Consider the following 185,426-nt stretch of genomic DNA (forward strand, 5'->3'; position numbering starts at 1 on the left):
TCCCGGTAGCCCGCTCAGCGCGCCTCGTCGGCGGCCGCGACCAGTCGCTCGACGCGCTCCTCCGAGACGCGGTTCGTGGTCTCGCCGCCGTCCTTGAGTGCGGTGCCGACGACGACGCCGTCGGCGACCCCGAGCAGGTCGGCGACGTTCTCGGTCGTGGTACCGCTTCCGACGAAGATGGGAGCGTCGAGGTCGGCTTCGTCGCGGGCCGCGGCGACCGCTTCGAGGTGGTCGCCCGCGACCTCGTGGCCGGTGCCGGCGCCCGAGACGACGACCCCGTCGGCGAGACCGCGCTCGACCGGTTCGGCGACCGCCTCGGCGTCGAGCGGTCGGTCGGCCAGCGCCGCGGAGTGCTTCACCTCGAGGTCTGCGAAGATGCCGACGTCGGCACCGAGTTCCTCGCGCAGGCGGACCGTCTCGTGGGCCTGTCCCTCGACGACACCTTGGTCGGTCACGCGCGCGCCCACGTGAACGTTCACGCGAACGAACGCGGCCTCGACCGCGGCCGCGACCGAAATTGCGGCCGCGGCGTCGTTCCGGAGGACGTTGATTCCCATCGGGAGGTCGACCTCTCTCCGGATGTCGGTGGCGACGCGGGTCATCGACGCCACCACGTGCTCGGGCACCTCGTCGGGGTAGAACGGCGCGTCGCCGAAGTTCTCGACCAGCAGCGCGTCGACGCCGCCGGCTTCGAGTCGGCGGGCGTCCCGGAGCGCGGCCTCCCGGACCCGCTCGAAGTCGCCGTCGAACTTCGGGGCGCCCGGCAGGGGCGCGAGGTGGACCATCCCGACGACGGGCTTGTCGGCGTCGATGGCGGGAATCGGGGTCATTCGTCGGCGCCGTCCCCGTCGCCTGTTGCCCCGTCCCCGCCGGCGCCCTCGTCTCGTTCGGACTCGTCGCCCTCGTCCGGGTCGGCTTCGGCCGCCGCCGCCGTCTCGGCCTCGACGTCCCGGGCCACGTGCCAGAACGCCTCGACGATGACCTGCTTCGCGACCGCGCCGCGGGTCGTCCAGTGGTGGGCGTAGTCGAGCATGTCGTCGTAAATGCGGGGTTTGCAGCCCGCGGCCTTGGGATGGCCGCCGCCGTTGACCTGGCCGGCGACCTCGTGAGCCCGCTCGAAGCCCTCGCTGCCGCGGATCGATGCGCTGCCGGAGGGCTTGACGATCACGGCGGCGTCGGTCCCCTGCTGGCGGAGCTCCTCGGCGACCTCGTTCTGGGAGCACCGGCCGTAGGTCACGCCGACGGTCCACGGTCCGATCTCCTCGGTCTCGGCCCGGGCGACCGCCTTCTCGATGAGCGCGTCCTTCTCGACCCGCATCTCGGCCAGGAACTCCGTGACGTCCTCGGGCAGGTCGGCGCCGTGCTCGGCGACCGCCTCGATGTACTCCTCGGGCTCGGCCCAGTAGGAGAAGTCCGCGAGGTCGTCGCTCCGGGGGTCGTCGCGGATCCAGAGGTCGTGGTCGCGGGTGACCGCCGCGAGCTCGACGAGGTAGTCCGGGAAGTCGTGGTCGATGGCCCGGACCGCCACGTCGGCGGTGCACTCCTCCTCGCTGTCGCCGACCACGAGGTCCGCGCCCGCCTCGCGGACCGCCGCGGCCACCTCGTCGGTCCACTGGTGGTGGTCGAACCACCGGACTGCGCCGGCCTGCTCGACCAGCGTCTCCAGGGCCTCGCCCACCTCGTCGTAGCTGTCGGGGCAGAGGTCGCAGACGAAGATGCGCGCGCCGGGCTCGCTGTAGTCGGCGACGCGCTCGAGCGCGTCCTCGAGGTCGTGCGGGCCGGCGTCGATGAGCGCGCCCTCCCCGAAGGCCTCCCGCACGAGCGCGGTGCAGGCCAGCCCGTCGGCGTCGGGGTCGGCCACGACCGCGACGTCCGCGCCGGTCAGCTCCTCCTCGGCCTCGGCCTCCTCTTGGGCTTCCTCTATCGAATCGGGGACGAAGAACCCCTCGCCCGGGAGGATGGATTTGCGTTCGAAAGAGAGGTTGTCGTCGTCGATGACCCAGTCCTTCATACCGCCTCGTTTCGGGCGGACACGAAAGAATCACCCGGTTGGCCGCCGGCCGTGCCTGCTATCCGACGGGGAACCCGCCAGTCGACCGTGCCCCCTCGACTGGACGAGCAGACGGCGTCACTCGTCGTTTGCGAGTTGCCGGACGGTCAGCACCGGGACGGGACACGACCGGACGACGCGCTCGGCCACGCTGCCGATGAGGAACCGGTTCTCGCCGTGGCGGCCCCGGGTCCCGGTCGCCACCACGTCGGCGCCGCACTCGCGGGCGTACTCGGGGATCTCGGACTCCGGGCGCCCCTCACGGATCGCGGTCACCACCTCGCGGTCGGCATGCTCGCGCACGGCGTCGAGCGCCTCCTCGCCCTGGGACTCCAGCGCGTCGCGGAGCTGGTCGCGGAGCGCCTCGGGCGAGGACTCGACCTCGCCGGTGTCCACGACGTAGAGGGCGTGGACCGCGGCGTCGAACCGCTCGGCGAGGTCGAGCGCGACCCGGACGGCCCGGGCGACGCTCTCCGAGCCGTCCGTTGCGATGACGACGGTGTCTATCATGGCAGGGTCTACCGCCGGACGCCTCTTAAACTTCGGTGGGTCGGCCAGGTGGCTCTCGCGGAGCCGGTCGGTCGGCGACTCGCGAGCGCAGTTGGCTGTACTGAATCGGGTAATACCTGCGACTCGCCGGTCGTACGACGGGGCCGTCCCGTCGGGTTTCTTTCGCGGGCGCGAACGCCGACGTCACGTCTCACGGGCCTCGATTTCGGTCGAAAAGTCGAAGGGTATTTGACCGCGGGCCGTCCACTTCCAACCAATTGTGAGAGACTTACTTTCAATCTCGGATCTGCAGACGCAGTTCAACACCGAACGCGGTGTCGTCCAGGCGGTCGACGACTTCGACCTGTCGATCCGGGAGGGCGAGACGGTCGGTCTCGTGGGCGAGTCCGGGTCCGGCAAGAGCGTCAGCGCCCTCTCGCTGCTCCAGCTCGTCGACGACCCCGGCGAGGTCGTCGGCGGCGAGGCGGCGTTCCGCCACGAGGAGCTGACCGCCGAGTTCGCCGACCGGTACCCCACGGGGGTCGGCGACTTCGTCTTCCCCGACGAGGGGTACGTCGACCTGCTCGCGGCGCCAGAGGACGCGATGCGCGAGATACGCGGCGGCGAGGTCAGCATGATCTTCCAGGACCCCATGACCTCGTTGAATCCCGCGCTGACCGTGGGCGAGCAGGTCGCCGAGAGCCTGCGGCTCCACCAGTACGGCGGCCGGAAGAAGGACTCGTGGTGGAACGCGGTCCGCGAGATCGCGCCCGGCCTCGGCGGGAAGGACATCGACGAGGCGGTGCTCGAGGACACCATCGACATGCTCGAGGAGGTCGGCATCCCCGAGCCCACCGAGCGGGTCGAGGAGTACCCCCACGAGTTCTCGGGCGGGATGCGCCAGCGCGTGCTCATCGCCATCGCGCTGGCCTGCCAGCCGAAGCTCCTCGTGGCCGACGAGCCGACTACCGCGCTCGACGTCACCATCCAGGCCCAGATCCTCGACCTCATCAACGACCTCCAGGACGAACTGGGCATGTCGGTGCTGTTCATCACCCACGACCTCGGCGTCGTCGCCGAGACCTGCGACCGGGTGGCGGTGATGTACGCCGGCGACATCGTGGAGGTCGGGCCGGTCGACGAGATATTCCACAACCCGAGCCACCCGTACACCTACGCGCTGCTCGAGTCCATCCCGCGGGAGGACAAGCAGCGCCTCACCCCCATCGAGGGCAACGTCCCGGACCTCATCGACATGCCCGAGGGGTGTCACTTCGCGCCGCGCTGCCCGTGGGCCCAGCCCGAGTGCACCGAGGGCGAGATTCCCAACCTCCAGCACGGCCCGGCCGAGGTCGACCACCGCGCCAAGTGCGTCCTCGAGGAGTTCGACGGGGGCCAGTACGGGGAGGACCGCGAGGGCATCACCACCCGCGACCACGAGATCGGCGACCGGCTCCTCCGGGTCGAGGGGATGAAGAAGCACTTCTCGCGGGCCGACGGCATGCTCGACGAGTGGCTGGCCGACGAGGTCGAGAGCGTCAAGGCGGTCGACGGCGTGAGCTTCGACATCTACGAGGGCGAGACGGTCGGGCTGGTCGGCGAGTCGGGCTGCGGCAAGTCCACCGCGGGCCGGACCCTGCTCCACCTCGAGGAGCCGACCGATGGTCGCATCGTGTTCCAGGGCACCGACCTCTCGGAGCTGGACCGCGAGGAACTGCGCGAGAAGCGCAAGGACATGCAGATGATCTTCCAGGATCCGCTGTCGAGTCTCGACCCGCGGATGACGGTGGGCCAGATCATCGCCGAACCCCTCAAGATCCACGACCTGCCCGAGGAGGCGCCGCCGGACGACACCTCGCGCAAGCAGCAGCGCCGCGACCGGGTCGTCGAGCTGATGGAAGCGGTCGGCCTCGAACCCGGCCAGTTCGACCGCTACCCCCACGAGATCTCCGGCGGCCAGCGCCAGCGGGTCGGCATCGCCCGGGCGCTCGCGGTCGACCCCGACTTCATCGTGGCCGACGAGCCGGTGTCAGCGCTCGACGTGAGCGTGCAGGCCCAGATTCTCAATCTGCTGGAGGATCTCCAGGAGGAGTTCGGGCTGACCTACCTGTTCATCGCCCACGACCTCAGCGTGGTCCGGCACATCTCCGACCGGGTCGCCGTGATGTACCTCGGCGAGATCGTCGAGGTCGCCGACACCGACGAGCTGTTCGCCGACCCCAAGCATCCCTACACCCAGGCGCTACTGTCGGCGATCCCCGAGCCCGACCCGCGGGCCGACACCGACGACCGCGTCATCCTCGAGGGCGACGTCCCCTCGCCCATCGACCCGCCGTCGGGGTGTCACTTCCGGACCCGGTGCCCGGAGGTCATCCCGCCGACGGACCTCGACATCGAGCAGGAGTCCTACCGCGCGGTGATGGACTACCGCGAGCGCGTCGAGGACCGCGCCATCGACCTCGACGCCGCGTGGGAGGAGGCCGGCGGCGACGGCGCCGAGGCCGAGACCGCGACCGCGGCGGACGGGGGCCGGCAGGGTGCCGGGACCGCCGCGTCCACCGCGGCGTTCAAGTCCGTGCTCTGGGACCGCCTGTTCGACGTCGAGCCGACCGGTCGCCCGCACGAGCTCGTCGAGGATTCGTTCGACCGCCTCGCCGAGGGCGACTGGGACGCCGCCGCGTCGCTGCTCCGCGAGCACTTCGAGAGCGTCTGCGAGCGGAAGAACCCGGTCCTCCAGGACGAGGCCCACCCGGCGGCCTGCCACCTCTACGACCAGCCCCGGTAGTCGCGTACCGGTAGTCGGCGCAGCGTCTCGGTTCTCGCGGTGCCGTCCCGACGCCGAGGAACTGTCGGTCCGGACCCGACCTGTCAGCCGGCGGGCGGAATGTTGCGTCCGTTCGGAAATTGAACCAATGAGACCGCGGTTCAATGCGCTCCCGTAGCCTTATACTCCGAATGATTGATTGGTATCGGTGTATGTCTTCAAACGACACATCGGTTTCGAGGCGGAGCGTGCTGAAGGCGGCAGGTGGGGCGGCGGCCTCCGCCTCGGTCGCGGGGTACGTCGATACCGGGAGTTCGGACGCGACCCAGCAACAGGGGGGTGGCGGGACGCTCACGTACGCCCGGGGGAACGACTCGGGTACGCTCGACCCGCAGAACACGACCAGCGGGGAGGACGTGAAGGTCACCAACCAGATCTACGACCGGCTCATCGAGTTCGAGCCGGGCGAGTCATCGCTGATCGCCGGACTCGCGACCGAGTGGAACCTCGAGGGACAGCAGGCGACGGTGACGCTCCGAGAGGGGGTCACCTTCCACAACGGCAACGAGTTCACCGCCGACGACTTCATCGCGACGTACCGGCGGTTCACCGACTCGGACTACGAGTACTATCCGGGCGACGAGTACGTCTCCTCGTACGGGCCGTTCACGCTCGGCAACTGGGTCCAGAGCGTCGAGAAGAACGGCGACTACGAGATGACCATCCAGTTGCAGCAGCGGTACGCGCCGTTCCTCCGGAACCTCGCGATGTTCGCCTCCAGCGTGCTGTCCGAGCAGGCGATACAGGAGCGGGGGACCGACCTCAGCCAGAACCCGATGGGTACCGGACCGTTCGTGTTCGAGAACTGGGACCAGGGCAACCAGCGCATCCGACTGTCGGCCTCCGACGACTACTGGGGCGACGGGCCGTTCGTCGACGAGGTGGTGTTCACCGCCGTCAGTGAGAACACGACTCGGGCCCAGACGCTCATCTCCGGCGGGGCGAACATCATCGACGGGCTCGGCGCGCAGGCCGCCCAGATCGTCGAGAACTCCCAGAACGCCCGGCTGATGGAGACGCAGGGCATCAACATCGGGTACATGGCGTTCAACATGGCCCGGGTCGAGGCGTTCCGTGACAGGCGGGTCCGGCGGGCCATCAGCCTCGCCATCAACACCGGCGCGCTCGTCAACACCATCTACCGGGGGATCGCGGTCCAGGCCAACCAGCCGATTCCGTCGAACGTCTTGGGATACAACGAGGACATCGAGCCGTACCCCCACGACCCGGAACGCGCCCAGCAGCTCCTGAACGAGGCGGGGTACGGCGACGGGTTCAGCTTCGAGCTCGCGACGTTCCAGAACCCGCGGACGTACAATCCGTCGCCGATCCAGGCGGCCCAGACGGTCAAGTCGAACCTCAACGAGGTCGGCATCACGGTCAACATCAACCAGCAGCCGTTCAACCCCTTCCTGACCTATACGAGCTCCGGGAGGCACGACGCCTGCTTCCTGGGCTGGATGACCGACAACGCCGACCCGGACAACTTCTACTACGCCCTGCTTCACCCCGGCATCTCGCAGGACCAGGTGCCGGACGGCCAGGACTGGGTCGGCTGGGACACCGAGGGGTTCAACACCCTCGACGTGGCGGCGTGGGCGAACACCGAGTTCATGGACCTCACCGAACGGGCCCAGCGGACGTACGACCAGCAGGAGCGGGGCGACCTGTACCGACAGGCCGCCCAGATCGCCCACGACGAGGCGCCGTGGGTGTTCATCGACCACGCCAAGGAGCTCCGGGGCATCGGGCCGAACGTCCAGAACTTCGTGGTCGCGCCCATCGGCGGCCCGTTCCTCAAGCAGGTCCGACTCCAGGGGTAGCCCGCCCCGTTTCCGGCCGGTTAAGCGCCCTATTGTGGTAATCATTGCCACACGTTCGCCCTGTTTTAACTCCGGTATACTTATGTGCCAAGTGTGGGCATGATGCGCTATGGCGTCAGATGACAGTCTGAAGCGGCGCAGTTTCCTGAAGGCGGCCGGCGGTGCGGCGGCCGCGGCCACGCTGGCAGGATGTACCGGCGGCGACTCGGAAGGCCAGGAGACGACCACGTCCGGCGACACCACCGACGACGGTGGTGACACCACGACCGAATCGAGCGACGACGGACAGAACACCCTGCTCACCTACGGCCGGGGTTCGGGGTCGACGACGCTCGACCCGCAGGCCACGACCACCGGCGAGGACGCGAAGGTCCTCAACCAGGTGTACGACCGGCTCGTCGGGTTCAAGCCCGGCGGCTCCTCGCTGGTCGCGGCGCTGGCGAAGGACTGGAACCAGAGCGGCAAGACCGCGACGCTCACGCTCCGGCAGGGCGCGACGTTCCACAACGGCGAGGAGTTCACTGCCGACGACTTCATCGCGACGTACCGGCGGTTCCTCGACTCGGAGTACGAGTACTTCGTCGGCGACTCGAACCAGTCGATCTACGGCCCGTACCTGCTCGGCAACGTCGAGGACGTGGAGGCGACCGGCGACTACGAACTGAAGTTCACGCTCTCGAAGAAGTACGCGCCGTTCGTGGCCAACCTCGCGGTGTTCGCGCTCGCGGTCATGCCGCGGTCGGCCATCGAGGGCGACCGGGACCTCTCGAAGAACCCGGTCGGCACCGGGCCGTTCTCGTTCGAGAAGTGGAACAACTCGAACCAGACCATCCGCCTGATGGCCAACGGCGAGTACTGGGGCGAGGGCCCCCACGTCGACGAGGTCGTGTTCACCGCCATCGGCCAGAACACCACCCGCGCCCAGTCGCTCGACACCGGCGAGGTCGACATCATCGACGGCATCGGCGCGCAGGCCGCCAGCGTCGTCAAGGGGTCGAGCTCGGCCTCGCTCAAGAAGAAGCCCGGGATGACCATCGGGTACATGGCGTTCAACATGGCCCGGGTCGAGGCGTTCCGTAACAAGAAGGTCCGCAAGGCCATCAGCCACGCCATCAACACGAAGGCCATCGTCGAGAACATCTACCGGGGTCAGGCCGTCAACGCGACCCAGCCGCTCCCGCCGAACGTGATGGGCCACAATAGCGAGGTCAGCGCGTACGAGTACGACCCCGAGAAGGCACAGTCGCTGCTCGAGGAGGCCGGCTACGGCGACGGGTTCTCGTTCGAGCTCGCGACGATGACGAACCCGCGGCCGTACTTCGCCTCTCCGGTCCAGACGGCCCAGACGGTCAAGTCGAACCTCGGCGAGGTCGGCATCGATGTCTCCATCAACAAGCAGTCGTGGAACCCCTACCTCACGTACACCGCAGAGGGCAAGCACGACGCGTGTTTCCTGGGCTGGATCTCGGACAACGCCGACCCGGACAACTTCTTCTCGCCGCTGCTGGGCCACTCCGGGATGAGTCTCGACAAGATCCCCGAGGGCCAGGACTGGGTCAGCTCGGACGTCGAGGGCATCAACACCGGCAACCGCGCCCGGTGGGCCAACCGGGAGTTCCTCGAACTCATCCGGGAGGGTCAGTCGACCTACGAGCAGTCCGCGCGCAAGGAGACCTACGAGCAGGCCAGCAAGCTCACCCACGACGAGGCGCCGTGGGTGTTCATGACCCACACCGAGGTGCTGCGCGGCGTCAACAACCGCGTCAAGAACTACACGGTCGCGCCCATCAGCGGGCCGTTCCTCAACCTGGTCTCGGTCGAGTGACCGGCGCCGCCCGAGGGCGGTAACGAGTCTTTTTTCACGCACGCGGTTTTTTCTCCGGGTGAATGATTTCCAAGCGGTTCGTTGTCAAACGACTCCTGCTGCTGGTCCCGGTGCTGTTCGGGGTGGCGACGTTCGTGTTCGCCATCCTCCACCTGGCGCCGGGCGACCCGGCGCGGGTCATCGCCGGCCAGCGGGCGTCCGAGGAGTTCGTCCGACAGATCCGGACCGAACTCGGGTTGAACGACCCCATCTGGGTGCAGTACGGTCGGTTCCTGTTCGAGGCCGTCCAGCTCGACTTCGGCGAGTCGTACCAGATCCGGCGCGGCACGCCGATCAAGCAGGTGCTGGCCGCCCGGCTCCCGGTCACGCTGGAGATGGCCCTCTACGGCCAGATACTGGGCATCTTCTTCGGCATCCCGATCGGGGTGCTGGGTGCCATCAAGCAGGACTCCATCAGCGACCACGTCACCCGGATCGGTGCGCTGTCGGGCATCAGCATCCCGATCTACTGGAGCGGTCCGCTGCTCATCCTCCTGTTCGCCCAGGTGCTGAACGTGTTCCCGGCGAGCGGCCGCATCGGGACCCGGTACAGCGTGGAAGCGATCACGGGCGTGCTGACCATCGACACGCTGTTGCACGGCAACTTCGCCGCCTTCCAGTCGGCGGTGATGCACCTCTTCCTGCCGTCGCTGGTCATCGGCATCTACTCGATGGCGCTCATCTCCCGGATGATGCGGTCGTCGATGCTCGAGACCATCCGCCAGGACTACATGCGGACCGCCCGCGCGAAGGGCCAGGGCTCGAAGATAACCGTGCTGAAACACGGCCTCCGGAACGCGCTCATCCCGGTGGTGACGGTCATCGGCATCCAGTTCGGCAGCCTGCTCGGCGGCGCGGTGCTGACCGAGACGATATTCGGCATCGGCGGCATCGGCACGCTGCTGGTGCAGGCCATCCGGGTCGGCGACTACCCCGTCGTCCAGGGGACCGTGCTGACGTTCGCGTTCCTGTTCACGCTCGTGAACCTGCTCGTCGACGTGACCTACTCGTACCTCGACCCGAGGATCGAACAATGAGCGCGCTCGCACCACACTCGATCGCGACGACTTCCCGGGAGCAATCTGCATGAGTACCCAGACCGACGTCGAAACCGAGGACGTGGGCCAGCGCGGCGCCGTCGAGCGGCTCCGCGCCTCCCCGTTCCTCTCCGAACTGCTGTCGAACCGCCTCGCCCTCGCGGGCCTCAGCATGATCTTCGCCATGGTGGCCATCGGGCTCTACGCCAGGCTGTTCATCGACCTCGCGACGGTCAGCCAGAGCCAGATCGGCACCAACCCCAACCTGGCGCCGCCGAGCTGGCTCGGCCAGAAGCCGACCCAGATGGTCACCGACTACGGCGCGTGGGCCTACCCGTTCGGGACCGACATCCAGTCGCGGGACATCTTCAGCCGGGTGCTCTACGGCGCGTGGCTCGCGCTGATGTACGGCACCATCACGGTCGGCGCCTCGACGGTGCTGGGCGTGGGGCTGGGCATCCTCGCGGCGTACTACGGCGACCTCACCGACAACGTCATCATGCGCACCATGGACGTGCTGCTAGCGTTCCCGAGCTTGCTGCTCGCGCTGGCGCTGGTCGCCATCTTCGGCGCCGGGCTCTGGAAGGCCGTCATCGCGCTGACGCTGGTCTACACTCCGCGGTTCGCCCGCGTCGTCCGCGGCGCCGCGCTGAAGGTGCTCGAGGACGAGTACATCGAGGCCACCGAGGCGCTCGGCGCCAAGGACCCCCGGGTCATCGTCCGGCACATCCTTCCGAACTGCCTCGCGCCCATCACCGTCCAGTCGACGCTCAACTTCGGGCTGGCCATCATCGACCTGGCGGCGCTGTCGTTCCTCGGCTTCGGCGCCGAGGCCGGCACCCCGTCGTGGGGGCTGATGCTGTCGAACGGCGTGAACCAGGGGCTGCTCACCGGCGACTGGTGGTGGTCGTTCTTCCCCGGCCTGTTCCTGGCCATCACGGTCCTGGGGTTCAACCTGCTCGGCGACGGGATGCGCGACGCGCTCGACCCCCGGATGCGCGAGACCGTCGACTGACCGATGGTCTCCGGCGACTCGGCGAACGGCGACGCCTCGGTCCTCCGCCAGCGCGCCCGCGAGGTCGGTCGCGCGACGCTGCTGGGCGCCGGCCTCGGCGCGTTCGGACTGGTGGTCCTGGTCGCCACGGGGGAACCGGTCGACGTCGCCAGCGAGACGGTGTTCGCGGTCGGGGCCCTGGTCTTCGGCTTCTCGCTGCTGGGCTGGTCGGGGACGGTGTTCGCCGGCCGCGGCATCGAGCACTTCCAGCGCCACGTCGGCGGCCGGTCGGACTGGTCGGCGGCCGACTCCCGGCAGGCCATGGCGGTTCTGGGCGGCGTGGGCGTCGGCGGGATGGTCGGCGCGAGCCTGGCGACGGTGGTCGTCGGCAGCCTGGCCTGACCCGGGCGGACGGTACGGACTCGTCCCGTCGGCCGTGACTTCTCCGCGCGCCACGTCGTCTGTCGGTGCTTCGCCGGCGGCGTCTCGACGTCACCACGCACAGCTACGCGGTCGTCCGTCGCGGTACGTCTCGCGCCGACGCGGTCCCGCAGGTCGGCGGTCGGTCGCTCGAAAAGTGACGACGGGAGAGGCCGAGCAAGCGTCCCCGTCGCAGGTTCCGTTGGCGGACGAGTACCCTTCTGGTTGGTAGTCGTTCGAGTGGCGGTGCGTCAGTCGGCGGGGGTTCGCCGACACACCTTGCTATGTCGGTTGTACACATAATGGAATCCTTACGGGCAACTATTTCCATTCCTGGTCTCGGAACAAGACGTTCGTACTGAAATACGTGCAAATAGGTGTTATTTCGAATAATCGCTTCCGCGATCGGCCGGCGGTTGTCATTCGTCGGCTTCCGCCGCGCGCCGTCGGTCGTCCTCACCCCCGGACGTTCGTCCCGACCGGGTCGCCGAACTCGCCGTCCGCGACTTCGCCGCCGTCCGTGCCCTCGCGCTCCCAGACCACGGTGCCCCGGACCATCGTCAGTTCGGGGAAGACCCCGCGCATCCCCTCGAACGGGGTCCACCCGCACTTCGAGTGGAGGTCCTCTCCGCGGATCTCCCGGGAGTCGTCGGGGTCGACCAGCACGAGGTCGGCCATCAGCCCCTCCTCGACCTTCCCGCGCCGAGTGAGGCCGAAGACGTCCGCCGGGTTGGCCGCGGTCAGGTCCCGGACGCGCTCGTAGCTCAGGTTGTCCTTCCGGGCCTCTTCGAGCAGCAGCGGGAGGGCGGTCTCGACGCCCGGCACGCCGCTCGGGGCGTCCCAGACGCTCGCGTCCTTCTCCTCGCGGGTGTGAGGCGCGTGGTCGGTCGCGACCACGTCGACGGTGCCGTCGGCGACGCGCTCGAAGAGGGCCGCCCGGCGCTCCTCGCTCCGGAGCGGCGGGTTCATCCGGCCGAAGGTGCCCAGCTCGTCGTAGTCCTCCCGCGAGAGGAAGAGGTGGTGGGGCGTGACCTCGCAGGTCGCGCCGCCATCTCCCGCGGCGTCGACGCCCTCGGGCGTGCTGGTGTGGGCGACGTGGACTCGCGCACCGGCCTCCTCGCCGATCTCGACCGCGCGCTCGACGGCGGCGACCTCGGCCTCGGCGGTCCGGTAGGCGCTCCAGGCGTCGTAGTCGTCGCCCGCTCGGTCCAGAGCGTCCTCGGAGAACAGGTCGGCGTCCTCGGCGTGGACCGTCACGACCCGGTAGGCGTCGGTCGCGCGCTCGACCGCCTCGCGGAACAGCTCCTCGTCGATGCCCATGTCGCCGGTCGAGTCCGCGAGGAACACCTCGCCGAGCGCGAGCACCGGCCGGTCGAACAGCTCGTCGGGGTCCCACTCCTCGGTCACGCCGCCGTTGATGCCGTAGTCGACGTACGAGTCGGCGGCCAGCTCGGCCTTCCGGTCGAACGATTCGCCGTCGACGGTCGGCGGCTCGGTGTTGGGCTGGTCGACGACCGTGGTCACGCCGCCGGCCGCGGCCGACCGGCTCCCGGTCTCCCAGGTCTCCTTGTGGTCGAAGCCGGGCTGGCGGAAGTGGACGTGGGCGTCGATCATCCCGGGCAGCAGGAGCTTGCCGGCGGCGTCGATGGTGTCGCCCGAGTGGGTCAGCGTCGACCCGACGCCCGAGATGCGGCCCGCGTCGGTGTCGACGCGCACGTCGACCTCGCGGCCGTCGGCGAGCGTCGCGTTCTGGATGGTGAGCATTCGTGGGCGGGTGGTTCGGGGGTGGGCGTCCTAAGGGTCCCGATTCGCCGACTAGGAGGTGTTGGATTGGTCGTGGTTCCCGAAGTCAACGGCGTCGTCGGCGTGAGAATCGGCAGACCCAGAACAGCCACCGGTGACGCTTCCTCGAAAGCCCCCGGTCGCTCGCCACCGGAAGACGGTCCTCGTCGCTGCGCTCCTCGGCTGCGACTTCCGAGGTCTCGTTCGCTACGCTCACGAGACGGTCGCTCAGCGACATATCCTCGGCTCGCTTCGCTCGCCGGAAGACGTTCCTGCTCACTCCGTTGCGCGGGCTGCGACTTCCGAGGTCACGCTCGCTCCGCTCGCGTGACCGCCTCGGATAGTGGTCGCTGAGGCGACTGAAGTGCACGCGAGCGACCGGCCCCTTTCAGTCCTGCCCGACGGTGGCTGTGAGGCCGAGCGCGTTCCGGTGGTTCGTGTCACCGGGCGCTTCCCTGTGGATTGTGTCGCCTGTCGCTTCCCGTGGTCTACGTCGTCGAGCGCGAGAATCGAGGTCGGCGGCCGGCAGTTGTCTCTGGAAAGTCGTCAGTCGGCGGCCTCGGGGTCAGGAAGGTCCGGAACCGAGACGACCTCGGGGTCGGCGTCGCCGACCAGCAGTTCCTCGACGGTCCGGGCGACCGTCTCGGGGTCGGTCTCGCCGCCCGCCGCGGCGAGGCTGCCGACCGACGCCGGATCGAAGGGGAGCTCGAGCGCGGTGTACACAGGGTCGAGAACGTCCGCGATCTCCTCGCGGTCGCGCACGACGACCACGCCCGAGACCAGCGCCGCGTTCTTCCGGACGCGCTGGGCGACCCCGACCAGCTTGCCCCCGCTCCGGAGCGAGTAGTCGCCCGGGCAGAAGCTCGCCTCGGGCTCGCCGCGCGAGGCCGGCACGCCGAGCCGCCAGAGCGCGCGCTGGACCGCCCGGGTCACCGACTCGTAGCGCTCGTCCATCCCGACGCGCATGTCCTCCAGGGGGACCACCTTCGCGAACGCGACCGTGTCGCCGGTGTAGGCGACCGCCCGGCCGCCGACCGACCGCTCGACCGGGGGAAAGTCGCAGGCTGCGGCGACCTTCTTCGCCACGTCGAAGTCGTCGGCCCGGGAGTCGCGCCGGCCGAACGCGAGCTGGCGGTGGGGCCGCCACGCCCGGACCGCCGCCTCCCCGTCCTCGGCCCCTCGTTCCAGCATTCCGGCGACGACGTCGCGGTCGGCCGCCCGACTCGCCGCCCGGCCCCGGAGTACGCGCATGGCGGGGCTTTCGCATCCGGAGTACCTAAACCCTCGCGTCTCCGAGACGCGGACGATGGTCACGGTCGGTGCCGAGGCGCTTTCGCGCTTCCCGCGGTTCTCGCTGTACAACTCGCCGTACCCCGCCCACGACGAGGGGTGTGCCGTGGACCTGTATCCTCACCGCGGGGACTGGCGAGAAGTCGGGGACGGGCCAGAAGCGAGGGAAACGGCCGCGCCCAGTCCCGTCGCCGGCGAGGTCGTCGCCACCCGGACCGTCTCGGCGCCGCCGAAGGACTACGCCGTCGAGCACGACCACCTCATCGTGGTCGACACGGGCGACCACCTCGCCCGTATCCTCCACGTCGACCCCGCCGTCGAATCCGGCGACGCGGTGGCGGTCGGCGACTCGCTCGGCGAGATGGTCCGGTCGGGCTTCTTCGCGCCGTGGGTCGACAACCATCTCCACCTCGGCTTCCGGCCGCGCGACGCGAACCCCTATCGGGCCTCGGGGTCGCTCCCCCTCGAACTCGACCCGACGCTCGACCTCGCGGGGGTCCCCTGGAACGGCCGGGGGACGGTCGTCTCGACCGGCGACACCTACGCGGTTCTCGACGCGCCCGACCACCCCGCGCCGGGCGAGCGGTTCGCGGGCATCGCTGCCGACACGGGGAGCAGCGGGATACTCGACGGCGGCCTGCCCCACTACGACGGCGGCGGGGTGCTCCGTGGAGACGACGGAGCGAAGACGGTCTCGCTCGCCGGACGACGAGTCGGCCTCGCCGACGGCCGGACCGTGACGTGGGACGACGTGACGGTGCGAGCCCATGGGACGCCGATTACCGGCCTCTCGCTGTTCTTCGCCCGCGAGGCGTTCGGCGCCAAACTCGTCTGTCCGGACGCGACGTTCGAGGTGGGCGAGCGCGTCGACGTGACAGTCACCCGGTGAGGGGTCTCCGCGACCCTACTCGAACGCGATTTCCTCCTTCGTCGTTAGTTCGCCGAACAGGAAGTCGGAGTGCTCGACCGCGTAGTCGCGGTGGTCCTCCTCGATGTAGCCCAGCGCGTCCTCCACGACGACCGGTCGGTAGTCCCGGAGCCCTGCGCTCCCTGCGGTGTGGAGCACGCAGACGTTCGCCAGCGTCCCGCAGAGCAACAGGTCGTCGACGCCGTGGGTGTCGAGGTACCCCTCCAGGTCGGTCCGGTAGAACGCGTCGTAGGTGTGCTTCTCGACCACGTGGTCGGTCTCGCGCACGTCGAGGTCCTCGTGAAGTTCGGCGTCCCACGACCCCTCGAGGACGTGCTCGCCCCACCGGTCGAACTCGTCGTAGTAGTGGCTGTCCTCGAACTGTCCCGGCGGGTGGACGTCGCGGGTGTAGACGACCGACGCGCCCGCCTCGCGCGCCCCGGCGACGACGTCTGTCACGTCGTCGATAGCGTCCTCGCTCGCGGGCGCGTAGAGGCTGCCGTCGGGGTGGCAGAAGCCGTTCTGCATGTCCACGACCACGACCGCCGTCGACTCCGGGTCGAAGCTCATGCGCGCCAGTAGTGGCTCCCGGCCGAAAACGCTTTCCGAGGCCCGGCGCGGGTCCGTGTCGCCGGGTCGGCCGGGACGCTGGATCAGTCCGAGGCTCCGGCGGCGTCGCGCCATCGGGACCGATGGATGTTTTCACCGGTCCATCAGGAGGTTTTTGTCGGCGCGGCCCCACGTTACGGCCACAGTAAATGCGCAGGTCAATCGCGATCGCGGTCGTTCTGATGCTCGTCGTCGCGGGCTGCTCGCAGGCCCCCGGCACGGGGACGGACGGTACGGCTGACGGGTCGGTCGAGCCCGCGGACCCCGCGTCCGACCGCCTCGGCTGGGAGGCGGGCTACTGGTACAACGAGTCCATCGACGTGAACCCCGCCGACGGGCTGAACGAGACCGAACTGAACGAGACGGTCTCGCGGGCGATGGCCCGGGTCGAGCGGGTCCGGAAGCTCGAGTTCGAGTCGCGGGTCCCGGTCGAGATCATGACCCGCGAGGAGTTCCGGGCCGAGCAGGCCAACGGGTCGGTGCCCGAGAAGCGGCGCCTGCTGGACAACGTGAAGTACGAGTCGCTGTTCATGATCAACGAGTCGACCGACTCCATCGCGGTCCAGAACAGCAACTCCGGGTCGTCGGTCGGCGGCTACTACAGCCCCCGCGAGGAGCGGATCGTCGTCATCTCGGAGAACACCTCCACCCCGCAGCTCGACGAGATCACCCTCTCCCAGGAGCTGTTCCACGCCCTCCAGGACCAGAAGTTCAACATCTCCGGCTACGACCAGTCGACGCGCGAGCTCCACAACGCCAAGGACGGCATCATCGAGGGCGACGGCAACTACGTCGACCACCTCTACTCCAAGCGGTGTCGCAACCGGTGGAACGGCGACTGCCTGACCCCCAGCGGCTCCGGCGGGGCGGGCGGCGGGCTGGCGAACATCGGCCCGTACCTCATCAAGTACCAGCCGTACAGCGACGGGCCGGCGTTCGTCCGCGGCGTCCGCAATCGGAGCGGCTGGACCGGGGTCAACGACGTGTACGCGAACCCGCCGGCCAGCACCGAGCAGGTCATCCACCCCGAGAAGTACGGCGAGGATGCCCCGGCCGAGTTCCGCGTCCGCGACCGGACCGGCGAGGGCTGGAGTCGACTCGAGCCGAAGGGACGGCCGAACTACGCGAGCGTCGGCGAGGCCGGCATCTTCGCGATGTTCATCTACCCGTACTACGACAGCCAGGGGCGGACCCAAATCGTTCCGGCCCAGCAGTTCTTCAACCGGAAGCCGGGCTCGGACCAGCTCCGGAGCTTCGACCCGCTGAACTACAACAGCACCTACTCGACCGGGTGGGACGGCGATAAGCTCGCGGTCTACACCAACGAGTCGGCCGGCGCCAACGAGACCGGCTACGTCTGGAAGACCGTCTGGGACTCCCGGCAGGACGCCCGGGAGTTCGTCGACGGCTACCGCCAGGTCCTCCGGTACAACGGCGCTCAGAAGGTCGACGGCCGCACCGGCACCTGGCGCATCGAGGGCAACGGATTCGCCGACGCCTTCTACGTCCAGCAGCGGGGCGACACGGTCGTGGTCGTGAACGCCCCCAGCGTCGCGGAGCTCTCGAACGTCCGGACGGGCGCTGCGCCCACCGAGTAACCGATTCAGCCGCGAGCAACCGCTCGCGGCGGCCGCCAAGCGGGACCTTTTTCGCCCGCGCGACGGTACGTCCGGCCATGAACGTCCAGAGGTGGAGGCGATGAGCGACGGGTTCGACGTGGTGTCCGAAGCGGCCATCCGCGACGGCACCGCGACCGACGCCTACTTCCTGCGGACCGAGGAGACGCTGGAGGCCGCCGACCGCAACCCCCGCGTCGTCGCCGAGGTGACCCGGGACCAGTTCCCGACCGGCGAGTTCGACCTGCTGGCCGGCGTGAAGGACGCCGCCCGTCTGCTGGAGGGGCTCCCCGTGGACGTCGACGCGATGCGCGAGGGCCAACTGTTCGACGGCGGGCCCGTCATGCGCATCGAGGGCGACTACCTCGACTTCGCGCGGTACGAGACCTCGCTGCTCGGCTTTCTCTCCCACCAGAGCGGCGTCGCCACCGCGGCGCTCGAAGCGCGGCGGGCCGCCCCGGAGTCGTCGGTTCTCAGCTTCGGCGCGCGCCACGTCCACCCCGCCATCGCGCCGATCATCGAGCGGGGCGCGCTGGTGGGCGGCCTCGACGGCTTCTCGCACGTCGCGGCCGGCGAGGTGCTGGGTCGGGAGGCCAGCGGGACGATGCCCCACGCGCTGGTCATCGCGTTCGGAGACCAGGAGACCGCGTGGGAGGCGTTCGACGACGCCGTGGACCCCGACGTCCCCCGCATCGCCATCTGTGACACCTACTCCGACGAGAAAGACGAGAGCATCCGGGCCGCCGAGGCGCTGGGCGACGCCCTCGACGGGGTCCGGCTCGACACCACCAGCTCCCGCCGGGGGAACTTCCGCCACATCGTCCGGGAGGTCCGGTGGGAGCTCGACGCCCGGGGGTACGAGGACGTCGACATCTTCGTCTCCGGCGGGCTCGGCCCCGCCGACCTCCGGGAGCTCCGGGACGTCGTCGACGGCTTCGGCGTCGGCGGGCACGTCAGCAACGCCGACCCGCTGGACTTCGCGCTCGACATCGTGGAGCTCGACGGCGACCCGGTCGCCAAGCGAGGCAAGCTCTCGGGCGAGAAGCAGGCGTTCCGGACGCCCGACGGCGGCCACCACGTCGGGCTCGCGGACCGCGCGGACCCCGAGGACGGCGAGCCGCTGCTGGAACCGTTAATCCGGGACGGCGAGATCGTCCGGGAGTTCGACGTCGACGAGGCGGCCGAGCGCGCGCTCGAAGACGCCGAGCTGGTCGGGTTCAGAGAGGAAGCGTAACAGGCGGGGTCGTCGGTCGCTCGAAGTACGGAAAATACGGCCGCTACAGTTCTTCGACGGTCCCTTCGGGTTCGCGCTCGCAGAAGACCTGGCCGTCGAACAGCGTCACCATCACGTCGTCGTCCTCCCAGGCGCCCTTCGGGAGGCCGGCCTTCCGGCAGGTCCGGTCGAGGTACTCGAAGACGCTCCACTCGTTCTCGATGGGGAGGGTCGGGTACATCCACGCGTGCGAGCCCCGGCCCTCGATGGCGACGCCGTGGGTGCCGAGCTCGATGTCCTCGACGGGGTCCTCGGAGAACTGGGTGTCGCGCACGACGCAGACCGAGATCTTCAGGTTCGGGAGCTCCGCCTCCTCCACCTCGGAGCCACACGAGGTGTCGCTGGCGGCGGTGATCGCCGAATCCACGATGAGGTGGCCGAGCTGGTCGGTGCCCTCGTAGGCACCGTCGCATCCCCGGAGGCGGCCGCGGCCGCGCGTCGACGAGAGCCGGACGAACACCCCGGTCCGGTTGTAGAACGCCTCGCGCATGCTGCCGGGCTGTTCGCGCTGCCCGTTGATGACGTAGGATTCGACGGACTCGCGTGCGAGTTCGACGGCCCGCGTGCCGTCCTCGTAGGAGAGAGTTACTGCCTGAGCCTGTGCCATACAGGAACCCCTTGGACCGGTAGCACCTTCAAGTCTTCCCTTCAATACTAAACGTAGAAACGTCCCACTACGTTTCATGTGGGGGAAATTGTCAAGGGGTAACGCCGGCCTGCAACCCGGGTAACGTCGGGGTAACGCCGCGTTTCCGGGGGTTCCCGACCGTTTCACCGAACTCCTTAAACCTGACCGGCCGCTAGTCACGGACGGCAGAGGGAGCCGAGTTCCCGCGAGGGCGCCGGCGCTCGCCGGCGTCCGCGTGAGGAAAGTCCCCCCACCGTCCAGGCGGGCGACCGGACGCAAGTCCGGAGCGGGAGACCGCTGGCTCTGGAACAGAAACGAGACCCCTCTCCCCGACCGATGAGGTGCGCGAACCCCGACCCAAGAAGGCTCACGCCGAGCAAAGGAACGGGGAGCTAACCCACCGAGGGATGCGTTCCGGCCTCGCCGGGACGCGACTCGACGGGAGAGAACGGATGGAACGGCGAAACCTCGCCGGTGCAAGTCCGCGCCGCGGCGCGCGGCGTCACGACGACGCCGCGGGCCGTCAAGGTAGCCCGGACGACGGCGCGGACGCTCAGCCGAATACTCGGACGAACAGAAGGGGGCTTACTCCCCTCAGCCGCTTTCCGTACGGCCAGCCGCCGGTGTCCTCTCAGTTCTCGTGCGCTACCCCAACGCGACGACCAGGAGCGCGAGCGCGGCGAGCACTTCCACGGCCAGAACCGTGACCGCGGCCCCGATCTTGAGGGCGCTCATCCCCAACCCCGATTCGATGGCGCTCATCACCTCCCATTTGGGAGGCTTTCACAATAAGTCGGACACACAGTTCGTCATTGTTCGCGCTTCCGACCGATGCGTAACGCAATGAACGCTCCTGAACTGTTCCGCGCTGGCGGAAATATGCGCTTAAATCGAGCTAAACGCGGAATTACGCGCCGGATTAACAATTCAGTGCCACTAGTTTGTTAATGAATCCTACTCGACCCCGGGTTCTTGACAGTGCAATTAATAACTCCTCGGTGACTATCGACGACTAATGACGAACGACGAGCGCGAGCGGACCGTCCGGCTCTCGGTGCCCGAGATGGACTGTCCGTCCTGCGCGGGGAAGGTGACCGCGAGCGTCGAGCGACTCGACGGCGTGCGCGACGTCGACCCGGCCCCGACGACCGGCACCCTCACCGTCACCTACGACGATGGGGCCGCCGACGCCGCGGCCGTCCGCGAGCGCGTGGAGGCCGCAGGCTACGCGGTCGAGGACGACGCGGGCGGCGCCGCCGAGCGCCGGCTCTCGGTGCCCGAGATGGACTGCCCCTCCTGCGCCGGCAAGGTCGAGAAGGCGCTCGACGGCGTCGAAGGCGTCGAGCGCGTCGAGACCCGCCCGGCGACCGGCGAGGTGCTGGTGTCCGGCGGCGCCGACGGCGAGCGCGTCGCGGCCGCCGTCGAAGGGGCGGGCTACGAGGTCGCGGACGCCGGCGACGACGCGAGCGACGCCGGACCGGGCGTGGCCGAGTCGAGCGAGGTCTGGACGAGTCCGCGCGCGCTCAAGACCTGGGCCGGGGGCGCGCTCATGGTGGTAGGGCTGGTGCTGGAGTTCCTGCTGACGAGCGCCGACGCGCTGCTGTTCTCGGCGCTCGGTCGGGAGTTCCACGCCTCGTCGGTCCTGCTCCTGCTGGCGGCCGGGATCGCCGGCCAGGAGATACTCCGGAACGGCTACTACTCGGCGAAGAACCTGAGCCTCGACATCGACCTGCTGATGGGCGCCGGAGTGGTCGCCGCGGTGGCGGTCGGCCTCTACTTCGAGGCCGCGACCCTCGCGGTGCTGTACAGCGTCGCGGAGCTGCTCGAACAGTTCTCGATGGACCGCGCCCGCGACTCGGTCCGGGAGCTGATGGACCTCTCGCCCGACACCGCGACGGTCAAGCGCGCCGACGGCGAGGGCGGGACGACCGAACAGACCGTCCCGGTCGAGGAGGTCGCGGTCGGCGAGACCGTCGCGGTCCGGCCCGGCGAGAAGATCCCGGTCGACGGCGAGGTGCTGACCGGGACGAGCGCGGTGAACCAGGCGCCCATCACGGGCGAGAGCGTCCCCGTCGACAAGTCGGCCGGCGACGAGGTGTACGCCGGCACCGTCAACGAGGAGGGGTACCTTGAGGTCGAGGCGACCGCCGAGGCCGACGAGACCACCCTCTCGCAGGTCGTCGAACTGGTCGGCGACGCCCAGCGCGACCGGACCGACAGCGAGCAGTTCATCGAGACGTTCGCGGCCTACTACACGCCGGTCATCGTGGTCGGCGCGCTGCTGACCGCCTTCGGACCGCCCCTGGTGCTCGACGCCCCCTTCCGGGAGTGGTTCGTCCGCGGGCTGACCCTGCTGGTGGTGGCCTGCCCCTGCGCGTTCGTCATCTCGACGCCCGTCTCGGTGGTCTCGGGCGTCACGAGCGCGGCCCGCAACGGCGTGCTCGTGAAGGGCGGGCCCCACCTCGAATCGATGGGCGGGGTCGAGGCCGTGGCGTTCGACAAGACCGGGACGCTGACCGCGGGCGAACTGGCCGTGACCGACGCGGTCCCGCTCAACGGCAACGACGAGGCCGACCTGCTGCGGTGCGCCCACGACCTCGAGCGCCGGAGCGAGCACCCCCTCGCCAAGGCCATCGTCGAGCACGCCCACGAGACGGGCGCGGCCCACCCCGACGACGATGACCACGACGACCGGCCCATCGAGAACTTCGAGAGCCTGACCGGCAAGGGCGTTCGCGCGGACCTCGGCGGCGTGACCCACTACGCCGGTAAACCCGCGCTGTTCGAGGAACTGGGCTTCGACCTGGACCACGTCCACCTCTCGACCGACGGAGGTAGATTCGTCGAGGGCACAGAATCCGTCTCGGAGGTCGCCGACAGCCGGTGCGAGGGCCGCGAGGACTGCCTCGACCTGCTCGCGGACGTGGTGCCCCGGTTCCAGCGCGAGGGCAAGACGGTTGTCCTGGTCGGCACCGAGGACGAACTGGAGGGCGTTCTGGCGGTCGCCGACGAGGTCCGCCCCGACGCGAAGAAGACGGTTGCCCGCCTGCGGGAGTTCGGTCTGGAGACGGTGATGCTCACCGGCGACAACGAGGGCACCGCCCGCGCGGTGGCCGAGGAGGTCGGCGTCGACGAGTTCCGGGCGGAACTCCTCCCCGAGGAGAAGGTCGAGGCGGTCGAGGAGCTGGCCGACCGCCACGGCTCGGTCGCGATGGTCGGCGACGGCGTCAACGACGCCCCCGCGCTGGCGGCCGCGACGGTCGGCGTGGCGATGGGCGCGGCCGGCACCGACACCGCCATCGAGACCGCCGACATCGCGCTACTGGGCGACGACCTCTCGAAGGTGCCGTACCTCTACCGGCTCTCCCGGAAGGCCAACGCGGTCATCCGCCAGAACATCTGGTCGAGCCTCGCCGTCAAGGCGGTGCTGGCGGTGGGCGCACCCCTCGGCCTCGTGTCGGTGGCGGTGGCCATCGTCGTCGGCGACATGGGGATGAGCCTCGGCGTGACCAGCAACGCGATGCGACTGGCGCGGGTCGAGCCCGAGGAGTAGGGCGCTCGCGAGGACCGGCTTTCTTCTGCGCGACGAGTCTATCCGTCGAGAATCGGGTGCGACTGGCGGAGCTCATCGATGAGCTCCCGGACGTCCTCGTCGGCCTCCTCGTCGGGCGTCAGCGGCCGCTTGCCGTCGAACGTCTCGTGGACCTCGGCCACGCTCTCGGCCAGCGTGTCGAGGCCGTAGCCGCCTTCGAGGACGAACCCGAGCGCCGCGTCGGTCTCGTCGGCGACGTCGCGGACCCGGTCGGCCAGCATGCCGTACCCCTCGGTCGAGACCCGCATCCGGGAGATGGGGTCGTGGCGGTGGGCGTCGAAGCCCGCGCTCACCAGCACCAGGTCGGGGTCGAACGCGCGGAACGCCGGCGCGACCAGGTCGTCGACGGCGTCGCGGTACTCGGGGTCGCCCGCGCCCGCGGGCAGCGGGAGGTTGAGGGTCGCGCCCTCGCCCTCCCCTTCGCCGGTCTCGTCGCTCTCGCCCGTCCCGGGGTAGAGGCCGTCTTCGTGGAACGAGGCGTAGAAGACGTCGCCGGCGTCGAAGAAGATGTCCTGGGTGCCGTTGCCGTGGTGGACGTCCCAGTCGAAGATGGCGACCCGGTCGGCGTCGACGTCGTCGGCCTCGACGACGCGGCGGGCCGCGACCGCGGCGTTGTTGAAGAAGCAGAAGCCCATCGCGTCGTCCTCGACCGCGTGGTGGCCCGGCGGTCGCCCGATGGCGAACGGCGTGTCGCGGCCGTCGTCGCCGTCGAGCGCGGCGCGGGCCGCCCACCGGGCCAGTCCGGCCGACCGGAGCGCGGCCTCCCACGTGGCTCGGACCGCCACGGTGTCGGGGTCCCAGTTGCCGCCGCCCGACTCGCAGAACTCCCGGAACTCCGCGACGTAGTCGGGGTCGTGGACCGCCTCCACGCTGGCCCGGTCGGCGGGCTCGGCGCCCACGTACTCGACGCCGTGCTTGCGCGCCAGCCCCTCCCTGATGGCCCGGAGCCGGTCGGGGTTCTCGGGGTGGCGCTCGCCCGTGTCGTGTGAGAGACAGTCCTCGCTGTAGCCGAAGTTCATAGTTAGGCGTCGGCCGTCCCCGACCACTCGGTAGTTGGTAGCACGTGTTCCATTCAAACGCAGCGGAATTTAACCGCTTCGCTCCGCCCGACCGTTCCGCCCGCGTCCGGACCGGACGCGTCCCGTCGGCGACGGGGCGGCGCCCTCGCGCGGACGGCCCGACCGACCTCATAGGGTCTGTCGTGATTCGTTACCGCCACGGCGATGCATATCGGCAGTGTCTGGCCGCGAACCGCCCGCAACTCGCAGTCGCTGCCGAAAATAGTCACGACAGTCCCTATCACCCGAACAGCTCGAAGTACGTCTCGATGTCCTCGGCCTTGACCGTCCGGCGGTCGGCGTGGCGCGCGAGGACGGCGGCCGCCTTCGCGACGTTGTCGGCGTAGTCCTCGAGGATGTCCGCCAGCGCGATGCGGGCGTCCATCGCCACCCGGTAGCTGTCGTCGATGTCGAGCCGCGCGATGCGGTCGACCGGCGCGACCGGGAGCTCGAGGCTGTCCTTGTCGACCACCTGCTCGACGCCGAAGTCCTGGCTCATCAGCGTCTTCCGGCCGTCCCGGGTGGCGCGCTCGGCGGCGTCGACCGCGAGTTCGGCCCCGTGGCGCTGGATGCGCCGGGCCAGCTCCTCGGCGGCGTCCGCGCTGACCCGGAGGTCTCCCGCGTTCCGTCTGATGATCGTGTCGACCGGAGCGAACGGCAGCTCGACGCTCATACCCAATTCCGGGAATCTCGCCTCCTTAGTTCTTTCCAAAGCTCGTTTCGGGCGGCCTGCGTCCGTTTCGGCGGGGTCGAGCGCGAGCGAGGTTCCGGCGGCACCGTTCCGTCCTCTGCTCGCCATCAGTCTGAAGAACCTCGCCGTGGTACGATGGTGGCGTGTCCGAAGACAATCCCCACGAGCGCGAGCGAGAGATGGCCGAGGAGAAGCGAGCGCCCGGCGAGGACCCCCAGGAGGCCGACGAGGATGCCGCCGAGGCCGAGCGGGCCCGCGAGGAGGAACTGGAGGACGAGACCCGCGTCGACGCCGACGAGGCCCGCGAGGACGCCGCGGGCGACCAGGAGAACGTCGACAACCACCGCGACGAGGAGCCCTTCGAGAGCTGAACTGCGTTCTCGAGTCGAGCGTCAGAACACGTCCTCGGCGTCGAGGGTGCCGTCGCTGAGTTCGCCCCGGGCGGTCACCTTCTGACCCAGGGTCACGTCGGCGCTCGACTCGACGCTGACCGTCTGCTCGCCGTCGTCGAGGATGATGGGGTCGCCGGCCTGCACGACGGTCCCCGTGAACTCGACGTGCTCGCCCTCACCGCCGCCTCCGTCACCGCCGGCGTCGCCACCGGCGTTCGCGGAGTCGGCGGTAGCGCCGGCCGAACCGGTACTTCCGGCCGTATCGCCGTCGCCGCCGAAGGCGTCGAGGCCCGTCTCGCCGCTGTCGCTCGCGGCGCTTCCGCCGTCGGCGTCGCCGCCGGCCGCGCCGGGCCCGGCCTCGCCGAGCACGGTCACGGTCGACTGCCAGCCCGCCGATCCCTCGATGTCGTCCTCCCAGCCGTCCTGGATCTCGATGTCGGCCAACTGGACCTCGTCGCCCGGAGCGATGTCCTTGTCCGCCTTCTCGCCCCAGAGCGCGACCCGGAGATCGCCGGTCTCGTCCTGCACGCGGATGTTGCGGACCTGGCCCTCCGAGCCGTCGTCGCGGTCGAAGGTGCGCTTGGGGTCAGCCGAGCGCACGACGCCGCCGACGTCGACCTCGTCGCCGATCTCCAGGTCGGCGATGTCGGCGGTCTCGGGCACGTATTCGACGTCCTCCTCGATCTCCTCGACGGCGCCGCGGTTGCCGACGTGGAGCTCCAGGCTGCCGTCGCGCTCCCGGACGTAGCCGTCGACCACCTCGACCGAGACGCCGGGGTCGAGTTCCTCGGCGCGGTCGGTGCGCTCGTCCCAGAGCGTGACGCGGATGCGGCCGGTCGGGTCGCCCAGCTTGAGGTTGGCGACCTTCCCCTCCGAGCCGTCGTCCCGGGAGAACGTCCGGACCGCGTCGGTGTCGAGCACCTTCCCGCGGAGGTTCACGTCCGAGAGGCCCAGCGAGAGGTCCTCGACCCGGTAGGTGTCCTGGACCTGCACGTCGATGTCGGTCTCGTCGTCGGGTTGGGCCTGGTCGACGTTGACCTCCACGCCGTTGTACCCCTCCTTGGGGCGGCCCGCGATGCGGAGGGTGTCGCCGACCTCGAGTTCGTCCTCGCCGGCGTCGGCCTGCTTGTCCCAGAACGTGATGCGTATCGAGCCGGTCTCGTCGGCCACCTCGACGTTGAGCACGCGGCCGTCCTCGCGGTCCTCGTCGTCGCGCTCGAACGTGCGCACGTCGCCGACGCCGACGACCTTCGCCACGAACTTGACCTCCTCCATGCCCGGTTCGATGTCCGCGACGCTCTCGACCTCGCCGCCCTCCTCGTCCAGCTCGTGGGCGATGAGCATCGCGGCCGTCTCCTCGTCGGCCAGCCCGCCCATCTGCTCGACCTTCTCCTCGACCGCCTCGCGGAACTCCTCCAGCGAGACGTCGGCGTCGAGGTCGGCGTAAACGTCCTCTATCGCGCCCATGGTGTTTCTCGACGACTGGTTGTGGTTGCTGGTGTATGTCTGTGTCGGTACGCCACGATGACCGGTTCTCGTCGCTCCATCCGGGATAAATGCTCGCGGCGTCGCGCCGGGCCGGCGGTCGTTCGTCCCGCCGGTTCCCGGCGACGACCCCTTACACGTTGGCGATGGACTCGCACCGACCGCGGACCTCGACCCCCGACGCTCCGCCTGCTCCAAACTGAGAACGCGGTACACGTTGGTCGCGAACGGACTCTCCGCGTCCACGGCGCCACAGGGACCCCGGACCTCGTCGTCGGTTGCGAAGTGATACGACCCGGATATCGCTTCCCGTGCTTGAATAGTAATCACCGCGTGCCTGCGTCGTGCCCCTATCGCTCCGCCAGGAACTGGACGAGGGTCTCCACTCGCTCGTCGGGACGGTACCGAACCGACCCCGACTGGGCGTCGTACCCGACCAGATCGTGGTCCGCCAGCTTCGGGAGGTGGACGTGGTGCAGCTCCGCTCTGGCCGTCTCCGTCGACGGCGCTTCCCCGGTCGCGTCTTCGACCTTCGCGCGGGCGAGCTTGCGGCTCAGTGCCTCGACCGACGCCACCTCCGTGTCGGCGGTGAGAACGCACGAAATTCGGTAATGCAGTTACTAAGCCGTATCGGTACCCCGACGAACACTCGTTGCGTACCAACTCTCCGCTCTCAGTCCGACCCGTGAGAAAAACTCCGTCCGCATCCTGCCCCCGAACGTGCCGCCGTTCGTAGTAGGAACCTGCCGCGGGGGGCAGGTTCGGCGCGCAGCGAGCGGTGGTTGGGACACGTTCTGCTGCGCGCCAGTTCAAGGTTTGGGGGGCCCCGCCTTTGTAGTTTGTGTGATAAAGTGAGTAAATGAACCGACATCGGTGACGGCGTATCGACGGCGACCCAGCCCCGGCCTCCTCGCCGGAGCTTCCGGCCGAGAATCCCGTATCGCGGAACAAGACAACGACTAAACGCCGCGAGGCCCTACCTCCGGTATCTCCGGGTCAGCCCCGGTGGTTGGGACACTATGGCTGAGACCGACAAACAAGCGGAGGCCGCTGGATTGCTCCAGCAACTCGGCCTCAAAGAATACGAAGCGAAGTGTTTCGTCGCACTGACGCAGGTACAGACGGCGACGGCCAAAGAGATCAGCGAGATCGCCGACGTTCCCCGGACGCGGGTGTACGACGCGATTCGCGTGCTGGAGGCGCAGGGGCTGGTCGAGATCCAGCACACCAACCCCCGCCAGTACCGGGGCGTCCCGCTCGAGGAGGCCGCCCAGACGCTCCGGCGCCAGTACGAATCGCGCATCGACGAACTTCAGGAGACGCTCGACGCCATCGAACCGGCCGAGACCGCCGACGAACCGGTGACCCACGAGGTGTGGTCGCTCTCGGGCAGCGACGGGATCACGAGTCGGACGCTCCAGTTGCTCGAGGACGCCGAGAACGAAGTCGTGTTCATCATCAGCGAGGAGTCGCTGATGACCGACGAGTTGGTCGAGGCGCTGTCCGGGTGCGCCGCCCGCGGCGTCGACATCCTCGTCGGCACGGTGACGCCGGGCCTTCAGGACGAACTGCGCGAACGTGTCCCCGACGCGGAGGTGTTCGTATCGGAACTCGAATGGCTCCACGCGAACGGCGAGGACCAGGTGGCCATCGGTCGGATGCTGCTGGTCGACCAGAACACGATCCTCCTGAGCTCGGTCGAGGAGTCGGGCGGCGGGGAGAAGGCCATCTTCGGCCGCGGCTTCCAGAACGGTCTCGTCGTCATCACGCGCCGACTGATGGCGACCGGGCTGCTGCCGCTCCGGGACCCCCGTCAGTGACGACGGACGGACCGTTCGAGCGTCCCCGCGGTGGCGGCCGGGTGGCCTTCACCGACGAGGACCGCCGCGTCACCGTGCTCAGCGGCTCGCAACTTCTGATTCGGACCGCGGAGAACTGACGCTTGCCCGTCGAAGCGCGCCGGCGGTCGACGACCGCGGTCGCCCGTGCGAACCGGGACCCGGCGGCTCCGGCCGCCCTACCGGTCGGCGGTCACCCCCGGATCGTCCTCGCCGTCCAGTTCGAGGTACTGGAGGGCCTGGCGGATGTGGAAGTTCTTCTCGTCGCCGTCCTCTGTCTCCAGCGCGGCCTCCAGTTCGCGTATCGCCGTCTCCTGGTCCCGGCGCTCTGCCATATTCGAGACAATCTGCTCCCGTATTAATAGGTTTAACTCATCTCCGGGTGACGACACGTCGCCGCGAACGGCGCGCGTACGGCCGACTCGCCGGTCTCCGTCAGGACTCCGCGGTCGCGACCGTCGTCGACTCGTCCATCGCGTCGTGGACGACCGTCACGGTCGCGGGCAGTCCGCCGTCGAACGCGAACGTGGCTTCGTAGGCTATCCGGGCGATGCACTCGGCGCACGCGTTGGCTCCGTCCGACTGCACCGCCGCGACTGTCACCTCGAGCGTACCGGTCTCGGGGTCGTAGCTCGCGTCGGCCAGCTCCGCGGTGTGGCACGGGTCCGACGCGCGGAGCGTCCCGGTGACGACGACCGAGTCGCTCCCGGCGGCGAACTCCACGCTGGCGTCGTTGCCCGGCGTCCCGCACCCCGCGTCGGTGACCTCCAGCCCGGTGTCGGTCAGCGTCGACTCCCCGTCTCCGGTCGTCGTTCCGCCGTCGGTCGTTCCGTCTTCGGGTTGCCCGGTTCCCCCGCCGGGCCGGTTCCCGCCGAGGCAGCCGCCGAGCGAAGCGCCGGCGAGGACCGCTCCGAACCGGGCGAGCAGTTCGCGTCGTTCCATGCGACGAGCCACGGACTCCTATTTCAAAGTACCTGCGGATGGAAAAATATCTGTTTGAGTCTGCGCACCACTGCCACCCCGCCGCCAGACCGTAACCCCTATTAGTAGAACCGGCCAACGTAGAGTCGAGTCCTGGTAGGGTAGTGGACTATCCTCTTGGCTTGCGGAGCCAGGGACCGGAGTTCAAATCTCCGTCAGGACGCTCATTCCTCGCGACCGCTTCGCTTCGCTCAGCAGTCGCATCGTCATTCGCGTCCTGGCGTGCTTCACGCTCGCTTCGCTCGCGTGAAACTCCGTCAGGACGCTTCTACCCAGCCCAACGACGACGAGCGAAGCGAGGAGTCCATGTGCACCTTGCTCTCTCGACCGGGAGACGAGCAGACGAATCGCGCGCGGACCGACAGCCCCGTCACCCGGCCGCGCCCCGTATCCGGGCCAGCTCCTGCCGGACCGCCCGGCGGTTCACCAGCAGGAATCCCGCCAGGATGCAGCCGAACCCCAGGAGCGACAGCGCGGCCAGCCGCTCGTCGAGGTACCACCAGCCGACGACCGCGGCCACGGGCGGGACGCCGTAGTTGACGAGGTTGACCGCGAACGGGCCGCTGCGCTCCAGCAGCGTGAAGTAGATGCCGTAGCCGAGCGCGCTCCCGCCGACCCCGAGGTACGCGACGGCGACCAGCGTCGGTACCGCCCTCGGGAGCGCGACGGGCTCGCCGGCGACGAGGCTCGCCGCGTGGAGCAGCACCGCCCCGAGCGCCATCGACCAGCCGGTCAGCGAGAGGCTGTCGACGTTCCCGTCGAAGCGCCGGACCAGGACGCTGCCCGAGGAGAGGGCCAGCACCGCGCAGAAGACGAGCGCCGCGCCGAGGGCGTCGCCGCCGGCGTTCGACGGACTCGGACGGGCGACCAGACCGACGCCGAGCAGGCCCAGCCCCACGCCCGCGACGCTGCGGGCGTCGAGTCCGTCCGTGTCGAGCAGGAGCGCGGCGAACACCGCCGTCATCACCGGGTTCAGGCTGTAGACGACCGCCGCGACCGCCCCGGAGGTGTAGACCTGCCCGACGAACAGGAAGAAGACGTTCGCGAACACCAGCAGCGTGCCGCCAGCGAGAACGCCGAGCGCCGCCGGACGGCCGCGCGGGAGCGAGAGCCGACCCAGCGCGGCCAGCCCGCCCAGCGCGACCGCCGCGCCCAGGTCGAAGCGGTAGGCCGCGAACAGCAGCGGGTCGAGCGTCTCGAGGCCGACCTCGATGGCGGTGAAACCGCCGCCCCACAGCAGGGCCAGCGCGGCGAACAGCGCGGCGTCGCGGTACCTGGTCACAGGTGGAGTTGCGTCGGCGACGGCTTGAGGCTGTCCGTCCGCGGGCGGAGCCCGAAACCCCCTTGCCGGCGAGCCCCGTACCACTCGCCGATGGACAACCACCTCCGGGCCGGCGTCGCCGTCTACAACGACGGCGAGTACCACGCGGCCCACGACGCGTGGGAGGACCACTGGCTCGACCTGGACGCGGGGACCGACGACGAGCGGTTCCTCCACGGGCTCATCCAGTTCACGGCCGCGGTCCACCACGCCAGCGGCGCGAACTGGCCGGGGGTCCGGGGGCTCGCCGAGAGCGCAGCCGAGTACCTCGACGACGTGCCGGCCGACTACCGCGGCGTGAACGTCGGCGAGGTCCGTGCGTACCTCCGGGCCGTCGCTGCCGACCCCGAGCACGTCGAACGGGTCGCGCCGCCCGACCTGACCCACGAGGGCGTCGCGCTCCGCCCCGAGGACCTGCGCTTCGAGGCGGCCGCCGGCGCGGCGGAAGTACTGGCCGAGGAGCACGGCTACGACGAGGAGATCCTCGAGAAGGCGGTCGCGTACGCCCGCGACGATCTCGACGCCGACCGCGCCACCAGCCAGTTCGTCACGTTCGTGATGGACTTCGCGCGCGACGAGGCGAACCGGGCCATCGTCTTCCGGCGACTCCGGGACGCGGTCGGCAAGCGCGACCACGAGGAGGAGGACGTGGCCGGGCTGTTCGACTGACCTTCGCCGGACCGCCGATCAGTCCTCGACGAACCGGCAGACCTGCAGGAGCATCTGGAGCACCTGCGAGCGGTCGACGAGGCGGACGTCCTGGCTCCGCTCGTCGTAGTCGACGATGCCGTAGTCGCGCAACCGGGGCAGGTGCTCGTGGTGGAGCGTCGCGCGCATCCGGTCGCACTCCTCCTCGGAAACCTCCGACGGCTCGCGGTCGGCGGTCTGCGCGGCCACCTGTCGGGCGAGCTCGTCGACGGTGGTCACCGGATCGTCGCTCAGGCGGTACAGCAGGTACCGGCGACGCTCGTCGCCCAGGGTGCGAAGGTAGCGGTCGAGTCGCGAAACGCCTCCGTCCTCCCGCAGTCGGTCACCCCCTTTCATTATCTCTGTCCTCGAGCTCACTAAGCGTCAGACAACTCTGTGTATTATAACACGACGGCCCTACCTAAGTATGGCGATATGTTTCAAAATTTTCAAGATACAACGAGCGGTGTTGAATTATTATATAAAACATATTTGAGCGTTCATTTTTATCGTTCGTCGGATGTTGTTCGGCGCTACGTATTTTATACCCCCCTCGGTAGCTTCACGGAGACGAAGATGATATCGGCACAACGACGGCCGCTCGGGCCATCGCTGACGTCGCTGCTCGTCGAGGAGATCGCGAACCACAAGGGCGTCGATCCGGACGACCCCGGGTTCTGCCTCTACGAGGACACCGACCCCGAGGCGCTCGAACTCCTGCTGGAGGGGACCGAGGGCCCGATGACCACGCGATTCCGGATCGCCGGTGTCGACGTGACCGTCGAGAAGACCGACGCGGGGGACATCAGCGTCGACGTCGAGTCCGCGGTCCAGCAGCGACCGACCTCGGACTGAGGTCGTCGCCGCTCCGACGGGGGTATCGAAGCGGGACTCGGCGGGAAAGAGGCGGAAGCGGGTGGACGGACGGCAGAGGGCTCAACAGGGGAACGGAGCGCGAACCGCCGCCGCCGGCAACTCGTCACGTCGGCGATATATGCTTTCTGTTCCGGTCGATTCGGTCAGTCGCGCGTCCGACGCCGTCAGTTCCCCGCGGGGCACTCGGCGTCCGCGAACTCCGCGGAGTTGTCCTGGGGGTCGTAGCCCAGCACCTCCTTCGCGCGCTCGATGGAGTAGTACTTCCGGTCGTTGTCCGAGATGCCGTAGACGACCTCGAAGCCGTAGTCGGCCCGGATACACCTGTCGAAGAGGTGGGCGCAGTCGCGGTGGGAGAGCCACATCGCCTGGCCGCGCTCGTAGTCGCGCGGCGGGTGGTTCCGGGTGAGGTTGCCGATGCGGACGCAGACGACGCTCAGGCCGTACTCGTCGTGGTAGTACCGCCCCAGGATCTCGCCGGTCGCCTTGCTGACGCCGTAGAGGTTGCCCGGCCGGGGGAACTCGTCGCCGTCGAGCCGGAACTCGTCGTCGGTCCGGTACATGTCGGGCGTGCGCTCGTCGGTCTCGTAGGCGCCGACCGCGTGGTTCGACGAGGCGAACGCGACCTTCTCGACGCCCTCGTCGACCGCCGCCTCCAGCACGTTCCGGGTGCCGTCGATGTTGTTGGTCAGGACGCTGTTCCACGGGGCCTCCGGCCGGGGATCGCCCGCGAGGTGCACGACCGCGCCGACGTCCGCCATCGCGTCCCGGACCGCCTCCTCGTCGGTGATGTCGGCGACGACGAACTCGTGGTCGGTGTCGCGGGTCGGCGGGTCCCGGTCGAGCAGCCGCCACTCGTACTCCCCCGACAGCTCCGAGAGGATGGCCTGCCCGACGCGGCCCTCCGCGCCCGTAAGCAGGACTGGGTCGTCCATTCAACTGAAGGGAGGGAAGCGGGTGATAAGTAAGGTGCGATTCGGACGGGCCTACTCGTCGCTCGCGACCAGCGGGACCAGTTTGTCGCGTCCCAGGTTCGCGGCGAACGCGAGCGCGACGACGCCCATGACCGCGAACCAGCCGGCGAGCAGCGCGTCCCCGCCGGCCAACTGCTGGAGGCTGTTGTACTCCGCGACGAGACCGACCGCCGACAGCGCGAGCGTCCCGAGCGCGTACGCCACGAGCCCGACCGCCTCGGTCCCGAGTTCCGTCAGGAGTTCGTACATGTCCCGTCGGACGAACTCCGTATATAAATCGCTTTTGCGACTCCGCGATTGAGGAACCCTTTTGTTCCCCGGCCGCGGACCTGCGGGCATGGGCCGATACGGTGACATCAACTATCAACGGGTGACGAAACTCGGCTTCCTCGCGAGCATCGCCGTCTTCGCTATCGGCGCGGGCGGCGAACTCTCCGCCGCGGCCATGCACCTCTCGCTTCCGGCGTGGGAGGACGCGCTGTTCACCGATCTGGAGATTCTCGGCACGCTCGGCGCGCTGCTCGTGCCTCTGTTCTTCGGCGTCGTCCTCCCGCTGACCGAGTAGCGACCACCGGAAACGCGGATAAAAGAGGGAGACGCCTCAGGCGAGTCGCGCGAACGCCAGGTTGCCGCTGATGTTCTTGATGTAGATCTGCACCACGTCGCCCTCCTGGGCGCCGGGGACGAAGATGGTGTACTTGCCCTTCTCGGCGACGCCGTCGCCCTTCCGGCCGGTGCCGGTGATCTTGACCTCGTAGGTGGCGCCCTCCTCGACCGCCTCGCGGTTCTGGTTCTGGCTCTGCGTCGAGCGCTTGGTGACCGGTCGGAACGCCCCGCAGGCGTCGCACCGCAGCATCAGGTTGCGGTTCTCGCGGACCAGCCGGGTGTCCGGCAGGCCGCACTCCGAGCAGAGCACGAACTCCTGGACGTAGCTCTCCAGGGCGGCGTCGAAGTCAGACCCGGAGAAGGTGCCGTTGTAGCGCGCCCGGCCGTCCTCGAGCTTCCCGTTGGTGCCGAGCTCGCGCTGGAGCGCGCTGTGGATGTGCTCGGGGTCGCGCCCGAGCGCGTCGGCGATGTCGCTCAGGTTCGTGAACCGCGTGAACGCCCCGTCCTTCTGCGCGTCGGCGTTCGGGTAGCTGAACCGTTCGTCCTGACCCTCGAAGTCGGGGGTCGCGTCCATCGCTCTGTCGAGATTCGATGCGTAGTCCATGGGGACGGAAGGTCTCGGACACGGATAGGTATTCCGTGATGAACCGGGCCACGGACCGGGCGGCTTTTCTCTCCCGCCCGCGACACGTCGGCCATGGACGACCGCGACACCGACGCCGGCGATTCAGTCGATGCCGAGCACACCGACCGCGGGGGGTCCCCGACCGACGGCGAGGCGGCCTGCTTCGAGGCGGGCGTCAAGTTCGGCGCGCTCTACCACCAGTTCGCCGGCACGCCGGTCAGCCCCGCGAGCGCGCCCAGCCTCGAGACCGCCATCGAGGACTCCATCGAGAACCAGCCGTTCTGCGAAGCTGTGACGGTGGACATCCTGACCGAGAAACTCGAGGCTGAAATCGACCGCGTTCCCGCGAGCGACAGCGAGGGGGAACTCGAGGGAGGCGGTCTCGTCGACGGCGAGGCAGCGTCCTCCGGTGGCTATACGGAACTCACCGGCCGGTTCATGGAAGTCGAGATCGTCGTCGACCGCGCGGGCGTCGAGGTCGTCACCCGGATGGAGATGGAGGACGGCTACCCGCTGATGAGAGTCGAGTCCGTGACCGAGCGGTAGCTACTCACCAATCGTTCCACCGGCTTCGCCGGTCCGAACGACGCTCTCGGCCCGAAACCGTCCGACCGCGTCCGATTACGCCGGGCTCGGCGTCTGGACCGTAGACATGTAGGCCGTGATGTCGGTCGTCGTGAGCATGCCGACGACGCCCTCCTCCTCGTCGACGACCGGGACGTGGTGGAACCCCTCCTCGATCATCAGGTCGGCGACGTCGCGTACCTCCGCGTTGGCGGTGGTCGTCGTCACGTCGGTCGACATGTAGGTCTCGACGGTGGCGTCGGTCGCCCACCGCTGCTCGGCCGCGATCTGGACGAAGTCCGTGGCGGTCAGGATGCCCAGCAGTTGCCCGTCCTCGTCCGTGACGACGACCGACCCGATACCCTCGTCGATCATCGTCTCGGCGGCGACGTGGGCCGCCGTATCCGGTGCGACCGTCTCGACGGGCGAGGACATGAGCCGTCCGACGAAGATGTCTTCCATGGGTGTCCGTTGCTCCGCTTCGCTGAAAAGTATTCGCTTCGGGGACGCGTGAGGCCGCGTAGGGTCCCGATTCGCACGGGCGACCGCGCCACCGCATCGGGTCGTTCCTTTCGATTCGTCCCGGCGTTCCCCGGCCGAGTTACCGGATTTCACTTTCAGTTTCGGGCGTGGGTTTAAAAGGAATCGCGCCGAACGGGAACGTATGAGCCAATCGACACTCGACGAGGACGAGCTGTTCGGCGAGGCGGCCAGCGAGGTCCGCGAGGACGTGGAGGCCAGCCTCAACGAGGCCACCGCGGCGCTCCCCGACGCCGACGACATCTGGACGGTCGAGGCCGACAACACCCTCGGCGCGCTCAACGCGCTCAACTCGGCGCTCGACACCGGCGACGCCGAGGACGCCCTCCGCGACGCCAAGAAGTGGTACACGATGGGCGAGCGCGCCGACGCCTTCGACGACGCCGACGACCTCGAGGCCGAGATCGAACGCGTCGGCGACGCCATCGAGGACATCGAGGACGCCCGCGAGCAGGTCGGCGACCTCACCAGCACGATCCCGGGGCTCAAGAACGCCCTGGAGGAACTCGGCGCCGACGCTGAGGACGGGGCAGCCGAGGACGCAGACGAAACCGACGCCGAAGAGGGCGAGGAGGCCGACCCGGAGGACGCGGCCGGCGCCGAGGAAGCCGAAGCCGCGGAGTGACGGCCTCCTTCAGAACGACTCGTCGGTGTTCTCGCCCTCGTTGCCGGTGCCGCGGTCGGAGTAGCCCTTCCGCCCCACGGCCTCGCCGCCGACCCGGTTCAGCACCGTCTGTCTGACCTCGTCGGCCGACTCGAACTCCTCGTCGCCGCCGGTCACCAGCACCTCCTCGAACGACTCCGAGCCGTCTGACATGCCGATCTCCCGGTCGCCGTACTTCTCGAGCAGTTCCTCCGCCGAGACGGGGTAGTCCTCGTTCTCGAGGTCGTCCTCGATGTTACTGAAGTCGAGCCCGAGCGTTCGGTCGTCGTCGCCGGATTCGCTCATACCGGAACTACACCGCGAACTCGAATAAGGCGTGTGGCCCCGAATCCCCCGTCTACAAGTCCGCGCTCGCCCTCTACCCCGGCATGAACCTCTTCGACTCGACGTGGACCGACGCCGACGCGGTCGACACCGACCTCGCGCTCCTGCCGGTCGGCAGCACCGAGCAGCACGGCCCCCACGCGCCGCTGGGCACCGATGTTCTCACCGCCGAGGCGGTCGCCGAGGCCGGCGCCGACGCCTACGACGGCGAGGTCGTGGTCGCGCCCGCGATCCCGGTGGGCGTGGCCGCCGAGCACCGCCAGTTCACCGGGACGCTGTGGGTCGCCGAGGACACCTTCCGGGACTACGTCCGGGAGACGGTCGCCAGCCTCGCCCACCACGGCTGGGACCGGGTCGTCCTCGTCAACGGCCACGGCGGCAACGTCGGCGCACTCCGGGAGGTCGCCTCGACCATCGTCCGCGAGGACGACACCTACGCGGTCCCGTTCACGTGGTTCGAGGCGGTCGGCGACCACGCCACCGACATGGGTCACGGCGGCCCCCTCGAAACCGCGATGCTCCGCCACGTCGACCCGGACCTGGTGGCGGAGGATCGTATCGAGGAAGCGCGCGAGGGCGCCAGCGACGGCTGGGGCGAGTGGGTCAGCTACGCCAACCTCGCAGTCGACTCCGCGGAGTTCACCGAGAACGGCGTGGTCGGCGACCCCGCGGACGGCCCTGCCGAGCGCGGCGCGGAACTGCTGGACCTGGCCGCCGAGGCGCTCGCACAACTGCTGGAGGCCGTCGAGTCTCGGGACGTGGAACTGCCGCCGCACAAGTGAGCCCGAATTTCGGAACCCCTGCGGTCGGCGTGCGCTGGCGCGACCCCCGTGTCTTGCTGAGCGGAGCGAAGCAAGGCTCGGAAGACGAACGCAGTGAGTCTTCCGGTGGTCGCGCCAAACCGCGCGAGGGCTGAGGACCACAGGGAACGCAGTGACCGAGGACCGCAGGCGGTTGGGGAGGCGTGAGGCCCGCGGTCGCGGTGCGGTGCGGGACAGAGGTGACGGCAATAGCTTCCTCCAGTGTGTTCTCGGGCTTTGCCGAGTAGTCACTCCGAGCAGTCCACGGGAACGCCTAACTCACAGGCCCACAAACGCACACGACATGGTCCGCGTCCTCTCCGACGCCGAGATCGCCGACTGCCTCGACCTCGGCGACCTCCTGGAGGTCGTCCGCGAGGCGTTCGTCAAGCAGGGCCGCGGCGAGGTCGAGCGCCCGGACCGCCCGCACTTCCCGGTCGGCGCGGGACTCGACTGCGGCGATTCCGACCACCCAGCCGACCCTACCGACGCCGACGACTCCGCCGACCTTGATGACCCCTGCGGCACCGGCCTCGTGATGCCGGCGTACGTCCACGGCGCCCAGCACTACGCGACGAAACTGGTCGGGGTCCACGAGGGCAACGCCGAACGCGGCCTGCCCACGGTCAACGCCCAGATTGCGCTCACCGAGGCCGCCACCGGGCTACCGACCGCCTACCTCGCCGGTACCAGAATCACCAACGCCCGGACGGGGTGCATCGGCGGGTTGGCGGCGGCCGAACTCGGCGTCCCGAGTTCGACTCCGGACGGCGAATCCGGTCTGGTCCTCGCGCTCGTCGGCGCGGGCACGCAGGCGCGCTGGCAGGCCCGCGCCATCGCCGCCGCAACCGACCTCGCGTCGGTGCGGGTCTACTCGCCCAGCGACTCCAGGGACGCGTGCGCCGCCGACCTCCGGGGGGAACTCGACCTCCCGAGCGATGCGATCCGGGCCGCCGACTCCCCCGAGGAAGCCGTCTCGGGCGCCGACGTGGTCGTCACGGCCACCACGGCGACCGACCCCGTGTTCCCCGGCGGGGCGCTCGACCCCGGCGCCCTGGTCGTCGCGGTCGGCGCCTACACAGCCGGGATGCGCGAACTCGACGCCGAGACGTTCGAGCGCGCGAGCCGTGTCTTCGCCGACGTACCCGAGGAGGTCGCCGAGATCGGGGACACGCTGGAGGCCGACGTCGCCGAGACCGACCTGATTCCCTTCTCGGCGGTGCTGGAGGGCCGCGCGGGTCGCGGGACCGACGACGAGATCCTAATCGTCGAGAGCGTCGGGACCGCGGTGCTCGACGCCGCAGCGGCCGGGCACGTCTTCGACCGCGCCGACGAACGCGGGGTCGGCGAGGAGATCTCGCTGTAGTCCCGGATGGTGTCGGCGCCACGTCTTTTGGCTCGCCTAAAACCGAAGGTGTTTTGTCGTGTTTAGGCAGACCTAAATCGTATGTCGGAGCAATCCGAGACCGATGTGTCCCGGCGACGGCTGCTGACTGTCGGCGGAAGCGTGGCGGTCACGGCGGGGCTGGCCGGCTGTACCGGCGGTACCGACGGGACCGATTCGACCGCGGCCACGTCCGGTACTGAGACCACACCGACCGAGACGACGCGGTCGACTCCCACCGATGACGGATCGTACTCCGTGACGATGGAACCGATGGGCGAGGTCGCCTTCGAGTCGGTGCCCGAGTCGTGGATGGCCTACTTCAGCACCTACGGCGACATGGGCGTCGCGCTCGGCCAACTCGACGGGCTTCAGGGCCTCATTTTCACAGACAACTGGCCGCTGCAGTTCTACGACTACCTCCCCGGCGTGGAGGTCTCGTTCGACGACGTCACCCAGCTGTTCGGCGAGGGCAGTCTCGACAAGGAGGCCTTCTACGCGATGGATTCGGACGTCCACCTGATGGACCCGAACTTCATCCAGCGCCTCGACGACAACTGGGCGGACGAGGACTTCGAGGAGATCGCCACCAACGTCGGGCCCATCATCGGCAACTCGATTCGTCGCCGGGGCGAGGAGTGGCACGACTACAGGTACTACTCGCTGTACGACGCCTTCGAGAAGATCGCGCAGGTCTTCCAGGAGCGGGAGCGCTACCGAGCGCTCAAGCGGGTCCACGACTCGTTCATCGCGGACGTGCAGTCCCGGCTCCCCGCCGAGGCGGACCGCCCGAAAGTCGGTCTGCTGTCGGTCAACTCCGACTTCGAGGAGGGGTCGTTCTACGCCTACCCCACCGTCGACGGCGGCAACGGGAAGAAGCAGTACCAGGACCTCGGCATCGGGGACGCCTTCGGCGAGCACATCGACGGCGGCTACGCCAAGTGGGACTACGAGCAACTGCTCGAAGCGGACCCCGACGCGCTGGTGTTCTCCTACGGCTTCTCGCACGCCACGGCCGAGCAGTTCGAGAGTCGGATGCAGGCCATGCGCGAGGACCCGGTCGGCCGACAGCTCTCGGCGGTACAGAACGACAGGCTCTACCGCGGCGGCACCTCCTACCAGGGCCCCATCGTCAACCTGTTCCAGACCGAGATCGCGGCCAAGCAGTTCTACCCCGAGGTCTTCGGCGCGTGGAACGGGCTCGACACCCTCGCGGACGAGAGCCAACGCCTGTTCGACCACCAGCAAGTGGCCGACGTGATCACCGGCGACTTCTGAGGGGCGGCGACGCGCGCCCGCGGCGATTCAGTCCTCGGGAACGCCCGGTTCGGCGTCGGTCGCCGCGCCGCCGCGCTCGGTCCCCTCGCCCTCGTCGATGACGGTCGCCTTCCAGGTCCCGCGAGTGAACCACAGCGCGGCGGCGATCGCCCCGAGGACGTTGCCCATCGCCATGCCGACCCAGATGCCGGTCGCGCCCATGCCCGCGACGAACGAGAGGTAGTACACCGTGGGCACCCGGCCGATCCAGAGAGCGACCGCCGAGAACGCCATCGCTGTCTTGGTGTTGCCCGCGCCGCGGTACGCGCCGAGCATCACCTGGAGCACCGCCATGAAGGTGAACTCGACCGAGCGAATCCGGAGGTAGGTCGCGCCGTGCCGGACCGTCTCGCGGGCGGCCTCGGTCCCGGTCGCCATGAACACCGCGACGATGGGCTCTGGAACAAGCGCGGCGACGATGGCGACCGCGAACATCACCGCCGCGCCCACCTTCGCGGCGATCCAGACCGCGCGCTCGGCCCGGTCGGCCTTGCCCGCTCCGAGGTTCTGGCCCACCATCGTGTTGGTCGCCCGACCCAGCCCCATCGCCGGGAGGAACACGAGCGACGCGAGGCGGTTGCCCAGGCCGTAAGCCGAGACCACCGGCGGCGCGAACTGAACCACCATCGCGGTCAGGGTGATCATCGCCAGCGCGCTCATCGACTGCTCGAGCGTCGAGGGGACGCCGATGCGGACGATGTCCCAGATGTAGCTCGCGTCGGGGACGAGGTACGCCGTCTGGACGTCCGGGCCGGCCCGCGCGACGAACAGGACGTAGAACCCCAGCGCGCTCGCGACGCCCCGGGAGATGATGGTCGCCAGCGCCGCGCCCTCGATCTCCATCGCCGGGATCACCGCCGACTCGATGCCCAGTGCCGGAACCGGGCCGACGCCGAAGATGAGCAGCGGGTCGAGCACGACGTTGAGCGCGACCGAGACGATCATCACCCGCATCGGCGTCCGGGTGTCGCCGTACCCCCGCATCAGCGACGTGAACACGAAGAAGCCGAACAGGAACGGGAGGCCGAGGAAGAACACCTTCATGTACTCGGCCGCGAGCGGGACGACCTGCTCGGTGGTCGCGCCCTGACTCGGGAGCGCCCCGAGCATCGCGTCGGTCGAGAGGAAGCCCACCAGGCTCAACACGAGCGCCAGCGCGGTGACGAACGTCAGGATCTGGCCGGCGACCTTCCCCGCCGACCCCTCGCTGGCGGCGCCGGTGTACTGGGCGACCAGGATGGAGCCGGCGGTGGTGAACCCGCCCGCGATGGAGATGAGCAGGAAGATGAGCGGAAAGGCGAGGCTCATCGCGCCCACGGCGTCGGCCGACAGCCGCCCGAGCCAGAACGTGTCGGCGATGTTGTAGGTGACCTGCAGCAGCTGGATGACCACGATGGGCCACGCCAGCTTGAACATCGGGCCGAGGAGTCCGCCCTCGGTGATCGTGTCGTCCGCGTGATTCATTGAATTTCGAAACGAAAGGGTAAGATTTGAAGGTTGCGAGTCGGTCGTCGGTCCGCCGGAGCTTCGGTCTGCCGACACTACTCGCGGGGCTTATAAATGAATTTGCGAGAAATGATACCGATTGGCGCAGTTGCTCTGCGAAAGGCCCAGCTCCGAGAGTTGTACTTCGTCGATCCACAGGAGTATCCCGACGAACCCGAGAACCGCCGCGTATTTGCCGATTTCGGTCGCCAACTGACCCACGCCGAGAGTTCTGAGACTGCAGCGGTGAGTGGAACCCAGATAGCAGTCACAACTGCATATGCAACTGCGAATCCGAGGACCGTCCGCCAACCGCCTTGGAACACGATGCGGTTCTCAATTATGACTCACGCCGTTGGATGATCCGCGTTCATCCAGCCGAATCTTGACTGGTTCCCCGGGCTTGAGGTTCGAACTGGCGATTAGATCCGGACGTGAACTCGAAACGAGGTCGAACGTGTAGTTATTGAATATCGTGGCGAGCACGGTCTTCATCTCCATGCGCGCAAATCGCATGCCGATGCAGTGACGGGGCCCGCCACCGAAGGGGAAGTACGCGTACTCGGGGCGGTCCGATTCCCCAGCGAATCGGCCCGGGCGAAACGTCTCGGGGTCATCCCACCACGCCGGGTCGCGGTGGACGACCCACTGGGGCAGTACTAGCGTCGTTCCTTCGGGGACGTCGTACCCTGCCAGCTCGACATCCTGCGTTGCTTCGCGGAAGAACATGTAGACGGGCGGGTAGAGGCGCAGTGCCTCGTCGATTACCCGTTCCGTGTGTTCGAGTTCGGGGAGGTCGTCAGCGGTCACGTGTCCGCCACAGACGGCGTCGATTTCCGCACAGAGCCGCTCCTGTTCCTCCGGGTTTTGAGCGAGACAGAGGAGCGTGTATGTGAGACCGAGCGCCGTAGTCTCGTGACCGGCGAAGAGGAACGTGACCATGTTGTCTCGGAACTCCTCCTGCGTCATGTCGCTCGCTTCGACGAACTCGACGAGTATCGACAGCAGGTCGTCGCCCCGGTTCTCCGGCGATTGGTCCCGGCGCTCAGTTGCCAAGTCATCGATGAAGGTCCGAAGGCGTTCGAGTTCCCGTCTGTATCGCCGATTGGTCGGCGTCGGAATTGAATCAGGGAGGAACGACCAGAACCGGCTGGTGTCGAAGCGCGCGAGAATGGCGTCCGACGCCTCAGCCACGACGGGTTCGTCCGTAACGTCCACACCGAACAGCGTCCGTCCGAGGACGTCCATCGTCGTCTCCGTCATCGCCTCGTTCGCTTCGACGACTGATCCGTCGCGCCACTGCTCGACCATTTCAGCTGCCGTAGCACGCATCTCCGGGACGTACGTGTTGAGCCGTTGCCGATAGAACGCCGGCTGGACGTTCGTCCGTTGCTCCTGCCACTGGTCGCCTTCAGTCAGGAACAATCCCTCCCCCATGGCGTCGTTCAGATTTCGGGTGACGACCTCACCTTTCTCGAACTTATCGTGGTCGTCGAGGAGGATCTTCTGGATTGCGTCGGGATGGGCGACCATGCAGGCGTCCATCCCGAACACCTGGTAGCTTGCTATCTGGCCGTACTCGTCGCGTAACTGCTCGTAGAACTCGAAGATATCGCGGCTCAGATCGACCGTGTTACCGACGACGGGTAGCCCGTTCGGTCCGGGCGGGTAGCTCGTTCCAGTGCTCATGTAAGTCCATTTCGATTACTCGACCAACGATGTTCTGTCGGACACGTCCACCTTTTTAAGTGACTCGATGGTACACTGTCAGGTGATGCGGTACCTCCAGCTGGAGATTCGATTTCCCGCCGGAACGCGCCACCCGATGCATCAGTTCCTCGTCGAACAGGAACCGATTCGGCGGGCGTATCTTCGACACTGGAACTTCTCGAACCCCGAGCACGTCACCTCCCTGTTCCATATCGTCGGTGACATCGAGGAAGGGCGCGAGGAGTACCTTGCCGCACTTGAGTCCGTCAGTACAATCGAGGAATACGATACGACGCCGGTTGACGACCGCAGCTTCTACGTCTACGTCCGGGAGGCCGCTGACGAACACGCGCGACGCTTCCGCGAACTCTTGGAGGATACGGACCTGCTCGTCGTGCCACCAATCGAGTACGGGACCGACGGTGAGATGGTCCTCGAAGTCGCCGGCGAATCGGAGGAACTGCAATCGATAGTCGCCGGTCTCCCTGATTACCTTTCTATCTCGGTGAATCGACTCGGTGACTACGACGCAAATCGAGAGACGCAAGTAAGCACGCTGACCGGCAGACAGAAGGAGGTACTCGAAGTGGCCCGGGAGTGCGGGTACTACGAAGTCCCTCGACAGACAAGCGTCCGTGAGGTAGCAGACCGGCTGGACTGTTCGAAGAGCACTGTTGCGAACCATCTCCGAAAGGCGGAGGCCCGGTTAGTGGCGCTCTATGGGGACCGTTCCACGGCCGACGAGTCGGAATCTGCTTAGAGTGCGCTCGCATTCTTGTCGCGGGTACCGGAATTCTACACCCGGGTCGCCGAACACTGCTCGCTGTACTCTACTTCGAGCCCAACTGTTCAGACCTCGATAGTCGAGTTCTTGATGAGGGACGTCTGTTCTCGGTGCCATTCCACGTCGTTCCACATCCCCCGGAACTGCGGTCCACAGAAGTTGCTCGTCGAGATGGCTGCCCAGCGCCCGGTTTCAGCCGCCTTTCGGGTGCCGACAGCGCAAAGGTCTTTTATCCAGTCCCAATCCAGTCCGGGCCAGTCCTTGTAGTGGATGACCGCCCACGATTCGGTGGTCGCCAGCGGGAGCCCGACGTTTCGAGACCACTCAGCGGCCGCGTCTATTTCGGCTTCGAGTTCTGACTGCCAGTGGTTCGGGTCATCCCGGTATCGGTGTTGCCCGTCCGCGGCGAGCCACTCGTAGTGGTCTGCGGAATCGATATCGTGCGACCAGTCGAAGAAGTCGGTGGTGTTCATCAGCCAGAGATGGGTATCTATGAGATCCATCCCCGGTTCTGGCTCACGTCCCCATGACTTCCCAGGGCCAGCAGTCTCGGAGAAGCAGTACACGTGTCCGGGATAGGCGTCACGGACGGTCTCGATTGACTCGGTTATCCAGCGGCGAGCTGCGGGAGAACGACGTCGAATCCGGTGGCTGTCGTCGGGATCGTTGAAATAAGGTGCCCAATCGGAATGGGGGAACTCGTTACAGAGGTCGACCCACGCGATAGTGTCGAGCAATCCAGCGGCTTCGATTTCGTCCAGCGTGTCAATCCAGACCGACGCGAGGTCGGCCGGGGTCCGGATTCCCAGTCGTGCGTCCGTCGTGTCTTCCCGGAACCACGACGAGAGTGCGACAGCGACGTCTCGCTCTGCACACTCCGCTATGAACTCGGTGAGTGCTGGCAATACCTCCACGCGGCAGGTCGCGGGCGCGCCCCAGTCGCTCGCGTCGAATGCCGGCGGAAGCGTCCACTCGCGGTTCGCGTTCGCCGACACGAGGTGCGGATACGCGTCGATGCGAACGGCGTCGTAGCCTCGTCGAGTGAGTTCGTCGAGGGCACGGTCCCAGTCACTGTATCCGCCGCCTTCGTAGCGACGTTCGAGCCACGAAAAGTCCCACATGGCAATCGCGTAGGGGACGTCTCGGTCTGTTACATTCATGTCGGGAGGTCTGTTGTTCGCCACTTAGTGATTCTCGTGGTGTGGTACTCTACATCGAGATCGCAAATCTACCGTGGAAGTCCCGAGGTACGAAAAGTATGGGGTATCTCACATCTCTGGGGTGGGCTTGGAATTTGAGGGTGAGCCTTTCGTCCCTTATAGCACCGAATCAGCTGTCTCTTTCTCTTCGATGAAGGCCCGGACTTCGGCAGTGACTTGGTCTGGTGCTTCTGTGGGCCCACCGTGACCGACACCCTCGAACTCGACGAGGCGACTGTTCGGGAATGCGTCATGGACCTCGCGGACGCCGTCCCGGAGATGTGGCGGGCCCTCGGTCCCCGTCATCAGGAGCCCCGGTGAGTCCGCGTCCAGCGTGTCGGGAAGGCGGTACTGTTCGATGACTCGGTTTATCCGAATGATGTTTTCCGCCAAGGCGACGATGTCCGGCCAGGGCGGCCACTCGGCGAGCCAAGCATCGAGGTCCTCGATATCTCCGCCGTGCATGACCTCCCGAACGTAGTACCTCATCGCCTCGCGTTGATCTCCTTCGGCAAGTCGGTCCTGCATCCGGGTCGCAAGATTCGCCTGCTCTCTGTACTCACCGACGAGAACCGCCGGTTCGTAGGCGACCAGTTTCTCGACGGGAGCCGTGCGGGCAGTTTCGACCGCCAGGAGGCCGCCGAAGGAGTGCCCGAACAGAACTGGATCGCCGTCTACCGCGTCGATGACCGCACAGACGTCCTCGACGCCTCGTTCAAGGCTGTACTCGTCACTATCTCCGCTCTTCCCGACTCCGCGTCGATGTGGCACGATGACCGTGTAGTCGTCGGAGAAGCGGGGAACAATCGGCTTCCAGTACTGGGGACTCGATCCGCCGTGGAGAAGGATAAGCGGCGGCCCTTCCCCGTGTCGTTCGTAAGCGATGCGAGTGCCATCTGCCGACGTGACTGCCTGCATTGTTGCGTCTCTCATTAGAGGACTAACCGAAGAATGGCTATCTCTCAGCCGTCCGGCCATTTAAGTGGGGGTCGAAATGAGTTTCTCAGTCGGGTAGCGGCGGCCACGTCGGTGCGACCGTCTCTTGGATGAGTTGGGTCTGAGCGCGCCGGAGACGCTCGGATACCGAGGACGAAGAGATATCGAGTTCATCGGCCACGTCTTCGAGAGTCGCTCGACGTGGAATGTCGAAATAGCCCAGTTCGTACGCCGTCCGGAGCGCTTCTTGTTGGTGATCAGTCAACCCATCACCTGGTGGTTCAGATTCGCCATCTCGGGTGAGCCGGCACAGTCGGAACCCAGCGTTGTTCTGCCAGAACGACGAAAACCTGCCGAACGCTTGCCGGTCGGCGAACCAGCCTGTCTGTCGCCACCCGTCTGGTATGACCTCGATTCGCTCGATGATAGCGTCAGCCGTGGCAAGGGCCTCAAGTTCCGCAAGGTCGTCGAGGTGGTCCCCGAGTTGTTCTTCGAAGCTGAGAGCGGGGAGCGCCTGATAGCGCCTGGTCTCGCCGGCTTGGCCGACCAAGGTACACTCCCCGATGTCATAGGCCTCGGTGAAGGCGCTCTCGACCGCGGTTCGTGACCCACCGGTAACAGTGACGAGGAAGACCGGCCGGTTCCCGTGGTTAAACTGTAGTTCGAGGATCAGCGTCGCATCCGGCACGGCCGCTGCTACCCCTGTGAGTGGGAGCGCCTCGCAGTCTATCTCGAACTCGGCGACCAGTCCCATACGTCACAATTCCCGTTGGTGCTAATGGGAGTGTTGAAATATCCAATCGAATCAGAACGGTCTGGGAACGGTGAGCTCATCCGTCCTCTAGCTACGTCTCAGTCATCTGTACAGCCGATATCTACAGTCGATCCGCCCTGATTTCCCGTTCTCGCCAGCGCAAACGAGTTCTACGACCTCTCCCTCACTCGGAAACCTATCTTACTGGTCGGTCTGATGGACCGAGTTCAATCTGCTCTACAACACGAGGAACCCGAGGGTAGCGAGTTGCCAAGTGAAACCGAGTCCCAGAAGCGCCAGTATTGTCTGGTGAAGACGGGCTCTTCGTGACCAGTACCGGTTCCACCAACCGAGTACGGCACCGACAGTCGTGGCGACCGTCAGGACCGCAATTGCATTCGGGAGTACGAGCGCGATTCGCACTGGGAGTGGTCGTGTGATGAGGCTGACTTCGCCGCTCCGTCCGATAACGAACAGGAGCAGCAGAACGAATCCCACGGAGACGATACTCAGCCCGATTCCCGCCGCGCGAGCGAGCCAAGCAGGACTCGTGCTACGGCGTTTGCGGCTGCAGATAGCCGTCGTGCGACTATCCGTATCCTGTGGTCGTGACGAACGCTGTTGTGACTCGGTAGTATCTCTCATCTGGTTTCCTCCGCAGTATTTTCGCTCCTACCGCCGTAGTCTGTCCATCGATGCCACGCACCAAGGAGTCCCCTCCCGGCGAGCGAAAGCCCGAACCCGGCTATGGAACCCCCTACGACACCGGCGGTGACGGACTGGCGTTCTTGGAACGAGACTGGTTGGTAGACGCCCGTTGGTTCGCTGCTCATGTTCATCGCTGTAACTTCGCCATTTTCGACCTCGAAGGCGAGAACGTCGTGGCTCTCCGTCTCTCGATACACGTACGGCTCGGTTTCGATCCATCGCCGCGTATCACCGGAGACTCGCTTCGTGAATAGCTGTCCGTTGTCGGTCGCTTCGACGGAGACGTGCTCCATGAGGTCTACCACGTGAAGTGGGCCGCTATCCGGGAGATAGGTAGCGCTGTACTCGCCGGCCACTGTTTCAGCACGCTTTTGACTACCCGGTCTCGGCGACGGATTCGGTGACGGGGGTGACGGTTGCAGGTCGAGCTCGGCGATGATTTCATCGACGACCGCTGCAGGCGACTCGCTGGGATTCGTGTTGTAGTTCACGAAGATGCCCACGTTGTGGTCGGGAGCCAGAACGAGCTGGCTTGCGAAGTGGATTGTCGCTCCCGAATGGCCGATGAGGTTGGCATCCGGAACCCCGTACTCGTGGAACCCGTATCGCCAGTTGGTGACCGACGGATGGCGGACGTGGTGCGCCTCATGCATCGTCTCGGCCGTTTTCGCAGGCAGCATTCTCGCGTCGCCGACCGCTCCACCACCGAGGTGAGCGCTCATGAACGCCGCCATGTCCGTGGCCGTCGCACTCAGCGACCCCGCGGGGCGCATGTTGATGAATACCCTCTCGGCGGTCGTGAACGTCTCACCGTCTCGGGAGTGTCCCGAAGCGAGCTCGCCCGGATGATCGTCTGGAACGGGCTGTGCGAACGTACTGTGGGCCATGTCGAGGGGATCGAAGATCTCCGACTGGACGTACTCCTCGAACGACGTATCGTTGACTTCGGCGACGATGTGCCCCGCGAGTGCGGCCCCGTAATTAGAGTACCCGACCACCGTTCCCGGTGGGCGCACGCGGGCCGGCTGCTGGTCGGCGAGGAGCGTCTCCACCGACATGATGTCATCGGGGCTGGCAACAACTTCCGGGTCGAGTGCCGACTCGAAACCGGCTGTGTGGGTTCCGAGGTGGCGCAGTGTCACCGGCTCGTCGTACGTGTCCGGGATCGTGACGTCCGAGTCGTCGAGGTACGCATTGACGTCCTCGTCGAGATCGAGTACGCCTCGTTCGACGTTCTGCATGACCGCAGTCCACGTCACGAGTTTGCCGACCGATCCGACCCGCAACGGAGTCTCGTCGGCCCGTACCGGCACACCGGCCTCCACATTCGCGGAGCCGTATCCCTTGGTGAGGACGGGTGTGTCACCCTCGACGATAGCCACACTCGCTCCGGGCGTCACGTCACCGATTCGTTGCCCGACTCGCTCATCTACGAACGCTTCGAGCTCATCGAGGCCGGCAAGAGGGCTACTACTCACTGGTGAGCGGACCAGGGCCGAGTCGGAGCTGGCGCTCGCTCGACCGCTTGCGATTCCGAGACCGGCGATGCCGAGACTCCCGATACCAGCGAGGAACCTCCGTCTGGTCGTGCGCTCTCGATTGCGGCCTACGTTGGTAGGTCTTTCTTGCGTCATTAGTCCGACGTACTGGGTGACGCCGTCTTCTCTGACCGTGTGGTTCGATACGAGTTCCGCCACTGGGTCCACGCGATGACGAAGCAGTACCCGACGAGAATCGACACAAGGAGTGGAATGCCGCGGGCCGGACTCCACACGCCTGTCGCGGTGTGTTCGACCGTCAGGAGCGTCGGAACACCGGGCGTTCCGTGAGCACCGATGCCGAAGACGTTCATCAGCGCGTAATTCACGCCGAGATGCAGGCCCATCGGGAACGCGAGTTCGTCGGTGCGGAGGTAGGCGACGCCGAACAGGCCACCGAGCAGGCCCGTCTTCAGCACGACGAGGGCGAGATTCGCGTCTGCGACAATCGCGCTGGGAACGTGGATAAGGGCGAACGCCAGCGTGCTTGCGAGCAACGCGACGGTCGTTGCCGCGCCGCGAGTAACGCCGCGAGCGACGAGCCCCTCGACCGCGTTCGTGATGAACGAACCGCGGTAGATGAACTCCTCGTAGAAGGCGACGCCGGCAAACGCAGCGAGGAATACCAGCAGCCACGCGAGAGAGGTTGCGTCCGGGAGAGACGCAGTACCGGTGACTCGCAGGGAGCCGGTGCGACGCGCGATGAGGAACGTCATCCCGACGATCAGGGTACCGATACCGGTTCCGACGACGAGGTCGAGCCACCAGTTCCGCGACAGACGATATCCGTACTCTCTCACCGGCCGGTGGTCGAGATACCGGGCCGAGATTCCGAGTACGACCGCCATGACGAGGGTCGTCCCGGCGAAGCCGGCCAGCATCATTCGGCCGCGAGTTAGATCGAGCGTGAGCGCTGCCGCGCCCGCGACTTGCAGTGTAAAGAAGCCAGCGAAGACGGGGACGAGAACGCGCCAGACGGAACGGACGCGGTTGCTCTGCTGGCTCCAAACGAGCGACCGAAGGCGGGAGCGAACACTAGACATACGCCACCTCCGGCGTGCCGGTCGGACTCGGACGCAACGTTTCGTTCTGGTGGTTTTTCCGTTGTATTGGGTGAGCCGTGTACATTGTCGGTCTGTGCGTTGTGGAATAGTGGTTGTCGAACCGATGCGTGAGCGATTGCTGGGTCGTGTGCGTGTTCATTGACGATCACTCGGGGTTGCGTCGATGGTGGTCACGAGGCCGAGGAACTCGGTCGAGGCGTTCTCGACTGGGAGTCCAGCCTGCTCGACAGTCGCCAGCGGGTCGTGGTTCAACCGGCAACCGTTCTTCTCGTAGTGTGACTCGGCACGCCAGTCCTGCAGCCAGGCCAACGGCGCGACGTCGCTCCGACTGTGTTCGAGCAGCAGAATCTCGCCGTCGGGAGTGCAGACCCGCTCCATCTCGTGGAGCGCCGCAATCGGGTCGGGGAACGTGCACGTGGAGAACGACGAGATGACCGTGTCGAAGCTGTCGTCGGGAAAGTCGAGTGCCTGGGCGTCCATCTGGCAGACGGTGCCGTCCAAATCGAGTCTGTCGAGTTCGTCACCGGCGTGTGCGAGCATGTCGGTGCTGATGTCGATACCGACGAGGTCGACTGACGGTGAGAGATACTGGAAGTTTCTCCCGGTGCCGCACGCGATGTCGAGTACTCGCCCGTTAGCGTGTTCGAACTGGCGGCGACGATACCGACCAGCGAATAACCGGTCGAGTTGCCGCCACCGTGCGAGTTTGTCAGCGACGTCTGCGTACGCGTCGGCAATCTCTTCGGCTGTCATCGAAGGTCTCTGCACCGACTGGTCTCGCTCGGGGCTTTCACTGGTCGTGTGTTTCTGCGTATCTCCCTGTTCGCCGGTATTGCTCGATTGCATGGGTTCGGGCCTCCGTTGACCTCGACTGCGATACGAGCCACCGACATCAATAAAGATATCGAATATTTGATAATTTATCGAGTTCGTTTCAAAACTCAGGTTGACCCGTCGGTCGCCAGGTTACGTATCTCACTCGCCTATTGAGGACAACTCCGAACGAACGACGGTTTTCGGTAAACGACGATTTCGTAATTACCCTGTCAGGTACGCTAAAATTCGCCGCGCTCGCGTCGCACGCGCTCGGTCCGCGTGACCGTCGCAGACGGATCGAGGTGGAGTCGAATCGCGTCGTCCCCGTGGCGTAACACCACCTCGTACTCGTCGGGGTCGGATGCGACTTGCCTGGACGTCCAGCGACCGTCGTAGACGCGGTCGTGGAACTCCCAGATTCCCCTCGATGTCACGTCGATGCCGTGATCCCAGTGGAACGCAATTGATGCGGGGTGGTGGACGACGGTGTACGTCAACGGACTGTTGTACTCTCGGAGACACTCCTCACAGCTACTCGTCACGACAAACGAATCGGAATCAGGTAACGGGCTCTCGGGTATCTCGATTATCTCGGTGGAAAGATGAGCACCGCACTCAGGACACATCCCCCGCCGGATCTGCCGGTAGTCCTCCGCACTTCGGAGCTGGACGCTTCGGATCAAATCGTCATTGTCTCTTGTCCTGGCCTGAGCAGGCGTTATCGGTTGCCCCATGACCTGCTGGTCACATCTCGTACAATCGATCCGGAAGAACTGATGCGAAAGCCGTGCTTCGAGCGAGTCTTCGCCGCAGAAGATGCACGTCCCTGGAATCGGTTCAGGGCCGAACGAGTCCGGTTGCTCGTAATTGCCCGACAGAATGAATCGAACGATACGCTCGCCGGCATGCGAAAGTGAGTACCCGTCGTCGCTTTTCCGAAGGTAGGTGCCGGTGAGTTCTCCGAGGTGGTACGACAGCTTCGAGGTGTTCTCCACCTCGACGTAGTCGTAGATCTCCGAGAACGCGAGTTGGGCAGCCCCGGATCCGACTTGTTCGAGTTCGTACTGTGCGACGGCGACGGCTCGAAGAATATCGACGCGGGTATCGTCGGAGAGAAGACGAAAGATATCCGTAGCCGGACGTTCCTCTGTCATTGTCCTGTACCTACGCAATGAGTCGCTACTATTGAAACCCTAGTTCCTTGCTAAATCGTTCAGAGAGACTAGAAGGCGTAAACCTGCGTCCTATGATAGAAGTGCTTTCGTTCGACAGTCGAACAGAAAGGGAACTTGCTAAAATCCCTATTCCACGTTTTGGATCCTTGAAACAGGCGAAATTAGCCGATAAGGGTGCGACGGGCGGCATGGGATTTGAACCCATGACCTCTTGGTCCGGAACCAAGCGTTCTGTCCGCTGAACTAGCCGCCCTCACTCGGAATTACGCTGCCGGGGGCTTAACCGTTTTGAAAGCCGCGCCTCAGTCCTCGGGAACCGCGGGCTCGGCGTCGACCGCCGCGCCGCCGCGGTCGATGACGGTCTCTTTCCACGTCCCGCGGGTGAACCAGAGGCCGGCCGCGACGGCGCCGACGACGTGGCCGAGCGCGACGCCGATCCAGATGCCGGTCGGACCCAGCGACGTCTCGAACGCGAGGAGGTAGACCGCAGGTACGCGGACGAGCCAGAGCGTGACCATCGAGAACGCTATCGCGGTCTTGGTGTTTCCCGCGCCGCGGTACGCGCCGACCAGCGCGTGGAAGACGCCGATGAACGCGAACTCGACCGTCCGGATCCGGAGGTACTCCGCGGCGTACGCGACGGTCCTGGCCGCCCGCTCGGTCTCGGTCGCCATGAACACCGAGACGATGGGTTCCGGGACGAGCGCCGCCACGATCGCCAGCGCGAACATCACGACCGCGCCGACGCTCGCCGCGAGCCTGACCGCGCGCTCGGCCCGGTCGGCCTTGCCGGCGCCGAGGTTCTGTCCCACCATCGTGTTGGTCGCCTTGCCGAGCCCGACCGCGGGGAGGAACACCAGCGAGATGAGCCGGTTGCCCAGGCCGTAGGCCGCGATGACCGCCGGCTCGAACGTCACGATCATCACGGTCAGCGTCAGCATCGCGAGCGACCCGGCCGACTCCTCGAGCGCCGCCGGCACGCCGATGCGGACCAACTCCTCGATGTACCCGAACTCCGGGACGAGGTGGCCGAGGTCGACGTCCGGCCCCGCGTCGGTGAAGAACAGCACGTACGCGCCGACGACGCCGCCGAGGGCGCGCGCGACGACCGTGGCGACCGCGGCGCCCTCGATACCCATCGCGGGAATCACCGTCGAGTCGACGCCAAGCGCCGGAATCGGCCCGACGCCGAAGATGAGCAGCGGGTCGAGCACGACGTTGAGCGCGACCGAGACCACCATCACCCGCATCGGCGTCCGGGTGTTGCCGTACCCCCGCATCAGCGCCGAGAACGCCATGAACCCGAACATGAAGGGGAGCCCGAGGAAGAACACCTCCATGTACCGGGCGGCCAGCGGGACGACCGCGTCGGCGGTGGCCGCGCTGCTGGGGTACAGCGCGAGCATGGGGCCGGCGCCGAAGTGCCCGACGAGGCTCAGCGCGACGCCGACGACGGTCACGAACCCGAGCGTCTGGCCGGCGACCTTCCCCGCCGACCCCTCGCTGGCCGCGCCGGTGTACTGGGCGACCAGCGTGCTCCCGGCGACGTTGAACCCGCCGCCGAACGCGATGAGGAAGAAGATGACGGGGTAGGCCAGACTGAGGGCGCCGACAGCGTCGGCCGAGTCCCGACCGAGCCAGAACGCGTCGGCGACGTTGTAGGCGACCTGCAGCAGTTGCGTGACCATGATCGGCCACGCGAGGTGGAACAGCGGACGGACCAGGCCGCCCGCCGTGATGCCGTCGGATCGCGTCGATGCCACTGTTCTCCTTCAGAACTCCTTGGGTTTTCAATGCTTCGGGTTGAAATTGTGTCTCGAAACGGAGAAAAGATAAGCGGCGTCCCGGCGGCGGTTCGCCCCGCCGTCAGGGCGTCTCGTTCGTCTCGAGCGCGAAGTCGTCGGTCGGGTACGCGGTGCAGGTGAGCACGTACCCCTTCTCGACCTCGTCGTCGCCGAGCGTCTCGTTGTTACTGTGCTGGACGTAGTCGTGAGCGTCGCCGTCCTGGACCTTGCCGCCGCACGAGAGACACTGTCCCTGCCGGCAGGCGTAGGGCAGGTCCCAGCCCTCGTCCTCGCCGGCCTCGAGCAGGTTCTCGTTGTTGGCGACCTCGACGGTCTCGCCCTCGTTGACGTACTCGATCTCGAAGTACTCCACCTCGTCGTCGGGGATGGCGGCCGGGTCGAACCCTTCCTCTTCCTCCTCGTCGCCCTGGAGTTCGCCCTCGGCGCCGCCGCCGACCGCGACCGCGCCGCCACCGCCGCCGATGGAGCGGTTCATCGGCTCGGGGAAGTCGGTCTCCGGCACGGTCTCGGCCCGGCGTTCGAGCACCTCTTGGGAGATGTCGTCGGGGGTTCGCCACTCGGTACCCTCCGAGTAGTGGAGCGCCACTACGACGAGGACGAGCGTGAGCCCGAGTCCCAGACCCAGTGCGTCTACCATGCGCGGGACTACGGAAGGGTGGTTTAACAGCATTGTGATTGGCATCCGAGCGGAGTACAGGCTTTTGGTGCCGACGCGCGACCGACGAGTATGGACAACGCCGACGACATCGACGACATCGCGGTCGTGGTCTACGACGGCTTCGACGAACTCGACGCGGTCGGACCGTACGAGGTCTTCCGCAACGCCGCCGATTACGGCCGGGACGTCCCGGTCGACCTCGTGACGCTCGCCCCCCGAGAGCGAGTCACCGCGAGCCACGGCCTCGCGGTCGAACCCGACGGGGCACTGGGCGACGACCCGGACCTCCTCGTCGTCCCGGGCGGCGGCTGGAACGACGGCGGAGACGTCGGGGCGCGCGGGGAGGCAGAGCGCGGCGACCTGCCCGATGCGCTCCGCGAGCGCGCCGACCGGGGAAGCGCGATCGCCGCGGTCTGCACCGGCGGGATGCTGCTCGCCGAGGCGGGACTGCTCGACGGCCGGCCCGCGGTCACCCACGCCGGCGCGCTCGACGACCTCCGCGCGACCGGGGCGCGGGTCGTCGACGCCCGCGTCGTCGACGACGGCGACGTGCTCACGGCGGGCGGCGTCACGTCGGGGCTCGACCTCGCGTTCCACGTCGTCGGGCAGGTCTGGGACGGGGACGTCGCCGAGCGCGTCGCAACGGAGATGGAGTACGAGCCTCGCGGGGACGTGTACGCGCCCGACGATACCTGACGCGATTCCTTTTGGCCTGCCTAAAAATCGAAGGCCTTAACAGGGATTAGGCAGACCTAAAATCTAATGTCAGACGACGAGTCGCCTCAGACGACGCGACGCAAGTACCTCACCGCCGCCGGCGCGCTGGCCGCGTCCGGCCTCATCGCCGGCTGTACCGGCGGTTCGGGGACACAGGAGACGACCACGGCCGCGGATACGGAGACGACGACCGCCGAGACGACCACCGCCGCCGAGACGACGACCGAGGAGCAGGAGACGACGACGTCCGGCGAGTCCTACTCCGTCTCGATGCCGCCGGTCGGTGAAGTGGCGTTCGACGGCGTCCCCGAGACGTGGGTCGCGAACAACGGGAGCTGGGCCGACATGGGCGTCGCGCTCGGCGTCGAGCCGCCGAAGGCGGTCTGGCTCACGGGCCGGTACCACACCCAGTACTACGACGGGATCGACGGCGTCTCCGTCGACAAGAGCGACATGGTGAGCCTCTACCAGGACGGCGTCAGCAAGGAGCTGTTCTACGAGCTCGACGGCGACGTCCACGTCATCGACCCCAACTTCCTGATGAACCGATTCAAGGGCTGGGAGCAGCAGGACGTCGACGAGGTCGAGGGGAACATCGGGCCGTTCTTCGGCAACAGCATCTTCTCGACCGGCTACCAGTGGCACGAGGGCTACCCGTACCTCTCGCTGTACGATGCGTTCGGCAAGCTCGCGCAGGCGTTCCAGCGGACCGACCGCTACGATGCCTTCAGCGCGCTCCACGACGAGTTCCAGACGAAAGTGAGCGACGTCGTGCCGTCCGCGGAGTCCGAGCGCCCGCAGGTCGCCATCATGTGGGCCAGCGGCGACGAGCCCGAGTCGTTCTCGCCGTACCTCATCGGCGACGGGACGAGCTTCAAGCAGTGGCGCGACCTGCGGGTCCGCGACGCGTTCGCCGAGACGGACGTCAGGGACTTCCACAGCACCCGGGGCGAGGTCGACTACGAGACCCTGCTCAAGATCGACCCCGACGTCCTGCTGCTTCGCGGCCAGGAGGCCAAGACCGCCGAGGAGTTCCGGAACACGGTGGTCTCGTTCATGAAGGACCACTCGGTCGCGAGCAGCCTGACGGCCGTGAAGAACGGCGACGTCTACCGCGGCGGCCCGCTCTACCAGGGCCCCATCACGAACCTCGTGCTCACCGAGCGCGCCGCCCGGCAGGTGTACGGCGTCGACGAGCAACTGTTCGACCGGAAGCGCGTCGCCGATATCGTCAACGGCAACCTCTGAACCGCCCTCGGTCCGCTGCGCCATCGGCCCTCGGTAGCTCACGGTCGCTCGCAGGCCGTCCGGACGCTTTTTCGGGTTTCTCGCGGACTGTTCGCGGTTCCGAATCGACGCCATAAGTTACGCGTAGCTATGCTACATTATATCTCAGTAATTATATATCCGTAGCCTGCGTTGTTCAGCGTAGGAGTACTTCTCCGCCGATCATGACTGCCAACACCGTCACACCCGAATCCAGCAACACCTTCTCGAGCACCATCCGCGGCTACACCGTCCGCGGAAAGGCCCACAGCCTGAGCGCGTGGTTCGTCCTCTCGCTCCGGCTCATGATGGGCTACGCCTTCGCCTACTCCGGGTTCACGAAGCTCGCCGCCGCGGAACCGTTCGCCGCCGGCGGCTACCTCGCGAACGTCGCGGCGACCAACGGCAACCCCCTCGCGGACCTGTTCGCGTGGATGGGCTCGACCCCGTGGTTCGTCGAGTTCGCGAACGTCGCGGTCCCGTGGGGCGAGCTGTTCATCGGCCTCGGACTGCTCGTCGGCGCGTTCACCCGTCTGGCGGCGTTCTTCGGCGCGCTCATGATGCTGATGTTCTACTTCGGCAACTGGGACATCGCCCACGGTCTCATCAACGGCGACTTCGCGTACATGCTGGTGTTCCTCGCGGTCGCGGCGTTCGGCGCGGGCCGCATCCTCGGGCTGGACGCCCTCATCGAGCGGTACGAGGTCGACGGCCGACCGCTCGTCGAGAAGTACCCCGCGCTGGAGTACATCCTCGGATAGCACGCGAACGTCCGCGTCTCCTTTCTCCCGAAGTTATCGACCCCACCGCGAGCGGTCGCTCGACCACTCGACGCCGACCGCGGTCGCGGCGCACCTCACCCGTCGAGCGACTGGACCGCCTGGAACGCCGCGACCTGGACCCCCTTGTGCTCGTCCTCGTCCGCGAGGCGGTCGAGCGCCCCGGTGGCCTCGGTCGCCTCGACCGCCTCGAGGACGCGGCACGCGGCGGTCCGGATCTTCGGGCTCTCGTCGTCGAGCCGGTCGACGCAGGCGTCAGTGGCCGCCGCGGCCGCGTCCGGCCGGTTCTTCGCCAGCCCCCGGAGCGTCCCCATCGCCGCCTCCCGGAGCTCCTGGTCGTCCTCGTCGAGCAGCGCCGCGAGGTCCGACACCGACCTGGCGACCGGGTCCGGGTACGCCGACACCGACTCCCGGAGCCCGGCGGCCGCGGCCAGCCGCTCGTCCGCGGCCGGCGCGTCGAGGAACTCGGTCAGCCGCACCACGCGGTCGCGCGACGCCGACTCCCGGACCGCGGCCGAGAGTTCCGCGGCGCTGTCCCACGATTCGGGTTCGTCGGTCGCGTCGTCGCCGTCCGACTCGTCCGTCCCGGCGTCGGTCGCGCTCTCGCCCCCTGATTCGCCGAACACCTTGTCGGCGATGCTCGACGAGGACGACCCGCCGGACGCGTCGTCGTCGGTCGTCGAACCTGCGTCTGAAGTCGCACTGCCGGCGTCTGCCTGCGCAGTGTCGGCGTCCGCGACCGTCCGGTCGTCCTCCCCGTCCGGAGCCGAGTCGGGCGCGCGTGACGACGCGGCGGTCGAGCCGTCGCCGGTCGGCGGGGTCGGAGACGGCTCGACGTCGCCGAACGCGACGTCCGCGTCGGTCACCGAGACCTGAATCTCGGCGGAGTCCTCCTCGCGGAGGTCGAACCGCTTGCCGGCGGTGGGGCCGTCCCTGACGATGACCGCGACCTCGAACCGGATCGCCTCGGTGAACGACTCCCACTCGGCGGTCTCGCCGGGCGCCAGGCGGACGTCGTCGGCCAGTTCCTCCTCGCCGTCCGCCCGACAGCCCACCCGGACCGACTCGGCGTCGACCCCGTCGTTCCGGACCGCGAGCGTGGGGTCGTCGGGCGTCTCGGCCAGCCAATCGGTCGAGACGGCGCCGTCGTCGGCTTCCGCGACCGCCGACCCGGCGTCGGTCCCGGGGGCCGCCCGTCCCGTCTCGTCGCCCGCCCGGGCGGTGCCGTCGCTCGCTCCATCGCTGGCTGTCGGCGTCCCCGACGCTCCCCCACCGGGCGCGGCCGACTCGCTCGCAGGTGCCGCCCCGCGTGCGCCCGCCGCCCCACCGGCGGGCGTCCGCGTCGCTGCGGGCGCGCTCGGTTCCTGGGGCCGCCGGGCGGCGCGGCGGGCGTCGCGCATCTTCTGCTGGAGGTCGGATTTCACCTCGTCGATGCCGGCGGTGTCGCGGCCGCGTATGTGCTCGGTGTCGCCGCTCGACAGCGAGATCTGGAGTTCGGCGTAGTTCTTGTAGTCCTCCGACTGGACGTTGGAGATCTGGTCGTAGAACACCTCCTGCTGTTTGCCGCCCTTGCGCTGGGTCCGCTCCTTCATGTCGAACTCGTACTGGCGGTTCACGACGATCGACGTGTCACCGAACAGCAGATGGGCCGTCCGGTAGGTCCGGGCGGGTTCGATGAGCGCGGGCGAGTCGCCGCTCGCGCTGACGAACGTGTGGGCCGACGACACCTCCATCCCGCCGGTCTCGCGCTCGATCTGCCGGCGGCTCCCGTCGCGGAAGTCCTCCAGCAGCGACAGGTACTTCGAGTTGACCTCGCTCCGACCCCAGAGCCACGTCCCCACGCCCGCGAGCAGGCCGACGAACGCGAACGCGCCGACCGCTTCGGCCATCGCGCCCACCACGACCCCGCCTATCAGGAAGCCGACGATGACCTGCTTGGGACTCCACCCGATCGTCCACCGCGTGCCGTTTATCGTCATACCGTGGACACGGGGGTAGTATCACATATTTGTTTTGTCGGCGTTATTCCACGTTGTACCCGGAACGGCACCGCGATGGTCGCTCGTCGGGCGCTCGCTTCGCTCGCGGGACTTCTACCCCGCGACTCGGACCTCGACTACTCCTCGCGGCGCGCGACCTCGTGGCGACCGAACCCGTACCGCAGCCGGTTGGCCAGCCGGCGGGAGAACCGACCGTCCTCGCGGGCCCGGGAGCCGAACCGCTCGCCGAGCGCCTGGTAGATGAGCGGGACGGGCACCTCGCGTTCCAGCGCCTCCTGGACGGTCCACGTCCCGGTCGACCCGCCGGCGACGTAGTCGTCGACGTCGCCGAGGTCGGCGCCCTCCTCGCGGAACGCCTCCTCGCAGAGTTCGAGCAGCCACGACCGGATGACCGCGCCGTTGTTCCACGTCCGGGCGACCGTCTCGAGGTCGAGGTCGTACCGGCCCTCCGCGAGCAGCTCGAACCCCTCTCCGTAGGCCTGCATCAGCGCGTACTCGACGCCGTTGTGGACCATCTTGACGTAGTGCCCCGACCCCGCCGGCCCCATCCGGTCGTGGCCCATCGGGCCGGTGGCCACCGCGTCGAAGACGGGAGTCAGCTCCTCGTAGGCCCACTCGGGCCCGCCGACCATCAGCGAGAAGCCCAGTTCCGCGCCCGCGGGCCCGCCGGAGGTGCCGCAGTCGAGGTACGCCGCCGGGGTCGACTCGGCCCGGCGCACCGAGTCCTCGAAGTGGGAGTTGCCGCCGTCGACGACGACGTCCTCGTCGGTCAGGCGCGGCTCGAGGTCGTCGAGCGCGGCGTCGACCGCCTCTCCGGCGGGCACCATCAGCCAGATGCGCTTCTCGTCGCCCAGTCGCTCGGCGAGGTCGACCACCGAGTCTGCGGGGGTCGCGCCCGCCTCGGCGGCCGACGCGACGGCCTCCTCGTCGAGGTCGAAGGCCACCACGTCGTGGCCCGCGTCGAGCACCCGGTCGACGACGATGCGGCCCATCCGGCCCAGTCCGATGACGCCCAGTTGCATGGGGGAGCATCGAAGAGCGGGGGAGGTAGGGGTTGCGGTTCTACTCGCCCGGCTCCGCCGGTCGCGTCTCGTCGGGCAGGTAGTGCTCGTGCTGGCTGTAGACGTACCAGACGAGGACGACTCCGATGGCGGCGCCGACGACCGCCCGGCGGTTGCCGGTGACCGCTCGCAGCAGGTCCGCGAGGACGCCGAGCCCGTACAGTATCAGCGCGACGCCCCACGACCACGTCTCGAGGGTCCAGAGCCCGTAGAGTACCGTTAACTGCCCGATACTGAGTCCGGTGACGACGAGTCCGACCAGGGGCGCCGGGCCGAGCAGGCGGAGTCCGACGAGGAGCAGGAACAGGCCGGACAGTGCCCCGAGCGCGCAGATGATCTTGATACCGGTCGGTGCGGGGTCGGCCGCGCAGTCCCGGCAGAGTTCGGCCCCCTCGCGAGTGCTCGCGCCGCACTCCTTGCAGGGCATGAACAGTTCAACGACGCGATACGACTTCAGGTTACGGGGTGCAAACCGCTCCCCGCGCAGACGAGAACCTTTATCAGTACCCGTCCGTTCCTTCCTCGTATGAGGCTGACTGCGTCGGTAGTACGTTGAACTGTCCAGCGCTGCGGCGCGTCTTTCTCACAGAACTACCCTTCCGACAGAGTCAGCTCTAACGACATTATGACGGACGTTCCCGACAGCTACGACCCGGAGCGAGTCGAACCGAAGTGGCAGGAGGAGTGGCAGGGCTCCGAGATATACCACCCCGAGGGCGAGCCCGACTACGTCGTCGACACCCCGCCGCCGTACCCGACCGGCAAGCTCCACCTCGGCCACGCGCTGGGCTGGAGCTACATGGACTTCGCCGCCCGGTTCCACCGGCTGGTCGGCGACGAGGTGCTGTTCCCGCAGGGGTGGGACTGCCACGGGCTCCCGACCGAGGTGAAGGTCGAGGAGGAGCACGACATCCACCGCACCGAGATCTCCCGCGAGGAGTTCCGCGACCTCTGCGTCGACCTCTCGGAGCGCCGCATCGACAGCATGAAGGAGACGATGCGGTCGCTCGGGTTCTCCCAGGACTGGGAGGCCGAGTACCGAACGATGGACACTGACTACTGGGAGAAGACCCAGCGGTCGTTCGTCGAGATGGCGCAGGGCGACGAGGAGGAGAGTTACGTCTACCGCGACGAGCACCCCGTCAACTGGTGCCCGCGCTGCGAGACCGCCATCGCCGACGCCGAGGTCGAGAACATCGACCGCGAGGGGACGCTCCACTACGTCACCTTCCCCGGGGTCGACAACGACGACATCGAGATCGCCACGACGCGTCCCGAACTGCTGGCGGCCTGCGTCGGCATGGCGGTCGACCCCGACGACGAGCGCTACGCCGACCGGGTCGGCGAGACGTTCGAGGTCCCGCTGTTCGGCCAGGAGGTCGAACTCGTGGCCGACGACGACGTCGACGGCGACTTCGGGACCGGGGCGGTGATGATCTGCACGTTCGGCGACAAGCAGGACGTCGACTGGTGGGCCGAGCACGACCTCGACCTCCGGCCGGTGTTCACCGAGGACGGCCGGCTCAACGACCTCGCGGGCGAGTACGAGGGTCTGACCGTCGAGGAAGCGAAGGGAATCATCGCCGACGACCTCGAGGAGGAGGGCTACCTCGAGGACACCGAGCCCACCGAGCAGTCGGTCGGCGCCTGCTGGCGCTGCGACACGCCCATCGAGATCCTGAGCAAGGAGCAGTGGTTCGTCGAGGTCCGCCAGGACGAGATCTTAGAGAAGGCCCGGGAGGTCGAGTGGATCCCCGAGCACATGTACGACCGCCTGGAGGACTGGACCGAGGGGATGGAGTGGGACTGGGTCATCTCCCGCCAGCGCGTGTTCGCCACGCCCATCCCGGCGTGGTTCTGCGCGAACGACGACTGCGAGCACGTCCACGTCGCGAGCGTCGACGAACTGCCGCTCGACCCCACCGAGCGGGACCCGCAGGTCGGCGAGTGCCCCGAGTGCGGCGGGACCGACTGGGAGGGCGAGACCGACGTGATGGACACCTGGATGGACTCCTCGATCTCGCCGATGCACGTCCAGGGGTGGCCCGACGGGGAGTTTGCGCCGACGACGCTCCGCCAGCAGGGCCACGACATCATCCGGACGTGGGCGTTCTACACGCTCCTGCGGGTCACCGCGCTCGAGGACGAGATCCCGTGGGAGCAGGCGCTGGTCAACGGCATGGTGTTCGGCGAGGACGGCCACAAGATGAGCAAGTCCCGGGGCAACGCGGTCGGCCCCGAGGAGGCCATCGAGGAGTACAGCGCCGACTCGGTCCGGCAGGCGCTGGCGCTGGGCGGCCAGCCCGGCAGCGACATCCAGTTCCAGTGGAAGGAGGTCACCTCGGCGTCGCGGTTCCTCACCAAGTTCTGGAACATCTTCCAGTTCTCGGTCGAGCACTTCGACGAGGACACTCCCGACGTCGAGGCGCCGGCGTACCGCGACGCCGACAGGTGGATCCTCTCGAAGCTCTCGCGGACCGTCGACGCGGTCGAGGCCGACATGCGCGAGTACCGCTTCGACGCCGCGCTGCGAACCCTCAGGCAGTTCGTCTGGGAGGACCTGGCCGACGACTACCTCGAACTCGTGAAGGGTCGGCTCTACGAGGGTCGGCCCGGCGAGCGCAACGCCGCCCGCCACGCCCTCTACACCGCGGTCTCGGCGTCGGTCCGGATGCTCGCGCCGTTCTCGCCCCACTTCGCCGACGAGGTGTACAGCTACCTCCCCGGCACCGACGGGAGCGTCCACGCCGCCGCGTGGCCCGACGTCGCGTTCGAGGGCGACGAGGAGGCCGAGCGCAAGGGCGACCTCATCGCGGCGGTCGCCAGCGAGATCCGGGCCTGGAAGTCCGACGCCGGGATGGCGCTCAACGCCGACCTCGACCGCGTCGAGGTGTACTCCGACCAGGGCCGCGGGTGGGACACCTACGACCTGAGCGAGGCGGTCAACGCTCCGGTCTACCCCGAGGAGGGCCGACCGAGCGTCGAACTCGTCCCGGTGGGCGTCGACCCCGACCACAGCGTCATCGGCCCGCAGTTCCGCGACAGAGCGGGACAGGTCGTCGCCGCGTTAGAGTCGGCGGACTTCAACACGCTCAAGAACCAGAAGGAGATCGAGGGCGAGATCACGCTCGAGGTCGACGGCGAGGAGGTCGCCATCGACGGCGACGCCGTCGAGATCGAGGAGGAGTACCGCGCCGAGAGCGGCGAGGAGGTCGAGGTGCTGGAGACCGACGACGCGACGGTGCTCGTCTTCCCGTAGCGTCGCCGGTCGGTCACGGCCTGCTGTCGCCCCGGCGCAGCGCCGAATTCAGATACGGCGGGAGTTCGATGTCGTTTCGTTTCCGGGGGTGCGACGTCACGGTCCGTTCGTCCGGCACCGTCGAATCCGAACGGTGCGACGGCAGCGATGCGGAGCGAAACCGCGAGTAGGGATAGCGGAACCTGGGTCGACGATGGCTCCCCCGCCGTTCGTCTTTCTGCCGACGCAGTACCCGTGGTCCACTCGCGCTCCGTGTCGGCCAGTTCGCGGAAACGATTGGTTCACTCGGTTAATCAATACCCGGGCGGGCGTGAAAATCTCGTAAGGGTTTCCGTGTCCGGAGGTAAGTACACATCATGTCTGACGCTGATTCCGGAGTCGGTGGAAACGAACGCAACGCCGGACCGAACTTCGATGCGGCGGACGACTGCACGCTGAACCGGGCGTTCGACCTCCTTCGCGATCAACGGCGGCGCCACGCCCTGAAGACGCTGTACGCGACCGACGAGACGGTGCTGTCGATCGACGGTCTCGCCGACCGGGTGCTCGACCGGGACCCCGACGCCGTCGACCGCGACACCGTGCTGGTCGGACTCCACCACGACACCCTTCCGCGATTGGCGGACGCCGGCGTCGTCGACTTCGACTCGCGGACCGAGACCGTCCGGTATCGCGGAAGCGAACTGCTCGACGACGTTCTGACCGTCCTCGACGAGGAATGACACCGCAGACCGCGTTCGAGACCGACCTCCGGTTCGACCGCCCGTTCTGCGACGCGGAACTGCGGTCGGGAACGGCCGGGGCCTGAAGGAAGACGGACGCCGCCATCTCAGCGGTCACGACTTCCGGGAGCTCTCGGCGGCGTTCGCCGAGACGTACGGCGGCCGCGAGTGCCGGAACGACTACGGGTACGTCCACCCGGTCGACGCCGAGCAGAACGGCGGGTTCCGGCGTCCGAACTGCGGGTTCGACCACCGGCGCGCGTTCGCGAAGCGGTTCCTGTACTGGCGCATCGAGTTCCGGTGAACGCCCGCTCCCCGCGCCGTCGTCGCTCCGCGCCCTGTGCCGCCCCGGTCGTTCCGGAACCGTCGCAATTTTCACCGCGACGCGCCACCCGAGTAGCATGGACCAGCGAATCCACGAGCACGCCGCGGTGCTCGTCGACTGGAGCGCCCGCATCGAGGCCGGCGACGACGTGGTGCTGCGCGTCGACGAGGGCGCCCACGACCTCGCGGTCGCCGTGGCCGAGAAGTTGGGCGAGCGGGGCGCGAACTACCTCGCGACCTACGTCTCCGACGAGGTGGAGGCGGCGTTCGTGGGGAGCCACGAAGGCGACTTCGAACAGGACCCCGACTTCGAGGTGGCGATGCTCGAGCGCGCCGACGCGGTGCTGTCGCTCCGCGGGCAGACCAACACCGCCGCGAAGGCCGCCGCGCCGGGCGAACGCCGCTCGGCGTACAAGAAGTCCCGGACCCGCATCAAGGAGCTCCGGATGGACACCGACTGGGTCTCGACCGTCCATCCGACCCGCGCCCACGCCCAGGACGCCGGCATGGGCTACGAGGAGTACCGGGACTTCGTCTACGACGCCGTCCTGCGCGACTGGGAGAGCCTCGCCGACGAGATGGCTAACATGAAGGACCTGCTCGACGCGGGCAGCGAGGTCCGCCTGGTCAAGGAGGACACCGACCTCTCCATGTCCATCGCGGACCGGACGGCGGTCAACAGCGCCGCGTCGGTCGCCTACGACTCGCACAACCTCCCGAGCGGTGAGGTGTTCACCGCGCCGTACGACCCCGAGGGCGAGGTGTACTTCGACGTGCCGATGACCCACGACGGCGCCCGCATCCGGGACGTCCGCCTCACGTTCGAGGACGGCGAGGTCGTCGACTGGTCGGCGGAGGTCGGCGAGCAGGCCCTCGACGACGTCTTCGCCACCGACGAGGGCGCCCGCCGGCTCGGCGAACTCGGCATCGGGATGAACCGCGGCATCGACCGGTTCACCGACAGCATCCTCTTCGACGAGAAGATGGGCGACACGGTCCACCTCGCGGTCGGTCGGGCCTACTCGTCGTGTCTGCCCGAGGGCGAGGAGGGCAACCAGAGCGCGGTCCACGTCGACATGATCACGGACGTGAGCGAGGACTCGCGACTGGAGATCGACGGCGAGGTCGTCCAGCGGAACGGCCGGTTCCGGTGGGAGGACGGTTTCGAGGGCTAGCTATCCGCCTTTTGGTCCAGATTTTGCGAGTGAGCGAGGCGGGGGCGAAGCCCCGAGCCGAGCGAACGAGACAAAAGGTGGGTGCAGGTCGTCCAGCGGAACGGCCGGTTCCGGTGGGAGGACGGTTTCGAGGGCTAACGAGCGGACGGCTTCCGGGCTGATTCTCAGTCGGACGTCTCGTCGGTCAGGTCTCTGAGTCGCGCCACGCGCTTCTCGACCGGCGGATGGGTCGCGAGCGCGCGCTTCCGGAGACCGACCAGCGACGGACCGGTCGACCCGACCCGGTACTCCTCGTCGTCCGCGACGCTCGGCGTCGGTCGGGTCGCGGGCGTCGAACCGCCGGGTCACCAGCGAGTCCGCGCGCCGGAGCTCCCGGACCGAGAGCGCGAGGAAGCCGACGACGCCGAGGCAGCTGCCGACCAGCAGGCTGACCATCCAGGGGTTTGCGACGTCGGCCGCCGGCCGCGCGACGAACGTCGCGACCAGCACCACCCCGGTGACGACGGCCACGCAGAGCAGTCCGACCCCGACCGCCAGCAGGCCGAGTACGGCGGCGAGCATCCGGAACTGGAGGGCGAGACGCTGCACTGTCGTCGCAGCGTTGACACGCGGCCGGCCTAACGGCTCGTCTCTCGGGGTGGCGACCGTCCGGCCACGTCCCGTCGTCCGGCCGACCGTCCGTCAGTCGCCGCGGAGGGTGAACGCCACCGCGGCGGCGACGCAGACCAGCGCGAGGGCGAGCGCGACCGGGTCCGAGTCGCCGCCGAACCGCCACCCAAAGCCGACGTAGCCGACGACCGCGACGACCGCGGCGAGCGCGCCCAGCAGCGTGGCGGGCTTCGATTGGTTTCGCACGTCCATACGTCGACGTTCGGTTGGGGTTCTGAAAAGTCTGTGGTGCGATGGCGGTACTTTACCGTCTCGGGCGCCAACGCTCCGACGTGGACAGAGACGCCATCCTGGTCGGCGCGGGCGCGGACGCCGCCCTCGCCGCGCTCGCCGCGGCCGTGGAGCTCCCCGAGGGGGTACGCTGGCCCGCCTTCGCCGGCGTCCTGGCGGGCGGGTTCGTCGGCGGCTACCTCGCCGGCCGACTCGCCGCGGGACCGTGGCGGCGCCGAGTGGGTCACGGCCTGCTCGCCGGCCTCCTGGGCGGCGCGGCGCTGGCCGTCGCGGTCCGGTGGTCGTTCGAGCCCGGCGCTCCGTCGGGCGCGCTCTGGCCCGCCAACTACGTGCTGGCGACCGGCGCGCGGTGGCTCCCGCCGGGGGTCGCCGGCCGGTACGACGCGCTCATCGGGGCCGCGGCCGCGCTCGCCTACGGGGTCCTGTACGCGGCGGAGGGCGCGCTCGCGGCCGGGGCCGCGCCGGGCGGCGACGCGTCGACGGCCGCGGTCCGGGAGTGACTACGAGTCCCACCAGTCGCTCCGCCGCTCGTCGTAGGTCGCGCCCCGGAGCGGCGCGGGCCACTCCGAATCCTCCTGGAAGCCGAAGCCGTAGCCCAGCCAGTAGGCGACGTGCCAGCCCACCGCATCGGTGTCGATGCCGCCCACCGTGATGCGGAGGGTGTCGTAGCGCTCTAGCGCGCCGTCGCCGTCCGGGTCGACGCCCCGGACCCGGCCGCACGAGCCCGTGTCGCCGGTCCGGCAGGGCAGGTCGTCGTCGAGCGTCACCACCACCTCGGCGGCGCTCCGGTCGTCGACGAACTCGAACGAGACGTTCGCGGGGACGGTCCCGTCGGCGCCCCCGGCGTAGTAGTCGAGGGCGTGGCGGACCTGGGCGCGGGCCGCCGCCGCGTCTTCAGCCTCGCTCGCGTCGAGGTACACCGAGAAGTTGGCGTCCTCCCACGGCAGCCGACGCTCGGTGGCGTTGGGCCGCGGCAGCGAGGTCAGCGCCGACGAGGGCGCCATCACCGACCGGGGCTCGCTGGAGTGGTTCAGCCCGAGCGTGTGGCCGAGCTCGTGCTTCAGGATGAGCAGCGTCGACTCGTTGGAGTACGACCCCCGAACCTCGACGGACACCGGCCGGGAGATCTGCCCGCGGTGGGTGACGTACGGCGCGCAGCCCGCCGGGTCGGTGACGTTGGCGCACGACTCGATGCCGTCGACGAACTCGACGACCAGGTCGGGGTCCGACGCGTTGGGGTCGAGTTCGTAGTCGAGGGGGAACCCGGCGTAGCGCGTGCTGTTGTTCGCCCAGAAGTCGAGCGCGCGCTGCACGAGCGGCCGGAAGTTCCGCGACTCGTTGGCGGTGTTGTTGATCGCGACCGTCAGCTCCCGCTCCCCCCACGGATTCGGCCGATCCGGCGTCTCCCCCGGCGCGAACGCCCGCCGGTCCACCGAACCCCCGTCCGCCCCGTCGCGGGGCGCCACGGTGGCGCACCCCGCGAGCACGAGGAGGGCAGCGACGAACAGTGTTCGCCACATCGAAATCCACCACGACGTCGCGCCGTATCAAGGTTGGCGTCGGTTTCGTCGGGGTCGAGCGCCGGCGTCTCGCCGTAGGATTCGGTTAGCGATATAGGCTCCCGTAGCCGCTGCGGAACGCGCATCTTATCTCGAACTGACATCCGCTAAGGGGCCCCGACCGGTGCACACCCCCGGCTACGGAAGCCGTACGCGCTCTTAGCCCTCCACTACGCGGCCCAGCAGCCCTTGCTTTACGCCCGCTGCCGGTCCGACGACGACCCGGTGCGGGCGTCGGTCGGTCGGGCCCCGGTCGCGGCTGCGGTCGGAGCGGGTCACGGCCGGGGGTCGAAGTAGCCGGCGAGTTCGGCGCCGAACTCGCCCGCGAGCCCCGCGACCTCGTCGCCGACCAGCACGTCGTAGCCGTCTTCCAGCGCCGACTCGACCCTGACCCCCAGCGCCACGTCGCGGAGGGCGTCGCTCCGGAGGAAGTCCTCGGCGGTCTCGAACTCCCGGGCGCGCTCGACGACGTACCGGTCGCCGTCGACGAAGGGGCCGTACGCTTTCGGGCCGTCTGCGTCCTGCGACCGCGTCGCGGGGCTCGATGAGCCCCGCTCGTCGGCGTACTTCCCGTAGAACCCCTCGGCGTGCTGCCGGACGTGGACCGGCGGCCCCTCGTGGCGCTCGACCGCGGGGCGCTCGGCGACCTCGAGCTCGGCGAACAGGACCGCCGACTCGTCGGCGAAGGTCGTCGCGCGGAGCACGTCGAACCCCCGGCGGTCGAGTCCGTCCCAAATCCCGGCCAGCGACTTCCGGAGCTGGGGGTAGAGCTGGTCTTCCACGACGTCGGGGGCCTCGAACCGGACCGCGACCGGCGTCGTCCCGCGGGCTTCGACCTCTTCGCGCACCTCGTTCGCGGAGAGCGGCTCGGTCGGGTCGGGGAAGAACAGCTTCTCCCGCGGTTCCTCGAGCAGCTCGCGGGCGTAGTGCTGGAGGCGCGCGACGTTCTCGGCGGCGCAGACCGCCGCCACGTTGCGCTCGGGGTCGGTCGGGTCGACGACCACGAGGGGGTCGTCGAACTCGACCCGGCCGTGGTCCTCGGGGTCGAACCGGACCGGCGGGTGCCAGTCGTCGGCCGCGGCCGCGAGTACGTCCCGGACGCTACCGTACTCCAGGACCAGCAGTTCGGTCAGGTAGCCCGAGAACCCCCGGGTCCGGAGGTCGCTGCCGTACGCGCCGATGCCCTTGAGGAACTGTTTGAACAGCCGGACGTCGCCGGCGAGCTCGTCGTCCAGCCTGGCCGCGAGGTACTCGTTGTGGAACGGCGTCCGGTCGACCGCAGACCGGATGTCGGTCGCGGCGTCGAGCCGGTAGCACGGCACGAGGTCGACGTCGAAGCCGTCGTACTCGCCGGTAACGTAGGGGTGCTCGGCGTACTCCTCGCGGCCGCCCGGCAGGACGGCGTGGCCCACCGCCAGCCCGTAGGACTCCAGCTCCTCGCGGTCGACGTCGGCGGGGAACCGGACGAAGAGGTCGACGTCGCGGTCGCCGCTGATCCACGTCCCGCGGGCGGTGCTGCCGACCTGGATCGCGTCGGCGTCCACCGGCAGGTCCGCGACGGCCTCCTCGGCGCGCTCGGTCAGCGCCGCCGCGACTTCGCGCATCCGGGCGCGCTCGCGCTCGTCGGGGTCGATTCGCTCGCGCACCGCGGCCACCACCTCCTCGAACTCGTCGTCCTCGCCGGTCATCGACCGGAGATTCTCGGCCCTCGGCCGAAAACGTGTCGTCTCGCCCGCCGGGCGGAGTCCGGCCCTGCGCCGACCGGTGAGCATCGAGCCTCCGGCGGTCGCCGGCGACGCGAATCGCCCGCCCGCACCGTGGGAACGCATCACGGCGTCCGGTCCAAAGCGAAAGCCCTATCAAATGACTCTCGCATATGCACGAATGCAGCGGGATGCCGTCGTAGCTCAGCTGGTAGAGCGCCACGCTGTTAACGTGGTGGTCCCAGGTTCGAGTCCTGGCGACGGCGCTTTCTCTCGGCGAGCAACGACGACGAGTGGAACGGGTCGTCCGCGACCCGTGTGAACGCAACCTCGCCAGACTCGGGTAGGCCAGTCGCACGCCCGGGAAGCGAACGCAGTGAGCGACCCGGACCGTCTGGACGTTCGCAGGTGAGCAGCGCGAACCTGCGAGCAGGGAGGTGCTTTGCTCCGACCGCGTGTTCGAGTCCTGGCGACGGTCGAAAATCGCGAAGCGATTTTCGAGCCAATCGGAACGGTCCGCGTTCTGAGGACGTCGCTTACTCTTGGGGAACTCACCGTATAATGAAGCGACGATTCCACTATCCCGCAAAACGATAGGCTAAAAGGGCGGGACGGGAAACGTCTTGGTGTCGGGCCCTTAGCTCAGTCTGGTGAGAGCGCTCGGCTCATAACCGAGTGGTCGATGGTTCGAATCCGTCAGGGCCCACTTCTACCGACACGACCGACGAGCGGTGCGTTCTTTGAAACAGCGGTCCACTCCTCTACCATGAGACGAAACGCCGCCCTGAAACTCCTCGGCGCGCTCGGCGCCGGGGCCGCCGCGGTTCGCGTCGCCGAGTTCCGCCGCGACCGAACGGTAGCTCGCCGGGTGGACGACCTGCTCTCGGCCGCCGACCGCCGCTCCGGGGAAACCTTCTCCGCGGACGACCTCGACGGACTCCCCGACCCCGTCCGGCGGTACTTCGAGACCGTCCTCGACGAGGGCCAGCCGTCCGTCCGGTCGGTCCGGTTGGAGCAGCGCGGCGAGTTCCGCCTCGGCGGCGCGACGGGGTCGTGGAAACCGCTCGCGGCCACCCAGCACTTCACCGTCGACCCGCCGGGGTTCGTCTGGGACGCCGAGATCGAGCTGTTCCCGCTGGTCTCGACCCGGGTCGTCGACGCCTACGCCGCCGGCGAAGGGTCGCTGCGGGCCACCGTGCTCGGGGCGATTCCGGTCGCCGAGGCCGAGCCGAGTCCCGCACTGAACGAGGGCGAACTGCTTCGGTATCTGGCCGAGGCGGTCTGGTTCCCGACGGCCCTGCTGCCGGGGCGGGGCGTGACCTGGGAGGCCGTCGACGACCGGTCGGCCAGGGCGACAGTTACCGACCGCGGGACGACCGCGTCGCTGGTCTTCCGCTTCGACGACCGAAATCGGGTCGAGCGCGTCCACGCGGAGGGGCGCTACCGGGCGGAGGACGACGCCTTCGTCCCGTGGACCGGCTACTTCCGCGACTACCGGGAGCGCAACGGGATGGAGATTCCGACCGCCGCCGAGGTGGAGTGGAACCTGCCCGAGGGCGATTCGAGCTACTGGCGCGCGAGCGTGACCGAAATCGACCACCGGACCGGTCGCGGGGACGCCGATTTCGACGGCGACCGCGAGTGACCGACCTCACTCCTCGACCACGTCGACGTCCGTGAACTCGAACCGCGCGCCGCCCGACTCGCTCTCGGTGATTTCGCAGTCCCAGCCGTGGGCCCGCACCAGCTGCTCGACCACCGCGAGGCCGAACCCGATGCCGACGTTGCTGGTCGAGTAACCCGGCTCGAACACCTCCTCGCGTTCGTCCTCGGGGATGCCCGGGCCGTCGTCCTCGACGTAGAACCCGCCTTCCAGGTCGCCGATTCGGACCGTGACGCCGGGGCCGCCGTGCTCCGCCGAGTTCCGGTAGAGGTTCTCGAGGAGCTGGCGGAGCCGGGAGGGGTCGGTCCGGAGCCGGCGGTCGGTCTCGACGACGAGGCTGCCGTCGGGGTCGAGGTCGTCCCACCACTCGCGGGCCTTCTCGCCGAGGTCGACGACCTCCGTGCCGTCGACCGACGCGCCCCGGCGGGTGACCACCAGCAGGGTCTCTATCATCTCCTCGATGCGGTCGAGCGCCCGCTCGACCTCCTCGAACGCCGACCCGTCGTCGTCCTCGTCGACCGCCGCCGTCACGCCCATGTCGAGGTATATCTGGGCGATCTCCAGCGGATTGCGGAGCTCGTGGGCCAGCATGCTGGCGAACGCGTCGAGGCGCTCGTTCTGGGCCTCGAGCCTGCGCTCGTGCTCGCGGCGCTCCTGTTCGCGCTCGACACGGTCGAGCGCGGCCTCGGCGGTCGCGGCCAGCAGGTCGGCCAGCTCCTGCTCCCGGGCTCCGAACGCGTCGACCGCCTCGGAGACGACCGCCAGCACGCCGTGGTCGCCCAGCGGGATCCAGACGCCGCTCCGGAGCGGGGTGTCGTCGCGGTACGGGGCGTCGGTCTCCGCGACGTCGTCGTAGGCGACGGTCTCGCCGTCGGCGAACGCCCGCCACGTGATGGCGTCGTCGCCCGGTCCGAACGTCGGCATCTCGCCGAAGATGTCGGCGACGTGGTCCGAGACCGCGGCCGGTTCGAGCGCCTCGGCCTCGCCGTCGTAGAGGTAGATGCCTGCGCCGGAGATGCCCAGCACGTCGGTCGTGGTCCGGAGCACCGACTCGGCGACCGCGTCGGCGGTCTCGAGCCCGAGCAGCTCGCGGCTCGACTCGTGGAGCGCGGTCAGCGTCTGCTCGAATCGCTTGCGCTCGGTGACGTCCCGGACGACGCCGGTCCGGGCGACCGACTCGTCGTCGTACCGGTACGGCCCGAACCGGGTCTCGACCGGAACGATGCCGCCGTCCTTCGTCCGGAGATCGAACTCTATCGCCGCGCTTCCGAGGTCGTCGGCGACCGACTCGCTCATTTCGGCGGCCCGCTCGTTTATCTCGTCGCTGTGGACGGCCGACGCGTGCTCGCCAAGCAGCTCCTCGCGGTCCCAGCCGGTCAGCTCGCACAACGAGTCGTTGACCATCACGAACCGCTCGTCGGGGTCGAGCGCGTACACGCCGTCCTCGACCGTCTCGACGATGGTCTCGTACTGTTCGAGCTGGTGCTGGCGCCGCCGCCGGCGGACCGCGGTGTAGAGGATGTGGGCGATGCTCTGGACGAACTGGACCTCGTAGTCGGCGTACTCCCGGCGCTCGGTCGCGTGGGTCTCGATGATGCCCCACGGGTCGGCGGGCGAGCCGATGATGCTGCTGACGCCGCTTATCATCCCGCGCTCGGCCTTCAGGTCGGGGTAGGCGAACCGGTCCTCGCTCTCGAAATCCTCGACCACGACCGGCTCGGCCGACAGCAGGGTGTAGCCGGCCTGCGAGCCCCGCTCGGTGTCGAACGCGACCTCGCCGACCACATCGTCGTCCCAGCCGTACCCCGCCCGGAGCAGCAGGTCGTCGGCGTCGCGCCGCAGCTCCAGCACCTTGCCGTACTCCTGGTCGAGCGTCTCGGCCACCAGCTCGGCCGCCTCGTCCATCAGGTCGTCGAGCGGTCGGTCCTCGAGCGCGTGACGCGAGAATTTCGAGACCGCCTCCTGCTGGTCGATGCGGTCGCGGAGCTCGGTCTCGCGGCGCTTCTGGTCGGTCACGTCCCGGACCACGCCGATGTGCTCGCGACCGCCGTCGGTCGGTCTGGTGACGAACCGGGCCTCCGCCGGGAACGTCTCCCCGTCGGCGGTCAGCACGTCGACCTCGACGGTGGTCGACGTCCGGTCGCCCGCGACCTGCTCCTCGATGAGTTCGTCGACGTCGCTCCGGAGCTCCTCGCGGTCGTCGACGACCTCCCACACCGACCGGCCGAGGAGGTCCTCGCGCGCGTAGCCCAGCATGTCGGCCAGCGCGGAGTTGGCCATCGTGAACTGCATCTCGTCGTCGAGGATGTAGATGCCGTCGTCGGTCGTCTCGACGATGGTCTCGTAGCGTTCGAGCTGCTGCTGGCGGGCCCTGCGCTCGGTCACGTCCCGGAAGTACACCGACAGGCCGCTCTCGGAGGGGTAGGCCCGTACCTCGAACCACGTCGACAGCGGCGGGTAGTACTCCACGAACGAGACCGGCTCCTGGGTCTCCATCGCCCGCTCGTACTCGCGCTGGAACGTGGTGCCGACCGCCTCGGAGAACACGTCCCAGATGCTATCGCCGACGATCTCGGACTCGTCGAGCCGGAGGAGCTCCCCGGCCTCCTCGTTGACGTAGGTGACGTTCCAGTCGTCGTCGAGCGCGAAGAAGGCGTCGGCGATGCGGGTGAACACCTCCGAGAGCTCGGTCTCGAGCTCCTCGCGGCGGCGCTCGAGCGCGTGCTGGCTCTCCTTGAGCTCGGTGACGTCCTCGGCCGCGGTGACGACCCGCTCGACCTCGCCGTCGGTCTCGACCGGGGTCGCGCTGACCGAGAGGTGGACCCGCCGCCCCGACGGTCGCTCGACGACGAACTCCTCGTTGTAGACGGGCTCGCCGGTCTCGACGACGCGGCCGACCGGCATCTCGTCCTTCGAGAGGCGCTCGCCGTCGGCGTCGTAGACCCGCGACTCTCCGGCGTCGTCGTCCGCGTCGGTCGCGTCGTAGGGCAGTCGGTCGGCGCCGACTCCGAGCTGTTCGGTCGCCCGCTCGTTGGCCCGGAGCAGTTCGCCGTCGGCGTCCCGGACCGCGAGCGCGATGGGACTGGTGTCGAATATCTCCTCGATCAGCGCCCCGTCCTCCTCGCGGCGGCGCGCGCCCGACCCGTCGCGGTCGCTCGACTCGTCACCGTCGGGCGCCTCGCGCAGGAAGGCGGTGAACAGCGACCGGCCGTCGCTCCCGTGGGCCGCTCCGGAGACCGCGACCCGCTTCTCCGAGCCGTCGGCGGTCAGCACCGTCATCTCGCGGTCCGCGTCGGCGGTCGCCGTCTCGTCGGCCGGCGGGCGCTCGCCGTCGGTCGCCATCTCGTCGGGCGGGCGTTCGCCGGCGCTCCGCGCCCCGTCGGGCCGGGCGCCGCCCTCGGCGCGAGCGCGGCCGACGAACCACTCGCGGTACCGGTCGCGGTGGCGCTCGGGCGCGACCGCCTCGACGGGTCGGCCCCGGAGCGTCGCCGGGTCGTAGCCCAGCAGGTCCGCGACCGCCGGGTTGGCGTAGACGACGGTCCCGTCGGCGTCGACGGTGAGGACCGCGTCGCTCGCGGCCGCGACCATTCCCTCGAAGAACTGCTCGCCGACGTCTGCGCTCGGGGACTCCCGGTCGCCGCCGGACGGCTGTCCGCTGTGGCCTCTCATACCCAGTCTCTCGTTTCCGTTGCCCGTTCTACAGACTGCCGGAACAATAGTGTCACGCTTGGAATCGGGCGGTGATTAGACTGTCGACGCGCGGCGTCGGGACCGCTCGGCTCACACCGAGGCCAGCCGCGCGACGTACACCAGGCTCAGGACGTGGTCGTCGACGTCGAGGTCGGCCGGGCCGGGCTTGTCGGGGTCGAAGCTCTCGACCTCGGAGAACCCCCGCATGTACTCCCGGAGGTCGTCGCGGACCCGCTCGGTGATCCAGCCGACCTCCTCGTAGTACGCCAGGGCGTTGCCGGTGTTCTCGAAGCCGGCCTTGTTGATGAGCAGGTCGAGCCACTCGAAGACGACGACCTCCGTGCTGTACCGGTCGGGCAGCGCCTCCAGGTAGGGCTTCTCGGGCAGCGCGCCCGCGGCCGAGAACTGGCTCTGGAGCCGGACGAGCTCGTCGCGCTCGCTGTGGCGCAACACCTCCTCGGGCGACGCGGGCAGGTCCGCGCCGTCGTCGAACACCGCGGGGGTCTCGCGGTCCGGGTCCGCGAGGCGACGCAGGTCGCTCAGGTCGTAATTTTCGGTCGTCGTCGGCATGGTACTCAGTTACTTCGCTTAACTCACACCGACCATTTAAGTTTTCTTGCCAGTCGGACGACGCCGCGACAGTTCCGAAATCCCTCGTTCGTCGGCATTTTGGGCGAAATCGTCGGATCACGTGTCGGGAAAGGGACCGGTGGACTGGCGAGGGCGAGACGGTAGTTTCCGGTCCGGCGCGCACTGGCGCGGCGCTCTTGTGCGCCGCGCCCATGCGTGCGAGGTCTTCGGGAACGAAGTGACCGAAGGCTCGTCGGAGCTTGCTTCCGACGGTGGACGAGGAGCGCAGGCCACAGGCCGAGCACCGCAGGAGGCTGGGGAGGAACGAGGCTCTCGCGGTCGCTGTGCGGGGCGGTAGTCACAGGTGACGGCAGTAGCTAGCTCCCTGGTAGTAACAGATTCAGTGGCGGCGGCTCACCAAGCAGCATCGAAGAGAGCCCGAATCACCACCGGAAAACGGCGAAGAAAACGCTTCAGCTCCGGCGCTTCCGGACGACCGCCACGAGGCTGACCACCGCGGTCGCCAGCCCCAGCGCGCTGGCGACCTTGCGCTTGGCGCCGCCGCTCTCGTCGCCGCCGATCTCGGGTTCGGGGCCGTGGTCGTACTCCTCGTCGCTCTCGAACTCGTCGAAGTCGGTCTGCTCGCTCCCGCCGCTCTTGAGCTTCCAGGCGAGCAGGGCGACGCCGGCTGCGACCGCGAGCAGGCCGACCAGCTTGCCCTTGCCGCCGCCCGACGACGCCGATTCGTCTGCCGACGTCGACCCCTCGCTCGACGTCGACTCGTCGGCCGACTGCGTGCCGGCCGGGGTCCGGTCCGGGTACTGGTACTCCTCGACGAGCGCGGGCTTCTCCAGATTTATCTCCAGGATTGCCATAACATGACGTTCGGCGCACAGCTACGAATAGGTTGCGGCTGGCTCCCCCGCTGTATCTTTCTCGCGCGGAGCGCTCGAACCGCCGCCGTCCCCGGCCCCAATCCTTTCGACGCGGGTCGACGTACCCCCGGCGATGGCACAGTGCGCGGTCTGCGGCGCCGACGTCGAGAAGGCCAATCCCGGGGAGAGCGACTACCGCGACGAGGCGTTCGCGGCGGCCCAGGTCGAGTACGAGGGCGAGACCTACCAGTTCTGCAGCGAGGAGCACCGCCGGGCGTTCGAGGACGACCCCGACGAGTACGCCTGAGCCACCGCGGTTCGGGTCGTCGACCGCGCCGCGACCGGGCGGCGCGGACCGCTACTCGCCGATCTTCACGAACCCCATGTCGACGACCGCCTGACCGGCAGCGACGTACGGGCCGTCGTCCTCGCCGCCGCTCTCGACGAAGTCGTACTCCTCGTTCCCGTCCGTGTCCCGGTGGGGCATCGGCACGAGCGGCGGCGCGGGCGGGAACTCGACGCCCGCGACCGCGCTCGGGTCGTCGAGTTCGACCTCGACCGCGTCGTGTGCCCCCGGCTCGAGGTACTCCGAGACGCCGACGACGCTCTCCAGGGCCTCGCCCCGGAGCAGGCGGACGTCGTGGAGCGCGACGAACCCGCCGTCAGAGAGCACGACGTCCTCGACGGTGACCGCGTCGTCCTCGACGGCCTGGTTCTCGAAGTCCAGCGCTGCGAACGGCGCCGCGCCTCCGTCCGACGCCTCGCCGACGGTCGCGAACCCGAGGTCGACGACCGGGAGTTCGGCGCGCAGGTACTGCGGGTCCTGCTCGGCCTCGCTCGTGACGAACTCGTACTGCTGATTGTCGTTCGTGTCGCGGTGGGGCATCGCGATGAGCGGCGTGGTTCCCTCGAGCTGCGACCGCTCGAACGACCGGCCGGGCACGTCGAACAGCGTCGCCGGCACCTCCCGGTGGATGCCGGGCTCGAGGTATTCCGAGATGCCCACCACGCTCTCCAGCGGTTTCGCCTCGAAGAGGCTGGTGTCGTGGAACGTCACCCATCCGCCCGCGGAGACCGTCGTCGAGCCGACCGTGACGTCGGTCCCGTCGGTGTACTGGTTCCCGAACTCGACGGTCGCGAACGCCTCGGCGTCGCTCGACTGCCGGTCGCCCCCGTCGCCCGTGGCTGCGGCGCTCGCGCCCGGCACGCCGAGCGCGCCCGCGACGAACGACGCCGCGAGGAACTGTCGGCGCGAGGGCGCGGACCGGAGGCCGCTGGTTTCGGTGTCGGAGTCGCAACTTCCGGTGGCGGCGTCGCCACCGGCGGTGTCGGTTCCGGAGCCTGTGCGTCGGTCGGTCGCGCGTCGTTTTACCATTCCCACTCCCCCCGTAGAGTGGCGACCCGCGAGCACGTATTTCCGGGGCCGAACGCGTTCGGGGCGGACTACTCCAGTTCGGCCGTCGCCTCCCGGAACAGCCCGTCCAGAATCTCCGGCGTCGTCGGGTGGAACGCCCGGTCGGGCACGTCGCGCACGTCCATCCCGGTCTCGACGACGACCTGCATCGTCTTGGCCATCACGTCGGCGTGGTAGTGCAGCCCCTGATAGCCAAGGACCGTCCCGTCGTCGGCGTCGACGACCAGCTTCGCCAGCCCGCCGGGCACCGCCTTGGTCGCGAACACGCCGTCGCTGCTCGCCTCGCGGACGACCGCCACGTAGTCGCGGTCCTCGGCCGCCAGCGCCGACTCGGAGGCGCCGACGCGGGCGTAGGGGTAGACCCCGAGCCCCGAGAACACGACGTGGTGGTGGACGTTGCGGTAGGGTTCGAGCTCCTCGCCGTCGCGGTGCCGGAGCACGTTCTCGGCCGCGAGCGCGCCCTGCTCCTTGGCGACGTGGAGGATGGGTTCGCGGCCGTTAGCGTCGCCCGCCACGAAGACGCGCTCGGCGCCGCGGGCCCGCATCGTGTCCCGGACCCACGCCCGACCCGGGTCGAGCGACGTGTTCTCGAGTCCGAGGTCGTCGACCGCGGGTCGGCGTCCGGTGAACAGGAACAGCTCGTCGGCCTCGACGGTCTCGCGCCGCCCGCCGGGCGCTCCGCCGCGCTTCACGTGGAGGCGCACGCCGCCCTCGCCAGTCGCCTCGACCGACTGCTCGCGGGTGTTCGTCAGCACGTCGACGTCGAACTCCTCGCGGTAGATGTCGAGCAGCGCCGCCCGGAACACATCGTCGGCCTCGTCCAGCGGGTAGTCGTCGTGCTCGACGACGGTGACGTCCATCTCGGCGGCCTCGCTGAGGTACGGCACCAGTTCGAGGCCGACGTAGCCGAACCCCATCACGACCCCCGAGTCGGGGAACTCGGTCGCGTCGAGCACCTCGTCGCTCGTCGAGTAGTCGACCTCTCCCAGACCGGGCAGGTCGGGCACGGTGACGGTCGACCCGGTCGCGACGACGACGTAGTCGGCCTCGATCTCGCGGTCGCCGACCGCCACGGTGGTGTCGTCGACGAACCGGGCGCGCCGCCGGACCAGCTCGACGCCGTCGCGGTCGGCCAGCTTCCGGACCGCCGCCCGGCGGTGCTCCGCGAAGTTCTCGACGTGGTCGTCCTTGGTCGCCACGACCGCCTCGAGGTCCACGTCCGGGACGCCCTCGACCCGGCGGTCGTGGCGGGCCTGGAACCGGTGCTCGCCGGCCGAGAGCACCTCCTTCGAGGGCATGCACCCCCGGAGGATGCAGAGCCCGCCGCCGGGCTCGCCGTCGTCGACGAGCGTCAGCCTCACGTCCGGCTCGTCGACCAGCTCTCGCGCCGCCGCGACGCCGGCGCTGCCGTAGGCTCCGATGACAACGACGTGCGTGGTCATGACAGGACAGAGCACGCCCGGCGGACTTAGTCGTTCGCCCCGGGGCACGCCCGGCCGCGAGAAGAAGCGGCGGTCGTCGGAACGGCTCTCGGCTACCGAAGCCGCGCCAGCAGGGCCGCCCCGACCAGCGCGACGACGGCGGCCGTCGCGGTGAAGCCGGGCACGCCCGCGCCGTTGTCGGCCGTCTCGTCGGCGGCGGTCGTGGTGGTCGTTTCACCGGTCGCGCCGTCGCCGTTGGTCGACTCATCGGCGGGGGTCGTGGTCTCCGCGCCGGTACCGTCACCGGTCGTCGTCTCTGCAGTCGTCGACGTCCCGTCGTCGCCGGCGTCGGTCGTCGTCTCGTCCTCCGAGGCCGACTGCATCGAGACCGTGCGCTCGGAGAAGTGGTTGACCGCGACCAGCACGTCGGCGCTGGCGTCCGCGCCGCCCGCGCTCTCGACCACGTAGCGCGACCGGTCGCTGCCGACCGCGCTCTCGAGTTGGGTGTAGGTCCGGGCCTCGACCGCGGCCTCGCCGTCGACCCTGACCTCGAGGTCCTCGGTGGCGTTCAGCGCCCGCTCGGAGACGCTGGTGACCAGGACGGTCCCCTCGTGGGTCGTCCGGTTCACGGTGAGCGCGACCGTCCCTTCGGCGGTCTCGGCGGCTTCGACGGTGGTGTTCGCGCCGTAGCTCACGGTGTCGACGACGACCTGTCCGGTCTCGTCGGCGTCGTCGCTCGCGCTCTCGACCATCACGTGGGCCTCGGCCCTCGCCTCCCCTTCGGCGATGAGGGTCTCCTGCTTCTCGTCGCCGTCGTCCCTGCCGTCGGGGTACGCCCGGAAGACGAGTCGGCCGTTCTCGCCGAGATCCGCGGACACGTCGCCGTCGTCGTTGACGGTGACGTTGCCCTCGCCGACGACGAGGAAGGTGCCCTCGGTCCCGTTCGCGGTGGTCACCTCGACCCGCGCGTCGCTCTCGGCCGACGCCTCGGCGTCCGCCGAGAGGTTGGCGACCGCGTAGTCGGACTCGTCGCCCGCGGCGACCACGAGGACGCCGTTCCCGTTGTCGTGGGCGGTGATTGTCGCGCCGGCGTCGCCCTCGGCGCCGGCCCGGACGCGGGCCTCGGTCGCGGTCGTCGCGCCGAGGCTGAGCCCGGCGCCCTCGATGCGGGTCACGGCCGACAGCGAGGCTCCGAGGTCGACGAGGCCGCCGCTCCCGGTCTCGCTCGCGGACTGGACCTTCAGGGAGGTCAGCATCGTCTCGCCGTCGACAGCGTAGTCGGTCACGGCGCGCTCCCCGGCGTCGAACGAGACGTGGGTCCCGGCGTACGCTTCGCCGGACGCCTGTTCCGCGGTTTCGGCGGCGATTCCGGCTGTGGCGGTCGCCGGAGAGACACTCGCTGTTACCACGAGCATCAGTAGGGCGGTAGCTACTCGTTTCATGGCACTCGGCGCTGATTCAGGGCTCCGTTATACGTCTTCTGGCCTCCTCGAAATCGCCCGACAGGACGCCGAACGTTCGGTCAGCCGAGTGGTGCTCGGACGGCGGCGTCGCCCGCCGCCCGCTTCTCCCGTCACCGCGATATCTCGCCGCCCTCCTCGGCCAGCACGGCCTCGACCTCCTCGCGGGTGACGACCGCCACGTCGCCCGGAATCGTGCGCTTGAGCGCGGCGGTCGCCGACCCGTACTCCAGCGCGGCCGCCACGCCGTCGCCCGCGAGCCGGCGGGCGAGGAACGCCCCGAGGAAGGCGTCGCCGGTGCCGATGGGGTCGAGCGTGTCGGTCTCGATGGCGGGTTGCTCGTACGTCTCGCCGTCGTGGCGGGCCAGCGCGCCGTCCTCGCCGCGGGTCACGACGACCGTCTCGAAGTCGAACTCTTCGGCTAGCCCCGCGGCGATCTCCCCGGCGTCGCCCTCGCGGCCCAGCACCTTCCGGGCGTCGCGCTCGGCGACCATCAGCAGGTCCACGTCGGGGAACAGCGCCTCCAGGGTCTCGCGGGCCTCCGCTGGCTCCCAGAGCTTCGACCGGTAGTTCACGTCGAAGCTGGTCGCGGTGCCCGCGTCTCCGGCGGCCGCGAGCAGGTCGGCCGTGGTCGACTCCAGGGTCGGAGAAAGGGCGGGCGTGATGCCCGACGTGTGGAACGCCTCGGCCTCCCGGATGCGGTCGACGGGCAGTTCGTCGGTCTCGGCGGTCGTGACCGCCGCGCCCGTCCGGTCGTAGATGACGTTGGTCCCGCGGGGCTTCCCGCCGTACTCCAGGTAGTAGGTGCCCTGGCGGCCCTCGTCGCTCCACGCCACGTCGGTCTCGACACCGTGGCGCCGCAGTCCCGACACCACGCGCCGGCCCAGCGGCGAGTCGGGCAGCTTCGAGGTCCAGGCCGCGTCCGCGCCGAGCCGGGCGGCCGCGACCGCGACGTTGCTCTCGGCGCCCGCCGCCCGGAACTCCAGGTCGTGGGCGGTCTCGAGCCGCTCGCCGTCGGGCGGCGAGAGCCGCAGCATCGTCTCGCCGAAGGTCACGAGGTCGGTCATACGTCGTCCGTCGCGGGCGCGGGCCATAATTTACTCGATTCCGGAGACGATTTTCGTGCGGGACCCCGCCGCGCCCGGTTCTACGACCCCGTACCGCGTCGCCGACACGTCGAACCGACGAGGCCTTTTCAGGCGGCGCGGCGTATCCCGGAACGATGGCCTCGGGCCGCTCCTCGCAGTCGTCACTCGCGACCCTCGGCGCGTACGTCAACCACGACGACCCGCTGGTCCGGTTCGCCTCGCTGTGGGCGATCTGCACCGTTCTGTTCGCCGCGGCGTGGACCCTCTCGTACTCCTTCCTTCCCGCGGGGCTGCTCCGGGGCACGAGCGCCGCGAGCGCGCTCCCGGAGTACGCCGGGTCCGTCCGGGCCGAGTTCCTCACCATCTTCGCGTGGAACCTCGGCGTCTGCGCCCTCGTCGTCGCCGCGAACACCTTCCGGTCGGTCGGGACGCCGCTGGGCTACCTGGTCGTGGTCGTCAACTGGGTCCAGGGCGCGGTGGTGTGGGGCACCGGGTCGCTCCTCGTCGAGGCGCCACGGTTCGCGCCCTCGCTGTCGGTCGCGCTCTCCCGGAGCGGCGTCTACGAACTCACCGCCTACGTCGCGGTCGCGGTCGCGACCCGCGGCGTGATGGTCTGGCACCAGCGGTCCGGGCCCCGGTGGCGCGAGGAGTTCGAGCGCGTCCGGTCGCCCCGCGACTGGACCGTCTCCCGCCGGGAGGCCGGCGTCCTGCTCGGCGGCCTGGCGCTGCTCGCGGCCGCCAACTACCGCGAGGCCCTGCTGATCGCGGAGGCGGTCGGATAGCTTTTGTCCGCCCGACCGCAATCGCCGACATGGACCACATCGAGGCCGCCGCCCGCGACCTCCGCGAGGTCGAGACCGCGGTCGCGCTCACCGGCGCGGGCGTGAGCGTCCCCTCGGGCGTCCCGCCGTTCCGGGGCGAGGGCGGCGTCTGGAACGAGTACGACCCCGACGCCTTCGACGTCCACCGGTTCCGGCGCGAGCCCGGCGACTTCTGGGCCGACTGGCTCGACCTCCGGGCGGACCTGCTCGACGCCGACCTCGAACCCAACGTCGCCCACGACGCGCTCGCCGACCTCACGGCCGCCGGCCACCTCGACGCCGTCGTCACGCAGAACATCGACGGGCTCCACGACGCGGCGCTCCTCGACGGCGAAGGCGACGGGAAGCGCGCCGGGGCCGCCGAATCTGACTCGGTCGTCGAACTCCACGGCAACGCCCGCCGGTCGGTCTGTCAGCAGTGCGGCCGGGCGGTACCCGCCGCCGAGGTCCGCGAGCGCGCCGCGTCGGGCGACCTGCCGCCGCGGTGCGAGAACTGCGACGGCGTGCTGAAGCCCGACGCCGTGCTGTTCGGCGAGCAGTTGCCGACGGCCGCGCTCGCTCGGGCTCAGCGACTCGCGGCCGACAGCGACGCGGTGCTGGTCGCGGGGTCGTCGCTCACGGTCGAACCGGCGGCGTCGCTGCCCGCGCGGGCCGCCGACCGCGGCGCGACCCTGATCCTGGTCAACCTCGACGAGACGCCGCTGGACGCCCGGGCCGACTACGTCTTCCGCGAGGACGTGACCGACGCGCTGCCCGCGATTCGGGACGCGGTCGGCGACTGACCGAGGGGCTCTCTGCCCCGATTTTGCCGGAATCCCGTCGTCCGAGCAGAAGTTGCAGACATCCCCCGACCTAAAGCCGCGGGCCTGCGTCTGTCCGACCGGACATGACCGACGACGACCGCAGCTTCAACACCGACAGCGTCCACGCCGGACAGGAACCGGACTCGGCCACCGGGGCGCGAGCGCCGCCCATCTACCAGACCACCTCGTACGTCTTCGACGACGCCGAGCACGCCGCGTCGCTGTTCGCGCTGGAGGAGCCGGGCAACATCTACAGCCGCATCATGAACCCGACCAACGCTACCCTCGAGGAGCGACTCGCGACCCTCGAAGGCGGCGTGGCGGCCCTCGCGACGTCGAGCGGGATGGCCGCGCTCAACCTCGCGACGTTCGTGCTGGCCGAGCGCGGCGACAACGTGGTCACGGCGTCGTCGCTGTACGGCGGCACCTACACCTACTTCACCCACACCGCGCCCCGGCGCGGGGTCGAGGCGAAGTTCGTCGACACGCTCGACTACGAGGCCTACGACGAGGCCATCGACGACGACACCGCGTACGTCCACCTCGAGACCATCGGCAACCCCGCGCTGGTGACCCCGGACATCGAGCGCATCGCCGACATCGCCCACGACCACGACGTCCCCCTGCTGGTCGACAACACGTTCGCGACGCCGTACCTCTGCAATCCCATCGAGCACGGCGCCGACCTCGTCTGGCACTCCACGACCAAGTGGATCCACGGCAGCGGATCGACCATCGGCGGGGCGCTAATCGACGGCGGCACCTTCCCCTGGGAGGAGGGCGACTACCCCGAGATCGCCGAGGACAACCCCGCGTACCACGGCGTCAACTTCCGCGAGCGGTTCGGCGACGCCGCGTTCGCCTACGCCGCCCGGACCCGCGGGCTCCGGGACCTGGGCAACCAGCAGTCGCCGTTCGACGCCTGGGTCACCCTCCAGAAGCTCGAGAGCCTGCCCCTGCGGATGGACCGCCACTGCGAGAACGCGCTGGACGTCGCGGAGTACCTCGAGGACCACGACGAGGTCGCGTGGGTCAACTACCCCGGCCTCGAGAGCCACGAGACCCACGAGGAGGCCACCGAGTACCTCGACGGCGGCTACGGCGGCATGATAACGTTCGGCCTGGAGGACGGCTACGAGGCCGGCCGCGCGGTCACCGAGGAGACCGAACTCGCCAGCCTGCTGGCCAACGTCGGCGACGCCAAGACGCTCATCATCCACCCCGCGAGCACGACCCACCAGCAGCTCACCGAGGAGGAGCAGCTCGAGAGCGGCACCACGCCCGACCTGGTGCGGCTGTCGGTCGGCATCGAGGACGTCGACGACATCGTCGCGGACCTCGACCAGGCCATCGCGGCGGCGACCGAGTAGTCTCCGACCTACGACGCTGCGCGGCCGCCACCCGGCTACGATTCCTCTCGCCGCCCCACGTGGCCGGGGTAGTCGCGCTCGAACCGGTCTTCTATCTCCCCCTCGCCGAACTCGATTATCACGGGCCGTCCGTGCGGGCAGGCGTAGGGGTTCTCGCAGTCGTCCAGCGCCGACAGCAGTTCGACAACCGACCCCTCCCGGAGCGAGGTGTTGCCCGTGATCGAGGGGTAGCACGCGAGGTCCGCCAGCAGGTCGTCGGCGACCGCCTCGACGGTGTCGCCGCGGTCGTCGGGGTCGGTCGAGACGAACTCGCCCAGCGCGTCCCGGAGCAGCGCGGGGTCGAGCGTCTCGTCCAGGACGGTCGGCGCGGTCCGGACGACGACGGTGCGCTGGCTCTCGTCCTCGTCGTCACGCTCCTCCGCGCGCTCGGCCCGGAAGCCGAGTCGCTCCAGCGCCTCGCGGTACTCCTCGAACACCGCGGCCTCGCCCGGGGTGAGTTCGAGTTCGACCGGTTGGGCCAGCATCTGGGTGGTCGCGTCGTCGTCGAACTCGGTCTGAAGTCGCTCGTAGTTGACCCGCTCGTCGGCGGCGTGCTGGTCGACCAGCACCAGCCCCTCGGGCGTCTCGGCCGCGACGTAGGTGTCGTGGACCTGGCCGAGAACCCGCATCCGGGGGAGGCTTTCGAACGCCGGGTCGTCGGTCGTGCCGCCGTCGAGCGTCCCGGACTCGGTGGGCGCCGCGAACTTCCGGTGGGCGTCGGCGGACCCGTCGCGGTCGGCCGTGGGGGTTTCTGGCGACGGGGAATCGTCCTCCGTCTCGGCGGCTGCGCTCGCGGTATCCGCGGTCGACTCCGGGTCGGGACCGCTCTGACCCGCCGGCGTTCGAGCGCGAGCGGACGACCCGGAGGTGGTGTCGCGGGTGGCTGCCGGACTGGTGTCCTCCGGCGTCTCTCCGGCGGACGACGCGTTGCTCGGTGACGACGAGGCGGCGGTCGGGCTCGACCCTGCGTCGCGACGACCCGGAATCGTCGCACCTGACTCCCGACTCGCCGAAGACGCTGTATTCGTCTCGGTACTCTCCGAGGCGTCGAGGGTCGACTGTTCAGGCTCCGCGTCCTCGTCGGTTCCGGGTGTCAGTTCGGCCTGTTCGCTTTCACCGTCGTCCTCGGGGCGTTCGGGCTGGACGCTGGCCTCGTCGGGCGCGCTCCGGCCGCGGGGCGCCGACGACCGGACCAGCCCGTGGTCGAGCAGCGCGTCCTCGACCGCGGTCTCGACCACCTCGCCGACGGCCTGCTCGTCGCCCCACCGGACCTCCATCTTCCGGGGGTGGACGTTGACGTCGACCTCGTCGGGCGCGACTTCCAGGAAGAGGACCGCGAAGGGGTAGCGCTCGGCCGAGAGCTGGCCGCCGTAGGCGTCGAGGAGCGCCTCGCGGACGACCGGCGCGCGAACGTACCGGCCGTTGACGTAGGTCGAGACGTACTCGCGGGTGCTCCGCGTGGTCTCGGGGTCGCTGACGTAGCCCGACACCGAGACGCCGCCCGTGTTGTCCCCATCGCTCTCTGCTCGCGGCGTTGCCGCTCGCTGTTCCGAGGCGTGCTGCGCCTCGCCGACTTCGATCATCGACGTCGCGACCTCCCGGCCGTACACCGACAGCAGCGCCGACCGGAGGTCGCCCCGGCCCGAGGTGGCGAACACCTCGCGGTCGTCGTGGGTCAGCGACACCGCCACGTCGGGGTTGGCCAGCGCGTACCGGGTGACGACCGTGTTGACGTGCGAGAACTCGGTGGTCGTGGTCTTGAGGTACTTCCGGCGCGCCGGGGTGTTGTAGAACAGGTCCGCGACCTCGACGGTCGTCCCCGCGGGCCGGCCCGCGGGACTCACCGATTCGACCTCGCCGCCCGCCAGTCGGAGTTCGGTCGCGCGCCGACTTCCCTCGTCGCCGTCCCCCCGCGGCTTCGTGGTGATGGTCGTCCGCGAGACCGCGCCGATGGTGTGCAGCGCCTCCCCGCGGAAGCCCAGCGTGGTCACGCCGGCTTCGAGGTCGTCGATGTCGTCGATCTTGCTGGTGGTGTGCTCGCGGACCGCGGCGCGAACGTCGTTCTCGCTCATCCCCACGCCGTCGTCGCTGACGACGATGCGCTCGGTGCCGCCGTCCTCGACGGACACGTCGATGCGGTCGGCGTCGGCGTCGAGGCTGTTCTCGACCAGTTCCTTGACGACCGAGGCGGGGCGCTCGACCACCTCGCCCGCGGCGATCTGGCGGACGGTCGCGTCGTCTAGTTCGGTGATTCTGTCGCTCACGGTCGCTCTCCTCCCGGCGGAGACTCGGGTCGTGGTTGTGTCATTGCTGTTGGTACCTGTCGCAGCGATTCGTAAAAAGTTCGGTCGTCGTTCGGCCGCGGAACCGGATATTCCCGAGTCGCCGTTCGGCCGCGCTCAGAGCCCGGCGTACGGCCCGCCCTTCGCCTCGGCGAGGCGCTGGACCTGGTCGTCCGAGAGGTCGATCTCCGACGCCGCGAGGTTCTCCTCGAGCTGGTCGACGGTGCGGGCGCCGACGATGGGCGCGGTGACGCCCTCGCGGTGCATCAGCCACGCCAGCGAGGTCTGGGCCGGCGTGGCGCCGACTTCCTCGGCCACCGCGTCGAGTTCGTCGTGGACGTCGAAGTTCGCCTCGGTGAGGTACGACTCCTCGAACCGGCTCGACTCGGCGGCCCGCGACTCGCCGGTCAGCCCGTCCTCGCGGGAGTACTTCCCGGTCAGGAAGCCCTGGCCCAGCGGGCTCCACGGGCAGACCGCGAGGTTCTCGCGGCGAGCCATCTCGAGGTAGTCGCCCTCGATCTCGCGGTCGACCAGGTTGTACCGGGGCTGGAGCACGGTGAACGGCTCCCAGCCCTCGGCGCGGGCGATCTCGTTGGCCTTCGCGACCTTCCAGGCGTTGGGGCGCAGCGTCGACGCGCCGAGGTAGAGGACCTTCCCCTCCTCGACCAGGCCGTTCAGCGTCTTCATCAGCTCGCGGGCCGACGTCTGGTCGTCCCAGCGGTGGATGTAGAGCACGTCGACGTAGTCGGTGTCGAGGCGGTCGAGGATCTGGTCGACCCGGTGGCGGAGGTTCTTCCGGTTGTTCCCCCGACTGTTGGGGTCGCCCTCTCGGATCTGCCAGTATATCTTCGAGGCGACGGTGTACCGCTCGCGGTCGCGGTCGGCCAGCCAGTTGCCGATCCACTGCTCGGCCTTCCCGCCGCCGTACACGTCGGCGGTGTCGATGTACCGTCCGCCGGCCGCCGCGTAGGCGTCGAGCAGCTCGAACGCCCGGTCCTCGTCGATCTCGACGTTGCCCTGCTCGGTCTCCTTGCCGAACCGCCATGTGCCGAACTGCAGTTCGCTCGTCTGGATACCGGTGCCGCCCAACTGGACGTAGTCGAGGTCGAGTTCCTCCGAGTCGGTCATGACGTGCGGGCGTACGAACGTCGCGCTCAAAAGGGTTCAGCAACCGGCAGGCGCGGGGGTGTACGCGAGGCTCGCTGCCGAGAGCGGAGTCGTCCTCAGTCGCCCCGTACCTTCGTCTCGATGTCGCGCACGACCTCGGGGTTGCGCAGGGTGGAGGTGTTGCCGAGTTCGTCGCCGTTGGCGATGTCCTCGAGCAGTCGGCGCATGATCTTCCCGGAGCGGGTCTTCGGGAGTTCCGGCGTGAAGATGACCGCTTCGGGCCGGGCGATGGGACCGATAGCCTCCTCGACGCCTTCGATGATGCGGTCGCGCATCTGGTCGTCGCCCTCGTAGCCGTCCTCCGTGATGACGTAGGCGTACACCGCTTCGCCCTTCATCTCGTGGTCGCCGCCGACGACGGCGGCCTCGGCGACGCCCTCGACGCCGACGATAGCGCTCTCGATCTCCATCGTGCCGAGGCGGTGCCCGGAGACGTTGATGACGTCGTCGACGCGACCGAGGACGGTGATGTAGCCGTCGTCGTCGATCTTGGCGCCGTCCTCGGGGAAGTACACCCAGTCGTCGGGGTCGTCGCTGTCCGTATCCGAGTATTCGGCCCAGTACTCGTCGATGTAGCGCTCGTCGTTCTGGTACAGCGTCCGGAGCATCCCCGGCCACGGCTTCTGGACCGTGAGGTAGCCGGCCTCGCCGGGTCCGATCTCCTCGCCGTCGGTGTCGACGATCTGGACGTCGACGCCGGGCAGCGGCGGCCCGGCGCTCCCCGGCTTCATGTTCTTCACGCCGGGCAGGGTGGTCACCATCATGCCGCCGGTCTCGGTCTGCCACCAGGTGTCGATGATGGGGCAGGATTCGTCGCCGATGTGCTTGTAGTACCACTTCCAGGCGCGGGGGTTGATGGGCTCGCCGACGGTGCCCAGCAGCCGGAGGCTCGAGAGGTCGTGGCGGTCGGGGTACTCGCTGCCCCACTTCATGAACGCCCGGATGGCCGTGGGCGCGGTGTAGAGCTGGTCGGCCTCGTAGTTCTCGACGATCTCCCACAGCCGGTCCTGTTCCGGGTAGTCGGGCGTGCCCTCGTACATCATCGTCGTCGTCCCCAGCGCGAGGGGGCCGTAGACGATGTAGGAGTGGCCGGTGATCCAGCCGATGTCGGCCGAGCAGAAGTACGTGTCCTCGGGCTTGATGTCCAGCACCGCTTGCGAGGTCCAGGCGGTCCAGGCGAGGTAGCCCCCGGTGGTGTGCTTGACGCCCTTCGGTTGGCCCGTCGTCCCCGAGGTGTACATCAGGAACAGCATGTCCTCGGCGTCCCGCGACACCGGCTCGACCTCCGCGCCCTCCTGCTCGGCCACGAGGTCGGCGTAGTCGCTGTGGTTCTCGCCCATCGGGTGGTCGTAGGCGCCGCCGAGGCGGTCGACGACCACCACGTCCGAGACGTCGTGTTCGACGTCGTCGAGGCCCTCATCGGCCTTGGCCTTGTGCTCGAGGGGGTCGCCGCGGCGGTAGTAGCCGTCGCAGGTCACCAGGTACTCCGAGTCGGCGGCGTTCATCCTGGTTGCGAGAGCGTCGGCGGAGAAGCCCGCGAAGACCACCGAGTGGGGCGCGCCGATGCGAGCACAGGCCAGCATGGCGATGGGAAGCTCGGGGATCATCGGCATGTACATGGTGACGACGTCGTCCTCGCCGACGCCCATATCCCGGAGCGCGGCCGCGAACTCGTTTACCTCCCGGTGCAGTTCCTCGTAGGTGTAGGTCCGGTTCTCCTCGTCGGTTGGCTCGCCGATCCACTCGATGGCGGCCTCGTCGCCCCGCTCGTCCAGATGCCTGTCCAGGCAGTTCGCCGAAGCGTTGAGTTCGCCGCCGGTGAACCACTCGTAGAACGGCGGGTTCGAGTCGTCCAGCACCGTGTCGTACTCGGTCTCCCAGTCGAGGAGGTCCGCGGCCTGCTCCCAGCACCCGGGCCACTCCTCCTCGAACTCCTCGTAGACGGAGCCGTCGGAGACGTTCGCCTGGGCGACGAACTCCTCGGGCGGCTCGAACTCGTCCTGTTCGGCGAGCCGCGCTTCGAGTTCTACGTCTTGTTCTTCGGGCATGGGTCACGTTCACAGTCTAACGACTACCATTTAAGTGAGGGGACTAACTATCACAAACGCCCCGATTCGTCCGATTCGAGGCCTGTCGGACCCGATGGTAAATTTTTCCGGCGACGGGCGACTCGTACCTCCGACCGCGCTCGGCTGCGACGCTAAACAGTTAGTGTTCCTCGGGGGGCACGGCCTGGCGGTCCGGTCCGTCGAAGACGGCGTCGAACACCTTCTGCTGGGCCTTCCGGAGGTGGTTGTGCAGCGTCGGCGACGACACCCCCATCGAGGCCGCCAGCTCTTCGGCGGTGCTCCCCCGTGGCCACTCGAAGTAGCCCGAGAGGTAGGCCGCCCGGAGCACGGTCCGCTGGCGGTCGGTGACGCGGTCGTGGACCGCCCGCCGGACGTCGGCCGCGCTCCGGACCGGTTCCTCGACCTCGCGCTTCGACCGGAGGTTCGTCTCCGGGAACGCCGCCTCGACCGCCTCGACGACCCGCCGGACGTCGACCCGCCGGGAGAACACCCCCGTCACGTCGGCGACGCCCGCCTCGACCGAGAGCTCCCGGACCGTGCCGCCGCGCTCGACCAGTATCGACGCGACCGACTCGCCCGAGACCGCGAACTCCAGCAGCGCGCCGTCGCCGTAGTCCCGGATGAGCCGGGCCTCGTCGACTGGCTCGGCGTCAGCCACCCGTTCGAGCACGTCCCCGACCGCTGCCCCGCGGACCGTGACGAAGTACAGCAGCGAGTGGTCCTCGACCGGGACCACGCCCTCGAGTTCGAACTCGCAGTCGAGGTCGGCCGAGGCCGCGACCAGGAACGCGCCGCGGTCGGTGGTCCGCAGCGAGAGTTCGACGCCGGTGTCGGCCAGCAGCAGCTGCTTGCGCGCGATGGCGGTGAGCGTCCGGCCGACCCGCCGGCCCGCGTCCGCGAGGAAGGTCCGGTCGGCCGGCGACACGGTCTCCCGGGCGACGCAGAACAGGCCGTGGACGGTCTCGTTCGACCGGAGCGGCGCGACGGCGAGCGAACACCCCGCCAGCGGACCGCCGGCGTCTGCTTCGCCGCCGACTGCGTCGATGTCCGCCTCGCCGCCGGTCACTTCGACGACTGTCACGTCGGGGCCGTCGTCAGTTAGCGGTCCGGACGCGGCGCTATCGTCCAGCACTCCGGCGGTGTCGAGCGCGTCGGCCGGCGCGTCGTCGGTCCCCTCCGGGGCGGCGCTGGTCCGGGTCCGGCCGCGGTCGTCGCAGATCCAGACCGCGCGGTAAGCATCGGCGAGGCAGTCGCAGGCGGCCCGCTCGACGTCCTCGCTGGTGGACGCGTCGGCGAGCGCCTCGCCCAGCGCGCCGGCCCGCGAGAGGAGGTCGCGGCTCCGGTCGTCGACGGCGCGAGGTCGGCGGTCGCGTCGCGCGGTCGAATCAGGTCGGTGAGACGCGATCGAACCGGGTCGCCGTCCGGCGGACTCCGGATGTTCGGGGGACCCTCGACGGTCGATGCGGCCCGCGCGGTCGGCGAAGGCGGCCAGGACGTCCTCGGTGGCGGGGTCGTCGAGGTACGGCGCGAGGCTCCGGAGGCTGGCCCACCCGCCGACGGCCTGAACGACCCGGGGCGCGACGCCCTCCTCGACCAGGAGCCGCCGGGCGAAGTGCTGGCGGAGGTCCCGGCAGGTCACGTCCCGGAGGTCGTCGGTCCGGTCGGCCACCTCGCCGACCAGCATCTGGACGCGCCGGGTCGACACGTCGACCACCGAGTCGCGGCGGCCGACGTCGTTGACGGTGGCGAACTTCCGGAGGTCGTGGGCGACCCGCGGCGGGACGTACGCCTCGCGGGTCTCGCCGTCGCCCTCGGGGACGGTGACCAGGTAGTGGACCTCGCCCCGGTACTCGCGCTCGCGGAGGTCCGCGGGTCGGACGCGGGCGATCTCCGACGCCCGGAGGCCGACGCGCCCGGCCAGCGCCACCACGAGGTCCTCGCGGTAGGTCTCGGTCCGCCGCCGGAGTCGCTCGAACTCCGCGGTCGTCAGGTAGTCGCCGCGCGACTCGCCGCTCATCTCGTTTCGCGTTCTCTCGGGAATCCGAATAAATGTTCCGCGACGGAGTCGAAGTCGGATTGATAGATCTTCTCCCCGTTTCCGGGTGGCTGCGGTCTTTCGAGTCGGCTTACTGCTATCGGTGGGGATACGATGGGAGTCGTGTTCTCGGGTAGGTGCAGGGCTGGTCTCCGGAGGCCACGTCTCCCGGTTCGAATAAACGCCGGAAAATGACGTAAATGGGCGTGTTCCTCCTCGATACCGGAACGTCGTCCGCTGCGGCCAGAATTTCGTATTCTCAAAGAAAGACGAAATACGGGCGAGTCACTCGCGGTCGAGCAGCGACTCGAGCTCGCCGACGACCTCCGGGTTCCGGAGCGCGCTGGTGTCGCCGAGGTCCTCGCCGTTGGCGATGGCCGCGAGGTACCGGCGGACGACCTTTCCCGACCGGGTCTTCGGGAGCGAGGGCGCGAACGTCACCTCGTCGGGCGCCGCGACCGGGCCGATGGCCTCCTCGGCGGCGGTCCGGACGCGCTCGCGGAGCGCGTCGTCGCCCGCGACGTTCGACGCGGGGCTGACGAAGGCGTGAATCTCGGACCGCTGGATCGCGTCGCCGTCGGTCCGGACGACGACCGCGGCCTCGGCGACCCCGTCGACGCCGACGATGGCGGACTCGATCTCGGTGGTGCTCAGTCGCCGGTCCGACACCTTGAGCACGTCGTCGGCCCGCCCGAGCAGGTGGACGTAGCCGTCGGCGTCGCGGACCGCGTTGTCGCCGGTGACGTACTGCCACTCGCCGTCTTCTCGCGGGCTCTGCTCCGCGCTATCCACGACTCGGGTCCGGCGGGCGCCCCAGTCGGTCCCCTCGCACAGCGACCGGGCCATCCCCGGCCAGGGTCGGGTGACGACCAGTTGGCCGGCCTCGCCGTCGGGCACGCGGCGGCCGGTTTCGTCGACCACCGCGGTCTCGATGCCCGGCAGGCTCTTGCCGACCGCGCCGGGTCGCATCCGGTCGACGCCGGGGAGCGTCGACAGCACGATGCCGCCGGTCTCGGTCTGCCACCAGGTGTCGACGACGGGGCACTCGCCGCCGCCGACGTGGTCGCGGTACCAGCGCCACGCGGTCTCGTCGATGGGCTCGCCGACGGTGCCCAGCAGTCGGAGGCTCGACAGGTCGTGGCTCTCGGGGTGCTCCTCGCCCCACTTCATGAACGCCCGGATGGAGGTGGGCGCGGTGTAGAACACGTCGACCGCGTTGCGCTCGATGATCTCCCAGAGCCGGTCGGTCTCGGGGTGGTCGGGCGTCCCCTCGTAGAGGACGGTGGTCGCGCCGAGCGCGAGCGGGCCGTACACCGCGTAGGAGTGGCCCGTGATCCACCCGACGTCGGCCGAGCACCAGTGGGTGTCCTCTGGCTTGATGTCGAGCACCGCGTGGCTGGTCCAGGCGACGTGGGCGAGGTAGCCGCCGGTGGTGTGGCGGACCAGCGTGGGCTCGCCGGTCGTGCCGGAGGTGTAGATGAGGAACAGCAGGTCGTCGGCGTCGCGGGCGACCGGCTCGACGGCCTCGCCGGCGTGGGCGTCGACGAGGTCGGCGTAGGCGCGGTGGTCGCCCGCCGCGGGCTCGTCGTCGAGCCGATTGACCACGACCTGCTCGACCGCGTGGTCGACCGAGACGCGGGCGTTGTCGGCCCGGCGCTTCAGGTCGAGCGCGGCCCCCCGCCGGTAGTAGCCGTCGCAGGTCACCAGGAATCGGGAGTCCGCGCCGGCCAGTCGGGTGGCGAGCGCATCCGCGGAGAAGCCTGCGAAGACGACGCTGTGGGGCGCGCCGATGCGGGCGCACGCCAGCATCGTGATCGGGAGTTCCGGAATCATCGGGAGGTAGAGGGTCACCACGTCGCCCTCGCCGACGCCCATGTCGCGCAGCGCGGCCGCGAAGGCCGAGACCTCGTCGCGGAGCTCCCAGTAGGTGTACGTCCGGCTCTCGCCGAGTTTGCCCTCCCACTCGATGGCGGTCTCGCCGCCCCGGCCGGCCGCGACGTGGCGGTCGACGCAGTTCGCCGAGGCGTTCAGCTCGCCGCCGGGGAACCACCGCGTGGTCCCCTCGTCGTCGAGCACCGCGTCGAAGGGCCGGTCCCACTCGAGCAGGTCGGCGGCCCGCGCCCAGCAGTCGGGCCACCCGGCCTCGCGGAACGCGTCGCGGTCGGCCGCGGTGACGTTCGCCTGCGCGGCGAACGCCTCGGGCGGCGCCACCCACTCGCGCCCGCCGGCAGTCTCCTCGGAACTCCTGTCGGCCATCCGTTTCGGCTTTCGCGTTATCCGGGAAAAATGGTTCGCCTCCGCGGGGGGTTGCGTCTCGGGGGACGGAGCGTGGTTGTCGAAATCGTTCGGCCGAGAAATCGGTTTACTCCGACTCCTTCAGCTCCGACTTCCACTCCTGGATCTTCGACAGCGCCTCGACCGGCGTCAGGTCGTTGACCGTCGTGTCCAGCACGTCCGCCAGCACCTCCTCCTGCTCGGGCGGCAGTTCCGGTCCCTCCTCCTCAGCCGACTCCCCCTCCGACTCGGACTCGCCCGACTCGAACTGCCCCGAGTCGAGGTCGAACACGACCTGCTGGGTCCCGCCCTCGCCACTCCCGCCGGTCTCTCCACCCCGCACGTCGACGGCCTTGTCCTCGCGCAGCCGCTGCAGCACGTCCCGCGAGCGCTCGACCACCGGCTCGGGTACCCCGGCGAGGTCCGCGACGTGGATGCCGTACGAGCGGTCGGTCGGCCCATCCTCGACCGTCCGGAGGAAGGTCACGTCGCCGTCCGACTCGTCGGCCGCGACGTGGACGTTCCGGACGCCCGGGAGCCGGTCGGCCAGTCCCGTGAGTTCGTGGTAGTGGGTCGCGAACAGCGTCTTGGCCTCGATCTGGTTGGCCAGGTACTCCGTGGCGGCCCACGCGATGGAGATGCCGTCGTAGGTCGCGGTGCCCCGGCCCACCTCGTCGAGGATGACCAGCGAGTCCTCGCTGGCGGAGTGGAGGATGTTGCTCAACTCCTGCATCTCCACCATGAACGTCGAGCGGCCCTGCGCGAGTTCGTCGAGCGCGCCGACCCGGGTGTAGATGCCGTCGACCAGGCCCACCTCCGCCGACGCGGCCGGGACGAAGCTGCCGACCTGCGCGAGCAGGGTGATGAGCGCCGCCTGGCGCATGTACGTCGACTTGCCCGACATGTTCGGCCCCGTGACCACCAGGAACCGCCGCTCGGCGTCCGCGTGCCCGCTGGCATTCTCCTGGTCCGGCGGCGAAGCTGCCCCGTCCATCCGGAGGTCGTTGGGCACGAACTCGGTGGTACGCTCGACCACGGGGTGGCGGCCCGCCTCGATGCGGAGGTCGCCCGACTCCCGGAGGTCCGGCCGTATCCAGTCGTTCTCGACGGCGTGGACCGCCAGCGAGCCCAGCGCGTCGAGCTCCGCGAGCGCCCGACCCACCGACTGGAGCAGGTCGGCGCTCGCAGCGACTTGCTCCCGAAGCTCGGAGAACAGCTCGTACTCCAGCTCCCCGCGGCGCTCCTCCAGCCGGAAGATCTGGCGCTCGCGCTCGTCGAGCTCGTCGGTGGTGTACCGCTCGGAGTTCTTCAGGCTCTTGAGCCGGTCGTAGCGGTCTGGCACCTGCTCCGTCTGGGACTGGCCCACCTGGATGTAGTAGCCGTCGGTCTTGTTCCGGTCGACCTGGAGCCGGGAGATGCCGGTCTCGCGCTTCTCGCGCTCGTCGAGCGTGGCGAGCCACTCCTTGGCCTCCTCGTGTCGGTCGATGATCTCGTCGAGTTCCTCGTCGTGGCCCCGCCGAAACAGCCCGCCCTCGGTGACGGTGCCCGGCGGGTCCTCGACCAGCGCGTCGAGTTCCTCCCGGAGCGCAGCGGCCGCCTCGCGGTCGGGTCGCGTCGCGATGTCCGCGAGCGGCGAGTCCGAGAGGCGGGGGTCGCTGGCGACGGCGTCGGCGACCTCCGGCAGGAGTTCGAGGGTCTCGCGCACCCGGAGCAGGTCCCGGGCGTCGGCGCTGCCGTGGGCCGCCTTGCTCGCGAGGCGTTCGAGGTCGTAGGCCCCGCCCAGCGTCTCGCGGACCGTCTCGCGGGCCAGCGCCGAGTCGGCGAACGCGGCCACGCCGTCGGCCCGCTCCCGGAGGGTCGGCAGGTCGCGGCGCGGGCGCTGGAGCCACTCCTTCAGCAGGCGCTTGCCCGGGCTCGTGACGGTGTGGTCGAGCGTGGCGAACAGCGACCCCTCGCGATCGCCCTGCATCGTCTCGGTGAGCTCGAGATTGCGCTGGGTCGTCGCGTCGAGCGCCACGTGGTCGTCGCCCCGGTACGACTGCAGCCGGGTCATCGAGGCTTTCACGCCGGTCCCGGTCTCCTCGACGTACGACAGCAGCGCGCCCGCGGCCTGGACCTGCGGGCTGTCGCCCCGTCGCTTGCCTCGTCCGCTACCCGACCCGCCGTCGTCGAGACCGATGCTGGCCAGCGCCTCCTCGCCGAACTGCTCCGTCGTCGCGTGGGTCGCCCGGCCCGGCGCGAACGCGTCCGCGCGGTGGAGCGTCAGCGCGGCGTCGGTGCGCTCGCGGACCCGGTCGAGGAAGGCGTCGTCGTTGCGGACCTCCGGGCCGGGCAGCACCTCCGCGGGGTCGAACCGGTAGAGCTCGGTGAACACCGCGTCGGTGGCGGCGTCATCGGACTGCGTCCGATTGCTCGACGAGCTTCGCTCGTCGGCGTCCGCGTCCTCTCCCTCGACTTCCGTGACCATGAACCGGCCGGTGGTCACGTCGGCGAGCGCCAGCCCGTAGCGGTCGGAATCGGCCCGGACCACGCCGGCGAGGTACCGGGCCTCGGCGTCGGTCGTCTCCAGCAGCGTGCCGGGGGTCACGACCCGCGTTATCTCGCGGGCGTGGCCGTCGGCGGTCTCGTGCTGGTCGGCGACCGCCACCCGATAGCCCCGCTCGACCAGCTGCTTGAGGTGGGGCGTGAGCTTGTCGACCGGGACGCCGGCCATCGCGTAGTTCGAGCCGTGGCTCGACTTTTGGGAGACCTTCAGGTCGAGCAGGTCGGCGACCTCCTGGGCGTCCTCGCCGAAGAACTCGTAGAAGTCGCCCACCTGCATCACGAGGTAGTCGGCGTCGGTCTCGGCCTTGAGCGAGAGGAACTCCCCGACGATTCCGGTCGCCTCGGCGTCAGCTTCGGGCACGGCGACCACCTCCCCGGAGGGACCGGCGCGAGAGCGGAGTCATAGTCGTGTCGGAGGGGCGACGGCGACAAAAACGGTGCGGGTTCGCGGTGAAAGTGAACGCCGGGGCGGTCGCCGACGCGGGACTCGGCCGTCGCGCCCCGGGACCTGCTCAGTCGTCGTCGGTCGCAGCCGACCCGGACTGCCGGGTGAGCAGCGTCCCGCTCCCCGCGTCGTCGGCCCCGCCCCGCTCGACGTGGTCGCGGGCGACGACGTAGCTGCCGTAGAGGATGACCAGGAGGAACAGCGAGAACGGAAGCGCCATCGTGACCGACAGCGACTCGACCGCGCCGAACTTCTCGAGCTCCAGCGACATCATCCCGAAGACCGCGAGCAGCCCGCCCCACCACGCCCGGTTGCGCGGGTTGGGGTCCTCGTCACCGAGCGTGATGGCCGAGATCATGAACACCGCCGAGTCCAGCGACGTGACGATGTACCCCGCGATGATGAGCACGAACAGCACAGCGAGCGCCGTCCCGTAGGGCGTTATCTGGAGCGCCTTCGCGATGGCAGCGGGCTTGCCGGCGGCGGCCATGGCCGCGGCGACCGGTCGCTGGTAGCCGGGCGCGAGCACCCACCCGCCGATGAGCGCGTGCTGGATCCAGGTGAGGACCGTCGGCACCACCACGAGGACCGCGAACATCTCCCGGACGGTCCGGCCCTTCGAGACGCGGGCGACGAAGCTCCCGACGAAGATGCTCCACGCCGCCCACCAGGCCCACCAGAAACCGGTCCAGTTGGCCGCCCAGTTGCCCGCCGAGGTCGGGGCGGTGTACAGCGTCAGCCGCAGCATCTCGCTGAGCCAGACGCCCGTCGCGTCCAGCCCGAGCTCGAACATGAAGACGGTCGGTCCGGCGACCGCGAGCAGCGCCATCGCGGCGCCGATGAGCACCACGGTCCCGCGGGCGGCGTTCCGGATACCCTTGCGCAGGCCGAGCCAGACGTCGGCGAGGAAGACGACGCCGATGAGCGCGAACACCGCGTACGTCAGGACCGTCGCCTCGAGACCGAACACCCGGCCGAGGATGGCCGCCATCGTCTGGGCGCTGAAGCCCAGCGTCGTCGCGATGCCGCCGACGGTCGCGACGAGCGCGGCCAGGTCGACCAGCCAGTAGAGCCCGGGGACGCGGTCCTCGTCGACGACGCTCGCGAGCATCGAACTGATCTTGTAGTCGCCGACGCCGTGGGTATAGACGATGACCCCGAACGCCATCGCGACCGGGAGGTACCACATCGCGAGCCCGGGGAACACCTCGTGGACGAACATGAACGCCAGCGCCATCGATTCGACCGACGCGCCCTGCACGGGGTAGGGCTGTGGCGGCGGGTTCCGGACGATGGAGATCGGTTCCGCGACGCCCCAGATGAGGATGGAGGCGCCGAAACCGACGGTGAAGACCATCGACAGCCACGAGAACAGGTCGAACTCGGGTTCGGCGTCGGGGCCGCCGATGCGGAGCTCGCCGTACTCCGAGAACGTCAGCGCGAGCACGGCGACCAGCAGGACGAACCCGAGGAGGATGAACCACCACCCGAAGTAGGTGAGCACCCGCGTCTTGGCGGCGGTGAGCGCGGCGCTCAGCGCCGCCGGGCGGAGGAGCCCGAAGCCGCCGAGCGCGAGCATCACGGCCATCGCCACCGAGAACAGCACCTTCTCCGACCGGTCGGCCTCGTCGAGGCCGAGGAGGTACCACGGTCGCATCCGTTCACCCGCCGGCCGTGTCGGTCGCGTCGCAGTCGTTCGCCTGTGCCGCGTCGCTACCGCTCTCGGCGTTCCGAGTCACTGTCAGAGTACCCGCAGGCTATCCAGCGATTGCTGAAAAAAGTCGGTGTCTCGACCCGCGCCGGGGAGACGGTACCACGCCACGGGCGGCCGCCCCGGCGCCCCGCGGTTCGCCGCCGATCTTCCGTCCGCGCGGGGCGTCCTCAGACCTTCGGCGTGTAGCCGGCGTCCTCGACCGCGGTCGCGATGTCCTCGTCGCTGGCGTCGCCTTCGATGGTCACGCTGCTCGACTCGTTGTCGGCCTCGGCGTCGGTCACGCCCGGCAGGTCCCGGAGCGCGTTCTCGACGTTCTCCTCGCAGCCGCCGCAGCTCATGCCCTCGACGGTTATCTGTTTCGCCATGTGGGCTAGTTGGGGTGCGTCCCTTTTCCGGGTTTCGCCTGTCGAACCGAACGCTGTCGCCGGTCTGACGTTGGAAAGTAAGGCGAGTTTCCGGAGGGTTGCCGCATCCCCCTGGAGCCCGACGCACTCGCGGCGTTGGGGATTAGCCACAATCCCGTAAAACCTCAAGCACGTACGTTCGAACATGGGAATCCAACAGGCGTTGCAGAACGTCCTGACGAACCCCACCTACCTCACGGCGTGGGGCGTCGTCGTCGCGGTCTCGCTCGCGGCCCTCGTCTGGGACCTCTGGCGGAACAACTCGGAGCTCAAGAGCCTGATGAAGTTCGTCTGGGGGTTCACGGTGCTGTACTCCGGGCCGCTCGGACTCCTGGGCTACTGGTACTCCGGTCGGACCCAGATCGACCACGACTCGTTCTGGCGCAAGGGGTTCCGGTCGGTCAGTCACTGCTACTCGGGCTGTGGCACCGGCGAGGTGCTCGGGGTCTCCATGGCAGTGGGTCTCTTCGCCTTCAAGACGACCGGGACCGTGATCCTCACCTTCTCGTTGGCGTACTTCTTCGGCTACCTGCTGACGGTCGGGCCGCTGATGCAGGAGGGCGTCGGCCTCGGCGAGGCGCTGAAGGACGCCCTCTACTCCGAGACCGCGAGCATCACGGTGATGGAGGTCGTCGCCATCAGCACCGACATCTGGCTCGCCGGCGAGGCCGGACTGGGCGACGTGCTGTTCTGGACCTCGCTGGTGTTCTCGCTGACGCTGGGCTTGCTCGCGGCCTATCCGGTCAACCTCCTGCTCATCCACTTCGGCGTCAAGGAGGGGATGATGAACCCCGCGAAGATGGGGGCCGAGATGGGCGCCTGACCGCGCTCGCTCGGCGACCGGATTGTCGGTGAACCCGCCCGGACCGCCGGGTACGCCTTGGAATCCTGGCCACCGAGTGTAAGGCCCCGGCTCCCCTGTTATCCTATGCTATGGCGCTTTCAGAACTCGACCTGAGCGACACCGAGGAGGAGTGCATCGACAACTGCTTCGAAGCCGTCCAGGCGTGCGAGTGGTGCGCCGACGAGTGTCTCGACGAGGACATGGACATGTCCCGGTGCATCCGGCTCTGCCGGGACGTCGCCGACCTCGCGAGCGACCACGCCCGGTTCATGGCGCGCAACTCCAACTACAGCGACCAGCTCGCCGAGGCCTGCGCCGGCGCCTGCGAGGAGTGCGCCGAGGAGTGTCGCCGCCACGACCACGACCACTGCCAGACCTGTGCCGAGGTCGTCGAGCGGTGCGCCGAGTCGTGCCGCGAGATGATGCAGCAGGCGTCCTGACGACGGCCGTCGGCTCGTAACCGCGCTCCGGTTCACAACCGCGACTCGATTTCTTCGACCAGTTCGCGCGCCGCGACGACGCGCTCGTCGGCCGCCTCGCTGCCGGTCTCCTCGACGTTCGAGAGCAGCATCCGGACCTGGCCGACGCGCTTCTCGACGACCGCTTCGGGGACGTCTTGACCCGCGGCGTCCTCACAGACGGCCTCGGCCTCGCCGAGCCACTGGCTCGCCCGCGCCTCGACCGGCAACTCCGCGGTGGCTTCGAGGTGGGCGTGGAGGTCCGCGACGAGCGACCGGAGGTCCTCGCTCTCGTCGTCAGAACTGGCCATGTCTCGGATTCGGGCCGAAGCCGCAAGGATGATGCGGTCGAAGCGAGCGCCTGCACGCATGAGCGACGAGGACGCCGACGAAGCGAAACGGGACGACGGCGCCGACGACTCCGAGGCCGACGGCGCCGGCCACGACCACGGTCTCCCGCCCGAGCACCTCCAGTACCCCGAGTTCGCCTTCGAGGAGGGCGAGGTCGGAACCGACGGGAGCTTCGACCTCGCGGCCGACCTCGACCGCGACGAACTGCGCGAGTGGGTCGCGGACCTCGCGGGCGGCCTCGCCAGCCACGACGTCGCGGTCGAGTCGCCCGAGGGGTACGTCACTTTGGGGGTCGCGCCGGAGGGCGTCTCGATGTCGTTCGACCCGGACGAGTCGGGCGTGGGCGAGTTCGAGTTCACCGTCGAGATGCGTGCGAAGGCGATGTTCGTCGCCGACGACCCCGACGGCGAGAAGGTGGGCGCGCGAGGCGGCAAGGGGTTCATCCCGATAGAGATGCTGACCGGCGAGGGCGAAGCCGAGGAGTTCCGGTGTTACAACTGGATGGACGATTCAAGCGACTCCTAAACGGCGCCTCTCAACGTCAGTACTCGCTCGGTCAGTTGGTCCGCGTCCCTCGCAATCACCTTCGTCATCGCCTCTTTCCCCACCTCGCCGCGGTCGACGACCGCCACGGGCGTCCCCTCCAGCGACTCGAACGCCTGCTTTGCACCCCACTGCATCGTACTCCCCTCCTCTTCTTTCACCCCGTCCGGCTCCGACTCCCGGTCGTACGCCGCGACCGGCCAGCCCACCGACTCCAGCGCGGCCTCCACGTCCGCGTCGAACCGGCAGTTCGCCGCGAACCGGAGGCCGGGGTCGAACTCCCGGCAGGCGAGCAGGAAGCGCGCGACGTGGCTCGACGCGCCGAAGCGCACGCCGCGATTGGGTTTCACGCCCGAGAGCGTCCGGGTGATGCGGCCCTCCACAGCGGCGGTCTCCTCGACGCCTTCGGCGTAGGGCGTCGCGCCGACCACGTTCATCCCCACCTCCGGCACGAGGGCGGAGACGTCCGCGTCGACGAACTCCTGAACGACCTCACGGACCTCTTCGGCCGTAGTTTCCCGGGCGGCCCGATTCCGCAGTTCCACCGAATGATGCACCGACCCCGGTCCCTCGCCCACGTCGAGGGGGTAGCGGACCGCCCGGGTCACGAAGTCCACGCCGGCCTCGACCGCTTCCCCGAGATCGTCGCCGAGGGCGAGTCGGGCCGCAATTGCGGCCGAGAGCGCGCATCCCGACCCGTGGGTCGCGTCGGTATCGATGCGGGGATGGCGGGTCGCGCGGGTCCGGTCGGGTGTCACCAGCACGTCCCGGACCGTCTCGCCGGGGACGTGGCCCCCCTTCACGAGGGCGGCGTCGGCGCCCGTCGCGACCAGTTGCTCGCCCGCCGCGACCGCCGACTCGCGGTCGGTCACCGCCACGCCGGTCAGCACCTCGGCCTCGTCGGCGTTGGGCGTCACCAGCGCGGCCTCGGCGACCAGGTCCTCGTAAGCGTCCTCTGCCTCGCGGTCGAGCAGGCGGTCGCCCGCGGCGGCGACCATCACGGGGTCGACCACGACCGGGAAGTCCGCCCCGGCGGCGCGCTCGGCCACCAGTTCCACGATCTCCGCGGTGGCGAGCATCCCGGTCTTTGCCGCCCGCACGTCGAAGTCGCCGGTCACGGCGTCGACCTGTGTCGCGACCTCGCCGGCCGGCAGAACGTGGGTCGACTCGACGCCCCGCGTGTGCTGGGCCGTGACCGCGGTCACGGCGCTGGCCCCGAACGCGCCGTGGGCTTCGATGGTCTTGAGGTCGGCCTGCACGCCCGCGCCGCCGCCCGAGTCGCTGCCCGCCACCGTGAGCGCGACCGGCCTGTCGACCGGGGCCGCCTGGCGGGTGCCGGTTGTCGCGTCGTCGTCCCGTTCGGTCGTCACGTCGCCGTCTCGGTCGGTCGTCACGTCGCCGTCTCGGTCGGTCGTCACGTCGCCGTCTCGGTCGGTCGTCGCGTCGGTGTCCTCGCCATTCATTTACCAGGTAGTACAACCAAGTGGTACTTAGAGGTGGGTGGTCCGAGTCCCGCGTCGGGGTCTTCCGACCGTCTGCGGGCGCCGCCACGCTCGTATGGACGGCCTTTTAATCCCGCGAGACCGTATCTACGTCCATGATTTTCGAGAACCTGCCGACGACACCCACGTCGGAGGAGCTCATCGACAAGGCGTTCTCGCGGGCGTCGCGGGCCGGCCGTGCCAAGAGCGGCGCCGAGGCCCAGCAGTCGATGCTCCAGACCGCCTCCAACATCCTGAGCGACAACCTCCAGAACGTCGCGGCCGAGTGGCCCGACTTCGACGAGGTCGACCCCTTCTACTACGAACTCGCCGACGCCATCGTCGACGTGGACGAGTTGCGCCAGAGCCTCTCGGAGATACAGTGGGCCAGCCGGAAGACCCACGACATCGGCCGGGAGTACCAGGGCAAGCTCACCGGCGACGCCGACGCCGACCGGAAGTTCCGCAAGCAGGGGTTCGCCCGGCTCGCGGACGTGGTCGAGGAGGTCGCCGACGACCTGGAGCGGGTCGGTCAGGCCCACCAGGACCTCCGGCGGCTCCCCGACATCGACCCCGAGGAGCCGACCATCGTGGTGGCGGGCTACCCCAACGTCGGCAAGTCGTCGTTCGTCAACGCGGTCACGAACGCCCGCAACGAGATCGCCGAGTACCCCTTCACCACCAAGGGCGTCCGGGTCGGCCACTTCGAGCGCGACCACATCCGGTACCAGATCGTCGACACGCCCGGCCTGCTCGACCGGCCGGCCGACGAGCGCAACGACATCGAGAACCAGGCGGTCTCGGCGCTGACCCACCTCGCGGACGCCATCGTCTTCGTCGTCGACGCCAGCGGCTACTGCGGCTACCCCCTCGACGCCCAGCTCGACCTCCGGGACGCGCTCGCCGAGCGGTTCGACGGCGTGCCCGTGCTCACCGTCTGCAACAAGGCGGACCTCTCGACCGACGTCGAGGCGGACGCCTACATGAGCGTCGAGAGCGGCGAGAACGTAGACGCGGTCCTCGACGCCGCGGTCGACGCGGTCGGCTACGAGCCCGAACTCCCCTTCGAGGACCGGTAAGCGGACGGTACGTGCTCGAAGAGAACTCTCACGCGAACGCTCGGCCCGCCGGCGTCCCCAGCGACCCGACGGTCCCGTTCGAGACCTGGTAGTCGACGAAGTGGACGCGGACGGACGGGTCCTGCCTCGTCACGGCGCCCAGTCGGCGCTCCAGCCTGGTCGCCAGGCCGGGGTACTCGCGGTCGGACGTGCGACTGATGGTGACGGTGACCGACTCGGATTCGAACCAGCCCCCGGTGAACCCGTACTCGGTGTTGGTCGAGACGTACGTGAGGTTCGCGTACGCCTGGTTGTCGAGGACAGAACTCACCTCCTGGTTGACGGTCCGCTCGTAGGTGATCTGCTGGTACGTCGCGACCACCACGCCGCCGACGATCAGGAGCAGCACCGCCACTCCGATCGCGAACGCCGCGGTGCTCGTCGACTCGCGGGGGTCGAACAGGTCCCGGTCGAACCCGTTCGGCCGGTAGCCGAGGTATCTGAGCGTGACGAAGGCGGCGACGTTGATGCCGACCATCGAGACCAGCAGGAGCAACAGCGACCCCAGCGCGATGACGGGGAACCCCCAGACGACGGCGATGCCGGTGGTCGCCGCGGCCGGAATCAGCGCCGCGGCGATCATGACGCCGATGAGCGAGGTCGGCCCCTTCGTCGTCAGGCCGAACGCCGAGGCGCTCCCCGCCGCCAGACCGACCGCGACGGTGAGCAGGCTCGGCGAGACCCGGGAGCTGATCTGGCCGAGCGCGGTGATCTGGAGCGGCGGGACGAACGAGAACGTCTGGAGGAAGTAGCCGAACGCCAGCGCGGTGACGATTGCGATGACGACACCGACCCCCTGCAACACGATGCTGTCCCTGAGCATCTCCCGGTCGCCCGTGACCGCACCGACGCTCGCGGTGAGAACCGGGCCGACGAACGGCGCGATGACCATCGACCCCACGACCACCGCCGGCGAGTCGACCAGCAGCCCCGCGGTGGCGATGATGGCGCTCAGGAAGATCATCCAGACGAACGACACCTTGTCGCGGGCCATGTCCCGCGCCTTCGACCGGAGCTCCTTCCGGGTCAGCGGGTCGAAGTCGTCGGAGTACCGCTGCTCCAGCAGCTCCATGTTGGGCGTGGCGGCGGTCTCGGCGGTCGCCATGACGGTGTACTCGTCCTCCTCGAGGCCCGCGTCCCGGAGCGCGTCCATCACGTCCCCGACCCCGTCGCTCGGGAGGGGGAACTCCACGAGCACCTCCTCGCCGGTCCGCTCGTCGGTCTCGAGCACGGCGTAGTCGATCTGCTTCGAGTCGAGCGCGCCCAGGATTGGACCGCGCCGCTCCTCCGGAATCAGGACGTGTATCAGGCGCACACGGGAGGAACGGGATACCGACGCAAAAGAATTCAGGCCGCGAGCCGGTCGCGAGCCGGTCGGCCGACCGGCTCGCGGTCGCGGGCCGGGGCTATCGCGCGGGTCGCTACCCGGTCGCGTTGTACGTCACCGACACCTGCGCGGTGACGGTGACCGGCCCCGATTCGATCTCCGTCGCCGCCTGGCCGCCGGCGTCGGCCGAGAGCGTCTCGGCCCGAATCGGACTGTAGCTCACGTCGCCGGTCGCCGCGCTGTGGACGCCCTCGACGGTCAGGTTGGCGCTCTCGGCGATGACGTCGGCGTCGGCGCGGGCGTTGTCCATCGCGTCCCGGAGCGCCTCGGCCCGGACCTCGCGCCGGCGCTCCTCGGAGAGCGTGAGTTCGACGCCGTCGACCCGGTCGGCGCCGTTCGACACCGCCACGTCGAGCACCGCGCCGGCCCTGCTCGCGTTCGACAGGGTTATCTCGAAGGCGTGGACGCCCTGGAAGCCGACGGGGACGCGGTCGCCGTCCCGCTCGCGGTACTCCTGGTCGATGCTGAACGCGACCGTTCGAATCTGGTCGTCGCCGACGCCGGCGCGCCGGAGCGCCTCGCTCATCCGCGACGCGTTCTCCGCGAGCCGCTCGCGGACCGCGTCGGCGTCGTCGCCGCTGGCGAGGACCGCGACCTGCAGCACCGCCTGGTCGGGCTCGGCCGCGGCCTGCCCGGTGGCCGCGACGCTGATGGTCTCGCCGTCGTCGCTCGGTTGGACTGCCTGTGCGCTGGCGTCGCCCGTCGGGTCGATGCTCCCGACGCAGCCCGCCGTCAGTAGCAGGACTGCGACACCCACCGCTGCGAGTACTCCCCTTGACATCGCCACGTCTGTACGGCGGCCCGCGACATAAGGTTCTGCTAAATTCAAATCCCGGTTTGACTCATCGTCGATGGCCGACCCGGCTCGACGCCGGGACGCGGTCCGCTGCGAGCGTCCGCCGCGGTGCAGTGGCCGACTCGTCTCGGCGCCCGTCTCACTTCGTCCCACCGTCGTACTCGACGTACCGCACCTGGACCGCGACCCGGTGGCCCGAGTTGCGGTTGATGCGCCTGGTGAGCGTCTCGGCGAGGTCCGGGTACGCCGTGTCCGGCGGCCGGCCGACGGTGACGACGACCCGCTGGGACTGGTCGAACGGGAGGCTGCCGCTGCCGCGGAACTCCATGTCGAACAGCCGGGCCTCGTCGTACGCGCCGCCGTCGAGCACGTCGCCGGCCTCCTGGCGGACCTGGTTCTGGAACTGGGCCTCCTGGATGGTGGCGAACGTGACGCCGCCGAGGAACAGCGAGAGCAGGCCGATGGCGGCCACCAGGACCCCCGCGCGCTTGAACAGCGCCGACCGGGTCTGGTCGTGCTCGAACAGGTTCTTCGGCCCGTAGTCGAGGTACCAGAGCACCGCGAGGCCCGCGAGGTTGATCGAGAGGATGTTGACGAGCACGAGGACGAACGAGCTCACCGCCGCCATCGGCTGCCACCACGCGATGGCGATGCCGACCGCGGCGGCCGGCGGGACGAGCGCGGCCGCGATCATCACGCCGACGATGGCGACCGAGACCCCCGACGCGAGGCTCAGCACGCCCGCCGCGCCAGCCCCGAGCGCGACCGCCAGCGAGAGGAAGTCGGGGGTGAGCCTGCCGCTGACCTGCGAGATGCCGAGGATGTCGGTCTCGGGCGGGACGAGGAAGCCGTACCGCACCACGACCGCGAACAGGGTGGCGGCCGCGATGGCCGAGAAGCCCCCGATGAACTGGTACTTCACGCCCCGCCGGAACAGCTGCCGGTCGCCCAGGACGGTCCCGACGCTGGCGCCCATCGCCGGGCCGATGAGCGGCGCGATGACCATCGACCCCACGACCACCGCGGGCGAGTCCAGCAGCATCCCCGCGGTGGCGACGACGGCGCTGATGACGGTCATCGCCACGAACGTGGGGAACTCCGGGGTCATCTCGCGGGCCTCGGTCCGGATCTCCTCGCGGGCGATGGTCGTCGCGTCGGGGTTCTCCTCGGAGTACCGCCGCTCGAGCTCCTCGTACTGGCGCGAGACGTCGGTCTCGGCGTCGATGATGACCGCGTGGGGGTCCTCGCCGAGCCCGGCGTCCTGGAGCTTGTCGAGGACGGGCTGGACCGCGGCCGTCGGCAGCGGGAAGTAGGCGATGGCGGTGTACTCCCGGCCGCTGGTCTCGTCGGTCAGCATGTAGTCGACCCCCTCCTCGTCGAGGACGTCGGCGACCAGCTCTCGCTTTCCCGCCGGAATCGAAACCTGCACGAGCCGCATACGTTCGGAGATGGCACGGCGGGTGTAAATAAGCCGCGGCACCCAGACGGCGGTCCCGCGGCCAGACGCGTTCGCCTCGCGGGGGTTCGCGGAACCGGTCCCGGGGTCGGTGGAACCGCGGCCGTTAAACCCCGCGCCCGGCAAGTGATGGTATGTTCGAGAGTCGCCCGGACCGGAGCGCCGAGGTGGTGTTCGTCGGCCGGTCGAACGTCGGCAAGTCGACGCTGATGCGCGAGCTGACGGGCCACACCTTCGACACGGGGAGCAAGCCCGGCGTCACCCGGTCGCCCAACCACTACGACTGGGCCAGCGAGGACTTCGTGCTCACCGACCTGCCGGGGTTCGGCTTCATGTCGGGCGTGCCCGAGGAGCGCCGCGAGCAGATCAAGACCGACATCGTCCGGTACATCGAGGACAACGCCGACGACATCCTGGTCGGGGTCCTCGTGGTCGACGGCAAGAGCGCGGTCGACATCATCGACCGCCACTCGGGCGAGGACGAGGTGCCCTACGACGTCGAGATGTTCTACTTCCTCCGGGACGTCGACATCCCGGTCGTGGTCGCGGTCAACAAGATGGACAAGGTCGACGACGAGGACGAGCGCCTCGACGCGCTCTGCGACCGCCTCGGCCTCCACCCGCCGTGGAAACAGTGGCGCGACACCGTCGCCCCCATCAGCGCCAAGCGCGGCAACATCGACGCGCTGACCGAGGCGGTGAAGGACCACCTCCACGAGCAGCAGCGCGACGATCTGCTGAAGTTCTTCTCGTAGGCCCGAGGGCCGCACATAGGTCGGAGCGGCCGCCAATCCCCGTGCGACGAATTCACTCGGACGACAGTATCTTTTTACGCCCGGGAGCGCTGGTAACGCTAATGAAACTGACTTTCCTGTCGACCGACCGAGTGGCTACCGATGGAGGCCGTTCCGTACGAGGGAGGGAGCGGCGTTGAGCGAGCACCCGCCGCCGGTCGCCGGGGCGCCGCTCGAACCGGGGCTGGAGGCGCTCGAGACGAGCCCGGAGTTCCGCGGTCCCGTCGAGCGCCTCGACGGCCACCACTGCAACGACCACTTCGCCCAGATCTACGAGACCGACGAGGAGCGGTTCGCCGCGGCCGTCCCGTTCGCCCGCCACGGCCTCGAGTCGGGCGAGTGCGTCATGTACGTCGTCGACGAGGGCCGCGAGGCGGAGGTCCGGGCGGCGCTCGGCCGGGGTGGCGTCGACGTCGACGCCGCGGTCGATTCCGGCGCGCTGTCGTTGCACACGCCGCGCGAGACGTACCTCCGGAACGGCTCGTTCGAGCCCGACGAGATGGTCGAGTTCTACGGCGACACCGTCGCCGCAGCCGACGCGGAGTACGAGGGGCTGCGGATCGTCGCCGAGACGTCGTGGCTCGACGGCGACCGCATCACGTACGAGCAGTTCATGGAGTACGAGGCGAAGGTCAACCGGCTGTTCGACGCCGAGAACTGCGTCGCGCTCTGCCAGTACGACCGGACCCGGTTCCCGCCCGAGTTCGTCAGGAACATCGTGCGCTCGCACCCCCACCTCATCCACGACGGCGCCGTCAGCCACAACGTCTACTACACGCCGCCCGCGGAGGTCTTCGACGACGACCCCGCCCGCGAGGTCGACCGGATGCTGGGCACGCTCCGCGAGCGGACCGAGGCGAAGGCCCAGCTCCAGCGCCGCGACCGGTTTCTCCGGGAACTCTACGAGATCGCGGCGGGTCAGGACCGCTCGTTCGAGGAGAAGCTCGACGCCCTGTTCGAGCTGGGGTGCGAAGTGTTCGACCTCAACTTCGGGTTCCTGAACCGGGTCGATTCCGCCGCCGACCGCATCAAGATCGAGTACGCCAGCGACGACCACGAGCACTACGAGGTCGGCGGCGAACTCCCGTTGTCCGAGACCTACTGTAAGGCCGCCGTCGATATCGAGGCGGCCGCGAGCATCGCGGACCCCGCCGCGGAGGGCTACGACGACCTCTTCGTCTACGAGGAGCTCGGTGTCGACGGCTACTTCGGGACGTACATCCCGGTGGACGGCGGCGCGGACCGCACCCTCGCGTTCGTCCCCGCCCCCGACTCGGAGTCGGTGTCGGTCTCCGAGGAGGACCGGATGCACCTCGAGCTGATGGGGCAGTGGGTCGGCTACGAGCTCAACCGCCGCCAGCGCGAGCAGTTCCTCCGCGAGTGCCACGAGATTACGTCCGACCCCGACCATGGGTTCGAGGCGAAACTCGAGCGGTTGGTCGAACTGGGGTGCGACCGATTCGGTCTCGACGCCGGCGGACTGTGTCGCGTCAACCGGGAGAGTGACTTCCTCGAAGTCGAGACGGTCATCGGCGACCACGACGTCCTCGAACCGGGGTTGCAGGCCGACCTCTCGGAGACCTACTGTCAGGTGCCCACCGCAACCGGCGCGGTGGCCGATGCCGCCGTCTCCGACCCGGACGGTGTGACCGACCCCGGCCCGTTCGAGGGCACACTCGGCTACGAGGTCTTCGGGATTCGGACGTACCTCGGCACCCATCTCGAACTCGACGGGGCACCCAACCGCACGTTCTGGCTCGTGTCGAACGAACCGCGTGACGACCCGATCACCGACGAGGAACGGACGTTCCACCGGCTGATGGGGCAATGGGTGAAATACGAACTCGAACGCCAACAACGCGAGCAGTACCAGCGCGAACTGTACGAAATCGCGGCCGACCCCGACCGTTCCTTCGAGGCGAAACTGGACGCACTGTTCGACCTCGGGCGCGAGCGATTCGGCCTCGACGTCGGCGGCATCGCGAAGATTGACCCCGAGACCGACCTGTTCGAGGTGGAGGCGGTCCGCGGCGACCACGACCACCTCATCCCGGGCGAACGATATCCGCTGTCGGAGACGTACTGTCGACTGGTGACCGAGGACGGCGAGACCGCGGCCGTGACCGACCCCGTCGACGTGGGGTTCGAAGGCCAGCTCTGCTACGACCGGTTCGGGGTGCAGACGTACCTCGGAAACCACCTCGCGGTCGAGGGCGGGACCGACCGGACGTTCTGGTTCGCCTCGACCGAGCCGCGCGAGGCGCCGATCACCGACGAGGAGCGCACGTTCGTCCACCTGATGGGCCAGTGGGTCAAGTACGAACTGGAGCGCCGCCAGCGCGAGCGCCAGCTCGAACGGAAGAACGACCGGCTCGAGAGCTTCGCCAGCCTGCTCGCCCACGAGCTGCGCAACCCCGTCACCATCGGCCAGATATACGGCCAGCAGCTCGAGGGCGAGGCGGACCCGGAGGCGGTCGAGTACGTCCTGGAGGCGTTCGACCGCATCGAGGACATGGTCGACGTTCTGCTGATACTCACCCGGGGCCGCGAGGCGGTCGGCGAGTGCGCCCCGGTCGACCTCGCGGCCGCGGCCCGCGACGTCTGGGAGACGGTCGAGGCGCCCGACGCCGCCCTCGACGTGGACCTCGACCGGCCGATGGAGGCCGACGAGACGTACGTCAGCCACCTGTTCCGGAACCTCCTCGAGAACTCGGTGGAGCACGGCGGGGCGGACGTCACCGTCACGGTCGGCGACCTGGGAGACGGATTCTACGTGGCCGACGACGGCGTCGGCATCCCGGTCGAGGACCGCGAGGCGGTCTTCGACGAGGGGTACACGACCGCCGCCGACAACGGCGGCACCGGGCTCGGGCTGGCGTTCGTCCGGAAGCTCGCGGAGGTGTACGAGTGGGACGTCTCGGTGACCGAGAGCGAGTCGGGCGGCGCGCGCTTCGAGTTCCGGAACGTCGACTGACGCTACCGCGCTGTAATTGTCGCCTAACGCGATAAAAATCAGTTCTCGTCGACCGGTGGCGTTGCCCGACGAGGGTCGACCCGGAACGAGCCGCCACGCCGACCGCGCTCGGCGCCCGTCCGTCGCGGCCCCAAGTCGGAACACGCCCACGCCCGTACCGGGACCAATGGCACAGACTCCGGCCTACGAGGTGGTCGTCGTCGGCGGCGGCCCCGCGGGGCTCACGACCGCGCTGTACGCGACCCGACTCGGCCACCGGACCGCGCTCGTCAACCGGGAAGGCGGCCGCTACGAGTCGGTCTCGCACGTCCACAACCTGGTCGGCGTCTCCGAGGAGACCTCGGGCGGCGACGTGACCGAACTCGCCGTCGACCAGCTGGAGGAGTACGGCGCGGACTACTACCAGGACGACGTGCGGGCCATCGACCGGGTCGACCCCGACGCCGACGCGGCCGAGTTCGAGAACCGGAGCGACGACACCCGGTTCCGGGTCGACGCCGAGAGCGTCGCGCTGCGGGCCGACCGCGTGGTGCTGGCCACCGGGTTCACCGACGTGCCCCCCGAGGTCCGGAACCTCCGGGCGTTCGCCGGCCGGGGGCTCCACTACTGCCTCCACTGCGACGCCTACACGCTGGGCGACGACCCCGTGTTCGTGCTCGGTCACGACGACCACGCGGCCCGGATGGCGATGATACTGCTGAACTTCACCGACGACGTGGACCTCCTGCTCAACGACGAGGAGCCGACGTGGGGCGACGACGCGGCCGACCAGGTCCGCGAGCACCCCGTCGAGGTGGTCGACGACCGGGTCGACCACGCCTACGCCGCCGCGGACCCCGACCACGGCGGCGACGCCGAGGAGTGGCTGGGCGGCCTGGAGTTCGCCGACGGCCACACCCGGGAGTACGGCGGCGGCTTCGCGGTCTACGGCAAGGAGTTCAACAACGACCTCGCGACCGACCTGGGCTGCGAGTGCAACGACGACGGCTCGGTCGCGGTCGACGACGACCGCGAGACCAGCGTCGACGGCGTCTACGCGGTCGGCGACCTGACCCACGGCCAGAACCAGACGCCCATCGCGCTGGGCGACGGCGCGTACGCCGGCATCGCGCTCCACAAGGACCTCCGGCAGTTCCCGGTCCCGGCCGACGACCTCGACCGGCTCGCCGACCTCGGCGTCCCGGCGATGCCCGACGACCTCCGGGCCAGGATGTGGTGCGTGCAGGGCGCCGACGAGCACGCGGGCATGACGCCGCCCGGCGAGTGATTAGCGGGCCGGACGAGCGCGCATCGCATCCCGGAACTCTTGTGTCTGCCGGTCAGACGACCCGGTTCGTCATCGCGTCGCCCGACGCCAGGCGCTCCAGATTCTCCCGGATGAGCCCCGCGACGTGGCGGTGGTAGTCGCGCTCGGCCGCGGCCCGGTGGGGCGACACGACGACCTCCTCGAAGTCCCAGAGCGCGGAGTCGGCCGGAAGCGGCTCCTCCTCGAACACGTCGAGCCCGGCGCCCGCGATCTCGCCGTCGCGGAGTGCGTCGACCAGTTCGTCCTCGGCGACCACGGGTCCGCGGGCGACGTTGACGAGGTAAGCGTCGCCGTCCATCGCCGCGAACTCCGCGGCGCCGATCAGCCCCTCGGTCTCGTCGGTCAGCGGCACCGCCAGCGCGACGAACCGGGCGCCGGCGACCGCCTCGTGGAGTCGGTCGGGGGCGTAGACGGTCTCGACGTGGGGCGCGGGGTCGCCCGACCGCCGGACGCCCACCACCTCCATGCCGAGGGCGTCGGCGCGCTGCGCGATGCCCCGCCCGAGGGTGCCGAGGCCGACGACGCAGCACCGCTCGCCCTGGAGGGTGAACGGGTCGTCCCACGCGGGGTGGGCCCACTCGCGGTCCGCCTGGTTCCGGACGTAGGTGTGGAGCCGGCGCGCGAACGTCAGCATCAGCCCGACCGCGAACTCGCCCACGCTGGTGTCGTGGATGCCGGTGCTGCTGGTCAGCGCGACGTCGGCGGCCTCGAACTCGTCGAGCGGGAACGCGTCGTAGCCGGCCTGGATCGAGTGGACCCACTCGACCTCCGAGTCGAGGAAGGCCTCGGAGTGGCCGAACGCGACGACCGCGTCGCAGTCCCCGAGTTCGTCGTCGTCGACCACGGCCACCGCCGGTCCTGCGTCGGCCAGTTCGTCGCGCAACTCCTCGGGCGGGAAGACGGCGCTCACCGACTCGTGGATGCCGATGCGTCCTACCTGCATGGGTACGTCTCCGAATGCTCGGCGGTTGAATCTTCGGGTGAAGGCGTTCGGTGCGGACGCCGCGTCGAAGCGCGACACGGCCGGACGTTCTCGTCAGAGGGGTCTACTCGGAGTATCGTCGGTCGCGAGTGGATATTGCGGTTCCGAGTCGGCGGACTCCCGCGTCGATGGCCCGCGTTACGAAGTGGTGGCTCGGTCGAAGTTCCTCGTCACAAGGGGCTCGGAGGGGGTAACTTTCTTCATGGCCACCGGGCCCTCCTACGAACCGGAGCGTGTTGAATCTCACCCTCTCCGGCTCGGGCCTCGGCCGCGAAGAACGGGTGTCGAAGGCGGCGACCTAGTTCCGGTCGGAGACTGCGTCGCCGCTGTCGTCGTTACGGTACCGGACCGAGATACTGCGCCAGGACGCCGCCACCGGTCGCCGGGTTCCCTCTCGCTCCCACGACGAAACCCCGCTGGAAGCAGTGAGAAGATACTTATTCGGGGCTGCCAAAGGACGGCACAGAATTGCGGTCGCCCGATGAAGCCGTCCCGGCGGAGGGCGTCCGCAGAAGAACTGCGAGCGGTTCCTCGCTCGCACTCCCTTCTGCTCTTTTGCCTTCGACGTCGGCGGCGCGAACCGCCGGACCGGTTAGCCGTCGAATCTGCGCCCCGCGTCTCGAAGCTCGAACTGCAGTCGTCCGTCCGAATCTTCGGACACCCACAACAGGCGGTCGACGACCGACGTCAACTCCCGCATCGTCTCCTCGTCGTGGGCCGTGTAATCGATGCCGAAGATCCCGAGACCGTCGCCGGTCCGGAGCCCCTCCGTCCGTTCGAGGAGTCGACAGACTCGTCCGGCGGTGGCGCCCTCGATCATCGGCGTGAGCGACCGAACGACGAGGTGGCGCGTCCCGGTCGCGGGGACGACGGTGCCGGTCAGGTCCGAGAGGCCGATCACGACGCGTTCGAGGTCGTCCGCCGACGGCATGAAGACGGTGGGGACGTCCGCGTACGGCGCGGTCAGATACTGGTCCTCGGAGACAGTGTCGACCACGGCCAGCGAGCCCACCCCCGCGGCGTCGTCGTCCCGCGTGTGCGCGAGCACGTCCTCTCGGCTTCCCGTCGTCGCCACGACGAACGCGGTTTCGTCCGGGCTTCCTACGCGGGACAGGAGGCGGAGGTCGAGCGCGTACTCCGCGGGGTCGACGGTCCCCGCGACGAGCAGCGCGGTCGGCGGCGAGAGGGCGTCGACTACCGCTCCGAGCCGTTCGTCGAAGTCCGGTGCGCGACGCCGACGGACGTCCGCGGACATCAGCTTCCCCTCTCCGTTCGTCGTGCCCCCCGGACCTCGGCGAGCACCGATACCGTGTCGTCGGGGTAGTATCGCGCGCTGCACGCCGGACAGTCGGCGACGGTGACGTAGTCGCGCCCCTCTATCGGAAGCAAGAGCGTGTGAGCCGGTAGCGTTCGTTCGCAGAGCGCTGTGCCGCAGTCCGCGCAGGGGAGGTCGGTTTCGGTAATCATGGTGGTGGATGGCTGCCGGCCCCGTCGAGAGGTCGGCCCAGCGGCTGGCCGCCGGGCGGCGGCGGAGTCATCCGGCACGGCGCATCTCAGAGCAGTGCCATCGGACGAGGCCCCCGCGCTGGCGGCAACCCGATGGGCGAACGAAGAAAGGACGGGACGGCGTCCCTCGTACCCCCGAACATCGAAGGCGACCCCGTATATAGGTTACGCCCGCCCGCTCGGCAACGGACGGCGGCCCGAACGCCGACTCCGGTCCAAACGTCGACGCCGGCCCGAACGCCGACCGACTCACCGCTCCTGCTCGCTGACGGATTCCCGGTCCGACCCGTCGCGCCAGGCCGCCAGTTCGCGCAGTTCCTCGGCCACCGCCGACACGCCGTCGGCGTCGAGCATCCCGCGCTCGGTGACGACGCCCGACACCAGGTCGGCGGGCGTCACGTCGAAGGTCGGATTCAGCACTTCGAGGTCGGCCTCGCCGTCGTACACGGCCCCGGGGTCGCCGTCTTCGAGGTGCACCGTCTCGTCGGTCCGAACCTTGTCGCCGGCCGCGACCGCGTAGACCGGGACGCCCTCGCGGGCCGCGGCGAGCGCGGTCCCGCGGGTGCCGGTCTTGTTCACCACGCGCCCGTCCGGCAGGACCGCGTCGGCGCCGACGACCACCGCGTCGACCTCACCGGTCGCCAGCACGTGCGCCGCGGCGGCGTCGGTGTGGAGCGTGACGTCGGGTCGCTCCCCGTCCGCTCCCTCGGCGAGCGCTTCCGCCACGCCGACGCCCTCGCGGGCCGGCCGCGACTCGGCGACGGACGCCGCCGCGGCTGCGGGCAGGGCGTCGAGCACGGTGCCCGACCGCGAGAGGGTGAGCACGCGCTCGCCCCGGATCTCGTCGGCCGCGAGTTCGGCGGCTCGGTCGCCGGCCCGGTAGGCGCGCTCGATGCCATCGCGGGCGGCCCGCTCGACGGCTCCGGCGGTCCGGCCGTCGTCCGCGGCGTCGGCCATCGCGCGGTTCACCCGGTTGCCGACCGCGGCCATGCTCGGCCGGGCGTCGAGCAGTCGCTCGGCCAGGTCGGCCAACTGGGGCCAGCCGCCGGCGTTCCGCTCGGCGAAGCTGCCGGCCCGGTCGCGCAGGACTTCGAGCGCCCGGACCGAGACGTAGGCCGACCCGTGGTCCTCGTCTTCCGCGACCTGGTCGACTGTCGGAGCCACCCGCGAGTAGGCGGCCCAGAGGTTCGGGACCGTCTCGCGCCGGAGTATCTCGGTCGGGTGGACCCACTCGGCTTCGGCGGTCTCCCAGTCGGTCTCGGCGTCGCGGCGCTCGCAGTCGAAGAGGTACGGGTGGACGACCCACCGGGTGTCGAGGTCTTCGTCCTCGAAGCTGAAGGTGACCCCCGACCGCGCCAGCGTGCAGGCGTCGAGCAGCCCGGTCTCCTCCGCTATCTCCTCGCGGGCCGCGGCGTCCTCGCGAGCGTCGGCGAGCGAGGGCTCGGAGGACGCGGTTCGTCCTCCGGCGTCCGGGTCGGCCTCGGCGTGGCCCGCGACCCCGCCCCACTGGCCGGCGTACGAGCCCACCTCGGCCGAGCGCCTGAGCAGCAGCACCTCGCCGCGGTTCCGCAGAAAGCAGGTGACGACGCGCGTCTCGTCCATGCCGGACGCGTCGGTCCCGAGCGGCTTGAACGTCGGGTTCGACGCGAGCGCTCCGGCGGGGACGGTCGAGACGTCCTCCCCGCCGACGTCCGATTTCCGATAGGTTCTTGCTCGGACGGGAAGGTGGCCAACCATGATTCTGACTCTCCGCGTCGGAGTGCGACAGCTACGGCGGGCCGCAGGGATTCGAGAGCTGCAGGTCGGCTTCGGCATCCTGCTGTTCGGCGGCGGCGTCGTCGCGGCGTTCCTCCTCGCGTTCCCGCAACTGACGCCGAGCACCGCTCTCCAGTTGGTCACGACCTTCGTCGCGGCCGTCGCCGGGGTCTACCTGTCGCACACGCTCGTCGTCCACCGGATTTTCAAGACCGACCGCGACAGAATCGACGCGCCCGAGGCGGTCTGCGAACGCTACGCCGACGCCGTCGAACTGCTCGAACTGTCCGGTCTCGAGTCACTGAATCCCGCGTACGCCGGCGAACTGCCGCTCGTCGTCCACGACAGCGACGTGTTCGAGGGTCCCGACCCCTCGTTCCCGACCGAGCGCTCGGATTCGGTCTACCAGCTTCCGGCGTCGGTCTCGGCGTTCCTCGAACCGCGACGCGACGACCTCGTCGCTCGGTTCAACAGCGAGGGCAAGCACAACCGCCGCCTCGTCCGGGTCGACGCGATTCGGGGGTCGACGGTCCGCGTCTCGGAGTCGAGCTACTTCCGCACCTACTGCACGAACATCTCGCCCGACTTCACCGGCCGGAGCGACCGGAAGTCGCTGCGCGACGCGTTCGACCCGGAGCTGGTGACCGAGAGGGGTATCGTCCCGCTCTCCGAGTCGCCGTTCTCGAACACGCTCAGCGGCGGCGGGCTCGTCGTCACGACCGACGGGGCCACGATCCTCGGCCTGAAGGCGCTCGACGCGACGGTCGGCGAACGGGAACTGGCCGACTCGTTCGGCGGCAACGTCGAGTTCCAGCGATTCGGCGACGCGAGCGTCCGCGACGAACTGGTTCGCGAGGCGACGGAGGAAGTCGCGTCGGTCACGGAGCGAGACGTCCGCGTCCTCTACGGGCTCGGGCTCGTTCGGCGGCTCGACTGGCTCGGCCAGCCCAACCTCCACTCGCTGCTCCTCGTGGACGCACCGGCGGAGCTCGTCCACTCCGGGACCGAGCACCTGCACACGATCTCCGTCGACCTGGGCGAGGACGTAACTGTCGACGAGGCGTCGCTGTCGGACCCCGACTTCGCGCGCGAGTTCGTGTCCGAAATCCTCGACGCCTGCGAATCCTCGCGCTACACGCCTGGAGTGACTCTCCTGACGACGCTCGAACTGTGGCTTCGACAGGCCGGCGCGACGAAGGAACGGTTGCAACCCGACCGCTCGCGGACTCCCGAGAAACGGAAGTGACCGTGATCTACCCGGCCGTCGCGGTCTCGTTGGCCGCCGCGGTCGTCGTCCCGACCTCGATTTCGGCGGTGTCAGCCGTTCCGTCGGTCGTCGTCTCGGTCGCTCCGTCGTCCGGCGTGGCGGTCGCCTCGCCCGCGTCACCGCCCGCAGCGGTGGTCGTCCGGTTGGACGTGATCGGGTCGACGTCGGGCCGAATCTCCGAGAGCTGGCCCACCGTCGGCGCGTTCACGATGGTGACGTTCCGGTCGTCGAGCTGGACGTAGAACGCGTCGGCGAACCCGCCCTGCGCGATGCGCCAGGTGTTCGGGCCGACCTGCTGGCCGCCCCAGTACCGGAGGACCTCCTGGTACCCCTCGACGAACTGCTGGGCGTCCTGGGGCGAGTCCCACGCCAGCCGCCAGACGTAGCCGAACTCCCCGGCCTCGTTCTCGTAGACGTGGAGCCGGTCGCCGTCCCAGCCGGCCGAGTAGTCCGACTCGTAGTTCAGCGGGTCGAACGTGCTGACGCCGCCCGACTGGTTGTAGTCGAACCACTCGTCGCGGGGCACGATCTGGGTCCGGCCCCCGCTGTCGTAGTACGGGTAGACGAACATCATCATCGCCGCGGCCTCGCCGAGCTGGCCGTAGCCGGGCCGGTTCGGCGCGTTCACGCGCTCCCACGACCCCTCCGCGGTGTCGTCGATGGTCACGTTCGTCGGCGGGTCGGACCGGTACTTGAGCGGGTGGATGACCTGCTCGGTGCTCGCCGGCGGGTCGCGGTAGAGCTGGTCGACCGCGTCCCAGCCGCCGAACTCGTAGGCCGTCCTGATGAACGCCGGCCCGTCGCTGTACGGCTGGTACTTCAGCAGGTAGACGCCGATGTTGGCGAGCTGCCCCGCGCTGGGCCGGGGCGCGTCGAGGCACTCCCACCCGGCGCCGCACCGCTCCTCGTAGAGCGTCTCGACGTAGCTGGCGTCGCCCTCGATGACGCCGTTCCGGGCGTTGACCTGGTCGCGGAGCTGCGCCTGGAGTTCGCCGCCCGAGAGGTTGAACTGCTGGTCCTGCCAGGCGTGCATCAGCTCGTGGGCCAGAGTCAGTTCGTCGATGCGGAGCTGCTCGGCGCTCTCGGCGATGACGACGATCTCGTCGCGCCGCGGGCTGTAGTAGCCGAGGACGCCGCTGGCGCGGTTCCGGTTCTGGACCGCGATGGAGTCGGCCGACTCGTTGACGAGCAGCAGGGCTTCGAACTTGACGTTGTCGAACTTCCGGAGCCCCTCGGAGACGTTCCGCCGCTCCTGCTGGCGCTGGAACTGCTGTCTGCTGATGACCGACACCGGCACCGACTGGTTGAACTCGATGCACCGGATCGCCTCGACCCGGGCCATCGTGCGCGAGACGATGCGCTCGCGCTCGCCCCGCTGGACCCCGTCGTCCTGGTTCACCTCTAGCGACTCGTTGTACCAGAGCCCGTTCTCCCACCCCATCACGTCCGACGCGGGGTCGGAGCCGTTCTGGGGCGGCGACGCCGCACACTCCGTCGAGACGTTCTGCGGTCCGCTGCTCCCGCCCCCGTCCTGCGCGCTCGCACTCGGTGTCGCGTCACCGGCGTTCGGTGTCGCGTCGCCCGCCGTCGGCGACGCGTCGGCCGGCGGCCCGCCGAGAGTCGCTCCCGCGACGCCCGACGCGAGCAGCGCGATTACCAGTAGTACTGACGCGATTCGTTCGCCCTGTGATAACATAACCCACTTCTCCCCCGTGGCAGGCCACGGCCGCCTCGTCCAAAAGGTCACCGAATATGAACGAATCGCCGGCCACACTCCCCGAGAGGCTCCCCGGCGGAGCCCTCGACCTGCCGGCGCGACGGGCGGTCCGCCGGCGCCTCCAGCTTTTTGCCGGACCGGGTCGAACGTGCCGGCATGGTCGAGGTAGCCATCGTCAGCGACACGCACGTCCCGTCGCGCGCCGACCGGGTCCCCGACTGGGTGGCCGAGCGCGTCCGCGGGGCCGACCACACCATCCACGCCGGCGACTTCGACAGCCCCGCGGCCTACGAGGCGGTCGCGGACCTCGCGGGAGCGAACTTCACCGCCGTCACCGGCAACATGGACCCCGCTTCGCTCGATTTGCCGCGGGTCGCCGCGGTCGAGATCAGCGGGACCACGTTCGTGGTGACTCACGGCACGGCGGCGACCCCGGAGGAGTACGAGGAGACGGTCGCCGAGGCCGTCAGCGAAGAGCTCACCGGCCCCGGCATCGCGGTCGCGGGCCACACCCACGAGGTCGTCGACGACGACATCGAGGGCATCCGCTTTCTGAACCCCGGGAGCGCGACCGGGGCCGACCCCGCCGAGCGCGAGACGATGATGACCGTCGAGATCGTAGAGGGCGAGGTGGACGTGCGGGTCTTCGAGGCCGACGAGGAGATCGACGCCTGAAGGGGCCGAGACGGCGGCGCTCCGCCGCGTCCGGGCGGTCTCGTCGGCCTCCGCGGCCCCGAACGAGGAGCCGGCGCGCCGGTGGCGGACGACGCCCGCCGCCGATGACAGAAGATACTTGCCAGCGCTCGCGGAACTCGCCGACGATGGTCCGCCCGCCCTCCAGGCGCGACGTCCTCTGCGGCAGCGCCGGCGCCCTCGCCGGCGTCACCGGCGGCCTGTTCGCGCGACCGCACCTCGGCACCGCCGCCGACTCGACGGCGGACGAGTCCGCGGACCCGGTCCCGCTCGCGTGGGCCGACGCGGAGTGGCCGTATCCCGACTACGACCCGGCCCGGACGCGACACCCGCCGGCGAGCAGCGCGCCCGACGACGCCCTCGAACGCGACTGGCGGGTCGCCCTCGACCCGGTCCACTCGCGTACGCCGGTCGTCGCCGCGAACGGCCGCGTCTTCACCGGCGCGGTTCACGACCGCGGAACGACGGTCCGCGCAGTTTCTCTCGGGACGGGAGCGCCGGCCTGGGAGCGCCACTACGACGGGGACGACACGACCCGCCCGTCCCTCGTCGCCGCGGGCGACGGCGTGTACTACCGAATCAGCGACGGGCGGTTCCCGCTCGGACAACTCGGCGCGGCGACCGGCGAGCGGGTGTGGGGCGTCGCGGACCCGCCGCTCGGCGGGTGGACGCTCGGCGGCGGCCGCCTCTACTACGGCGACCGGAAGATCGGGGCGCTCCGGGCGTACGACGCCCGGACCGGCGAGTCGCTCTGGTCGACCGGCGTCGACGACGAGCGCCTCGTCGTCCGGTCGTTCCACCCCGAGTACGGCGTCTTCGCCGCGTCGTTCGGGACGCTGTACGCGCTCGACCCGGCGGACGGCGCGGTCCGCTGGACCGTCCCCGTCCCGGAGCACACCCGGTCGGGGCCGGTCGTGACCGGCGGCCGGGCGTTCGTGACGAAGTGGGGCGACGGCATGGACCTCCTCGCGTTCGACGCGGCGACCGGCGACCGGCTGTGGCGCTATCCGCTCTCGCCGACCGAGGTCGAGCGCTCCGGGAGGGTCTTCCGTCGGTGGTACGAACTCGGCGCGGCGACGCCCGAGACGGTGCTGATCGTCGAGCGCCACGCCGACGAGGCGCCGGGCGCGCTCCACGCGGTCGACGCCGCGACGGGCGACCGGCTGTGGCGGGTCGCGCCGCCCGACGGTGCCCGCGCGTTCTCGGCCCCGACGGTCGTCGACGGGGACGCGTACGTCTGCGTCGGCGGCGACGACCTGACCGCGCTCCTCCGGCTGGACCCGGCGGACGGTACCCGGCGAGCGTCGCGGCCGCTCCCCGACCACGGGAGCGCGCCGGTCGTGACCGACGGCCGGGTGCTCGTCCGGACCGGCCGGGAGCTCCTCGCGTTCGCCTGAGCGGGGGCTGCCCGCGGCGCGGTTCGGCGACCGGTACCGCTTGCCCGTTTCGGGCGGGTTTTTACCCGCGACGCGCCAACTCCGGGCCATGAACGTGTTCGCGGTGCCGGGGCTCCCCGAGGTCCGGCCGGGCGACGACCTCGCGGCGCTGGTCGAGGCTCAGACCGACCTCCGGGACGACGACGTACTGGCGGTCGCCAGCACCGTCGTCTCGAAGGCCGAGGGCCGGCGCGCCGACCTCGACGACTTCCCGGCCGGCCCCAGGGCCCGGGAGCTCGCCGAGCGCCTGGAAGCCATCTCCGGCGAGGAGAAAGACCCCCGGTTCGCCCAGGCCGTCCTGGAGGAGAGCACCGAGATCATCACGGAAGCGCCGTTCCTGCTCACCGCCACGAAGTTCGGCCACGTCGGCGTCAACGCCGGCATCGACCGGTCGAACGTCGGGGGCGGCGCCGGTGGAGACGGCGATGACGACGGCGCCGACCTGCTGTTGCTGCCCGAGCGCCCGAGCGAGAGCGCCGCCCGCATCCGGCGGAACCTCTCGGCCGACCCGGCCGTCATCGTGACCGACACCTCCGGCCGGCCGTTCCGGCACGGCCAGCGCGGCGTCGCCATCGGCTGGGCCGGCATGCCGGCCTCGCGTGACTGGCGGGGTGAGCGCGACCGCGACGGCCACGAGCTCGAGGTCACGGTCGAGGCGGTCGTCGACGAGCTGGCGGCCGCCGCCAACCTCGTGACCGGCGAGGGCGACGACGGCCTCCCGGTGGCGGTCGTCCGCGACTGGGAGTTCGGCGACCACGAGGGCTCGGACAACCTCTACCGGGACGTCGACGGCGACTTCGTCCGGCAGGCGCTCAGGGGGTGGGAGTTTGCGCGGGATTGAGCTCACGCCCGAGCATCCCGTCGACGACCTGGTGGCCATCGGCGAGTCCGCCGAGGCCGAGGGGTTCGACGCCGTCTTCGCGAGCTGCCACTACAACAACCGCGACCCGTTCGTCGTGCTCGACCGGGTCGCGGCCGCGACCGACGACCTGCTGGTCGGGCCGGGCGTGGCCAACCCCTACGAGACCCACCCGGTCGCGCTCGCCTCGCGGGTGGCGACGCTGGCGGAGGCCAGCGGCGGCCGGGCGGTCTGCGGCCTCGGCGCCGGCGACCGCTCGACCCTCGCCAACCTCGGCGTCGAGCGCGAGAAGCCGCTCCGGCGCGTGCTGGAGACCATGAAGGTGGCCCAGAAGCTCTGGGCCGGCGAGCGCGTCGACCACGACGGGACCTTCCGGGCGACCGACGCGGGGCTGAACTACGCCGACGCCATCGGCGCCGGTCGCGGGGACGGTGACGGCGGCGACGGCGCCATCCCCGTCTACGTCGGCGCGCAGGGCCCCCACATGATCCGGATGGCGGCCAAGCACGCCGACGGGGTGCTGGTCAACGCCTCGCACCCCGACGACTTCGCGTGGGCCGACGAGCAGGTCGAGACGGGGCTGGCCGAGCGCCCAGACGAGCGGGGTGACTTCGACTTCGCGGCCTACGCCAGCGTCAGCGTGGCCGAGGACGAGGCGGCCGCCCGGGAGGCGGCGCGACCGCCGGTGGCGTTCATCGCGGCCGGGGCGGCTCCGCCGGTGCTCGACAGGCACGACCTCGACCGCGAGTGCGCCGAAGAGATCGGCGAGGCCATCGAGGCGGGCGAGTTCTCGGCCGCGTTCGAGGCGGTCACGCCCGCCATGCTCGACGCGTTCTGCATCGCCGGCACGCCGGAGACGGCCGCGGAGAAGATTTCGGAGGTGCTGGAGTACGCCGACAGCTTCGTCGCTGGGTCGCCGCTCGGACCGGACCCGCGCGAGGCGGTCAGCCTCGTTGCTGGGGCGGTCGACCGAGCGACTCGGGAGTGACGAAGTCGACGAGCGCGCCCGCGGTGAGGTACGCGAATACGAGCACCGACCCGGTTATCAGGACGAATCCCGTCAGCACGAGCAGTATCGAGGTCGGGAACGAGAGGGCGGCGTCGCCGATGTAGCCGATCATGTCCAAGACGTTCTGGATGATGCTCGCCATGCGTGACCGTGCGTAACGAGGGTACTTGTTTGCTCCGTATGCGGACCGGCGGACGGCCGCCGGCTTCGGCACGCTTACGGCACGGGGTTCCGTAGTCCCGGCCGTGACCGAGGACGCATCGCTCGACCGGTTCGCCGAGCCCGACGCTCCCGAGAGCGAGGGAAACAGACCGGCGGACGCCGGAGAAGCGGGCGCCGACCGGACGGGCGCCGACCCCGACGACTCGCGGGCGGACGACGGGGACCCGAGCGTCGAGGAAGCGGACACGGACGAATCGGCAGACGCTCCCGAGACAGTCGACGCTGCGGTGTCCACCTACTCGTGGTCCTCCGGCAGCGGCGAGTGCGCCGCCTGCGGCGCGTCGGTCGAGCGCCGGTGGCGCGCCGACGGCGAGCGCGGCGGCGACCTGGTCTGCGCCGACTGCAAGGAGTGGTAGGCCGGCGGTCGGTCCCGGCCGGACGCACTCGCCGGTCGGTACCGAGCGCGGTCAGTCGTCGCGGTACAGCCGCGTCTCGAGGTAGTCGTCCAGTTCCGCGAGGACGTCCCAGGCCAGCTCCGGGTCGTCGGTGGTGGTGCGGCGCAGCAGCACGGCGTCGAGCACCGAGACGAGGAACGTCGCGGTCCGGTCGGGGTCCACCTCGCGGAAGCTCCCCTCCTCGATGCCGTCCTCGATGATTGCCGCGAGGTACTCGCGGATGTACTCGTCGGTCCGGGTGATCAGTCGCTGGTAGTCGTCGCACTGCACCGCCTGGGCCCGGAGCTCCACGAAGACGCCGACGAACTCGTCGCTGCGTTCCGGCTCCGCCGGGTCGGTCCCCCCGAAGAACGAACGGAGCTGCTCGTCGGCTGGCGCGTCTCGGGGGACCATGGCCTGCTGGTGCAGGTCGCCGAGGACGAACTCGAGGAAGTCGACCAGCAGCTCGTCCTTCCCGTCGTAGTGGTGGTAGAGCAGCGACTTGCTCTTGTCGAACTCGTCGGCGATGCGCTGGATACTGAGTCCGGCGTAGCCGTGCTCGACCAGCGCGTGATACGTCGCCTCCATGATGGCCGATCGGGTGTCGTCGGCCGACTCGTCGAAGAGATTCTCCGGCGGCATACGGGCTGTCACGGGGTTGGCGTGACGAACGTATGAAACCTCTGGCCGTCGGGCGACTGATGTATCACAGTAATGTTATACACTGCGACGGAAGCGGTCCGTTCGACGGACGGCGCGCCAGTCGCGCCGCCCCGCGACACGTTCCCGGCGGGACAAAAGTTTCAAAGGTGGGGCCGATAGGTAAGGGTAGCAATCGCACGTCCGGCGGCCGACCGGCCGCCGCCTTCTCGCCCTCCGCGTGCGGACCGAGCTACCCATGACAGAAGCCAATCCCCCAACGCCGCGAACCGACGCCTCGCCGGACCCGCTGTCGGTCAGCGAGGCGGCCGACGTCGCCGAGCGAGTCGTCGAGAACGTCGAGCGGGTCATCGTGGGCCACCGCGACGTGACCGAACACATCGTGACCGCCATCCTCGCGCGGGGTCACCTGCTGCTCGACGACGTGCCCGGGGTGGGCAAGACGATGCTCGCCCGGTCGCTGGCCCGCTCGATCGACTGCGATTTCTCGCGGGTCCAGTTCACCCCCGACCTGATGCCCAGCGACGTGACCGGCGTGAACGTCTTCGACGAGCGCACCCGGGAGTTCGAGTTCCGGCCCGGCCCCGTGTTCGGCAACGTGGTGCTGGCCGACGAGATCAACCGCGCGCCGCCCAAGACCCAGTCCGCCCTGCTCGAGGCCATGGAGGAGGCCCAGGTCACCGTCGACGGCCAGACCTACGAGCTCGACCAGCCGTTCACCGTCATCGCCACCCAGAACGACGTGGAGGCCGACCGGACCTACGACCTCCCCATCGCCGAGATCGACCGGTTCGCCAAGCGGCTCACGCTGGGCTACCCCTCGCCGGAGGACGAGTCGGAGGTGCTCCGCCGGGTCACCGGCGGCCACCCCATCGAGGACCTGGATTCCGTCGCCACCGCCGAGGACGTGCTGGCCGCCCGCGAGACCGTCGCCGGCGCAACCGCGGGCGAGGCGGTCCGGGCGTACGTGACCCGGCTGGCCAACTACACCCGCGACCACGCCGACCTCGGGGTCAGCCCCCGGGGCTCCATCGCGCTGCTCCGGTCGGCCCAGGCCAGGGCGGTCCTCGACGGTCGGGACTACGTGGTCCCCGACGACGTCCAGGCCGAGGCCGAGGCCGTGCTCGCCCACCGCGTCCGGACCGGCGCGTCGTCCGGCAGGTCGGGCCGGGACCTGATCGCCGAGGCGCTCGAGTCGGTCCCGGTGGAGTGAGATGCTGACGCGACGCGGCTGGGCGCTCGCGGCGGTCGCGGTCGGGGCGGTGCTGCTGGCCGCCGGATTCGGCGCCCGCTCGCTGAACGCGGTGGTCGGCCCGACGCTCGTCGCGCTCGCGGCCGGCTGGCTCCAGGTCCGGCGGGCCGGCCGCCCCGACCTCGCGGTCGAGGCGCCCGAGTACGGGTTCGCGGGCGAGCGGGCGACGCTCTCGCTGGACTTCGCGGCGTCGACGCCGATGGCCGCGACGGTCCGACTCAGTGCCGACGACGGGATCGACCTCCACGAGTCGACGTTCGAGACCACCGTCGCCGACGGGAGCCTGCCGGTCGACGCGACGCTCGGCGAGCGGGGCTTCCAGTCGGTCGGTCCGGTCGAGGTGGTCGTCGAGGACGTCCTGGGGGTCTGGGAGGCGACCCACACCTACTCCGCCTCGCGCGAAATCGTCGTCTTCCCACGGATACACCGCCTCGACGACGTCACCGACTTCGCGGCGCTCAGCGAGCGGTTCGGCGTCGGCGGCCGCGACCGGTTCGACCAGCTCCGGGAGTACGAGCGGGGCGACCCGCTCCGGAACGTCCACTGGAAGGCCAGCGCCAAGCGCGCCGACGACGAGCTCGTGGTGATGGAGTTCGAGGCCGACGAGGAGCGCGAGCGGGTCGAACTGCTCGTCGAGGCCGACGGCGGCCGGATGGACGCCGCCGCGGAGGCGGCAGCCAGCGTCCTGACCTACCTGCTGGACGCCGGCTTCGCGGTCGGGCTCACCGTCCCCGGCGACGGGGTCGAACCCGGCGTCGGCCCCGACCACCGGACCGACCTCCTGACCGCGCTCGCCCGGGCGACCCCCGGGACGGTGGCGGAGCACCGCCGGGGAGACGACGACGTGGTAATCCAGGGCCGGGGCGGCGAGGACGACGTCCGGGTCACCATCGGCGAGCGCACGGTCACGTTCGACCAGCTGTCGGGGAGTCGCGACCCCGGCCTCGACCGCGACTCGGTGCCGGCTGGCGACTCGGCGTCGACGGGCCGCGGGCGCTCCGCGGTCGCCGGAGGTGAGCGCCGATGAGTACCGACCGCGCCCGCGCGAACGAGGGGGACGGTGCGACGGCCGCCAACGCCGTCAGCGGCGCCCTCGACTTCGGGGACGTGTCGGTGCCGTACCACTGGCTCGCGGTCGGGTCGCTCGCGGTCACGATGGCGAGCTACCTGGGCGTGCTCTACCACGTCACCGACATCGTCGGCGGGACGACGACCCTGCTGGGGCTGGTCGTCGCGACGCTGGTCGCGGGGGCGGCGGTCGCCCGTCGGCTCCGTCCGACGCAGGCCGGCGCGCTCGCGGTCGGGCTGCTCGCGGTCGGCATCGTCGCCTACTACCTGGCGGTGCCGAGCGCCTACCTGGTCGCGGTGTCGCTGGGCAAGCTGGTGGCCGACAACGTCGCGCTGCTGACCGGCCTGTCGGTCCTCCGGATGACTGAGGTCGGCGCGTGGGCGCTCGGGGTCGCGCCGGCGATGGCGTTCGCGCCGTGGTACCTCGTGCTCCGGCGGCGCTACGCGCTCGCGGTCGGCGCGGCCGGGACCGCGATGGGCTTCTTCGTGCTGACCGGCGACCTGGGCACCTTCGCCACGCTGGTCGGGACGCTCGGGGTCGCCGCGACCCTCGGCTTCGGCACGCTCGCGCGCCGGGGCGGCACGACCGCGCAGGTCGACGTCCTGGCGGTCGTGCTGGTGGCGATGGTGGTGCTCGCGTCGACCGCCACCCTGGTGCCCGGCGGCGGCCCGAGCCCCATACTGCCCGGCGGCGGCGGCGCGGGCACCCCGACCGTCGAGCAGGCGTTCGTCTCGAACTCCGAGCGGATGGCGATCCAGGGGTCGATCCGGCTCTCGCCGAAGGTCCGGTTCACCGTCGAGTCGACCGACCGGGCCTACTGGCGGGTGGCGGCCTACGACCGCTACGACGGCAACGGGTGGATCCGGACGGGCGAGGGCCGGTCGTACCGGTCCCAGCCCGCGCCGCCCGGTCCCGCAGACGAGGTGACCCAGACCGTCGAGGTGAAGGCCGCGCGGATGGGCGCGATGCCCGCGGCGTGGCGGCCGACCCGGCTGGAGTCGGGCGACCGCGACAACGTCCGGATCACCTCGGTCGGCGGGTTCGACCTCGTGGGCGCGCTCCGCGAGGGCGAGCGCTACACGGTCGTGAGTCGGGTGCCCGACCCCACGACCCGGCAGCTCCGGACCGCCGGCACCGACTACCCCGACTACGTCGAGAGTCGATACCTCCAACTGCCCGAGAGCTCGGCCGACCGCATCAGCCAGCGGACCGACCGCATCGCGGCGGCCGCGAACGCGACGACGCCGTACGCCACCGCCGAGGCCGTCGAGAACTGGCTGGAGACCAACAGGGGGTACTCGCTGGACGTCTCGCGGCCCGACGGCAACGTCGCCGAGTCGTTCATCTTCGACATGGAGCGGGGCTACTGCACCTACTACGCCACCGCGATGGTCGCGATGCTCCGCTCGCAGGGGGTGCCCGCCCGGTTCGCGGTGGGCTACACGCCCGGCCAGCGGGTCTCGGAGGACGAGTGGGTCGTCCGCGGCCTCGACTCCCACGCGTGGGTCGAGGCGTACTTCCCCGACGTCGGCTGGGTGAAGTTCGACCCGACGCCGGGCGGGGCGCGCCAGCAGGCCGAGGGCAGCCGGCTCGAACAGGCCCGCGAGAGCAACGTCTCGGACGTCGACACCGACGAGAGCGAGGAAGGCACCTGGACGACCACCCCCGAGACCACGGTCGACCCGGCCGGCGGCGAGACGACCACGGTGACGGGCAACGCGACGACCGGCCCCGCGACCACCGCACCGGGGCCCGGCGGACGCCTCCCGGTCGACCCCGGCGGCGACTTCAACGGCACCGTCGGCACCCTGACCACGGTCGGCGGCGCTGGCGGCCCGACCGGCGACGAGGGCGGCGGGCTCCCGGTTAGCCCGCCGTCGCGCGAGCAGGCCGCGTTGGGCGCGCTCGCGGTCGTGGGGCTGCTGGCCGCGGCCCGGCGGGCCGGCCTGCTCGCCCGGCTCCGGCGGGCGGTCCGGCTCCGGTGGCAGCCCCGGCGGGACCCCGAGACCGACGTCGCCAGGGCGTTCGACCGGCTCGAACGCCTGCTCGCCGCGGAGCACCGCGAGCGCCGGCCGGGCGAGACGCCCCGGGAGTACCTCGCGTCGCTGGCCGGCGACGACGACCTCGACGACCGGGTCGAGCGCGTCGGCGCCATCCACGAGCGGGTCCGGTACGCCGGCGACGCCGACCGGAGTCTGGCCGACGAGGCGGTCTCGCTGGTCGACGAACTGGTCCGCGAGCGCGGGTCGCTGCTCGGTCGCCGGTAGGTCGTCCGGTCGCGGCGCCCCGGGCGTCGGAGACACCCGACGAACCGACCCGAACTACGTAAAAACCCGTCCGACGGTTCGACCGACAGCGGGCGGCCGCAGCGGGTCGGCGGACGCCGTTCGAGACCCGCACCCGGCCGGTCGCGAACGCTCGCGTCGGCTTTCTATCGCGGCCGTGCTCGGGGAATTAGCGACACAGTTTTGTACCCCTACGACCAATTCCCGAACTGTAATGTCGGAAGTGTGCTCGACGTGCGGGCTGCCTCAAGAGCTCTGCGTCTGCGAGGACGTGGCCAAAGAGTCCCAGCAGATCAACATCCGCATCGACGAGCGACGCTACGGGAAAGAGGTAACGATAATCGAAGGATTCGACCCCAAGGACGTGGATCTGGACAGCCTGTCGTCGGACCTCAAGTCCAAGTTCGCGTGTGGCGGGACCGTCGAGGAAGGCCAGATAGAGCTCCAGGGCAACCACACCGGGCGCGTCGAGGATTTCCTGCGCGATAAAGGGTTCAACGTAGCCTGACACCGCGTCGGTTTTGTGACGTCGAAGCGGGTCGCCGAGTGGCGACCACGCGACAGTTTCTCTTCGGCCGCTCTCGTCGCAGTTACTCCCATTACGGCTACTCATATCACAGCTAACGCACGGCGACATCTCGCGGCGCGATTCTCCGTGCCTCGAACCGAGCGGCGCTCGCCCTAGAAGGGCGCGTCGGCGCCGTCTGCGGTCTCTTCCGTTGCGTCGCCGTCCCGCGCCAGGTCGGCCTCCCACGCCGAGAGCCCGCCCGCCATGCTCTCGACCCGGGCGCCGTCGGCCACGCCCTCGTACGAGGAGACGAGGCGGGCGGCCTGCACGCTGGCCTTGCCGTGCGGGCAGACCGTGACGACCCGCTCGGCCCCGTCGAGGCTTTCGATCTCGTCGGCGAGCGCGTGGAACGGGATGTTCTCGCTGCCGGGGATGTGGCCCCGCTCGAACTCTTCCTCCGACCGGATGTCCACCACCCGGACGTCCTCGTCCGCGTCGAGGAGCTGCTCGACCTCCTCGGGGGAGATTTCGGCGTCCATCGACTTCGCGTTGGCTCTCCGACCGAATAAGCCCCGCGGTGGTCCGGCGCGCGTCTGATTCCCGTCGGGGCGGCACGGCCGGTCCGTCCGCGCGAGATACGACCGTTTCGCGCCCGGTTCGGCCCGCGGCGTTGTGCTCGCGCCGCGACACCGACGGGATAGCCGGCGCCTCACTCTTTTCTACGCGTAACCGGACGGAAATTAGATGGTAAGCCGTCATTACTTCCACCGCCGAATCGGCCGAACCTACCGTTCTCCTGACCGAAAACCGCAAGTAACCGCGGGCCGTGGTCACGCGTATGTGGGGTTCCCGGAGTAACCGGGGCAACGACTCGGTCGACTGCATCGCCTGTGGCGAGACCATCCGACGTTCGGACGCGCGGGAGTACGACAAGGAGGGCAACCGCTGGAATCGCAAGGGAAAGGACTTCGAACACCTCTGCAAGGAGTGTCACACCGACCTCTGCCACCAGCCGCGAGACGAGCTCGAGGACCTGCTGGTGGACATCGACGCCGGGGGGCTGACCGAGGTCGAGTTCCTCGACCGGTACTGCGAGGCCGTCGAGGACCGCTACGGGCCGCTCGACCACGAGCGGTGAGCCGCGCCGACGGGCGGTGAGCAGCGAGGCGGGACGGCGAGCGGCGTCGACGGACCTCCGCTTTCGCGCCGATCCATCACGGGCACCCGATTTCGCGCCGCGAGGTCGGACGACCGCCGGCCGACCCTCGCTCCGATACGCCTAACTATTCGACTCCGCTATCGTTCAGTATGACGAGCGACGCGCAGGCCGAGGCCGGAACTCCCGAGGGACAAGGCCCGGTCGAGATTTCGCCGGAACTGGCGGACCAGCTCGAAGAGAAGCGCGAGGAGCTCTTCGAGAAGTTCGAGATCCGCGACGAGTTCCCGCAGGCGGTGCTCACCGAGGCCGAGAAGCGCACCGAGGACATCCAACAGGAGATACGGGACGAGGTCGACGACCGCCGGGACCTCCGGGAGATGACGACCTGGACCACCGACCCCATCGACGCCCAGGACTTCGACGACGCGCTGTCGGTCGAGGAGCGCGACGACGAGTACGTCCTCTGGGTCCACATCGCCGACGTGACACACTACGTGAACCCCGAGACCAACATGTGGGAGGAGGCGGTCGAGCGGGCCAACACGGTGTACCTGCCGGCATACACCATCCACATGCTCCCGCCGGTGCTGGCCGAGACCGTCTGCTCGCTGGTGCCCAACGAGGACCGGCTGGCCCACACCGTCGAGATGCACCTCGACAAGGAGAATCTGAGCTTCGAGACCATCGACATCTACAAGTCGGTCATCGAGAGCGACGCCCGGCTGACCTACACCGAGGCCGAGCGCCTGCTCGACGAGCCCGAGACCGCCGCCGACCTCTTGGAGGACCCGGAGGTCGATCTCGCGGAGAAGAACGAACTGGTCTGGGAGCTGGCCGACCGGATGCACGAGCAGCGCAAGGAGGACGGCAGCCTCGTCCTGAACCCCCGGCGCGACCGCGCCCACACCATCATCGAGGAGTGCATGCTGAAGGCCAACAAGGCGGTCACCCACACCCTGATGTGGGACCGCGGAGTCGAGGCCATGTACCGGGTCCACCCACAGCCCAGTCCCGACGAGTGGAGCGAGGCCCTCCAAGAGATACAGGACCTCGACGGCGTCTCGATTCCGGGCTCGAAGTGGGACGACCCCCGGCAGGCGGTCAACGCCACGCTGGAGGACGCTCCGGAGCGCCAGCTCGACAAGATACAGTGGGCCGTGATGAAGGTCATGCCCCGGGCGCGGTACATGAACGACCCGTTCGGCGGCCACCACGCGCTCAACTTCGAGATCTACGGCCACTTCACCAGCCCCATCCGGCGGCTCAGCGACCTCATCAACCACTGGATCGTCTACACCAACGACGTGCCCGAGGACCTGGTCGCGCTCTGCGACCGCGCCAGCGACAAGCAGGCCGACGCCGAGGCCTGCGAGCGCGAGTACAAGCAGTTCTTAGAGGAGGTCGGCCTCGACGCCGCCGCGGTCAACAACCGCGGTATCGAGGTCGTCGACGAGGACTGATCGGGATTATCGTAGAACTTCGGGGGTTCGCCGACCAGCATACGGGTGCTGTCGCTCGATTACGCCGAGAACGGTCGCGATAATCTCCGACTTGCTGCGATAATCCCTGTGCGAGCCTCGCCGCCGCGAGGCGACTACAGCTCCTTCTCGCGGACGTAGTCGGTCACCGTCCGGCCAGCCAGCTCCGACTCCCGCTCGCCGACGACGCGGTAGCCGTGCTTCTCGTAGAAGCCGTTGCCGACCTCGTTGTCGGCCAGCACGACCAGGCGGAGTCGGTCGGCGCCGCGGTCGGCCAGCCGGTCCTCGACGCGCGCGAGCAGCGCCGACCCGACGCCCCCGCCCCACCGGTCCGGGCTGACGTAGATGCGCGGGAGTTCGGCCGGGTCGTCGCCGTCGCCGACCACGCCCTGCGCGAAGCCGACGACGCCGGAGTCGGTCGATTCGTCCGCTTCGGCGACCAGGAAGACGCCGTCCTCGCGCTCGACCGGCCGAGCCAGGCGCTCCGGGTCGTACCAGTCGTCGACTACCGCGTCGACCGTCTCCGCGCCCAGCAGGCCGTCGTAGGCGGCGTGCCACGACTCGCGGGCGACCCGGCGCACGGCGCCGACGTCGTCGGTCGTCGCCGGCCTGACGTTCGTCCCGTCCATGGTCGGAGGTGCGCGAGAACCGACAAATAGCTTCCGCGGGCGTGAGATTCAGTACCGTCCGGCGCCACGGTCCCCGACATGGCCGAGTTCCCCGACCCGGAGTCGCGCAACGCCCTCGAACCGGGCTGTGCGCGGTGTCCCGCGCTGGTCGACTCGCGCGAGCGCATCGCGTGGGGAAACGGGTCGCTCGACGCCGACGTGGTGGTCGTCGGCGAGGCGCCCGCGTCCGGCGCGCCGGACGCGGACCGCTGGCGGGGCGGCAACTGGACCGGGATGGCCTACACCTCCCGGCACTCCGGCCGACGGGTCCGGGACCTGTTCGCCGACGCCGGCCTCGCGCCCGGGGAACTGTACTTCACCAACGCCGTCAAGTGCTTTCCGGCGACCGAGGACGAGGAGTCGCCGGACGGCGGAGAGGCCGGCGAGAACGGGACGCCGACCAACCGCGAACCGACCGCCGAGGAGCGCGCGAACTGCCGGGACCACCTCGCGACCGAGATCGAGCGGGTCGACCCCGCGGCGGTGGCGACCACCGGCAAGCACGCCACCCTCTCGGTGCTGGGCGACGACGCGCTGCCCGACGGGTTCCTCGATTCCGTGCTCGACCCCGTCGAGTCGGCAGAGTTCGGCACGACCGTTCTCCCGGTGCTGCATCCCTCCTACCAGAACGTCTGGCTGCCCCGCATCGGGTACGACCGCGAGGAGTACGTGGCAGCGATTCGCGAGCGGATTGCGGCCAGTCGGTGACCGCTCGCCCGGCGTCCCTCTCCCGCTCAGTTCAGAGCAACCCCTCGTTCTCGGCGAGCAGCAGCGCCTCGATGGTGGCGTCGTTGGCCGGCGCCTCGCGCGCGGCGTCGAGGGCCTCGTCGACCGGCAGCGCCCGGACCGAGAGGAACTCGTTGCTGTCGAGGTCGCGCTCGACCGGCGTCAGCCCCTCGGCGAAGACGATTCCCCGCTCGTGGCGCAGCACGCCGGTCGAGCAGTAGAAGTCCTCCAGCAGGCTGACGCCCGCGGGGTCGAAGCCGGTCTCCTCTCGGAGCTCCCGCGCGCCGGCCCGGGTGTAGGACTCGCCGTCCTCCACGATGCCGGCCGGACACTCCAGGCACTCCTCGCCGATGACGGGTCGGTACTGCTCGACGAAGACGACCTGGCCGTCGGTCACCGCCAGGATGACGACCGCGGGCGGGAGCTCGGCCCAGTAGTACTTCTTCGTCGAGCCGTCGGGCTGTTCCACCAGGTCGTAGCCGCCGGTGTACCAGCCGGTCTCGTACTCCGCGACCGACTCGATGACGCGCCAGTCCTCGCTCATGGCTACCGTGTCGGCTGCGAGGGGGTAAAACGTGGCTACTCGCGGGTGGGGTGGAAGCCGATCCGAGACGACCCGTTAGTCTGCTGGTCGGCGCGCGCCGGCGCGGCCCGTCAGTGGCCGCGCCATCGCCGTGCGAGGGACGAGCGAACGGAGTGAGCGAGGAGGCTGGGGAGGTGTGAGGTCTGCGGTTGCGGTGCTGTGCGGTACATAGGTGACGGCAGCAGCTAGCTCTCTCGACTCATCTCCCAGTACAACTGATGCGACCTCTCTGCCTCGATTAGCCGATACAGATTCCGTAGCAGCTCCTATCCCTGCACCAGGTCCCGATACACGCGCCCGAACGCCTGGCGCCGCAACGTCGCCACCGCGGCCCGCTCCTCGTTCTGGTAGGTCGCGGCCACCACGGTCTCACCGAGCGCGTCGTGCCACGCCACGTTGTCGACGTTCTCCGAGCCCTCCTCGCGCACCTCGCGGTCGCGGTCGGCCAGCCACTCCTCGTACTCCTCGCGCGTGCCGGTCCGGACCGCCAGCAGCGACGCGAACAGGGCGTCGCGGGCGGTCTCGACCACCTCGCCGGTCACGCGCCGGTTGTACTCGTCGGCGTCGAACGCCATCGCCTTCGCGGTCTCCTTGACGACTGTCTGAGCCGCCGGCCCGATAGCCTCGTAGCGCTCGCGGGCCTCGCTCTCGGTCGCGGGCGCGAGAAAGCCGTGAGTCTCCATGGGCGGGCGTTCGGAGGCCGGGAACTACTGGTTTTCGTCCTAGGCCGAGTACGGCTTGGGGCAGTTGCTGGCGGAATCAGTGCGGGGAAGAGCGTTTAGAAAGCCCCCGCCCGGTCGCGGTCGCTCGGCGACATGTCCTCGGCTCACTCCGTTCGCCTCGGATAGGGTCGCTGAGGCGACTAAACTGTACGCGACCGGGCGGCCCCTTTCAGTCCACCGGAGGACAAACCGCGTCCTCCGAGCCTGTGCTCGCATTCGCTCGCACAGACACCCAGACGGTGGAACAGTCCGGTAGTTCTCGCCCCTCCGAAAGTCACTCGTCGCGCTCGTCGGCCGTCTCCTCGTCGCCTTCGTCGTCGTCCGCGTCGTCCAGTAGCTGCTCGGTCATCTCCTGGGCCTCCTGGAGTATCTCCTGGGCCTCGCCGTCGAGTGCGCCTGCGCCGGTTCCGCCACCGCGGCCGCCCCCGGTCATCGACCCCCGGCCGCGGGCGTTGGCGCGCTCCAGTTCGTCCTCGAAGAGGTCGCCCGCCCGGGGCTCGTCGCCGTGGTCGTGACCCGTCGTATCTTCGAACACCTGCGGGAACCCGACCTCCTTGGCGCGCTCCTCGACGCGGGACGCGAGCTCGTGCTCGCCCTGCTCGCGCCACCCCGGCGCGTGGTCGTCGAGCCACGCCTCGTGGTCGTCGTCGCCGAGCATCGCCGTGAACGCGAGGTGATTGGCGAGGTGTTCGGCGTCGGACTGGGGCGTCTCGCAGACCGGACAGGCGTATCCCATGGGCGGGCGTAGGTCGCCCGCGCCGAAAAGCGCCACGCTCGACGTTCCCCGGCGTTCGTCGCTCGTCCCCTGCCGACCCTACGCGTCGAGGTCCACGACCATGATGAGGGCGTCCTCGCCGTCGTCGTAGTACCGGGGGATGGTCCGGAGGAACTCGAAGTCGAAGTCCCGGTACAGCGACACCGCCCGGTCGTTGCTCGACCGGACCTCCAGCTTCACGCTCCGGGCGCCCCGGGCCTCCAGCACGCCGAGCGCCCGCTCCAGCAGGGTCGCGCCCGCGCCCTCGCCGCGGTGGTCGGGGTGGACCGCGATGTCCTTGACGTGGCCCAGCGGCCGGCCGTGGTTCCGGACGAGGTCCGCGACGACGTAGCCCACGACGCCCTCGCCGGGACTCGGACCCGACTCGGACTCGCCGTCGAGCGGGGACGGAGGGCCGTCCCCGCCTGCGACCGCAACCAGGAACCCGGGCTCGCCCAGGTAGCGCTCGAACGCGGAGAACGGCCACGGCTGGTCGAACGAGGCGCGCTCGATGCGCAGAACGGCGAGCAGGTCGGCCTGGACCGCCTCCCGGATCCGGACGCCGTCGCCGTCCGCCGCGTGGGTGGTTGTCACTGTCCGGGATTCTCGCCCGACCCTTAAGAGTGTCATGCCCGATCCGAAGCCCGTAATTCTTTAGTAGTACTACTCATAAGAACCAAATGCACTTTCCGGCCGGAAGTGCAAGCTCCCGAAATCTCCCCCACCCACCCCCACTTTTGCATACGACACTACGACCTTTTCCAGCGGTCGCGCCCCAGGAGGCGCTCCCTTGCAAAAGCTCGACCAGAAACACCGGGAGACCGTAGCTCTCCCGAGCCTGCGTTCACTCCGTTCACGCAGACACTGCGTCACCCTCTCACTCAGTCCTCACTGCGTTCGGACCTCGTTCGAGGGATTCCTTGGTTCGCTCGCTCGTCGCTCCGCTCCTCGCTCGCGGTACAGTAGCTGGTACTCCGGTCGGACGTGAAGATGCGCGATACACCACCGGCTGACGGGGACGCGAAAAAACGAAAGAAGGAACGGGCTTCTTAGTCGTCCGCGGGAGTCGCGCCGGAGCTACCGCCCGACTCGGCCTGCTTCTTCGTGTGGGGCAGCTTGCCGCCGTCCGCGAGGATCTCGCGCTCGCGCTCGGAGGCGTCTAGGTGGGCCGTCGCCTCCCAGTCGTCGTTCACGCGGACCGTGAACTCCTCCTGGCCGGAGCGGACCGCCTCGGCGACGTCGTCGACGATCTCGATGTCGTCGCCCTGTTCGATCTTCTCGTAGGTGTCCTCGTCGATGGTCAGCGGGATGAGGCCGAAGTTGAACAGGTTCGCCTTGTGGATGCGGGCGAAGCTCTGGGCGAGGACGCCCTCCACGCCGAGGTACATCGGGCACAGCGCGGCGTGCTCGCGGGAGCTCCCCTGGCCGTAGTTCTCGCCGGCGACGAGGAACCCGCCGTCGGACTCGAGCGCGCGGTCGGCGAAGTCCTCGTCGACGCGGCTGAGGGTGAACTCCGAGAGCTTCGGGATGTTCGACCGGAACTTCAGGATGTCCGAGGTGGCCGGGATGATGTGGTCGGTCGTGATGTTGTCCTCCATCTTCAGGAGGGTCGGCCCCCGGAGCTGGGCCTCGAGCGGGTCCTTGAGCGGGACGTCGCCGATGTTCGGGCCCTTGATGAGCTCGTCGTCGGGCGCCTCGTCGGGCGCGATGAGGTCGGCCTTGCTGCCCGTGTACTGGTCGGGCATCTCGAAGCCGGGGTCCTCGAGGTCGCCGAGCTCGTCGGCGAGGTCGCGCGGGTCGACGATCTCGCCCTTGATGGCGGCCGCGGTGGCCACCTCCGGCGAGCAGAGGTAGACGTTGTCGTCCTCGATGCCCGACCGGCCCTCGAAGTTGCGGTTGAACGTCCGGAGCGACACCGAGTTGCTGGCCGGGACGTGACCGATGCCGATGCAGGCGCCGCAGGTCGCCTCGGAGAAGTTGACGCCGGCCGCCATCATCTCGGCGACCCAGCCCTCCTTCGCGAGCATCTCGGAGGCCTGCTTGCTACCGGGCGCGACGATCATCTCGGTCGTCTTGTTGGTCTCGCGGCCCTCCAGCATCTTGGCGGCCGGGAGGATGTCCTCGTAGGCGCCGTTGGTGCAGGAGCCGATGATGACCTGGTCGACGTCGGTGCCGGCGACCTCGCGGACGGGCACGACGTTGTCGGGCATCGACGGCTCGGCGATGAGCGGCTCGAGGTCGCTCAGGTCGATGGTGATCTGGTCGTCGTACTCGGCGTCCTCGTCGGGGCCGACCTCGACGTAGTCCTCGCCGCGGCCGAGCCGCTCGAGGTAGTCCTCGGTGTTCTCGTCGGTCGGGAAGATCGAGGAGGTCGCGCCGAGCTCGGTGCCCATGTTGGTGATGGTCGTCCGCTCGGGGACCGAGAGGCTCTCGACGCCCGGACCGGTGTACTCGAAGATCTTGCCGACGCCGCCCTTCACGCTGAGCCGGCGCAGCATCTCGAGGATGACGTCCTTCGCGGTCGCCCACTCGGGGAGTTCGCCCTCGAGCCTGACGTTGACGACCTCGGGCATCTCGATGTAGTAGGCGCCGCCGCCCATCGCGACCGTCACGTCGAGGCCGCCCGAGCCGATGGCGAGCTCGCCGAGGCCGCCGGGCGTCGGCGTGTGGGAGTCGCTGCCCAGCATCGTCTTGCCGGGGGCCGCGAAGTTCTCCTTGTGGACGTTGTGACAGATACCGTTGCCGGGCCGCGAGAAGTGGGCGCCGTAGGTACCCGCCGCCGACCGGAGGAACCGGTGGTCGTCCGTGTTCTTGAAGTCGAACTGGTAGGTCTGGTGGTCGCAGTACTGGGCCGCCAGTTCCGTCTGGACCTCTTCGAGGCCCAGCGCCTCGAACTGGAGCCAGACGAGCGTCCCCGTGGTGTCCTGCGTGAGGACCTGGTCGATTTCGATTCCGATCTCCTCGCCGGTCTCGAGTTCGCCCTCGACGAGGTGGTCCTCGAGGATTTTTTCCGTTAGCGTCTGTCCCATATCGACCGGATATCGACCCTCCAAGCGTATAAATCCCGCGTGTTTCCGTTCATTACCCGGGTTGTAAATCCCGCCGCCGTCCGGCAAAAGTTGTGCGAACCTGTCGGAAGTCGCACGCCCGTCCAACTCCGCCAACGCTATAATGTCCCGGCGGAACCCAACCCACATGTTCGAGAGCGGTCCGTTCGTGGCCGAACACGTCACCGAAACCGACGACGAGCAGGTCCAGCCCAACGGCGTCGACCTCACGCTCGCGGCTGTGTACGAACAGCGCGAACCCGGCCGCATCGGTCGGGACGACAAGGAGATCGGCGACCGCCGGGAGCTCGAAACCGAGCAGGTCGCCGACGACGCGCCCGAGACGTACTACCTGACGCCCGGCGGCTACGTCGTCCAGTACGCCGAGACCGTCCGGATTCCGGAGGGTCACGTCGGCTACATCTATCCCCGGTCGTCGCTGCTCCGGAACTCCTGCATGCTGAACACCGCGGTCTGGGACGCCGGCTACGAGGGGAAGGGCGAGGGGCTGCTCGAGGTCCACCACGACATCGAACTCGAGACGGGCGCCCGGATCGCCCAGCTCGTCCTCGCGGAGGCCGACCACGAGGGCACCTACGCCGGGTCGTACCAGGGGGAGAACCTGGGTCTCGACGAGTTCTGACGGACTCTCCGAACCGGTTCGCTTCGACCCGACCTGTTCCGCCTTCTGTTCTAACTCCGCTTAATCGAACTAATCCGTTCACTTTGTCCGGCCGCGCGCCGTTAAACGGACAATGAGCATCGTCGCTCACTTCACCGTCCCGCTCGACGCGGTGGCGCTCGGGGAGACGTTCCCCGCGACGCCGGAGATGCGTCTCGAAGTCGAACGTCTCGCCACCCACAGCAGGGAGTGGGTGATGCCGTTCGCCTGGGCGTCCGGCGGGGACTTCGAGGCGTTCGAGGACGCGCTCGCCGACGATCCCTCGGTCGACGAGCGCTCGGTCGTCGACGCGTTCGACGGCACCCGACTGTACGAGATCAAGTGGGTCGAATCGGTCGGCGAACTCGTCGACGAGATCGTCGACCAGCACGGCACCATCCTCGAGGCGTCGGCCGCCCCGGACGGGTGGTTCTTCAGGATCCGGTTCACCGACCAGTCCCAGGTCGAGGCGTTCAGCGACCACTTCTCCCGTCGGGGAGTCAGCTTCGAGGTCCAGCAACTGACCCGGCCGACCGACCCCCGACAGGCGACGTACGAACTCACCGAGAACCAGCGCGAGACCCTCGTCCTCGCCCAGCGGGCGGGCTACTTCGAGGTTCCGCGCGCGGTCTCGCTGTCGGACCTGGCCGACAGAATCGGCGTCTCCTCGAACTCGCTGTCCGAGCGCCTCCGCCGGGGCACCGACGCGCTCGTCCGGAACGCGCTGGTCGTCGAGGACCGCGACGAAGCCGACGACGCGGAGGGCGAGTAGGTCGGTCGCGGTCTCTTACTCCCCGAGGTCGAACATCTCGGCGGCCTGCTCCATGTCCTTGTCGCCCCGGCCGCTCAGGTTGATGAGGACGACGTCGTCCTCGTCCATCCCCGCGGCGACCTCCTTCGCGAGCGCGACCGCGTGACTGGATTCGAGCGCCGGGATGATGCCCTCCAGTTCCGAGAGTTCGCGGAACGCCGCCAGGGCGTCGTCGTCGGGCACCGCCCGGTAGTCGCACCGGCCGACCGCCCGGAACATGGCGTGCTCGGGCCCGACCGCCGGGTAGTCGAGGCCGGCCGACACCGAGTGGACCTCGGTGTCCTCGTCGAGGGTCCGGGTCCTCATCCCGTGCATCACGCCGTCCTCGCCCTCCGAGAGCGGTGCGGCGTGCCTGCCCGACCCCTCGCCCTCGCCGCCGCCCTCAGCGCCGTAGAAGTCGACGTCGTCGTCGCGGAACGCGTGGAACAGCCCGATGGCGTTCGACCCGCCGCCCACGCAGGCGATGGCGGCGTCGGGCAACTGTCCGGCCTGCTCGCGAATCTGGTCGCGGGCCTCCCGGCCGATGACCGACTGGAACTCCCGGACCATCCGCGGGAAGGGGTCGGGGCCGACGGCCGACCCCACCAGGTAGTGGGTGTCCTCGACATTGGCGGCGAAGTCCTCCAGGGCGGCGTCGACCGCGTCGGCCAGTCCCGACCCGCCCCGGGTGACCTCGTTGACCTCCGCGCCCATCAGCCGCATCCGGAAGACGTTCATCTTCTGGCGCTCGACGTCCTTCTTCCCCATGTAGATCTCGGTGTCGAGCCCGAGCAGCGCGCCCACCATCGCGGTGGCGACCCCGTGCTGGCCGGCGCCGGTCTCGGCGATGAGCCGGGTCCGCCCGGCCTCCTCGGCCAGCAGCGCCTGACCGAGACAGTTGTTGATCTTGTGGGCGCCGCCGTGGAGCAGGTCCTCGCGCTTGAGGTAGATCTGGACGCCGTACTCCGCCGAGAGCCGTTCGGCGTGGAACAGCGGCGTAGGCCGGCCCGCGAAGTCCCGGCGGTAGCTCCGGAACCGGTCGCGGAACGCGTCGGTGTCGTGGATTTCGTCGAACGCCTGGGCTAGCTGGTCGAGGGGCTCCTCGAGGGGCTCGGGGACGTGTCGACCGCCGAAGCCCTCGAAATCGCCGGCGTCCGTGTCATCGGTCGGCATACGATCCATTTTCGGCCCTGTCCGGCTTAAAACACACTCTCCCGTACACCTTACTTCCGTCCGCTCAGCCGAGCATCAGGCGGACGTTGTAGACGGTGAAGAACACGCCGAACAGCAGCAGGACGAGCGGAGCGAAGTAGTAGACGAAGCGATCCCGCCACACGCGGACCGCGTAGAAACTGAGGCCGAAGCAGACGGCGAACACCAGGAGCTTCGCGCCGACCAGCCCGCCGAGACCGAACCGGCTCAAAAGGCGTGCGAGCAGCGGGTTCCCCTCCGCGACGACCGGGTGGTACCGCACGAGTGCGATGGTCGTGACCACGTCGCCGACGCCGTAGCCGCTGGTCGCCGCGATCCACAGCCAGACGAACTCCCGGTAGGTCGTCGCTGCGCGTTCGAGCGAGAGGGGGTGAGTAGGTGGTAATCCGTCGGTCATTGTGGGGTCCTCGGCGCGTCCCGTTACCGGTCCCTCGCCGGTTCCTCGATGTCCGGGACGTCCGGCGGCGACCCCTCCCCGCCGAGCCGGCGCTTCCGGTCGTAGTAGGTGTCGACCGCGCCCGACGCGACGAGCGCCGCGACGCACAGGCCCGCCCAGGCCATGTCCGGGAGCATGTCGAACGGGACGATGTCGACGTAGGCCACGGTCAACAGCGCCGCGCACACCGCTCCCAGCCCGAGGTAGTACTCGCTGCGGGGAATCTCGGATTCGGGCACGACGTCGAGGTAGAGTTCGACGTCCGCCATCCCCTCGCTCGGCCTGACGACCCCGCGGTCGGCGTCGAAGTCGACGACGCCGACCTCGTCCATCTTCGGCAGGTGGCTCTGCCGGAGCGCTGTGTACACCCGCCGGCGCTGGTCGTGGGTGATCGCGGCCGGCGGATCCTCGTTCTCCCACGCCGCGAGGTGGGTCGACAGCTCTCGGAGTTCGACCGGCCGGTCCTGCTGCCGGAGGTAGTGGACGACGTGGCGGCGGCGCTGGTTGCTCACGATCTCGAAGATCTCGTCCCGCGTCGGCTCGTCGGCCTCGGTCTCCTCCGGAGAACGTGTTTGTTTGCCACCCACTGACATATCGTTAGGCTGTCTCTACAGACACATAAGCCTGACCTACGTATCATATAATGTTTACATACGAAAGGTCGGTTCGTGATGGCGAACTCGTGGTTTCGAATCGAACCGGTCCAGTACCGCGATTCAGGCGGTGCCTGACGGCCTGTATAGAACTCCTGACTCGATGTCAGAGGGTGTATACGTCTCTACAGGGTCGACCTGCTTACCCGTCAACATCTGAATATATGGAGTGGATGCTGGATAAGGTGTGAGTGACGACGGGCGACCGTCGTGGAACAACTATGACCGAAGACGACAACAGCGGATTCGACCTGTCGCGGCGCAAGGTACTGGGAGGACTCGTGACCGTCGGCGCTGCGTCCGCGGCCACGGGCGCAGGGACGATGGCCTACTTCAGCGACACCGAGAGCAGTGAGGGTAACACCGTGTCCGCAGGGACGCTGAACCTCAAGGTGAACGGGCGGGACGACATTAGTACTGCACCCGTGAACGTTTCTGGAGTCGCACCTGGCTGGTCCAAGTCCATCCCTCTCGATCTGTCGAACGACGGTACGGTCGGTGGAGACCTGTACCTCAAGTTCGACGTCACTGGGAGCAACGATGGAGATGGTGACAGTCAGGGTCTCGAAGACGACCTTGACCTAACTTGGAACGTGGACAACGGTGGTTCGGGGAGTATCGACCTCACTAATGCCCCGACCAACTGGCAGGACACCGGCCAGGACATCGGTGGTAGTAGCAACGTCACCGGGGATATCGGACTCGAACTTCCGACCAGTGTCGGTAACGAGGCCCAGGGAGAGAGTGCGACTATCGACGTCTACATGAAGCTCGTCCAGAGCGGCGGCTCCCCCTAACAGACTCCGTTCCCCCACGGGAGCATTCCAATCATGTTCGACGACGACAGTAGCGTGTCACTGACCCGGCGACGCCTCCTCGGCGGCCTGGTCGCGATCGGCGGGGCCGGAGCAGCGTCAGGTGCCGGCACGTTCGCGTACTTCAGCGACACCGAGAGCAGCACCGGAAACACCATCGACGCCGGGACGCTCGACCTGACGGTCAGTGACAGCGGCGCAGACTTCAGTGACGGCGTGTCGGGGACGTGGACCATCTCGAACGCCAAACCCGGCGACTCGGTGCTGGGCGACCTCACGCTCCGGAACGAGGGGTCGCTGTCGTCCGACCACGTCGAGATCAGCTTCGCCGTCGACGAGAGCGAGGCTGGCGGTTCCACCGGTGCAAACGAAGCGGACACGATGCCATCGAGCGCCGAGGGGATGGCCGAGCAGTTCGAGGTGACCGTGTTCACCTACAACGGCACCAACGTCCTCCAGAACCTGTCCGACGCCAATGGGAACGGCATCGTGGACATCGGGGACGTTGTGAGCGGGAACGATGGGGCGCTCGACGACCTCACGTCCCTGCCGAGTGACAGCCAGGCAACCGAGTCGATGATGCTGGAGTTCCGGTGGGCCCACGATTCGGAGTTCGATAACTCCGTCTCCGGGACGAACAACGACTACCAGGGCGACGAGTTCGACCTCACGGTCACCTTCGCCCTCCACCAGGACTCCGGCCAGGACTTGTAGCAACTGACACCCGACAGGGTGTCTTCGACCCTCGCGGGTAGCACGCCCTCGCGGGCGTCGGCGGTTCGACTCCGCCGGTGGGCCCTCCCCGAGCGGGGGATTCGGCAAACCATGTCAGACAAGAACATCGACCTTTCGCGACGGAAGGTTCTGGGTAGCCTCGGCGTCATCGGCGTGGCGAGCGCCGGCGCCGGCGCGGGGACGTTCGCATACTTCAGTGACACCGAAAGCAGCACGGGGAACACGATCAGTGCGGGAACGCTGAACCTCACTGCCGACGGGAACGACGGATCGGCGACGACTACGGTCAGTGTCGACGACGTCGCGCCTGGGGAGACCGGCAGCGATTCGACGACGTTGGTGAACGCGGGCAGCGTCAGTGGATATCTGAATTTCGACGTCGCTCCCATCTCCAATCGAGAGAACGGTGTCATCGATCCCGAGGAAGGTTCCTCCGGCGAAAACGGGGGCGACCCGGGCGAACTCGGCGCCGTCCTCGATGTCAGATACGGGTTCGACACGACCGGCGACGGGGCCATCGACGTGCCCGTCGTCGACACGACCGACAAGCCCTACGAAGCGGTCGAACGGACCGGAGGTGCCGAGTACAATCCGAACCTCCCGTTGTCGGCCAACGGCGGTAGCGCGGACTTCGTCGTCGACTGGGCACTCCCGTCCGACGCCGGGAACGCCGTACAGGGCGACGGCGTGGAATTCGACGCCACCTTCGAACTGCTACAGGAGCCCGCCGGGAGCGACGTCGTTCTCACCGGCAACTCCCCGTATAGCGACGCGAAGGGCTTTCCGGGGAGCTTCGCCCCCGAGTCGGCGGAGAGTCGCGTCGGAGCCGGGTCGTGGCAGGCCACGACATCGGGACAGGAAGGGTTCTACTTCGGCGGTAAGTTCTCCGGCTATCACGCGCTGCCGACGTTTACGGTCGGCGACATCGCCGAACTCGGCTACTGGATGAACCACTCGAACAGCCAGGTGGAGTCGGACTTCTTCCTCCAGATATTCACCGCACCCAAGAACGACGGGACCGACTTCGGTAGCTTCTACAACGCACGGCTGACCGCGGTTCCGCCGGAGGCCAACGATGGGAATCCTTCGTGGACCCCGGACGAGTGGAACGAGTTCTCGACCGACCCGTCGGCCGACAATCAACTCTACTTCTATCTGGAGGACAACCAGACCGTCTCGACTACTCCCCGGACTCTCCAGGACCTGCAGACCAACCCATTCACTCACGACGGCACCGATTACGGGCAGTCCACTGACGAGGTGTTCGCCGTCGCGGTCCTCACGAACAGCAAACAGACCGAGTTCGAGGGACACCTCGACGACATCAACCTCGAACTCACTTCCGGACAGGGGAGCCTGTCTATCGACCTCGAACCCTGATGCGGCGCGCCGAGACGACAGTCCGACCCACGCGCGGTCGCCTCCGCGGCGGTTCGACTCCGCCGGTGGGTCCTTCCCCGAACGGGGAGTGAAAAATCATGTCGGACAAGAACATCGACCTCTCGCGGCGGAAGGTCTTGGGCGGTCTGGGAGTGATCGGCGTGGCGAGCGCCGGCGCGGGGGCCGGAACCTTCGCGTACTTCAGCGATACGGAGGAGAGCACCGGAAACACCGTGAGTGCTGGGACGCTCGATCTGACACCCGACGGCTCTAGCGTCGAGACGTTCACGGTCTCCGACGTCAAGCCGACCGACTCCGGGACGGAAGCGATCTCGCTGTCGAACGCCGGTAGCCTTCCGGGCTACCTGAACGTCGGCGTGTCCCTGACTGCGGACGAGGAGGGGCAGGTCCGCGAGCCCGAGCCGGACTCCGACGACGCCACGTCCGGGGAACTGGCCGAGAACATCGACGTCGAAATCGGCCTGGATTCGGACGAGGACGGGAGTATCGATACGTCTCTGGCAGACGCGGACCTCGCGGGCGTCGCGGGACTCGCCGGCGCGAAGTACAACCCGAACCACGAACTCGCGGCGAGCGGAAGCGGGAACGACGACGTCGACTTCGTCTTCGACTGGTCGGTACCCGCGTCGGTCGGCAACGAGATTCAGAGCGATTCGTTCACGGCCGACTTCACGTTCGAGCTCCTCCAGCAGCGGGCGAACGCGGACCTGGTCCTCACAGGCGACTCCCCGGCGATCGCGTCGGGGGAGAACCCGCTGCTGACCTCCTCGGATGCGAAGTGGGGCGACGGCTCCTGGACGAACGACTCCGGGAAGCACGGCCGGCTCTACTTCGGCGGTGAGTTCTCCGACTTCCACTCGCTTCCCGAGTTCACGGTCGACGAGATCGCGTCCATCAGCTACCACACGAAGAAGAGCCAGTCGTTCGACGCGAACGACCACGACTTCTTCCTCCACATCTACACGACGAAGGCGAGTTCGTCGAGTCCCGACGGGTGGTACGGTAAACGGCTCACTGCGCTCCCCAAGTACGCGGCGAATCGGAACGCACCGGCCGGCCAGTGGAACGAGTGGCAGACGGAGAGCGGGACGAACCAGTTGCAGTTCTACGACAAGAACCGAAGTAACGCGAGCGAGAGCGTCCCGCTTTCCGAAATCCAGTCGGGAAGCGTGACCTGGTCGAGTTCGGGCGAGACCGTCGACTACGGCGGGATGACCGTTCGGACGCTCTCGGTCACCGCCGACAACGTCTCGTTCGACAGCAGGGTCGACGCTGTCGGACTGGAACTGACTACCGGCGAGTCGCTCACTATCGACCTCGAACCGTAGCGACCGCGGCGCCGACCCGCCCACGTAACGCGCTCGAACGGGCGCCGGTGGTTCGACTCCGCCGGTGGGTCCTCCCTTCGTGGGAGACCAGCGGTCTCAGTCCCCGTCACCCGTCTGAGCGAACCCAACAACCGAGACATCACGAATCATGTCGGAATCCGCCGAAGACGCAGCGTCGATGGTACGGTCGTCAGTCCTCCGTCTCGCGGTCCTCACCGGACGACGAGACGCTACTCGATCCGATTTGACGAGAACGAACGACCGCGGTCCCGCTCGCTCGGGTGGTCACCGTGCTCCGTGAACTGCTCGCCCGACTGACCAAGATGGGCGCTCGCCAGACGGTCCTCGTTGTGCTCATCACTGGAACCGTCGTCGCCGGGGCCGGGTTCGGTCTCGCCGGCACTCTCACCGACGATTCCCCCGAACCGACGCCGACTGCGACGCCCACCCCGACACCTCCGGACCCGACGGTCACTCCGCAGCAGACCGCGACACCGACGACCATCGAGCAGACGACGGCAACTGCTCCGACCGACGGCGATACCGCCGACGATGACGACGACCCGACCGCGACGACCCGAACGACTACCACCGGGACAACCACTACGCCCGCAACACCGAACGCCACCCTGGCTCTGTCGGCGTCGGACCCGCCCGCGGTCAGCACCGAGGACGGGTCGGTCGAGCGCGTCGCCGGGAACCTCACCGGAACTCTCGACTGGACCGCGGGCTCGAACGCCACCAGCGTCACCCTCGTCGTCCAGACCTGGACGCCGGACTCCGAGTGGCGCGAGTCCCGCCGGGTCACCGTCGCTCCGAACGGGACGACGCTGGCCGTCGAGGACGCCCTCGGCGGTTCCGAACTGGTCTACGCCGCGGGCGAGCGCGCCGGCGAGTTCGCCGTCGGCGAGGACGGCGCGACCGCGACCCGCGAGGGGTACGTCTCCGTGACTGCGGTGCTGTTCGGACCGAACGGGACCGAACTCGCCCGGAACTCGACCGCCGACGAGTACGCCTTCAACGTGACGAACCAGGAGGAGAGCAACTTCTTCGCGTTTGGCGACTCCGGAACGACAACGACGGACGACACCCACCCGTCGCTACGCCTCGGCGGAGACGGCGAGGATCCGACCGTCCTCCGCGTGACGAACGCCGTCCCCGGCGGCTCGGGCCACGGACGGGTCTCGGTCACGAACACCGGCGAGGACGGGGGCGTCCTCCGGGTAACCGTCGAGAGCGTGTCGGACGAGGAGAACGGGTTCACCGAGCCCGAGCGCGAGGTCGACGACTCGCCGTCGACGGGCGAACTCGCCGAAGCGCTGGACGTCCGGATGAAGCTCGTCGACGAGGACGGCGAGACCGTCCAGTACCTGGCCGGCGGCGAGTCCTCCTACGCCTCGCTCGCCAGCCAGTCCGACCGGACGATGACTCCCGACACCTCGCTCGACAGCAACGAGACGGTCCGGTTCGTCGCGGAGTGGCGCGTCGACGCGTCGGTGGGCAACGAGATCCAGAGCGACTCCGTGACATTCGACCTCGACTTCACCGTCCTCGACGATGACGACGTCTCCCAGCGTCTCGATTCGCCGTCGGAAGTCGCCTCGGGTACACGGGCTAATGGCATGAAAAATGATAATATTGGTCGCGGTAGTAGTACGAACGAGGTGACGGCGTGATGGAGGGAAAACAGTCGCTCACCCGGATCGCGGCCCTGGTAGGGGTCGTGGTCGTCGTCGCCGCCTTCGCGAGCGGCGCGTACACCTACGGGCTGCTGTCCGACCGCGAGGACGGGTCGGTCTCCATCGAGGCCGCCGGGAACTTCTCCGATACCGCTACGGCGACTCCCGGCGGAAGTGTCTCTGAACTGAGTGAGGCTCCGAACAGCGATACCACCGCTTCGGACGATTCGACGGGCGAGGCGACCACTACGGCGGTCACTCAGACGGAGAAAACGACCGAGACTACGACAACACCGACCGAAAACACGACTACTACGACAACCACCGAGACCACGACGACGAAGGATACGACTACTACGTCAACGACGACCGGTACCACCACGACGACTGGGACACCTACAACGACAGAGGACACCACGACGAAAACTGAGACGACGACCGAAACCACGACGGACACGACAACGACGACCACTGAGACCACTACCACGACCGAAGCGACGACGACTACGACCGAGCCGACGTCATCTCCCACTTCCACGACGACCTCCAATCCATAGTCACTGACATATGAACCGAGAAACCCTCCGAGACACGCTAAGCGCATCGTCGATGAACCGCCGGAAAGCACTCCGAGTGCTCGGGCTCGTCGTCCTCGTCGCCCTCGTCGCCCCCTTCGTCGTCACGGCCGTGCCGCAGGTCGTGGGCGCCGACGCGAGCTACGTGGTGCTCTCCAGCAGCATGTCGCCGGCCATCCACGCCGGCGACGTGGTCGTCGTGAACGACGTCTCGCCCGCCAACGTCGAGGAGGGCGACGTCGTCACCTACCAGCCCCCGTCGGGTCACCAGCTCGCGGACGTGAACCGCGTGACCCACCGGGTCGTTGGGGTGACCAGTCGGGACGGCGAGCGCCACTTCCGGACGAAGGGCGACGCCAACGAGGAGGCCGACGCCGCGCTCGTCCCCGCGTCGAACGTCGAGGGTCGGGTCATGTTCCACATCCCGTTCGTCGGTCGCGTCGTCTCGTTCGCCCAGTCGTCGCTCGGACTCCTCCTGCTGGTCATCGTGCCCGGCGCCCTGCTCGTCGTCTCGGAGCTCTACGACCTCTACGTCGCGGCGACGGAGGGCTGACGGTCACTGCGCCGTATGATCGATTCTCGTCGTTTGGTATTCGGCGTCAGGCGACGTTCCGCTCCTCGAGCAGGTCGCCGCGCTCGAACCGGTCGCTCCCGAGCGCCGAGACGTCGACCAGCGACGCCTCGCCGTCCAGCACCAGCTCGGCGACCAGCTGGCCGGTCGCGGGCGCGTGCTGGAAGCCGTGGCCCGAGAACCCCACCGCCTGAACGAACCCCGGCACGGTCTCCTCGACGATGGGGTGGTGGTCGGGCGTCACGGCGTAGAGCCCGGCCCAGCCCCGGCGGAGTTCGGAGTCGGGGCCGAAGTAGGTCGCGCAGTCGCCCGCGCGCTCGACGGCCTCGGCGGCCCAGTCGAGGTCCATCTTGCGGTCGAAGCCGTCGGGGTCCCGGTTGGGGTCGGCCCCTCCACCGGTGTCGCTCGCGGGTCGTTCCTCCCCGTCTGCTCGCGGGCTCTGCCCGCTTGCACGGTCCGAGGAACGGGGTTCCTCGCTCTCGAAGTGTCCGCCGACCAGCGCCGCGCCCTCGCGCTCGGGCCGGAAGTGCGACCCGGTGTCGAGGTCGATGGTGAGGGGCACGTCCTCGGGGACCGGCGTCTCGGGGTCGACGACGGCCATCTGGCGGCGCTTCGGTGCGACCGGGATCTCGACGGCCGCCATCGCGGCGACCCGGCGCGCCCACGGGCCCGCGGCGTTGACCACGAAGTCGACGTCGCGGCGTTCGCTTCCGAAAGACTCGCTCCGCTCGTCTTTCGACGTTCGAGAGGCGTCGCTTCTCTCACCGTCGGCAGTCACGCCGGTCACGGCGTCGTCGCTCGCCCCGGTACCGCGTTCGCGGTGGATGGCCGTCACGTCGGTCTGCGTCAGAATCTCGGCGCCGGCCTCGCGGGCGGCCGCGGCGAACCCCTGGAGCGCGAGGTGCGGGTCGGCGAACCCGTCGGTCGGCGAGTAGGTCGCGGCCACGAACTGGTCGGCCCGGAGCCCGGGGCAGTGCTCGGTCGCCTCCTCGGGGTCGAGCAGGACGCTCGGGACGCCCCGGTCGTTCTGCATGGCGACCTGCTCCTCGAACGCGCGTGCGGTCGCCGGCTCGCGGGCCGCGAAGAGGTAGCCCGGCCGACGGTAGGCGATGTCGGTGCCGAACGTCGACTCGAACGACTCCCAGACGTCCATGCTCTCCAGCGAGAGGTCGACGTTGACCGGCGTGGAGAACTGGGCGCGGATGCCGCCCACCGACCGCTCGGTGCTGCCGTTTCCCAGCGACCCCTTCTCGTAGACCGTGACGTCGGCCCCGCGCTCGGCCAGGTAGTAGGCGCTCGCGAGCCCCACGATGCCGCCCCCGACGACTGCGACGTCCATACCCGCGAGTCGGTCGCGCGGATGTTAATCGTTGCCCCACTGCACGCGAAGTCCGCTCCCGTCCGCGATGCTCGCTCCGAACGGGCTACGCGACGCGACTCCCAGTACACGACAGCGCGCGGGAAGTTTCGCCCCGCTTGGGGGTGGCCGCCGGGGTTATCCGGCCGAGTCTCGAATGAACGACCGTGACAGATTCGAACCGCGAGATGGGAGTCGAGTTCGGCGAACTGGCCGACCGCATCGACGGCCACGACTACCCCGCGACCACCGGGGAGATCGCCGACGCCTACGGCGAGTACGAGGTCGAGTACGCCGGCGGCTCGGAGTCGCTGGCCGCGCTGCTGGGCCCGATAGACGACACCTGCGACTCGCCGGCGGCGGTCAGGCAGGCCGTACTGAACGCGGTCGGCGGCGGGGCGGTCGGTCGGAGGGGGTACACCGACCGCGGTTCGTTCGCGTCGACCCCGAGCGATGTCTCGTTCTGACCGACGCCGCCGCCCCGGGCGAGAGTTTTCTCCTCGCACGCCCAGGAATCAAATGGTAATCGGGGCTTACTCCGCGACAAACGCGGCCTGAATCTCGTCGGCTCGAGACGGTCGGAACGTAGGCGACCGTTCCGCGGTCGGAACTGTCGTGAACGAACCTGAACGGCCGACTACATTATCAGGACGTATCGGCATTTTTCGAACAGCAGACCTCGCCGACGGCGGGCGAACGCGCCCGCCGAGGGCGACAGGAGAGACACTTCCAGGATGACCGCAAACGAGACAGGGGCGACAGCCGATTCGGCCGCCGAGACCGTCGCATCGCTGTGTGACGACCGCGAGCTCGTCGTCGTATCGAACCGCCAGCCGTACAGCCACAGTTACGCGGACGGCGCCGGGGACGCCGACGCCGCCGGAGACTCCGGCGCCGACACGGAGGACGCCGGGACCGCCACTTCCGGGGCCGACCCCATCACGGTCGACCGTCCGGCGGGGGGCCTCACCGCGTCGCTCGACCCGGTCATGCAGGCCGTCGAGGGGACGTGGGTCGCGTGGGGCGACGGCGACGCCGACCGCGAGGTCGTCGGGCCGGACGACGCCGTCGCCGTCCCGCCCGAGGACCCCTCGTACGACCTCCGGCGGGTCTGGCTGACCGACGACCAGGTCGAGCGCTACTACCGGGGGTACAGCAACCGGGTGCTCTGGCCGCTCTGCCACCTCGACACCGCCAAGATGGACGTCCGCGAGTCGTTCTGGCGGGCCTACCGCGAGACCAACGCCGACTTCGCCGAGGCGGTGCTGTCGGCCGCCGACCGCGACCCCGTGGTCTGGTTCCAGGACTACCACCTCTCGCTGGCCCCGCGGTGGGTCCGGGACGACCGGCCCGACGCGTTCCTCATGCACTTCTGGCACATCCCGTGGCCCTCCCGGGACGTGTTCCGGACCTGCCCGCAGGCCGGGACGCTGCTCGACGGCCTGCTCGCCAACGACCTCGTGGGGTTCCACACCGACGACTACTGCCGGAACTTCCTCGACTGCGTCGAGGCCGAGACTGACGCCCGGGTCGACCGCGCCAGCGGGAGCGTCTCGTACCGCGACCACCGGACGTTCGTCCGGCCGTTCCCGCTGGGCATCGACGCCGTCCGGCAGGCCGACCTCGCCGAGTCCGACGCCGCCGACGAGTGGTGGGCGGAGTTCCGCGAGGCCCGCGGCATCGACCCGAGCGACGCGCTCGCGGTGGGCGTCGAGCGCCTCGACTACACCAAGGGCATCGAGGAGCGGTTGGCGGCGCTCGAGCGCTTCTGGACCGAAAACCCCGAGTGGCGCGGGGAGCTCACCTACGTCCAGAAGGGGACCGAGAGCCGGTCGGGCATCCCGGCCTACGACGCGCTCCGGGACCGCGTGGCCGCCGAAGTCGACCGGATCAACGACCGGTTCGGCACCGACGACTGGACGCCCGTGGTCTACACCACCGACCACCTGCCCGAGGCCGGCGTCGCCGCGCTCTACCGGGAGGCCGACCTCGGCCTCGTGACGCCGGTCCGGGACGGGATGAACCTGGTCGCCAAGGAGTTCGTCGCGGCCCAGACCCGCGACCCCGGCGCGCTCGTGCTGAGCGAACTCGCGGGCGCGACCGAACAGCTGGGCGACGAGGCCGTCCTGGTCCACCCGTACGACACCGCGGGCTTCGCCGACGCGATCCGCGAGGCGCTGTCGCTGTCCCGCGCCGAGCGCCGCCGGCGCGTCGCCGATCTCCAGCGCGAGGTCCACGCCGAGGACGTCTACGAGTGGCTCGAGGCCACGTTCGAGACCGCCGCCGCGGTGGACCGCGGCCGGCGCTCGCTCCAGCAGAGCCGGCCGAGTCCGACCGACGACTGACGCGGGCGAACGACCCCATCCACACATCCACCGATGGCTGACCCCACCGACTCAGACCGCGACGGGACCGACTCGGACGCAAGTACCGACGCCGCGATCGACCCGGGCCTCGAACTCCCGAACCCGCTCCGCGAGCACCTCTACGCCGTGGTAGAGGGGCTGGTCGACCACGACGGCCTGCTGGTCGCGCTCGACTTCGACGGCACCCTGGCCGCCATCGAGGACCGGCCCGACGCCGCCGCCATTCCCGACCCGACCCGAGAGGCGGTCGCCGCGCTGGCCGAGGAGCCGAACGTCGAGGTCGCGGTCGTCAGCGGCCGGGAACTGGCCGACGTGCGCGACCGGGTCGACGTTCCCGAGGCGTCATACGCCGGCAACCACGGCCTCGAGATCCACGCCGAGGAGTACCGCGTCCACCCGACCGCCAGCGACGCAGAGGAGGACATCGCGGCCATCTCCGACGAGCTTCGCGACCGGCTCGCCGACGTCGACGGCGTCATCGTCGAGAACAAGGGCGTGACCGCGACCGTCCACCACCGGCTCGTGGCCGACGACGAGGTCGCCCGGGTCGCGGACGCGGTCGATGAACTGGTCGACGTCCGCGACGACGTGCACCTGACCACCGGCAAGGACGTGCTGGAGCTCCGGCCCGCGGTCGAGCGGGACAAGGGCGAGGCGCTCCGGGAGCTCTACGACGTCCTGGTCCCCGACGGCGAGCAGTGGTTCCCGGTCTACGTCGGCGACGACACCACCGACGAGGCCGCGTTCGGCGTCCTCGGCGACCGCGAGCGGGGCTTCGGCATCAAGGTCGGCGACGACCCGAACACCGACGCGCCCTACCGGGTCGCCGACCCGGAGGCGGTCCGCGAGGTGCTCGACTGGCTCCGGACCTACGGCGTCGAGTTCCTGTCCGCCGACCGCCGAGACGTTCCGGGCGGCACGGCGTGACCGCCGGCCGCCGAGTTCGGTCCGTCGATTGCGTACTCTTCCTCCACCTCCGCCTCGTCGGTCGCGCCCTCCCGCTCGCCGGCTCCGTACCGTCACTTGCCGACCCCATACTCCCCTCGCCGTCTCCGTAATGCCCCGTTGAACCGGCGGACGGAGCCGCGAACGATGTGAACGGTCGCGCCGGTTTATTCGCCGAATCGGTCAACTCCGAACGAACCATGGCTACCGACGACGGCGACACCGACGACGAGCACCGCGAGGACCGCGCCGGGGCGGGCGACGAGGGCGCGCTCGACCCCGAGGACCGACCGGGCGCACCAGATCCGACGCGGAGCGGCGACGGGGGTACGGACGGGAACGGGTCCACCTACAGCAACGCGGGCCGCGAGACCGCGTCCCGGTCCCACCGAACCGGTGACGCGCGGTCGGAACGCGGCGACGCCCGACCGCAGGCCGACGCCGGACCGCGGAACGGCGGTGCTCCGGCCGGCTCGCCGCCGACCGGTCGCGGCGGGCCCGACCGGGGCCGAGAGGGCGAGCAGGGTAGCTCGGGCCGGCGGACGCGCCGGTACGGCTCCCGCCCGCCGACCGGGCATGGCGGCGCCCCCGGGCAGGGAGGTCCGTCCGGCGAACGGGGCGGAGGGCCGGGCGAACAGGGGACGTCCGCCGGCGAGCGAGGTGGCCGACCGGGCTCGTCGTCCGGCGAGGCCGCCGAGGATTACGGGCGACCCGGCGGTCCCGAAGTCGCCCGCGGGCGAGACCCGTCGGGAACCAGGGACGCGACGCCGGACGAGGGTCGCCGGCCTCTCGAGACCGACGCCGGCCCGGGCAGCGCCGCCCCGCCGAAGCGCACGCAGCCGCCGCGGGAACCGTCGGACCTCTCGGGGAACCCGGAGCGGACCGACCGCGGCGGCCGGGACGGTCGGTCGGCGGCCGGCGAGCGCCGGGAGGGGAAGTCCGGACCGCCCAAGTACGGGGGCCCGCGCGACCGGAACTGGGACCGGAACCGCGGCGGGTCAGCCGGGCAGCGCGAGCCCGCGGGCGGTCGGGGCGAACGGGGCGGTCAGCGCGAACAGGCCGGCCGCGGCGAGGCGGGCGGTCCGGGTCGGACCGAGAGTCAGCAGCGAGGTCCCGGCGAGGCAGGCGGTCGCCCCAAGGAGCGCGGCGACTCCGGCGGCCAGCCCGCCGGCCGCCGGGAGCCCGACCGGCGCCGCCAGCAGGAGTACAGTCCCGCCCGGTCGCCGGACCGGGAGCGCGAGACCCGCGAGTACGAGCGACGGCTCGACCGCAAACTGGACCGTCAGCGGGACTTCCAGCGGGACAAGAGCGGCGACCGGTACCGGCGGCGGTAGACGGTGTTCTGAGAACCGACAGCGGCGTCAGTCGTCGGCGTCGGTCCTGGCGGTGCGCTTGGCCGCCCGCTCGATGAACTCCTCGGGGAGCTCGTCGATCTCGCCGGCCTGGACGCCCCAGAGGTGGGCGTAGAGCCCGTCGTTCTCCAGCAGTTCGTCGTGGCTGCCCCGCTCGACGATCCGTCCGCCCTCGAGCACGACGATCTTGTCGGCGTCCTTGATGGTCGAGAGCCGGTGGGCGATGGCGAACGTGGTCCGGTCCTCGGTGAGCTCGTCGAGGCTGCGCTGGATGAGCATCTCGGTCTCGGTGTCGACGTCGCTGGTCGCCTCGTCGAGCACCAGTATCTCGGGGTCCTTCAGCACCGCGCGGGCGATGGAGATGCGCTGGCGCTGGCCGCCCGAGAGCTTCACGCCGCGCTCGCCGACCTCGGTGTCGTAACCGTCGGGGAGGTTCTGGATGAACTCGTGGGCCTCCGCGGCCTTGGCGGCCTCGACGATCTCCTCGTCGTCCACGTCGAAGGTGCCGTAGGCGATGTTCTCCCGGACCGTGCCGTAGAACATGAACGTGTCCTGGCTGACGTAGCCGATGGCCTGCCGGAGGCTCGGCAGGCTCACGTCCCGGAGGTCGGTGTCGTCGATGCGGATGGCGCCGTCGTCGACGTCGTACATCCGGAGCAGCAGTTTCAGGACCGTCGACTTGCCGGCGCCCGTGGGGCCGACCAGCGCGAGGGTGTCGCCGCCGTCGACCTCGAAGCTGATGTCGTCGACGATGGTCTCCTCCTCGTCGTAGCCGAAGGTCACGTCCTCGTAGACGACCTCGCCGTCCTCGACCACGAGTTCGTCTGCGTCGGGGTCCTCCTTGATGCGGCTGGGCTCGTCCATCAGCCCGAAGATGCGCGAGCTCGACGCGTACGCGCGTTGGTACATGTTGATGATGGAGCCGAACTGGGCCATCGGCCAGATGAACCGCTGGGTCAGCAGCATGAACGTGACGAACTTCCCGGCCGAGAGCTCGCCGGTGAAGAACCACGGCCCCTCGCCGTTGAGCACCCAGAGGCCGCCGACGATGAACGTGAGTGCGAACCCGAGCCCCGAGAGGATCTGCAGGGAGGGGAAGAACTTGATGCGGGTGACGATGGCGCCCCAGTTCGAGTCGAAGTACTCGTTCGAGACGTCCTCGACCCGGTCGGACTCGTAGGTCTCGGTGTTGGACGTCTTGATGACCTGGATGCCGCCGAGGTTGTTCTCCAGCCGGGAGTTGACCTTGCCGACCGCCGAGCGCACGTCGGCGTACTTCGGCTGGATGATCTCGACGAACTTGTAGGTGAAGACGGCGATGAGGGGCACCGGCACCATCGCGACCAGGGCGAGCTGCCAGTTCGTCGCGAAGAGGATGGCCGCGATGGCGAGCACCATCACGCCAAGCCGGAACGCCGAGTTCATCCCGTCGTTGAGGAACCGCTCGAGCCGGTTGACGTCGTTGCTCAGGATGGACATCATCTCGCCGGTCTGCTTGTCGGCGAAGAAGTCCATGTTGAGCCGCTGCATCTTGTCGTAGGTGTCGGTCCGGATGCTGTGCTGGATGTTCTGGGCGAACGAGTTCCAGCCCCAGTTGCGCGCCCAGTGGAACGCCGCGCCGAACCCGAACGCCGCGGCGATGACCCCCACCGAGAACCAGAACTGGCCGGTCGCGGCCGCCGGCGCGACGTCGGTCGCGAAGCTCTCCGACAGCAACGGCACCTGGCTCGCGAGCGCCTCGGGGTACGGTATCTGTCCCGAGCCCTCGGCGAACAGCGCGTCGATGGAGACGCCGAGGATGATGGGCGGGAGGAGATTGAGCACCCGGGCGAAGACGCTCGCCAGTACCCCGGTGACGAACGCGAGCCCGTTGTCGGACCCGTACTCGAGGAACAGCCGCTTCATCGGGTTCTCGGCCTGCTCCCGTTGTTCCTCGAACGGGTCGTCTTCCTCGTCGGTGAAACTCATTATCACTCCGGAGTGGTTCGGCAGTTGAAAAACTTTCCTTCGAACCGAAACACGGGCGTCGTCGCGTCGAACTCGGTCATCGGACTTCGAAGTGAAGGAGAGGCTGAACTTATTGATATCGGTCGTGTGTGAGCGAGTACCGCCACCCTCCGTGGCTGTAGAAGCGACGCGGCCGACGGCGACCTACAGCGACCGCGACTCCACTTCGGGGTCGACGCCGGACTCGGCCAGATCCTGGCGTATCCGGTCGCGCAGGGGGTCGGGAACGGTGTCGCGGCCGACCGGGACCGCGGTCTCGCCGTCGCCCTTCACCTTCCAGTAGACGATGCAGTCGCTGGGCGCGTAGTACTCGATGCTGTAGTGGTCGTCGCCGCCCCTGTAGTGGACCCGGGCGGCGAACCCCTCGGCCTGCCAGCCGTCCCGCTCGGCGAGCGACTCGACGCGTTCGTCCATGGTCGAAGGTCGGCCGGCCGCGTGGTAGTGGTTACGGAAGGCGACCGAGAAGGCAACAGTTATTTTCGGCGAGGGGCTTTGTCCCGGTACCGGGTCCGTGGTCTAGTTGGTTATGACGCGGCCTTTACAAGGCCGAAGTCGGTGGTTCGAATCCGCCCGGACCCACCTCTGACGGCGTAACGGCGACGAGCGCAGCGAGGAGCCTACGCCGTCGAATGGTCTTTCGAGGATTCGAAACAAGGAGTGGAGCGTAGCGGAACGACCGTGGTTCGAATCCGCCCGGACCCATAGATTCTGACTACGAACGAAGTGAGCAGTCGAATCTCTGACGGGAGGGCGATTCGAACCCTGCGAGTCGCAGCCCGCACAGCCGAGCGAAGCGAGGCGAGCAGGACCGTCTCGCCCCGGTGAGAATCCGCCCGGACCCACTGCATTTTGCGCCGAGCAATCCGCGAGGTGCAAGTCCGTGACTGCAGCCCCTTCACTCCGGAAGACGAGCGGAGCGAGGTCAGATGGACCCTTCGTTGGACGCCCACTCGACGAGCGCGGCGAGTTCCACGAGGACGAACAGGACGACTCCGAGCGTTACCGCCGACCGTAGTGTTTCGCGCATCACGCAAGACTACCGTCGCGTCGGAGTTACGTCTGTCGGACTCGGCCGACTCGCCTGCGGCGCCGACCCACCAAACCTATACCACCCTGCGAGAAACGGCCCGCCCATGCGTTGGCACGCGCGATCGGGGGTGGTGTAGTGAACCGAGGGGCAGTCGTCGCCGTCGTCCTCCTGTTCAGCCTCGCCGCCGGCGGAGTACTGCTCGCCGGCGACGACGGCCTCGGCGGGACGCCCGACGCTCCCGCAGGCGATTCGACGACCACGACGACAACCGGGAGCGGAGGCTCGCCGACCGATACCGCCAGCGGCGACAGCGCCAGTGATGCGACCGCGACGCCTTCCGACTCGGGCTACGCGTTCACCATCCAGTCGATCGAGGACTGCGGGAGCACCTGTCGGGACGTGACTGCGCGACTCGACAACTCCGGCGGGGCGGTCCGCGAGGAGGTGGAGGTCACCACCAAGATGTACGCCGACGACGATCTGCTGTGGGCGGGCAACGAGACGGTCGGCCGGCTCGGCCCCGGCGAGTCCCACACCTCGACCCGGCGCGTGGACGTGGGGTTCTCGGGCGGCCTCGCCATCAGCGCCAACGACGGCTACGTCACCATCGTCACCGTCGTCCGGTCCGAGGGCGGAACTGCGCGGTTCTCGGAACGCCGGAAAGTGGCCTGACCGTCCGCTTCGCTCGACGGTCCGCTCCGACTCGTCACTCGATGTCGGCCCCGCAATCGGGGCACTCGTCGTCCACGATGGTCACCTGCGCGTCGCACTCGGGACAGAACTCGAGATAGCAGGCCGGGTCGCCCATGACGTGGGGTACGCTGGCGCGGCCCAAAGGCGTTGTCCCGCTTCCCTGGTGGTGTTTCGAAACGCTTTTCTCTATCATGTGCCTCGTTGCGAGTGCGCCGCCTTAGCTCAGACTGGGAGAGCACTCGACTGAAGATCGAGCTGTCCCCCGTTCAAATCGGGGAGGCGGCACTCGTTCTGCCGACGACAAATGAGCGAGCGTAGCGAGCGAGCTGTCGTCGGCGATGATGCGTCCGACGCGATTTGAACACGCCAGTCGCAGGCCTGCGCAGTGACCGAAGGGAACGAGCAGGACCGTCTGGCACCTGTTTAAATCGAGGAGGCGGCATACCACTTTTTACGTCGTCGGGTCTCCTCGCTCATGGTTCGAGAGAGCTCCGCTCTCTCGTCATCACGAAAATCTCCGATTTTCGAACGACTACGCTCGCTGCGGGAACCACTCCTCGTAAAAACTTGGGGAAAACCCCCGGACGCGACCGAAGGGAGCGTCCGGTGAAACCGCGGCTCGCTTCGCTCGCCGCGGTATCCTGCACGGTCTTCGACTGCGGACAGGGCCCTCCGTTTCCAGTTTTGTAGTGGGTTGCAGTCAAAGTGCTACCAAGGTACAATCGTTCGATGACCTCCCCGCTTCCCGCCGGAAGCTGGCCATCTCAAGTTCAAGCGAAGGTTTATACTTCGGATTTCGCTAGCAAGGGGTGATGGAGTCCCCGTTCGACGTGTTACTCATCGACGCCGACGCCGACGACGAGGAGGTCGAGCAGGCGTACCGGGAGCGGGTGAAGGAGGCCCACCCGGACCAGGGCGGCTCGGTGGAGGAGTTCCAGGCGGTCAGGGCCGCCTACAAGAAGATCCAGGCGGGCTACGAGGAGAACGGCGCCGCGGCCGGCGGCGACGAGGTCGACCGCCAGGCGGCCGACCGGACCCGGGCCGCCGATCGGGGGACCGTCGGCGACGACCGGGACGACGCCGGCGACGCCGGCGCCGAACCCCGCGACCGGCGGGTCTCCTCGCAGGTCACGTACCTCAACTACGACGTGCTCTCGGACTTCGGGTGGGAGACCGACGACGCGGACCTCTTCGAGAAGGCGGCCGCCGCGGACCTCGGCGAGGAGGACTACGGGGAGTTCCGCGTCCAGCCCGGCGAGTCGCTGCTCGAGGCCGCCGAGGACCGGGGCTTCGCGTGGCCGTTCGCCTGCCGCGGCGGGGCGTGCGCCAACTGCGCCATCCTGCTGCGCGACGGGGAGCTGTCGATGCCAGCCAGCCACGTCCTCTCGGAGGAGCTGATGGAACAGGGCATCCGGCTGTCGTGCAACGGGATGCCCATCACCGACGAGCTGGAGGTCGTCTACAACGTCAAGCACATGCCCGAACTCGACGACCTCCTGCTGCCGCCCCGACCGTTCGAGCAGGCGTACTCCGACGACTGACCCGCACGACGAGCCCCGACAGGCCGTCGCATCTGTCCACGAACGCGGGCCCGACGTCGTTCGCTTCCCGTCGCCTCCGAAGTCGAACAAATTAACTACCGCCTCTGTGAACCGCTCTCGCATGAAAGCAGGGGTACTCGGCATCGTCCGGGACGACTTCGAGGTCGTCGACTCGTTCTCCGACACCGTCGAGCGCGACGGCAGGGAACTCGAACGCGTGCTGGACGTCCGGCGGGTGTTCTCGCTCCCCTCCGGCCAGATCGCGTTCGAGGGTCGGGCGGCGGTCGAGCGCGTGGTCGAACGGACGACGACCGAACTCGACTCCGGCGAGGTCAGGGTCGAGGAGACGCCGGAGACCGAGACCCGCGTCACCGACCTCGTCGGCGTCCCCGGCGAGTTCGTGGTCGCGGGCAGCGGGAAGGGCACCTTCGCGTTCGACCTGGTGAGCCACGACACGGCCGCCGACATCGAACGCGCCAGCCTCGACCTCGACGCCTTCCTCGACGCCCAGTCCGACGCCGAGCCGTGGCGGGCGGGCTTCTACGACGGCGCCGGCAACTGCGAGAACGGCGTGGTCCACGGCTCGGACCTGCTCGACGACGACCGGCTCGCCGACATCCTCGACGGCGCGTCGCTCAACCAGCTCGGGCTCGACTGCTCGTACGGCGACCGGTCGCTCAAGATGACCGCGGCCGAGAGCGGCTACGTCGAGGTGTACCGGCCGAGCGACTTCGACACCGCCGACTTCCTCCAGTACCTGCTCGACGAGGTCGTCCCGCACGCCGCGTGAGGTGCCGGCGTGTCCCTCGGCTCCCTTCGGGACACATATTACGCCCGGCGACGCTGTTTCGCACATGGCGAGCCAGACGCTCCTCGACCTGCTGGAGGGGAACCGCGAACACGTCGAATCGCTCGCGGCGGACCACTTCGACGCCGTGCAGGACGAACAGCGACCGGAGGTCGTCTCCATCTGCTGTTCGGACTCCCGGGTCTCCCAGGAGGGGATGTGGACCGTCGCGGAGCCGGGCCGGCTGTTCACCCCGAGCAACATCGGCAACCAGGTCTGGGACGAGTACGATGGCGAGCGCGTAGTGAACGGCAACCTGCTCTACCCGCTCGCCCACACGGGCACCGAAACGGTCGCGGTCGTCGGCCACACCGGCTGCGGGGCGGTCACCGCGGCCTACCGGGCGGTCACCGCGGACGAGAGCGGGGACTACCCCGGCATCGAGAAGTGGGTCCGGAGCCTCGTGCCGGTGGTCGAGGCGGGGCTCGACGACGAGGCGGTCGACGCCGACGCGGACGCCGACGCGGTCGTGAACCAGCTGGTGGAGTACAACGTCCACCGGCAGGTCGCGTTCCTCCGGGAGGCCGACGCGCTGCCGGCGTCGGCCTCGGTCTACGGGTTCGTCTACGACTTCCAGCGCGTCTACGGCGACGTCCCGGGCCGGACGTACCTCGTGAACGACGACGGCGAGACCGACCCGGACGCAATCGCCGACCGCCTGCCCGAGGAGTACGCCGACTCGGTCGCGAGCCTGCTCTACTGACCCGGCGACCGAGCTCCGACGGCTCGGCCGTGTCACCGGCTCTCTCGGAAGCCTTATCCGTGCGCCGCTACTCCGTTCGGACGCAATGGCGAAAGGAACGGTCGACTTCTTCAACGACACCGGCGGTTACGGCTTTATCGAGACTGAGGACGCGGACGAGGACGTTTTCTTCCACATGGAGGACGTTGGCGGCCCGGACCTCGAAGAGGGACAGGAAATCGAGTTCGACATCGAGCAGGCTGACAAGGGTCCGCGAGCGACCAACGTCCAGCGGCTGTAGTCGGTCGAACTTCTGCAACGATCAGTTTTTCCATTTATCGCCCCGGTAGCGACTGCCTCGTCGCAACGGGTGTCGCGAGACGGACACCGATGGCCGACGACCCGATACTGATAGATTTACTTACATTTATGTGCTGGGGCACACGAGATTCCCCATGGAGTTCAACATCCGCAAGCGACCCAGCAGCGCCATCCTCGAAGTCACGCTCGACGACGGCGAGCGAATCGACGCCGAGCCCGGTGCGATGGTGAGCCGGACCGACGCGGTCGAAACCGACACCGAGGTCGCGGGCGGCGAGGGCGTGACCGGCATGCTCTCGCGGGCGATCTCCGACGAGCGCGAGATGACAGCCAACGCCTTCCGGGCGACCGCCGACGGCGCCCAGGTGCTGCTCGCGCCCGACGCGCCCGGCGACGTCACGCCCATCGACCTGGCTGAGACGGGCCGCATCAAGGTCCAGTCGGGGTCGACGCTCGCGTGGACCCCGGACGTCGAGAAGTCGACCGCCGCCAACGAGGCCGGCAACTTCTTCTCGTCGGGCGAACTGACCGTCCTCGCGATGGCGGGCGAGGGCACCGCGTTCCTCTCGGCCTACGGCGCCGTGGTCTCCCGCGAGGTCGCTTCCGACGACCCGCTCGTGGTCGACGAGGACCACCTCGTCGCGTGGACCGACGGCCTCGACGTCTCCCGAGAGCGCGACGGCTCGATAAAGTCCACGCTGCTCGGCGGCGAGGGGTTCGTGACCCGGTTCACCGGCGACGGGAGCGTCTGGCTCCAGACCCGCGACCCCCTCGTGTTCCGGCGGTCGGCCGGCGGGAACTAGGCTACTCGTCGAGGCGCTTCATCTCCTCGTCGGAGAGCTCGACCGCCGAGGCCGCGACGTTCTGCTCGAGGTGGTCGACGCTGGAGGTGCCCGGAATCGGGACGGTGACCGGCGAGTGCTCGAGCAGCCACGCCAGCGCGACCTGCCGGGGCGTGGCGTCGCGGTTCGCCGCGACGTCCTCCAGCACCGATTCCTTCTCGCCGAGATCGCCCCCGCCGATGGGGAAGTAGGCGATGAAGCCGATACCGGCGTCCTCGCACGCCTCGAGCACGTCCTCGTGCTCGCGGTCGCCGACGTTGTACTGGTTCTGGACCGTCGCCACGTCCACCATGTCGCGGGCCGTCTCGAGCTGGTCGACGCTGACGTTGCTCAGGCCGACGTGGTCGACCAGCCCGTCGTCCTTGAGTTCGCCGAACGCCTGGACCGCTTCCTCGAACGAGGCGTCGACGTCGGTGTTGTGCAGCTGGTAGAGGTCGATGCTGTCAACGCCGAGCCGGTCGATGCTTGTGAGCACCTGGTTCCGGAAGTAGTCGGGGCCGCCGTGGGGGATCCAGTCGCCCGACCGGTTCCGGAGGAAGCCGGCCTTCGTGGCCACGACCGCGTCGTCGGACTCGAGCGCCTCCCCGATGATGCGCTCGCTGACCCCCGGCCCGTAGGAGTCGGCGGTGTCGACGAAGTCGACGTCCATCTCGACCGCCCGCCGCAGGACCTCGCGGGCCTCGTCCTCGTCGTCGGGGCGGCCGATGATGTCCTCGCCGGTCAGCCGCATCGCGCCGTACGCGAGTCGGTGGACGGTCAGGTCGCCGCCGATGTCGAACGTGTCGCTCCGGTTCTGGCTGACTTCGACCATACCGTTCCTGGGGTAGTGATTTCATTAGTCGTTCTGGTAGCCCCCGGTCTTGCGGGGAACGGCCGGGGGGAGGCTTTTGGTGGTCGCGGTCGAATTGCACTCCGGATGAGTGACGCCGCAGCGAGACTCGACCCGTCGGCCGAGTCCGAGGCGTTCGGCTACCCCCGGTCGGCGGTCGCGGCCGACCTCGCGGCCATCGCGGCGGTCGGGGTCGTCCTCGTCGCGGTCCAGGCGCTGCCCGCGGCGGTCCGCGACGGCCTCGCGTTCGACCACGCCGCCTTCGACCCGCACACCCTGCTCACCGCGGCGTACGTCCACGCCGGCGCCGGCCACCTGCTCAGCAACCTCGGCGGCTACGTCTCGCTGTCGGTGGTCACCTATCTCGTCTGCCTCCACGCCGACCGCCGGGCGTGGTTCCGCCGGACCTTCCCGGCGTTCCTGGTGGTGCTACCGGTCGCGGTCAACCTCACGAGCTACGTCCTCCTCGAAGCGCGGTTCCCCGCCGCAACCCCGGTCTCGCGGGGGTTCTCGGGCGTGGTCGCGGGCTTCGGCGGCTTCCTGCTGGCCGCGGTGGCGGTCCAGCTCCGGCGGACCTACTCCCGGGAGACAGTCTTCTTCGTCGGCCAGTTCGCGGTCCTGCTCCTGTTCGGGGAACTGCTCTGGATCTACGCCGCCCGCGTCACCGTCCTCGAGGGCGCGGCCGTCACCGGCGGCCTCGCGCTGGCGGTGTCGGGCATCGCCTCGCGGACCCGCGGCCGGACGTACGGCGACGCCCACTTCCGGCAGGTCGGCCTCGACCTGCTGTACGTCGGCCTCGTGCTCGCGCTGCTGGTCTGGCTGGTGTACGGGCTCTTCCCGGCCGACCCCGTCGACCACGGCACGTTCACCAACGTCTTCGCCCACGGCGCCGGGTTCGTCGAGGGCGGCGTTCTGGCGGCGCTCACGCTCGTCGCGTTCCGCCCCTGAGCGGGCGGATATTCCGTCCTTTACTCAGCAACAGGTTTGAATACCCGCGGCGCCTACCCACGATCACGATGATGGCGACGACCCACGCCCTGTTCGGGATGGCGCTCGGAGCGGTCGCGCTGGTCGTCGCCCCCGAGTACGCCACGGTGGCCGTCGCGGCGGGCGGGATCGGCGGTCTGTTCCCCGACCTCGACCTCGCGGGCGACCACCGCAAGGACCTCCACTTCCCGGTGTGCTACTCGCTGGCGGCGGTCGCGGCGCTCGCGCTCGCGGCGGTCGCGCCGACCGCGGTCACGGTCGCCGTCGCGGTCTTCCTCGCATCGGCGGCGCTCCACTCCGCCGGCGACGCGCTCGGGGGCGGCCTCGAACTCCGGCCCTGGGAGGCCACCTCCGAGGAGGCGGTCTACGACCACTTCAACGGCCGGTGGATAGCCCCGCGGCGGTGGATCCGCTACGACGGCGCGCCCGAGGACCTGCTGGCGGCCGCGGCGTTCGCGGCGCCCGGCGTGCTCTACGCCGAACCGCTCCAGCAGGCGGTCCTCGCGCTGCTGGGCGTGTCGACCGTCTACGCCCTCCTCCGGAAGCGTCTCGTCGACGCCGGCGAGCGACTGGCCGACAGGCTTCCGCCCGGCCTGGCGGCGCTCGCGACGGAGGACTGACGCGGGAACCGTGCCAGCCGTTCCCGGGGGTCTCGGCCTCGGACGCCGCGGAATCGCCCTACCGCGCATCGAAGGGTTTATCCGCCGCGTGACCCTCAGACTCCAGTAATAACTATGTCGGACAAACCTGCCTCGATGTACCGGGAGATCAGCAAGCCGGCGTACACCCGACGCGAGTACATCACCGGCATCCCCGGTTCGAAGATCGCACAGCACGAGATGGGCAACCTCGAGAGCGACCAGGACGACTACCCCGTCCAGATCAGCCTCGTCACCGAGGAGGAGTGCCAGCTCCGCCACGGCTCGCTGGAGGCCTCCCGCCTGTCGGCCAACCGCCACCTGCTCAAGGAGCTCGGCCAGGAGAACTACAAGATGATCCTCCGGAAGTTCCCCCACCACGTCATCCGGGAGAACAAGCAGGCGACCGGCGCGGGCGCGGACCGCGTCTCCGACGGGATGCGCCAGGCGTTCGGCAAGGTCGTCGGCACGGCCGCCCGCATCCCGCGCAACGACCGCATCTTCACCGCGTGGTGCCGGCCCGAGGACGCCCCCGTCGTGAAGGACGCGCTCCGGCGCGCCTACAACAAGATCTCGCCGCCGTGCCGCATCAAGGTCGAGAAGGGCGAGAAGCTCCTCGTCGCGTAGACCGGATCTCCGCTTTCTGTCGTCGCTCCCGTCGCTCGCCAGCCACGGGCTCGTCGGCGCCCGACGCGGCGCGGAGCGCACCTTTTTACTCCCGGCCTCCTACCGAGCGCGTATGCTGGACCTCGCGGTCGCCTACCGAGAGGAGACGTTCGAGCGCATGCGCGACCCCCTCGCCGAGCGCGGAATCGCGGTCCACCACGTCCCCTCCGATAGCCGCACCATCCCGCTGTCGGACCCGCCGTGGTCGCCCGACGAGTTCGACGCGGGCTTCGTCTTCCCCTCGCGCGCGATGGAGGGCGGGGTCGTCGACGCGCTGCTCGACGTGCCGTGGGTCAACGACCGCGAGGCGGTCCTCGCGTCGCGGAACAAGGCCGGCGTCGTCGCCCGCCTGGAGCGTGCCGGACTGGCGGTGCCCGAGACCGTCGTGGTCTCGAACCCCGCCGACGAGACCGACCTGCTCGACGCTTTCGATCGGTTCGATCCGCCGGTCGTCGTCAAGCCCAACTCCACGACCCGCGGCGTCGGCGTGGCGAAGGTCGGCGACGCCGACTCGTTCCTCGGCGTGACCGACTACCTCGACCTGGTCCACGACTACCGCGCGACCGGCGACAAGTCGTTCCTCGTCCAGGAGTTCGTCGCCGGCGCGACCGACTACCGGGCGATGGTGGTCGACGGCGAGTGCGTCGGCGGCGTCGAGCGCAGGATTCCGGACGCCGCCGACAGCCGGCGCTGGAAGCACAACGTCCACCGCGGCGCCGAGGCCACCGGCGTCGACCTCTCCGCGGACCTCCGGGACCTGGCCGAGCGCACGGCCGAGGCTCTCGGCATCGACTTCCTCGGCGTCGACATCCTGGTCTCGGGCGACCGCGCGGTGGTCAACGAGACCAACGCCCGCCCCACCGTCGACGCCGAGACCAAGTACGACCCGGGGTTCTACGACCGGCTGGCCGATCTGATTCGAGAGACGGCGGGCACGTCGTAGTCGCTCACGACGCGATGACTACTCCTCGAACACGAAGTACTGCTCGTAGTGGTCGGCACAGCCGGGATTGAACGCAGCGCCGCAGTCCGGACACTCGTGGGCACCGTCGACGAACTCGCGCGCGGTCAGCTCCGCGCCGCAGACCCCGCACAGCACCGCCGACGCCGAACTCTCCATCGGCAGGCGCTCGGCCTCGTGGTCCGCGGTCGCCTCGTGGCATCGGAAACAGGGGTAGTACGCCTCGCAGCAGGCGAACCGCAGCGCCACCACGTCGCGGTCGGTGTCGTAGTGGGCACAGCGCGTCTCGGAATCGACGTCGACGCCCCGGACGCGGTGACCGTGGATCTCGCGCTCCATCGTTGTTCAGTCCGCGATCGGTCTCAGGGCCGAGGCAAGTCGACTTCCTCCCCGTCTCGCGGTTTCACCGCTCGATTCATGGGAGGTCCACGACCTCCCCGTCGGCGTAGACCGTCGGCTCGCGGAGGATGCCGTCGAGGTGGACGGGCGCGTCGGTGTCGCCGCCGATGCCCGCGTCGTCGCCGATGGCGATATGGACCGTGCCGGCCGCCTTCTCGTCGAGCAGGACAGAGCCGACCAGGTCGGTCACCGCGACGTTGGTCCCGATGCCGAGTTCCGCGAGGTTGTAGGCGGCGTCGCCGACCTCGTCGGCGGCGTCCTCGACCTGCCGGCGGATGTCGTCGTCGGAGATGCGGGTGACCTGCCCGTCTTCGACGTCGAACTCCAGGGTCTGCCCGTCGTCGAGCAGGCCGTGGGGCATCATCGTCCCGTCGACGACGTAGGTACCGTTCGCGTCCTCGGGGCTGACGAACACCTCGCCCGCGGGGAGGTTCGAGAACCCGCCGGCCTCGTGGACGATGCCGGTGTCGTCGAGCCACTCCCGGTCGCCCGGCTCGAAGGTGATGTCGGTGCCCTGCGGCGAGGTGACCCGGACCTGCTCGGCGTCGGCGACCTGCGCCAGCACGTCCTCGCAGTGGGTCGCGATGGCGTCGTAGTCGGCCTCCAGCCCGGTGGTGAACACCTCCTCGGTGATGCCCGGGAGGGTCGCGCCGCGGGCGCCGGCCTCGTTGGCCTTCCCCCGGGCCCGGGTGTGGCTCAGGCTCTTGGTCGTCGGCGCGAGGAACACGTCGCTTCCGGCCATCGCGGCAGCGACCGGTTCGGGCGGCTCTGCGCCGTGCTGGGTCCCCGGCGGGAATCGCACGATTGTGGTGTCGTCGGTGACCTGGCTGGCCACCTCGTAGAGCGCCTCCCCGATGGGCTGGCGCTTGTCGTCGGTGACGATGCAGCACGACTCGGTCGGCTCCAGCGCGAGACACTGCCCGATGGCGGTCTCGGCCGCGTCGCGGAGGCTCATGGTCGGCAGGTGGTCCGGCGCGGGGTTAGGTCTTGTCTCTTCGTCCCGGGCGACGCGACAGAAGCCTCGGAGCCGGTTCGTTGACCGGCGGCTCTACGGCCCCGGCGAAGCGCTCGAAAGCGAATCCTTACTCGGCCTGTAGTTCAATTCTCGACGCCGTTCCTCGAAACCATTATGCGGCTCGCCGCCGGAAATCCACGTACATGCTACGGGTCGCCATCAACGGCTACGGGACCATCGGCAAGCGCGTCGCGGACGCTGTCCGCGCCCAACCGGACATGGAGGTCGTCGGCGTCGCCAAGACGCGGCCCAACTTCGAGGCCGAGCGCGCCGTCGAGAACGGCTACCCCCTCTACGCCGCGGTCGAGGACCGCGTTGAGCTGTTCGACGACGCCGGCATCGAACTCGCCGGCATGGTCGAGGAACTCGTCGAGGAGAGCGACGTGGTGGTCGACGCCTGCCCCTCGGGCATCGGCGAGCAGAACTCGGCGATGTACGAGGAGTACGACACGCCCGCGCTCTACCAGGGCGGCGAGTCGGCGGAGTTCGTCGACACCAGCTTCAACGCCCGGTCGAACTTCTCGGACGCCGTGGGGGCCGACCACGTCCGCGTGGTCTCCTGCAACACCACGGGACTCTCGCGGCTCGTCGCGCCGCTCCGCGAGGAGTACGGCGTCGAGAAGGTCCGGGCCACGCTGGTCCGTCGCGGCGGCGACCCCGCCCAGACCGGCCGGGGCCCCATCAACGACATCCTGCCGAACCCGGTCAGCCTCCCCTCCCACCACGGACCGGACGTCCAGACTATCTTCCCCGACCTGGCCATCGACACCCTCGGCCTGAAGGTGCCCGCGACGCTGATGCACATGCACAGCGTCAACGTCACGCTCGAGTCGGATCCCGACGCCGACGAGGTGCGCGACCTGCTCGAAGGCGAGTCGCGGCTGTTCGTCATCCCCGAGCACTTCGACATCGACGGCGCCGGCAAGCTCAAGGAGTACGCCCAGGACGTCGGCCGTCCGCGGGGCGACATCTGGGAGAACTGCGTCTGGGGCGAGTCGATCACGACGGAGGATAGCGTTGGCTCTTCGAGCCAACGGAGTGGAGGCGGTGAAACCGCCGGAACCGACCTCTACCTCTTCCAGGCCATCCACCAGGAGAGCGACGTCGTGCCCGAGAACGTCGACGCGATCCGCGCGGTCACGGGGTCGGCCGACGCCGAGGAGAGCGTCGAGACGACGAACGAGGCGCTCGGGATGGGCATCTAGAGACGAGCCCGGTCCGGAAAAAGGATTCTCGAATCGATTTGCGGGGACGATACCGAGTCGACGGGACTACTGCGTGATGGGCATCTCGGGACCTCCGTCCGTTGCTTTCGTCTCTACGGACATATACTTTCTCCCCAAAAAGGCATTCAGAGAATAGCTACTTCCGCAAAGGAAAACCGGTCGTCGCGGTGTATCCATGTCCGTTCGGGACCCTGGCGGGGACGCCGAAGGCGCGGGTGTGTGCCGCCGCGCGCGCCGCAATTCCCGGTCGACTCCGGGCGGAACCGGCGACCCGCCCCGAGTGCCAAAGGCTTTTGCTTGCAAGCGCCGTACTCTCGCGCATGCGACGAGACGACCGCGACGACCCCTTCGACGACCTCTTCCGGGAGATCGAGCGCATGATGAACGAGATGATGGGCGACGACTTCGACATGCGCGTCGAGCGCGGCGGGAGCGGCGGCCAGACCGGGTTCGGCAGCGAGACCCACGTCGACATCCACGAGGCCGACGACGAGGTCCGGGTCATCGCCGACCTCCCCGGCGTCGAGAAGGCCGACATCGACCTCAAGTGCGACGGCGAGATGCTGACCATCGGCGCGGCCAGCGACCACCGCGAGTACGACGAGCGGGTCCGGCTGCCCGCCCAGGTCGACGAGCACTCCGCCAGGGCGACGTACAACAACGGCGTCCTCGAGGTCGCGTTCGAGAAGTCCGAGGACTCCGCCGACATCGACGTCCAGTAGTCGGGTCCGTCGATCGCCGCGCTCTCGGGAGTCGGTCTCCGCGCCCGGTTCTGCTCCTCGATTCGCGCCCGGTCGTCCAACGGGTCGTCAGGTCTTCTTCCGCAGTATGTTCTTCCCCGTCCAGTACGAGCCTCCGCAGCGCGCTCGCCGCGCGTCCCCGGTCCCGGCCGCCGACCGGCCGGCGCCCGACTCCACGCGCTTTTACGCCCGGGCTACGTAGACGACCCCATATGAGCGAGACAGCCGAGCGCGTCGCGGTCACCTGCCCCTCCTGTTCGCCCGACGTGGAAACGGTCCACGAGGTGCTCAAGGACGGGTCCGGGCAGTCGACCGTGCGCTGCACCGAGTGCAGTCACGTCCACAAGACGACCATCGAGACCGACGAGGACGTCGAGCGCGACGTGGTGGTCTCCCAGGACGGCGAGTCGTTCACCGCGACCGTCGAGGCCCCGCCCGAGGAGACGGTCGCGGTCGGCGAGGAGTTCGTCCTCGAGACGCCCGAGGCCATCATGGTCGTGCGCATCACCGACCTCCAGCTGGGCGACGAGAAGCGCGTCGAACAGGCCGAGGTCGAGGACGTCGAGACGTTCTGGACCCGCGCGGTCGACAACGTCCGGGTCAACGTCACGATCAACCCCACCGACGGCCGGCGCGACGACTCCCGGAGCCTCAAGATATCGGTGCCGGGCGACGACGAGTTCGTGGTGGGCGAGACCTACGAGTTCGGTGACGAGGAGTTCACCGTCAAGTCCATCGCGCTCCGGGACGACGCCCACGGCTACGACTTCAATCCGCTCGGCGAGGAGGGCGATACCGCGGTCGCGAAGGACGTCAAACGACTCTACGGCGACGACGAGACGTCGTCGGCGTGGTCGGCGTGGTGACGTAGCATGTTCGGGGGAGGGGACGACAGCGACCGGAACGCGACCGGCCACAACCAGGACGCCGATTACCGACGCGCCCGCGAGCGGATGGTCGACGCACTGACCGACCGCGACGACTTCGCGGCGTCGACGCTCGACGCGATGCGGGCGGTGCCGCGCCACGAGTTCGTGCCGCCCGGGCGCCGCGACAGCGCCTACGCCGACCGACCGCTGCCCATCGGGAACGACCAGACCATCAGCGCGCCACACATGGTCGCGTCGATGGTCGACATGCTCGACCTCGACGCCGGCGAGTCGGTCCTAGAGATCGGCACCGGCTGCGGCTACCACGCCGCGGTCACCGCCGAGGCGGTCGGACCGTCGAACGTCCACAGCGTCGAGTTCCACGAGTCGCTGGCCCGCGAGGCTCGCGACCGACTCGACCGACTCGGCTACGGCGACGTCTCCGTCAGGGTCGGCGACGGCCGCGAGGGGTGGGACGACCACGCGCCCTACGACGCCGCCTACCTGACCGCCGCGCCCTCGGACTTCCCCTCCGCGGTGGTCGAGCAGGTCCGCCCCGAGGGCCGACTGCTCGCCCCGCTCGGCTCCACCCGGGGACCTGCGGCCGGCCAGCGGCTCGTCTTCGCCCGCCGGCGCGCCGACGGGTCGCTCGACCGCGAACCCCGCGGCCGGGTGCGGTTCGTCCCGATGCAGGGGGACTGATTGCCCCGGATGCCGGGGGACTAAGCCCCGGGCCCGCGTCGCGCCGGTATGGACTACCGCGAAGCGCTGCTCCTGTGGGCCGCCCGCGAGTCCGGCGTCCTGGAGGCGGTCGCGACCGACGCCGGGACGCCAGCCGAGGTGGCCGCGTCGGCGGACGTCACCGAACGGGCCGCCCGCATCACCCTGGAGGCGATGGCCGAGCTCGGCTACCTGGAGGCCGTCGGCGACGAGGAGCCCGGCGGAACTGACGATTCTGACGGAATCGACGTCCAGTACGAGATCACGAACCGGGCGCTCGGGTTCGTCGCCAAGGCCGACGTGCGCTCCATCGGGTCGACGCCCCACGCGCTCGACTGCGTCGACCGGTGGCTCGCGCTCCCCGAGACGATGCGGACCGGGAGCCCGCCTGACGCCGAGGCGGTCTCCGAGGACCGGACCGCCAACTTCATGGGTGCGATGGCGAGCGTCGACGACGCCACGGTCCGGGCGAGCGTCACCGCGGCGGTCCACCGCAATCCCGACGCCGAGCGCGTGCTCGACGCCGGCGGCGGGCCGGGCGTCTTCGCCAAGGAGTTCGTCCGCCGCGGACTCGACGTGACGCTCGTCGACCGCCCCGACGTCATCGACGTCGACCGACGGTTCCTCGAACACGAACCCATCGAACTGGTCGCGGGCGACGTCACCGAGGGGCTCCCCGAGGACGGCTTCGACATCGTGTTCGGCTCGCGAGTGGCCCACACCCTGAGCCCCGACGCCAACCGGCAGTTCCTCGCCAACGCCTACGACGCCCTCGACCCCGGCGGCGCGGTCGTTCTCACCGACAAGGTGCGGGGCCGGGCCGAGGATGCGGCCCTCTTCGCCGCACACATGCTCGCCCAGACCGAGGCCGGCGACACCTACACCGAGGCCCAGTTCGCCGACTGGCTCGACGCGGCCGGGTTCGCCGACGTCGAAGTTCGGGACGTCCCGGGTACGGGCGACCAGGTCATCGCCGGACGGCGGCCGGGTGATTGAAGTTCTCTCGTGACCACGGGGGTCGTATGGAACTCGCGGTGTTGCGCGACGACATGGTCGACAGCCTCGAACACTCCGCGAAGGGTGTCGTGTCTAGCGAGAGCGTCAGCGCCGCGATGCGCGCCGTGCCGCGCCACGAGTTCGTCGACGACGACCGACTCGCGTACGCCGACCGGTCGTTCGAGCACCGCGGGACCCGCGCCCTCGCGCCCAGCACCGCCGCCCGGCTGCTGGAGGCGCTCGACGCCGACGCCGGCGACTCGGTGCTGGTCGTCGGGGCGGGCGTGGGCTACACCGCCGCGGTCCTCGCCGAGATCGTCGGCGAGCGAAACGTTCACGCGGTCGACATCACCCGACGGGTGGTGTGGGACGCCCGGCAGAACCTCGCCGAGGCGGGCTACGACGGCGTGTTCGTGGACTGCCGCGACGGCGCGGAGGGGCTCCCGGAGTACGCTCCGTTCGACCGCATCCTCGTGGAGGCCGCGGCCGCCGACCCGCCGCGACCGCTCCTGCGACAGCTCGACACCGACGGCCGGATGGTCATCCCGCTCGGCGTCGGCGACCAGTCGCTGACGGTGGTCGGAGGCGACGAGGTCGGCGACCAGAAGGGCCGACCGCTCGGCACCGTCGCGTTCGCGCCGCTGCTCGTGGAGGGCGAGGAGGCCGGCTCCATCGAGCGCAACCGGACCGTCCGCGAGGACCGCGAGCGGGCCGAGCGCGCCCGCGAGCGCCGGACCGGGTGGGAGCAGGACTGGATCGACTGGGACGGCGACGGCAGCCGACCTCGGTGAGCGCCCCGATGGCCGGTCACGACCATCACTCCCGGACGACCAGTATCGCGGTGTTCTCGCGCTCGTCGGCGTAGTCGCTGCCGGCGGGCGGCTTGATGTCGATCGCCAGCGTGCCCTGGCGCTGGTTCGGGCCGAGGTCGGGGTCGATTGTGACCGTGATCTCGCCGTTCTCGTCGGTGGTCGCGGTCTCGACGTTGCCGAGTGTGGCCGTGTCGCCCGTGATGACGACCGTCGCGCCCTCGACGGGGTTGCCCTCCGGGTCGACCACCGTGACGTCGACCTCCTGCTGGCCGGGACCGACTACGTCGGGGGACGGTCTCGCGTCGAGTTCCGTGACGGTCAGCCCGCCGATACCCGACAGCATGTTCATCATGACGCCGAGGCTGGCGACACCGACCACGAGCGCGATGACGAGTCGGATGGGAAGCCCCTCAATCGCGCGGGAGTCGGACGCGAAGCGCCGGAGTCTGGTTCGCATGAGGATGGTTCGTCCCGTTCCCCTATTTGAACCTTCACGCGAGGATTTATGAGCGAGAGCGGAACGAACCCCGGCCATGCCTCACGTCCTCGGCCGCCGCGCCACCCCCGACGACACCGCGAACGCAGACCCCGACGCCGCTCGCGGAACGCCGCCGTCCGCACATCTCGGCGCGTACCGCGCCCGCGACGGGAGCGCCGGCGCGCGGGTCCGCGTCGACCTCGACGCGCCTCACGCCGGCCTGGTCGTCGGCAAGCGCGGTTACGGCAAGTCCTACACGCTCGGCGTCCTCGCCGAGGAACTCGCCCGCGCCGAGGGGGTCGCGCCGGTCGTCGCCGACCCGATGGGCGTCTTCTCGTCGCTCGGCTGTCTCGGTACTCGGGTCGTCGACGCCCCCCGTGTCGGGGCCGACGCGCTCGCGCCGCGGGCGTGGTGCGACCTGCTCGGGCTGGCGGCCGACGACCCGGCGGGCGCGCTGGTCTGGCAGGCCGCGGCCGCCCGCTCGACCCTCGCCGGGATGCGCGAGTTCGTCGCCGACGCCGACACCAAAGCCGACCGAGCGACCCGCCGGGCGGCCGACAACCACCTCGCGCTCGCCGAGTCGTGGGGCGTCTTCGCGCCCGACGCCCCGACCGCCGCGGACCTGCTGGCGTCGCCGGTCGACGCCGGGACGAGCGCCGGCACGGTGCTCGACCTCTCGGGACTCGACCCCGGCCCGGCGAACGCCGTCCTGCGGGCGGTCGCCGCGGGCCTCTACGACCACTGCGTCGACGGGCGACCGCCCCGGCTCCCGTGGCTGCTGCTCGACGAGGCTCACGCCTTCTTCGCGGCCGGGGCCGGCCGCGGTTCGGTCGGGTCCGCGACGACGCGGAACGTCGCGGCGCCCGCGCTCCGGCGGGCGCTCACGCGCGGCCGCCAGCCCGGCCTGAGCCTCGTCGCGGCGACCCAGCGGCCCAGCGCGCTCCCGCCGGTCGCGGTGTCGCAGGCCGACCTCCTGCTGGCCCACCGGCTCACCTCGCGGGCGGACCTCGACGCCCTGGCGGCCGCCCGGCCCACCTACCTCGGGTCGTTCGAGGACCGGCTGCCCGACGCGCCCGGCGAGGTGCTGCTCGTCGACGACGCGACCGAGAGCGTCCACGCGGTCAGCGTCCGGGAGCGCCAGACGCCCCACGGCGGGGGCAGTCCGAGCGCGCACGAGCGCACCGGCCCGACCGCAGCCGACCGCTGACGGCGCTTCGAAACCAGTTTCCCGGTCGCCGCGCTGGTCGGAGTCGAGTATCGAATGTCGGAGGAGAACGTCGAGTCGCCGGCCGCGAACGCGGTCGGCGGAAGCGAGGACGCAAGCGGAAGTGAAGCAGGGCGAGGGTCGGACGGTCCGTCGACCCCGGACCGCGCCCTCGAACGCCTGGAGCCCGCCCTGCTCGTCGCGGTCGGCGGCTTCGCCGGCGCGGCCCTCCGGCACGCCGCGGCGGTCGCGCTCCCCGGCGGTTTCCCGTGGGGCACCCTCGCGGTCAACGTCGCGGGGAGCTTCGCGCTCGGGGTCCTGCTCTACGAGGCCCGACTGACGGGGCAGCTCGGCGCCCGGACCCGCCTCGTGCTGGGAACCGGCTTCCTCTCGTCGTTCACGACCTACAGCACCTTCGCGGTCCAGACGGCCGCGCTGGCGCCGCCGCTGGCGGTCGCCAACGCCGCCGCGAACTACGCGCTCGGGTTCGCGGCCGTGCTCGTCGGCCACGCCGCGGTCCGCTCGGTCGTCGCCCCGGAGGTGGCACGGTGACACCGTACCTGCTGGTCGGCGCGGGCGGGGTCCTCGGCGCGCTCTCGCGGTTCGCGGTCGGCGCGTGGCTGCCCGGCCGCCGCCGGGACACCCTCGCGGTGAACGTCCTCGGGAGCTTCGCGCTCGGCGCGCTCACGGTCGGGCTCGCCGACGGCTCGGCGCTGCTGACCGCGCTCGGCACCGGCTTCTGCGGGGCGTTCACGACGTTCTCGAGCTTCGCCGTCGAGACCGTCGAGCTGCACGAGGACGGCGCGACGCGGGTGGCGGTCGGCAACGCCGCGGTCCACCTGGTCGGCGCTTTGCTCGCGGTCGCGCTCGGCGGGTGGACGGCGACGGCCGTCGCCGGCTGAGCGCTCGCGCGTCGCAGCGCCCGTTCGTCCGAATCGGGGGCCCGGGGACGTTTCCGCGAATCGAGGCGACTGCGACCGCGAAATTCCGCCCGCAGGAACCGGCGACGACAGCGAAGTCCTGCGAACACGTCGCAAACTTTAGTATGGAGGAACGAGGTGGGAAAATCGATGCCACTGCGCCCCACCGACACCGACCTTCTCGCGGACATCTGTACGTCGGTCGCGCTACGGAACTACGGGTTCCTGTACGTCGACCGCGTCAACGACGAGATACGGTCACAGTACGAGAGCGCCGACAAGAGTCCGCTGAAGGCGAGTTCGCTGTCCCAGACGGAGATCAAGAAGGCGATGGACGACGTCGTCGCCGACGAGTACTCCGAGCTCCAGCGGCTCCGCACGGGCGTCTACTACTACGACCCCTTCGGGACGGGCGACGACGAGGGGGTCGCCACCGAGCTCACCACGCTGTTCCGCCAGCAGCTCGTGGTCACCAGCGAGGAGCTCCGGTCGCGGTTCGACCTCGCCATCGACGACATCGACTTCTTCGCCGACGAACTGGCCGACCGGAACCTGGTCCGACGGATCGCCACCGGGGAGCGGGACTACTACACCATCGGCTCGCGGCTCAAGGAGCAGGCCGGAGAGGCCGGGGTCGACGCCAGGCTCCGCGAGAAGGCGACCTACGGCAAGCTCGCCCACGACCAGCTCGAGAAGGTCATCAACGTGTCGGCGACCGCGGACGTCATCCGGTACCTCGAGGCCGAGGAGTTCGTGATCGACCTCGACGGCGAGTACCTGGTCGAGAGCGCCATCCCCCGGTTCGGCGAGTACCTCGCCGACCGCATCGCCGACGACGTCGAGACCGAGTTCGAGAACTCCGGCTACGTCCTGCCCGAGCCGGAGTTCGGCCAGGTGGTCGAGAACGAGATCGACGAGCGCTCGGACGTACTGGCCCAGGCCCGCGCGGTCCGGGGCGACATCCTCGACGCGACCGAGAAGGCCCTGACCGACGAGCTGGGCCTCGACGCCGACGGACCGGTGGTCCGCCAGACCGAGGCGTTCGAGTCGTACGTCGACCGGCGCGCCGAGGAGATCCACCGGGAGGTCACCGAGAGCGGCGAGCGCCTCGCCACCGAGTCGGACTTCCGCGAGGTCGGCCACCCGCTGGTCGAGGAGGTCCACGTCGGCACCGCACAGCAGGCCAACGAGTACGCCAGGGACGCGATCCGCGAGCGGTTCGACGAACGGGTCACCGAGGAGTTCCGGGTCGAGCCCTCCGACTCCTGACCGCGACCGCACCGCCGCACAGTAAACACCAGGAAACCGACAACGATGACGAAGAAATACCGCAACTTCACCGAGACCGAGATGGGCGACGGCACGTACGTCGTCGCCGAGCCAGTCAGCCAGACAGACGAAGCCGTCCGCATGGAGGCCGGATGGTTCGACACCGAGGACGACATCGCGGGCGAGTGGGAGAAGCCCATCGGCGCCATCATCCGCAACGACCTGACCGGCGGGATGGAGCTGACCGAGGGCACCGGCACCCTCTCGCGACGCCAGGCGGTCGAGAACCTGGCCGAGGCCACCGACGACGGCGACCCGCTGGTCTCCGGCGAGGCCGAGGCCGAGGCGCTCGTCGACTACTTCGCCGCCAACGACGTGCTCGAACTCGACGGCAACGACGTGGTGCTGCTCGAGGACCCCAACGAGGTGTCGGGAAAGATGGTGCTCAACTGGGCGGCAGCGATGGCGGCCTGCGTCGACAAGATCGACGAGACGATGAACCGGTTCGAGCGCGCCAAGGAGAAGCTCCAGAAGCACATGGAGGACGTCGACGCCGAGCCCCAGCGCACCGAGGAGCTGATGAAGGAGAAGGCCCAGGAGCTGATGGCGCTGGGCGACGGGTCGGGGTTCCCCGACCGGAGCGACCTCGCCGAGCAGGACCGCCAGAAGTACGACGTCCTGCGCGAGGACTTCATCTACTACAAGAAGCTCAACGAGGCGGGCCAGCAGAACGTCTCGACCGCCCAGCAGGGCGTCGACCAGATCGCCAACATCATCCAGAAGCTCGAGGGCGCCCGCGAGGTGCTCGACCAGAAGCAGGGCCAGGTCCGGACCCGGGCCCTCAAGGAGCGGGTGTTCCCCGAGAGCGAGGTCAACATCGCGATGAACATGGGCGAGCTGGTGACCAGCCTCGCGGGCGTCGGCAGCATCGAGGAGGAGGCCGAGAGCATGTCGGAGGACGACGTCGAGGCCGCGGTGACCGACGTGCTCAGCGACACCCAGAACATCGAGGCGGCGCTCGACGACACCCTCGGCGACGAGGCCGAGGCACAGGAGGGCCGGGCCAGCGAGTTCACCGTGTAGCATGCAGGCCCAGTCGCTCCTCGGTAGCGCCCGCGCGGTCGACCGCCGGCTCGACGACCTGCTGGCGTCGACCCTGCTCGCCGACGACCCCGCCGCGTGGAGCCACGCCGCGGTCGTCCGCGAGACGCTGACCGACGTGGCCGAGCAGCTCCGGGCGAGCGCGCCCTTTCCGACGGGCGGGGACCCCGCCCCGGCCGCCGGCCAGTTCCGCGGTCTGCTCGGGGTGCTCGCCGACTGCGAGCGGCCGACGCCCGACCGGGTCGCGGCCGGCCTCGACGGCGGCGAGGCGACGCTCGACCGGCTCCGCGAGGCCGGCCGGGTCGAGGTCCGGGGCCCCCGGCTGGTCGTTCCGCTGGGCCGGGACCCCGCGGGGAGCAACTGGTGGGCGCTGCTGGAGTTCCTGGCCGAGTCGGTCGCCGACCTCGAAGCGAAGGCCAGCCGGATCCACGGCCGGGCGGTCGTGGACGGCGCCGACGCGCCGGTGGTCGACGCCTGGGACTCCGTGACCGAGCGCCTCGACGCGCTCGGCGAGGTACTGGACGAGACGACAGCCAACGGTCGGTACGCCGAGCGGAGCGTGACCGCCACCGGCGGTCCCGAGGAGTTCGTCGCGTGGACGGCCGACCAGTTCCGGAGGGAAGGATGAACAAGACGAACCTACAACCGATAACCAACGAGAGCCAGCCGACCTCGCACGTCAAGGTCGGCGAGAGCAGGGTCAAGTCGTCGGACGTCGTCCGACTGGAGCACCGCGGCATCGACGCGTTCTTCTACGCCAAGCCGGTCGAGGACTTCGTCGGCGGCATCGGGAACAAGGTCAAGTTCCACGACAACGTCGCCTCGCTGTTCGGCGGCATCGACTTCTCGTCGCCGTTCTACGTCGACGCGAAGGTGAGCAAGCGCGACGTCGAGGTCTGTCGGACGGTCGAGCTCCGGGTCCGGGGCGCGCCCGAGGAGCAGATCGAGCAGTTCATGCGCGAGAGCGAGTACCTCGTCCACAACATGGAGGAGGTCGTCTCGAACGGCGACGACCTCGTCCCGGTCCAGGTGTACTCGATGGAGCCGTCGGGCTACCGTACCCTGCGCGTGACCGACGACACCGACATCGAGTTCGTCTCGCGGTCGGACGTCGAGGACCGCGCCCCGGATGGTCCCGGCGGCGCCGGCGGCGGGTCCGGCGACGGGGCGGGTCCCGCCGGTCCGGGCGGCCCCGGCGGCGACAGCGAGAACGACGTCGACATCGACGTCACCCCGAAGAAGCCGACCAAGAGCTTCGAGGAGGACGTCGCGGGCCTCGACACCGTCAAGCGGACCGCCCGGACGATGCTGGCGATGTTCGACCCCCAGAAGCAGAGCGAGGTCGAGCGCCGCTACGGCGAGGGGTTCGCCTCGCGGGGCGGGAGCATGCTGCTGTACGGCCCGCCCGGTTGCGGGAAGACCCTTGTCTCGGAGGCCATCGCCCACGAGGCCAAGAACGAGACCGACATCGAGGACGAGTACGGCGACGTGAAGTTCCTCGAGGTCAAGGGCGGCGACGTGCTCTCGCGGTACCCCGGCGAGTCCGAGCGCCGCATCGAGGCGGTGTTCGACCAGGCCCACCGGGTCGCCCAGGACGGGTTCGCGGTGCTGTTCTTCGACGAGGTCGAGACGCTCATCCCCGACCGGAGCGACGACAGCCTCCAGCGCCACGAGCGGTCGCTGACCAACGCCTTCCTCCAGGAGATGAACGACATCGAGGACAACCTGCTGGTCATCGGCGCGACCAACATGCCGTTCACCATCGACCCGGCCGCGACCAGGCGGTTCCCCATCCAGCAGTTCATCCCCCAGCCCGACGCCGAGGTGATGGCTCAGGTCTGGGAGGTCAACCTCCGGGACCTGCCCGACGCCGACGAGATCGACTTCCGGCGGCTGGGCGAGGAGTCGGTCGGCTACACCCCCGCGGAGGTCGCCGACCGCGTGCTGGGCAGCGACCTCCAGCGGGAGTTCGTCGAGAGCGTGGTCCGGCCCGACCGCGAACCGATCACCCCCGACACCGAGTACCTGCTGTCGTGGCTCGAGGACACTGAACCCAAGACGGTCCGCCAGTACGTCTCCAGCGTCCGCGAGCAGTTAGACGATCTGGAAGGCTACCCGGAGATGCAGCGCTACATCGAGGAGCAGGCCGCGGAGCACGACATCTCGCTCGGCACCGGCCGCGGCGGGCTCGGCGAACTGCTGGCGTCGGCGACCGGCCGGGGCGGCGGGAGTGACTCCGCCGCCGACGAGTCCGCCGGCGATTCCGGAGGGGCCGAGCCGTGAGCGATCCCGGTCCCGCGGGCGGGTACGCCCCGACCGAGTCGTTCGAGGCCGGCCGGGTCACTGCCGCGGCCGCCGACGCCGACCGGGTCGCGCTCGGCACCGACGCCGGCGCGGTCGAGATCGTGGCGACCGACGGCCGGATCACCGTGGAGTTCGACGCGCCGATAACCGACCTCGCGGTCGGCAACCGGGTGTACGCGCTGGTCGACGGCACCGTGGCCGCGCTCTCGACCGCGGGGACCAGGGTCTGGTCGGTCGACCTCCCCGAGGCCGAGGAGCTCGCGGCGCTGCCCGAGGCCGACGTGCTGGGCGTGGTCACCGACGACGACCGGCTGCTGGGGTTCGACGGCGAGACCGGCGGCCGGGAGTTCGAAGTCGACCGGCCCCACGCCGACGTGACCGACGACCCCGGCTTCTTCGGGAGCGGCGGCGCGTTCGTCCTGGTGGCGTGGTCGTTCCTCGCGGTCCGGAACCTCGACGGCAGCGAGCGGTTCGACGAGAACCTCGACGGCGCCATCGAGTCGGCTGGTATCGTCGACGACACCATCGTGGTCTCGCTCAAGGACGAGCGGGTGGTCGGCGTCGACCTGACGACCGGCGAGCAGCGGTGGGAGCGCGAGCTCGCGGTCACCGAGCTCCCCGACCGCGGCGAGGAGACGCTGCTGTTCACCGCCGAGGAGCGGCTGGTGTCGCTCGACGCCGACGGCGACTACGTCCCGGTCGCCGACCTGCCGAGCGGCGACGTCTACCCGACCAGCGGCGGCGACCTCTTCTGCGCTGTCGCCGACGGCACCATCGCGGTGTACCGCTCGACCGCCGACCCGACCGCGGCGCTCGACGCGTCGGTGGGGACCGACCGGCTCGTCCCGGGAGCGACCGAGACCGTCGACCTGACCGTCGAGAACGCCGGCGACCGCCCGGTTGCGGCCGCGCTCCGGGTCGACGGCGAGGGCGTCTCGCTCCGGGGGGCCGACTGGGAGGTCGACCTCGCGCCAGGCGAGTCGGCGACCCACACCGCGTCGGTCGACGCGGTCAGTGCCGACGACACCGCCGCGCTCGCGGTCGCGGCCGACGGCGACCACCTCGCCTCGACGTCGCTGCCGGTCGAGGCCGCGCCCGGCGCGTCGCTCGCGGCTGCGGTCGAACTCGACGCGGTGACCGACGGCGCGGCCGAACTCGCGGTCGCCGTCGAGAACGAGGGCGACGCCCCCGCGACCCACGTCTCGGTGTCGCCCGGCGACGCGCGACTGGGGCGACTCGCGCCCGGCGAGTCCGCCACCGCCTCGCTGGAGGTCCCCTACGAGCCGGGGACCGCGGTGCCGGTCTCGGTCCGGTCCGACGACGATGCGGTCGAGGTCGAGGCCGCGCTCCCCGACCGCGGTTGCGAGGTCGACCTCGCGACCGCCGACGGGTTCGTGGACGCGACCGTCGAGAACCGGACCGACGCGACCGTGACCGACGAGCTGACGATCCGGGGCGACTGCTTCGACCGGCCGGTCGAGCGCCGGGTCGACCTCCCCGCCGGCGCCCGGCTGGTCGTCGCGCTCCGGCCCGACGCGGTCGCCGACGCCGCGACCGTGGAGGCGGAGCTGGCCGGCGCGGGCGCGACCGCGTCGGCGCGGTTCGAGGCCGACGAGTTCGGCGGCGCCCGCGGCCGGGCGGACCGGG

173 protein-coding genes, 6 tRNA genes and 1 other RNA gene (1 of these 180 cut by a window edge) are annotated in these 185,426 nt (G+C 69.3%); 97 read left to right on the top strand and 83 right to left on the bottom strand.

Annotation, left to right across the window (positions count from 1 at the left end):
* Window positions 1–9, top strand: the 3' end of a protein-coding gene (locus DVR07_RS17800) for a carbohydrate kinase family protein (protein ID WP_115798656.1). Its footprint begins 1,014 nt before the window's first position; only the last 9 of its 1,023 coding nucleotides appear in the window; its start codon lies beyond the left edge, outside the window; the stop codon is at window positions 7–9.
* Window positions 10–14: 5 nt separating this feature from the next.
* Here the strand turns inward: DVR07_RS17800 and DVR07_RS17805 are convergent, their stop codons facing one another.
* The 3 genes from DVR07_RS17805 to DVR07_RS17815 form a co-directional block, all read right to left on the bottom strand.
* The gene (locus tag DVR07_RS17805; RefSeq protein ID WP_115798657.1) at window positions 15–830 is read right to left on the bottom strand and encodes a BtpA/SgcQ family protein; all 816 of its coding nucleotides are present in this window, start codon (window positions 828–830) and stop codon (window positions 15–17) included.
* Window positions 827–2,011 carry a DHH family phosphoesterase gene (locus tag DVR07_RS17810; protein ID WP_115798658.1) on the bottom strand — a complete coding sequence of 395 codons (1,185 nt, stop codon included), beginning with the start codon at window positions 2,009–2,011 and terminating at the stop codon, window positions 827–829. The genes DVR07_RS17805 and DVR07_RS17810 overlap by 4 nt, the downstream gene beginning before the upstream one ends.
* Window positions 2,012–2,128: 117 nt before the next feature.
* The gene (locus tag DVR07_RS17815) at window positions 2,129–2,560 is read right to left on the bottom strand and encodes a universal stress protein (RefSeq protein WP_115798659.1); all 432 of its coding nucleotides are present in this window, start codon (window positions 2,558–2,560) and stop codon (window positions 2,129–2,131) included.
* Between the two features lie 259 nt (window positions 2,561–2,819).
* Here DVR07_RS17815 and DVR07_RS17820 point away from each other — a divergent pair, with 259 nt between their 5' ends.
* The 6 genes from DVR07_RS17820 to DVR07_RS17845 all read left to right on the top strand — a co-directional run bounded on the left by DVR07_RS17820 (window position 2,820) and on the right by DVR07_RS17845 (window position 11,483).
* On the top strand, window positions 2,820–5,324 hold the full coding sequence (locus DVR07_RS17820; protein ID WP_115798660.1) for an ABC transporter ATP-binding protein: 2,505 nt from the start codon (window positions 2,820–2,822) through the stop codon (window positions 5,322–5,324).
* Between the two features lie 191 nt (window positions 5,325–5,515).
* A complete protein-coding gene (locus DVR07_RS17825; RefSeq protein ID WP_115798661.1) occupies window positions 5,516–7,186 on the top strand; it encodes an ABC transporter substrate-binding protein in 1,671 nt (556 codons plus the stop codon).
* A 109-nt stretch (window positions 7,187–7,295) separates the two neighbouring features.
* Window positions 7,296–9,011 (top strand): ABC transporter substrate-binding protein, encoded by a 1,716-nt coding sequence (locus tag DVR07_RS17830; protein WP_115798662.1) that lies wholly within the window; start codon window positions 7,296–7,298, stop codon window positions 9,009–9,011.
* Window positions 9,012–9,073: 62 nt separating this feature from the next.
* Complete coding sequence (locus DVR07_RS17835; protein WP_115798663.1) at window positions 9,074–10,087, top strand: ABC transporter permease; 1,014 nt, start codon at window positions 9,074–9,076, stop codon at window positions 10,085–10,087.
* A gap of 49 nt (window positions 10,088–10,136) precedes the next feature.
* On the top strand, window positions 10,137–11,102 hold the full coding sequence (locus tag DVR07_RS17840; RefSeq protein ID WP_115798664.1) for an ABC transporter permease: 966 nt from the start codon (window positions 10,137–10,139) through the stop codon (window positions 11,100–11,102).
* Between the two features lie 3 nt (window positions 11,103–11,105).
* Window positions 11,106–11,483, top strand: coding sequence for a DUF7268 family protein (locus DVR07_RS17845; RefSeq protein ID WP_240147611.1), 378 nt, complete (start codon window positions 11,106–11,108; stop codon window positions 11,481–11,483).
* 474 nt (window positions 11,484–11,957) lie between these two features.
* On the opposite strand, the gene DVR07_RS17850 is transcribed toward DVR07_RS17845, so the two are convergent.
* Entirely contained in the window at window positions 11,958–13,265 is a 1,308-nt protein-coding gene (locus tag DVR07_RS17850) for a dihydroorotase (RefSeq protein ID WP_115798665.1), read from the bottom strand.
* 564 nt (window positions 13,266–13,829) lie between these two features.
* Entirely contained in the window at window positions 13,830–14,534 is a 705-nt protein-coding gene (locus tag DVR07_RS17855; RefSeq protein ID WP_115798666.1) for a lipoate--protein ligase family protein, read from the bottom strand.
* A gap of 55 nt (window positions 14,535–14,589) precedes the next feature.
* Between DVR07_RS17855 and DVR07_RS17860 the strand changes: the two genes are divergently transcribed.
* Window positions 14,590–15,462 carry a hypothetical protein gene (locus DVR07_RS17860; protein WP_115798667.1) on the top strand — a complete coding sequence of 291 codons (873 nt, stop codon included), beginning with the start codon at window positions 14,590–14,592 and terminating at the stop codon, window positions 15,460–15,462.
* Window positions 15,463–15,477: 15 nt separating this feature from the next.
* On the opposite strand, the gene DVR07_RS17865 is transcribed toward DVR07_RS17860, so the two are convergent.
* Window positions 15,478–16,050, bottom strand: coding sequence for a cysteine hydrolase family protein (locus tag DVR07_RS17865; RefSeq protein WP_115798668.1), 573 nt, complete (start codon window positions 16,048–16,050; stop codon window positions 15,478–15,480).
* Window positions 16,051–16,238: 188 nt separating this feature from the next.
* Between DVR07_RS17865 and DVR07_RS17870 the strand changes: the two genes are divergently transcribed.
* Together DVR07_RS17870 and DVR07_RS17875 are read left to right on the top strand one after the other, a co-directional pair.
* Window positions 16,239–17,687: an Hvo_1808 family surface protein gene (locus DVR07_RS17870; RefSeq protein WP_115798669.1), complete on the top strand. Its 1,449-nt coding sequence runs from the start codon at window positions 16,239–16,241 to the stop codon at window positions 17,685–17,687.
* Between the two features lie 100 nt (window positions 17,688–17,787).
* Window positions 17,788–18,939: a nicotinate phosphoribosyltransferase gene (locus DVR07_RS17875; RefSeq protein ID WP_115798670.1), complete on the top strand. Its 1,152-nt coding sequence runs from the start codon at window positions 17,788–17,790 to the stop codon at window positions 18,937–18,939.
* A gap of 43 nt (window positions 18,940–18,982) precedes the next feature.
* Here DVR07_RS17875 and DVR07_RS17880 read toward each other — a convergent pair whose 3' ends face one another.
* Window positions 18,983–19,585, bottom strand: a complete 603-nt coding sequence (locus tag DVR07_RS17880) for a TIGR00296 family protein (protein ID WP_115798671.1) — start codon at window positions 19,583–19,585, stop codon at window positions 18,983–18,985.
* A gap of 226 nt (window positions 19,586–19,811) precedes the next feature.
* On the opposite strand from DVR07_RS17880, the gene rnpB reads away from it, so the two are divergent.
* Both rnpB and DVR07_RS17890 read left to right on the top strand, forming a co-directional pair.
* An RNA gene (gene rnpB, locus DVR07_RS17885) (RNase P RNA component) lies at window positions 19,812–20,205 on the top strand.
* Between the two features lie 416 nt (window positions 20,206–20,621).
* Window positions 20,622–23,159, top strand: coding sequence for a heavy metal translocating P-type ATPase (locus DVR07_RS17890; RefSeq protein ID WP_115798672.1), 2,538 nt, complete (start codon window positions 20,622–20,624; stop codon window positions 23,157–23,159).
* Window positions 23,160–23,197: 38 nt separating this feature from the next.
* Here DVR07_RS17890 and DVR07_RS17895 read toward each other — a convergent pair whose 3' ends face one another.
* Both DVR07_RS17895 and DVR07_RS17900 read right to left on the bottom strand, forming a co-directional pair.
* Window positions 23,198–24,217: a histone deacetylase family protein gene (locus tag DVR07_RS17895; RefSeq protein ID WP_115798673.1), complete on the bottom strand. Its 1,020-nt coding sequence runs from the start codon at window positions 24,215–24,217 to the stop codon at window positions 23,198–23,200.
* A 280-nt stretch (window positions 24,218–24,497) separates the two neighbouring features.
* Window positions 24,498–24,929 (bottom strand): histone family protein, encoded by a 432-nt coding sequence (locus DVR07_RS17900; protein ID WP_115798674.1) that lies wholly within the window; start codon window positions 24,927–24,929, stop codon window positions 24,498–24,500.
* A gap of 161 nt (window positions 24,930–25,090) precedes the next feature.
* On the opposite strand from DVR07_RS17900, the gene DVR07_RS17905 reads away from it, so the two are divergent.
* The gene (locus DVR07_RS17905) at window positions 25,091–25,318 is read left to right on the top strand and encodes a hypothetical protein (protein WP_205411000.1); all 228 of its coding nucleotides are present in this window, start codon (window positions 25,091–25,093) and stop codon (window positions 25,316–25,318) included.
* Between the two features lie 21 nt (window positions 25,319–25,339).
* On the opposite strand, the gene DVR07_RS17910 is transcribed toward DVR07_RS17905, so the two are convergent.
* Together DVR07_RS17910 and DVR07_RS22205 are read right to left on the bottom strand one after the other, a co-directional pair.
* Entirely contained in the window at window positions 25,340–26,806 is a 1,467-nt protein-coding gene (locus tag DVR07_RS17910; protein ID WP_115798676.1) for a single-stranded DNA binding protein, read from the bottom strand.
* A gap of 368 nt (window positions 26,807–27,174) precedes the next feature.
* Complete coding sequence (locus DVR07_RS22205) at window positions 27,175–27,399, bottom strand: DUF7344 domain-containing protein (protein WP_193570246.1); 225 nt, start codon at window positions 27,397–27,399, stop codon at window positions 27,175–27,177.
* Between the two features lie 444 nt (window positions 27,400–27,843).
* Between DVR07_RS22205 and DVR07_RS17920 the strand changes: the two genes are divergently transcribed.
* Entirely contained in the window at window positions 27,844–28,644 is an 801-nt protein-coding gene (locus DVR07_RS17920; protein ID WP_115798677.1) for a TrmB family transcriptional regulator, read from the top strand.
* Window positions 28,641–28,763 (top strand): hypothetical protein, encoded by a 123-nt coding sequence (locus tag DVR07_RS22560; RefSeq protein WP_255457625.1) that lies wholly within the window; start codon window positions 28,641–28,643, stop codon window positions 28,761–28,763. Before DVR07_RS17920 ends, DVR07_RS22560 begins: the two co-directional genes overlap by 4 nt.
* Before the next feature lie 78 nt (window positions 28,764–28,841).
* Here the strand turns inward: DVR07_RS22560 and DVR07_RS22210 are convergent, their stop codons facing one another.
* A complete protein-coding gene (locus DVR07_RS22210) occupies window positions 28,842–28,997 on the bottom strand; it encodes a hypothetical protein (protein ID WP_165881770.1) in 156 nt (51 codons plus the stop codon).
* A 100-nt stretch (window positions 28,998–29,097) separates the two neighbouring features.
* The gene (locus tag DVR07_RS17925) at window positions 29,098–29,604 is read right to left on the bottom strand and encodes a hypothetical protein (RefSeq protein ID WP_115798678.1); all 507 of its coding nucleotides are present in this window, start codon (window positions 29,602–29,604) and stop codon (window positions 29,098–29,100) included.
* A 129-nt stretch (window positions 29,605–29,733) separates the two neighbouring features.
* Between DVR07_RS17925 and DVR07_RS17930 the strand changes: the two genes are divergently transcribed.
* Window positions 29,734–29,806, top strand: a tRNA-Arg gene (locus tag DVR07_RS17930).
* 207 nt (window positions 29,807–30,013) lie between these two features.
* Here the strand turns inward: DVR07_RS17930 and DVR07_RS21840 are convergent.
* Entirely contained in the window at window positions 30,014–30,925 is a 912-nt protein-coding gene (locus tag DVR07_RS21840; protein ID WP_162829622.1) for a DMT family transporter, read from the bottom strand.
* 90 nt (window positions 30,926–31,015) lie between these two features.
* Here DVR07_RS21840 and DVR07_RS21845 point away from each other — a divergent pair, with 90 nt between their 5' ends.
* Window positions 31,016–31,633: a DUF309 domain-containing protein gene (locus DVR07_RS21845; protein ID WP_162829623.1), complete on the top strand. Its 618-nt coding sequence runs from the start codon at window positions 31,016–31,018 to the stop codon at window positions 31,631–31,633.
* 18 nt (window positions 31,634–31,651) lie between these two features.
* Here DVR07_RS21845 and DVR07_RS17940 read toward each other — a convergent pair whose 3' ends face one another.
* Window positions 31,652–32,008 carry a DUF7344 domain-containing protein gene (locus tag DVR07_RS17940; protein WP_115798680.1) on the bottom strand — a complete coding sequence of 119 codons (357 nt, stop codon included), beginning with the start codon at window positions 32,006–32,008 and terminating at the stop codon, window positions 31,652–31,654.
* 219 nt (window positions 32,009–32,227) lie between these two features.
* Between DVR07_RS17940 and DVR07_RS17945 the strand changes: the two genes are divergently transcribed.
* Complete coding sequence (locus DVR07_RS17945) at window positions 32,228–32,506, top strand: HalOD1 output domain-containing protein (RefSeq protein ID WP_115798681.1); 279 nt, start codon at window positions 32,228–32,230, stop codon at window positions 32,504–32,506.
* A gap of 185 nt (window positions 32,507–32,691) precedes the next feature.
* Here DVR07_RS17945 and azf read toward each other — a convergent pair whose 3' ends face one another.
* Together azf and DVR07_RS17955 are read right to left on the bottom strand one after the other, a co-directional pair.
* Window positions 32,692–33,459 (bottom strand): NAD-dependent glucose-6-phosphate dehydrogenase Azf, encoded by a 768-nt coding sequence (gene azf / locus DVR07_RS17950; protein ID WP_115798682.1) that lies wholly within the window; start codon window positions 33,457–33,459, stop codon window positions 32,692–32,694.
* Between the two features lie 51 nt (window positions 33,460–33,510).
* Window positions 33,511–33,747 carry a hypothetical protein gene (locus DVR07_RS17955; protein ID WP_115798683.1) on the bottom strand — a complete coding sequence of 79 codons (237 nt, stop codon included), beginning with the start codon at window positions 33,745–33,747 and terminating at the stop codon, window positions 33,511–33,513.
* Window positions 33,748–33,835: 88 nt separating this feature from the next.
* Here DVR07_RS17955 and DVR07_RS17960 point away from each other — a divergent pair, with 88 nt between their 5' ends.
* Window positions 33,836–34,063, top strand: coding sequence for a DUF7860 family protein (locus DVR07_RS17960; protein ID WP_115798684.1), 228 nt, complete (start codon window positions 33,836–33,838; stop codon window positions 34,061–34,063).
* 36 nt (window positions 34,064–34,099) lie between these two features.
* Here DVR07_RS17960 and DVR07_RS17965 read toward each other — a convergent pair whose 3' ends face one another.
* Entirely contained in the window at window positions 34,100–34,708 is a 609-nt protein-coding gene (locus tag DVR07_RS17965) for a translation initiation factor IF-2 subunit beta (RefSeq protein WP_115798685.1), read from the bottom strand.
* Window positions 34,709–34,801: 93 nt separating this feature from the next.
* Here DVR07_RS17965 and DVR07_RS17970 point away from each other — a divergent pair, with 93 nt between their 5' ends.
* Window positions 34,802–35,275 carry a dihydroneopterin aldolase family protein gene (locus DVR07_RS17970; RefSeq protein ID WP_115798686.1) on the top strand — a complete coding sequence of 158 codons (474 nt, stop codon included), beginning with the start codon at window positions 34,802–34,804 and terminating at the stop codon, window positions 35,273–35,275.
* A gap of 75 nt (window positions 35,276–35,350) precedes the next feature.
* Here the strand turns inward: DVR07_RS17970 and DVR07_RS17975 are convergent, their stop codons facing one another.
* Window positions 35,351–35,755 (bottom strand): CBS domain-containing protein, encoded by a 405-nt coding sequence (locus DVR07_RS17975; protein WP_115798687.1) that lies wholly within the window; start codon window positions 35,753–35,755, stop codon window positions 35,351–35,353.
* Window positions 35,756–35,957: 202 nt separating this feature from the next.
* Here DVR07_RS17975 and DVR07_RS17980 point away from each other — a divergent pair, with 202 nt between their 5' ends.
* Complete coding sequence (locus tag DVR07_RS17980) at window positions 35,958–36,458, top strand: DUF5790 family protein (RefSeq protein WP_115798688.1); 501 nt, start codon at window positions 35,958–35,960, stop codon at window positions 36,456–36,458.
* Window positions 36,459–36,467: 9 nt separating this feature from the next.
* On the opposite strand, the gene DVR07_RS17985 is transcribed toward DVR07_RS17980, so the two are convergent.
* Window positions 36,468–36,782, bottom strand: coding sequence for a DUF5789 family protein (locus DVR07_RS17985; RefSeq protein ID WP_115798689.1), 315 nt, complete (start codon window positions 36,780–36,782; stop codon window positions 36,468–36,470).
* A gap of 83 nt (window positions 36,783–36,865) precedes the next feature.
* Between DVR07_RS17985 and DVR07_RS17990 the strand changes: the two genes are divergently transcribed.
* The 3 genes from DVR07_RS17990 to DVR07_RS18000 all read left to right on the top strand — a co-directional run bounded on the left by DVR07_RS17990 (window position 36,866) and on the right by DVR07_RS18000 (window position 40,283).
* Window positions 36,866–37,603 carry a creatininase family protein gene (locus DVR07_RS17990; protein WP_115798690.1) on the top strand — a complete coding sequence of 246 codons (738 nt, stop codon included), beginning with the start codon at window positions 36,866–36,868 and terminating at the stop codon, window positions 37,601–37,603.
* Between the two features lie 322 nt (window positions 37,604–37,925).
* The gene (locus DVR07_RS17995) at window positions 37,926–38,987 is read left to right on the top strand and encodes an ornithine cyclodeaminase family protein (RefSeq protein ID WP_115798691.1); all 1,062 of its coding nucleotides are present in this window, start codon (window positions 37,926–37,928) and stop codon (window positions 38,985–38,987) included.
* Window positions 38,988–39,068: 81 nt separating this feature from the next.
* Window positions 39,069–40,283, top strand: a complete 1,215-nt coding sequence (locus tag DVR07_RS18000; RefSeq protein ID WP_115798692.1) for an ABC transporter substrate-binding protein — start codon at window positions 39,069–39,071, stop codon at window positions 40,281–40,283.
* A 27-nt stretch (window positions 40,284–40,310) separates the two neighbouring features.
* Here DVR07_RS18000 and DVR07_RS18005 read toward each other — a convergent pair whose 3' ends face one another.
* Both DVR07_RS18005 and DVR07_RS18010 read right to left on the bottom strand, forming a co-directional pair.
* Window positions 40,311–41,786 carry an MATE family efflux transporter gene (locus DVR07_RS18005; protein WP_240147612.1) on the bottom strand — a complete coding sequence of 492 codons (1,476 nt, stop codon included), beginning with the start codon at window positions 41,784–41,786 and terminating at the stop codon, window positions 40,311–40,313.
* 357 nt (window positions 41,787–42,143) lie between these two features.
* Window positions 42,144–43,496, bottom strand: a complete 1,353-nt coding sequence (locus tag DVR07_RS18010; protein WP_115798693.1) for a cytochrome P450 — start codon at window positions 43,494–43,496, stop codon at window positions 42,144–42,146.
* A gap of 85 nt (window positions 43,497–43,581) precedes the next feature.
* Here DVR07_RS18010 and DVR07_RS18015 point away from each other — a divergent pair, with 85 nt between their 5' ends.
* Window positions 43,582–44,277 (top strand): helix-turn-helix domain-containing protein, encoded by a 696-nt coding sequence (locus DVR07_RS18015; RefSeq protein WP_115798694.1) that lies wholly within the window; start codon window positions 43,582–43,584, stop codon window positions 44,275–44,277.
* Window positions 44,278–44,366: 89 nt separating this feature from the next.
* Here DVR07_RS18015 and DVR07_RS18020 read toward each other — a convergent pair whose 3' ends face one another.
* The 10 genes from DVR07_RS18020 to DVR07_RS18065 all read right to left on the bottom strand — a co-directional run bounded on the left by DVR07_RS18020 (window position 44,367) and on the right by DVR07_RS18065 (window position 54,933).
* A complete protein-coding gene (locus DVR07_RS18020) occupies window positions 44,367–45,461 on the bottom strand; it encodes a cellulase-like family protein (RefSeq protein ID WP_115798695.1) in 1,095 nt (364 codons plus the stop codon).
* A gap of 156 nt (window positions 45,462–45,617) precedes the next feature.
* Window positions 45,618–46,418 carry an alpha/beta fold hydrolase gene (locus DVR07_RS18025; protein WP_115798696.1) on the bottom strand — a complete coding sequence of 267 codons (801 nt, stop codon included), beginning with the start codon at window positions 46,416–46,418 and terminating at the stop codon, window positions 45,618–45,620.
* A gap of 85 nt (window positions 46,419–46,503) precedes the next feature.
* Window positions 46,504–47,190, bottom strand: coding sequence for a helix-turn-helix domain-containing protein (locus DVR07_RS18030; protein WP_115798697.1), 687 nt, complete (start codon window positions 47,188–47,190; stop codon window positions 46,504–46,506).
* Between the two features lie 641 nt (window positions 47,191–47,831).
* Entirely contained in the window at window positions 47,832–49,532 is a 1,701-nt protein-coding gene (locus DVR07_RS18035; protein WP_115798698.1) for a serine hydrolase domain-containing protein, read from the bottom strand.
* Entirely contained in the window at window positions 49,532–50,479 is a 948-nt protein-coding gene (locus DVR07_RS18040) for a CPBP family intramembrane glutamic endopeptidase (protein ID WP_115798699.1), read from the bottom strand. The genes DVR07_RS18035 and DVR07_RS18040 overlap by 1 nt, the downstream gene beginning before the upstream one ends.
* Before the next feature lie 156 nt (window positions 50,480–50,635).
* On the bottom strand, window positions 50,636–51,346 hold the full coding sequence (locus tag DVR07_RS18045; protein WP_205254562.1) for a class I SAM-dependent methyltransferase: 711 nt from the start codon (window positions 51,344–51,346) through the stop codon (window positions 50,636–50,638).
* A 209-nt stretch (window positions 51,347–51,555) separates the two neighbouring features.
* A complete protein-coding gene (locus DVR07_RS18050; RefSeq protein WP_115798700.1) occupies window positions 51,556–52,470 on the bottom strand; it encodes a DUF7351 domain-containing protein in 915 nt (304 codons plus the stop codon).
* Between the two features lie 201 nt (window positions 52,471–52,671).
* Window positions 52,672–52,744, bottom strand: a tRNA-Arg gene (locus DVR07_RS18055).
* Between the two features lie 49 nt (window positions 52,745–52,793).
* The gene (locus tag DVR07_RS18060; protein WP_240318899.1) at window positions 52,794–54,254 is read right to left on the bottom strand and encodes an MATE family efflux transporter; all 1,461 of its coding nucleotides are present in this window, start codon (window positions 54,252–54,254) and stop codon (window positions 52,794–52,796) included.
* A gap of 103 nt (window positions 54,255–54,357) precedes the next feature.
* On the bottom strand, window positions 54,358–54,933 hold the full coding sequence (locus DVR07_RS18065) for a 2Fe-2S iron-sulfur cluster-binding protein (RefSeq protein WP_115798701.1): 576 nt from the start codon (window positions 54,931–54,933) through the stop codon (window positions 54,358–54,360).
* Between the two features lie 90 nt (window positions 54,934–55,023).
* Here DVR07_RS18065 and DVR07_RS18070 point away from each other — a divergent pair, with 90 nt between their 5' ends.
* The 3 genes from DVR07_RS18070 (at window position 55,024) to DVR07_RS18080 (ending at window position 57,698) form a co-directional block, all read left to right on the top strand.
* On the top strand, window positions 55,024–55,650 hold the full coding sequence (locus DVR07_RS18070) for a DJ-1/PfpI family protein (protein ID WP_115798702.1): 627 nt from the start codon (window positions 55,024–55,026) through the stop codon (window positions 55,648–55,650).
* Between the two features lie 66 nt (window positions 55,651–55,716).
* On the top strand, window positions 55,717–56,919 hold the full coding sequence (locus DVR07_RS18075; protein ID WP_115798703.1) for an ABC transporter substrate-binding protein: 1,203 nt from the start codon (window positions 55,717–55,719) through the stop codon (window positions 56,917–56,919).
* A gap of 203 nt (window positions 56,920–57,122) precedes the next feature.
* Entirely contained in the window at window positions 57,123–57,698 is a 576-nt protein-coding gene (locus tag DVR07_RS18080; protein ID WP_115798704.1) for a DoxX family protein, read from the top strand.
* Between the two features lie 95 nt (window positions 57,699–57,793).
* Here DVR07_RS18080 and DVR07_RS18085 read toward each other — a convergent pair whose 3' ends face one another.
* The 3 genes from DVR07_RS18085 to DVR07_RS18095 form a co-directional block, all read right to left on the bottom strand.
* A complete protein-coding gene (locus tag DVR07_RS18085; RefSeq protein WP_115798705.1) occupies window positions 57,794–59,695 on the bottom strand; it encodes a HEAT repeat domain-containing protein in 1,902 nt (633 codons plus the stop codon).
* Between the two features lie 137 nt (window positions 59,696–59,832).
* Window positions 59,833–60,738, bottom strand: a complete 906-nt coding sequence (gene gnd, locus DVR07_RS18090) for a phosphogluconate dehydrogenase (NAD(+)-dependent, decarboxylating) (protein WP_115798706.1) — start codon at window positions 60,736–60,738, stop codon at window positions 59,833–59,835.
* A 40-nt stretch (window positions 60,739–60,778) separates the two neighbouring features.
* Window positions 60,779–61,204 (bottom strand): hypothetical protein, encoded by a 426-nt coding sequence (locus tag DVR07_RS18095; protein ID WP_115798707.1) that lies wholly within the window; start codon window positions 61,202–61,204, stop codon window positions 60,779–60,781.
* Window positions 61,205–61,402: 198 nt separating this feature from the next.
* Here DVR07_RS18095 and DVR07_RS18100 point away from each other — a divergent pair, with 198 nt between their 5' ends.
* The 3 genes from DVR07_RS18100 to DVR07_RS18110 all read left to right on the top strand — a co-directional run bounded on the left by DVR07_RS18100 (window position 61,403) and on the right by DVR07_RS18110 (window position 66,257).
* A complete protein-coding gene (locus tag DVR07_RS18100) occupies window positions 61,403–64,036 on the top strand; it encodes a valine--tRNA ligase (protein ID WP_115798708.1) in 2,634 nt (877 codons plus the stop codon).
* A 356-nt stretch (window positions 64,037–64,392) separates the two neighbouring features.
* A complete protein-coding gene (locus DVR07_RS18105; protein WP_115798709.1) occupies window positions 64,393–64,758 on the top strand; it encodes a DUF7344 domain-containing protein in 366 nt (121 codons plus the stop codon).
* A gap of 401 nt (window positions 64,759–65,159) precedes the next feature.
* Window positions 65,160–66,257, top strand: coding sequence for an aminopeptidase (locus DVR07_RS18110; protein ID WP_115798710.1), 1,098 nt, complete (start codon window positions 65,160–65,162; stop codon window positions 66,255–66,257).
* Window positions 66,258–66,938: 681 nt separating this feature from the next.
* Here DVR07_RS18110 and DVR07_RS18115 read toward each other — a convergent pair.
* A complete protein-coding gene (locus DVR07_RS18115; protein WP_115798711.1) occupies window positions 66,939–67,118 on the bottom strand; it encodes a hypothetical protein in 180 nt (59 codons plus the stop codon).
* Window positions 67,119–67,198: 80 nt separating this feature from the next.
* On the opposite strand from DVR07_RS18115, the gene DVR07_RS18120 reads away from it, so the two are divergent.
* Window positions 67,199–67,657: a hypothetical protein gene (locus DVR07_RS18120; RefSeq protein WP_205254563.1), complete on the top strand. Its 459-nt coding sequence runs from the start codon at window positions 67,199–67,201 to the stop codon at window positions 67,655–67,657.
* Here the strand turns inward: DVR07_RS18120 and DVR07_RS18125 are convergent, their stop codons facing one another.
* Window positions 67,658–68,677, bottom strand: coding sequence for a matrixin family metalloprotease (locus DVR07_RS18125; RefSeq protein WP_115798712.1), 1,020 nt, complete (start codon window positions 68,675–68,677; stop codon window positions 67,658–67,660).
* Window positions 68,678–68,991: 314 nt separating this feature from the next.
* Window positions 68,992–70,404 (bottom strand): CCA tRNA nucleotidyltransferase, encoded by a 1,413-nt coding sequence (gene cca / locus DVR07_RS18130; protein ID WP_115798713.1) that lies wholly within the window; start codon window positions 70,402–70,404, stop codon window positions 68,992–68,994.
* A gap of 208 nt (window positions 70,405–70,612) precedes the next feature.
* Between cca and DVR07_RS18135 the strand changes: the two genes are divergently transcribed.
* The 3 genes from DVR07_RS18135 to DVR07_RS18145 all read left to right on the top strand — a co-directional run bounded on the left by DVR07_RS18135 (window position 70,613) and on the right by DVR07_RS18145 (window position 72,064).
* A tRNA-Asn gene (locus DVR07_RS18135) sits at window positions 70,613–70,685 on the top strand.
* Between the two features lie 365 nt (window positions 70,686–71,050).
* Window positions 71,051–71,125, top strand: a tRNA-Ile gene (locus DVR07_RS18140).
* A 60-nt stretch (window positions 71,126–71,185) separates the two neighbouring features.
* The gene (locus tag DVR07_RS18145) at window positions 71,186–72,064 is read left to right on the top strand and encodes a DUF6920 family protein (protein WP_115798714.1); all 879 of its coding nucleotides are present in this window, start codon (window positions 71,186–71,188) and stop codon (window positions 72,062–72,064) included.
* A gap of 6 nt (window positions 72,065–72,070) precedes the next feature.
* On the opposite strand, the gene DVR07_RS18150 is transcribed toward DVR07_RS18145, so the two are convergent.
* The 3 genes from DVR07_RS18150 to DVR07_RS18160 all read right to left on the bottom strand — a co-directional run bounded on the left by DVR07_RS18150 (window position 72,071) and on the right by DVR07_RS18160 (window position 77,217).
* Entirely contained in the window at window positions 72,071–75,751 is a 3,681-nt protein-coding gene (locus tag DVR07_RS18150; RefSeq protein ID WP_115798715.1) for a PAS domain S-box protein, read from the bottom strand.
* Window positions 75,752–75,862: 111 nt separating this feature from the next.
* The gene (locus tag DVR07_RS18155) at window positions 75,863–76,342 is read right to left on the bottom strand and encodes a FlaD/FlaE family flagellar protein (RefSeq protein ID WP_115798716.1); all 480 of its coding nucleotides are present in this window, start codon (window positions 76,340–76,342) and stop codon (window positions 75,863–75,865) included.
* Between the two features lie 473 nt (window positions 76,343–76,815).
* Window positions 76,816–77,217 carry a hypothetical protein gene (locus DVR07_RS18160; RefSeq protein ID WP_115798717.1) on the bottom strand — a complete coding sequence of 134 codons (402 nt, stop codon included), beginning with the start codon at window positions 77,215–77,217 and terminating at the stop codon, window positions 76,816–76,818.
* Between the two features lie 133 nt (window positions 77,218–77,350).
* Between DVR07_RS18160 and DVR07_RS18165 the strand changes: the two genes are divergently transcribed.
* Window positions 77,351–77,524: a YHS domain-containing protein gene (locus tag DVR07_RS18165; RefSeq protein ID WP_115798718.1), complete on the top strand. Its 174-nt coding sequence runs from the start codon at window positions 77,351–77,353 to the stop codon at window positions 77,522–77,524.
* A 51-nt stretch (window positions 77,525–77,575) separates the two neighbouring features.
* Here DVR07_RS18165 and DVR07_RS18170 read toward each other — a convergent pair whose 3' ends face one another.
* The 4 genes from DVR07_RS18170 to kdgK1 all read right to left on the bottom strand — a co-directional run bounded on the left by DVR07_RS18170 (window position 77,576) and on the right by kdgK1 (window position 82,579).
* The gene (locus DVR07_RS18170; RefSeq protein ID WP_115798719.1) at window positions 77,576–78,592 is read right to left on the bottom strand and encodes a DUF7282 domain-containing protein; all 1,017 of its coding nucleotides are present in this window, start codon (window positions 78,590–78,592) and stop codon (window positions 77,576–77,578) included.
* A gap of 68 nt (window positions 78,593–78,660) precedes the next feature.
* Window positions 78,661–80,073, bottom strand: coding sequence for a dihydrolipoyl dehydrogenase family protein (locus DVR07_RS18175; protein ID WP_115798720.1), 1,413 nt, complete (start codon window positions 80,071–80,073; stop codon window positions 78,661–78,663).
* Window positions 80,074–80,165: 92 nt separating this feature from the next.
* Window positions 80,166–81,494 carry a PGF-CTERM sorting domain-containing protein gene (locus DVR07_RS18180; RefSeq protein WP_162829624.1) on the bottom strand — a complete coding sequence of 443 codons (1,329 nt, stop codon included), beginning with the start codon at window positions 81,492–81,494 and terminating at the stop codon, window positions 80,166–80,168.
* A gap of 131 nt (window positions 81,495–81,625) precedes the next feature.
* Window positions 81,626–82,579, bottom strand: coding sequence for a bifunctional 2-dehydro-3-deoxygluconokinase/2-dehydro-3-deoxygalactonokinase (gene kdgK1, locus DVR07_RS18185; protein ID WP_115798722.1), 954 nt, complete (start codon window positions 82,577–82,579; stop codon window positions 81,626–81,628).
* Window positions 82,580–82,734: 155 nt separating this feature from the next.
* Between kdgK1 and DVR07_RS18190 the strand changes: the two genes are divergently transcribed.
* The 3 genes from DVR07_RS18190 (at window position 82,735) to DVR07_RS18200 (ending at window position 85,594) form a co-directional block, all read left to right on the top strand.
* A complete protein-coding gene (locus tag DVR07_RS18190) occupies window positions 82,735–83,382 on the top strand; it encodes a hypothetical protein (protein ID WP_115798723.1) in 648 nt (215 codons plus the stop codon).
* A 29-nt stretch (window positions 83,383–83,411) separates the two neighbouring features.
* Window positions 83,412–84,203 carry an SIR2 family NAD-dependent protein deacylase gene (locus DVR07_RS18195; protein WP_115798724.1) on the top strand — a complete coding sequence of 264 codons (792 nt, stop codon included), beginning with the start codon at window positions 83,412–83,414 and terminating at the stop codon, window positions 84,201–84,203.
* A gap of 104 nt (window positions 84,204–84,307) precedes the next feature.
* Window positions 84,308–85,594, top strand: a complete 1,287-nt coding sequence (locus DVR07_RS18200; protein ID WP_115798725.1) for an O-acetylhomoserine aminocarboxypropyltransferase/cysteine synthase family protein — start codon at window positions 84,308–84,310, stop codon at window positions 85,592–85,594.
* Window positions 85,595–85,629: 35 nt separating this feature from the next.
* Here the strand turns inward: DVR07_RS18200 and mutL are convergent, their stop codons facing one another.
* From mutL to DVR07_RS18240, 8 genes are all read right to left on the bottom strand, one after another.
* Window positions 85,630–87,897 carry a DNA mismatch repair endonuclease MutL gene (gene mutL, locus DVR07_RS18205; RefSeq protein ID WP_115798726.1) on the bottom strand — a complete coding sequence of 756 codons (2,268 nt, stop codon included), beginning with the start codon at window positions 87,895–87,897 and terminating at the stop codon, window positions 85,630–85,632.
* Window positions 87,898–88,032: 135 nt separating this feature from the next.
* A complete protein-coding gene (locus DVR07_RS18210; RefSeq protein WP_115798727.1) occupies window positions 88,033–89,043 on the bottom strand; it encodes an aldo/keto reductase in 1,011 nt (336 codons plus the stop codon).
* A 95-nt stretch (window positions 89,044–89,138) separates the two neighbouring features.
* Window positions 89,139–91,130 (bottom strand): acetate--CoA ligase, encoded by a 1,992-nt coding sequence (gene acs, locus DVR07_RS18215; protein ID WP_115798728.1) that lies wholly within the window; start codon window positions 91,128–91,130, stop codon window positions 89,139–89,141.
* A 160-nt stretch (window positions 91,131–91,290) separates the two neighbouring features.
* Window positions 91,291–93,168 carry a bacterio-opsin activator domain-containing protein gene (locus tag DVR07_RS18220; RefSeq protein WP_115798729.1) on the bottom strand — a complete coding sequence of 626 codons (1,878 nt, stop codon included), beginning with the start codon at window positions 93,166–93,168 and terminating at the stop codon, window positions 91,291–91,293.
* 303 nt (window positions 93,169–93,471) lie between these two features.
* On the bottom strand, window positions 93,472–95,442 hold the full coding sequence (locus DVR07_RS18225; RefSeq protein ID WP_115798730.1) for an acetate--CoA ligase: 1,971 nt from the start codon (window positions 95,440–95,442) through the stop codon (window positions 93,472–93,474).
* Between the two features lie 106 nt (window positions 95,443–95,548).
* Window positions 95,549–98,365: a DNA mismatch repair protein MutS gene (mutS, locus tag DVR07_RS18230; protein WP_115798843.1), complete on the bottom strand. Its 2,817-nt coding sequence runs from the start codon at window positions 98,363–98,365 to the stop codon at window positions 95,549–95,551.
* 151 nt (window positions 98,366–98,516) lie between these two features.
* Complete coding sequence (locus DVR07_RS18235) at window positions 98,517–100,106, bottom strand: BCCT family transporter (RefSeq protein ID WP_115798731.1); 1,590 nt, start codon at window positions 100,104–100,106, stop codon at window positions 98,517–98,519.
* Between the two features lie 224 nt (window positions 100,107–100,330).
* Entirely contained in the window at window positions 100,331–100,528 is a 198-nt protein-coding gene (locus DVR07_RS18240) for a heavy-metal-associated domain-containing protein (RefSeq protein ID WP_115798732.1), read from the bottom strand.
* A gap of 184 nt (window positions 100,529–100,712) precedes the next feature.
* On the opposite strand from DVR07_RS18240, the gene DVR07_RS18245 reads away from it, so the two are divergent.
* Window positions 100,713–101,390: a DUF4396 domain-containing protein gene (locus DVR07_RS18245; protein ID WP_115798733.1), complete on the top strand. Its 678-nt coding sequence runs from the start codon at window positions 100,713–100,715 to the stop codon at window positions 101,388–101,390.
* A gap of 110 nt (window positions 101,391–101,500) precedes the next feature.
* Window positions 101,501–101,851, top strand: a complete 351-nt coding sequence (locus DVR07_RS18250) for a four-helix bundle copper-binding protein (protein ID WP_115798734.1) — start codon at window positions 101,501–101,503, stop codon at window positions 101,849–101,851.
* A 32-nt stretch (window positions 101,852–101,883) separates the two neighbouring features.
* Here the strand turns inward: DVR07_RS18250 and DVR07_RS18255 are convergent, their stop codons facing one another.
* Complete coding sequence (locus DVR07_RS18255; protein WP_115798735.1) at window positions 101,884–102,180, bottom strand: hypothetical protein; 297 nt, start codon at window positions 102,178–102,180, stop codon at window positions 101,884–101,886.
* 58 nt (window positions 102,181–102,238) lie between these two features.
* On the opposite strand from DVR07_RS18255, the gene DVR07_RS18260 reads away from it, so the two are divergent.
* A complete protein-coding gene (locus DVR07_RS18260; protein ID WP_115798736.1) occupies window positions 102,239–102,745 on the top strand; it encodes a hypothetical protein in 507 nt (168 codons plus the stop codon).
* Here DVR07_RS18260 and thiD read toward each other — a convergent pair.
* Window positions 102,742–104,226, bottom strand: a complete 1,485-nt coding sequence (thiD, locus tag DVR07_RS18265; protein WP_115798737.1) for a bifunctional hydroxymethylpyrimidine kinase/phosphomethylpyrimidine kinase — start codon at window positions 104,224–104,226, stop codon at window positions 102,742–102,744. The two genes, DVR07_RS18260 and thiD, sit on opposite strands and share 4 nt — an antisense overlap.
* A 134-nt stretch (window positions 104,227–104,360) precedes the next feature.
* On the opposite strand from thiD, the gene DVR07_RS18270 reads away from it, so the two are divergent.
* A complete protein-coding gene (locus DVR07_RS18270) occupies window positions 104,361–105,323 on the top strand; it encodes an NOG1 family protein (protein ID WP_115798738.1) in 963 nt (320 codons plus the stop codon).
* 28 nt (window positions 105,324–105,351) lie between these two features.
* Here DVR07_RS18270 and DVR07_RS18275 read toward each other — a convergent pair whose 3' ends face one another.
* From DVR07_RS18275 to DVR07_RS18285, 3 genes are all read right to left on the bottom strand, one after another.
* Window positions 105,352–106,677 carry a TIGR00341 family protein gene (locus DVR07_RS18275; protein ID WP_115798739.1) on the bottom strand — a complete coding sequence of 442 codons (1,326 nt, stop codon included), beginning with the start codon at window positions 106,675–106,677 and terminating at the stop codon, window positions 105,352–105,354.
* A gap of 106 nt (window positions 106,678–106,783) precedes the next feature.
* Window positions 106,784–107,530, bottom strand: coding sequence for an SIMPL domain-containing protein (locus DVR07_RS18280; RefSeq protein WP_115798740.1), 747 nt, complete (start codon window positions 107,528–107,530; stop codon window positions 106,784–106,786).
* 154 nt (window positions 107,531–107,684) lie between these two features.
* Window positions 107,685–108,983 carry a TIGR00341 family protein gene (locus DVR07_RS18285; RefSeq protein ID WP_115798741.1) on the bottom strand — a complete coding sequence of 433 codons (1,299 nt, stop codon included), beginning with the start codon at window positions 108,981–108,983 and terminating at the stop codon, window positions 107,685–107,687.
* Window positions 108,984–109,135: 152 nt separating this feature from the next.
* Here DVR07_RS18285 and engB point away from each other — a divergent pair, with 152 nt between their 5' ends.
* From engB to DVR07_RS18300, 3 genes are all read left to right on the top strand, one after another.
* A complete protein-coding gene (gene engB / locus DVR07_RS18290) occupies window positions 109,136–109,756 on the top strand; it encodes a GTP-binding protein EngB (protein ID WP_115798742.1) in 621 nt (206 codons plus the stop codon).
* A gap of 175 nt (window positions 109,757–109,931) precedes the next feature.
* On the top strand, window positions 109,932–112,769 hold the full coding sequence (locus tag DVR07_RS18295; protein WP_115798743.1) for an MEDS domain-containing protein: 2,838 nt from the start codon (window positions 109,932–109,934) through the stop codon (window positions 112,767–112,769).
* 166 nt (window positions 112,770–112,935) lie between these two features.
* The gene (locus DVR07_RS18300) at window positions 112,936–114,036 is read left to right on the top strand and encodes an NAD(P)/FAD-dependent oxidoreductase (protein ID WP_115798744.1); all 1,101 of its coding nucleotides are present in this window, start codon (window positions 112,936–112,938) and stop codon (window positions 114,034–114,036) included.
* Between the two features lie 52 nt (window positions 114,037–114,088).
* On the opposite strand, the gene ddh is transcribed toward DVR07_RS18300, so the two are convergent.
* From ddh to DVR07_RS18315, 4 genes are all read right to left on the bottom strand, one after another.
* Window positions 114,089–115,018: a D-2-hydroxyacid dehydrogenase gene (gene ddh, locus DVR07_RS18305; protein ID WP_115798745.1), complete on the bottom strand. Its 930-nt coding sequence runs from the start codon at window positions 115,016–115,018 to the stop codon at window positions 114,089–114,091.
* Window positions 115,019–115,649: 631 nt separating this feature from the next.
* Window positions 115,650–116,312 (bottom strand): DUF7504 family protein, encoded by a 663-nt coding sequence (locus tag DVR07_RS18310; RefSeq protein ID WP_193570247.1) that lies wholly within the window; start codon window positions 116,310–116,312, stop codon window positions 115,650–115,652.
* Window positions 116,312–116,524 carry a hypothetical protein gene (locus DVR07_RS21850; RefSeq protein WP_162829625.1) on the bottom strand — a complete coding sequence of 71 codons (213 nt, stop codon included), beginning with the start codon at window positions 116,522–116,524 and terminating at the stop codon, window positions 116,312–116,314. Before DVR07_RS21850 ends, DVR07_RS18310 begins: the two co-directional genes overlap by 1 nt.
* Window positions 116,525–116,812: 288 nt before the next feature.
* A complete protein-coding gene (locus tag DVR07_RS18315) occupies window positions 116,813–118,165 on the bottom strand; it encodes an NUDIX domain-containing protein (protein WP_115798844.1) in 1,353 nt (450 codons plus the stop codon).
* A 133-nt stretch (window positions 118,166–118,298) separates the two neighbouring features.
* Here DVR07_RS18315 and DVR07_RS18320 point away from each other — a divergent pair, with 133 nt between their 5' ends.
* A complete protein-coding gene (locus DVR07_RS18320) occupies window positions 118,299–119,564 on the top strand; it encodes a hypothetical protein (RefSeq protein ID WP_115798746.1) in 1,266 nt (421 codons plus the stop codon).
* Window positions 119,565–119,571: 7 nt separating this feature from the next.
* Here DVR07_RS18320 and DVR07_RS18325 read toward each other — a convergent pair whose 3' ends face one another.
* Window positions 119,572–121,281: an Hvo_1808 family surface protein gene (locus DVR07_RS18325; protein ID WP_193570248.1), complete on the bottom strand. Its 1,710-nt coding sequence runs from the start codon at window positions 121,279–121,281 to the stop codon at window positions 119,572–119,574.
* 177 nt (window positions 121,282–121,458) lie between these two features.
* On the opposite strand from DVR07_RS18325, the gene DVR07_RS18330 reads away from it, so the two are divergent.
* The 4 genes from DVR07_RS18330 (at window position 121,459) to DVR07_RS18345 (ending at window position 125,278) form a co-directional block, all read left to right on the top strand.
* Window positions 121,459–121,977 carry a metallophosphoesterase family protein gene (locus DVR07_RS18330; protein WP_115798747.1) on the top strand — a complete coding sequence of 173 codons (519 nt, stop codon included), beginning with the start codon at window positions 121,459–121,461 and terminating at the stop codon, window positions 121,975–121,977.
* Between the two features lie 104 nt (window positions 121,978–122,081).
* Complete coding sequence (locus tag DVR07_RS18335; RefSeq protein ID WP_115798748.1) at window positions 122,082–123,392, top strand: PQQ-binding-like beta-propeller repeat protein; 1,311 nt, start codon at window positions 122,082–122,084, stop codon at window positions 123,390–123,392.
* An 88-nt stretch (window positions 123,393–123,480) separates the two neighbouring features.
* On the top strand, window positions 123,481–124,272 hold the full coding sequence (locus DVR07_RS18340) for a coenzyme F420-0:L-glutamate ligase (RefSeq protein ID WP_115798749.1): 792 nt from the start codon (window positions 123,481–123,483) through the stop codon (window positions 124,270–124,272).
* Window positions 124,259–125,278: a 5,10-methylenetetrahydromethanopterin reductase gene (locus DVR07_RS18345; RefSeq protein WP_115798750.1), complete on the top strand. Its 1,020-nt coding sequence runs from the start codon at window positions 124,259–124,261 to the stop codon at window positions 125,276–125,278. Before DVR07_RS18340 ends, DVR07_RS18345 begins: the two co-directional genes overlap by 14 nt.
* Here the strand turns inward: DVR07_RS18345 and DVR07_RS18350 are convergent.
* Window positions 125,235–125,441 (bottom strand): hypothetical protein, encoded by a 207-nt coding sequence (locus tag DVR07_RS18350; RefSeq protein ID WP_115798751.1) that lies wholly within the window; start codon window positions 125,439–125,441, stop codon window positions 125,235–125,237. The two genes, DVR07_RS18345 and DVR07_RS18350, sit on opposite strands and share 44 nt — an antisense overlap.
* Before the next feature lie 103 nt (window positions 125,442–125,544).
* Between DVR07_RS18350 and DVR07_RS18355 the strand changes: the two genes are divergently transcribed.
* Window positions 125,545–125,877 (top strand): DUF7573 domain-containing protein, encoded by a 333-nt coding sequence (locus tag DVR07_RS18355; RefSeq protein WP_115798752.1) that lies wholly within the window; start codon window positions 125,545–125,547, stop codon window positions 125,875–125,877.
* A 51-nt stretch (window positions 125,878–125,928) separates the two neighbouring features.
* Here the strand turns inward: DVR07_RS18355 and DVR07_RS18360 are convergent, their stop codons facing one another.
* The gene (locus tag DVR07_RS18360; protein WP_115798753.1) at window positions 125,929–126,537 is read right to left on the bottom strand and encodes a TetR/AcrR family transcriptional regulator; all 609 of its coding nucleotides are present in this window, start codon (window positions 126,535–126,537) and stop codon (window positions 125,929–125,931) included.
* 256 nt (window positions 126,538–126,793) lie between these two features.
* Between DVR07_RS18360 and DVR07_RS18365 the strand changes: the two genes are divergently transcribed.
* From DVR07_RS18365 to yciH, 4 genes are all read left to right on the top strand, one after another.
* Complete coding sequence (locus tag DVR07_RS18365) at window positions 126,794–127,768, top strand: AAA family ATPase (RefSeq protein WP_115798754.1); 975 nt, start codon at window positions 126,794–126,796, stop codon at window positions 127,766–127,768.
* 1 nt (window position 127,769) lies between these two features.
* Window positions 127,770–128,834 (top strand): DUF58 domain-containing protein, encoded by a 1,065-nt coding sequence (locus DVR07_RS18370; RefSeq protein ID WP_115798755.1) that lies wholly within the window; start codon window positions 127,770–127,772, stop codon window positions 128,832–128,834.
* The gene (locus DVR07_RS18375) at window positions 128,831–131,143 is read left to right on the top strand and encodes a transglutaminase TgpA family protein (protein ID WP_115798756.1); all 2,313 of its coding nucleotides are present in this window, start codon (window positions 128,831–128,833) and stop codon (window positions 131,141–131,143) included. The genes DVR07_RS18370 and DVR07_RS18375 overlap by 4 nt, the downstream gene beginning before the upstream one ends.
* A 232-nt stretch (window positions 131,144–131,375) precedes the next feature.
* Entirely contained in the window at window positions 131,376–131,669 is a 294-nt protein-coding gene (yciH, locus tag DVR07_RS18380; protein ID WP_113276842.1) for a stress response translation initiation inhibitor YciH, read from the top strand.
* 173 nt (window positions 131,670–131,842) lie between these two features.
* On the opposite strand, the gene DVR07_RS18385 is transcribed toward yciH, so the two are convergent.
* Entirely contained in the window at window positions 131,843–132,208 is a 366-nt protein-coding gene (locus DVR07_RS18385) for a rhodanese-like domain-containing protein (RefSeq protein WP_115798757.1), read from the bottom strand.
* Between the two features lie 299 nt (window positions 132,209–132,507).
* On the opposite strand from DVR07_RS18385, the gene DVR07_RS18390 reads away from it, so the two are divergent.
* Both DVR07_RS18390 and DVR07_RS18395 read left to right on the top strand, forming a co-directional pair.
* The gene (locus DVR07_RS18390; RefSeq protein WP_115798758.1) at window positions 132,508–132,807 is read left to right on the top strand and encodes a DUF7562 family protein; all 300 of its coding nucleotides are present in this window, start codon (window positions 132,508–132,510) and stop codon (window positions 132,805–132,807) included.
* Window positions 132,808–132,977: 170 nt separating this feature from the next.
* Complete coding sequence (locus tag DVR07_RS18395; protein ID WP_115798759.1) at window positions 132,978–134,288, top strand: ribonuclease catalytic domain-containing protein; 1,311 nt, start codon at window positions 132,978–132,980, stop codon at window positions 134,286–134,288.
* A 134-nt stretch (window positions 134,289–134,422) separates the two neighbouring features.
* Here DVR07_RS18395 and DVR07_RS18400 read toward each other — a convergent pair whose 3' ends face one another.
* Window positions 134,423–134,935: a GNAT family N-acetyltransferase gene (locus DVR07_RS18400; RefSeq protein WP_115798760.1), complete on the bottom strand. Its 513-nt coding sequence runs from the start codon at window positions 134,933–134,935 to the stop codon at window positions 134,423–134,425.
* A 78-nt stretch (window positions 134,936–135,013) separates the two neighbouring features.
* Here DVR07_RS18400 and DVR07_RS18405 point away from each other — a divergent pair, with 78 nt between their 5' ends.
* Window positions 135,014–135,682, top strand: a complete 669-nt coding sequence (locus DVR07_RS18405) for a uracil-DNA glycosylase (protein ID WP_115798761.1) — start codon at window positions 135,014–135,016, stop codon at window positions 135,680–135,682.
* Between the two features lie 31 nt (window positions 135,683–135,713).
* Here the strand turns inward: DVR07_RS18405 and DVR07_RS18410 are convergent, their stop codons facing one another.
* The 5 genes from DVR07_RS18410 to DVR07_RS18430 all read right to left on the bottom strand — a co-directional run bounded on the left by DVR07_RS18410 (window position 135,714) and on the right by DVR07_RS18430 (window position 140,788).
* A complete protein-coding gene (locus DVR07_RS18410) occupies window positions 135,714–136,244 on the bottom strand; it encodes an NUDIX hydrolase (protein ID WP_115798762.1) in 531 nt (176 codons plus the stop codon).
* A gap of 305 nt (window positions 136,245–136,549) precedes the next feature.
* Window positions 136,550–136,966 carry a DUF5809 family protein gene (locus DVR07_RS18415; RefSeq protein WP_115798763.1) on the bottom strand — a complete coding sequence of 139 codons (417 nt, stop codon included), beginning with the start codon at window positions 136,964–136,966 and terminating at the stop codon, window positions 136,550–136,552.
* A gap of 313 nt (window positions 136,967–137,279) precedes the next feature.
* On the bottom strand, window positions 137,280–137,741 hold the full coding sequence (locus DVR07_RS18420) for a DUF5810 domain-containing protein (protein WP_115798764.1): 462 nt from the start codon (window positions 137,739–137,741) through the stop codon (window positions 137,280–137,282).
* Window positions 137,742–137,819: 78 nt separating this feature from the next.
* A complete protein-coding gene (locus tag DVR07_RS18425; protein ID WP_115798765.1) occupies window positions 137,820–138,389 on the bottom strand; it encodes a GNAT family N-acetyltransferase in 570 nt (189 codons plus the stop codon).
* 419 nt (window positions 138,390–138,808) lie between these two features.
* Window positions 138,809–140,788, bottom strand: a complete 1,980-nt coding sequence (locus DVR07_RS18430; RefSeq protein ID WP_115798766.1) for an aconitate hydratase — start codon at window positions 140,786–140,788, stop codon at window positions 138,809–138,811.
* Between the two features lie 142 nt (window positions 140,789–140,930).
* On the opposite strand from DVR07_RS18430, the gene DVR07_RS18435 reads away from it, so the two are divergent.
* Together DVR07_RS18435 and DVR07_RS18440 are read left to right on the top strand one after the other, a co-directional pair.
* Entirely contained in the window at window positions 140,931–141,449 is a 519-nt protein-coding gene (locus DVR07_RS18435) for a deoxyuridine 5'-triphosphate nucleotidohydrolase (RefSeq protein WP_115798767.1), read from the top strand.
* A gap of 112 nt (window positions 141,450–141,561) precedes the next feature.
* The gene (locus DVR07_RS18440; protein WP_115798768.1) at window positions 141,562–142,239 is read left to right on the top strand and encodes a helix-turn-helix domain-containing protein; all 678 of its coding nucleotides are present in this window, start codon (window positions 141,562–141,564) and stop codon (window positions 142,237–142,239) included.
* 15 nt (window positions 142,240–142,254) lie between these two features.
* Here DVR07_RS18440 and trpB read toward each other — a convergent pair whose 3' ends face one another.
* The 3 genes from trpB to DVR07_RS18455 all read right to left on the bottom strand — a co-directional run bounded on the left by trpB (window position 142,255) and on the right by DVR07_RS18455 (window position 144,498).
* On the bottom strand, window positions 142,255–143,430 hold the full coding sequence (gene trpB, locus DVR07_RS18445; protein ID WP_115798769.1) for a tryptophan synthase subunit beta: 1,176 nt from the start codon (window positions 143,428–143,430) through the stop codon (window positions 142,255–142,257).
* 64 nt (window positions 143,431–143,494) lie between these two features.
* The gene (locus DVR07_RS18450; RefSeq protein WP_115798770.1) at window positions 143,495–143,866 is read right to left on the bottom strand and encodes a hypothetical protein; all 372 of its coding nucleotides are present in this window, start codon (window positions 143,864–143,866) and stop codon (window positions 143,495–143,497) included.
* Between the two features lie 23 nt (window positions 143,867–143,889).
* A complete protein-coding gene (locus tag DVR07_RS18455) occupies window positions 143,890–144,498 on the bottom strand; it encodes a DUF7344 domain-containing protein (RefSeq protein WP_115798771.1) in 609 nt (202 codons plus the stop codon).
* A gap of 281 nt (window positions 144,499–144,779) precedes the next feature.
* On the opposite strand from DVR07_RS18455, the gene DVR07_RS18460 reads away from it, so the two are divergent.
* The 5 genes from DVR07_RS18460 to DVR07_RS21855 all read left to right on the top strand — a co-directional run bounded on the left by DVR07_RS18460 (window position 144,780) and on the right by DVR07_RS21855 (window position 150,513).
* Window positions 144,780–145,355, top strand: coding sequence for a TasA family protein (locus DVR07_RS18460; protein WP_115798772.1), 576 nt, complete (start codon window positions 144,780–144,782; stop codon window positions 145,353–145,355).
* Window positions 145,356–145,388: 33 nt separating this feature from the next.
* Window positions 145,389–146,087, top strand: a complete 699-nt coding sequence (locus DVR07_RS18465; protein ID WP_115798773.1) for a TasA family protein — start codon at window positions 145,389–145,391, stop codon at window positions 146,085–146,087.
* A gap of 111 nt (window positions 146,088–146,198) precedes the next feature.
* Entirely contained in the window at window positions 146,199–147,488 is a 1,290-nt protein-coding gene (locus DVR07_RS18470) for a TasA family protein (RefSeq protein ID WP_115798774.1), read from the top strand.
* A gap of 98 nt (window positions 147,489–147,586) precedes the next feature.
* Window positions 147,587–148,837 carry a TasA family protein gene (locus DVR07_RS18475; protein WP_115798775.1) on the top strand — a complete coding sequence of 417 codons (1,251 nt, stop codon included), beginning with the start codon at window positions 147,587–147,589 and terminating at the stop codon, window positions 148,835–148,837.
* A 290-nt stretch (window positions 148,838–149,127) separates the two neighbouring features.
* A complete protein-coding gene (locus DVR07_RS21855; protein WP_162829626.1) occupies window positions 149,128–150,513 on the top strand; it encodes a hypothetical protein in 1,386 nt (461 codons plus the stop codon).
* Window positions 150,514–150,775: 262 nt separating this feature from the next.
* Here the strand turns inward: DVR07_RS21855 and DVR07_RS18485 are convergent, their stop codons facing one another.
* Window positions 150,776–151,048, bottom strand: coding sequence for a hypothetical protein (locus tag DVR07_RS18485; protein ID WP_115798845.1), 273 nt, complete (start codon window positions 151,046–151,048; stop codon window positions 150,776–150,778).
* Between the two features lie 77 nt (window positions 151,049–151,125).
* Between DVR07_RS18485 and DVR07_RS18490 the strand changes: the two genes are divergently transcribed.
* Complete coding sequence (locus DVR07_RS18490) at window positions 151,126–151,644, top strand: signal peptidase I (protein WP_115798777.1); 519 nt, start codon at window positions 151,126–151,128, stop codon at window positions 151,642–151,644.
* Window positions 151,645–151,690: 46 nt separating this feature from the next.
* Here DVR07_RS18490 and DVR07_RS18495 read toward each other — a convergent pair whose 3' ends face one another.
* A complete protein-coding gene (locus DVR07_RS18495) occupies window positions 151,691–153,001 on the bottom strand; it encodes an NAD(P)/FAD-dependent oxidoreductase (protein WP_115798778.1) in 1,311 nt (436 codons plus the stop codon).
* A gap of 185 nt (window positions 153,002–153,186) precedes the next feature.
* Here DVR07_RS18495 and DVR07_RS18500 point away from each other — a divergent pair, with 185 nt between their 5' ends.
* The 4 genes from DVR07_RS18500 (at window position 153,187) to DVR07_RS18515 (ending at window position 157,664) form a co-directional block, all read left to right on the top strand.
* Window positions 153,187–153,486: a DUF5789 family protein gene (locus DVR07_RS18500; RefSeq protein ID WP_240318901.1), complete on the top strand. Its 300-nt coding sequence runs from the start codon at window positions 153,187–153,189 to the stop codon at window positions 153,484–153,486.
* A 267-nt stretch (window positions 153,487–153,753) separates the two neighbouring features.
* A complete protein-coding gene (locus DVR07_RS18505) occupies window positions 153,754–155,364 on the top strand; it encodes an alpha,alpha-trehalose-phosphate synthase (UDP-forming) (protein ID WP_115798780.1) in 1,611 nt (536 codons plus the stop codon).
* A 33-nt stretch (window positions 155,365–155,397) separates the two neighbouring features.
* Window positions 155,398–156,312 (top strand): trehalose-phosphatase, encoded by a 915-nt coding sequence (gene otsB, locus DVR07_RS18510; protein WP_115798781.1) that lies wholly within the window; start codon window positions 155,398–155,400, stop codon window positions 156,310–156,312.
* A 218-nt stretch (window positions 156,313–156,530) separates the two neighbouring features.
* Window positions 156,531–157,664 carry a hypothetical protein gene (locus DVR07_RS18515; RefSeq protein WP_115798782.1) on the top strand — a complete coding sequence of 378 codons (1,134 nt, stop codon included), beginning with the start codon at window positions 156,531–156,533 and terminating at the stop codon, window positions 157,662–157,664.
* 27 nt (window positions 157,665–157,691) lie between these two features.
* Here the strand turns inward: DVR07_RS18515 and DVR07_RS18520 are convergent, their stop codons facing one another.
* Window positions 157,692–159,650, bottom strand: coding sequence for an ABC transporter ATP-binding protein (locus DVR07_RS18520; RefSeq protein ID WP_115798783.1), 1,959 nt, complete (start codon window positions 159,648–159,650; stop codon window positions 157,692–157,694).
* A 183-nt stretch (window positions 159,651–159,833) separates the two neighbouring features.
* Window positions 159,834–160,103: a DUF7538 family protein gene (locus DVR07_RS18525; RefSeq protein WP_115798784.1), complete on the bottom strand. Its 270-nt coding sequence runs from the start codon at window positions 160,101–160,103 to the stop codon at window positions 159,834–159,836.
* A 91-nt stretch (window positions 160,104–160,194) separates the two neighbouring features.
* On the opposite strand from DVR07_RS18525, the gene DVR07_RS18530 reads away from it, so the two are divergent.
* From DVR07_RS18530 to DVR07_RS18565, 8 genes are all read left to right on the top strand, one after another.
* Window positions 160,195–160,268 (top strand) — tRNA-Val (locus tag DVR07_RS18530).
* Between the two features lie 586 nt (window positions 160,269–160,854).
* Window positions 160,855–161,391: a hypothetical protein gene (locus DVR07_RS18535; RefSeq protein ID WP_115798785.1), complete on the top strand. Its 537-nt coding sequence runs from the start codon at window positions 160,855–160,857 to the stop codon at window positions 161,389–161,391.
* A 232-nt stretch (window positions 161,392–161,623) separates the two neighbouring features.
* Window positions 161,624–161,697 (top strand) — tRNA-Phe (locus tag DVR07_RS18540).
* Window positions 161,698–162,224: 527 nt separating this feature from the next.
* Window positions 162,225–162,953 (top strand): ferredoxin Fer, encoded by a 729-nt coding sequence (gene fer / locus DVR07_RS18545; protein ID WP_115798786.1) that lies wholly within the window; start codon window positions 162,225–162,227, stop codon window positions 162,951–162,953.
* Window positions 162,954–163,074: 121 nt separating this feature from the next.
* Entirely contained in the window at window positions 163,075–163,743 is a 669-nt protein-coding gene (locus DVR07_RS18550; protein WP_115798787.1) for a hypothetical protein, read from the top strand.
* A gap of 64 nt (window positions 163,744–163,807) precedes the next feature.
* Entirely contained in the window at window positions 163,808–164,503 is a 696-nt protein-coding gene (locus DVR07_RS18555; protein ID WP_115798788.1) for a carbonic anhydrase, read from the top strand.
* Between the two features lie 85 nt (window positions 164,504–164,588).
* Complete coding sequence (locus DVR07_RS18560; protein WP_115798789.1) at window positions 164,589–164,783, top strand: cold-shock protein; 195 nt, start codon at window positions 164,589–164,591, stop codon at window positions 164,781–164,783.
* A gap of 154 nt (window positions 164,784–164,937) precedes the next feature.
* Window positions 164,938–165,606 (top strand): TIGR00266 family protein, encoded by a 669-nt coding sequence (locus tag DVR07_RS18565; RefSeq protein ID WP_115798790.1) that lies wholly within the window; start codon window positions 164,938–164,940, stop codon window positions 165,604–165,606.
* Between the two features lies 1 nt (window position 165,607).
* Here DVR07_RS18565 and DVR07_RS18570 read toward each other — a convergent pair whose 3' ends face one another.
* On the bottom strand, window positions 165,608–166,456 hold the full coding sequence (locus DVR07_RS18570; RefSeq protein ID WP_115798791.1) for an aldo/keto reductase: 849 nt from the start codon (window positions 166,454–166,456) through the stop codon (window positions 165,608–165,610).
* Between the two features lie 105 nt (window positions 166,457–166,561).
* On the opposite strand from DVR07_RS18570, the gene DVR07_RS18575 reads away from it, so the two are divergent.
* The 4 genes from DVR07_RS18575 (at window position 166,562) to DVR07_RS18590 (ending at window position 169,708) form a co-directional block, all read left to right on the top strand.
* The gene (locus DVR07_RS18575) at window positions 166,562–167,422 is read left to right on the top strand and encodes a hypothetical protein (RefSeq protein ID WP_115798792.1); all 861 of its coding nucleotides are present in this window, start codon (window positions 166,562–166,564) and stop codon (window positions 167,420–167,422) included.
* 68 nt (window positions 167,423–167,490) lie between these two features.
* A complete protein-coding gene (locus DVR07_RS18580; RefSeq protein WP_240147614.1) occupies window positions 167,491–168,081 on the top strand; it encodes a metal-dependent hydrolase in 591 nt (196 codons plus the stop codon).
* 114 nt (window positions 168,082–168,195) lie between these two features.
* On the top strand, window positions 168,196–168,726 hold the full coding sequence (locus DVR07_RS18585; protein ID WP_115798793.1) for a 50S ribosomal protein L16: 531 nt from the start codon (window positions 168,196–168,198) through the stop codon (window positions 168,724–168,726).
* Between the two features lie 112 nt (window positions 168,727–168,838).
* Window positions 168,839–169,708 carry an ATP-grasp domain-containing protein gene (locus DVR07_RS18590; RefSeq protein WP_115798794.1) on the top strand — a complete coding sequence of 290 codons (870 nt, stop codon included), beginning with the start codon at window positions 168,839–168,841 and terminating at the stop codon, window positions 169,706–169,708.
* Window positions 169,709–169,726: 18 nt separating this feature from the next.
* On the opposite strand, the gene DVR07_RS18595 is transcribed toward DVR07_RS18590, so the two are convergent.
* Complete coding sequence (locus DVR07_RS18595) at window positions 169,727–170,065, bottom strand: CHY zinc finger protein (protein ID WP_115798795.1); 339 nt, start codon at window positions 170,063–170,065, stop codon at window positions 169,727–169,729.
* A 76-nt stretch (window positions 170,066–170,141) separates the two neighbouring features.
* Window positions 170,142–171,080, bottom strand: a complete 939-nt coding sequence (locus DVR07_RS18600; protein ID WP_115798796.1) for an aminopeptidase — start codon at window positions 171,078–171,080, stop codon at window positions 170,142–170,144.
* A gap of 203 nt (window positions 171,081–171,283) precedes the next feature.
* On the opposite strand from DVR07_RS18600, the gene DVR07_RS18605 reads away from it, so the two are divergent.
* The 6 genes from DVR07_RS18605 to DVR07_RS18630 all read left to right on the top strand — a co-directional run bounded on the left by DVR07_RS18605 (window position 171,284) and on the right by DVR07_RS18630 (window position 176,482).
* Window positions 171,284–172,345, top strand: coding sequence for a type II glyceraldehyde-3-phosphate dehydrogenase (locus tag DVR07_RS18605; protein WP_115798797.1), 1,062 nt, complete (start codon window positions 171,284–171,286; stop codon window positions 172,343–172,345).
* Between the two features lie 341 nt (window positions 172,346–172,686).
* Window positions 172,687–173,088, top strand: coding sequence for an Hsp20/alpha crystallin family protein (locus DVR07_RS18610; RefSeq protein WP_115798798.1), 402 nt, complete (start codon window positions 172,687–172,689; stop codon window positions 173,086–173,088).
* Window positions 173,089–173,318: 230 nt separating this feature from the next.
* Window positions 173,319–173,972: an HVO_0476 family zinc finger protein gene (locus DVR07_RS18615; RefSeq protein ID WP_115798799.1), complete on the top strand. Its 654-nt coding sequence runs from the start codon at window positions 173,319–173,321 to the stop codon at window positions 173,970–173,972.
* A gap of 6 nt (window positions 173,973–173,978) precedes the next feature.
* Window positions 173,979–174,677 (top strand): protein-L-isoaspartate(D-aspartate) O-methyltransferase, encoded by a 699-nt coding sequence (locus DVR07_RS18620; protein ID WP_115798800.1) that lies wholly within the window; start codon window positions 173,979–173,981, stop codon window positions 174,675–174,677.
* 48 nt (window positions 174,678–174,725) lie between these two features.
* Window positions 174,726–175,691 carry a methyltransferase gene (locus DVR07_RS18625; RefSeq protein ID WP_115798801.1) on the top strand — a complete coding sequence of 322 codons (966 nt, stop codon included), beginning with the start codon at window positions 174,726–174,728 and terminating at the stop codon, window positions 175,689–175,691.
* Between the two features lie 26 nt (window positions 175,692–175,717).
* Complete coding sequence (locus DVR07_RS18630) at window positions 175,718–176,482, top strand: protein-L-isoaspartate O-methyltransferase family protein (protein ID WP_115798802.1); 765 nt, start codon at window positions 175,718–175,720, stop codon at window positions 176,480–176,482.
* A gap of 25 nt (window positions 176,483–176,507) precedes the next feature.
* Here the strand turns inward: DVR07_RS18630 and DVR07_RS18635 are convergent, their stop codons facing one another.
* On the bottom strand, window positions 176,508–176,960 hold the full coding sequence (locus DVR07_RS18635) for a DUF7382 domain-containing protein (protein ID WP_115798803.1): 453 nt from the start codon (window positions 176,958–176,960) through the stop codon (window positions 176,508–176,510).
* A 76-nt stretch (window positions 176,961–177,036) separates the two neighbouring features.
* Between DVR07_RS18635 and DVR07_RS18640 the strand changes: the two genes are divergently transcribed.
* The 8 genes from DVR07_RS18640 to DVR07_RS18675 all read left to right on the top strand — a co-directional run.
* Window positions 177,037–178,188, top strand: coding sequence for an ATP-binding protein (locus DVR07_RS18640; RefSeq protein ID WP_115798804.1), 1,152 nt, complete (start codon window positions 177,037–177,039; stop codon window positions 178,186–178,188).
* Between the two features lie 54 nt (window positions 178,189–178,242).
* On the top strand, window positions 178,243–178,737 hold the full coding sequence (locus DVR07_RS18645) for a CrcB family protein (RefSeq protein WP_115798805.1): 495 nt from the start codon (window positions 178,243–178,245) through the stop codon (window positions 178,735–178,737).
* Window positions 178,734–179,087 carry a fluoride efflux transporter FluC gene (locus DVR07_RS18650; protein WP_115798806.1) on the top strand — a complete coding sequence of 118 codons (354 nt, stop codon included), beginning with the start codon at window positions 178,734–178,736 and terminating at the stop codon, window positions 179,085–179,087. The genes DVR07_RS18645 and DVR07_RS18650 overlap by 4 nt, the downstream gene beginning before the upstream one ends.
* Window positions 179,088–179,255: 168 nt before the next feature.
* Window positions 179,256–180,374: a hypothetical protein gene (locus tag DVR07_RS18655; RefSeq protein ID WP_115798807.1), complete on the top strand. Its 1,119-nt coding sequence runs from the start codon at window positions 179,256–179,258 to the stop codon at window positions 180,372–180,374.
* Between the two features lie 45 nt (window positions 180,375–180,419).
* Complete coding sequence (locus DVR07_RS18660) at window positions 180,420–181,457, top strand: hypothetical protein (RefSeq protein ID WP_115798808.1); 1,038 nt, start codon at window positions 180,420–180,422, stop codon at window positions 181,455–181,457.
* Window position 181,458: 1 nt separating this feature from the next.
* Window positions 181,459–182,103, top strand: a complete 645-nt coding sequence (locus DVR07_RS18665; protein WP_115798809.1) for a hypothetical protein — start codon at window positions 181,459–181,461, stop codon at window positions 182,101–182,103.
* Window positions 182,100–183,758 (top strand): ATP-binding protein, encoded by a 1,659-nt coding sequence (locus DVR07_RS18670; protein WP_115798810.1) that lies wholly within the window; start codon window positions 182,100–182,102, stop codon window positions 183,756–183,758. Before DVR07_RS18665 ends, DVR07_RS18670 begins: the two co-directional genes overlap by 4 nt.
* The coding region (locus DVR07_RS18675; RefSeq protein ID WP_162829627.1) for an outer membrane protein assembly factor BamB family protein at window positions 183,755–185,426 on the top strand (1,672 nt) is incomplete at its 3' end. The genes DVR07_RS18670 and DVR07_RS18675, both read left to right, overlap by 4 nt.

This window comes from Halorussus rarus (assembly GCF_003369835.1).
Classification (GTDB): Archaea; Halobacteriota; Halobacteria; order Halobacteriales; family Haladaptataceae; genus Halorussus; species Halorussus rarus.

What these genes read in the sequence shown, in the direction of transcription:
- DVR07_RS17805 (WP_115798657.1), bottom strand. Translation starts at nt 830, where the DNA reads ATGACCCCGATTCCCGCCATCGACGCCGACAAGCCCGTCGTCGGGATG.
- DVR07_RS17810 (WP_115798658.1), bottom strand. Translation starts at nt 2,011, where the DNA reads ATGAAGGACTGGGTCATCGACGACGACAACCTCTCTTTCGAACGCAAA.
- DVR07_RS17815 (WP_115798659.1), bottom strand. Translation starts at nt 2,560, where the DNA reads ATGATAGACACCGTCGTCATCGCAACGGACGGCTCGGAGAGCGTCGCC.
- DVR07_RS17825 (WP_115798661.1), top strand. Translation starts at nt 5,516, where the DNA reads ATGTCTTCAAACGACACATCGGTTTCGAGGCGGAGCGTGCTGAAGGCG.
- DVR07_RS17830 (WP_115798662.1), top strand. Translation starts at nt 7,296, where the DNA reads ATGGCGTCAGATGACAGTCTGAAGCGGCGCAGTTTCCTGAAGGCGGCC.
- DVR07_RS17835 (WP_115798663.1), top strand. Translation starts at nt 9,074, where the DNA reads ATGATTTCCAAGCGGTTCGTTGTCAAACGACTCCTGCTGCTGGTCCCG.
- DVR07_RS17840 (WP_115798664.1), top strand. Translation starts at nt 10,137, where the DNA reads ATGAGTACCCAGACCGACGTCGAAACCGAGGACGTGGGCCAGCGCGGC.
- DVR07_RS17845 (WP_240147611.1), top strand. Translation starts at nt 11,106, where the DNA reads ATGGTCTCCGGCGACTCGGCGAACGGCGACGCCTCGGTCCTCCGCCAG.
- DVR07_RS17850 (WP_115798665.1), bottom strand. Translation starts at nt 13,265, where the DNA reads ATGCTCACCATCCAGAACGCGACGCTCGCCGACGGCCGCGAGGTCGAC.
- DVR07_RS17855 (WP_115798666.1), bottom strand. Translation starts at nt 14,534, where the DNA reads ATGCGCGTACTCCGGGGCCGGGCGGCGAGTCGGGCGGCCGACCGCGAC.
- DVR07_RS17860 (WP_115798667.1), top strand. Translation starts at nt 14,590, where the DNA reads ATGGTCACGGTCGGTGCCGAGGCGCTTTCGCGCTTCCCGCGGTTCTCG.
- DVR07_RS17865 (WP_115798668.1), bottom strand. Translation starts at nt 16,050, where the DNA reads ATGAGCTTCGACCCGGAGTCGACGGCGGTCGTGGTCGTGGACATGCAG.
- DVR07_RS17870 (WP_115798669.1), top strand. Translation starts at nt 16,239, where the DNA reads ATGCGCAGGTCAATCGCGATCGCGGTCGTTCTGATGCTCGTCGTCGCG.
- DVR07_RS17875 (WP_115798670.1), top strand. Translation starts at nt 17,788, where the DNA reads ATGAGCGACGGGTTCGACGTGGTGTCCGAAGCGGCCATCCGCGACGGC.
- DVR07_RS17880 (WP_115798671.1), bottom strand. Translation starts at nt 19,585, where the DNA reads ATGGCACAGGCTCAGGCAGTAACTCTCTCCTACGAGGACGGCACGCGG.
- DVR07_RS17890 (WP_115798672.1), top strand. Translation starts at nt 20,622, where the DNA reads ATGACGAACGACGAGCGCGAGCGGACCGTCCGGCTCTCGGTGCCCGAG.
- DVR07_RS17895 (WP_115798673.1), bottom strand. Translation starts at nt 24,217, where the DNA reads ATGAACTTCGGCTACAGCGAGGACTGTCTCTCACACGACACGGGCGAG.
- DVR07_RS17900 (WP_115798674.1), bottom strand. Translation starts at nt 24,929, where the DNA reads ATGAGCGTCGAGCTGCCGTTCGCTCCGGTCGACACGATCATCAGACGG.
- DVR07_RS17910 (WP_115798676.1), bottom strand. Translation starts at nt 26,806, where the DNA reads ATGGGCGCGATAGAGGACGTTTACGCCGACCTCGACGCCGACGTCTCG.
- DVR07_RS17920 (WP_115798677.1), top strand. Translation starts at nt 27,844, where the DNA reads ATGGCTGAGACCGACAAACAAGCGGAGGCCGCTGGATTGCTCCAGCAA.
- DVR07_RS22210 (WP_165881770.1), bottom strand. Translation starts at nt 28,997, where the DNA reads ATGGCAGAGCGCCGGGACCAGGAGACGGCGATACGCGAACTGGAGGCC.
- DVR07_RS17925 (WP_115798678.1), bottom strand. Translation starts at nt 29,604, where the DNA reads ATGGAACGACGCGAACTGCTCGCCCGGTTCGGAGCGGTCCTCGCCGGC.
- DVR07_RS21845 (WP_162829623.1), top strand. Translation starts at nt 31,016, where the DNA reads ATGGACAACCACCTCCGGGCCGGCGTCGCCGTCTACAACGACGGCGAG.
- DVR07_RS17940 (WP_115798680.1), bottom strand. Translation starts at nt 32,008, where the DNA reads ATGAAAGGGGGTGACCGACTGCGGGAGGACGGAGGCGTTTCGCGACTC.
- DVR07_RS17945 (WP_115798681.1), top strand. Translation starts at nt 32,228, where the DNA reads ATGATATCGGCACAACGACGGCCGCTCGGGCCATCGCTGACGTCGCTG.
- azf (WP_115798682.1), bottom strand. Translation starts at nt 33,459, where the DNA reads ATGGACGACCCAGTCCTGCTTACGGGCGCGGAGGGCCGCGTCGGGCAG.
- DVR07_RS17955 (WP_115798683.1), bottom strand. Translation starts at nt 33,747, where the DNA reads ATGTACGAACTCCTGACGGAACTCGGGACCGAGGCGGTCGGGCTCGTG.
- DVR07_RS17960 (WP_115798684.1), top strand. Translation starts at nt 33,836, where the DNA reads ATGGGCCGATACGGTGACATCAACTATCAACGGGTGACGAAACTCGGC.
- DVR07_RS17965 (WP_115798685.1), bottom strand. Translation starts at nt 34,708, where the DNA reads ATGGACTACGCATCGAATCTCGACAGAGCGATGGACGCGACCCCCGAC.
- DVR07_RS17970 (WP_115798686.1), top strand. Translation starts at nt 34,802, where the DNA reads ATGGACGACCGCGACACCGACGCCGGCGATTCAGTCGATGCCGAGCAC.
- DVR07_RS17975 (WP_115798687.1), bottom strand. Translation starts at nt 35,755, where the DNA reads ATGGAAGACATCTTCGTCGGACGGCTCATGTCCTCGCCCGTCGAGACG.
- DVR07_RS17980 (WP_115798688.1), top strand. Translation starts at nt 35,958, where the DNA reads ATGAGCCAATCGACACTCGACGAGGACGAGCTGTTCGGCGAGGCGGCC.
- DVR07_RS17985 (WP_115798689.1), bottom strand. Translation starts at nt 36,782, where the DNA reads ATGAGCGAATCCGGCGACGACGACCGAACGCTCGGGCTCGACTTCAGT.
- DVR07_RS17990 (WP_115798690.1), top strand. Translation starts at nt 36,866, where the DNA reads ATGAACCTCTTCGACTCGACGTGGACCGACGCCGACGCGGTCGACACC.
- DVR07_RS17995 (WP_115798691.1), top strand. Translation starts at nt 37,926, where the DNA reads ATGGTCCGCGTCCTCTCCGACGCCGAGATCGCCGACTGCCTCGACCTC.
- DVR07_RS18000 (WP_115798692.1), top strand. Translation starts at nt 39,069, where the DNA reads ATGTCGGAGCAATCCGAGACCGATGTGTCCCGGCGACGGCTGCTGACT.
- DVR07_RS18005 (WP_240147612.1), bottom strand. Translation starts at nt 41,786, where the DNA reads ATGAATCACGCGGACGACACGATCACCGAGGGCGGACTCCTCGGCCCG.
- DVR07_RS18010 (WP_115798693.1), bottom strand. Translation starts at nt 43,496, where the DNA reads ATGAGCACTGGAACGAGCTACCCGCCCGGACCGAACGGGCTACCCGTC.
- DVR07_RS18015 (WP_115798694.1), top strand. Translation starts at nt 43,582, where the DNA reads ATGCGGTACCTCCAGCTGGAGATTCGATTTCCCGCCGGAACGCGCCAC.
- DVR07_RS18020 (WP_115798695.1), bottom strand. Translation starts at nt 45,461, where the DNA reads ATGAATGTAACAGACCGAGACGTCCCCTACGCGATTGCCATGTGGGAC.
- DVR07_RS18025 (WP_115798696.1), bottom strand. Translation starts at nt 46,418, where the DNA reads ATGCAGGCAGTCACGTCGGCAGATGGCACTCGCATCGCTTACGAACGA.
- DVR07_RS18030 (WP_115798697.1), bottom strand. Translation starts at nt 47,190, where the DNA reads ATGGGACTGGTCGCCGAGTTCGAGATAGACTGCGAGGCGCTCCCACTC.
- DVR07_RS18035 (WP_115798698.1), bottom strand. Translation starts at nt 49,532, where the DNA reads ATGACGCAAGAAAGACCTACCAACGTAGGCCGCAATCGAGAGCGCACG.
- DVR07_RS18040 (WP_115798699.1), bottom strand. Translation starts at nt 50,479, where the DNA reads ATGTCTAGTGTTCGCTCCCGCCTTCGGTCGCTCGTTTGGAGCCAGCAG.
- DVR07_RS18045 (WP_205254562.1), bottom strand. Translation starts at nt 51,346, where the DNA reads ATGCAATCGAGCAATACCGGCGAACAGGGAGATACGCAGAAACACACG.
- DVR07_RS18050 (WP_115798700.1), bottom strand. Translation starts at nt 52,470, where the DNA reads ATGACAGAGGAACGTCCGGCTACGGATATCTTTCGTCTTCTCTCCGAC.
- DVR07_RS18065 (WP_115798701.1), bottom strand. Translation starts at nt 54,933, where the DNA reads ATGGTAGACGCACTGGGTCTGGGACTCGGGCTCACGCTCGTCCTCGTC.
- DVR07_RS18070 (WP_115798702.1), top strand. Translation starts at nt 55,024, where the DNA reads ATGGACAACGCCGACGACATCGACGACATCGCGGTCGTGGTCTACGAC.
- DVR07_RS18075 (WP_115798703.1), top strand. Translation starts at nt 55,717, where the DNA reads ATGTCAGACGACGAGTCGCCTCAGACGACGCGACGCAAGTACCTCACC.
- DVR07_RS18080 (WP_115798704.1), top strand. Translation starts at nt 57,123, where the DNA reads ATGACTGCCAACACCGTCACACCCGAATCCAGCAACACCTTCTCGAGC.
- DVR07_RS18085 (WP_115798705.1), bottom strand. Translation starts at nt 59,695, where the DNA reads ATGACGATAAACGGCACGCGGTGGACGATCGGGTGGAGTCCCAAGCAG.
- gnd (WP_115798706.1), bottom strand. Translation starts at nt 60,738, where the DNA reads ATGCAACTGGGCGTCATCGGACTGGGCCGGATGGGCCGCATCGTCGTC.
- DVR07_RS18095 (WP_115798707.1), bottom strand. Translation starts at nt 61,204, where the DNA reads ATGCCCTGCAAGGAGTGCGGCGCGAGCACTCGCGAGGGGGCCGAACTC.
- DVR07_RS18100 (WP_115798708.1), top strand. Translation starts at nt 61,403, where the DNA reads ATGACGGACGTTCCCGACAGCTACGACCCGGAGCGAGTCGAACCGAAG.
- DVR07_RS18105 (WP_115798709.1), top strand. Translation starts at nt 64,393, where the DNA reads ATGTCTGACGCTGATTCCGGAGTCGGTGGAAACGAACGCAACGCCGGA.
- DVR07_RS18110 (WP_115798710.1), top strand. Translation starts at nt 65,160, where the DNA reads ATGGACCAGCGAATCCACGAGCACGCCGCGGTGCTCGTCGACTGGAGC.
- DVR07_RS18115 (WP_115798711.1), bottom strand. Translation starts at nt 67,118, where the DNA reads ATGGACGTGCGAAACCAATCGAAGCCCGCCACGCTGCTGGGCGCGCTC.
- DVR07_RS18125 (WP_115798712.1), bottom strand. Translation starts at nt 68,677, where the DNA reads ATGTGGCGAACACTGTTCGTCGCTGCCCTCCTCGTGCTCGCGGGGTGC.
- cca (WP_115798713.1), bottom strand. Translation starts at nt 70,404, where the DNA reads ATGACCGGCGAGGACGACGAGTTCGAGGAGGTGGTGGCCGCGGTGCGC.
- DVR07_RS18145 (WP_115798714.1), top strand. Translation starts at nt 71,186, where the DNA reads ATGAGACGAAACGCCGCCCTGAAACTCCTCGGCGCGCTCGGCGCCGGG.
- DVR07_RS18150 (WP_115798715.1), bottom strand. Translation starts at nt 75,751, where the DNA reads ATGAGAGGCCACAGCGGACAGCCGTCCGGCGGCGACCGGGAGTCCCCG.
- DVR07_RS18155 (WP_115798716.1), bottom strand. Translation starts at nt 76,342, where the DNA reads ATGCCGACGACGACCGAAAATTACGACCTGAGCGACCTGCGTCGCCTC.
- DVR07_RS18160 (WP_115798717.1), bottom strand. Translation starts at nt 77,217, where the DNA reads ATGGCAATCCTGGAGATAAATCTGGAGAAGCCCGCGCTCGTCGAGGAG.
- DVR07_RS18165 (WP_115798718.1), top strand. Translation starts at nt 77,351, where the DNA reads ATGGCACAGTGCGCGGTCTGCGGCGCCGACGTCGAGAAGGCCAATCCC.
- DVR07_RS18170 (WP_115798719.1), bottom strand. Translation starts at nt 78,592, where the DNA reads ATGGTAAAACGACGCGCGACCGACCGACGCACAGGCTCCGGAACCGAC.
- DVR07_RS18175 (WP_115798720.1), bottom strand. Translation starts at nt 80,073, where the DNA reads ATGACCACGCACGTCGTTGTCATCGGAGCCTACGGCAGCGCCGGCGTC.
- DVR07_RS18180 (WP_162829624.1), bottom strand. Translation starts at nt 81,494, where the DNA reads ATGAAACGAGTAGCTACCGCCCTACTGATGCTCGTGGTAACAGCGAGT.
- kdgK1 (WP_115798722.1), bottom strand. Translation starts at nt 82,579, where the DNA reads ATGACCGACCTCGTGACCTTCGGCGAGACGATGCTGCGGCTCTCGCCG.
- DVR07_RS18190 (WP_115798723.1), top strand. Translation starts at nt 82,735, where the DNA reads ATGGCCTCGGGCCGCTCCTCGCAGTCGTCACTCGCGACCCTCGGCGCG.
- DVR07_RS18195 (WP_115798724.1), top strand. Translation starts at nt 83,412, where the DNA reads ATGGACCACATCGAGGCCGCCGCCCGCGACCTCCGCGAGGTCGAGACC.
- DVR07_RS18200 (WP_115798725.1), top strand. Translation starts at nt 84,308, where the DNA reads ATGACCGACGACGACCGCAGCTTCAACACCGACAGCGTCCACGCCGGA.
- DVR07_RS18210 (WP_115798727.1), bottom strand. Translation starts at nt 89,043, where the DNA reads ATGACCGACTCGGAGGAACTCGACCTCGACTACGTCCAGTTGGGCGGC.
- acs (WP_115798728.1), bottom strand. Translation starts at nt 91,130, where the DNA reads ATGCCCGAAGAACAAGACGTAGAACTCGAAGCGCGGCTCGCCGAACAG.
- DVR07_RS18220 (WP_115798729.1), bottom strand. Translation starts at nt 93,168, where the DNA reads ATGAGCGGCGAGTCGCGCGGCGACTACCTGACGACCGCGGAGTTCGAG.
- DVR07_RS18225 (WP_115798730.1), bottom strand. Translation starts at nt 95,442, where the DNA reads ATGGCCGACAGGAGTTCCGAGGAGACTGCCGGCGGGCGCGAGTGGGTG.
- DVR07_RS18235 (WP_115798731.1), bottom strand. Translation starts at nt 100,106, where the DNA reads ATGCGACCGTGGTACCTCCTCGGCCTCGACGAGGCCGACCGGTCGGAG.
- DVR07_RS18240 (WP_115798732.1), bottom strand. Translation starts at nt 100,528, where the DNA reads ATGGCGAAACAGATAACCGTCGAGGGCATGAGCTGCGGCGGCTGCGAG.
- DVR07_RS18245 (WP_115798733.1), top strand. Translation starts at nt 100,713, where the DNA reads ATGGGAATCCAACAGGCGTTGCAGAACGTCCTGACGAACCCCACCTAC.
- DVR07_RS18250 (WP_115798734.1), top strand. Translation starts at nt 101,501, where the DNA reads ATGGCGCTTTCAGAACTCGACCTGAGCGACACCGAGGAGGAGTGCATC.
- DVR07_RS18255 (WP_115798735.1), bottom strand. Translation starts at nt 102,180, where the DNA reads ATGGCCAGTTCTGACGACGAGAGCGAGGACCTCCGGTCGCTCGTCGCG.
- DVR07_RS18260 (WP_115798736.1), top strand. Translation starts at nt 102,239, where the DNA reads ATGAGCGACGAGGACGCCGACGAAGCGAAACGGGACGACGGCGCCGAC.
- thiD (WP_115798737.1), bottom strand. Translation starts at nt 104,226, where the DNA reads ATGAATGGCGAGGACACCGACGCGACGACCGACCGAGACGGCGACGTG.
- DVR07_RS18270 (WP_115798738.1), top strand. Translation starts at nt 104,361, where the DNA reads ATGATTTTCGAGAACCTGCCGACGACACCCACGTCGGAGGAGCTCATC.
- DVR07_RS18280 (WP_115798740.1), bottom strand. Translation starts at nt 107,530, where the DNA reads ATGTCAAGGGGAGTACTCGCAGCGGTGGGTGTCGCAGTCCTGCTACTG.
- DVR07_RS18285 (WP_115798741.1), bottom strand. Translation starts at nt 108,983, where the DNA reads ATGCGGCTCGTGCAGGTTTCGATTCCGGCGGGAAAGCGAGAGCTGGTC.
- engB (WP_115798742.1), top strand. Translation starts at nt 109,136, where the DNA reads ATGTTCGAGAGTCGCCCGGACCGGAGCGCCGAGGTGGTGTTCGTCGGC.
- DVR07_RS18300 (WP_115798744.1), top strand. Translation starts at nt 112,936, where the DNA reads ATGGCACAGACTCCGGCCTACGAGGTGGTCGTCGTCGGCGGCGGCCCC.
- ddh (WP_115798745.1), bottom strand. Translation starts at nt 115,018, where the DNA reads ATGCAGGTAGGACGCATCGGCATCCACGAGTCGGTGAGCGCCGTCTTC.
- DVR07_RS18310 (WP_193570247.1), bottom strand. Translation starts at nt 116,312, where the DNA reads ATGTCCGCGGACGTCCGTCGGCGTCGCGCACCGGACTTCGACGAACGG.
- DVR07_RS21850 (WP_162829625.1), bottom strand. Translation starts at nt 116,524, where the DNA reads ATGATTACCGAAACCGACCTCCCCTGCGCGGACTGCGGCACAGCGCTC.
- DVR07_RS18315 (WP_115798844.1), bottom strand. Translation starts at nt 118,165, where the DNA reads ATGGACGAGACGCGCGTCGTCACCTGCTTTCTGCGGAACCGCGGCGAG.
- DVR07_RS18320 (WP_115798746.1), top strand. Translation starts at nt 118,299, where the DNA reads ATGATTCTGACTCTCCGCGTCGGAGTGCGACAGCTACGGCGGGCCGCA.
- DVR07_RS18325 (WP_193570248.1), bottom strand. Translation starts at nt 121,281, where the DNA reads ATGTTATCACAGGGCGAACGAATCGCGTCAGTACTACTGGTAATCGCG.
- DVR07_RS18330 (WP_115798747.1), top strand. Translation starts at nt 121,459, where the DNA reads ATGGTCGAGGTAGCCATCGTCAGCGACACGCACGTCCCGTCGCGCGCC.
- DVR07_RS18335 (WP_115798748.1), top strand. Translation starts at nt 122,082, where the DNA reads ATGACAGAAGATACTTGCCAGCGCTCGCGGAACTCGCCGACGATGGTC.
- DVR07_RS18340 (WP_115798749.1), top strand. Translation starts at nt 123,481, where the DNA reads ATGAACGTGTTCGCGGTGCCGGGGCTCCCCGAGGTCCGGCCGGGCGAC.
- DVR07_RS18350 (WP_115798751.1), bottom strand. Translation starts at nt 125,441, where the DNA reads ATGGCGAGCATCATCCAGAACGTCTTGGACATGATCGGCTACATCGGC.
- DVR07_RS18360 (WP_115798753.1), bottom strand. Translation starts at nt 126,537, where the DNA reads ATGCCGCCGGAGAATCTCTTCGACGAGTCGGCCGACGACACCCGATCG.
- DVR07_RS18365 (WP_115798754.1), top strand. Translation starts at nt 126,794, where the DNA reads ATGACAGAAGCCAATCCCCCAACGCCGCGAACCGACGCCTCGCCGGAC.
- DVR07_RS18370 (WP_115798755.1), top strand. Translation starts at nt 127,770, where the DNA reads ATGCTGACGCGACGCGGCTGGGCGCTCGCGGCGGTCGCGGTCGGGGCG.
- DVR07_RS18375 (WP_115798756.1), top strand. Translation starts at nt 128,831, where the DNA reads ATGAGTACCGACCGCGCCCGCGCGAACGAGGGGGACGGTGCGACGGCC.
- yciH (WP_113276842.1), top strand. Translation starts at nt 131,376, where the DNA reads ATGTCGGAAGTGTGCTCGACGTGCGGGCTGCCTCAAGAGCTCTGCGTC.
- DVR07_RS18385 (WP_115798757.1), bottom strand. Translation starts at nt 132,208, where the DNA reads ATGGACGCCGAAATCTCCCCCGAGGAGGTCGAGCAGCTCCTCGACGCG.
- DVR07_RS18390 (WP_115798758.1), top strand. Translation starts at nt 132,508, where the DNA reads ATGTGGGGTTCCCGGAGTAACCGGGGCAACGACTCGGTCGACTGCATC.
- DVR07_RS18395 (WP_115798759.1), top strand. Translation starts at nt 132,978, where the DNA reads ATGACGAGCGACGCGCAGGCCGAGGCCGGAACTCCCGAGGGACAAGGC.
- DVR07_RS18400 (WP_115798760.1), bottom strand. Translation starts at nt 134,935, where the DNA reads ATGGACGGGACGAACGTCAGGCCGGCGACGACCGACGACGTCGGCGCC.
- DVR07_RS18405 (WP_115798761.1), top strand. Translation starts at nt 135,014, where the DNA reads ATGGCCGAGTTCCCCGACCCGGAGTCGCGCAACGCCCTCGAACCGGGC.
- DVR07_RS18410 (WP_115798762.1), bottom strand. Translation starts at nt 136,244, where the DNA reads ATGAGCGAGGACTGGCGCGTCATCGAGTCGGTCGCGGAGTACGAGACC.
- DVR07_RS18415 (WP_115798763.1), bottom strand. Translation starts at nt 136,966, where the DNA reads ATGGAGACTCACGGCTTTCTCGCGCCCGCGACCGAGAGCGAGGCCCGC.
- DVR07_RS18420 (WP_115798764.1), bottom strand. Translation starts at nt 137,741, where the DNA reads ATGGGATACGCCTGTCCGGTCTGCGAGACGCCCCAGTCCGACGCCGAA.
- DVR07_RS18425 (WP_115798765.1), bottom strand. Translation starts at nt 138,389, where the DNA reads ATGACACTCTTAAGGGTCGGGCGAGAATCCCGGACAGTGACAACCACC.
- DVR07_RS18430 (WP_115798766.1), bottom strand. Translation starts at nt 140,788, where the DNA reads ATGGGACAGACGCTAACGGAAAAAATCCTCGAGGACCACCTCGTCGAG.
- DVR07_RS18435 (WP_115798767.1), top strand. Translation starts at nt 140,931, where the DNA reads ATGTCCCGGCGGAACCCAACCCACATGTTCGAGAGCGGTCCGTTCGTG.
- DVR07_RS18440 (WP_115798768.1), top strand. Translation starts at nt 141,562, where the DNA reads ATGAGCATCGTCGCTCACTTCACCGTCCCGCTCGACGCGGTGGCGCTC.
- trpB (WP_115798769.1), bottom strand. Translation starts at nt 143,430, where the DNA reads ATGCCGACCGATGACACGGACGCCGGCGATTTCGAGGGCTTCGGCGGT.
- DVR07_RS18450 (WP_115798770.1), bottom strand. Translation starts at nt 143,866, where the DNA reads ATGACCGACGGATTACCACCTACTCACCCCCTCTCGCTCGAACGCGCA.
- DVR07_RS18455 (WP_115798771.1), bottom strand. Translation starts at nt 144,498, where the DNA reads ATGTCAGTGGGTGGCAAACAAACACGTTCTCCGGAGGAGACCGAGGCC.
- DVR07_RS18460 (WP_115798772.1), top strand. Translation starts at nt 144,780, where the DNA reads ATGACCGAAGACGACAACAGCGGATTCGACCTGTCGCGGCGCAAGGTA.
- DVR07_RS18465 (WP_115798773.1), top strand. Translation starts at nt 145,389, where the DNA reads ATGTTCGACGACGACAGTAGCGTGTCACTGACCCGGCGACGCCTCCTC.
- DVR07_RS18470 (WP_115798774.1), top strand. Translation starts at nt 146,199, where the DNA reads ATGTCAGACAAGAACATCGACCTTTCGCGACGGAAGGTTCTGGGTAGC.
- DVR07_RS18475 (WP_115798775.1), top strand. Translation starts at nt 147,587, where the DNA reads ATGTCGGACAAGAACATCGACCTCTCGCGGCGGAAGGTCTTGGGCGGT.
- DVR07_RS18490 (WP_115798777.1), top strand. Translation starts at nt 151,126, where the DNA reads ATGAACCGCCGGAAAGCACTCCGAGTGCTCGGGCTCGTCGTCCTCGTC.
- DVR07_RS18495 (WP_115798778.1), bottom strand. Translation starts at nt 153,001, where the DNA reads ATGGACGTCGCAGTCGTCGGGGGCGGCATCGTGGGGCTCGCGAGCGCC.
- DVR07_RS18505 (WP_115798780.1), top strand. Translation starts at nt 153,754, where the DNA reads ATGACCGCAAACGAGACAGGGGCGACAGCCGATTCGGCCGCCGAGACC.
- otsB (WP_115798781.1), top strand. Translation starts at nt 155,398, where the DNA reads ATGGCTGACCCCACCGACTCAGACCGCGACGGGACCGACTCGGACGCA.
- DVR07_RS18515 (WP_115798782.1), top strand. Translation starts at nt 156,531, where the DNA reads ATGGCTACCGACGACGGCGACACCGACGACGAGCACCGCGAGGACCGC.
- DVR07_RS18520 (WP_115798783.1), bottom strand. Translation starts at nt 159,650, where the DNA reads ATGAGTTTCACCGACGAGGAAGACGACCCGTTCGAGGAACAACGGGAG.
- DVR07_RS18525 (WP_115798784.1), bottom strand. Translation starts at nt 160,103, where the DNA reads ATGGACGAACGCGTCGAGTCGCTCGCCGAGCGGGACGGCTGGCAGGCC.
- fer (WP_115798786.1), top strand. Translation starts at nt 162,225, where the DNA reads ATGGAGTCCCCGTTCGACGTGTTACTCATCGACGCCGACGCCGACGAC.
- DVR07_RS18550 (WP_115798787.1), top strand. Translation starts at nt 163,075, where the DNA reads ATGAAAGCAGGGGTACTCGGCATCGTCCGGGACGACTTCGAGGTCGTC.
- DVR07_RS18555 (WP_115798788.1), top strand. Translation starts at nt 163,808, where the DNA reads ATGGCGAGCCAGACGCTCCTCGACCTGCTGGAGGGGAACCGCGAACAC.
- DVR07_RS18560 (WP_115798789.1), top strand. Translation starts at nt 164,589, where the DNA reads ATGGCGAAAGGAACGGTCGACTTCTTCAACGACACCGGCGGTTACGGC.
- DVR07_RS18565 (WP_115798790.1), top strand. Translation starts at nt 164,938, where the DNA reads ATGGAGTTCAACATCCGCAAGCGACCCAGCAGCGCCATCCTCGAAGTC.
- DVR07_RS18570 (WP_115798791.1), bottom strand. Translation starts at nt 166,456, where the DNA reads ATGGTCGAAGTCAGCCAGAACCGGAGCGACACGTTCGACATCGGCGGC.
- DVR07_RS18575 (WP_115798792.1), top strand. Translation starts at nt 166,562, where the DNA reads ATGAGTGACGCCGCAGCGAGACTCGACCCGTCGGCCGAGTCCGAGGCG.
- DVR07_RS18580 (WP_240147614.1), top strand. Translation starts at nt 167,491, where the DNA reads ATGATGGCGACGACCCACGCCCTGTTCGGGATGGCGCTCGGAGCGGTC.
- DVR07_RS18585 (WP_115798793.1), top strand. Translation starts at nt 168,196, where the DNA reads ATGTCGGACAAACCTGCCTCGATGTACCGGGAGATCAGCAAGCCGGCG.
- DVR07_RS18590 (WP_115798794.1), top strand. Translation starts at nt 168,839, where the DNA reads ATGCTGGACCTCGCGGTCGCCTACCGAGAGGAGACGTTCGAGCGCATG.
- DVR07_RS18595 (WP_115798795.1), bottom strand. Translation starts at nt 170,065, where the DNA reads ATGGAGCGCGAGATCCACGGTCACCGCGTCCGGGGCGTCGACGTCGAT.
- DVR07_RS18600 (WP_115798796.1), bottom strand. Translation starts at nt 171,080, where the DNA reads ATGAGCCTCCGCGACGCGGCCGAGACCGCCATCGGGCAGTGTCTCGCG.
- DVR07_RS18605 (WP_115798797.1), top strand. Translation starts at nt 171,284, where the DNA reads ATGCTACGGGTCGCCATCAACGGCTACGGGACCATCGGCAAGCGCGTC.
- DVR07_RS18610 (WP_115798798.1), top strand. Translation starts at nt 172,687, where the DNA reads ATGCGACGAGACGACCGCGACGACCCCTTCGACGACCTCTTCCGGGAG.
- DVR07_RS18615 (WP_115798799.1), top strand. Translation starts at nt 173,319, where the DNA reads ATGAGCGAGACAGCCGAGCGCGTCGCGGTCACCTGCCCCTCCTGTTCG.
- DVR07_RS18620 (WP_115798800.1), top strand. Translation starts at nt 173,979, where the DNA reads ATGTTCGGGGGAGGGGACGACAGCGACCGGAACGCGACCGGCCACAAC.
- DVR07_RS18625 (WP_115798801.1), top strand. Translation starts at nt 174,726, where the DNA reads ATGGACTACCGCGAAGCGCTGCTCCTGTGGGCCGCCCGCGAGTCCGGC.
- DVR07_RS18630 (WP_115798802.1), top strand. Translation starts at nt 175,718, where the DNA reads ATGGAACTCGCGGTGTTGCGCGACGACATGGTCGACAGCCTCGAACAC.
- DVR07_RS18635 (WP_115798803.1), bottom strand. Translation starts at nt 176,960, where the DNA reads ATGCGAACCAGACTCCGGCGCTTCGCGTCCGACTCCCGCGCGATTGAG.
- DVR07_RS18640 (WP_115798804.1), top strand. Translation starts at nt 177,037, where the DNA reads ATGCCTCACGTCCTCGGCCGCCGCGCCACCCCCGACGACACCGCGAAC.
- DVR07_RS18645 (WP_115798805.1), top strand. Translation starts at nt 178,243, where the DNA reads ATGTCGGAGGAGAACGTCGAGTCGCCGGCCGCGAACGCGGTCGGCGGA.
- DVR07_RS18655 (WP_115798807.1), top strand. Translation starts at nt 179,256, where the DNA reads ATGCCACTGCGCCCCACCGACACCGACCTTCTCGCGGACATCTGTACG.
- DVR07_RS18660 (WP_115798808.1), top strand. Translation starts at nt 180,420, where the DNA reads ATGACGAAGAAATACCGCAACTTCACCGAGACCGAGATGGGCGACGGC.
- DVR07_RS18665 (WP_115798809.1), top strand. Translation starts at nt 181,459, where the DNA reads ATGCAGGCCCAGTCGCTCCTCGGTAGCGCCCGCGCGGTCGACCGCCGG.
- DVR07_RS18670 (WP_115798810.1), top strand. Translation starts at nt 182,100, where the DNA reads ATGAACAAGACGAACCTACAACCGATAACCAACGAGAGCCAGCCGACC.